This is a genomic window from Hymenobacter tibetensis, assembly GCF_022827545.1.
Lineage (GTDB): Bacteria > Bacteroidota > Bacteroidia > Cytophagales > Hymenobacteraceae > Hymenobacter > Hymenobacter tibetensis.
Window position 1 is genome coordinate 4,950,072 of record NZ_CP094669.1, and the last position, 230,686, is coordinate 5,180,757.

General features: G+C 54.9%; 175 protein-coding genes, 2 tRNA genes and 1 riboswitch (1 of these 178 running past the window's edge). Of the genes, 93 read left to right on the forward strand and 84 right to left on the reverse strand.

The genetic code is table 11. The features are described from left to right. Window positions 1-53: 53 nt before the first annotated feature. The 3 genes from MTX78_RS19935 to MTX78_RS19945 all read left to right on the forward strand — a co-directional run bounded on the left by MTX78_RS19935 (window position 54) and on the right by MTX78_RS19945 (window position 4,935). The gene (locus MTX78_RS19935; RefSeq protein ID WP_243797714.1) at window positions 54-989 is read left to right on the forward strand and encodes an ABC transporter ATP-binding protein; all 936 of its coding nucleotides are present in this window, start codon (window positions 54-56) and stop codon (window positions 987-989) included. A 36-nt stretch (window positions 990-1,025) separates the two neighbouring features. Next, on the forward strand, window positions 1,026-1,877 hold the full coding sequence (locus MTX78_RS19940; RefSeq protein WP_243797716.1) for an ABC transporter permease: 852 nt from the start codon (window positions 1,026-1,028) through the stop codon (window positions 1,875-1,877). A 478-nt stretch (window positions 1,878-2,355) separates the two neighbouring features. Further along, window positions 2,356-4,935, forward strand: a complete 2,580-nt coding sequence (locus tag MTX78_RS19945) for an outer membrane beta-barrel family protein (protein ID WP_243797718.1) — start codon at window positions 2,356-2,358, stop codon at window positions 4,933-4,935. A 209-nt stretch (window positions 4,936-5,144) separates the two neighbouring features. Here MTX78_RS19945 and MTX78_RS19950 read toward each other — a convergent pair whose 3' ends face one another. Further along, window positions 5,145-5,882 carry a LytR/AlgR family response regulator transcription factor gene (locus tag MTX78_RS19950; RefSeq protein WP_243797720.1) on the reverse strand — a complete coding sequence of 246 codons (738 nt, stop codon included), beginning with the start codon at window positions 5,880-5,882 and terminating at the stop codon, window positions 5,145-5,147. 43 nt (window positions 5,883-5,925) lie between these two features. Then, window positions 5,926-7,023 carry a sensor histidine kinase gene (locus MTX78_RS19955; RefSeq protein WP_243797722.1) on the reverse strand — a complete coding sequence of 366 codons (1,098 nt, stop codon included), beginning with the start codon at window positions 7,021-7,023 and terminating at the stop codon, window positions 5,926-5,928. Window positions 7,024-7,361: 338 nt separating this feature from the next. Between MTX78_RS19955 and MTX78_RS19960 the strand changes: the two genes are divergently transcribed. Continuing rightward, window positions 7,362-9,851 (forward strand): TonB-dependent receptor domain-containing protein, encoded by a 2,490-nt coding sequence (locus MTX78_RS19960; protein ID WP_243797723.1) that lies wholly within the window; start codon window positions 7,362-7,364, stop codon window positions 9,849-9,851. A gap of 49 nt (window positions 9,852-9,900) precedes the next feature. Here MTX78_RS19960 and MTX78_RS19965 read toward each other — a convergent pair whose 3' ends face one another. The 6 genes from MTX78_RS19965 to MTX78_RS19990 all read right to left on the reverse strand — a co-directional run bounded on the left by MTX78_RS19965 (window position 9,901) and on the right by MTX78_RS19990 (window position 15,582). Further along, window positions 9,901-10,656 (reverse strand): shikimate dehydrogenase family protein, encoded by a 756-nt coding sequence (locus MTX78_RS19965; protein WP_243797725.1) that lies wholly within the window; start codon window positions 10,654-10,656, stop codon window positions 9,901-9,903. 172 nt (window positions 10,657-10,828) lie between these two features. Beyond that, window positions 10,829-11,485 carry a DedA family protein gene (locus tag MTX78_RS19970; RefSeq protein ID WP_243797726.1) on the reverse strand — a complete coding sequence of 219 codons (657 nt, stop codon included), beginning with the start codon at window positions 11,483-11,485 and terminating at the stop codon, window positions 10,829-10,831. A 270-nt stretch (window positions 11,486-11,755) separates the two neighbouring features. Next, window positions 11,756-12,418 (reverse strand): spermidine synthase, encoded by a 663-nt coding sequence (locus tag MTX78_RS19975; RefSeq protein ID WP_243797728.1) that lies wholly within the window; start codon window positions 12,416-12,418, stop codon window positions 11,756-11,758. Between the two features lie 20 nt (window positions 12,419-12,438). Then, the gene (locus MTX78_RS19980; protein WP_243797730.1) at window positions 12,439-13,353 is read right to left on the reverse strand and encodes a TraB/GumN family protein; all 915 of its coding nucleotides are present in this window, start codon (window positions 13,351-13,353) and stop codon (window positions 12,439-12,441) included. A gap of 161 nt (window positions 13,354-13,514) precedes the next feature. Next, a complete protein-coding gene (locus MTX78_RS19985) occupies window positions 13,515-14,933 on the reverse strand; it encodes a PQQ-dependent sugar dehydrogenase (RefSeq protein WP_243797731.1) in 1,419 nt (472 codons plus the stop codon). Window positions 14,934-15,003: 70 nt separating this feature from the next. Beyond that, on the reverse strand, window positions 15,004-15,582 hold the full coding sequence (locus MTX78_RS19990; protein ID WP_243797733.1) for a GNAT family N-acetyltransferase: 579 nt from the start codon (window positions 15,580-15,582) through the stop codon (window positions 15,004-15,006). Between the two features lie 542 nt (window positions 15,583-16,124). Here MTX78_RS19990 and MTX78_RS19995 point away from each other — a divergent pair. Next, complete coding sequence (locus tag MTX78_RS19995) at window positions 16,125-18,386, forward strand: sensor histidine kinase (protein ID WP_243797734.1); 2,262 nt, start codon at window positions 16,125-16,127, stop codon at window positions 18,384-18,386. A gap of 156 nt (window positions 18,387-18,542) precedes the next feature. Here MTX78_RS19995 and MTX78_RS20000 read toward each other — a convergent pair whose 3' ends face one another. The 6 genes from MTX78_RS20000 to MTX78_RS20025 form a co-directional block, all read right to left on the reverse strand. Further along, window positions 18,543-19,373 (reverse strand): phosphosulfolactate synthase, encoded by an 831-nt coding sequence (locus MTX78_RS20000; RefSeq protein ID WP_243797736.1) that lies wholly within the window; start codon window positions 19,371-19,373, stop codon window positions 18,543-18,545. Between the two features lie 151 nt (window positions 19,374-19,524). Beyond that, window positions 19,525-20,922 (reverse strand): tetratricopeptide repeat protein, encoded by a 1,398-nt coding sequence (locus tag MTX78_RS20005; RefSeq protein ID WP_243797738.1) that lies wholly within the window; start codon window positions 20,920-20,922, stop codon window positions 19,525-19,527. A 219-nt stretch (window positions 20,923-21,141) separates the two neighbouring features. Then, a complete protein-coding gene (locus MTX78_RS20010) occupies window positions 21,142-22,134 on the reverse strand; it encodes an NAD-dependent epimerase/dehydratase family protein (protein ID WP_243797739.1) in 993 nt (330 codons plus the stop codon). Window positions 22,135-22,213: 79 nt separating this feature from the next. Beyond that, window positions 22,214-22,897, reverse strand: a complete 684-nt coding sequence (locus tag MTX78_RS20015; RefSeq protein WP_243797741.1) for a tyrosine-protein phosphatase — start codon at window positions 22,895-22,897, stop codon at window positions 22,214-22,216. Between the two features lie 105 nt (window positions 22,898-23,002). Next, on the reverse strand, window positions 23,003-25,477 hold the full coding sequence (locus MTX78_RS20020) for a polysaccharide biosynthesis tyrosine autokinase (protein ID WP_243797743.1): 2,475 nt from the start codon (window positions 25,475-25,477) through the stop codon (window positions 23,003-23,005). A 54-nt stretch (window positions 25,478-25,531) separates the two neighbouring features. Continuing rightward, entirely contained in the window at window positions 25,532-26,332 is an 801-nt protein-coding gene (locus MTX78_RS20025; RefSeq protein ID WP_243797744.1) for a polysaccharide biosynthesis/export family protein, read from the reverse strand. Between the two features lie 345 nt (window positions 26,333-26,677). Here MTX78_RS20025 and MTX78_RS20030 point away from each other — a divergent pair, with 345 nt between their 5' ends. The 4 genes from MTX78_RS20030 (at window position 26,678) to hpf (ending at window position 29,528) form a co-directional block, all read left to right on the forward strand. Further along, window positions 26,678-27,817: an acyl-CoA dehydrogenase family protein gene (locus MTX78_RS20030; protein ID WP_243797746.1), complete on the forward strand. Its 1,140-nt coding sequence runs from the start codon at window positions 26,678-26,680 to the stop codon at window positions 27,815-27,817. 145 nt (window positions 27,818-27,962) lie between these two features. Further along, the gene (gene rpsU / locus MTX78_RS20035; protein ID WP_243797747.1) at window positions 27,963-28,160 is read left to right on the forward strand and encodes a 30S ribosomal protein S21; all 198 of its coding nucleotides are present in this window, start codon (window positions 27,963-27,965) and stop codon (window positions 28,158-28,160) included. A gap of 144 nt (window positions 28,161-28,304) precedes the next feature. Beyond that, window positions 28,305-29,192: a tyrosine-type recombinase/integrase gene (locus MTX78_RS20040; RefSeq protein WP_243797749.1), complete on the forward strand. Its 888-nt coding sequence runs from the start codon at window positions 28,305-28,307 to the stop codon at window positions 29,190-29,192. Between the two features lie 36 nt (window positions 29,193-29,228). After that, a complete protein-coding gene (gene hpf, locus MTX78_RS20045) occupies window positions 29,229-29,528 on the forward strand; it encodes a ribosome hibernation-promoting factor, HPF/YfiA family (protein WP_243797751.1) in 300 nt (99 codons plus the stop codon). A 118-nt stretch (window positions 29,529-29,646) separates the two neighbouring features. Here the strand turns inward: hpf and metK are convergent, their stop codons facing one another. From metK to MTX78_RS20065, 4 genes are all read right to left on the reverse strand, one after another. Next, on the reverse strand, window positions 29,647-30,909 hold the full coding sequence (gene metK / locus MTX78_RS20050) for a methionine adenosyltransferase (protein ID WP_243797752.1): 1,263 nt from the start codon (window positions 30,907-30,909) through the stop codon (window positions 29,647-29,649). Between the two features lie 182 nt (window positions 30,910-31,091). After that, the gene (locus MTX78_RS20055; RefSeq protein WP_243797754.1) at window positions 31,092-33,551 is read right to left on the reverse strand and encodes a S9 family peptidase; all 2,460 of its coding nucleotides are present in this window, start codon (window positions 33,549-33,551) and stop codon (window positions 31,092-31,094) included. 115 nt (window positions 33,552-33,666) lie between these two features. Then, window positions 33,667-34,314 (reverse strand): HD domain-containing protein, encoded by a 648-nt coding sequence (locus tag MTX78_RS20060; RefSeq protein WP_243797756.1) that lies wholly within the window; start codon window positions 34,312-34,314, stop codon window positions 33,667-33,669. Between the two features lie 64 nt (window positions 34,315-34,378). Further along, on the reverse strand, window positions 34,379-34,843 hold the full coding sequence (locus MTX78_RS20065; RefSeq protein WP_243797757.1) for a GNAT family N-acetyltransferase: 465 nt from the start codon (window positions 34,841-34,843) through the stop codon (window positions 34,379-34,381). A gap of 200 nt (window positions 34,844-35,043) precedes the next feature. On the opposite strand from MTX78_RS20065, the gene MTX78_RS20070 reads away from it, so the two are divergent. The 4 genes from MTX78_RS20070 to MTX78_RS20085 all read left to right on the forward strand — a co-directional run bounded on the left by MTX78_RS20070 (window position 35,044) and on the right by MTX78_RS20085 (window position 42,127). Next, window positions 35,044-36,453 carry a PQQ-dependent sugar dehydrogenase gene (locus tag MTX78_RS20070; RefSeq protein ID WP_243797759.1) on the forward strand — a complete coding sequence of 470 codons (1,410 nt, stop codon included), beginning with the start codon at window positions 35,044-35,046 and terminating at the stop codon, window positions 36,451-36,453. Between the two features lie 619 nt (window positions 36,454-37,072). Then, complete coding sequence (locus MTX78_RS20075) at window positions 37,073-38,446, forward strand: Nramp family divalent metal transporter (RefSeq protein ID WP_243797760.1); 1,374 nt, start codon at window positions 37,073-37,075, stop codon at window positions 38,444-38,446. Between the two features lie 157 nt (window positions 38,447-38,603). Further along, window positions 38,604-41,096, forward strand: a complete 2,493-nt coding sequence (locus tag MTX78_RS20080; protein WP_243797762.1) for a TonB-dependent receptor — start codon at window positions 38,604-38,606, stop codon at window positions 41,094-41,096. 164 nt (window positions 41,097-41,260) lie between these two features. Next, window positions 41,261-42,127: a transporter gene (locus MTX78_RS20085; RefSeq protein WP_243797763.1), complete on the forward strand. Its 867-nt coding sequence runs from the start codon at window positions 41,261-41,263 to the stop codon at window positions 42,125-42,127. An 86-nt stretch (window positions 42,128-42,213) separates the two neighbouring features. Here the strand turns inward: MTX78_RS20085 and MTX78_RS20090 are convergent, their stop codons facing one another. Both MTX78_RS20090 and MTX78_RS20095 read right to left on the reverse strand, forming a co-directional pair. Then, window positions 42,214-42,588 carry an SPW repeat domain-containing protein gene (locus tag MTX78_RS20090; protein WP_243797765.1) on the reverse strand — a complete coding sequence of 125 codons (375 nt, stop codon included), beginning with the start codon at window positions 42,586-42,588 and terminating at the stop codon, window positions 42,214-42,216. A gap of 145 nt (window positions 42,589-42,733) precedes the next feature. After that, complete coding sequence (locus MTX78_RS20095) at window positions 42,734-43,189, reverse strand: SPW repeat domain-containing protein (RefSeq protein WP_243797766.1); 456 nt, start codon at window positions 43,187-43,189, stop codon at window positions 42,734-42,736. A 379-nt stretch (window positions 43,190-43,568) separates the two neighbouring features. On the opposite strand from MTX78_RS20095, the gene MTX78_RS20100 reads away from it, so the two are divergent. Then, the gene (locus MTX78_RS20100) at window positions 43,569-44,288 is read left to right on the forward strand and encodes a hypothetical protein (RefSeq protein WP_243797768.1); all 720 of its coding nucleotides are present in this window, start codon (window positions 43,569-43,571) and stop codon (window positions 44,286-44,288) included. A gap of 13 nt (window positions 44,289-44,301) precedes the next feature. On the opposite strand, the gene MTX78_RS20105 is transcribed toward MTX78_RS20100, so the two are convergent. Continuing rightward, window positions 44,302-45,513 carry a DUF1501 domain-containing protein gene (locus tag MTX78_RS20105; RefSeq protein ID WP_243797770.1) on the reverse strand — a complete coding sequence of 404 codons (1,212 nt, stop codon included), beginning with the start codon at window positions 45,511-45,513 and terminating at the stop codon, window positions 44,302-44,304. A 139-nt stretch (window positions 45,514-45,652) separates the two neighbouring features. Next, window positions 45,653-47,221 carry a DUF1800 domain-containing protein gene (locus MTX78_RS20110; RefSeq protein WP_243797771.1) on the reverse strand — a complete coding sequence of 523 codons (1,569 nt, stop codon included), beginning with the start codon at window positions 47,219-47,221 and terminating at the stop codon, window positions 45,653-45,655. 119 nt (window positions 47,222-47,340) lie between these two features. On the opposite strand from MTX78_RS20110, the gene MTX78_RS20115 reads away from it, so the two are divergent. Continuing rightward, on the forward strand, window positions 47,341-48,120 hold the full coding sequence (locus tag MTX78_RS20115; protein ID WP_243797773.1) for a DUF5672 family protein: 780 nt from the start codon (window positions 47,341-47,343) through the stop codon (window positions 48,118-48,120). A 47-nt stretch (window positions 48,121-48,167) separates the two neighbouring features. Here MTX78_RS20115 and MTX78_RS20120 read toward each other — a convergent pair whose 3' ends face one another. Continuing rightward, window positions 48,168-50,774, reverse strand: a complete 2,607-nt coding sequence (locus tag MTX78_RS20120; protein WP_243797774.1) for a lamin tail domain-containing protein — start codon at window positions 50,772-50,774, stop codon at window positions 48,168-48,170. A 170-nt stretch (window positions 50,775-50,944) separates the two neighbouring features. Here MTX78_RS20120 and MTX78_RS20125 point away from each other — a divergent pair, with 170 nt between their 5' ends. The 3 genes from MTX78_RS20125 (at window position 50,945) to MTX78_RS20135 (ending at window position 54,102) form a co-directional block, all read left to right on the forward strand. Then, entirely contained in the window at window positions 50,945-51,958 is a 1,014-nt protein-coding gene (locus tag MTX78_RS20125; protein ID WP_243797776.1) for an aspartate-semialdehyde dehydrogenase, read from the forward strand. Window positions 51,959-52,134: 176 nt separating this feature from the next. Next, window positions 52,135-53,271, forward strand: a complete 1,137-nt coding sequence (locus tag MTX78_RS20130) for a TonB family protein (RefSeq protein WP_243797777.1) — start codon at window positions 52,135-52,137, stop codon at window positions 53,269-53,271. Window positions 53,272-53,601: 330 nt separating this feature from the next. After that, window positions 53,602-54,102, forward strand: coding sequence for a peptidase associated/transthyretin-like domain-containing protein (locus tag MTX78_RS20135; protein WP_243797779.1), 501 nt, complete (start codon window positions 53,602-53,604; stop codon window positions 54,100-54,102). 202 nt (window positions 54,103-54,304) lie between these two features. On the opposite strand, the gene MTX78_RS20140 is transcribed toward MTX78_RS20135, so the two are convergent. Further along, entirely contained in the window at window positions 54,305-55,066 is a 762-nt protein-coding gene (locus MTX78_RS20140; RefSeq protein ID WP_243797780.1) for an alpha/beta fold hydrolase, read from the reverse strand. Window positions 55,067-55,159: 93 nt separating this feature from the next. Here MTX78_RS20140 and MTX78_RS20145 point away from each other — a divergent pair, with 93 nt between their 5' ends. Then, complete coding sequence (locus tag MTX78_RS20145; RefSeq protein ID WP_243797782.1) at window positions 55,160-56,173, forward strand: SRPBCC family protein; 1,014 nt, start codon at window positions 55,160-55,162, stop codon at window positions 56,171-56,173. A 183-nt stretch (window positions 56,174-56,356) separates the two neighbouring features. On the opposite strand, the gene dxs is transcribed toward MTX78_RS20145, so the two are convergent. After that, a complete protein-coding gene (gene dxs / locus MTX78_RS20150; RefSeq protein ID WP_243797783.1) occupies window positions 56,357-58,300 on the reverse strand; it encodes a 1-deoxy-D-xylulose-5-phosphate synthase in 1,944 nt (647 codons plus the stop codon). Between the two features lie 289 nt (window positions 58,301-58,589). Here dxs and MTX78_RS20155 point away from each other — a divergent pair, with 289 nt between their 5' ends. Beyond that, entirely contained in the window at window positions 58,590-59,678 is a 1,089-nt protein-coding gene (locus tag MTX78_RS20155) for a lysylphosphatidylglycerol synthase transmembrane domain-containing protein (protein WP_243797784.1), read from the forward strand. Between the two features lie 124 nt (window positions 59,679-59,802). On the opposite strand, the gene MTX78_RS20160 is transcribed toward MTX78_RS20155, so the two are convergent. Continuing rightward, window positions 59,803-60,210 carry a hypothetical protein gene (locus MTX78_RS20160; RefSeq protein ID WP_243797786.1) on the reverse strand — a complete coding sequence of 136 codons (408 nt, stop codon included), beginning with the start codon at window positions 60,208-60,210 and terminating at the stop codon, window positions 59,803-59,805. A 242-nt stretch (window positions 60,211-60,452) separates the two neighbouring features. On the opposite strand from MTX78_RS20160, the gene MTX78_RS20165 reads away from it, so the two are divergent. From MTX78_RS20165 to MTX78_RS20195, 7 genes are all read left to right on the forward strand, one after another. Then, the gene (locus tag MTX78_RS20165) at window positions 60,453-60,743 is read left to right on the forward strand and encodes a LysM peptidoglycan-binding domain-containing protein (RefSeq protein WP_243797788.1); all 291 of its coding nucleotides are present in this window, start codon (window positions 60,453-60,455) and stop codon (window positions 60,741-60,743) included. Window positions 60,744-61,080: 337 nt separating this feature from the next. Then, window positions 61,081-61,194, forward strand: a riboswitch (SAM riboswitch). 366 nt (window positions 61,195-61,560) lie between these two features. After that, window positions 61,561-62,949 (forward strand): O-acetylhomoserine aminocarboxypropyltransferase/cysteine synthase family protein, encoded by a 1,389-nt coding sequence (locus tag MTX78_RS20170; RefSeq protein WP_243797790.1) that lies wholly within the window; start codon window positions 61,561-61,563, stop codon window positions 62,947-62,949. A gap of 262 nt (window positions 62,950-63,211) precedes the next feature. Further along, the gene (locus MTX78_RS20175) at window positions 63,212-64,243 is read left to right on the forward strand and encodes a homoserine O-acetyltransferase family protein (RefSeq protein ID WP_243797792.1); all 1,032 of its coding nucleotides are present in this window, start codon (window positions 63,212-63,214) and stop codon (window positions 64,241-64,243) included. A gap of 41 nt (window positions 64,244-64,284) precedes the next feature. Continuing rightward, the gene (locus tag MTX78_RS20180; protein ID WP_243797793.1) at window positions 64,285-65,328 is read left to right on the forward strand and encodes an aliphatic sulfonate ABC transporter substrate-binding protein; all 1,044 of its coding nucleotides are present in this window, start codon (window positions 64,285-64,287) and stop codon (window positions 65,326-65,328) included. Window positions 65,329-65,396: 68 nt separating this feature from the next. Further along, window positions 65,397-66,254 (forward strand): ABC transporter permease, encoded by an 858-nt coding sequence (locus MTX78_RS20185; RefSeq protein ID WP_243797795.1) that lies wholly within the window; start codon window positions 65,397-65,399, stop codon window positions 66,252-66,254. 53 nt (window positions 66,255-66,307) lie between these two features. After that, window positions 66,308-67,060 (forward strand): ABC transporter ATP-binding protein, encoded by a 753-nt coding sequence (locus tag MTX78_RS20190; protein ID WP_243797796.1) that lies wholly within the window; start codon window positions 66,308-66,310, stop codon window positions 67,058-67,060. Window positions 67,061-67,084: 24 nt separating this feature from the next. After that, window positions 67,085-68,323 carry a homoserine dehydrogenase gene (locus MTX78_RS20195; protein ID WP_243797798.1) on the forward strand — a complete coding sequence of 413 codons (1,239 nt, stop codon included), beginning with the start codon at window positions 67,085-67,087 and terminating at the stop codon, window positions 68,321-68,323. Window positions 68,324-68,442: 119 nt separating this feature from the next. Here MTX78_RS20195 and MTX78_RS20200 read toward each other — a convergent pair whose 3' ends face one another. Further along, window positions 68,443-69,678 carry an alpha/beta hydrolase gene (locus MTX78_RS20200; RefSeq protein ID WP_243797800.1) on the reverse strand — a complete coding sequence of 412 codons (1,236 nt, stop codon included), beginning with the start codon at window positions 69,676-69,678 and terminating at the stop codon, window positions 68,443-68,445. A 501-nt stretch (window positions 69,679-70,179) separates the two neighbouring features. Between MTX78_RS20200 and MTX78_RS20205 the strand changes: the two genes are divergently transcribed. Together MTX78_RS20205 and MTX78_RS20210 are read left to right on the forward strand one after the other, a co-directional pair. After that, window positions 70,180-71,064, forward strand: coding sequence for a nuclear transport factor 2 family protein (locus MTX78_RS20205; protein WP_243797802.1), 885 nt, complete (start codon window positions 70,180-70,182; stop codon window positions 71,062-71,064). A 66-nt stretch (window positions 71,065-71,130) separates the two neighbouring features. Then, window positions 71,131-72,036, forward strand: a complete 906-nt coding sequence (locus MTX78_RS20210; RefSeq protein ID WP_243797803.1) for a S66 peptidase family protein — start codon at window positions 71,131-71,133, stop codon at window positions 72,034-72,036. Between the two features lie 48 nt (window positions 72,037-72,084). Here the strand turns inward: MTX78_RS20210 and MTX78_RS20215 are convergent, their stop codons facing one another. The 5 genes from MTX78_RS20215 to MTX78_RS20235 all read right to left on the reverse strand — a co-directional run bounded on the left by MTX78_RS20215 (window position 72,085) and on the right by MTX78_RS20235 (window position 79,166). After that, the gene (locus MTX78_RS20215) at window positions 72,085-73,374 is read right to left on the reverse strand and encodes a MutS-related protein (protein ID WP_243797805.1); all 1,290 of its coding nucleotides are present in this window, start codon (window positions 73,372-73,374) and stop codon (window positions 72,085-72,087) included. Window positions 73,375-73,527: 153 nt separating this feature from the next. Further along, complete coding sequence (locus MTX78_RS20220; RefSeq protein WP_243797807.1) at window positions 73,528-74,883, reverse strand: alpha/beta fold hydrolase; 1,356 nt, start codon at window positions 74,881-74,883, stop codon at window positions 73,528-73,530. A 105-nt stretch (window positions 74,884-74,988) separates the two neighbouring features. Continuing rightward, the gene (locus MTX78_RS20225; RefSeq protein WP_243797809.1) at window positions 74,989-76,017 is read right to left on the reverse strand and encodes a M28 family peptidase; all 1,029 of its coding nucleotides are present in this window, start codon (window positions 76,015-76,017) and stop codon (window positions 74,989-74,991) included. Window positions 76,018-76,152: 135 nt separating this feature from the next. Further along, the gene (gene cysS / locus MTX78_RS20230) at window positions 76,153-77,658 is read right to left on the reverse strand and encodes a cysteine--tRNA ligase (RefSeq protein ID WP_243797810.1); all 1,506 of its coding nucleotides are present in this window, start codon (window positions 77,656-77,658) and stop codon (window positions 76,153-76,155) included. A gap of 386 nt (window positions 77,659-78,044) precedes the next feature. Next, complete coding sequence (locus MTX78_RS20235) at window positions 78,045-79,166, reverse strand: endonuclease/exonuclease/phosphatase family protein (RefSeq protein WP_243797812.1); 1,122 nt, start codon at window positions 79,164-79,166, stop codon at window positions 78,045-78,047. 240 nt (window positions 79,167-79,406) lie between these two features. Between MTX78_RS20235 and MTX78_RS20240 the strand changes: the two genes are divergently transcribed. From MTX78_RS20240 to MTX78_RS20260, 5 genes are all read left to right on the forward strand, one after another. Beyond that, window positions 79,407-82,856, forward strand: coding sequence for a DUF7948 domain-containing protein (locus MTX78_RS20240; protein ID WP_243797813.1), 3,450 nt, complete (start codon window positions 79,407-79,409; stop codon window positions 82,854-82,856). 620 nt (window positions 82,857-83,476) lie between these two features. Then, the gene (locus tag MTX78_RS20245; protein ID WP_243797815.1) at window positions 83,477-83,947 is read left to right on the forward strand and encodes a ribosome maturation factor RimP; all 471 of its coding nucleotides are present in this window, start codon (window positions 83,477-83,479) and stop codon (window positions 83,945-83,947) included. Between the two features lie 105 nt (window positions 83,948-84,052). After that, window positions 84,053-85,348 (forward strand): transcription termination factor NusA, encoded by a 1,296-nt coding sequence (gene nusA, locus MTX78_RS20250; RefSeq protein WP_243797816.1) that lies wholly within the window; start codon window positions 84,053-84,055, stop codon window positions 85,346-85,348. A 122-nt stretch (window positions 85,349-85,470) separates the two neighbouring features. Beyond that, window positions 85,471-88,668, forward strand: a complete 3,198-nt coding sequence (gene infB, locus MTX78_RS20255) for a translation initiation factor IF-2 (RefSeq protein ID WP_243797818.1) — start codon at window positions 85,471-85,473, stop codon at window positions 88,666-88,668. A gap of 258 nt (window positions 88,669-88,926) precedes the next feature. Further along, window positions 88,927-89,841 (forward strand): superantigen-like protein SSL4, encoded by a 915-nt coding sequence (locus MTX78_RS20260; protein ID WP_243797819.1) that lies wholly within the window; start codon window positions 88,927-88,929, stop codon window positions 89,839-89,841. A 556-nt stretch (window positions 89,842-90,397) separates the two neighbouring features. Here MTX78_RS20260 and MTX78_RS20265 read toward each other — a convergent pair. From MTX78_RS20265 to mscL, 3 genes are all read right to left on the reverse strand, one after another. Beyond that, complete coding sequence (locus MTX78_RS20265) at window positions 90,398-90,844, reverse strand: hypothetical protein (RefSeq protein WP_243797820.1); 447 nt, start codon at window positions 90,842-90,844, stop codon at window positions 90,398-90,400. 107 nt (window positions 90,845-90,951) lie between these two features. Next, the gene (locus MTX78_RS20270) at window positions 90,952-91,956 is read right to left on the reverse strand and encodes a DUF3078 domain-containing protein (protein WP_243797822.1); all 1,005 of its coding nucleotides are present in this window, start codon (window positions 91,954-91,956) and stop codon (window positions 90,952-90,954) included. A 105-nt stretch (window positions 91,957-92,061) separates the two neighbouring features. Continuing rightward, a complete protein-coding gene (gene mscL, locus MTX78_RS20275; RefSeq protein ID WP_243797824.1) occupies window positions 92,062-92,484 on the reverse strand; it encodes a large conductance mechanosensitive channel protein MscL in 423 nt (140 codons plus the stop codon). A 240-nt stretch (window positions 92,485-92,724) separates the two neighbouring features. On the opposite strand from mscL, the gene MTX78_RS20280 reads away from it, so the two are divergent. The 7 genes from MTX78_RS20280 (at window position 92,725) to MTX78_RS20310 (ending at window position 100,992) form a co-directional block, all read left to right on the forward strand. Further along, on the forward strand, window positions 92,725-93,513 hold the full coding sequence (locus tag MTX78_RS20280; RefSeq protein ID WP_243797826.1) for an enoyl-CoA hydratase/isomerase family protein: 789 nt from the start codon (window positions 92,725-92,727) through the stop codon (window positions 93,511-93,513). 136 nt (window positions 93,514-93,649) lie between these two features. Next, window positions 93,650-95,146 carry a lipopolysaccharide biosynthesis protein gene (locus MTX78_RS20285; RefSeq protein WP_243797828.1) on the forward strand — a complete coding sequence of 499 codons (1,497 nt, stop codon included), beginning with the start codon at window positions 93,650-93,652 and terminating at the stop codon, window positions 95,144-95,146. Between the two features lie 112 nt (window positions 95,147-95,258). Continuing rightward, complete coding sequence (gene dut, locus MTX78_RS20290) at window positions 95,259-95,693, forward strand: dUTP diphosphatase (protein WP_243797829.1); 435 nt, start codon at window positions 95,259-95,261, stop codon at window positions 95,691-95,693. 122 nt (window positions 95,694-95,815) lie between these two features. Continuing rightward, on the forward strand, window positions 95,816-96,826 hold the full coding sequence (locus MTX78_RS20295) for a sugar phosphate nucleotidyltransferase (protein WP_243797831.1): 1,011 nt from the start codon (window positions 95,816-95,818) through the stop codon (window positions 96,824-96,826). Between the two features lie 189 nt (window positions 96,827-97,015). Then, window positions 97,016-98,845: a tetratricopeptide repeat protein gene (locus MTX78_RS20300; RefSeq protein WP_243797832.1), complete on the forward strand. Its 1,830-nt coding sequence runs from the start codon at window positions 97,016-97,018 to the stop codon at window positions 98,843-98,845. Next, window positions 98,838-99,599: a DUF4292 domain-containing protein gene (locus MTX78_RS20305; RefSeq protein WP_243797834.1), complete on the forward strand. Its 762-nt coding sequence runs from the start codon at window positions 98,838-98,840 to the stop codon at window positions 99,597-99,599. Before MTX78_RS20300 ends, MTX78_RS20305 begins: the two co-directional genes overlap by 8 nt. Beyond that, the gene (locus MTX78_RS20310) at window positions 99,583-100,992 is read left to right on the forward strand and encodes a murein hydrolase activator EnvC family protein (protein WP_243797835.1); all 1,410 of its coding nucleotides are present in this window, start codon (window positions 99,583-99,585) and stop codon (window positions 100,990-100,992) included. Before MTX78_RS20305 ends, MTX78_RS20310 begins: the two co-directional genes overlap by 17 nt. 381 nt (window positions 100,993-101,373) lie before the next feature. Here the strand turns inward: MTX78_RS20310 and MTX78_RS20315 are convergent, their stop codons facing one another. After that, window positions 101,374-102,321: a GAF domain-containing DNA-binding protein gene (locus MTX78_RS20315; protein ID WP_243797837.1), complete on the reverse strand. Its 948-nt coding sequence runs from the start codon at window positions 102,319-102,321 to the stop codon at window positions 101,374-101,376. 340 nt (window positions 102,322-102,661) lie between these two features. On the opposite strand from MTX78_RS20315, the gene tatA (MTX78_RS20320) reads away from it, so the two are divergent. The 6 genes from tatA (MTX78_RS20320) to MTX78_RS20345 all read left to right on the forward strand — a co-directional run bounded on the left by tatA (MTX78_RS20320) (window position 102,662) and on the right by MTX78_RS20345 (window position 109,086). After that, window positions 102,662-102,889 carry a twin-arginine translocase TatA/TatE family subunit gene (tatA, locus tag MTX78_RS20320; RefSeq protein ID WP_243797839.1) on the forward strand — a complete coding sequence of 76 codons (228 nt, stop codon included), beginning with the start codon at window positions 102,662-102,664 and terminating at the stop codon, window positions 102,887-102,889. A 20-nt stretch (window positions 102,890-102,909) separates the two neighbouring features. Next, entirely contained in the window at window positions 102,910-103,329 is a 420-nt protein-coding gene (gene tatA, locus MTX78_RS25380; RefSeq protein ID WP_317258915.1) for a twin-arginine translocase TatA/TatE family subunit, read from the forward strand. A gap of 118 nt (window positions 103,330-103,447) precedes the next feature. After that, complete coding sequence (gatA, locus tag MTX78_RS20330) at window positions 103,448-104,890, forward strand: Asp-tRNA(Asn)/Glu-tRNA(Gln) amidotransferase subunit GatA (protein WP_243797841.1); 1,443 nt, start codon at window positions 103,448-103,450, stop codon at window positions 104,888-104,890. A gap of 13 nt (window positions 104,891-104,903) precedes the next feature. Further along, window positions 104,904-106,952, forward strand: coding sequence for a LysM peptidoglycan-binding domain-containing protein (locus MTX78_RS20335; RefSeq protein WP_243797843.1), 2,049 nt, complete (start codon window positions 104,904-104,906; stop codon window positions 106,950-106,952). 265 nt (window positions 106,953-107,217) lie between these two features. Then, complete coding sequence (locus tag MTX78_RS20340) at window positions 107,218-108,231, forward strand: fatty acid desaturase (protein ID WP_243797844.1); 1,014 nt, start codon at window positions 107,218-107,220, stop codon at window positions 108,229-108,231. A 147-nt stretch (window positions 108,232-108,378) separates the two neighbouring features. Continuing rightward, the gene (locus MTX78_RS20345) at window positions 108,379-109,086 is read left to right on the forward strand and encodes a DsbA family oxidoreductase (RefSeq protein ID WP_243797846.1); all 708 of its coding nucleotides are present in this window, start codon (window positions 108,379-108,381) and stop codon (window positions 109,084-109,086) included. A gap of 70 nt (window positions 109,087-109,156) precedes the next feature. On the opposite strand, the gene MTX78_RS20350 is transcribed toward MTX78_RS20345, so the two are convergent. Further along, window positions 109,157-109,594, reverse strand: coding sequence for an META domain-containing protein (locus tag MTX78_RS20350; RefSeq protein WP_243797847.1), 438 nt, complete (start codon window positions 109,592-109,594; stop codon window positions 109,157-109,159). Window positions 109,595-109,922: 328 nt separating this feature from the next. Further along, window positions 109,923-110,918, reverse strand: coding sequence for an aldo/keto reductase (locus MTX78_RS20355; protein ID WP_243797849.1), 996 nt, complete (start codon window positions 110,916-110,918; stop codon window positions 109,923-109,925). Between the two features lie 309 nt (window positions 110,919-111,227). Between MTX78_RS20355 and MTX78_RS20360 the strand changes: the two genes are divergently transcribed. After that, window positions 111,228-113,687, forward strand: a complete 2,460-nt coding sequence (locus MTX78_RS20360) for a TonB-dependent receptor plug domain-containing protein (RefSeq protein ID WP_243797850.1) — start codon at window positions 111,228-111,230, stop codon at window positions 113,685-113,687. Window positions 113,688-113,738: 51 nt separating this feature from the next. Further along, window positions 113,739-114,188, forward strand: a complete 450-nt coding sequence (locus MTX78_RS20365) for a hypothetical protein (RefSeq protein ID WP_243797852.1) — start codon at window positions 113,739-113,741, stop codon at window positions 114,186-114,188. A gap of 112 nt (window positions 114,189-114,300) precedes the next feature. On the opposite strand, the gene MTX78_RS20370 is transcribed toward MTX78_RS20365, so the two are convergent. Continuing rightward, a complete protein-coding gene (locus MTX78_RS20370) occupies window positions 114,301-115,011 on the reverse strand; it encodes a hypothetical protein (RefSeq protein ID WP_243797853.1) in 711 nt (236 codons plus the stop codon). Between the two features lie 305 nt (window positions 115,012-115,316). Between MTX78_RS20370 and MTX78_RS20375 the strand changes: the two genes are divergently transcribed. The 3 genes from MTX78_RS20375 (at window position 115,317) to MTX78_RS20385 (ending at window position 117,926) form a co-directional block, all read left to right on the forward strand. Further along, window positions 115,317-115,922 (forward strand): DUF4136 domain-containing protein, encoded by a 606-nt coding sequence (locus tag MTX78_RS20375; protein ID WP_243797855.1) that lies wholly within the window; start codon window positions 115,317-115,319, stop codon window positions 115,920-115,922. Window positions 115,923-116,138: 216 nt separating this feature from the next. Beyond that, window positions 116,139-117,143, forward strand: coding sequence for an ABC transporter ATP-binding protein (locus tag MTX78_RS20380; protein ID WP_243797856.1), 1,005 nt, complete (start codon window positions 116,139-116,141; stop codon window positions 117,141-117,143). 237 nt (window positions 117,144-117,380) lie between these two features. After that, a complete protein-coding gene (locus MTX78_RS20385; RefSeq protein ID WP_243797858.1) occupies window positions 117,381-117,926 on the forward strand; it encodes a fasciclin domain-containing protein in 546 nt (181 codons plus the stop codon). A gap of 87 nt (window positions 117,927-118,013) precedes the next feature. On the opposite strand, the gene MTX78_RS20390 is transcribed toward MTX78_RS20385, so the two are convergent. From MTX78_RS20390 to MTX78_RS20400, 3 genes are all read right to left on the reverse strand, one after another. Continuing rightward, on the reverse strand, window positions 118,014-118,580 hold the full coding sequence (locus MTX78_RS20390; RefSeq protein ID WP_243797860.1) for a dihydrofolate reductase family protein: 567 nt from the start codon (window positions 118,578-118,580) through the stop codon (window positions 118,014-118,016). A gap of 63 nt (window positions 118,581-118,643) precedes the next feature. Next, window positions 118,644-119,066, reverse strand: coding sequence for a VOC family protein (locus tag MTX78_RS20395; protein ID WP_243797862.1), 423 nt, complete (start codon window positions 119,064-119,066; stop codon window positions 118,644-118,646). A gap of 41 nt (window positions 119,067-119,107) precedes the next feature. After that, on the reverse strand, window positions 119,108-119,563 hold the full coding sequence (locus MTX78_RS20400) for a DoxX family protein (protein WP_243797864.1): 456 nt from the start codon (window positions 119,561-119,563) through the stop codon (window positions 119,108-119,110). A gap of 198 nt (window positions 119,564-119,761) precedes the next feature. Between MTX78_RS20400 and MTX78_RS20405 the strand changes: the two genes are divergently transcribed. After that, window positions 119,762-120,748: a GlxA family transcriptional regulator gene (locus MTX78_RS20405; protein WP_243797866.1), complete on the forward strand. Its 987-nt coding sequence runs from the start codon at window positions 119,762-119,764 to the stop codon at window positions 120,746-120,748. Window positions 120,749-120,839: 91 nt separating this feature from the next. On the opposite strand, the gene MTX78_RS20410 is transcribed toward MTX78_RS20405, so the two are convergent. Further along, a complete protein-coding gene (locus tag MTX78_RS20410) occupies window positions 120,840-121,139 on the reverse strand; it encodes a hypothetical protein (RefSeq protein WP_243797868.1) in 300 nt (99 codons plus the stop codon). 376 nt (window positions 121,140-121,515) lie between these two features. Here MTX78_RS20410 and MTX78_RS20415 point away from each other — a divergent pair, with 376 nt between their 5' ends. The 3 genes from MTX78_RS20415 (at window position 121,516) to MTX78_RS20425 (ending at window position 123,644) form a co-directional block, all read left to right on the forward strand. Next, on the forward strand, window positions 121,516-122,940 hold the full coding sequence (locus MTX78_RS20415) for a sensor histidine kinase (RefSeq protein ID WP_243797870.1): 1,425 nt from the start codon (window positions 121,516-121,518) through the stop codon (window positions 122,938-122,940). A 6-nt stretch (window positions 122,941-122,946) separates the two neighbouring features. Further along, window positions 122,947-123,345 carry a response regulator gene (locus MTX78_RS20420; protein ID WP_243797872.1) on the forward strand — a complete coding sequence of 133 codons (399 nt, stop codon included), beginning with the start codon at window positions 122,947-122,949 and terminating at the stop codon, window positions 123,343-123,345. Window positions 123,346-123,467: 122 nt separating this feature from the next. Next, window positions 123,468-123,644: a hypothetical protein gene (locus tag MTX78_RS20425; protein WP_243797873.1), complete on the forward strand. Its 177-nt coding sequence runs from the start codon at window positions 123,468-123,470 to the stop codon at window positions 123,642-123,644. A gap of 171 nt (window positions 123,645-123,815) precedes the next feature. On the opposite strand, the gene MTX78_RS20430 is transcribed toward MTX78_RS20425, so the two are convergent. Then, window positions 123,816-123,980, reverse strand: a complete 165-nt coding sequence (locus tag MTX78_RS20430) for a hypothetical protein (RefSeq protein WP_243797875.1) — start codon at window positions 123,978-123,980, stop codon at window positions 123,816-123,818. Between the two features lie 290 nt (window positions 123,981-124,270). Between MTX78_RS20430 and MTX78_RS20435 the strand changes: the two genes are divergently transcribed. Further along, window positions 124,271-124,561 carry a toxin-antitoxin system YwqK family antitoxin gene (locus tag MTX78_RS20435; RefSeq protein ID WP_243797876.1) on the forward strand — a complete coding sequence of 97 codons (291 nt, stop codon included), beginning with the start codon at window positions 124,271-124,273 and terminating at the stop codon, window positions 124,559-124,561. Window positions 124,562-124,679: 118 nt separating this feature from the next. On the opposite strand, the gene MTX78_RS20440 is transcribed toward MTX78_RS20435, so the two are convergent. From MTX78_RS20440 to tssD, 3 genes are all read right to left on the reverse strand, one after another. Beyond that, on the reverse strand, window positions 124,680-124,991 hold the full coding sequence (locus MTX78_RS20440; protein WP_243797878.1) for a hypothetical protein: 312 nt from the start codon (window positions 124,989-124,991) through the stop codon (window positions 124,680-124,682). Between the two features lie 301 nt (window positions 124,992-125,292). Then, complete coding sequence (locus tag MTX78_RS20445; RefSeq protein WP_243797879.1) at window positions 125,293-125,619, reverse strand: YrhB domain-containing protein; 327 nt, start codon at window positions 125,617-125,619, stop codon at window positions 125,293-125,295. A gap of 38 nt (window positions 125,620-125,657) precedes the next feature. After that, entirely contained in the window at window positions 125,658-126,671 is a 1,014-nt protein-coding gene (gene tssD / locus MTX78_RS20450; protein WP_243797881.1) for a type VI secretion system tube protein TssD, read from the reverse strand. 327 nt (window positions 126,672-126,998) lie between these two features. Here tssD and MTX78_RS20455 point away from each other — a divergent pair, with 327 nt between their 5' ends. Further along, a complete protein-coding gene (locus tag MTX78_RS20455) occupies window positions 126,999-127,271 on the forward strand; it encodes a hypothetical protein (protein WP_243797882.1) in 273 nt (90 codons plus the stop codon). 129 nt (window positions 127,272-127,400) lie between these two features. On the opposite strand, the gene MTX78_RS20460 is transcribed toward MTX78_RS20455, so the two are convergent. Then, the gene (locus MTX78_RS20460) at window positions 127,401-127,829 is read right to left on the reverse strand and encodes a hypothetical protein (protein WP_243797884.1); all 429 of its coding nucleotides are present in this window, start codon (window positions 127,827-127,829) and stop codon (window positions 127,401-127,403) included. A gap of 80 nt (window positions 127,830-127,909) precedes the next feature. Beyond that, complete coding sequence (locus MTX78_RS20465) at window positions 127,910-128,587, reverse strand: DUF6624 domain-containing protein (protein WP_243797885.1); 678 nt, start codon at window positions 128,585-128,587, stop codon at window positions 127,910-127,912. Between the two features lie 201 nt (window positions 128,588-128,788). Here MTX78_RS20465 and MTX78_RS20470 point away from each other — a divergent pair, with 201 nt between their 5' ends. Then, window positions 128,789-129,622: an alpha/beta fold hydrolase gene (locus MTX78_RS20470; protein ID WP_243797887.1), complete on the forward strand. Its 834-nt coding sequence runs from the start codon at window positions 128,789-128,791 to the stop codon at window positions 129,620-129,622. 216 nt (window positions 129,623-129,838) lie between these two features. Further along, window positions 129,839-131,008, forward strand: coding sequence for an esterase-like activity of phytase family protein (locus tag MTX78_RS20475; protein ID WP_243797889.1), 1,170 nt, complete (start codon window positions 129,839-129,841; stop codon window positions 131,006-131,008). A 355-nt stretch (window positions 131,009-131,363) separates the two neighbouring features. Here the strand turns inward: MTX78_RS20475 and MTX78_RS20480 are convergent, their stop codons facing one another. The 3 genes from MTX78_RS20480 to mfd form a co-directional block, all read right to left on the reverse strand. After that, window positions 131,364-132,698 (reverse strand): hypothetical protein, encoded by a 1,335-nt coding sequence (locus tag MTX78_RS20480; protein WP_243797890.1) that lies wholly within the window; start codon window positions 132,696-132,698, stop codon window positions 131,364-131,366. Then, window positions 132,676-133,704 carry a hypothetical protein gene (locus MTX78_RS20485; protein WP_243797892.1) on the reverse strand — a complete coding sequence of 343 codons (1,029 nt, stop codon included), beginning with the start codon at window positions 133,702-133,704 and terminating at the stop codon, window positions 132,676-132,678. The genes MTX78_RS20480 and MTX78_RS20485 overlap by 23 nt, the downstream gene beginning before the upstream one ends. Before the next feature lie 115 nt (window positions 133,705-133,819). After that, a complete protein-coding gene (gene mfd / locus MTX78_RS20490) occupies window positions 133,820-137,371 on the reverse strand; it encodes a transcription-repair coupling factor (RefSeq protein WP_243797894.1) in 3,552 nt (1,183 codons plus the stop codon). A 199-nt stretch (window positions 137,372-137,570) separates the two neighbouring features. Here mfd and MTX78_RS20495 point away from each other — a divergent pair, with 199 nt between their 5' ends. The 3 genes from MTX78_RS20495 (at window position 137,571) to MTX78_RS20505 (ending at window position 140,533) form a co-directional block, all read left to right on the forward strand. Beyond that, window positions 137,571-137,786: a hypothetical protein gene (locus MTX78_RS20495; protein ID WP_243797896.1), complete on the forward strand. Its 216-nt coding sequence runs from the start codon at window positions 137,571-137,573 to the stop codon at window positions 137,784-137,786. 317 nt (window positions 137,787-138,103) lie between these two features. Next, window positions 138,104-138,844: a metal-dependent hydrolase gene (locus MTX78_RS20500; RefSeq protein WP_243797897.1), complete on the forward strand. Its 741-nt coding sequence runs from the start codon at window positions 138,104-138,106 to the stop codon at window positions 138,842-138,844. A gap of 681 nt (window positions 138,845-139,525) precedes the next feature. Further along, window positions 139,526-140,533: an NYN domain-containing protein gene (locus tag MTX78_RS20505; protein WP_243797899.1), complete on the forward strand. Its 1,008-nt coding sequence runs from the start codon at window positions 139,526-139,528 to the stop codon at window positions 140,531-140,533. Between the two features lie 139 nt (window positions 140,534-140,672). Here MTX78_RS20505 and MTX78_RS20510 read toward each other — a convergent pair whose 3' ends face one another. Together MTX78_RS20510 and MTX78_RS20515 are read right to left on the reverse strand one after the other, a co-directional pair. After that, the gene (locus MTX78_RS20510) at window positions 140,673-141,146 is read right to left on the reverse strand and encodes a PaaI family thioesterase (protein ID WP_243797900.1); all 474 of its coding nucleotides are present in this window, start codon (window positions 141,144-141,146) and stop codon (window positions 140,673-140,675) included. 234 nt (window positions 141,147-141,380) lie between these two features. Then, entirely contained in the window at window positions 141,381-141,824 is a 444-nt protein-coding gene (locus tag MTX78_RS20515) for a GNAT family N-acetyltransferase (RefSeq protein WP_243797902.1), read from the reverse strand. Between the two features lie 289 nt (window positions 141,825-142,113). Here MTX78_RS20515 and MTX78_RS20520 point away from each other — a divergent pair, with 289 nt between their 5' ends. Together MTX78_RS20520 and MTX78_RS20525 are read left to right on the forward strand one after the other, a co-directional pair. Continuing rightward, window positions 142,114-142,605, forward strand: coding sequence for a YajQ family cyclic di-GMP-binding protein (locus MTX78_RS20520; protein WP_243797904.1), 492 nt, complete (start codon window positions 142,114-142,116; stop codon window positions 142,603-142,605). An 86-nt stretch (window positions 142,606-142,691) separates the two neighbouring features. Beyond that, window positions 142,692-143,465 (forward strand): TerC family protein, encoded by a 774-nt coding sequence (locus MTX78_RS20525; RefSeq protein WP_243797906.1) that lies wholly within the window; start codon window positions 142,692-142,694, stop codon window positions 143,463-143,465. A gap of 106 nt (window positions 143,466-143,571) precedes the next feature. Here MTX78_RS20525 and MTX78_RS20530 read toward each other — a convergent pair whose 3' ends face one another. The 3 genes from MTX78_RS20530 to MTX78_RS20540 form a co-directional block, all read right to left on the reverse strand. Beyond that, window positions 143,572-144,366 carry a J domain-containing protein gene (locus tag MTX78_RS20530; protein WP_243797908.1) on the reverse strand — a complete coding sequence of 265 codons (795 nt, stop codon included), beginning with the start codon at window positions 144,364-144,366 and terminating at the stop codon, window positions 143,572-143,574. Further along, window positions 144,363-144,776, reverse strand: a complete 414-nt coding sequence (locus MTX78_RS20535; protein WP_243797909.1) for a hypothetical protein — start codon at window positions 144,774-144,776, stop codon at window positions 144,363-144,365. The genes MTX78_RS20530 and MTX78_RS20535 overlap by 4 nt, the downstream gene beginning before the upstream one ends. Before the next feature lie 248 nt (window positions 144,777-145,024). After that, complete coding sequence (locus MTX78_RS20540) at window positions 145,025-145,573, reverse strand: RNA methyltransferase (RefSeq protein ID WP_243797911.1); 549 nt, start codon at window positions 145,571-145,573, stop codon at window positions 145,025-145,027. A gap of 210 nt (window positions 145,574-145,783) precedes the next feature. Here MTX78_RS20540 and mutS point away from each other — a divergent pair, with 210 nt between their 5' ends. The 3 genes from mutS to MTX78_RS20555 all read left to right on the forward strand — a co-directional run bounded on the left by mutS (window position 145,784) and on the right by MTX78_RS20555 (window position 149,032). Continuing rightward, window positions 145,784-148,540, forward strand: a complete 2,757-nt coding sequence (gene mutS, locus MTX78_RS20545; protein WP_243802935.1) for a DNA mismatch repair protein MutS — start codon at window positions 145,784-145,786, stop codon at window positions 148,538-148,540. Between the two features lie 251 nt (window positions 148,541-148,791). Beyond that, a tRNA-Gly gene (locus tag MTX78_RS20550) sits at window positions 148,792-148,864 on the forward strand. A gap of 84 nt (window positions 148,865-148,948) precedes the next feature. Further along, window positions 148,949-149,032, forward strand: a tRNA-Leu gene (locus MTX78_RS20555). Window positions 149,033-149,170: 138 nt separating this feature from the next. Here MTX78_RS20555 and MTX78_RS20560 read toward each other — a convergent pair. Further along, entirely contained in the window at window positions 149,171-150,025 is an 855-nt protein-coding gene (locus MTX78_RS20560; protein ID WP_243797913.1) for a bifunctional helix-turn-helix domain-containing protein/methylated-DNA--[protein]-cysteine S-methyltransferase, read from the reverse strand. Between the two features lie 355 nt (window positions 150,026-150,380). Between MTX78_RS20560 and MTX78_RS20565 the strand changes: the two genes are divergently transcribed. Continuing rightward, window positions 150,381-151,112, forward strand: coding sequence for a LytR/AlgR family response regulator transcription factor (locus tag MTX78_RS20565; protein ID WP_243797915.1), 732 nt, complete (start codon window positions 150,381-150,383; stop codon window positions 151,110-151,112). 92 nt (window positions 151,113-151,204) lie between these two features. Here MTX78_RS20565 and MTX78_RS20570 read toward each other — a convergent pair whose 3' ends face one another. Beyond that, the gene (locus tag MTX78_RS20570; RefSeq protein WP_243797917.1) at window positions 151,205-154,036 is read right to left on the reverse strand and encodes a PAS domain-containing hybrid sensor histidine kinase/response regulator; all 2,832 of its coding nucleotides are present in this window, start codon (window positions 154,034-154,036) and stop codon (window positions 151,205-151,207) included. Window positions 154,037-154,624: 588 nt separating this feature from the next. On the opposite strand from MTX78_RS20570, the gene MTX78_RS20575 reads away from it, so the two are divergent. Further along, on the forward strand, window positions 154,625-155,608 hold the full coding sequence (locus MTX78_RS20575; RefSeq protein WP_243797919.1) for an AAA family ATPase: 984 nt from the start codon (window positions 154,625-154,627) through the stop codon (window positions 155,606-155,608). A gap of 36 nt (window positions 155,609-155,644) precedes the next feature. On the opposite strand, the gene MTX78_RS20580 is transcribed toward MTX78_RS20575, so the two are convergent. The 4 genes from MTX78_RS20580 to MTX78_RS20595 all read right to left on the reverse strand — a co-directional run bounded on the left by MTX78_RS20580 (window position 155,645) and on the right by MTX78_RS20595 (window position 160,483). Continuing rightward, a complete protein-coding gene (locus MTX78_RS20580) occupies window positions 155,645-155,917 on the reverse strand; it encodes a hypothetical protein (protein ID WP_243797920.1) in 273 nt (90 codons plus the stop codon). 200 nt (window positions 155,918-156,117) lie between these two features. Beyond that, complete coding sequence (locus MTX78_RS20585) at window positions 156,118-156,969, reverse strand: hypothetical protein (protein WP_243797922.1); 852 nt, start codon at window positions 156,967-156,969, stop codon at window positions 156,118-156,120. Then, complete coding sequence (locus MTX78_RS20590) at window positions 156,966-157,526, reverse strand: RNA polymerase sigma factor (RefSeq protein WP_243797924.1); 561 nt, start codon at window positions 157,524-157,526, stop codon at window positions 156,966-156,968. The genes MTX78_RS20585 and MTX78_RS20590 overlap by 4 nt, the downstream gene beginning before the upstream one ends. 290 nt (window positions 157,527-157,816) lie before the next feature. Beyond that, entirely contained in the window at window positions 157,817-160,483 is a 2,667-nt protein-coding gene (locus MTX78_RS20595; protein WP_243797926.1) for a PA14 domain-containing protein, read from the reverse strand. Between the two features lie 787 nt (window positions 160,484-161,270). Between MTX78_RS20595 and MTX78_RS20600 the strand changes: the two genes are divergently transcribed. Further along, entirely contained in the window at window positions 161,271-162,086 is an 816-nt protein-coding gene (locus tag MTX78_RS20600) for a class I SAM-dependent methyltransferase (RefSeq protein WP_243797928.1), read from the forward strand. Window positions 162,087-162,192: 106 nt separating this feature from the next. On the opposite strand, the gene MTX78_RS20605 is transcribed toward MTX78_RS20600, so the two are convergent. From MTX78_RS20605 to MTX78_RS20620, 4 genes are all read right to left on the reverse strand, one after another. Then, complete coding sequence (locus tag MTX78_RS20605) at window positions 162,193-163,458, reverse strand: lipopolysaccharide biosynthesis protein (protein WP_243797930.1); 1,266 nt, start codon at window positions 163,456-163,458, stop codon at window positions 162,193-162,195. A gap of 154 nt (window positions 163,459-163,612) precedes the next feature. Then, window positions 163,613-164,821 carry a glycosyltransferase gene (locus MTX78_RS20610; RefSeq protein ID WP_243797931.1) on the reverse strand — a complete coding sequence of 403 codons (1,209 nt, stop codon included), beginning with the start codon at window positions 164,819-164,821 and terminating at the stop codon, window positions 163,613-163,615. Window positions 164,822-165,021: 200 nt separating this feature from the next. Further along, on the reverse strand, window positions 165,022-166,749 hold the full coding sequence (locus MTX78_RS20615) for a T9SS type A sorting domain-containing protein (RefSeq protein ID WP_243797933.1): 1,728 nt from the start codon (window positions 166,747-166,749) through the stop codon (window positions 165,022-165,024). Window positions 166,750-166,874: 125 nt separating this feature from the next. After that, entirely contained in the window at window positions 166,875-169,643 is a 2,769-nt protein-coding gene (locus tag MTX78_RS20620) for a TonB-dependent receptor (RefSeq protein ID WP_243797934.1), read from the reverse strand. 146 nt (window positions 169,644-169,789) lie between these two features. On the opposite strand from MTX78_RS20620, the gene MTX78_RS20625 reads away from it, so the two are divergent. Both MTX78_RS20625 and MTX78_RS20630 read left to right on the forward strand, forming a co-directional pair. Then, a complete protein-coding gene (locus MTX78_RS20625; RefSeq protein WP_243797936.1) occupies window positions 169,790-170,692 on the forward strand; it encodes a YicC/YloC family endoribonuclease in 903 nt (300 codons plus the stop codon). Between the two features lie 366 nt (window positions 170,693-171,058). Further along, complete coding sequence (locus MTX78_RS20630) at window positions 171,059-171,559, forward strand: hypothetical protein (RefSeq protein WP_243797937.1); 501 nt, start codon at window positions 171,059-171,061, stop codon at window positions 171,557-171,559. 259 nt (window positions 171,560-171,818) lie between these two features. On the opposite strand, the gene MTX78_RS20635 is transcribed toward MTX78_RS20630, so the two are convergent. From MTX78_RS20635 to MTX78_RS20660, 6 genes are all read right to left on the reverse strand, one after another. Next, a complete protein-coding gene (locus tag MTX78_RS20635) occupies window positions 171,819-173,099 on the reverse strand; it encodes a M28 family metallopeptidase (RefSeq protein ID WP_243797939.1) in 1,281 nt (426 codons plus the stop codon). Window positions 173,100-173,327: 228 nt separating this feature from the next. Further along, entirely contained in the window at window positions 173,328-173,744 is a 417-nt protein-coding gene (locus MTX78_RS20640) for a VanZ family protein (RefSeq protein WP_243797941.1), read from the reverse strand. Window positions 173,745-173,763: 19 nt separating this feature from the next. Beyond that, window positions 173,764-174,144: a glycine cleavage system protein GcvH gene (gene gcvH, locus MTX78_RS20645; RefSeq protein ID WP_243797943.1), complete on the reverse strand. Its 381-nt coding sequence runs from the start codon at window positions 174,142-174,144 to the stop codon at window positions 173,764-173,766. A gap of 166 nt (window positions 174,145-174,310) precedes the next feature. Continuing rightward, entirely contained in the window at window positions 174,311-181,828 is a 7,518-nt protein-coding gene (gene sov / locus MTX78_RS20650) for a T9SS outer membrane translocon Sov/SprA (RefSeq protein WP_243797944.1), read from the reverse strand. A 39-nt stretch (window positions 181,829-181,867) separates the two neighbouring features. Continuing rightward, the gene (gene ruvA, locus MTX78_RS20655; protein WP_243797946.1) at window positions 181,868-182,473 is read right to left on the reverse strand and encodes a Holliday junction branch migration protein RuvA; all 606 of its coding nucleotides are present in this window, start codon (window positions 182,471-182,473) and stop codon (window positions 181,868-181,870) included. A gap of 219 nt (window positions 182,474-182,692) precedes the next feature. Beyond that, a complete protein-coding gene (locus MTX78_RS20660) occupies window positions 182,693-184,969 on the reverse strand; it encodes an NADP-dependent malic enzyme (RefSeq protein WP_243797947.1) in 2,277 nt (758 codons plus the stop codon). Window positions 184,970-185,340: 371 nt separating this feature from the next. On the opposite strand from MTX78_RS20660, the gene MTX78_RS20665 reads away from it, so the two are divergent. The 9 genes from MTX78_RS20665 (at window position 185,341) to MTX78_RS20705 (ending at window position 198,380) form a co-directional block, all read left to right on the forward strand. Further along, window positions 185,341-186,975: a glycoside hydrolase family 43 protein gene (locus MTX78_RS20665; RefSeq protein WP_243797949.1), complete on the forward strand. Its 1,635-nt coding sequence runs from the start codon at window positions 185,341-185,343 to the stop codon at window positions 186,973-186,975. A gap of 485 nt (window positions 186,976-187,460) precedes the next feature. Then, window positions 187,461-190,739, forward strand: a complete 3,279-nt coding sequence (locus MTX78_RS20670; protein ID WP_243797951.1) for a SusC/RagA family TonB-linked outer membrane protein — start codon at window positions 187,461-187,463, stop codon at window positions 190,737-190,739. Between the two features lie 19 nt (window positions 190,740-190,758). Next, on the forward strand, window positions 190,759-192,681 hold the full coding sequence (locus MTX78_RS20675) for a RagB/SusD family nutrient uptake outer membrane protein (protein WP_243797952.1): 1,923 nt from the start codon (window positions 190,759-190,761) through the stop codon (window positions 192,679-192,681). Window positions 192,682-193,076: 395 nt separating this feature from the next. After that, window positions 193,077-193,841 carry an SDR family NAD(P)-dependent oxidoreductase gene (locus tag MTX78_RS20680; RefSeq protein WP_243797954.1) on the forward strand — a complete coding sequence of 255 codons (765 nt, stop codon included), beginning with the start codon at window positions 193,077-193,079 and terminating at the stop codon, window positions 193,839-193,841. 115 nt (window positions 193,842-193,956) lie between these two features. Beyond that, window positions 193,957-194,814, forward strand: coding sequence for a fumarylacetoacetate hydrolase family protein (locus tag MTX78_RS20685; RefSeq protein ID WP_243797955.1), 858 nt, complete (start codon window positions 193,957-193,959; stop codon window positions 194,812-194,814). A 137-nt stretch (window positions 194,815-194,951) separates the two neighbouring features. Further along, complete coding sequence (locus MTX78_RS20690; RefSeq protein WP_243797957.1) at window positions 194,952-195,740, forward strand: L-fucose dehydrogenase; 789 nt, start codon at window positions 194,952-194,954, stop codon at window positions 195,738-195,740. Between the two features lie 113 nt (window positions 195,741-195,853). Then, window positions 195,854-196,339 (forward strand): YdeI/OmpD-associated family protein, encoded by a 486-nt coding sequence (locus MTX78_RS20695; RefSeq protein ID WP_243797958.1) that lies wholly within the window; start codon window positions 195,854-195,856, stop codon window positions 196,337-196,339. A gap of 164 nt (window positions 196,340-196,503) precedes the next feature. Next, a complete protein-coding gene (locus MTX78_RS20700) occupies window positions 196,504-197,637 on the forward strand; it encodes a sensor histidine kinase (RefSeq protein WP_243797960.1) in 1,134 nt (377 codons plus the stop codon). Further along, window positions 197,634-198,380 (forward strand): LytR/AlgR family response regulator transcription factor, encoded by a 747-nt coding sequence (locus MTX78_RS20705; RefSeq protein ID WP_243797962.1) that lies wholly within the window; start codon window positions 197,634-197,636, stop codon window positions 198,378-198,380. Before MTX78_RS20700 ends, MTX78_RS20705 begins: the two co-directional genes overlap by 4 nt. A gap of 77 nt (window positions 198,381-198,457) precedes the next feature. On the opposite strand, the gene MTX78_RS20710 is transcribed toward MTX78_RS20705, so the two are convergent. The 6 genes from MTX78_RS20710 to MTX78_RS20735 form a co-directional block, all read right to left on the reverse strand. Next, the gene (locus tag MTX78_RS20710; protein WP_243797964.1) at window positions 198,458-199,162 is read right to left on the reverse strand and encodes a pirin family protein; all 705 of its coding nucleotides are present in this window, start codon (window positions 199,160-199,162) and stop codon (window positions 198,458-198,460) included. 56 nt (window positions 199,163-199,218) lie between these two features. Then, complete coding sequence (locus MTX78_RS20715) at window positions 199,219-199,947, reverse strand: dioxygenase family protein (RefSeq protein WP_243797965.1); 729 nt, start codon at window positions 199,945-199,947, stop codon at window positions 199,219-199,221. A gap of 138 nt (window positions 199,948-200,085) precedes the next feature. Then, complete coding sequence (locus MTX78_RS20720; RefSeq protein WP_243797967.1) at window positions 200,086-202,968, reverse strand: TolB-like translocation protein; 2,883 nt, start codon at window positions 202,966-202,968, stop codon at window positions 200,086-200,088. Between the two features lie 100 nt (window positions 202,969-203,068). After that, window positions 203,069-203,524 carry a DUF2141 domain-containing protein gene (locus MTX78_RS20725; protein ID WP_243797969.1) on the reverse strand — a complete coding sequence of 152 codons (456 nt, stop codon included), beginning with the start codon at window positions 203,522-203,524 and terminating at the stop codon, window positions 203,069-203,071. Between the two features lie 668 nt (window positions 203,525-204,192). Beyond that, window positions 204,193-204,444, reverse strand: a complete 252-nt coding sequence (locus MTX78_RS20730; protein ID WP_243797970.1) for a hypothetical protein — start codon at window positions 204,442-204,444, stop codon at window positions 204,193-204,195. 95 nt (window positions 204,445-204,539) lie between these two features. Next, a complete protein-coding gene (locus MTX78_RS20735) occupies window positions 204,540-204,935 on the reverse strand; it encodes a hypothetical protein (protein ID WP_243797972.1) in 396 nt (131 codons plus the stop codon). A gap of 200 nt (window positions 204,936-205,135) precedes the next feature. On the opposite strand from MTX78_RS20735, the gene msrA reads away from it, so the two are divergent. From msrA to MTX78_RS20755, 4 genes are all read left to right on the forward strand, one after another. Beyond that, entirely contained in the window at window positions 205,136-205,813 is a 678-nt protein-coding gene (msrA, locus tag MTX78_RS20740; RefSeq protein WP_243797974.1) for a peptide-methionine (S)-S-oxide reductase MsrA, read from the forward strand. A 188-nt stretch (window positions 205,814-206,001) separates the two neighbouring features. Further along, window positions 206,002-209,064 (forward strand): PAS domain-containing protein, encoded by a 3,063-nt coding sequence (locus tag MTX78_RS20745; protein WP_243797976.1) that lies wholly within the window; start codon window positions 206,002-206,004, stop codon window positions 209,062-209,064. Window positions 209,065-209,230: 166 nt separating this feature from the next. Further along, window positions 209,231-210,388, forward strand: a complete 1,158-nt coding sequence (locus MTX78_RS20750; RefSeq protein WP_243797978.1) for a methionine aminotransferase — start codon at window positions 209,231-209,233, stop codon at window positions 210,386-210,388. A gap of 230 nt (window positions 210,389-210,618) precedes the next feature. Continuing rightward, on the forward strand, window positions 210,619-211,413 hold the full coding sequence (locus MTX78_RS20755; RefSeq protein ID WP_243797980.1) for an amidohydrolase: 795 nt from the start codon (window positions 210,619-210,621) through the stop codon (window positions 211,411-211,413). Between the two features lie 56 nt (window positions 211,414-211,469). Here MTX78_RS20755 and MTX78_RS20760 read toward each other — a convergent pair whose 3' ends face one another. Beyond that, window positions 211,470-213,746, reverse strand: coding sequence for an FG-GAP-like repeat-containing protein (locus MTX78_RS20760; protein WP_243797982.1), 2,277 nt, complete (start codon window positions 213,744-213,746; stop codon window positions 211,470-211,472). Between the two features lie 60 nt (window positions 213,747-213,806). On the opposite strand from MTX78_RS20760, the gene MTX78_RS20765 reads away from it, so the two are divergent. Continuing rightward, complete coding sequence (locus tag MTX78_RS20765) at window positions 213,807-215,111, forward strand: UDP-N-acetylmuramoyl-tripeptide--D-alanyl-D-alanine ligase (RefSeq protein WP_243797983.1); 1,305 nt, start codon at window positions 213,807-213,809, stop codon at window positions 215,109-215,111. 66 nt (window positions 215,112-215,177) lie between these two features. On the opposite strand, the gene rfbC is transcribed toward MTX78_RS20765, so the two are convergent. Further along, complete coding sequence (gene rfbC / locus MTX78_RS20770; protein WP_243797985.1) at window positions 215,178-215,720, reverse strand: dTDP-4-dehydrorhamnose 3,5-epimerase; 543 nt, start codon at window positions 215,718-215,720, stop codon at window positions 215,178-215,180. 69 nt (window positions 215,721-215,789) lie between these two features. Next, window positions 215,790-216,911, reverse strand: coding sequence for a glycosyltransferase family 4 protein (locus MTX78_RS20775; RefSeq protein WP_243797986.1), 1,122 nt, complete (start codon window positions 216,909-216,911; stop codon window positions 215,790-215,792). 214 nt (window positions 216,912-217,125) lie between these two features. Between MTX78_RS20775 and MTX78_RS20780 the strand changes: the two genes are divergently transcribed. From MTX78_RS20780 to ppk1, 5 genes are all read left to right on the forward strand, one after another. Next, a complete protein-coding gene (locus tag MTX78_RS20780) occupies window positions 217,126-217,956 on the forward strand; it encodes a c-type cytochrome (RefSeq protein ID WP_243797988.1) in 831 nt (276 codons plus the stop codon). Between the two features lie 277 nt (window positions 217,957-218,233). Further along, a complete protein-coding gene (gene hflX / locus MTX78_RS20785) occupies window positions 218,234-219,574 on the forward strand; it encodes a GTPase HflX (RefSeq protein WP_243797990.1) in 1,341 nt (446 codons plus the stop codon). A 209-nt stretch (window positions 219,575-219,783) separates the two neighbouring features. Further along, window positions 219,784-221,064 carry a M43 family zinc metalloprotease gene (locus MTX78_RS20790; RefSeq protein ID WP_243797992.1) on the forward strand — a complete coding sequence of 427 codons (1,281 nt, stop codon included), beginning with the start codon at window positions 219,784-219,786 and terminating at the stop codon, window positions 221,062-221,064. 378 nt (window positions 221,065-221,442) lie between these two features. Continuing rightward, entirely contained in the window at window positions 221,443-221,946 is a 504-nt protein-coding gene (locus tag MTX78_RS20795; RefSeq protein WP_243797993.1) for a SixA phosphatase family protein, read from the forward strand. Between the two features lie 136 nt (window positions 221,947-222,082). Continuing rightward, complete coding sequence (ppk1, locus tag MTX78_RS20800) at window positions 222,083-224,218, forward strand: polyphosphate kinase 1 (RefSeq protein ID WP_243797995.1); 2,136 nt, start codon at window positions 222,083-222,085, stop codon at window positions 224,216-224,218. Between the two features lie 140 nt (window positions 224,219-224,358). On the opposite strand, the gene MTX78_RS20805 is transcribed toward ppk1, so the two are convergent. After that, window positions 224,359-225,507, reverse strand: coding sequence for a DUF6268 family outer membrane beta-barrel protein (locus tag MTX78_RS20805; RefSeq protein ID WP_243797996.1), 1,149 nt, complete (start codon window positions 225,505-225,507; stop codon window positions 224,359-224,361). A gap of 175 nt (window positions 225,508-225,682) precedes the next feature. Further along, window positions 225,683-229,573, reverse strand: a complete 3,891-nt coding sequence (locus MTX78_RS20810) for a metallophosphoesterase (protein ID WP_243797998.1) — start codon at window positions 229,571-229,573, stop codon at window positions 225,683-225,685. Window positions 229,574-229,829: 256 nt separating this feature from the next. Between MTX78_RS20810 and MTX78_RS20815 the strand changes: the two genes are divergently transcribed. Continuing rightward, window positions 229,830-230,686, forward strand: partial view of a Pycsar system effector family protein gene (locus MTX78_RS20815; protein WP_243797999.1) — the 5' portion only. Its footprint extends 391 nt past the window's final position; the window shows 857 of its 1,248 coding nt (coding positions 1-857); its start codon is at window positions 229,830-229,832; the stop codon falls past the right edge of the window.

Genomic DNA, 230,686 nt, shown 5'->3' on the forward strand with positions numbered 1-230,686 from the left:
CAATATAGGGCACCTCGCTAGGTTTGCTGCCGTCATCCTTCTCTATCAACGTTATGTCGTCTAGCTTTCCTCTACTCGAAACCCGAGCCCTGGCGTTCCGCTACGGAAGCCGCTCTATCCTACACGATGTACACCTGCGGGTAGAGCCGGGGAGCATCTACGGTTTTCTGGGTCCCAATGGCGCCGGCAAAAGCACCACCATGCGAGTACTGCTGGGCTTGCTGCGCCCCGCCAGCGGCTCCATTCACCTCTTCGGCCACGACATGGCCCGCCACCGGGTAGCGTTGCTGAACCGAGTTGGTGCCCTGATTGAAAACCCTTCCCTCTACGACCACCTTACAGGCCGCGAAAACGTGGAAGCTACCCGCCGGATACGCGGCGTTGCGTCCAACCGCACGGCCGAGGTACTACACCTGGTGGGTCTCACCGACAACGCCCACCGGCCCGCCCGCGAGTACTCGCTGGGCATGCGGCAGCGCCTAGGCCTTGCTATTGCTTTGCTTTCCGACCCCGACCTGCTCTTGCTCGACGAGCCCACCAACGGCCTCGACCCCAACGGCATCATCGACATGCGCAAACTCTTGCAACAGCTGCGCGAGGAACACGGCAAAACAATAGTGGTGAGCAGCCACCTCATCGGCGAAATCGAGAAGGTAGCCACGCACGTGGGCGTGATTCAGCAAGGCAGCCTGGTGTTCCAAGGCAGCCTACCCGACTTGCAACAACTGCAAACCGGCCGGGCACGGCTGGTGCTGGAAACCGACTGCGCCGATACGTGCCGCAACCTGCTCCCACGCCTGCTGGCGGGCGCCACGGTAGCGGAGCCCGGCACGCTCTGGGTACCCTGGGTGTCGAAAGAGCATACCGCCGAGCTAGCTACGGCACTAGTAAGCGCTGGGCTGCCGCTGTACGCCCTGCGCCTAGAGCAACCCAGCCTGGAAGACACCTTCCTGCACCTCACCGAAGCGAAAAGCGAGCTAGTGAAATAGCCTGCCTGGTATTTATCTCTTTCTATACACGCTACCATGGAAACTACCCTGACTCCTTCCCTCTCTGACTTTTCTTCTCTTCCCACGGCCCCATCGGCCCTGACGCAGCTCCGGCGCACGCTGGCGGCCGATGCCCTCAAGCTCCGGCGCACGGCTGCCTTGCGGCTCACGTTGTTTAGTGGCGCGTTGCCCGTGCTGCTGGGGTTTATGATTTATTTCTTTAAAGGCGACATCATTATGAAGAGCGGCGGCGACCCGTGGCCGCGCTTCATCAGCATGGCTTGGCAAACGGCCGGCACACTGCTGCTACCGCTATTTGTAGTGCTGCTAACGAGCTTGGTGGTGAACATCGAAACCAAGGCCACGGCTTGGAAGCACCTATATGCCCAGCCCGTGGGACGCGGCGCGGTGTTCGGCTCGAAGCTGCTGCTACTTCTGGGGCTGAACGCCCTGGCGTTGGTGCTCTTTGCGGGCCTGATGCTGGGAGCCGGGGCCTTGCTGGCGGTGTTGCGGCCCAAGCTAGGATTTCAGGACTATGCCGTACCGTTCAACGCAGTAGGCTGGATGCTGATGCGCACGTACATAGCCACGCTGGGCTTGCTGGCAGTGCAATATATCGTGAGCTTGTATTGGCGCTCGTTTGTGGTGCCGGTGGGTGTGGGCATGGGGGCCGTAGTGGCTACCATCGCGCTGCTACAGTGGGAGCACGCCGACAAAATACCATACGCAGCCCCGCTGGGCACCGCCGTGTCCATGAAGATGGCCAAAGTTGGTGGCTTACAGGTGGCGCATATGTTGGCGAAGCACGAATGGTACAGCCTCGGGTGGTTTGCTGGCGCCCTGCTACTTGGCTATCTGGTCCTCTACCGCCGCAACATAGCCAACTAGTTGGCCGCTACGTATTTCGTTTGCTGTCCAACCATGCTGTAACGTTTCCACTTATTAGGTGGTATTCGGGCCGGGCTGTTGCAACGATGTAAGCACAACCACGTCCTTGTCCGTCAGCAAAAAACACCTAGGGTCAGCCTGCCACGCCAACTTACCCGGCCGCAGCCCCCAGGCGCCACTGCCTGACTAGAGCTACTATGCTCTTTATGATTACCAGACAACGCGTTACTATACAAGTTTTCCATACTCCCGAGCATCCTTTATCAGCTCCCTACTTCCCTAATCACTTATTCTGTGCTACCCAAGCTACTCTTGTGCTGAAGGCAATTCAACTGCTTTGCCTGCTGCTAGCAAACCATACCGGCTGCGCTTTTCAACCTAAGGTGTAATGATTCCGCCTGGTTGTCGATTTACCTGTGCGCCTAGAGGGCCGATGCTGTTTCGAAAATTCTTCCTTTTCTGTTTTCCTTATTTCTAGATGAGCAAATTAGTACTTGCCTCGTTAGGTCTGGCTGGCTTACTGACTGGCCCTGTTATGGCTCAAACGGCCCCGGCCGGCGCACCACCAGCCGGAGCACGCCCCGCGGGGGCACCTGGCGCAGCCACTCCGGCCCCACGCCTGGCCCTGCCCGAAACCCCAAAAGGCGCTGGCCGCCTAACGGGCACGGTGCTCGACGGCGCCACCAAAAAGCCTGTGCAGTTTGCTACCGTAGCCTTGTTTCCCGCCGCTGGCGACAAGCCCCTCGACGGCACCACCTGCGACGAGCGGGGCCGCTTCGTGCTGAAGGGACTGGCGCCGGGCTCCTACCGGGTCCAGATCAGCTTTCTGGGCTACGGCAACCGTACTGAAAACGTAACGGTAACGGACGGCACCGCCGACTTGGGCACCATCAGCCTCGCCTCAACCGCGCAGAAGCTAGGCGAAGTAACAGTTACTGGCGAGCGGGACGTCATCGAGACCAAGCCGGACCGCATTGTGTACAACGCCGAAAAGGACATCACCAACTCGGGTGGTACGGCGGCCGATGTACTGCGCAAAGTGCCGCTGGTGAACGTAGACCCTGATGGCAACGTGGAACTGCGCGGCACCAGCAACGTGCGCGTACTCATCAATAACAAGCCCTCGGGCATCGTGGCCAGCTCAGTGGCCGATGCCATGAAGCAGATTCCGGCCGACCAAATCAAGAGTGTAGAGGTGATTACCACGCCCTCGGCCAAGTACGATGCCGAAGGCACGGGTGGTATTATCAACATCATTCTGAAAAAGAACAACCTGGAAGGCGTGAACGGCAGCGTGGGGCTGGCCGGCGGTACGCGTAGCTCCAACGGCAATGCTTCGCTCAACTACCGGAAGGGCAAGCTGGGCATCAACAGCTCGGCGAGTGGCTTCGCGTTCTACAGCCCCAACCGCAATGACCTGACCCGCTCTCTGAAAAACCCGGACGGCACCGAGACACTGGCCCTGCAGCAGGATGGCGACGGCAACACGCTGGGCGGGGGCGGCTTCGGCCGGCTGGGCCTCGACTACGACCCCGCCCAGTACCACAACCTCACGCTGGGCATCCAAGGCAGCCTGTTCCGCAACTCCGGCGACTACCAGCAGTTCAACGATGTGCTGTTTCCGGCTATAGCCGCCGACCAGTTCACCCGCGCCACCGACCGGAAGTTCCGGACACAGAGCTACGATTTGAGCGGCTCCTATACCCGCACCTTCGAGCAGAAGCGCCGCGAGTGGAGCGTGCTGGCCCAGCACACCCGCAACCGCAACGTGCAGGACTACGACCTCAACCAGTACGCCGGCCGCAACGAAGCGGGAGCAGTGCAGTACCGGGAACAGAGCGACAACCTAGCGCGCAACCTGGAAACCACCATTCAAACCGATTACGCGCACCCCTTCTCGGAAACCGCCCTGCTTGAAACCGGTGCCAAAGCCATTATGCGTCGCGTGAGCAGCGACTACGACGTGTACGACCAGCTGGCGCTAGACTTCAACCCGGCCCGCTCTAACCTCTTCGACTACAACCAAGATGTGGTGTCGGCTTACGGCACCTACGGGTTTTCGGCTTCCAAGAAGGTGAGCTTCAAGCTAGGGGCGCGGGTGGAAAATACGCGCGTTAGGGGCAACTTTGATCCGCAGCCAGCCGACAATGCTGGCGTGCGGCAGGACTATACCAACGTGCTGCCCAACCTGAGCATGAGCTTCCAGCCCAACAACCCCAAGAAGCCCGGCCAGACGCTGCGCCTAGCGTATTCCAAGCGCATTCAGCGCCCCCAGATTTTCTATCTTAACCCGTTCCGCAACACCTCCGATACCCTCAACGTCAGCTACGGCAACCCCGACCTGGAGCGCGAGCTGACCGACAGCTACGAACTGAACTATACCACCTTCATTAAGGGCTCGGTGCTGAATATGTCGGCGTACGTGCGGCGCACCGGCAACGCTATTGAAAGTGTGCGCTTCATCAGAGACGGTATCAACAACCAGACCTTCGCCAACATTGGGCGCAACGCCACTTATGGTATCAGTTTGTTTGGGTCGGTGAAGCCGGTGCCGAAGTGGGACTTGAGCGGCAACGTGAATGTGTACTACGTATCGTTGAAAAGCCCGGCCCTGAGCTTCGGCGAAGGCGCGGTAAACACGGCGGCTTACTCCAACGGTGGCGTGATGTACAACGTGAACATAAACACCAGCTACAAATTCGAGAAGGGCCTGAGCATTCAGGGCTATGGCGGCCTGAACTCGCCCCGCATCCAGCTCCAAGGCAAGCAAGCCGCCTGGACATTCTACTCGGTGGGCGTGCGCAAAAATCTGCTCAAGGACAAAGCCGACCTCACGCTCAGCGCCGACAACTTCCTAAGCGCCACCCGCAACCTAAACACCATCCTCGATACCGAGCAGTTCCGGCAGGAAAGCAACAACTACATCTATCAGCGGGGTGTACGCCTGGCCTTCGGCTACCGCTTCGGCAAAATCTCGGCCCAGCCCCAGAAGCGCCGCCGCAGCATCCAGAACGACGACACCAAGCAAGGTGAAAGCAGCGGCCAAGGCCAGCAATAAGTGCATCAGCAAGGTAAACAAGACAGGGCCCCGACCGAAAAGTCGGGGCCCTGTCTCGTTAAACGACCACCCACCAGACTAACTATAAGGATAGCAACGCGAAAATCCAGTAGCGCGGAAATCTGTTCCGCGCTACCGTCCATATGAGGCATCAGCATCACTAATGGCCCTACTACATGCCATTCGCGTCAGCGGAATAAGTGCCTATTTCAGCCCCGACCATGGTAGCGGAGCTGTTCTAGCAAGCCTTCCCGGTATGTTTCGCCTATGGGCAGGGAAGTGCCATGGACTTGCACGCGGGTGCGCTCCACAAACTCCAGGTGACGCAAGCTGATGAGGTAAGACTTGTGGATGCGAACAAACCGACCGGGCGGCAACAACTCCTCTAACCCCCGGAACGACTGAAGCGTGAGCATTTTGCCGGCAGCCGTGTACAGCATCAGGTATTCTTTTTGCCCTTCGGCATAATACACATCAGACACCATAACTCGGCGCAGGCGGTTGTCTTGCCGGATGAACAGTGCTTCGTTGGCGGTGTCGGTGGGCTCCGCCGGAACGCTCACGGGCTGGAGGGCCACGCGGGCCCGGTGGGCAGCCTGCACGAACCGCTCGAACCGGATGGGCTTAAGCAGGTAATCCAGGGCAGGCAATTCATAGCTCTCCGCGGCGTATTCCGCGTGGGCCGTGGTGAAGACAATGCGGGGTGCCGGCGTGGGGAGCAGTTGGGCTAGCTGCATCCCCGTGAGGCGGGGCATCTGAATATCCAGGAACACGAGGTCGACGGGGGTATCTTGAAGAAACTCTACGGCTGCCAGTGCGTCCTGAAACTTGCCTTTCAGGCGTAGGAACGGCACGTGGGCGCAGTAGTCCGCTAGCACACTTAGAGCCAGGGGTTCGTCGTCGACTATAGCACACGTGAGGGGCCGGCGGGCAAGCGTGGGTTCCATGGAGGGCAAGGTACGCAGGTACACAAGAGGGAAAAGGACGAGCTTACAACTGAACTTCTAGCTTCACCTGGTATTCAGTAGGAGTTGCGGCCACGGTGAGGCGATGTCGGCCAGGATATAGCAGCTCTAGGCGGCGGCGCAGGTTCACTAAGCCCACGCCACCGGGGGCCGTTGCAGCGGCAGTGTTGTCGGTGCAGTAGTTCAGCACCGAAAATACGAGGTGGCCATTGGGCTCTAGCTGCAAGCGTAGGCGGGCTACCAGCGGCCGGGCCGCTAAGTCGCCGTGCTTGAAGGCGTTTTCTACCAGCGGCAGCAGCAGCATGGGCGGCAGACGCCGGGCATATTCGGCGCCGGGCGGCAGTAGCACCGTGAATGGCAATACCTCATCGGCTTCGTCGGGTGGCAGACGCAGCAGTTGCAGCGCCAGAAACCCCTGCAAATGGCGAATTTCCTTGGCCAGAGGCACCAGGTCGTCGGTGCTGTCGTAGAGTTGATAGCGCATTAGCTCAGCCAGCCGCATCACCGCTTCGGGGGCCTGCGGTGAAGCGTGCAGCGTGAGGGAATAGATGTTGTTGAGGGTGTTGAAAAGGAAATGCGGTTGAAGCTGGGTTTTCAGCAACGATAGTTCGGTGCGGGTGTGCTGGCGTTCCAGTTCCCGGCGGTTTTCTCGCTCGCGCAGGTAGTCGCCGGCCAGCCGTAGCCCCGCGCTCAGCAGCAGGATCAGGCCACCAAGAGGCACATGATACGCCAACAGCAACTGCGCGTGCGCCGCTAGATTTAGCGTGCGTTGTCCTTGCTGAATGCCTTCGTTCAGCGCCACGCTCAACACCACCCGCAGCGCCGCAAACAGCAGCAACGCTCCCACCACCGAGCCGAGGTACGTTAAGCCGCGACGGGACTTGAACAGCCGGGGCTGCAACACCCCGTAATTCAAGTAAAACAAGGCGCAATCGAGCAAGTCAGCCAGCAGGGCATTGCGCCAAAACAAGCCGGGGCTTTGAGGAGCAGTGTAGTAGAGTCCGGCGCGGGTGAACCAGAGCTGCGCGTCGGTGTAAAGCAGCAACCCCAGCCACACCAGATGCGGCCACCACAACCGGGCACGCCAGGGCAACGCAGATAACCGGTGTGCAGCAGCGGACATAAGGCAGTTGAAGTGCGGGGGTGGCGGTACTTACTATCAGCAAAGTAAGGCATCGAGCAGCAGCCAAGCTGCGATTTTCAACCAGTACGGAAATTCGCTTCAACCACCGCGGTTTTGGGGCACATCAACGTCTGCGAAACTTGCATGCACCTGCGCTACACCAGCTTGTAAGCTCCATTTCCTTGCTGATTGAGATATTATATATAATTGATTGAATTTTAGTGCTTATTCGAGATACTAGCCATTACTTTCAAGGCGTTGTGCCACCATACTTCGCCTAGCGGAGTCATTAGTGCAATAGTTTCTATCCCAGTAGCTTATCCCCTTACCGCCTCGCTATGAAGCATACGCTTACGTTGCTGCTTGCAGCCCTCTTTATCGTGCCCGCTGTGCAGGCTCAGATACCGGCCACCCCGCCGGCCACTACCACCAGCCAAAGCACCGGCCGTCTCACGGGCACAGTGGTAGATGCCGCCACCCAGAAGCCCGTTGAATACGCCACGGTTACGCTGCTGCCCCCTGCCGGCACCACGCCCGTGGCCGGCGGTACCTGCGACCCACAAGGCAAATTCGAGCTGAAAGGCGTACCAGTTGGCTCGTATCGACTGCAAATTAGCTTTGTGGGGTACACCACCCGAACGGAGCCCGTGACCGTGGGCGCCGAGGCTACGGCCTTGGGTACGCTGGCCCTGACGGCGTCGGCGCAGAAGCTGGGGGAAGTAACCGTGACAGGGCAACGGCCGCTGGTGGAAACCAAGCCGGACCGACTAGTGTACAACGCCGAGCAAGACGCCACCAACGCTGGCGGCACCGCCGCCGACATTCTGCGCAAAACCCCCATGGTAAACGTCGATAACGACGGCAACGTGCAGCTGCGCGGGACCAGCAACGTGCGCATCCTGATCAACAACAAGCCTTCCGCCATCTTGTCGGGCAACTTGGCCGAGGCGCTAAAACAGATTCCAGCCGACCAGATCAAGGCCATTGAGGTGGTGACGGCGCCCTCGGCCAAGTATGATGCCGAAGGGTCGGGCGGAGTTATCAACATCGTGTTGAAAAAGAACAGCTTGCAGGGCACCAACGGCAGCCTGGGCGCCAGCACCGGCAACCGCAACCAAGGCATCAACGGGGCGCTGAACGTGCGGCGTGGCAAGTTTGGCTTGAACACCAAACTGAGCGGGTTCAAAAACCAGTACCCCTACAAGAGCAGTACCACCCGCACCGATTTCACCCCCGCCGGCGAAGGGCAGCTACTGCAGTCCTCCAACTCCCGCAACGTGGGCCAGGGTGGGTTCGGGCAGATGGAATTCACCTACGACCCGTCGCCGCTGCACAGCTTCACGCTCAGCGGCAACGGCAACTCCTACCAGAGCCGCTCGCCTCAAGACTTGTTCAACCAATATGATGGGCCTGATGCGCTGAAGCTCGATACGCTCTACTCCCGCGACATTCTGCAACGCTACGAAAGCCGCAACTACGACCTCAACGCCGGCTACACCCGCACTTTTGGCGAAGCACAGCCGCGGCGCGAATGGAGCATGCTGGCCCAGCACACCCGCAGCCGCAACAACCAAAATTACCGCCTCGACCAGTACCATAGCGCCGACGTGCTGGCCAACGCCCTCGAATACCGGGAGCGTAGCCTCAACCTAGCCCGCAACCTGGAAACCACTCTCCAAACCGACTACACCCACCCTTTCCGCGACTCGACCACCCTGGAAAGCGGCGCCAAGCTCATCCGGCGCAGCGTAAGCAGCGACTACAGCCTCGACACCATACTCCTACGCGAGCAATCCGACTTCGCCCGCAGCCCCCTACGTTCCAACGCTTTCGACTACCAGCAAAACGTGCTGGCCGCTTACAGCACCTACAATTTCATGGGCGGCAAGAAGTACGCGTTCAGCTTAGGCACCCGCTTGGAGCGCACCGATATCGAGGGCCGGTTTCAGGGAGACAATGGCCGTTTCTCCAACAACTACCTGAACGTACTACCCAACATCAGTGCCACGCGCACCCTCAAGAAACCGGGCCAGACGCTGCGCCTGAGTTACTCGCGCCGCATCCAACGCCCTCAGATATACTACCTCAACCCCTACGTCAACCAAAGCACCCCCAACAGCATCAGCTACGGCAACCCGAAGTTGTCGCCGGAAATTACCGATGTCTTCGAGCTGAGCTACGGTACCTTTGGGGAGAAAACGTCACTGAATGCCTCCACCTACGTGCGCCGCACCGGCAATTCCATTGAAGAATTCAACCGCTACAACGATTCGTTGGCCCGCACCGAAAGCACATACGGCAACATTGCCACCAACACCACTTACGGACTCAGCCTCTACGGCTCCCTGAAGCCCATTCCGGCCCTGAACCTGAGTAGCAACGTAAGCCTCGACTACACGCGGCTCTACAGCGCGGCGCTCATGCAGAGCAACAACCTGCTAAACGCCTTTGTAAGTCTGAATTCTTCGCTGAAGCTAGGCAAGGTGCACAGCCTGCAAGCCAACGGCGGCTTCTGGACGGGCGGTGTGCAGTTGCAAAGCCGCTACTCGGGTGGCTACTACTATTCTGTGGGGGTGAAGCGGACGTTGCTGAAAGAAAAAGCCGATCTGACCTTCAACGCCAGCAACTTCCTAGCGCCTGGCCGTGAGTTTCGTAGCAGCACCGAAACCGCCCAATTCCGCAGCAGCAACACTTTCTACTCCTATCAGCGGGCCGTACGCCTCTCCTTCAACTACCGCTTCGGCAAAATCGACAATAGCTCGCAACGCCAGCGCCGGTCCATCCAGAACGACGACGGCAAGCAAGGCAGCAGCAAAGGCGGGCAGTAACGAGCAACGCGGAGCGGCCAGTCACTCTCGCCGCTCCGCTACAAAGGTTTTAGAGCGCAATACTTGGTTGCTCTTTGTTCCAGATGCTCCAGGCGGCCTCGGCTTGCAGGCACAGCATTTCGAACCCGTTTTTGGTTTGTGCGCCTGCCGCTTGGCCCCGACGCATGAACTCAGTTTCGCTTGGGTTGTAGATAAGGTCGTGGAGATAATGCTGCGGGGTGAGGGCCTCGTACGGAATAGGGGCATACTCATCCACTTTCGGATACGTGCCTAAGGGAGTGGCATTGATAACCAATAGATGGTCTTCAAGTACTTGCGGTGTCAACTCGGCGTAGGTAAGGCCCGTGCCCATGGGGTTGCGCGATACCACCCAGTAGCCAATGTTCAAGTCACGTAGCGCCACTTCCACGGCTTTGGAAGCGCCACCACTACCCAACACCAACGCCCGGCCCGCAAAGTCGGCCGGCACAAACCCCTTCAGTGACTCCCGAAAGCCCACCACATCGGTGTTGTGCCCAATCAGACGGCCATCAGAAAATTCAATAACATTGACAGCCCCCACGCGGGCCGCCGAAGAAGCTATTTCATCGAGGTAAGGCCACACCTGCTCTTTATAAGGAATAGTTACGTTCAGGCCACGCAAGTCGGGATGCTCCGCAAGCAATTCGGGCAGGGCATCGATGGTAGGTAACTCGAACAGTTCGTACTGATGATCAGCGAGGTGAAGACTATCGAACTTTTGGCTGAAGTACGTCTGAGAAAAAGAATGCTGTAACGAGCGACCAAGCAATCCAAATTGGGGCATAACAGGAAAATAACATTTCGGGAGGCAAGCAACAAAAAAAACCACCCAGCCCAAAGCAGGCGGGTGGTTTCTTGAAAAGAAAGACGAGGTTTTCCTTACCTCAGAGCCCTTGAATCAACTTCTAAGCTGGCAACACACGATGGCTTTAGAGAAGCATAGCTTCTGATACTTGCTAAGCCACGGGCCGGCTGCTCGACCGGCGCGACTTAATAAACTCGAACACTACGGGCAACAACGACAGCCCAATAATGGCTAGCACCACCAGCGAGAAGTTCTTCTGCACCACCGATATCTGCCCGAAAAAATAGCCGGCCAGCGTTAGTATTGACACCCACAGCACTGCTCCCACTATGTTGTAGGACAGAAACTTGGTGTAGCTCATGGTGCCTACGCCGGCCACGAACGGCGCAAACGTGCGGATAATGGGTATAAAGCGCGCCAGGATAATGGTTTTGGCCCCGTGCTTTTCATAGAACTGCTGCGTACGGTCTAAGTGCTCCCGTTTCAGGAACCGCGAGTTTTCGCGGAACACCCGCGGCCCGAGGTAGTCCCCGATGTGGTAGTTGAGTGTATCACCGAGTACGGCTGCCACAATCAGCAAACCCACCATGGCCCACACGTTCAGCGGCGAGCCAGGCAACGCGGCCAAGGAGCCAGCCGCAAACAGCAGCGAGTCGCCGGGCAAGAAAGGCAGTACCACTACGCCCGTCTCAACGAAGATGATGAGGAACAGGATGGCATAGGTCCAGGCCCCATAATCCTGAATAATATCGCCAAGATGCTTGTCAAGGTGCAGAATGAAATCGACAAGGTGCTTCAGGATTTCCATAAGGTCAGCAGGGGGTTTTGCTTGCAAAGAAAGCAGAAACCCACCGGAGTACCGCAGGGCCATCTACCAGGCACCGAAAACACAGATGGAATTTCGTTTCCAGAGCAAGCCCACCACGTACCCGCACCACACCCTACTGCTCCATTTAACCCAACTTACCTGAATGCATGACCTTATATGGCTACTTGCCCCTACCTGCTACGAGGTGAGCTATAGAGCATTTAGCAGCTACTAGTCAGTACTACGGTAGGCCTGCGAGCAGCCTTCCACTTAAGCCTGTGCTTTCTGGAGAACCAGCAGGCGGTTCAAAAGCTCTACCTCTAGTTCTTTCACTGTAAAGCCTTGCTTTTCTAGGTAGATGGCCAACTCCTCACCTTCCACCTCCAACGGTACGTCGGTGAGGGTATTGGCTAGCACGTAGCCACCGGGGCGTAGCAATTGCTGTAAGGCTTGCCAGAACGTTGCTGTTCGAAGGCCGTCGGGCAGGTATAAGTCTACAAACAGATCCACAATGATTAGCCCGAAGTGTTCTTTCGGGGCGCTTTTCACCCATTCAAACGCATCAGCACAGACAATCTCTAACTGTGCATCAGGCCGAATACCGAACTCAGCGTCCGCAAGCTGAATCATCACTGCATCCAGCTCGACGGCCGTGATGTGCCCCTGGTACTGCAGTTCTTTCCGTAGCGTAGCCACCACCGATCCGCCCCCTAACCCCAGCAACAAGGTGTGGCTCGCCTGCTCAGGTGCCACGAACATAAGCCCATAGCGCAACACGCGTTGCAACGAGCCATAAGAGTAGTTGGCATGGGGCGTGTCAAGCACCTTCTGGCCGTGGTGCCAGGTTATCTCCAACTGCCCGGTAATGGGCGAATGCACGGTGCGGGTAAGGGGAACGATATAGCTCAGCAGGCGGCGCAGCAGGTATAGCATGGGCCCGCAAAGGTAGGAAGCTACAGCGCTACTGGGCGAACTTGGTACCCTTGCTGCCGCAGCAAAGCCAAAACTCCCTTCGAGCCACCTAAGTGCGCGGCTCCCACGGCAAAGAAGGTGGGTTTCGCTGTGGCATGGCGTTCCATGTCGGCTATCCAACGCTGGTTACGAGAGTCGAGCAGCAGGTCCTCATACTGCTGAAATCCGAACAGGCTCTTCGAGGTCATGACGCGCAACTGCTCTACATCCTGGGTTTTGTAGAGCGTCATCATCTGTTGAATTTCCTGCTTGGCAGCGGCCTCCTGGTTCACCATGTCAGCCAGCATCTTGCTTTGTTCGGCGTACGGAATCTTGTCGAAGAGGCCGAGTTGCTCTTGCACAGTTTCCAGCCCCAGCACTTCCTTTTTGGCTTCCTGCGCCATCTTCACGAAGCTAGTTTCATAGCTGGCCGGCGTGCAGCCCAGCAACACCGGATACAGCATTGAACTCAGAATAAAGGGCTTCACAGCGCCTACCGTTTCAATGGGCAGCTTGGTATTTGCCTGTAAGTAATTGCCAACGGCTGTGTAATCGGTAGCGGAAAGAAGCTGCTTCAGAGTTTGGCCACCGCTCATCAGTACGTCGCTTTGCATTTCCTGCATCATGGTGGGGCTGTCCATGTCCAGCTCCATCACCACCTGCTCGGTTTCACTGAATTTCTGCTTGAGCTTGTCGCTGATTTGCAGGTCGGCCGGGCACACCAAATGAATGGTGCCATACACATACGATGGCTTGGCAAGGTCTTTCCCGGAAACTTCCCAGAGCAGCGTTTTGGTGGTGCCCAGCACTGTGGCTGTGGCGGGAGAAGCTGCTTTCTTAGCAACCTTTTGCGCCTGCGTGGCAAAAGAAGTGAGTACAAGCGCAACAAACAGAACAAGCTTTTTTGACAGAAGCATACAATGCATAGTAAGACGATGGAAAGGATACTGCATAGTTCGCCAGTTCTGGCAACGCATTACAATGCCCGCCACTTTTTTCGGTCCGCTCCTTCCCGCTAGAAAACAAACGAGCCGCCCGAAGCAAGTTCAGGCGGCTCGTTTGTTTGCGCTGTGTTGCTTTAGCGCGCTACGCTAGCAAGCGTTGAAGCTGACTTTTGGGCTGCGGCTGCGGCTTGGTTGGACGTCTGGCTGCTCGCCACCACTCGCCACACCTTGTTTCCAGCATCATCCAGCACCAGCAACGACCCGTCGGGCATCTCCGTGACTCCCACTGGCCGACCATACACTTCCTTGGTACCGTTGTTCAGCACGAAGCCGCTCACAAAGTCTTCGGATTTGCCAGTTGGCTTGCCGTTTTGAAAGGGCACGAAAACCACCTTATAACCAGTGAATTCTGAACGATTCCAGGAGCCATGCTGGCCTACAAAAGCGCCCTGCTGGTACTTGGCCGGAAAGGCCTTACCATCATAGAAAGCTAATCCTAATGAGGCGGAGTGCGGTGCCAACGGCACCTCTGGCACCACGGCCTTCTTCACCAGATCAGGCCGTTCTCCTTTGCGGCGCGGATCTTCGTTTTGCCCGAAATACGAATAGGGCCAGCCGTAAAATGCTCCAGGCTGTACACTAGTCAGGTAATCGGGCACCAAATCGTCGCCTAGCTCGTCACGCTCATTCACAGCGGTCCATAGTGCTTTCGTAACGGGGTTCCAGTCCATCCCGACCGGGTTGCGCAGGCCAGCGGCGTACACTTTTTCCCCCGATCCATCCGGGTTGATTTCCAGAATATTGGCGCGGCGCTGTTCGTACTTCATGCCGTTCTCACCCACATTGGAACTGGAGCCCACGCTCACGTATATTTTCGAGCCATCAGCACTAGCCAGTAGGTTGCGAGTCCAGTGGTTGTTGTAGCCTTTGCCTGGCAGCGACAAGATTTTCTCCCCTGACCCCGTGATTTTGGTTTGACCAGGCTTGTATGCATAGCGCACAACACCATCGGTATTAGCTACATAGAAGTAGTTGCCCAGTACCAGCATTCCAAACGGCTGATTTAGGTTGGCCAAGAAGGTTTCGCGCACATCGGGCTTGCCATCTTTGTTGGTGTCGCGCAGTAGGGTAATGCGGTTGGCACTGGTTTCCTTCAACGACTTCGAGGGGTCGAGGTCGAGTTTGGCTGTCACCTTCTTTTTGAAGGAAGTTGGAATGGTGTTAGCCTCTGCCACCAGTACGTCGCCGTTGGGCGTGACATATGCCCAGCGCGGACTATTTAGCTCGCCGGCATATTCGGCTATCGTAAAGCCAGTTGGAACAACCGGCGTTTTGCCAGCAGGCCAGCCAATCACCTTGCTCCGTTTGGTCGTAGACTCAGTGGCGTAGGGCTTCGGCAACGCCGGAGCTGAAGCAGTTGGAGTGGCGGCTGGCGCTGCTTTCGTGGCAGCGGGAGTGTTGGTAGGAGTGTCAGCGGCAGGCTTGCCTTGGTTGCAAGCAGCAGTCAGGAGCAGTAGGGTGGCTGCTGACTGCTGAAAAGGAAATCGTAGCATACAGGGAAACAGATGAGTTTCCTTGTACTTCTTTCTCTGTGTTATAGTTGCGCTGTTTCTATGCCTGATTTCACTCGTGGTTTTGGCTTGCTTCCGTTGCGTTAGGTGTAAGCAGAGAGTAGACAGCAGAGTCCAAAAAATTACCCCGGAAGAAGTAGTTTTCTCGGAAATAAGCTTCCTGCACAAAGCCGTGCTTTTCTAGTAGCCGCTTAGAGGCCATGTTGTTGGGGTTGATGGTAGCTTCTATACTATGGAGTTTCAACTGCTGAAACCCGTAAGCAAGCACCGCAACCATTGCCTCGCTCATAATACCTTGCTGCCAGTAAGCCGGATCCAAGCCATATCCTATTTCGGCCCGGTGATGATCGGCCATGATGCGCCACAAGCCAATGGTACCAAGCAATAGGTCGTCTGTTGGTCGCACAATGCCCCAGGTTATCCCTAAGTTGTCGGCGGCACTCTGCTTTATTTTTTCGATGAGTGCTACCGTTTGGGTGAGTGACGTATCTGGCTCACGGTCGAGGTAACGTATAATACGCTCATCGGAACGCTGCGCAAGCATAGCCGGTCCGTCTGATTCACGGAGCTGGCGAAGTACGAACCGAGCAGTCTGAAGTTCCGGAAACGGAGTAAGCTGGATGTTTAGCATGATCTTGTTCTGGTATAGGCTACCAGCTTCTATCGATTGAGCTTTATGGAGTGATTGTGAACCTGCTTATCTTCCGAGAATACAAGCATACTTCAACTACCCTCCGAATTGTACATAATACATTGAAATGGCTGAACGCATAGACCACTAAACAGCCCTTGCTTCCATTTCGGGACGACGTGGGGCTTTGTTTGCTTGGCTTCTTGATAACTTGGAATTCGGAAGCAATGTAGGCATAAGGCCCTATGACCGGCCTGTTAAAAAGCCAACAAATATAAGATAATTGCTTTATTCTAAGGCGTTAAGAATAATAGCCTCAGTTCACTTGAAAGGGCTATTTCAGATTATTATTTGCTTGGCCGCAATCTTATTTCACCAATTTAAACGTATAATGTATTAAAATGGCGAGGCCATAGTAGTAATCTGGGAAATATGAAATATACTTGTAATAGTTTAATGTTATGATATATAGAGTAACGGGAATTAAACCCGTCTTTTAAGCAGCTCCCCCTTACTGACAAGTTGCTTTTCGCGCCCTACTAATGCCTTTTGCTCCGATTACTCAGTTGACGTCACACCCGTTTGCTGAGGCCTTTTCTTATCTGCCCACCCCTACTCTTTTGCTTGACAATGATGGAAACATCGTAGCTAGCAGCGTAGGCATGGCGGAGCTTAACCTAACTGCGGTACCAGCAGCGTTGGTTGGCCGTTCCTTGCAAGACGTACAGTCGCAGCTAGGGTCGGTAGCCACTGCATGGGCTTATGCATACAGCGTTGTTCGCTCTACTCCTTGGGTACAGCCTCCCGTTCTGCTGCCGGTGGCTTCTTCTACTGGCGCTAAACAAGCTACTCGTTGGTGGCAGCCTTCTTTAACGCGTATAGCACTAGGCACAAAAGCTGAAAGTTACTGGTTGGCCACCGCACATCCGGTTGCCGCGTCATCACCCAATACAGCAACACCACAGCCAGCTCCCGAGCCGGATGAGGTAGCTCAATTGCGCGATGCCTTGGCGTACCTGCCAGGCTACGTGCTGACTGTACGTGGCCCAGAACATCGTATCAGCTATGTAAGCCCGAAGGCAGCTGCTCTGCTCGGGCAGAACCAGTTGGTAGGCCGCCTGGTAGCTGAAGTGCTAACTTCCTTGCAAATTCCGGAGGCCTTAGCGGCCCTTGATAAAACATACCAAACTGGCCAGCCATTCGCAGCACGCGAGCTGGCGCTCAACAATACTGCAGAAACTCCGCAGTATTTCAACGTCAGCCTGCAGCCCCTGCACGACGACAAGCAACATATCACGGGCGTCCTGGTCTTCGGCCAAGATGTAACCAGCCGTGTCCGGCAGGCTTCGGTAGCGGCATCGGCCACTCCTCACCAGGAAATTGTAGAGCATCTGCCCCAGATTACCTCTATCAGCTCTGCTGAAGGGGTAGTGGAATACTTGAGTCCTCAGTGGTTCACGTACACAGGACAATCTGCGGCGGCGCTGTCTTCCCACGATTGGGTGGATGCCTTGGATTCCGACGACTGGACGCAGATACTGCATGATTTGCCTGAGCACCTGCGCAAAGGACAACCCTGGAGTTGGAAGGCTCGGATCCGACGCCACGATGGAGTGTACCGGCTGCACATAGCGCATATGGTCCCTGCCCGCAATGAGGCCGGCCGAATCAGCCGCTGGTATGGCACCATCACTGACATACAAGACCAACGTCCTGATATATCGGGGTCTGCCGCCAATCCGCAGGACCCGGACCCCTGCCAAGAACTGACAGATACGATACCGCAGCTACTCTGGACACTCAACCCAGATGGTTCGCCCGACACCCTGAACCAGGCCGCAAACAAGTACATAGGCCCTGACGCGCAACAACGCGCCGCGCAAAACAACCAGAATGCATTTCCAGGGCAGGAAGTGGTGCAAGCCCTTTTTGACTATCAGCACACTGAACGACCGACTGTAGCGTGGGAATATCAGAGCCAGATTGAACGGCATGACGGCGAGCTGCGCTGGTTTCTGCACCGCGCCCAACCACTCCGCAACGAGCAGGGCGACGTGGTGAAGTGGTATGGCACCAGCACCGATATCCATGAGCTGAAGCTACGTAGCCTCGGGCTACAACAGCAAAACGAGAATCTGATCCGCAACAACCGCGAACTGGATGCTTTTGTGCAGGCTGCAGCCAATGAGTTGCGTCAACCAATTCATAACCTGCAAGCACTGTTCGGGCAGATGCGTGAAGCCGTTACGTTCCATGACCCTGACGCGAATGCGCTCCTCGTTATAGTCGATAACAGCCTTAGCCGCTGGAACAAAACGGTGCAAAATCTAGTGCAGCTAGTGAAGGCGTTGGATCAACATAAGCTCCCAACCGAAGAGCTATCATTGGCTACCGTAACGCGAGAAGCATTGCTAGGTCTGCATCCTCATCTGCGGGCTTCAGGTGGCGAAGTCTCCACCCACTTTCAGAGCTTACCAACGGTGTCGTATGTACGCCCGCACTTGCTGAGCATTATCACCAATTTGCTTAGCAACTCCATCAAGCAGCACGATCCTAGCAGGCCCCTGAAGTTGCGGTTGGAAAGTAAGTCCAGTGCCAACGGTCGTGCGCAGCTGGTCGTGCAAGACAATGGACTGGGGCTAGAACCTTCGCGCGGCCAAAGTCGCGCCTTTCGCCCTCAGTCTTCGGCATCTTCCTCAGCCGCGAGCCTATATTTGATACACCGCATCGTAGAGGACCACGGCGGCCGCCTTGATGTAGAAAGTGTACCGGGCGAAGGCACTACGTTCTGCGTTACGCTGTAAACAGCTTCATGAGTATACCATAAGCAAGGGCCAACTGGTTGATACCAGTTGGCCCTTGCTTATGGTGCTGTTGCGCAGTTCCGCAGGCAGTGCTTCTTGCTACATGCAACAAAGCTCATTTTGTTGAACAAACACCTACTCTTCTTTCCTTGGGGCTTAGCCCCGCGGCATTGAAGTACCCGGCTTGCCAGTGGGCTTCTCAGGGCGGAAATCGGGGTCCACATTATCCATGTCGAGGAAGTGGGTGAACGTGTCGCCGCGCAAACCGAGCCGGATGGTCTCCAAGCTTACAATTTCATTCGGTGCAATGTTGCCCAAATTCACATTGGCTCCCAAAAGCTTGATGAACCACACTTGCTGCGCTTTCTGCGGAGCTTCCCAAAGGATTTTTTCGAACGGAATCTGCGTCAGAATTTCTTCTACCAAGCCGGAGCGCACTTCTCCCGTGCTGCGAAACAAACCAACGTTGCCGGCTTCCCGCGCTTCACCAATTACCTTGATGGCACCGGCTTCCAGCTCGGTTCTCATCTGCGAAATCCACTTGTAGGGCGGGATGATCTTCTCAGCATCCTTGGAACCTACCTCCGACAGCACCTTCACTTCCTTGGAGAGTTCCCGGATATAGTCCAGCTTCCGGTCGTGGTTGAGGTCGATCGATCCATCCGATACCTCGGCGTACTCCATATCGAACTCCGACAACAGCCGCCGGTAGTCATCAAACTGATTGCGAATGATGAAGGCCTCGAACAACGTGCCACCGAAGTACACGGGAATACCGGCCTCTTTGTAGACTTCCAACTTGCGCTTAAGATTAGGCGTCACGTAGGAAGTAGCCCATCCGAGCTTTACAATATCGGTGTAAGGAGCGCCTACTTCCAGGAAGTCTTCGGTTTCGCGCACACTCAGGCCCTTATCCATCACCATCGTGAAGCCTTGCTCACGGGGTTTGTCGGTACGTTCGGGCAGTTGGGAGAGGTTGTAATTCATTCAGTAGAGGAACTAGAGTTCTTGAGGGCCAGGATGTGGTAGTGTTCATCACAAGCCAGAAAAGCAATGCGACAAAAGTACGGGCAAAACAATAGGCACAAAAAAGAGCGTGGAATCTTGGCCTCGACCATCGTTCCACGCTCTTTACACTTTATTTTCTGTACTGGTCAATCAGGCGGGCTAAAGCTTTTTGAGACTCTAGCTCAGGAAAATAGTCGAATAGCAACCGGTGTTTGTCGAAATCGAGTACTAGCGCATTTTCCAGTGTCTCGTAGGCTTCGCGGTACCGGCCGGCGGCCAACAAATATGCGCACAAGCGGTAATGTAGCTCTGCCTCTATCGGCTGCACTTCCACCGCGTTGCGCATCAAGTCGATAGCACCGTCAAAGTTGCCTTGCTCGTAGAGGATAATACTCCAGTTAAGCCACGCGTCCTTGTTGTCAGGAGCGGTTTCGGTGGCCTTCTCGTAGGCTTCAAGCGCACTTACCACGTTGCCAACCTGGTATTCGGCGGCGGCAAGTGCTAGCCAGTATTCTACGCTTTCGGCGTAGAGTTCCACGGCTTTACGAAAGAAGTGGATGGCTTCGAAATGCCGCTCTTGCTCGTTCATTATAATACCAATGCCGAACCATGCCTCATCCATCTGAGGATCCAAGTCAATGGCGCGTTGGTAAAAACGACGAGACAAATCCCACTCCCGTAGCTTCTCATGGCACTCGCCAATGTTGCACAAAGCTTCGGGAGTTGGCTTGCCTTCCTCGTAGCTCAACTCGAACTCCTGAATTGCTTCCCGGTACTTTTCTTGGCTGACGTAGGTGCTAGCCAAGTAAGCGTGGGCTTCTTGGAACTTGGAATCAATAAGGATGGCGTACTCGAAAGCTCCTACCGCTTTGTCTAGTTGTTCCAACCGGTAGTATGCCTGCCCTAGATTATACCAAGCCACAGCCGAGTACGGGTCTTCGTCAGTGAAGCGCTGAAAAAAGTCCAGATTGCTTTCCAGCCGCTCGCTCACTTCCAAACAGTACAGCAGCTCTTGCACAGCTACGTCATTCTCGGCGTTTAGGCGCAAGCTTTTCTTGTAGAACTTGGCAGCACTCTTAAACTTCTGCCAGCTCTGGTAAGCTAGACCTAAGTTGAAATAAATATCGTCCCGGTCGGGGGCCCGCTCAGTGGCTTGCAGAAAGAAGGCAACGGCTTCAGCAAACTCTCCTTTTTGGGTGGCAATGATGCCACGAGTTACGGCAATGTCGGGGTTGTCAGGATCAAGTTGAGCTACATCTTCAATCTGGGTGGCGGCAGCAGTGTATTCCCCCTTCATGGCCAGCACCTGCGACCGGTCAATCAACAGTTCTGTACTGAAAGGGTACTGGGCAATGGCAGCCTCGCAGGCCTGTAATGCTTTGTCGTATTGAGTGTTGGTGGTATAATGGTCGATGATATTTTCGAAGTCGGCCAAATCAAAAAAGACGGGCTCATTGTGGGCCACCATCCGCTCGAAACGGCGCACAGTGTCCAATACCTCGTCCCGGTCCTCAAAATTTTCGTTCATTCTCATTCAGCTACTATCAAGTGCCAGACCGTCAAAACGGCAGCCTCAGCAGACTTAGTCGGGTAGAAATGCCCTCTGAGAGGGTTATGGCCTAATATACAACAACCGCACCGGAGGCCGGCAAGTTCATGATGAAATGGTGCGTACGAGCTAGTTTCTCGGATAGCTCAGTTGTATACGGGCAGACGTACGCTAACTGGCTGTTTGCCCGCTACGTTGCTACTTCACTAGCTCTTTGCAACACCACTCTATCGTTTCTGGGAGCGGCCGAAATGTCTTTCCCGTCGTGGCTTGCACTTTATCAGCCAAATAGATGGTAGGCCTGCGGCCCGCTCGGGCCGTGTCTTTGGTGATAAGGGGCCGGGCCCCGGTCAGCATAGACCTAACATGTTCTAGACGCCAGATTGTTTCGGCAGCCCAATGCGGCACAGCAACGGTGGGCGGCTTCTTCCCAAAGCAGATAGCTGCTTGCGTCAGCAAATTACGGAGCGGCATGGCTCCTCCGTTCAACACGTACCGTTCTCCGCTAGTAGCCGAGTCTAGCGTCAGATGTAGCATCATATCCACCACGTCGCGCACATCCACCACGTTGATATTGCCATCGGTATAGAACAAATGCTGCTGCCACGCATACCGGAACAAGCGTGTACTGCTCCGTGTCCAGTCCGCAGGGCCCAAAATGACAGAAGGATTTACCATAACGGCTTGTAGCCCTTCGGATACTCCGCGCCACACCTCAAGTTCTGCTAAATACTTCGATGTAGCGTAGGCCCCGTGGGCAGCACCTAGGTCCCACTTGCTCTGTTCGTCCAGCAATTGAGGCGTAGTGGTTGGATGCTCCTCTTCCGCACTTTCTGATCCGCCGCCCAGTGCTGCTACCGATGACACCTGGCAAAGCCGCACCCCTATTGTCTCCAAACAAGCATCCACTACTGCCGCCGTGCCTTCTACGTTCACCTGAAGCAATGCCTCCTCGTCTTGCGGAGCGTATGAAACCAGGCCCGCACAATGAAAAACGTGTGTAACACCTGCCAACGCGCCTTTCAGTAAAGAGGTGTCTCGCACATCCCCTTCAACCCATTCCACTACTTCGGCACCTTCGATGACAGGAATCTGCTTGCGGTAGAGTGCGCGCACTGGCAGACCGCGCGCCACCAACGCCGGAATCAAAAAGCTACCTACAAGGCCGCTACCCCCAGTGACGAATATCATGAATTGAACAGAAGCCTGGCTGATTATTCACACTACCTACTAAATGGTCGGCCATACAACCATTCAGTACCTTCATTGTCTACAAGCTGCTGTTCAGAAGCGGCATAGATAGCAGCTTGCGGAGGTATTCTGTTGACAACGTCTTGTCGCGTAATACATTGATATGCTTTAAGTTGTGAGCATCCGTGCCAACCATATCCACCATCTGCGCATCAACTAGTTTCTCGGCAACTCTCTTCGCCCCCGAAGAATAATAGCCAGCCAGCGAATTAAGATTGAGTTGCAGCAACGCACCATTATCGCGCACCTTCTTCAACTCATCGAAACGGCCGTAAAAATAAGTGTAGCGTTCGGGGTGAGCCAACACTGGTTGGTAGCCCATGCTTTGCACTCGAAAGATAGTCTCGGCCAAGTTGAAAGGCTCGTTGATGTAGCTCGTTTCAATCAGCAAGTACCGTTTTGTTCCTCCGAAAGTAAGTAGTTCGTCGCCATGATCAAGCCGTCGACCGAACCACTCATCGAGGTAATACTCGGCAGCGCACTGCAATTCCACGTTCGTTATACCAGCCTGTTTGGCAGCTGTTTGCAATGCACTAAGAGCAGCTCGTATTCCCTCAGGGGTGTTCTTATAGAAGTCCCCCATTATATGAGGAGTCATTACCAGTTTCCGCAAACCCAACCCCTGCAACTCTCGCAACATAGCCACCGATTGCTCTACGGTCTCGGCGCCATCGTCAAGCCCTGGCAAGAGGTGTGAATGCATGTCAGCCACTAGAGGAGCTAGACCCTCAGGAAGTGGCACCATTGGAGCTGGCTTACTCCCAAACCACTTTTGCAGTAAGGATACCATAAGAAGCCGAAATAGATATCAGGAGAAACGTTTCCGTAGACGGCTGAGTGCACCTTCAGCAGGCTTAGTTTCCTCGTAGTATCCTTGCCCGTAGCCGTAGCCGTACCCGTACCCGTACCCGTACCCGTAGAGGCCGCTAGCTCGGGCATCATTCAGAATCGTGCATAGCCGGGTGAAATTATTGGCTTTAATAAGCTTGTTGATATTCTTTAAGAAGGTCTTTTTAGAATAGTTGGCACGTACTATATAGATTGGAATATCAGCCTTGCGCATGATTAGAATACCGTCCGTGACCAGTCCTACTGGCGGCGTATCTATTAAAATGACATCATATACCTGATGCAATTCGGCCAGCATTTCATCGAAGCGCGGGCTTAAGATCAACTCTGATGGGTTTGGTGGAGTTGGTCCGGCAGAGATAAAATCCAGCGTAGGAATGGAAGTATGCTGCACGCATTCCAACACCGTGTGTTTCTCGATAAGGATCGTGCTAACTCCTTTTACGTTTTCAGCCCCGAATGCCAGGTTCACTTTAGGCTTGCGCATATCCAAGTCAAGGATCACCACGCGTTGCTCTGAGAGGGCAATGATGCCCCCGAGGTTAACCGATACAAATGTTTTGCCCTCGCCCGAAATAGTAGAGGTAACCGAAATCATACGCTTCTTCTTCGAAGAGCTGATAAAATCCAAATTGGTACGAATAGACCGGATCGACTCACTGATTGCAGATTTAGGGCTCTTATCTACTACCAACTTCGACACAGACATTTTCTCCTTGTCGTAAGTAGGAATCACTCCAAGCACTGAGGCCGTCGTAGCGCGCTCCAATTCCCGCACGCTCGTGACAGTATTGTGCATGAGGTAGCGCACAGCTATTAACCCTAGTCCCAATACAATACCGCTGGCTAGGCCAATAGCATACACCATCAGCCTAACCGGTGATATAGGAGCACTAGGCATACTTGCTGGCGAAAGAATCTGAAAGTCGGGGGTGGTGCCTGCAATGGCAATCAGAAAGTCTGCCTTTCTCGCCATTAACATGGTGTACGTACCAACATATTGTGCTAGCGGACGTTTCAGTCGGTCTTCTTCCGTTGCTCTTTCAGGAAGCAACTGAAGCTCATTGTCGAAAGTGTTACGTTTTTGGTCTAGTAGCGCTGATTGCTTCCGAAGTTGGTCCTGGCTTTGACGCAGGGTGCGCTGCACATTGCCTTTAACATAGTTTACCCGATCTAAACGTGACTGGACCGCTTCAGTCGTCTCTCTGTTTGAACGTCTTACCCGACGCAAGTCAAATACCAGCCCATTCAACTCGCCTAGTTGCTGCGAAAGCTGTGCATCTGCCAGTGTGTTCAGCCCTGGTATACTCTCTTCCACCGTCATGTCTTCGCGAGGAGCTAAACTTTCCTGATCAACCATCTTGGCCAAGTCAGCGAGAAGCTGGCGCTTTTCGTTCAGTTCTAGTCGTTCCTCCTCTATCTCTTCGACGCGCCCCTTGAGTTCCGCTACAATAGATCGAACATCATAGGTTTTAGTTCTGCGTACGAAGTTTTGCAGGTTCTCTTCTGCATCCTGTAAATTCTGCCGGTTCTCATTCAGCTGCTGATCCAGAAACTTTAGCTTCTGGGCACTAGCTGCACTTTTCTGGGCTAGCTTCTCTTGTAAGTATACCGTGTCAATTTTGTTGACAATAGCGCGAGCTTTCGCTGGGGTATAGTCTTGAAAGGAAATCTGGATGGTATTCGCATCCGGATTCACAATAGACACCATCAGATTCTGGTCGAGGTACGAATTGATAGCGCCCTCGTCGTTGATGACGAAGTGATACTTTCGGTCTAAAACCTCTTTGTTGAACATGGCGCTAGGCCGAATCAACAACGTCATGCCACCAACTTTGAATGGCTGATTAAAGGAATGTTCGCCGCTCTGGGTCTGGCCGGCAACCGGGTAGCTCAGTTGGAAGGTTTTTGTGTCTGTAATGTCAAGGCTGAACTTCGTGTTATACAAAATATCACCTTGGTACTCCACTACAAAAGGAGACAAGCCGTACAGTTCGGATTCCAAGACAGTTCCCTCAGCATAGTAGGTTACATTAAGGCCCAGAGAATCGCGAAGCCGCCGATAGATTATGTTCGACTTAATGAGCTCAACTTCTCCTGATAGCTTGTTGATGCTTTGACGGTTTTCAACTCCAGTGCCAACAATACCACCCAACCCAAGTTCGCCGGCTTCCGTCTTCTCATCAAGCTTCAGAAGCGACGATGATTGATAGAGCGGTTTGGTATAACGCAAAAATAGCCAAGAGCCTGTTACTCCTAACCCAATCAATAGGACCACCCACAACAAACTGCGCCGGGCTACTAGCAGTAGCGTATCGAAGTCAATTCCGCCTCCCTCATCAGTAGACTCTGGCTCCAAGATAGGCGTAGCGCTTCCTCCTCCGGTAGCGTTACGGATCAACTCCTCAAGTTCGGCGTTTTCGTTAACGGCCATTTAATGGAATAAGAATTTCGGTGCAAACGAACGCTGGAAATAACCAGCATTCCATCAGAAAGTCCTGCTAATGCTAATGAATGCGAGAAGGGTAGTAATCAATGCACTTGCCAAACCAATTGTTGGGCTCGCATCAATCAAGGCATCGGAGAACGGTCGACGAACTGGTTCGATATAAATGATATCATTAGGCTCTACTTGCAGGTTGGCCCGGCGCATACCATTTATCGTGGTTAAATCTATTTGTTCGACCTGAGGATTTTTTAGGTCACCACGAATAATGCGGATGTTAGAAGCCTTTCCTCCCGACCGGTACAAAGAAGAGCCACTGCCACCACCATCGATACCACCAGCCGCTGCCAACACCTCAATTAAGTTCATATTATCATTTACGAGCGGAATGATTTTACCGCCCACGGAGCCCAGCACAACTACTCGGCTATTCGTGACACGCGTTACAACGAATACGCCCTTATAGAACTCCTCATACCGCACTCTTAGTACACTGTCCGCCTGAACTAGTGTGTAGCCTGTCACTTTTATCCGATTGATCAGGGGAAGCCGAACCGTGCCATCAGTCTGAACGGGGAATTCTGAATCGCCAGCCTCTGACCCAGCGGCCTGGCCTGTACCAGTAGACAGCGTACGGCTCCCATTAGCACCTGTAGGGAGCATACCAGCTGGAGCTCCAAACTGCAGTTCACCGTTGGGGTCAATGATCCGCTCGCCATTATTGGTATATACCCGCACAGCCAACAAATCATTTGGCTGGATGATATAGTTCCGATTTACCCGATTTACTACGCCTCGTAGGCGGATCGTATCCAGCCCTTTACCATCACTAAGGCGGAACATGGTACGCTGATTATAGACGCGAGCCGTACCACAAGATGACAGCATCAGCAAAAACACTGCGCATAGTAGCCAAAGGTGGGAAACTGAGCAGGAGGCGGATTGACGCATGCAGACGGAAAAACTGGAAAAAATGAAAGGATAGCCTCTGGGAAGGCGGCGTCCAGTTAAGTAAAAATGCCTTAAAAACCTTCAAAGTAACCTAATTGACGCGCGCTTTCAAAATGGAGGACTCCAGCCGGAATCCTATACGTAGCTAGAGACAAGCCAAAATCGTACCTTCACGAACCCAAAACCGCTCCTATTCGGTTACTACCTCAAACCCCACCCTCTTCACTTCTTCTGCCCATGGAACTGGTCGCTACCGAAAACCAGACAATGATTGCCCAAATGGTGCGTGACTTCGGCGCGCAACATATCAAACCCCACATGATGAAGTGGGACGAGTCGCAGGAATTTCCCATTGATGTTTTCCACAAGCTAGGTGAACTTGGCTTGATGGGTGTATTAGTACCGCAGGAATACGGTGGTTCCGGCTTTGGTTACACTGAGTATGTAACCGCCATTGCGGAGCTATCCAAAATCGACGGAAGCATAGGGCTCAGCATGGCGGCTCACAACTCGCTGTGCACAGGCCATATTCTGCAGCACGCTTCCGAAGAACAAAAAAGCAAGTACCTCCCCAAGTTGGCTTCTGGCGAATGGATTGGAGCGTGGGGCCTCACGGAGCCAAACACCGGCTCTGATGCGGGCAACATGCGCACCGTAGCAGTTCAGGATGGCGACTATTATGTACTGAACGGCGCTAAGAACTTCATAACGCATGGCAAGTCCGGCAATGTGGCCGTAGTTATTGCACGCACCGGTGAAGTAGGTGATTCGCATGGTATGACGGCTTTTATTGTAGAGCGTGGCACACCAGGTTTTGCGGCGGGCCGCAAGGAAGACAAGTTAGGCATGCGAGCTTCCGAGACGACAGAGATGATTTTCACAGACTGTCGGGTGCCTAAGGAAAATGTAATTGGCAATGTTGGCGACGGATTCGTTCAGTCGCTGAAAGTGCTTGATGGGGGCCGGGTTAGCATTGCGGCACTAAGCTTGGGTATTGCGCAAGGTGCCTACGAGGCAGCCCTGCAGTATTCCAAGGAGCGGCAACAGTTCAACCAGCCCATCAGCAACTTCCAAGGAATTGGCTTCAAGCTGGCAGACATGGCTACGGAAATCGAGGCAGCGTCTTTGCTTACTTATCGCGCAGCCGACATGAAAGACCGCGGCCTGAACGTGAACCGCGAGTCGGCTATGGCAAAACTGTATGCCTCGGAGGTAGCAGTCCGGACGGCCAACGAGGGGGTCCAGATTTTTGGGGGCTACGGCTACACCAAAGATTATCCGGCCGAAAAATATTATCGTGATGCCAAGCTTTGCACTATCGGAGAAGGCACTTCCGAAATCCAGAAGCTGGTTATTGCGCGCGCACTTCTGAAATAAGAAGCTTGGATTACACTGGTTTTACGCAGATTTCCGTGATTTGCACCGCCTTATCATTTGAAATCTGCGTAATGCATTTTTAATCTGTGAAATCCGTGATTATCTTTGCGGCCCTTCAAAGCTGAGTTTTCAACCCCATTGACATATGATCATCGTACAAATCAAAGAGAACGAGTCGGTTGACCGCGCGCTTAAGCGGTTCAAAAAGAAGTTTGAGCGCACGGGCGTGCTGAAAGAACTGCGTCGTCGCACGTTCTTCCAGAAGCCTTCTATTACCAACCGTAAGCAGAAGCAAAAGGCCATCTACAAGCAGGTGACCTACGGCAACGAGGCTAACTCGTAGTTGTTCTCTCCGTCACGGGTTAAAACCGGCTGATGTGCCTCTAAGGCGCGCCAGTCGGTTTTTTCGCGTCTATCTGTTTCGATTTTTTTCCTGCGTTGAAATCCATACATTGGTTGTCCAGCCCAACAGGTCGGCACCCGATGCATGGATTTATTTTTCAATTACCTCCGGTCTGAACGCCGCTACAGCCCCCACACGCTGCTGTCTTATCAGACTGATATGCGCCAGTTTGCTGAGTACCTGAACGCTACGTACGAGCTAACTGATTTGTCGCAGGCCGACCATACTCTCATCAGGTCGTGGGTGGTGACGCTGATGCAGCAGGACCTTGATCCGCGCACCGTTAACCGGAAGATTGCCTGCCTTCGCTCCTACTTCAAGTTCTTGCTCACAACTAATGTTATCGGCCGCAACCCGATGCTGCGCATCAAGGCGCCGAAGATGGCCAAGAAGCTGCCCGAGTTTGTAGCTGAAGACAGCCTAAACGGGTTGCTGAACTCGTTTGAATTTCCGGACACCTTTGTGGGCGCCCGCGACCAGTTGGTGCTAGAGCTACTCTACGGCACTGGTATCCGGTTGTCGGAACTGATTGGCATTACGCCCGACGACGTGAATCTGCACGGCCAAACGGTGCGTGTAACCGGCAAGGGCAACAAGCAACGCTTGGTGCCTCTCAACCAAAGCTTGGTGGCTTCACTGGAACGCTATATAGCGTTCCGAAAGCGAGAAATAGGCAATTCTGACAACACCCGTACAGCGCTCCTCGTTACAGACAAAGGTGAGCCTATGTATGAAAAGCTCGTTTATCGAACTGTAAAGCACTATTTAAGTCAGATAACAACCTCTTCCTCTCAACAGCACCCTCACGTATTGCGGCATTCCTTCGCAACGCATTTGCTTAATAAGGGAGCTGACCTCAACGCCATTAAAGACCTGCTCGGGCATGCAAACCTAGCTGCCACTCAAGTCTACACGCATTTGTCGATCGACAAACTTAAATCTGTTTTTGAACAGGCCCATCCAAAGGCCTGAGTTGTGTTCCTTTTTTTACTTTAAACCCTACTACCGATGAAAGTACAGATGCATTCGGTGCATTTCGATGCCGACCAAAAATTGCTCGACTTCATCCAGAAGCGCCTCGACAAGCTTGAAACTTTCTATGACCGTGTCACAGAAGGCGAGGTGATTTTGAAGCTGAACAACAAAGATGGAATTGACAACAAAACTGTAGAGATTAAGCTATTCGTGCCGGGTGCCACTCTTTTCTCGCAAGAGGATGCTGCTTCCTTCGAAGCTGCTACTGATGCCGCTACCGATGGTTTGAAACGACAGATCACCAAACATAAAGAGAAAGTAACCAGCCACTAGGCTGTTCTTGATTTTCATTTCTGCCGCAACTTAAGCCGCATCAAAAAGCCCCGCCTTGATACCAGGCGGGGCTTTTTGATGTTCTGAGAATAGAGCCACAGGCTCTTGCTTCCCTATATTACAAACCAAATTCAGCTTTGATTTTGTCTACGTAGTCGAGTTTCTCCCAGGTGAAGGTTTCAACCGTACGGGTTGTGCCATCCAGTGCTTGCACCTCTTTGGTGCCGGGCTGCCGGCCCATGTGGCCATACGCTGCCGATTCGGCGAAGATGGGGTTGCGCAGTCCCAAGCGCTGTACAATGGCGTAAGGACGCAGGTCGAAGAGCATTTGCACCTTCTCGGCAATTTGACCGTCGGTGAGCTTCTGGCCGTCGGTGCCAGTTGCTTTGGTGGTACCGTAGGTGGTTACGAACACGCCTACTGGGTTGGCTACGCCAATGGCGTAGGCTACCTGCACCAGCACTTGGTCGGCAACGCCGGCGGCAACTAGGTTCTTGGCAATGTGACGGGTAGCGTACGCCGCGGAACGGTCCACTTTCGACGAGTCTTTGCCCGAGAAAGCACCACCACCGTGTGCGCCTTTGCCACCGTAGGTATCTACGATGATCTTACGGCCTGTTAGACCAGAGTCGCCGTGGGGGCCGCCGATAACAAACTTGCCCGTAGGGTTGATGTGGTGAATGATGTCGGCGGTGAACAGCTTCTGTACGTCGGCGCCAAGCTGGGCTTTCACACGAGGAATCAGAATGTTCTTGATGTCGTCGGAAATGACGGCTAGCATTTTGGCTTCGTCGGTATCGAAGTCGTCGTGCTGGGTGCTGACTACAATGGTCTCGATGGCCTCGGGCGTATTGTCGTCGGCGTAGCGGATGGTTACCTGGCTCTTGGCATCGGGCCGGAGGTACGTCATTTCCTTACCTTCGTTGCGGATCTTCGATAGCTCCTGCAGCAAACGGTGCGACAGGTCGAGCGCCAACGGCATGTAGTTTTCAGTTTCCTTGGTGGCGTAACCGAACATCATCCCTTGGTCACCGGCACCTTGCTCTTCGTCGCTGGCGCGCTCAACACCCTGGTTGATGTCAGGCGACTGCGCGTGCAAGCGGTTCATCACCTCGCACGTATCCGCGTTAAACAAATACTCCGGTTTGTTGTAACCAATGCGCCGAATAACTTCGCGAACGATAGGCTCCGCTTCTACACGTGCCTTCGACTTAATTTCGCCGGCTACCAGCGCGAAGTCTGTTGTAACGAGAGTTTCGCAGGCGACTTTAGAGGCAGGATCCTGGCGCAAATACTCGTCGAGAATGGCGTCCGAAATCTGGTCGGCTACTTTATCGGGGTGGCCTTCCGAAACAGATTCGGAAGTAAACAGGTACGGCATCAGTAGTAGATAAGTGTTCAGCGGACGAGGCCGGTAGCCCCCGCCCTGCCACAGGGCAGGGTCGCAAAGCTACTATTTAGTTGGGAGTTGTGACAACTTGAATTTCCAGAACCAGTTTGACGCTTACCCTAGCACAACAAGTAGCGCAACTGGCCACGACCTAGAAAACCGCTTCGTTTCTCTTAATTCCCGGTCCCACCGCTTCCCTGCACAGGCTTCAGGTTCGTTTCGAACAACTTTAGAATCCGGCGGTATTCGTCGGTCCAGGAACTGGGCTCCTCGAACCCGTGATTTTCAACAGGATACACGGCTAACTCCCAATTCTCCTTTTTCAACTCAATAAGACGTTGAGAAAGACGCACGATGTCCTGAAAATGAACGTTGGTGTCCACCATCCCGTGGCACATTAGCAAAGCGCCTTTCAAGCCAGCGGCGTAGTTGATGGGGGAAGACCGCGCATAGGCCAGTGAATCGTTGTAGGGCTCGTTGAGGATGTTGTCGGTGTAGCCGTGGTTGTAGTGGGCCCAATCCGTGACGGAGCGCAGCGCAGCGCCGGCCCGAAACACATCAGGCTGCGTGAACATGGCCATCAGGGTGATGAAGCCCCCATAGGAGCCACCGTAGATACCAATGCGCTGGGCACTCACGCCATACTTCTGGGTAAGTAGTTTGGCGCCGTCCACTTGGTCGGTTAGGTCGAGGCCACCCATGGCGCGGTAGATGCCGGTTCGTACGCCCCGGCCGTAGCCAGCAGAACCCCGGTAGTCGATATCGAGCACTGTATAGCCTTTGTCGGCGAGCAGGTTGTGGAACATGTATTCGCGCGAGTATTGGCTCCACCACTTGTGGGCGTTTTGCAGGTAGCCAGCACCGTGCACAAAAATTACGGCTGGTCCTTGCGCCTGCGGGGTAACTGGCCGATACAGCCGCGCGTACACGTCGGCGCCGTCCTGGGCTTTGTAGCTGATTACTTCCGGCTGGCGCCAGGCGTAGCTTTCAAATTCGGGTGTGGTGCTGTGGGTCAGCTGGCGCATGGCTTTGGTACTGCCGTTCACTTTGTTGGGCATCACATAGAGTTCCCAAGGCTTGTTGGAGGCGCTATAGCGTACGGCCAAGGTCTTTTCGTCGGGCGAGATGGAGACTTCATTGCCTCCCACTAAGCTTGTTACTTGCTGAAGCGGCCCTCCTTCGCGCGTCATGTGGTAGAAATGCTGCTCGCCGGGGTGGCTGGCATTGGCCGTGAGGTACCACGTTTTTTTGTCGCGGCTGAGTTGGGCTTTTTGGATTTCGAAGTTGCCTTTGGTTAGCGCCTTTTTCTGGTTGGATACTACGTCTACGGTGTAGAGGTGCGAATACCCGGTTTCTTCGCTTTGAAACCACACGCGGCGGTTGTCGAGCCAGCCTACGTTGCCTTCGTCGTAGCCGATGCCGGGGCCGTTTATCCAGGCTTCATCCCGCTGCCGGTCGAGCATGCTGATTTTTTGGGTGGCGGGGTCGAGGGCAACAATCCACCGGTCTTTGTTGTCGGCGGAACGCACTACCAGGAAAGCCCGCTGCCCATCCTCTGACCAGAAAGGCCCAAACGGCCGGACGCGGCGTAACTCGGTGGCTGGTTTCTGTTTTTTAGCTGCTGCCTTGCTAGAATCCGCGGGTTGAGGCGCTTTGGCGGGCAATTGGTACTCTTTGCGGTAGGCGGGCTGCTCGTCGAGGCCTTTTAGCTCACGGTAGCCGAGCACGAAAGTGGTATCCCGCGCCACATCATAAACCCCTAATTCGTAGGCGGTTTGGGGGCCACCCACTTTGGTACGCGCCGACAAGTCCTCGGTGAACCCCGAAGCCGTAACGAAGCTAGGCACTACCGTTGCCTTCACGCTGGTGGGTTCTTGCACGAGCGTGTAGGTGACGTACCGGCCATCGGGGCTGAGCTGCACGTCGCGCACCGACTGCTGACCGAGGTAAATGGCTTTAGGTCGCAGCTTGGCTAATGCCCGCTGCTGCTGCTCCCGTGCTTTTTGGTCTTGGTCGCGCTGCCGAATTACTTCAAACAGGGCTAATTGCTGGGCCCGCAGAAACTTGTCGGATTGGTCGAGCAAGGGGGTACCGGGCCGGGTGCCACGCCGAAAATCGGTGCGCTGGGTGGTTTCGCCAGTGGCGGGATTCCAGGTGTAGAGGTTTTGGGCGCGGGTGTAGACCAGCAGTTGGCCGCGCTGCGCAAAGCCAGGGTCGGTTTCGCGCTCGGCCGTGTTGGTTACGCGCCGGGTACGCTGGGTCTTCAGGTCGAGCAAGTAAATGTCGCCGTCTTTCTCATACACTTTGCGGGTGTACGTGGCATCGTAGCGGCCCTCACTGGCTGGCATAGCACGCTGTGCCGCCGCACTTACTTTGCGCGGCGCACCACCGGTTGGTGCTACTTGATATAGAGAATCACGCCGGTTTTTGTCGGGATTCCAGTTGAAAAAAATCTGTTTGCTGTCCTCGCCCCAATATACCCCCGACGGCGAAGTGCCCAGCCATTGCGCCTGGTCGCGCATTATCTTCTCAACGGTAAGCGGAGCCAGGCTGGTGGCCGTTCCGGCGTTGGGGGTTTGAGCAACAACTGAGGATGCCGTAAGCAGCAATCCAAGACAAGAGAAAAAGCGCATCAGTGACGTGAAGATGGAAGAAGCAGTACAACTTTAACGGCGGGCAAGGACACGGGCCGCGGACCGAATGTTGCAGAAAAACACGGCAGTAACAGCACCCTATGGAGCAACCAGCCTACAAACCATCGTTTTCCCAGGCGTGCAGCTCGGCTTGCAGATTGCGCCGGGCAGCGGCGTCGAGCCGGTCTCGGTAGGGGGCAGTTCGGTAGAGGACGGGCGTTGTCAAAAGCTTTTCCAACACGTTGCGGCGCCCCTGGCGGTAGAGCATGTCTGGCACTATGCTGTATTCGGCATGTATTTGCCGGGCGTATTGCCAATAGTCTTTTTCCGAAGCACCCAATATGCTAAGGTCCGCATCGAGGAATAGCTGCAGGTCGGTATCGTCGTCGGGGTGCGCCTGGGTGTGGTCTTTGGTGCGTTCGATGAGCAAGGCAACTCGTTGTTGCCGGTTTTCTTCGAGGGTAGTTTCGGCCAGAAATTGCAAAGCCAGCTCTGCACTCCGGGTTTCGTTGTCGCTACGCAGCGGACTGTACACGGCGTCGTGAAACCAGACGGCTAGCTGCACTACGGGCAGGTCGTGCAGGGTGACAGCGTCGCGTTGCACCGCATCGAGCAGCGCCTGCACGTGGTGCAAGGTGTGGTAATGCCGGCCAGACTTACTGTAAGCGGCAAGCAACTGCTGCAACGTTGCTTCACGGCGCGCTTCGCTGGCAAGTATCGGGGTCGTTAGCTGGTGCCATTGAGCGGCCAGGGCAGAGTTCATTGAAAAGTGGAATTGCTACGTTGGAGACTAAAGATGCCACACGTTGGGGCAGGACGAGCGGCCTTCAATTGGCGGTTTCGGCGCCGTAGGGGTTGGTCTTTCTCACTTCCAGGTAGCGTTCCGGAAACGCCAGCTCCTGGAATCCGAACTGCTGATACAGCGTGTGTGCGTCAAGCGTGGCCAGTAACTGGCGGCGCAGGCCTTGCAGCTCGGGATGCGCCCACACTACGCGCATCAACCACTTGGAAAGCCCATGGCCCCGATAGGCGGGCAGCACGAATACGTCGCAGAGCCAGGCAAACGTGGCCCGGTCGGTGACCACGCGGGCAAAGCCTGCTTGCTGACCATCAGGAGCGTAGAGCCCGAAGTTCAAGGAATTAGCCAAGGCACGCGTCACAGTTTCCAGCGGAATGTTTTTGGCCCAATAGGAATCTTCCGCCAAGTAGCGGTGAATGGCCCCTACGTCCAGCTGGGCGGGGTCGGTGCTGATACGGAACTGCTTGGGATGATGAGACTCTAGATGCAGCATATCGATTTTCAAGCGAAATGATTTGGGCTAGGAAACAACAAAGGGGTTCCCGAAGGTAACTTCTTGCTACAAGACGGCGGCCAGCTGCCTTGCCTTGAATTTTTACAACCAAGATGGCACGTAAGATCATCCAAGGCAGACTTTGTTTCGTTGATTAGGGCAGTACTATATCTCATCTATCACCAAACGTTTCACCACGCATGAAAGCTTTCTCTACTCTATTGTTGTTCAGCACTTTAGCGGTGCCGGCCGTGGCCCAGCAAGGGCCGGTATTGGCCACCTACACGGTCGGCAACACAACGGTTTCGGCGTCGGCTCTCACTGGCAACCTCGACACGCCATGGGAGCTACTCTGGGGACCCGACAATTTCTTGTGGATGACCGAACGGGCTGGCCGCATCAGCCGCATCGACCCCACTACTGGCCAAGTACTCCCCGTGCTTACAGTAGCCGACGTAACGGAAACCGGCGAAAGCGGCCTGCTCGGCATGGCCCTACATCCCGACTTTGCTACTTCGCCCTACGTATATGTTGTGTACAACTACACCAATAACGGCACGCTCCAGGAGAAGCTGGTGCGCTATACGTACGCTGCCGCCACCAATACGCTCGGCAGCCCGCTAATACTGATTGGCAATATCACGGCCACTACCACTCATAGCGGTTCGCGCTTGCTCATTTTGCCCGACCGTACTATGCTCATGACCACCGGCGACGCACAGATTCGGTCTGATGCACAAAACCGCGCTTCGCTGAACGGCAAGATCCTGCGCATGAACCTGGACGGCACCGTACCCGCTGACAACCCAACGCCGGGTAGCTTGGTGTACACGTTCGGCCACCGCAACCCCCAAGGCTTAGCGCGCGCCACTTCCGGCCGGGTTTATAGCTCCGAGCATGGCGAAAACGTGGAGGACGAAGTGAATCTAGTTGAAGTGAACCGCAACTACGGCTGGCCCAGTATCGAAGGCCTTTGCGACCAACCCGCCGAACAAACCTTTTGTGCAGCCAATAATGTACGGGAGCCGCTAGTTTCTTACACCCCTACGTTGGCAGTAGCAGGCCTAACCTACTACGCTCACCCAGCCATTCCGGAATGGAACAACTCGCTGTTGATGGTTAGTTTGAAAGCGGGTACGTTGACTCGCCTGCAACTCAACACGGCCGGCGACCAGGTAGCCAGCCAAAATAACGTATGGTCTGGCACCTACGGGCGCATGCGGGCCATCTGTGTATCGCCGCAGGGACGCGTGTACGTGGGCACCAGCAACCGCGACAATCGGGGCAACCCCGCCGCCACCGACGACCGGATTCTAGTGCTTGAAAATCGTTCTTACATGCCAAGCGCTGTGAAAAATGGCTTGTCTAGCTTGTTGCGGATTTCGCCTAACCCCGCCACCCAGAGTGTTGCCGTAAGGCTGCCCTCCGCGGCTGGTAGCCGCGCCACCATACAGCTGCGCGACGTACTAGGCCGGGCCACTCGCACGGTGGAAGTAGCAGCTGGCCAGCAGGAAGTGAACGTGGATTTGAATGGCTTGCGGAGCGGCATGTACATGGTGCAAGCCCAACTTGGTGACACCCAGTACACGCGCCGGCTGGTAGTGCAGTAGCATATACCACACCGGCTAAGTAAGGCTATCTGGCCGTTTGGAGCGGTATATAGCCTTATAACAACCATAAAAAGAGCGGCGCCGTGTTGGCGCCGCTCTTTTTGCATTCAATCAGTTGTCTATTTCAGTGCTGCTTTCCGAGGGCTAGTGGTTCAACTGATGCATAAGCGCAACGCGTTGAAGCCTTTGTCTGCCTCTGCACGTCCAGGGCCTGTATAACCGGCCCGCTGGTGTCTGCTACCATCTGCTACATGAGGTGAGTGGTAAGACCAATAAAGGCTGGGGGAGTTAGCGGGCTGTTCATACCTGATCCTGTGAAAGAGAGGATGCTGCGGAAGAGCATCGTTCCTTTTTTTATGGGTTTGGGCGCCAAACAGCTATACCAACTGTGGTTGCCTGCCGTAAATAGCCGTAACGAACAGAAAAGCAGTGCTACTGCTTGCTAGGCCTGTTTAGCAAAGCCTCTCGCTATGAAAACATACGGCTAGTGCTTGTGGCCTGAAATAGCTGGCCTCGCATGAAAACTATTTCGCACGCTTGCCAGTATTTACACCGTCTTAAAATTATTTTTAGGCAACCCTAAAAAACGTATCTTGTGAGTTCTTTAGTACCCGATTATATGCCTCCTCTTACCGATACCCCACCAGTACCAGCCGAACCCCTTGTTGCTCCCGAAGCCGGATGGCGACGTGCACGTACCGGCCCGTCGCTGAGTGAAGTGTATGCCAGCATAAAAGTGCCGGCTCAGAATGCTTCTTTTTGGCGCAAGCTGCTGGCCTTTTGGGGTCCGGGCTTGATGGTAGCAGTTGGCTATATGGACCCCGGCAACTGGGCCACCGATATTGCCGGCGGTGCCCAGTTCGGCTACACCTTGCTGTCGGTTATTTTGATTTCCAACCTGTTTGCGATGCTCTTGCAACACCTAGCTGCCAAGCTAGGTATCGTGACGGGCCGTGACTTGGCGCAGGCCTGCCGCGACCATTACTCGAAGCCCGTAGGCATGGTCTTGTGGTTTCTGTGCGAAATAGCCATTGCTGCCTGTGACTTGGCCGAAGTTATTGGTTCGGCCATTGCCCTCAATCTGTTGTTTGGCTTACCACTGGCATGGGGCGTGGTGTTAACCATTCTCGACGTGTTGGTGGTCTTGCTGTTTCAAAGCCGTGGGTTTCGCGTGCTAGAGAGCATCGTTGCGGGGCTTATTGTGGTCATTTTCGGCTGCTTTCTCTACGAAATCATTGTTTCCAAGCCTGATTGGTTTGGCATTCTGGGCGGACTAGTGCCTCAGCCCCAGGTGGTCACCAACCCGAAGATGCTGTACATCGCCATCGGAATTTTGGGTGCTACGGTAATGCCGCACAACCTGTATCTGCATTCCAGCATCGTGCAAACGCGCGCCATCGAGCAGACAGAAGGTGGCAAGCGCATGGCCATCAAGTTTGCGACTATCGACTCGACGGTGGCGCTGTTTATGGCGTTTTTCGTGAATGCGGCTATTTTGATAACTGCTGCGGCGGCGTTTCACCGCAACGGTCACTACAACGTAGCCGACATTAGCGACGCGCACAAACTATTGGCTCCAGTGCTAGGTGCCGGTGCCGCCAGTGCGGTGTTTGCAGTGGCATTGCTGGCTTCAGGCCAGAATTCTACGCTTACGGGCACGCTGGCTGGCCAGATTGTGATGGAAGGCTTCCTTAACATCAAGCTCAAACCGTGGCTGCGCCGCCTGATTACCCGCAGTATTGCGGTAATACCGGCCCTAATTGTAACACTGCTCTACGGCGAAAAAGGCACCGGCGAATTGCTCGTTCTTAGCCAGGTGATACTCAGCTTCCAGTTGAGCTTTGCCGTGGTACCCCTGGTCCTCTTCACGGGCAGCAAAGACAAGATGGGCGTGTTCGTAAACCGGCCCCTGATTCAGGCAGTAGCTTGGCTGGTGTCGGGTATTATTATCGTGCTCAACATCTATTTGCTGTACGAAACCTTCTTCGGCTAAACCATGAAATGCGTGGCGGCGAACAAGCCCCCACGCATTTTTTTGCTTGCACTTTTAGACTTGTCTAAATATTTTTTCAGCCCAGCTTAAAGAGAAGCTCCTTACAGCTTCAGATAAAGAACATAGTATTCCCTCTGGCTGCCTTCACCCCATCCGCATGAAGCTCTCTTACTATACTTCGCTCCTTTTTGTGCTCGTATTGCTTATCCTGCACTTGCCAGCAATTGCGCAGTCTGCAACCGGGACTATTCAAGGGCGGGTGCTGGCGGACGGCAAGCCGCTCGAGTTAGCCACGGTAGCACTGCCGGGCACCACGCTTGGCACCTCCACTGATGCGCAGGGCCGCTATACGCTCCGAGCGGTGCCCGCTGGAACCCATACCCTGATTTTTTCGAGTGTGGGGTACCAACTACAGCGGCGGCAGCTGCAAATATTGGCCGGACAAACCGTAGAAGCAGTAGATGTGCCCCTTGCCGCTCTGCCAGCGGCGCTTTCTGAGGTGGTGGTTACGGGCGTAAGCCGGGCCACAGAAATCCGCAAAAGCCCGGTGCCCATTGCGGTGCTCAGCAAGCGCGAAGTGAATATTAATAGCAACGGTAACCTGATTGACGCGGCCGTGAAAGGGGTGCCGGGGCTGAGCGCCGTTACAACCGGGCCTAATATTTCCAAGCCCTTCATCCGGGGGCTGGGCTACAACCGAGTGCTGACTATGTACAACGGCCTGCGCCAGGAAGGCCAGCAGTGGGGCGACGAGCACGGCATCGAAATCGACCAGTACGACATCGACCGCATAGAAGTGGTAAAAGGCCCGGCTAGCTTGATTTACGGGTCGGATGCTGTAGCGGGCGTTATCAATATGCTGCCCCGGCTGCCCAACGGGCCAGCGGGCCAACTCCACGGCGACGCCCTGACCGAGTACCAAACCAACAACAACTTGGTGGGCACGTCGGTGGGGCTGCATTACAACCAGAAGGGCTGGCAATACGCAACGCGGGGCTCGTACCGGATGGCGCAGGCGTACCGCAACGCCGTGGAAGGCCGCGTGTATGGCACGGCCTTTCGGGAGCTAAACCTAACGGCCATGACCGGCGTGGAAAAAACATGGGGTGCAACGCACCTATACGCCACTCTCTATGACAACCGGCAGGAAATACCCGACGGCAGCCGTGATTCGCTGAGCCGAAAATTTACGCGGCAAGTGGCCGAGGGCGAGCAAGACAACCTCAAAAACCGTCCGCTGGTGCCCACACCCGATTTGAGCACGTACCGCATCAATCCGCTGCACCAGCGGATTCAGCACTACCGCTTGCTGAACCGGACCCGCCTGCAACTGGGGACCGGCGAGCTGCACGCACTCCTTGGAGCGCAGCAAAACGTCCGTCGCGAGTACAACCACCCTACCGCTCCTGCCCAGGCGGGCTTGGCGGTGGCCTTGAACACCTACAACTACGACTTGCGCTACGCAGCACCCGCCTGGCTAGGCCTGGAAACCACGTTGGGCCTGAACGGCATGCACCAAACCAACCACAACCGCGCCGCTACCGACTTTCCTATCCCCGACTATGCGCTAACTGATATCGGCGGGTACCTGTATGCCAAAAAGACTTTCGGGAAGCTCGATCTTTCCGGCGGGGTGCGCTATGATACGCGCCTACTAAAGTGGGCCGACTTTTACGTAGGCACCGATTCCACTACGGGCTTTACCACCCAACTATCCGCCAGTGAAGCCGCCGGCACCGACCCGCAGTTTGCCGCTTTCCGCACGCGCTACCAGGGGGTATCGGCTAGTTTGGGAGCCACCTACAACGTGTCGGAGCGGCTGTTGCTGCGGGCCAATGTGGCCCGGGGCTACCGGGCGCCCAACATCACAGAGGTAGGTTCCAACGGCCTCGACCCGGGCGCACACATTGTGTACTTAGGCAACCGGAGCTTCGGGCCGGAGTTCAGCTTGCAGCAGGACCTGGGGCTAAGCGCCTACCTGCCCGATGCCGAAGTGAGTGTGAGCGTGTTCAACAATGCCATCGACAATTACATCTACCAGGCCCGCCTAAATGGCCCCGATGGGCAGCCCGTCATCCTTGTGCCTGGCAACACCACCTACCAATACCAGCAGGGCCGGGCGCGGCTCTACGGGGCCGAAGCAACGGTGAACCTGCATCCGAAAGCCTTGCCGATGCTGGCTTTCAACAACAGCTTAGCCTACGTAACGGGCCTCAACAAAGAAGCAAGCTTGCTGGAAACCAACGGCGCAGCAGCTAAATACCTGCCTTTTATCCCGCCCTTGCGCACTCGGTCGGAAGTGCGCCTCACCAGCCAACAGGCGTGGGGTGCGCTGACCAACACCTACGTGCGCGCCGTGCTGGATTATACTGCGCCGCAGCATCGTTTCTACGCCGTTGACAACACGGAAACGCGCACGGCTGGCTACGCCTTGGTGGGGCTTGGGGCAGGCACTACGCTGCTGGGTGGTTCTGCAAAGCGAGAAGTCCTGCAATTTTTTATGCAGCTTGACAACGCCTTTAACACCACGTACCAGTCGCACCTTAATCGGCTGAAATACTTCGAGTACTATGCTGCCTCCCCCAACGGGCGGCGCGGGATTTACAACCAGGGGCGCAATCTGAGCGTGAAAGTTATTGTGCCGTTCTAGCTGTTTTCAGTGGATGCTCGTAGAAGGCGCGAAGCACTGGAAAACGGCCTAAATTTGTGCACAACCCGCTGTCGTTGGCCTATACTTGGCACTCCATACTCGCTCCGTACAAGCTGGAGCTTGGCGGCAATCTTTCTTCGCTCTCACCTCTTGCGCCGCATTCTATGACCCGAATTCTTCTCTTGCTTACGTGTACGTGGCTTTCTCTACTGACTACTTCCGGCTATGCACAAGCCCCGGCCGACACGCTCAAACGCGCTACGTCTTCGGAGGCTGGCGGCTCATCATCGGGCGGGCGGCAATTGCGTCCTCTCAACGCCGACCGTCCTGGTGTCACAGAAAGCCCTAACACCATCGACCCAGGCCATTTCCAGTTTGAAACCGACCTTGTGCGGCTTACCAACAGCAGGCCAGGGCAACAACCCCGGTCCCGGATGCTACGCCTGAACGCCTTTGCCATTCGGGCAGGCATCAGCGACAAAACCGAAGTGCAGGTTTTCGTTGATCCTTACACGGTGGAAAAAGATTGGGAACAAGGCAGTGAGCCCGAGCGCCACGCAGGCTTCGGCGATATGGCCGTGCGGGTGAAACACAACTTCATCGGTGATGACGACGAAACCGAGGCCCTAGTGATAGCCGCCATTGGCTTTGTGCGGTTGCCTACCGGTGGCCGGGAAGGAGCAGGTGGCTATGAGTATGGACTGCTACTACCAGCCACGTATAACTTCCAAAACGACTGGCACATCAGTGCTCAAGCAGCTTCCCTGCTTAGCTACGACCGCGAAAAAGAAAAGCATTATGTAGAGCTAGCCCCTTCCTTTGCTCTCGACCACGGCTTCAATGAGTGGCTGGCCGTTTTCGCGGAGTTTTCAACCCGCCTCGATTTGGATAGCAAGCAGTGGAATTCTGCCATCAACGTAGGGCCTATCTTCCACGTTTCGGAACGGGTGCAATTGGACTTTGGGCGCCGCTTTGCCATTAGCCGCTTCTCCGACCGAGAATACTACGTAGGACTGGTGTTTGAACGGTAGCCCAACAGTTACTGAAAGAAAACCTACAAAGAGAAGCCCCTGCACATCCGTTATGCAGGGGCTTTTTCTTGTAAGGAGCTAATTGATTACCCATTGTCGGTCATCATCGAGCGAGATTGAAATTTCCAGTCGGTGATAAGCCATGTGACAACCGATACTGCGCCTAGCACCCAAGATAAGTTGCGCTCGGCGCTACCCGCCGGGAAGTGGAAAAGGAAGGGGGCAGCCAGCAACGCAATGCCCGTTAGCAAGTCAAGCCAGCCGTGGATGGGAAAGGGCACCAGGCGAATGAGCCCCATTTTGAAATCGGTTAGGAGCGTCAGAGCCAGGTAGCCGCCCACCATTACAAAACAGGCGGTATCAACGGCAGGCTCCAAATCGAACATAATGGGAGCCATGGCCAAGAAAGTGATGAACATTACATCAACGACACCGTGGGCGGTAGGTGACAGGATTTTCATACGCGGTAGAGTTGTGAGGTGAAACCATACTTTCTGTTACGGCTCGCGCAACACAAGGATATTGCTGACCTTCCGGCCTTTAAGGCTCATCAAAAAAGCCCGGCTGCACGCAGCAGCCGGGCTTTTTAATAGGAGTTACCCGCAATTAGTGCTGATGGTTTGGCATCATGGCATTGTGCGTGGCACTCGTATGAGTGTTGGCCTTCCAGTCAGTAAGCATCCAAGTACCCAGGAACAGAATGCCCATGCCCATGAAGAAATTGCGAGCTTCGTGGTTGTCGTCGCTGAAGCCAAACAGGAAGGGTGCGGCCAGCAGAGCCAACCCGCTTACCAGTTCCAAGCCGCCATGAATCGGGAACGGAATCATACGGGCCACACCCATAGGGAAGTCGGTTAGGAGCGTGATGACCAGATAGCCGGCGGCTAGGACGTAACAGACGGTGGCGTATGGGCCATCGAAATTGAAGATGGTAGGAGCTAATGCAAACAGGGCAATGGTGCCGTAGTCGAGCATGCCGTGCACGCGGGGTGATATTACTTTCATGATGGTTTCGTGGTTGGAGTGGAAAGGATGAAGTATGTCACTTTCTACGGTCAACATAAGCAAAGGATATTGTTGAGGTACTATAATTTAGTACTTAACGGATGAGCTTACTTACTGGCAGCGGCTTGTGCTCCTGTTCTCAACTGCTCGAATTACTTACCTGGAATGCTGCTGTCAATAGCTTCCAGCTAGTTGTGGAGCACGGTGGCGTAGAAATTAGGGTAGCGGTTCAACGTCATCGACGACCTACCATTTGCTGTTGCCGCACGCTACGCTTAGCAACCCAACCGCGAAGATTTCGTGCAGTGTAGCTTTCGGCTGTGGAATGGGCATGTGAGGAGGCGAAGACTAGGTGACAAGGATATCACCTCAAATCAGCTGAAGTACAGAGCAGAACCGGTACCTTACTGTCTTTCTGCTACTATCCTTGTCAACTATGAAACGCTTATTATTATTATGCGGCCTGGCCCTTGCCAGCGTAGGCGCCTGCCAAAAAGAGGACGACAACGACGCCTTGCCCCAACCTGAATATGCCGATTGGTACGCTCTCCGCTCTCCCGACGACCGCGACATTGAGGCTGTAGCTGGCGACATCGACGGGACGCTTGTCATTACCACCCGCTATGAAATTTACTCCACCCAAGACCGTGGTAAGACCTGGAAGAAAGGCGACTACCAGACTAACAGCGGACTATTTGGATTTTATCAGCAACAGGACACACTATTGACCCTCAACGCAGGATTAGGCTCTGCGCTGAACGACCAGATTCAGTATGCTACCTCCCCCTCTCACTTTAGTGTCGATAAGGGCCTGACTTGGCGGCCCTACCGCAACTGGCGCCGCGCTGATTTCGAACCGCGCGTGCCCCGCAACAAGGTTACGGCCGCCTCCGGTACGCTGTACAGTATCGAGTACTTGCTGACGCCGCTGGCACCTAACTCCAGCAGTTCGCGCATCGACTATGTCGGCATCCAGACGTCAACTGGCAAGCACCTAACATTACCGCAGGACCACCAGATTACGAGCATCGCCTTTGATACCAAGTCTCGGCTCTACGTTACAGCTTCTGCGCCACTATGCGGCGGGCGGGAAACATTCAAGTATTGCAACACATCAAACGGCACCTTGTACGTGTCGAAAGTGCCGCAGCTATAGCCCTACGACGGTTCTACACCAACCCTTTCAGCCGCTCAAACTCCTGGCCCAGAATAGCTTTGTCGTCGGCTTGCAGCCAGTCGTGCAGGATGGAGGCGTAAAGGCTACGGAAATCCAGTTGGTGGCGCAAGTCGCCGTCGAGCAGGTTTTCCAAGTCGGGCGCGTTGTTGAGTATTCCTTTTTGCCGAAGCCCACCCCCAAGTAAGAGCACGTTGTTGGCCGTACCGTGGTCGGTGCCGTTGCTGGCGTTCTGGGTTACGCGACGGCCGAACTCCGAAAACACCACGACCAGCGTATCGTTGAAGTTGCGGGCTTGTTGCAGGTCTTCGGCGAAAGACGCCAAGCCGTTCGACAAGTCGCCGAGCAATTTTCCTTGCTGCTCTTGCTGCCGTACGTGCGTGTCAAACCCAGTGAGCGACACATAGAACACCCGCGTTTCGATACCAGAGTTAATCAGCTCCGCCGTGGTTTTCAGGTTGCGGCCAAACTCGGTGGTGGGGTACGCCACGCTGGACTTGTAGACCTTAGACGTCTGGTAGAGGTAATCGGCCGAAGAAGTGGTTTCGGCCAGCGTCTGGTAGAGGTAGTCCAGTTCCGATACTGCCCCAGCCGGCTTTTCCCCGCTCACTTGCGCAAGAAATCGGTTCTGCGTTATCTGGTGAAACTTCTCGGGGTTCTTCAGCGCCAGCCCTTTGCGCAGCGCACCTTTCATGGCCAGGCTCAGCGTATCATCCACTTCCAGCCCGTTGTAGGGCACTTGGCAAGCCGGGCAGTTGGAGTCGAGGTAGCGGCCCAGCCAGCCGGTGCTCACGTATTGATCGGAGGCCGAGCCACTCTGCCAGATGTCCATGGAGCGGAAGTGTGACCTGTCGGGGTTGGGGTAGCCTACTGAGTTCAGCACGGCCACGTGGCCTTGGTCGTAGAGCCCCTTCAGTTGGGTCATGGCGGGATTGAAGCCCAAGTCTTTGTCGAGCGCTAGGATGCCGCTTTGTTCTTTGATACCCAGCGTAGGGCGGGCTTTGTAGTAGAGGTCGTTGCGAAACGGAATGATGGTGTTCAGCCCGTCGTTGCCGCCGCCTAGCTGCACCACCACCAGCCGGCGGCCATTGGCATCCGCTAGTTTCTGGAGGCCTTGGCGGTCTAGGGCATGCAAGAATTTCGGCACGAACAGCAAGCTGCTGGCCAGCACGGAAGTCTTTAGAAAGTCGCGGCGGGAAGTAGCCATAGTGCTATTTATTTAAACCGTCATGCAGAAGCGGAGCCGAAGCATCTCGCGTGGTGTCGTTGAGTTCCTAATTCTGCATCAGCACGCACAATGCTTCGGCTCTGCCTCTGCATGACGACTGTACCACACAGCTCATTTGCTACATCAGCTGGTACTCCGGCAAACTGAGCATGCTGGTTACCATGGCACGCAGGCGGCCTTCAGCGGGAACTGCATCGGCTGCTTTCTGGACCAGCGCTAGGTTTTCGGGTCGAATAGGTGTCTGCAACAACAGTTCGCTGAGCTTGGCAGCTTGCTGGTTGGGGGCAGTCTTGGCCAGCATCGCCTGTATTGGCGCCAGTTGCACAGTGGCTTTCACCTGCTGCCGAAACGTACGGTCCGACTTCGACACCTGCGGTGCAATGTCGTTTTCGTCTTCCTTCAAGGCCACTTGGAACTCGGCGTTTCGGAGCAGCACGGAAGGCAGCTGCAACCGGTAAAGCAACGACGACGAATCTATCCAGTTGCGGCCACCGGGCCAGCCCGCCACGTTTGGCGGCTCGAACAATGTCTGGCCCAGCGCTTTCTGAAACACAATCAGCGGTTTGCTATCCGCTAGCTGCAACCCTGTGGTGCGCTTAATGCCCGCTAACAGTTCTATTGGCGACTTGATGCGCGTCCCGACGTTGGCGGCTTCGTAAAACCATTCGGCGGAAAACATCTGCTCCACCAGCGCACTGATATCGTAGTCGCTCTTGAAGAACGCCTGGGCCAGCGGCTGAATATGCGCCGGATGGGGCGTATCGTTCACGAAGAAGCGATACATCTTGGTGGCAATAAACTCGGCGGTGCGCGGCTGCTCCAAGATGATGCGCAGCACCTGCTCGCCGGTGAAGTTGCCGGTGTGCCCCAGGAAGGTTTTCGGGTCCTCATCGTGCTGGTTGGCGCGGAACACAAATTGGCTTTGCCCATTGTACCCCCAGCCTGTGAAGGCGCGGGCCGCTTCTTTCACATCTTTCTCGGTGTAGTTGCCGCGGCCCATCGTGAAAAGCTCCATCACTTCCCGGGCAAAGTTCTCGTTGGGGCGCTGCTTGCGGTTTTGCTGGTTGTTGAGGAATTGCAGCATAGCTGGCTCCTTGCTCACCGCCAGCAGCAGGTCGCCGAATTTGCCTAGCGCCAACTGGCGGATGGTATTGTTGAGTTGCAGCGCCGCATCGGGCCGCCGTACGCGGCAGGCGAAATGGCCATGCCAGAAAAACGTGAGCTTCTCCCGCAATTGCGCCGGCGAGGTAGCCATCCGACCTAGCCAGCCAGTATTCATAGCGTAAAAAGCTTGCCTGATCCTGTCGTTCTGCATCTTGCGCTGCTGCGCCGTCATGCTCTCCCGGCGCAACAACGGCAGCGTATTCATGCCCTGCAGCAGTTCTCCCCTATTAGCTGGAGAGGCATCGGCAGGTGGCTGCTTGCTCCTCGAACCCAAGGCTGTTTGGTCTGGCGTCGTTACCATGCCGTTTTGAGGAGTACCCGCCCCCGATGGCAGGGCCACAAACGGGGTAAGCGGCTCCTGGTACTGCATGGCCGGATTGCCGAGCAGCTCCACCTTTTCGGAATCACGCAGGAGCTGACGCAGTGCTTTACGTGGGCTTACGCCGCTGGCCAAATCCTCGGGGCGAGGTCCAAACCCGGCACGCCAATACAAGTGCTGTAGGTGCTGTTGCGTCGTTGTCATGTTGCTTGGACATGGATGGCTATCAGGGGTTTAATAATAGTGCTGCTAGTTCCTGCCCTATGTAGTTGCATTGAATGCAGACTAATAGTATTTTTACAACCTATGCTTATACTATTTACATGAAGAAGGCTCTCGCCACTGTAGTAATACCCATTCATTTAGAAGAACCGTCGGAGCTGGAAAAGATTTCTCTCTCCCAAACCCTCTCCGTCCTACACAAGTATCCTATCGTGTTCATGGCGGCTACTGAACTGAATACCAAGTGGTATGAAGAGTTTTGCCGGGGAAAAGCGGAAGTAACCGTCGAGCGGTTTGAGTGGCAGGGCCGTAATGCTTTTGGAGAATTGCTAACCAACCCCGTCTACTATCAGCGCTTTTTGCCTTACGAATACATGATGATTTGCCACCTCGACGCCTTCGTGTTTCGCGACGAGCTGGAAAAATGGTGCTCCCTGGGCTACGACTACATTGGAGCTGTCATTTATAATCCCTCTTTTTTCAGTCCCGACACGCCGGTGCGGAAAATCCTGGGATTCAGCCAGCCGGAATATTTCGGCAACGGCGGATTCGCCATCAAAAAGGTTAGCACGTTCTACCACATTACGTCCAAATTCAGGGCGTATATCAACTTCTATCACTGGATAAGAAGGCTGCGGAAAAGGGGCTTTTTGGATGACATCTTTCTTACCAACCATTTCCCTAAACTCTTGCGCAGCTTCAAAATACCGCCCGTGGCGCTGGCCCAAAACTTCGGCGCTGAATATGTAGACTGGAAGGAAAGCGAGTTGCCATTCAATAACCACGACATCAACAGCCTGCCTTTCGGGGTACACGGCTGGATTCAGTTTCACCAGGATTTCTGGAAGCCCTGCATCCGGCATTTTGGCCACGCTATCTGAGGCAGCCCGGGCAAACGCTTAGCGGTGCTGCTGGTACGCTCTGGCTTCTAGAAACGTGTTCCGAGTACTACCGTCTTTTTGTATTGGTGCTTTTCGCCGCTATTGGGTTTGAATAACTCAATCAGCAGCACGTAATAGCCAATTGCTGCTTTCTGCCCGCGGTCGGTCAGGCCATCCCACTGAAAAAAGCCAGCGGTTGCCAGGGTTTCATTGCGGACCAGGCGGCGCGCTATGCGGCCTTGCGCATCGTATACAGTCACGCTGGCCGCATAGCCCGGGCTGTCTAGGCTGTAGTTGAGGGTGGTAAAATCCTGCTGGCCGTCTTCATCGGGCGTGAATACTTCGGGCGCTATGCTGAACAGTTTGCCGCCGCTGGGGTCCTCTTGCTGCTGTGAGTTGTGGCGGCCCGGAGTGGCATACCCAACAGCACTGGCCGCTGAGTGAAAGTTGCTTGCCGTACTTGGTCCTTCAGCCCGAATCCGCTCCAGCGACACGCCATTCAAGTCATCGAGCAGCTTCAGGTGGTGCTCCTCGGCGTAGGCATAGCGGTCCAGCAAACGGCCTTGCGCATCGTGCAGTACCACAATGCCAGCATCATCTGGGTAGGTAGGGAAACCTGCCATCTGCAAGAAAGTGGCGGGCTCGGCGCTGGTTGGGTACTGGCTCCTTACCACATCGGGGCGCGTGGTGAGCAGCAGCAACTGGCCGGGGGCCAGTACGTGGGGGCTACTATTCACGAGGTTCTGGTCGGTGGTGCCGTCTGGCTTTTCAGCTCCTAATTGCCACCCTTGTACATCCAGGTACTTAGTGGAGCGGTTAAGCAATTCCACAAAGTCCACGGCACTTGTACGGGGGTTGAACAGGATTTCATTGAGCACTACATCGCCAGCGGCCACGGGCACCGGCAGCGCAAAGGTGGCCGACGTGGTGGGGCCAGCCGCATTGCCCACGCAGTCGGTAGCAGCGCTGACGGCCACGGTTAGGGGCTGATTGGGTTGTAACGGGGCACTTAGCAGCAGGTCCACGCTCCGAAAATCGGGTCCGACGGGCGCTACGCGCACCCCAGATATGGCAGGCGCGAGCGTGTACAGAGCGGGATTAGCTGATGCCGTGCTGTCCAGCTTTTCCCCGAAGAACAAGCGAATAGTGGAAGCATTCAACGCTAAAGCGCGCTGGAGCAGGGGGGCAGTACGGTCGGGGTTGGTGGCACGGGCAGCGTTGGTTCGGCCGGGCGTGCCGCCGCTGGCGTCGGTACTGGCCATCCAGTTTTCAATACCTGCACACGGGTTGCTGGTATCTACTAGCTCCAGGCTCCATCCGCCCTCTTTTTTGCGGCTGTCTTTATACCACGTATCGGAGTAGTTCACCTCGAACAGCGTTTGGCCGGTACGCCCGCGCAGCAGCAGTTGGTCGCCGGAATTGGTTAGGCTAGGAAAGTTGGTTAGCCCGAACACCTTGCCGAAGGAAGTGAACTGCGCCGTTCGGGTGCTGCCGCATACCACGGCGTATTCGCCTGGCAACAGCACAGCCCCCGCGGGAAACACGGCCGGGCTGCTGGTGCTACCTGCCTTCAGTAGCCGTACCCCAGTTAAATCCAGCACCGCCGTAGCCGACGGATTGTGAATCTCCAAGTACTCGGCGGTGGGTAGTCCTACGGTTGGAGTTTCGTCGGCAAATATTTCCGTGATAAGCACCTGATTCGAGGTGGGCGCCGCAGCAAAGCCGTTGTTCTGGAAACTCACCGTCAGTGGCCCAGCAGCCGTGTTCCCGTACAGGTCCGTGATGTTGCGGATTTCCAACGTGGTAGTTCCCACTGGCAGATCGGCAGTTAGGGTTAGGTGCACCAGCGCAGGATTCGCCGCGTCGCGCTGGGCGCTTGCTACGGAAGGTGCTCCGGCCGCTACTAGGCGGTAGCTGCTGGCAGCCTGTGTGGTAACAGCCTCGTTGAACAGCACGTCCAACTGCCGAGTTGCAACAACGGTAACCGTGTGCGGAGCCGGCGCGGCAGTGTCCGCAACGCGAAAGTCGTCGAAATAGAAAGCGCGGCTGTTGGCCGACGAGTACGTTAGCTGGACCCCGAAATAGGCTCCACGCTGCAACGTAGCATCCGTGGCCGTGCCTTCTCGGACGTAGGTGGTGGTGCCGGCCAAGTCCCGCTCCAGCGTCCAGACGTCCTGCGCGGAGCGAGTTACGCGCACCCGAACCAGGTTACTGGTGGTGGAAGCCAGAGTGCCATCGGCGCCATTCACTACATATACCGGGCTGCCACTGGCGTCTTTTCGGAACAAGGCTACCTCATCAGCGGTGCCACCCAGGCGCACGAAGTACCCACGGTTGCCAGTGGCTTTTAAGTCCGCTTGCTCTGATGTTAGCCATACATCGGCGTAGTTGCCGCTGCTGGTAGCCAGCCGCAGGTTCGCCCAGAACTCCCAGGTGGTTCCTCCGGCGGCAGCCTGGCTTGGCGTTACGAGTTGCAGCGTGGTACCCGTAACGGCGGGGCCGTTGCTTTGGAGCTGCTGCGCGTTTACCTGGAAACTAGCTCCGTCGCCAGTCCAGGCCGGATTCTGGGTGAAGTTACCGTCGGCAAATGTATCGAGCAGCTGCGCACTAGCAGCAAACGGCGCTAGCAGGAATAGTAGTAGTAGTTTTTTCACGAAAACAGATAAGATTGCACGCCCTTGTATACCTGAATATTCCCTTTAGAAACGCGCCGCAACCTATTGAACAAAACCGTGGGCGGCTGCACTTTTTCACAACAAAGCACAGCCAGAAAGATAAAAGAATTTACTGGCCTTACCTTTAGGGAATCCAAACCTTAACAACCATGAAAGTAGCCGTAGTAGGTGCCACCGGTTTGGTCGGTGGCGAGATGCTGAAAGTGCTGGCCGAGCGTAACTTCCCGGTCACGGAACTCCTGCCCGTTGCCTCCGAGAAATCGGTGGGTCAGGAAATCGAATTCCAAGGCAAAAAGTACAAGGTGATTAGCATGGACGACGCCATTGCGGCCCGTCCGGCAGTGGCCATCTTCTCGGCTGGCGGTTCGATATCCAAAGAGCAGGCCCCTCGGTTTGCCGAAGTTGGCACCGTTGTTATCGACAATTCCTCGGCCTGGCGCATGGACCCCACCAAAAAGCTGGTGGTACCCGAAATCAACGCCAAGGAAATCACCGCCGACGATAAAATCATTGCCAACCCCAACTGCTCGACCATTCAAATGGTGGTAGCGCTCAACAAGCTGCACGACGCCTACAAAGTGGAGCGCATTGTGGTGAGCACCTACCAGAGCGTAACCGGCACCGGCAAGAAAGCCGTTGACCAACTCATGGAAGAGCGCGCCGGCCAAGCGGCCAGCAACCCTGCCTACCCCCACCCCATCGACCTGAACGTGCTGCCCCACATCGACGTGTTCGAGGACAACGGCTACACCAAAGAGGAGATGAAGATGGTGAAAGAGACCAAGAAAATCATGGGCGACGACAGCATCCGCGTAACCGCCACCACCGTGCGCATCCCCGTAATGGGCGGCCACTCCGAGGCGGTGAACGTGGAATTTGCTCAGGAATTTGAAATGGAAGACGTGTTCCGCATCCTGCGCAACACCGAAGGCGTGGAAGTGGTGGACGACGTGGCCAACAACCGCTACCCGATGCCCAAAGACGCCCACGGCCGCGACGCAGTGCTTGTTGGCCGTCTGCGCCGCGACGAAACGCAGCCCCGTACCCTCAATATGTGGGTGGTAGCCGACAACCTACGCAAGGGAGCCGCAACCAACGCCGTACAGATTGCAGAAGCTATGATGAAGATGGGGCTTCTTACCCAAGAGGCCGCCACCGTATAAGCTCGCTTACTTCATTCATTCCGTGCAGAGCCTTCCAAACTTGGTTTGGGAGGCTCTTTTGCTGTTTTCTCCTCTCTATTGCGGCGCCTTGGCAAACAGCTTATAGCAACAGAGGTAGTATACGCAGAAGCACTTACCTTGAATACGCAATTCCATATCCATACGGCCAGATTTACATGAACCCCACCACGAAAGCCTGCTGGTATAGTGCTCTGACAGGACTACTGCTCGTTGTTGCCACCGGCTTGTTTGCTCAGACCACTCCGCCGTCGGCTACCTCTACCACCCAGGTTTTCACGTTTGTAGAGCAAATGCCGCGTTACAACGGAGGTGGCAACGACTCCATTATAGCGTACCTGCGGCGTAACGTCCGCTATCCGGCCGAGGCCGTTCAGGCAGGTGCCAGTGGGAAAGTGTTTGTTTCGTTTGTAGTGAATGCGCAAGGGAAAGTAGAGCAGGTGCAAGTGGTAAAGCCCGTTGCCCCCGCGCTAGACCAAGAAGCCCTGCGGGTGGTATCAGGCATGACCGGCTGGCAGCCAGGGCAGCAGCAGGGCAAGCCCGTGGCCGTATCCTTAACGGTGCCCATCAGCTTTGCTATCCAGCCCAACCCATCGTCCGCCGTCACCACCGAACCGCAATATCCGGGCGGCCCCGACGCACTTCTCGCTTACTTGGGGGCCATTCCCTATCCAGAGGCTGCTCGCCCCGCAGGACTCGATGCGCGGGTATTTGTGAAGTTCAAAATCAACAAGGAGGGCAAAGTAACGGAGGCGAAACCCATTGGGCCACTCATGCGCAAGCCCCAGCAAGACCCTGCGCCCCGAGCTGAAATTGACGCTGCAAAGCCCGTACTAGAACAAGCCGCAACGCTCTGGATACAAGCAATGCCCACCTGGACTCCCGCCAACTTAGACGGCACGCCCGTGGAAAGCGACACGTTTGTAATGCCTTTGGTGTTCAATCCTGTTCCGTCATCAGCGCCCAAAGAGAAGATCTATCCTTACGCCGATCAAATGCCGGTGTTCAGTACGCCAAGCGACAAGTTTGACATCCAAACCAAAATACAGCGCTCCTTAAAATACCCAACGCAGGCCTTACGCAACCGCATGGAGGGCACCGTGTACCTGTACTTTGTGGTCAACGAAGCGGGCGCGCTAGAGCAGGCCCAGGTGGTGAAGTCGGCGGGACCAGAGCTGAACCAGGCCGTGTTGGACGCGGCGCTCAGCCAACCAGCAGCCCTCACGCCCGCCAAGCTGAAAGGCAAACCCGTGAAGGTGTTTTACGTGGTGCCGTTTACGTTCAGGATTAAGTAGAATGGCACAATTCAGCGGGCTGCTACTTACCCGTTTTACTTTGTCTAGCCACTGCTGGTAGAAACAGGTCATTCCTACAACCTGAGGCATTGAAGAGGTAGAGTCAGACAGCAAAGCTAGGTGCCGAGCTACCTAGTGGGGAGCAAGTACGGCCAGCTCCTATATTGACTTGTAATTAAACAGGATTCAACTACTATTATATTATAATTATTCAATGTTTATGCAGAGCCAGTTCCTAAGACCAAGCAGAGTGGTATAATTTTAGAAGTTCCACCAATATCTGTCTGTGGTCATCTACTCTTTTCTCTTTTCTACCTTATTCTTTTAAATATGAAAGTAACCTTACCGTTCGCCTTAGCAGCCACCTTGCTGCTTGGCAGTTGTGCTTCTATTGTAAGCAAGAGCCGTTATCCGGTTGTTATCAGTAGCGTGCCCGCTGGCGCCAACTTTACGGTCACCAACCGCGATGGTAAAGAAGTATTTAGTGGTGTGGCACCAACCGCCGTTACGCTCAAGTCAGGATCTGGTTATATGCGCCGCGAGATTTACACCCTGACGTTCAAGAAAGAGGGGTTTGAAGACAAGAAACTAACGCTCGAGTCTGACGTGAACGGGTGGTATTTCGGCAACATCGTTTTTGGAGGCCTTATTGGATTTTTGATTGTAGATCCACTCACCGGAGCTATGTACCGCATTTCCGACAAGGAAATTCAGGGAGCTTTGTCTCCTATTGGACAGGGCTTCAACCCAACCGACACGCATCCACTGCACATCATGTCGTTGAACGACGTGCCTGATGCTCTACGCAGCAAAATGGTGCCCGTGGAATAAGCGCATACAACTGTGTGGTTCAAAGAAAAGTCCTGTAGAATGTTCTACAGGGCTTTTTTTGGGTCATATACAGTCATCCGTGAATCACTTCTGCCTGCCAACCGTTGCAGTACTCACCTAGATGGCACCGGCGTTTTGGTGTGCACTACAGCAACTCCCTACCTGCCTTAGTATCTATAAGCAACAGTATCAGCGTCTGTACTTAGTGCTTGGGCTCATATACTGCGTCCGCAAAATTCACTATTGCCAAGCGCGTGAGTTCCGGCTCCTCGAAAAAGCCCAGGTGCCCAACATCACCAAGCAGCAGGGCGTGGCTTTGGGCCGGTAGCGCCAACTGTGGCAGCACGCTTTCCATTGATACGGCTACGTCCTCTTTGCCCACCACGAAGAGTACTGGAAACTTAGCTTCCTTTAACACCTTGGTGCGGTCGGGACGGTTTTTCATAGCCTCTAAGGCACCTAGCACGGTGGCTTCGGGCGTGGCCCGGCCAATATCCTCCAGAAATTCGCGCTGCTCCAGCAGTTGCTCCCGGTTGGCTGGCGCAAACAACGGCCGGATAAAGGATTCCATGAATTTCTCGACGCCATGGCGGCGCACAAACTCTATGTTTTTGTCGCGGTTCGCTTTTTTCTCGTCGGTATCAGGTAAGGCAGTGGAATGAAACAGCACCAAGCCTGCTACCATATCCGGATAGCGCTCTGCAAAAGCTAGCGCCACGTAGCCACCCATGCTATGGCAGACTAGCAGCGCCTTTTCCACTCCTTTCTGCCGCAATTGCTCCGCCACGTAGCGCGCCTGCGCCTCCATGCTATAGTCCCGAATGTCGTGTATGTTGGTGCCGTGCCCAAGCAGATTGAGCGTTAGCAACCGGTAGTTGTCGGGAAAGTCGCGGGTGAAATCGGTCCACACTTCCCGGCTTTCAGCAAAGCCGTGCAGGAAGAGGATGGTTGGTTGGACAGGCATAAGTAAATGCAAAAGTTCGTGCAGGAATACCGCAGATGGGTCGGAACAAGTACGCACATTTACCGTGCGTGTTCCTATCTACCTATTATCCCAATGGCCTCCGAGCATAATAATCTACACTATGTTATTGCCGTAGCGGCAGGCCTGTTCGTTGCCCTACTCGGCCGACTTGTTTTTGCCAATAGCACCTTCAATGGCGGCGGACTGCTTATGCTTTGCTTTCTGCTGCTCATCCCAATGGCGCTAGGAGCCGTTACCACGCATTTCACACCCGCTACTGCTTCCAAATCTTGGCGGACGGTATGGGGGCCTTTCGTAACGGTTATGCTGTTCCTATTTATGGCACTGCTGTTTCACTCAGAATGCATGATTTGCGTGCTGATTATCTCGCCGCTCTTTTTTATCACTTCCTACATAGGGTCTGTTCTCTACCTGCTGTTTACCGACGACAAACCCAACAAAGACAAAACCTACACCGTGGCCGTCTTTGCGCTATTGCCCTTCCTGCTGGCACCGCTTGAAAGCCAGTTTGCCACTCCCAACAGCCTGCGCCGCGTCGAGAATACTGTGCTTATTCAGGCACCCGCCTCCGTGGTTTGGCAGCAAATCGTCCGGGTACCGCCCATTCAGGCCCAGGACTTGGGACCAAGCCTAATCGACAAAATTGGCTTCCCGCGGCCCGTGGAAGCTACGCTCACGCATGAGGGCGTGGGCGGTGTGCGCCATGCTACCTTCGAACGGGGCGTAGAGTTCATCGAAACTGTTGATGTGTGGGAGCCACAACGGCGCCTGTCTTTCAGCATCGTTCCCAATACGGCTACCATCCCACCTACCACCTTCGACGAGCACGTAACCGTCGGTGGCCGGTTTTTCGACGTGCTACGAGGCACCTACGAGTTGATACCCGCTGGCCCTGTCCAAACTCGCCTTGTGCTGTACAGCCAGCAACGCCTCAGTACCCGCATCAACGCCTATGCCGGCCTCTGGACCGACTACGTAATGAGTGAAATCCAGCGGCGAATCTTGGAAGTAATTCGCCGGCGATGCGAGGACGAGGCTAGAAAAGCTGCTGCTAACAGCCTCAGCTACCAAAAGCACGCTATCTAAACCACTGTCTGCTCGAACTGCTGCATCATGCCACTGTGAGATTCTCAAGGCCATATGCCTAGCTTTAAATATCCTCTACTTCTCATTTCTCTACCTCCGCTCACATCTTGCTACTGACTTGCTATAACGCAAAAAAGCCCCGCTGGACGAATCCAGCGGGGCCTTTCTTTGCTCAAAGAGAGTTTACAATAGTACTGTTTCCACAACAGATTTGGCAATTACTTTACCGCTCAACTCACGTAAGGCAGCCGCAATACCATCGGCATCAAAGCCGCACTCTTTGTATAGTTCGTCTTGCGTGCCGTGCTCCACCACTCGGTCCGGAATGCCGAGGCGGCGAACCGGCATGTGATACCCATGGTCGGCCATGAACTCCAACACGGCGGCGCCGAAACCGCCTTGCAAGCAGCCATCCTCTACCGTCACTAACGCTTGATATTGCTGGCAGATAGTGTGGAGCAGTTCTTCGTCCAGGGGCTTGCAAAAGCGCATATCGTAGTGGCCGGGGTTGATGCCCTCACTCACGAGTTTTTGCGTTGCTTTCGTGGCGTAGTTGCCGATGTGGCCGATGCTGAGCACCGCTACTCCTTGACCCTCGCGCACCACCCGGCCTTTGCCGACCGTAATTTTCTTTAGGGGCTTGCGCCACTCCGGCATCACGCCTTCGCCGCGCGGGTAGCGGATACTGAACGGACCGGCGTTTTCGGGCAGCGTAGCCGTGTACATCAGGTTGCGCAGTTCTTCTTCGTTCATCGGGGCCGACACCACCATGTTGGGAATGCAGCGCATGAAAGCCAAATCGTAGCAGCCATGGTGCGTCGGGCCATCGGCGCCTGCAAAGCCTGCCCGGTCGAGGCAAAACACCACGTGCAGGTTTTGGAGAGCCACATCGTGCAGCACCTGGTCGTAGGCGCGCTGCATGAACGAAGAGTAGATGTTGCAGAACGGAATGAGGCCCTGCGTAGCCATGCCTGCCGAGAAGGTTACGGCGTGCTGCTCGGCAATGCCCACATCAAACGCCCGCTTGGGCATGGCCGCCATCATCAGGTTCAACGACGAGCCCGAGGGCATAGCCGGCGTCACGCCCATGATTTTGTCGTTCTGCTCGGCCAGCTCGATCATGGTGTGCCCGAACACATCCTGATACTTCGGTGGCTGGGGCGTCGAGTAGGTTTTCTTGCTGATTTCGCCCGTTACTTTGTCAAACAGGCCAGGAGCATGCCACAGCGTTTGGTCTTTTTCAGCTAGTACATAGCCCTTGCCCTTCACCGTCACGCAGTGCAGGATTTTGGGGCCCGGAATGCTCTTGAGGTCGTTGAGGATGGTGGCGAGGTGCTGCACGTCGTGCCCATCCACGGGGCCGAAATAGCGGAACTTCAGCGCCTCAAACAAGTTGCTTTGCTTGAGCAGCGTTGCCTTCATAGCCGACTCCACCTTACGGGCAATCTGCTGCGGGTTGGGTCCGAATTTCGAGAGCTTGCCTAACACGTTCCACAGCTCATCGCGCACTTTGTTATAGGTGCGGGAGGTGGTAATGTCGGTGAGGTATTCTTTGAGCGCGCCCACGTTGGGGTCGATGCTCATGCAGTTATCGTTGAGGATAACCAGCAGGTTGGAATTGGTGACGCCAGCGTGGTTGAGGGCCTCGAAAGCCATACCAGCCGTCATGGCACCGTCGCCAATAACCGCAATGTGCTGCCGGTCGAATTCGCCTTTGTAGTCGGAAGCTACGGCCATGCCGAGGGCGGCACCAATGCTGGTACTGCTGTGTCCTACACCAAAAGCATCGTACTCACTTTCCTTGCGCTTCGGAAAACCCGACATGCCATTGTAGCGGCGGTTGGTTGGAAACCGGTCGCGGCGGCCCGTCAGAATTTTGTGGCCGTAGGCTTGGTGGCCCACATCCCACACCAGCTGGTCGTAGGGCGTATTGAAAACGTAGTGCAGTGCTACGGTTAGTTCCACTACGCCAAGCGAAGCGCCGAAGTGCCCCCCGTAAATCGAAACCGTATCAATAATGAACTGACGTAGCTCCTGGCTCAGTTGAACCAACTGATCGTGGCTGAGCTTTTTCAGGTCGTCGGGCGAGTCTATGGCCGCCAGCAATTCACCAGGTTCGACAATCATGTATAAAGGAAGCAGATGGGAATAAAGTAACAGCCAATAAGCTAGAAAGGTTAATATACCCCCGGCTGCTCGTTGCGTACGATACCCAAAGTTACGGGTTTTCTGTTTGAGCGGTTCAGCTCACATGTGGTTTGTAAACTGGGTCGACCCGCAACTAACACGCCAACACAACAACTTTCCGTTAGGTACCTAGCAAAAGCACAGCGCGTAAATCGTTCTTAATTACCGCTTCTTTAACGCCCTGCCTGCTATAATACCTACTTTTGACCTACAATTCCTGCGCATTCCCATGCCTCATCCCTCTGCTGAGCAACAAACTGAAGACCAACAACTCCTGGATAAGCTTCGCCCCTCGCGGATAGTCTTGCCGGTGCTGATTGGGCTGAGTGTGGTTGGATTTATGTTCTGGCGCAGCTACAAACCCGGCGACTTGGCTCCCTTAGCCAACGCCAAACCGCTCTGGCTTCTCCTGATGCTGGTGGTGCTGGTAGCCCGTGATGCTGGCTACGTTTACCGCATCCGCTACCTCACCCAACGCGTGCTTAGCTGGCGAGCATCCCTAGACGTCATTATGATCTGGGAATTCTCGTCCTGCGTGCTGCCGTCGGCGGTGGGCGGTACTGCCGTGGCTCCCCTGCTCTTACATAAAGAAGGTATTCCGCTCGGCAAATCAGTGGCCTACATCATGGCCACTGCCATGCTCGACAACATGTACTATATGCTGACCGTGCCGCTGGTGGTATGGATTGGGGGTGATGCCCTGTACCCGCACGAAGCCCTGCAAGGCGGCTTGGTAACCACGCTTCGTATTGGCTTCATTACCAGCTACGTATTCGTGAGCTTGTACGCGTTGCTGATGATGTATGCCATTTTCTTCAACCCGCAGTCGGTGAAGCGGCTGCTGGTACGGCTGTTCTCCATTCGTGGCATTCGTCGTTTTCGGAGCAAGGCCTACAAAATGGGCAACGAAATGGTGCTGGCTTCTGCTGAGCTACGCGGCAACGGCTGGGAGTATTGGCTGCGGGCATCCCTGAGCACGGCCTTTGTCTGGACCGCTCGTTACCTGGTAATTGGCTGCCTGATTTCGGCCTTTATTGATGTGACGTGGCCGGAGTTCTGGCTGATTTTTGGCCGAAACCTGACGTATAAAGTTATTCTGTTGATTGCTATTACGCCCGGCGGCGCGGGCATTGCCGAAGGGGCTTTTCCTACTTTTTTCGGCAAGTTCATCGGCACCCCCACCATGACCAACTTCATGGTACTACTCTACCGCCTCGTTACGTACTATATGTACCTAGTACTCGGCGCCGTGTTCTTGCCCCGCTGGATAGCGCGGATATTCGGTCCGCGCAAAGCGGAAACAGTTATGCAGTCGTAGCGGGCAGCCCTAGCTCACGGTGCTTGTTACCAACAGTGCTACCGGAATTCATAGTCAATAAAAAAGCCTTTCCACCGTGGTGGAAAGGCTTTTTGTTTCTACTAAAGTGTAGCGGCTGTCAGTGTTACTCTTTTTCGAGGCGTAGTTCAGCACCTTCAGCACTTTTCAGCGTCAGTTTGTCGTCCGTGAGGGTAACTACGCTGAACGAGTTGCTGGTAGTCGAGCCATCGGGAGTCATGGCAATGGTTTTGCCGGCCTGGTCGAAGGTGTATTTGCCGTTTACGGCACCCTGGGGCGAGGTCATATTGTACTGGCCGTTGGCGAAGAAAGTGATACGCTCGTCTTCCTGAGTATCGGTTTGCTTCACTTTGTCGCCGGTAGCATCCAGTTCCTTGTCTGTTTTCCAGATCTTGCTTTCTGTGCCGTACAGCATATTTACGCCTTCTACTTTGCCTTCTTTGCTACCGCAGGCAGAAGTGAACAGCACCAGCAGCATCAACAGGCTGGCCAAATAGCGAAAGGGAGAGGGCATCGTTTTCATGAGATGTGCGAATTGGTTGAAATTGGGAGAGAGTACAACATCACCGCAAGGCACAAGCCTATGCGGTCTTGCGCCTCTTACGGCGGGTTTCTGTAAGATGTTCAGCTTTACTACGGTTAAGTTAACCTAGGCAGAACTTCTTGTCTGCACCAGCGTATGAGGCCTGACACCGTGGCCATCAACTGCACACAGATGAGCTGCGTTCTGCTTTCACCATTAACCAACGCACGACCATGGGACTGTTTGATTTTCTCTCGAACGAAGGCGAAAAAAAGCCCGTACAACCTGCTGCTGCGGGCGGAGCTACCGATTTCTTTGGCAACCCTGCCCAAGCTACGCAGCCCGCTGCTGCCCAAGGCCAGACCTACACAGTGGTAAGCGGCGATTCGCTGTCTAAGATTGCCAAGAACCACTACGGTGATGCTGCCAAGTGGCACCAGATTTACGACGCCAACAAATCCATCATTGGCTCCAACCCCGATCATATCGAAGTAGGCCAAGTGTTGACCCTACCGAAAATCTAGAGCATTTCACTCTTGGATATATTATAAAAGTCGCTCCACTTCAGGAGCGGCTTTTTTTACGCCTTTATTTTCCGGAAATAAGCTCCTGTATGAAGCACTTAGCATAGAGACAAGGCGGAGCAATAGTATCTCCTAGTCGCTCGTTATTTATTCGCCATGCGTTTATGCAACTGATTTTCAACTATATCAGCCATTGCATTCATCCAATTTCATCTAGTAAAAATCAGCTGATCGAAAACAAAAAATAGTTTGCGTTTGTATTGCGTATATCAAATCTGGTTTTACATTTGCATCACCAACCAGGTACTCCCCCGCTTCCGGTGGGGCAGTTTTTCAGAATTTATACAGAAGTGGCGAGAGAACAGGCTCCCTGACCCACTGGCAACCTTCGTTGACGCGAAAGGTGCCAATTCCTGCCCGACCCGGTATTTACCGGCGGGAGAGATAAGTTGAGTACCATGAAAAATAACTCGAATTCCGCCTTCTTCTCCCCATCTGCTCAAGCCGCCTCACGCGCCGGTTTGCCGATGGGTTTTCGTGTTTCGTCTGCCGCAGCTCCGGCCCCTCGAATGCGAATGCGCTGCTGTTGTAGCGCCTGTTGTTGCTGTTGTTAGTCGTCTGACGGCTCCGGCACCCCTCCCCTTTTTGTTGCCCGCTTAGCAGCACCGGTACGCCTTAGGCCCCTGTGCTACATTCTGCCACCCCTACGCTAGCGCGTTCGGCTGGTGCAGGGCACACCTCACCGCACGTTTTTGTGTTGTTGATCAGCAAGTTACATCTCCCTCTTCCTACCATACACTCTCAAATCAACAGTATCATGTCTGCTCCAACTCCTCATTTCGAGACTCTGCAACTCCACGCTGGCCAACAGCCTGACCCCACCACCGGCTCGCGTGCTGTTCCCATTCATCAAACCACTTCCTACGTCTTCAAAAGCGCAGAGCACGGGGCCAACCTATTTGCGTTGAAGGAGTTCGGCAACATCTACACGCGGTTGATGAACCCCACCACCGACGTGTTCGAGCAGCGCATTGCGGCCCTCGAAGGTGGTGTCGCGGCACTGGCAGTATCATCGGGGCAGGCGGCGCAGTTTATTGCGCTCAACAACATTCTGCAGGTTGGCGACAACTTTGTGAGCACCTCGCACCTGTATGGCGGCACTTATAATCAGTTCAAAGTAGCTTTCAAACGCTTGGGCATTGAGGCCCGCTTTGCCGACGGCGACAAGCCAGAGACTTTTGAGGCGCTAATCGACGAGAAAACCAAGGCCATCTACTTGGAGACTATCGGCAACCCAAGCTTCAGCATTCCGGATTTCGAAAAAATTGCAGCCATTGCTGAAAAGCACGACTTGCCGTTGATAGTAGACAACACGTTCGGCGCGGGTGGCTACTTGTTCCGCCCGTTGGAGCACGGAGCACACATCGTAGTGGAATCGGCAACGAAATGGATTGGTGGCCATGGCACCAGCATCGGTGGCGTGATTGTGGACGGCGGCAAGTACGACTTCGGCAACGGCAAGTTCCCGCAGTTCACGGAGCCGAGCGAGGGCTACCACGGCTTGGTGTTCAACGATGTGTTCGGCAAAGGCGGACCGTTTGGCAACATTGCCTTCATTATTCGGGCCCGGGTAGAAGGCTTACGTGACTTCGGTTCGTCGCAGAGCCCGTTCAACTCCTTCCTGCTGCTCCAAGGTCTCGAAACGCTGAGCTTGCGGGTGGAGCGTACCGTGGAAAACGCGTTGCGTGTTGCCACTTGGCTGGAGCAGCACCCGCAGGTAGAAGCCGTTAATTATCCTGGCTTGAACAGCAGCCCGTACAACAAGCTGGCCCAGAAGTACCTGAAGCGCGGTGCGGGCGGGGTCCTCACCTTCGCCATCAAAGGCAGCAAGGATACGGCTACGCATTTTATCGATAACCTGAAGCTGGTTAGCCACTTGGCAAACGTGGGCGATTCTAAGACGCTCATCATTCAGCCTTCGGCCACTACACACCAGCAGCTGTCTGAGCAGGAGCAACGCGCGGCGGGCGTAACGCCAACACTGCTGCGTTTGTCGGTAGGCATCGAGCACTTCGAAGACATTCAGGCTGATTTGCAGCAGGCCTTCGATGCGGTGCGCAATGCTGCGTCGGTGGATTCGGCTGACGCTTCGGGCGACAAATTGCCGGAACAGGAAGTGGAACACGCTGCCGTGCTGGAAGTCTAGTGAGAGGGTAGGCCCTGCCGGTCGTGAGAGGACGGCGGGGCACTTCCAGCAGGTGCAGTACGTGGGTGGAACAGCGGTTTTTTTGTGAGAGAGGGAGCCGCTCCTTCCATCCCACAATAGCGCGGGTTGAGCTGTTTCGGCTCAGCCCGCTAGCTATTTGTAGTGATGCGCTGCCGGCCCATTCACTTGCTGCAAAGTCTATATAATCATCCCGTAGCACTACGGGCCTTCCACCTAGCGTGCTACCCTCGAACAGCAACCAATGCCTGACCTTGAAAGCTTCCGCCTACCTAAGCCTCTGCCGCTGGAAAGCGGCGAAGTGCTAACCGGCGTGGAAGTCGCTTACCATACCTTCGGCACGTTGAATGCCACGCGCGACAACGTGGTGTGGGTATGCCATGCCCTTACCGCTAACTCCGATGTGCTCAGCTGGTGGCCGGGGTTGTTCGGACCCGAATGCCATTTTGATCCGGCCGATTGGTTTATTGTGTGTGCCAATATAATAGGCTCTCACTACGGCAGTACCAGCCCCCTTTCGCCGGCTCCCGAGACGGGTTTGCCCCGCTACGCACAATTTCCGCTGCTCACCATCCGCGACATGGTAGCTGCGCACGAAGAGTTGCGCCAGCACTTGGAACTAACGCAGATTCACACGCTGATTGGCGGCTCCCTGGGCGGCCAACAGGCGTTGGAATGGGCCATCCAGTTGCCCAACGTCTTCGAGAACTTAGTGCTCTTGGCTACCAACGCACAACACTCGCCTTGGGGCATTGCCTTCAATGAAGCACAACGCCTCGCCATCTTCGCCGACCCTACTTATCACCACGCCACACCCGAAGGCGGAGCCGCAGGATTGCGAGCGGCCCGCGCCATGGCCTTGCTCAGCTACCGCAGCTACGGAGCTTATGCGGAAACCCAAGCGGAACCCACCGACGAAAAGCTCGACGACTTTCGGGCCAGCGCTTACCAGCAGTACCAGGGTGATAAGCTAGTAGCGCGCTTCAACGCTTATACCTATGTGGCGTTGTCGCGGGCCATGGACTCACATAACGTAGGGCGCGGACGCGGTGGGGTTGCAGCAGCGTTGCGCCACGTACGTGCCCGCACGTTGGTGGTAGGCATCAGTTCTGATGTGCTGTTTCCACCCGCGGAGCAGCAACTGATAGCCCGCCACATTCCGGGCGCCCTGTACGCCGAAATGGACTCTCGCTTCGGCCACGACGGCTTCCTGATTGAAACAGCTCATATCACGCACCTATTGGAGCGCTTTCATGCCTACACGTTCGCGCATTAATTCTGTCCGCGACCAACACATACATCCCTAGCGACTTTCTCATGAACCCTACTGTCCCCCGTTCTACTCACCCTACCCGCTCGTTCTCCTTTGCGGGAGGCTTGGTGTTGCTGCTATTGCTGCTGGCCGGATGTGGAGGCGCGGGCAGTGAGACCAAAAACACACAGCCCGACACCATTCGCCTGGACTACGCCTATTACAATCCGTTGAGCCTAGTGCTGAAAGAGCAAGGCTGGCTGGAGAAAGACCTAGCCAAGCAAAACATTAAGGTGGAATGGGTGCTCAGCCAAGGCAGCAACAAGGCGTTGGAGTTTCTGAACGGCAGCAGCATTGATTTCGGCTCGACAGCTGGCGCGGCTGCCCTCATTGGCAAAGCCAACGGCAACCCATTGAAGGCCATCTACATCTACTCGAAGCCTGAATGGACGGCGCTGTGCACCGGCCCAAAATCCACCATCAAGTCGGTGGCGGATTTGAAAGGCAAACGGGTGGCCGCCACGCGTGGCACCGACCCGTACATCTTTTTGCTACGCGCCCTCGACCAAGCGGGGCTGAGTGAGAAAGACATCGAGTTGATTCCGCTGCAACACCCGGACGGCCGCGCCGCCCTCGAAAAAGGCGACGTAGACGCCTGGGCCGGCCTAGACCCGCACATGGCCAAGGCTGAACTGGAATCAGGCGCTCAACTCTTCTACCGCAACGCCGACTTCAACAGCTACGGCGTGCTGAACGTGCGGGAAGAGTTTGCCAAGCAGCATCCGGCCCTGGTAGACCATGTGCTAGCTGCTTACGAACAGGCTCGCCAATGGGCCGTTGCGCACCCCGCTGAACTTAAAAAGACGCTGGCTACCGAAGCCAAACTCAGTGAAGCCGTAGCGGCCAAGCAACTAGAGCGCACCGATCTTACTAGCATTTCCTTCGGCCCGTTGCAGCGCAACACCATTTCCGCAGCCGGCGACGTGCTCAAGAAAAGTGGTGCCATCGACCAGAATGTGGATATCAACCAAACCGTCAGCAACCTGATTGATACCCAATTCGCCGACAAAATAGCACCAACCAAAGCCAAGGCTACTGCAGCCAAGTAACCGCTCTTGTCGTTCAGCCCTTTCGCGCATCAAGTGAGGCTAGGAGTGACAATGCCCAACCACCGTTCATGTCTGATTCTTCATCCATTTACGCGCCAACAACTGCTGCACCTACCCCAGCCGTAGTTAGCGCCCCTGTTGAGCAACCTATTGCCGCACGTACACCGGGCCGCTGGGGGTGGCTGCGGGGAGCCGTACTGCCAGCAGTGTTACTGCTGGTCTGGGAGACTTTGGCCCGTACCGGAGTATTGCCACCCAACCTGCTGCCGGCGCCCTCTCGTGTGCTGGCTACCATCTGGCAGATGGCTCTCACCGGCGAATTGTGGGAGCATTTGGGTATCACGCTATGGCGTGTAACGCTGGGGTTTGTGTTAGGTGGTGCCTTAGCCACTGTGTTTGGAGCCCTCACCGGTTATTCACGCACCCTCAACCAGTTGCTCGACCCCTTGCTGCAAGGCATCCGCAATATTCCGTCGTTGGCTTGGGTACCGCTTTTCATTCTTTGGATGGGCATCTACGAAACCTCGAAGGTGGTGCTAATTGCCGTGGGCGTGTTCTTCCCAGTGTACCTCAACTTGATGAGCGGCATTCAGGGTGTGGACCGCAAATTGGTGGAAGTGGGCCGGGTGTATCGGTTGTCGGGGCTGCAACTGATACGGCGCATCTTTATGCCTGCCACACTACCTGCCTACTTTGTGGGGTTGCGTAGCGGCTTGGGCCTAGGGTGGATGTTTGTGGTAGCCGCAGAAATAATGGGCGCCAATAAAGGCCTCGGGTTTCTGCTGGTTGACGGCCAAATGACGGGCCGCCCCCAAACCATCTTGGCCAGCATCCTACTCTTCGCGGTGCTCGGGCAGCTTACCGACGCCCTTCTATCCTTGCTCAGCCGCCGCCTGCTCCGCTGGCAAGATACACACGGGAGGTAACGGGCGTCCCTAACGCCCCTATTATTCCTCATTTTCTTACGCCTACCTCCAGCATGTTACGCATCGACCATATAAGCAAGCAGTTCGGGCCAGTAGTGGCACTCGACAACGTAGGCCTGCATGTGCGGCCAGGCGAAATCGTGACTCTGGTTGGGACGAGCGGCTGCGGCAAAAGCACACTTCTGCGCATTGTAGCGGGGCTTGATGTGCCCACCAAAGGCCGGGTGCTAATCAACGAAGAGCCCATTACGGCTCCTCACCCTGCAGTAGGCGTCATTTTTCAGGAGCCCCGCCTGATGCCGTGGCTAACGGTGCGCCAGAATGTACGGTTTGGTATTGCCAACCTACCGGACGCCGAACAGGAACAACGTACTACGGCCGTGCTGGAGCGGGTAGGCCTTACAGCCTTTGCCGACGCTCTGCCCCGGCAGCTTTCCGGCGGCATGGCACAACGGGTTGCCATTGCGCGGGCCTTGGTAGCCCAACCGTCGTTGCTTTTGCTCGACGAGCCATTTAGCGCCCTCGACCCGTTCACGAAGATGAAGCTCCAGGACCACTTGCTGGAAATATGGTCGTATGACCGGCCGACTCTGCTGCTGGTCACGCATGACATCGAGGAAGCCTTGGTGCTCTCCGACCGGGTGGTCGTGCTACGCGGCCACCCCGGCCGCATCCACCAAACCCTGAGCGTGGACCTACCCCGTCCGCGGCGCCGCACCGACCCCGATTTCCAGCAGTGGAAGCAACGCTTGCTTGATGCCCTTGATGTAACTACCGACGAGCCGTTGCTTGCTCATCACGCCTAACAGTTCTTTTTGAAATCCTCTCATATGATAGCTGACAAACAAACCCTGCGCATTGGCCTGATTGGTTTTGGCTGCGTAGGGCAAGGCCTCTACGATATTCTAGAACAACGCCCAGAAGCTGGTTTCGAGGTAGCCCGTATTGCGGTTAAGAATCCGACGAAGGAGCGCAGCCTGCCTCTGAGCCGGTTCGATTTCCACGCCGACGACTTATTGCAAGACCCAACGCTGGATGTGTTAGTAGAGGTGATTGATGACCCGACAGAAGCATTCCGCTTGGTGAGTGAGGCGCTGCGCCAGGGGCGGCGGGTGGTTACGGCCAACAAGGCCATGCTGGCCCGCCACCTACCCGAGCTCGTGCAACTGCAGCGGGAGTCGGGAGGCAAGTTGCTGTATGAAGCGGCCGTCTGCGGCAGCATTCCCATCATCCGGACGCTGGACGCGTATTTCGGTGAAGAATCGTTGCGCAGCGTAACAGGTATTCTCAATGGGTCGTCGAACTACGTGCTGACGCGTATGGGCGAAGAAGGCTCCGACTACGCACCGGCGCTGGCTGAGGCACAAGCCAAAGGCTTTGCCGAAACCGACCCCACGCTGGATATGGGCGCGTTTGACCCGCGCTCCAAAGCTATTATTCTGGCCGCGCACGCTTATGGCACGTTCTTGCAGTCCGAGGAGGTACTAAATCTGGGCATTGAGCACATCAGCGCCGTAGATATTGCGTTTGCCGCTGCCTTAGGCCGCAAAATAAAAGTGGTAGCTGGTTTGCAGCGCTTGTCTGATGGCCGGGTAACGGCCTTGGTTACGCCGCTGATGGTAGCGCCTACCTCTCCGCTGTATTCCGTGGACCACGAGTTCAATGGCGTTTTAATTGAGGCCGACTTTGCAGGCGAGCAGTTCTTGCGTGGCCGGGGTGCCGGCGGGCACCCCACTGGCTCGGCCGTTTTGGCTGACTTGGCCGCTATTCGGCAGGGCTACTCCTATCAGTATCCCAAGCTAACGGCTTCACCCCTCACGTATGCCACTGATTTGGAGTTGGAAATCTACCTGCGCACCGACGAGGACCGGTTGATTGACGCACTCGACTTCAGTGAAATTTCCGAGGAAGCTGATGAGGATGGCTACGTAGTAGGCTATGTTGCCCTTTCCAACTTACTGCGCGTGAAAGACCTAATTCGCAAGTTCGGGGCCTTTGTGGTGCGCACCGGCGCGGTGCGGCCTCTCACCTCGGCGGCTTCCGCCGTAACTCAGGAAGCTAGCCTGTAGTAATAAACAACTTGCCCAATAAAAGCTCGGCCTCGTAGCGGGCAGATGACGTGTAAAGCCTGTCATCTGCCCGCTACGAGGCCGAGCTTTTACTGGGCAAGTTGTTCTATAGCTGGCTCCTATTCGAACAGCACCCGAACAGTGGGCAGGCTTTTAGGTTTCAGATAATACACACCTGCTCTCAGGTCTTCGCGGCGCACCAATTGGGTAGCTGTTTCCCACCGGAAACGCCGCACCACTCTGCCCGTTGCATCAAGCAGTTCAACTGACTGTGGTTTGAACACCGTGCCGGCGGGCGTTTCAAGGTACACTTCATGGGCAGCTGGCACCGGATACGCCTGCAAGGCACTGCGTTTGGTTGAAGCGGCGGCAGCGGCACTCAACACAGTACCGGGCTGGCCTAAGCTGGGTCGTAGAAAGTCGCGCATGGTCCAGAAAGCGGTGTCAGCGTAAGCCAGACCAGCGGCAGAGGTGTTTTCGAACGGAATATGGCCGGCGCCGCGTAGGGTACGCAATGTGTTTCGGACGCCTACTGCGCTAGCACGTGGGTTTAGCAAACCACTGCCCACCACGTATTTCGGTGGTAGCGAAGAGCCAATCCGGCCTTTGAAGTAGGGCACTACCGCATCAAGGGTGCCATGTACGCTGCACAGCGGCACATTGCCGGGCTCGATGTAGGTAGCACTTTCGGTGGCACCACTCAGGTTGAGTACCGCCAGCACCGCGCTGCTGTACCCTGGGTTACCGCTTTGGCCTTCCACCCCACCCATAGCCGCAATATCTACGTAGGCAGGCACTTCGCTGTCTTTGTCAAGGTAGCCAACTTGCAGCGCCGCAAAACCTCCCGCCGACGAGCCGCCGACTATAATGTAGCGAGGATCAACGCGGTACTGACGCGTAGTAGCCGCGTCTCGGCGGAAAAAACGCACGGCAGCTCGCATATCCTGCATGCCTCGGATGGCAGCTCGGGCGATGTTCACAGTGTCGTACGGCAAGAACAACAGGCGATAGTCGATACTAGCCGTAACGTACCCAAGACGGGCCAGGCGCCTGCATACATCAACCATGTACTGGTCGGTGCGGGCGCCCGCAACGAAGCCGCCCTGATGCGCAAAAATGATAACCGGGCGCCGACTCACAGTATCGCCAGTGGGCTGGTAGATGTCCATGGCCAGCGCCTGCGTGTTGCCCGTGAACGTGACGGCAGAGCCATACACCACGTTGCTCGTGACCGTTACGTTCGAGAAGATAGGCTGGTAGTAGCGGCCGCGGGTGGTATCAATCTGACCAACGACGGGCTGTACGAAGGCGAGCAATACCCCCAGGAAGATGGCAGCTTGGAAGAACTTTTTCATATGCTGAGGTTATAGAAGTTGAATTCAAAAGCGGGTGCTACTATAGTATGTTTCATTGGCTGGCCATTAAGCTGCTCTTGCTTTGTTGGATACACTTCGAGACTCACTTCTACAGCTCCCATATAAGCACACTGTCTTCGGCTTACGAACAAAACGAAACTCACGACGCTCTGCATCTCAGCAAGAGTATGCTGCTTGCTGAGGTAGCCGCCCAGCTTTAGTCAATACCAGCACATCAAAGCATCGAACCACAAACGACTGGTTTTCAGCATTCTGCTATTGCATTACGCGAAAATTTTATTGACTGAGTTCGATTATACCTTATTGCAAGAAGACACCAAGAGAAGTAAAGAATGACAAGCTCTTGCACTGAAATTGATTATCCATATACTGGAATTTGAAACGCATTTTAGGGCTATCTTGGAGAAGCGTGGCCAGTAATTTCTACTTACTTTCTTTTCTGTTTAATCTTCAATCGCCTTTCTTTTTTTATATTTGACCATGCTTGCTTTTTTTCGGACTTCTCCTGCTTCTTGGCTGTTAATTCTCTTTGGCATTTTGCCATCAACTGCTTTCCAGTCTGCCGGGGCCGAAACTGTAGCTGCCGACTACCAAACGTTGGTAGAGGCTCAGCAGAAGTTTGCTGCGTATGGGCGGGAGCACAGCATTAAGGAGTCTTTCACTAAGTTTTTGCCTGACGCGTACCTGTTCCGCGACGACAAGTTTGTGCTTGGTGGACCTTTCTACGCCGCTCAATCCGAACGCCCCGGCCGCCTAACTTGGCGGCCCACGTACGCACGTATTGCAGCTAGCGGCGACTGGGGCATCACAACGGGACCAGTGGAATTTCATCCAAACACCGCAGCCGAACCGCCAGTGGGCTACGGCAACTTCGTGACGGTGTGGCAGAAGGATGCGTCGGGAACCTGGCAGGTAGCCTACGATGGGGGCATCAGTTATAGCACCCCCGCAGTCAACCCAGATATCGTGCATCCGAAAAAGTTTGCCGTTAAGCTGCGGACAACCGCCGACACAGCCACCCTCCGCAGCAGCCTGCAGCAGGCCGAAGCGGCCTTCACTGCGCGGGCCCAAAGCGGCATGCAGCAAGCCTATACCACAGTGCTGCCCGAAGCAGGAAGTGACTTGCAACTGCTACGCGAGAAGGTGGTACCCTACGTAGGTCCCGCGGCGCGGCGCCTAGCAACCGAACCAGGACCGGCAGTATCTTTTCGGCCGTTTCAAGCGGGGGTAGCTGCTTCGGGAGAAGTAGGCTACACGCTGGGTTATCTGGACGTGAAAGAACAACACGGGCATTACCTGCGCGTGTGGCAACGGGAAGGCCGACAGTGGAAGCTGGCGCTGGAGCTACTTTCTGCGGAATTGTAGCCTACTCCCCTACTCAGTATATGGCCTGGAGGCGCTATGTTTGCGGCCTTCTTCATAAGCTGCCGTATGCCTACCACCGCTCCCGCTCCACTCCGCCCCGGCGACCAGATTGCCATTGTGTGTCCCGCTCGAAAAGCCTCACACGAAGAATTGGCTCCTGCCGTAGCGATACTGGAAAGCTGGGGCTTACAGGTTGTCTTGGGTGCTAGTACCAACGTGGCGCATCATCAGTTTGGCGGCGACGATGAAGTGCGCCGCCAAGATATCCAAGCTCAGCTTGATAACCCTGCTATTCGGGCCATTATAAGTGCCCGCGGCGGCTATGGCACCACGCGCATCATCGACGCACTGGATTTTTCGCGCTTCGCCGAAGACCCGAAATGGGTGGTTGGCTTCTCTGATATCACTGCTCTCAATTGTCATTTGCTGGCGCTTGGCCACCAAAGCATTCATGGGGTGATGCCGCTATTTTTTCAGCTGCCCGGTGGCGAGTACTCTCTGGAAAGCTTGCGACGAACGTTGTTTGGTGAGCGTATTTCCTATCAGATACCCCCCCACGCTCTCAACCGTTTTGGTACTGCTACCGGCGAACTAATTGGTGGCAACCTGAGCCTGCTTCAAACGCTCACCGGTACGCCGTCCGACGTTTCTATGGCTGGGCGCATCCTCTTTATCGAGGACATTGACGAGTACCTGTATGCTATTGACCGCATGATGGTGCATTTGGAGCGCACGGGCAAGCTCCGCCACTTAACCGGGCTGCTCGTGGGCCACTTCACCAATCCGCAAGACAACACCGTTCCTTACGGCCAAACGCCCAACGAAATCATTCAGCACTACGCCAACAAGTACGCTTTCCCGGTCGCCCACAACTTTCCGGTTGGGCATGAGGCGCAGAACGTAGCGCTAATATGCGGACGCGAAGCCCGCCTGACAGTGAATGCGCAGGGGGCACACCTGGCATACGTGTAGCCACCAGCACCCCTGCTAGCCTGTGCCGCGGACTGGTACTGGCCCTGGCTACCGTGGTTCCAGCAAGCTATTCAGGCCTTCCCTTTCGAACAGCAGCTTGCCTATTTTCAAGCTCGACCAGCCCCGTTGCAGCCGGTAAGAAAACACCGGTAAGCCATCCTGCAGCACACACTCGATGCAGTAGGTGCTGATGCCGTTATCTTCGGGAAGTTGCTTTTCCAGCTGAAGCAAATGAGTGGAAACCAGAAACGAGGAGTGGTGGAAGCCTGCCAACCCCCGCACGGTGGCACTGGTGATTTCCAGCGCGTCGTCCACGTTAGTACCCCGAAACAGCTCGTCGAAGATGGCAAACGTGCGGCCGACACCGTGTGCAGCGTGCAACACCGACTTCAGGTTCTGGATTTCGGCCATGAAGTGGCTGTACCCATCTCGCAGGCTGTCACGCAGGTTGATGGCAATCAGGATGGAATGAAAGAACGGCAGCGAGCAACGAACGGCCGGTACCCCTATGCCAGCGTGGGCCAAGTACACGCAAACACCTACTGCTTTCAGCAAGGTGGATTTGCCCGACATGTTCGGTCCGGTGAGCACCACCACGTTTTCTGTGGGGCTCAGTATCAGTGTGTTGGTAACTGGTGCTTTGAGCAGCGGGTGGTAGAAGTCTTCTAACAACAGGCCTTCTTCCCGAAAATTGGGAAAGGTTAGCGCGTGAAGCTGAATACCTTTTGCTATCGACCAATACGCTTCAAACAAGTGGAAGGCTTCCCAAAACTCGGCTATTATCTCTGGCCCAACCGCCTGAAGCTGCTGCGCAAACCGCACCATCAGGGCCGTTGAAAAGCTATCTTCCTGAATAGCCCGGTTGGCATCTTCCAAACTGAAGCGTTCCATAAACCGCACGAGTACCAGCAACTGAGGGCGAAAGCCAACAGGAAATGCTTGGGGGTCGAGTTTGTGAAGATAATGTTGCTGTAGGCGATGCAGAAACTGAATAACCTGCACGTACCGCGCACGGCTCTGATAGCGCGCCTCTTCGGAGAGCAGCATGGTTACAGATGCCCGCAGCCGGTTGACCTCGAGCGTAATTCGGCCACTGCTCACGTCCTGTAGAAAGGCTCTGACCTCTCGAAGCTGAATTTTTGGGTAAGAGAAGTTTTCTAGTACCGACCAATTTGCCAGGAAGCCCCGCAGGATGTCTTGCTTTTCCACCACCAGGGCCGCAGTAGGCGGCAACTCGTACAACAAACGACAAACGGCAGCTTCCGCTTCTGCACTGTGCGTGAAGTTGAACAGCGGCAACAGCTCCGCTTCAATCTGTAGATCCTCAACGTGTAGCATAGAGCAGGCAGCAAATAGACAGGGCTTCTAAACGCAAAAAGCCACAGCAACTTGTATTACTTGCGCATCATATTGCAGCCACGGCTTTTCTGTAGTGAGTTGCCTTAGATGTAGGTTAGCAACTCACTATCCTAGACTTCGGCAGCGGCTGGACTACGGCTTTGCATCCATTTGTTTAGGCGCATTTTTCTCGGCTGTAGCGTGCAGAAAGCGCAGAACCGTTTCGTTGAACAGCGCTGGGTTTTCTTGGGGAGCATAGTGGCTGACCTTGGGCAGAATAACCACTTGTGCGCCCGGAATGCTTTCAGCTAGCAGCCGGGTATGGGCTTCTTTGATGATGTCTTTCTCACCGGCTAGCACCAACACGGGCGCTTTGATGGCGTGCAGTTGGGTAGGTGTTAGCTGTGGATAGTGCAGCAGCATGGCTGTTAGCCGGTGTGCTCGTTTGAACTTGCTGCTAAATGGGGCCACTAGTGCTGAGAGGTAATACATCTGCCGCACTTCCTTCAGCATTTTGGCATCTATGGAAGTGGTGTCGGCGTACAGATTGGCGCCCATGGTAACTAGACTACGCACCTGCTGCGGATAGCGTAGGGCCATACTTAGGCCGGTGTTGCCGCCGTCGCTCCACCCCACAATGTGAGCGGCCGGCAAGCCTAGCTTATCAAGTAGCGCGTGCATGTCGTCGGCAAACAAATCATAGGTAAGCTTACCGCTCGTGTGCCCCGACTGGCCCTGGTCGCGCGTGTCAACGGCAATGACGCGGTACTCTTTCGCTAGGGCTTCTATCTGGTTCATGAAGCTGCTTATTGATTCGCCGTTGCCATGCAAAAGCAAAAGCGGTTCTCCCTGGCCGTAGGCTTCGTAGTAAAGCTTCACGCCATTCACGGTGGCATACTGCCCAGCCTTCGGGTTCCGGCCGTAATGAATGATACCGCGGCCTTGTACTGCCAGAAAATGGTTGCCACTAGGTTCAGTTCCAAGTTGGCGCGTGAAAGCAGGTACCGGCGCGCTTTGCTGCCACCCCACGGGCAAGCCGGTGGCGGTCAGCGGAGTCGGGTCTTCGAAAGTGGCATTAACCAGCGGTACGGTTTGCCAGTCGTCTTTTGAACGGGCTACCTCCAGTTTGAAATCGTCAAGCGAAAACTTCCCGTTCATGTAGTAGCCCGCAAATACGGTTATGCTATCGGCTTGCTTGTCTAGCTTTCCGGCTACCGAGTAGGTTCTCCACTTGTTGGCCACGGCGTTGTCGCGCATGTACTCGAAGGAGCCGGAGCGTTTGTCGGTTCTCTTTACCGACGCTAACAGCCACGCATGCGCCTTATTCGACTGGACCGTATCCACTTTTATGCGGGCTGATAGCCGGTAGGGCAAACCCGCATACGGTTTCACATCAACTTTCTGGTATATCCCCTGCGACACAGACACCTGGCTACCTACTTGTGCCGATGCGGTTAGGCTCATCAGCAAGGCCAGCAACATAAGTACGGCACCCTTTTGTATATCCATAATGCTACCTATAGAATACCAGTAACGCAAAAAGCACCAGTAACTTATGTTACTGGTGCTTCTTTGTACGATGCAGCTGATACTTTTTGCAGGTAGCGCCGCTACTTACTCGCCGTAAATCGTTTGGAGCACGGTTTGGCCTACCGCTTTGAGCGTGCGTTTGTCGATGACGCTCATGTTGTCTTGGGTGGTGTGGTGGTAGGCCGGGAAGGTTTCGTCGCCGACCGGCATGGTGTCGATGATGTCGATGGTGCGCACGCCAGCGTTGTTGGTGAATACGTGGTCGTCGGTGATGCCGCTCATGTCACGGAACAAGAAATAATCAGAATAGCCGAGTTGCGCGCCCAAATTCCACACCTTGTTCACCACGTCGCGGGCCTTCTCCAACGACTGGCCTTCACGGCTGAACTTTGCGCCTTTGGCTCCCACCATATCCAGCAGAATCCCGAAGTTGGGTTTGTAGTTGGCCGGCATCGTGTTTTTAGCCCAATACTGAGAGCCCAGGCACCAGCTAGAACCACCTTGCGCCTCTAGGTTAGCGAGCTGGTTTTTCAGCTCGCCTTGGGTGCTGGAGTCGTAGCCGTAGTCTTCGGCGTCAAACAAAATGAAGTCCACCCCCACGGCGGGCGTTAAGCTGTCGGGTTGGGCGGCTAACAGGCGAGCCATTTCCAGCGCAATGCCCACGCCGCTAGCTCCATCCGAAGCGCCATCCAGGGGAGCATTCTTGTTGGTTTTGTCTTTGTCGGCGAAGGGACGGGTATCCCAATGCGTGAAGATGGAAATCCGCCGCACCGCCGCCGGCTGAAATTGGGCCACAATGTTGCGGCCTTTCAACATTTTGCCATCAAAGGCCATGGCCTCAAATGGCTGCTCCTGCACCGACAACCCGTAGCTCTTGAACTCGTCGATAATCCAGTTGCCCGTTTTTATGTGAGCGGGCGAGTTAGGTACTCGGGGGCCAAAAGACACTTGCTTGGCCACGTAGGCGTAGGCTGAATCGGCGTTGAATGCTGGAGCAGCGGTTAGTGGCTCTTGCTCCGGCCCGGAAGTTTCGGTGGTGGTATTCTTGTTGTCGAAGCAGCCAGTGAGAAGCAGGGCCGCCAGCACGGCGGGAGCAAAACGAAAGAGTTTCATTGAAAAAAGACTGGTAAGGCAGTAGCGCGAAGCTCCAGCTTCGCGCCTCGTTGAACGAGTCCGGTTTGCATCGTTGCCACGTCCACCGTTCAACGATACGCGAAGCTGGAGCTTCGCGCTACTGCTCTAGCGCCTCTATTCCTCGCTGTAGGCCCACTCGACACCCGCTTTGGTGTCTTTAATGACGATACCTTGCCCCTTCAGTGCGGCTCTGATTTCGTCTACTTTGTCGTAGGCTTTGGCAGCTTTTGCTTCGGAATAGAAAGTAAGCGTCAAGTTAAGAAGCTGCTCGGCATTGGCCCGAGGCTCATCCACCAAGCCCAACACATCCGTCACCAGCGTGCGGTAGGCAGTTATGGCTTCGGTTAGGGCAGCTTCACTTATTTGCGCTAGTGTGGCGGGGTTGGCGGCATAGCCATTGAACTTACGTAGCAAGTTGAACAGGCCAGCCACGGCGCGAGCGGTGTTCAAGTCGTCGTTCAACCCGATAAACGTGTCCGTTATCAGCTTGCGCAGTTCTGCATCGGCCTTCTCGGTGTCGGTGGCGCGCTCGGTGTTCTCAGGCAGCGCCAGCTTTTCCACTTGCCGCAGGCCGTTCATCAGCTTGCGGTAGCCTTTGCGCGCCGCTTGCAGCGCATCATCGGTGATATCAATGGTGCTCCGATAGTGGGCTTGCAGCAGGAAGAAGCGCACCGTCATGGGCGAATAGGCCTGCGGCAACGAGGCGTTGCGGCCCTCAAACAGATCGGTGATGGTGATGAAGTTGCCAAGCGACTTGCTCATCTTCGCTCCGTTCACCGTAATCATGTTGTTGTGCATCCACACCTGCGCTTCGTTGGTAGGATGGTTGCAGGCTTGACTTTGGGCAATTTCGCATTCGTGGTGCGGGAACATTAAGTCCAAGCCGCCGCCGTGGATGTCGAACTCGGCGCCGAGGTATTTGCGGCTCATAGCTGAGCACTCCAAGTGCCAGCCCGGAAAACCTTCGCCCCAGGGAGAAGGCCACCGCATAAGGTGCCGCTCATCGGCCCGCTTCCAAAGCGCGAAGTCTAGGGGGCTGCGCTTTTCCTGCTGCCCCGCCAAGTTGTCGCGCGAGCCAGCTAGCAGTTCCTCCACCACGCGGTTGGAGAGCTTACCGTAGCCCCGGCCGGCTTCATTGTAAGCGGGCACATCAAAGTACACCGACCCGTTCACTTCGTAGCCGAAACCATTGGCCACGATTTCCTGAATCATCTCAATCTGCTCGATGATGTGGCCACTGGCGCGAGGCGTAATATCAGGTGGCAAGCAACCGAGAGCTTCCATGTGGCCCTGGTAGAGGTTGGCATACTGCTCGGCCACTTGCATGGGCTCCAGCTTTTGGGCGCGGGCCCGCTTGCTGATTTTGTCTTCGCCCTCGTCGGCGTCGCCTTCCAGGTGGCCTACGTCGGTGATGTTGCGCACGTAGCGCACGGTGTAGCCTAAGTGGCGCAAATAGCGCGTCAGTACATCAAACACCACCGGTCCGCGCGCATTTCCAACGTGCGCCTCGCTGTACACAGTTGGTCCGCAGAGGTAAACGCCCACGAAAGGCGCGTGCAGGGGTTCGAAGGTGGCTTTGCGGCGGGTAAGCGTGTTATAAAGCGAGAGTGTGGGCAGCATTCAGCAAAAGTATCACGGATTTCAACGGATTTATTGGATTACGCGGATTTCCTGCACGTAGGCTGTTCCTGGTAGCAGTAATGTAAGCAAGCTGAAAACCGCTTTGAAGGCCTGAATTTTAGCGTTTTCAGCTGATTTACTACACAACTAAGTTTATAACCCAATTCTAAAAGCACAAAAGCTTCCCAGTACAGTATATAAAGTTCAATCGGTAGTTTTAGATGTACAGGTTGTAGTATAAAACCTTAGCTAGAACAGCCAAGATGGTGAATCTAGGCCGGGCCCTTTGCGAAAGCATGCCACAACATCACATGCGTCTTGCCAGCACGAAGTAAGAGCAGCCCGAGTACTACCAAAAGTCAGGTAGGAGACTACACTATATGCAGCTACTTTGTCTTTGCGGGCAAGTGATAAGTAGCCGTGGTAGGATAGTGGTCGGAGTACGGAATTTCGTAGTGCACCCAAAAGTCATCTACCTGCCACTCGGGGCCAGCAAACTGGTTATCGATGCGCACGAAAGGCAGCTTGCCGTTGTAGGTGGGCCCGACACCGTTGCCCACAGTAGCCCAGGCGTTCTGGAAATCGTCGGCGAGTTGGTCATAGCTGTAGCTGTAGGGCAGGTCGTTGAGGTCGGCGCACAGCAGCAGTGGGTACGGACTGCGCTCGAAGCGCCGGGTAAGCGTATCGACCTGCCAGCTGCGGGCTACCATGCCGCGCTTGAAGCGACGCAGAAGACCGAGCCCTTTGCTGCGGAAGCCGGCTTTGCTGGAGTAGCTGTCCACGATGTCTTTCTCATCGAGGCTCATGCTTTGCAAATGGAAGTTGAATACCCGAATCGTATCGGCATTGGGTAGGCGCAGGTCAACCCACATAGCATGGTTTTGGGAGAGTTTGCCAAACTTAACGGTACCCCGCCGCAGGATTGGGTAACGCGAGAAAATAGCCATCCCGAACTCTGCGCCTATGCTGTTGGTAAGCGTTCTGGACAAGAAGCCTTGCCGCCCACTTCGCGCTCCTATCCGCTCGAAGCTGTTGAATACGTCTTTCTCCTTGCCGGTAGAGGTGCGCGGCTCGTTGTAGAACTCTTGCAAACAAATGATTTCCGCTGGGCTTTCGGCTACCCATTGAATCATACTGCGGGAAGAGGCCAAGCCAGCGTTGCGCAATTGCGGGTACACGTTGAAAATACGCACGTTGGCCGACAGCACCCGAACCCGCAATCCGTCCTCTTTGGCGGCGGGTGCCACGCGTAGCGGGTGCAGCGCCACGCCCCGCTGGAAATGGGGCCACGTGAGCACCGCTACCAACAGCGGCAATGCCGCCACCCGCCAGTTGCGCAACAGCCAGTACGGCACGGCCAGCAAATTCAAGCCTAGTGCAACGGGCAGCGTGAGGGCCCCAAAAGCTGCCGGCCAGAACGTGTAGGCGGGCACCTGCACACAGGCAATGGCTACAAGCAGCCACCCGATAATTAGCAAGGTGCAGGTAAAAGCAAACGAACGACGCACAGCAGCAATAATACGGCTCTAAGCCGCGAGTGATAGGCAAAGGTAAGGCGTAACTAGCCAAGGCATTGGGGCTTGATTGTTGCGCAAGAAGTAAGCCTTAATTTCGTTGTAATTTTAGATTCGGTTTTTCTGCATTGCAAGGCCTGGAAGCTGGGGTTGTGCCGTCAAGTAATCCGCTGATTGTCAAGCATTGCACTATGTCCCATATCCACACCCTATTGTTGTTCTAGCTCTACATCTATGCCCTTTTCTACTGTACGCTTTTTCTTTTCCAGCTTGCTGCTGCTTGTGGCCCCGCGCCTCGTAGCCGCCTCTCCCCCTTCTTCCTCCAGCCGGGCGCTTCCGGAAAAGGCGTCGCTGGAATTCGTTGAAAACAAGGGCCAGTGGGACAGTAAAGCCCGCTATGCGGCGGCCTTACCGGGCGGGCAGCTTTTCGTAACGCCAACGGGATTTACGTATAGCTTCCTCGACCCTGTTGCGCTACGCAGCCGTTTGCACCACGGCGTGGAAGACATTCCGGGTGCTCCCACATCCGACGTATTGCGCGGCCACTCCTACACCGTCACGTTTGAGGGAGCAAACGCCAACCCGACGCTAACCAGCGAAGAGCGGACCGAGGCACCCTACAATTACTTTCGGGGCAACGACCCGAAGCGCTGGGCCAGCAATGCGGCCGGCTTTCGGCGTCTGCGCTACGGCAACCTCTATTCTGGTATCGGGGCGGTGGTGTATGAAAACGCCGGTCAAAATTTGGAGTATGATTTTCTGGTACAGCCAGGCGCCCGGCCTACTGCCATCCGCCTCCGCTACGCAGGGGCCGACAACCTCTCGCTTACGCCCGAAGGCAGCCTGCTAGTGGCTACGTCAGTGGGCAACGTTACCGAGCAAGCCCCCAGGGCTTGGCAGGATATAAAAGGACAGCGGGTAACCGTTCCCTGCGCTTTCACCTTACAAGGCAACACCGTTAGCTTCCGAATAGAGAAATACGACCAGCGCTACGCTCTTACTATCGACCCAACGGTTATTTTTTCGTCGTTTACGGGCTCCACAGCCGACAACTGGGGGTACACCGCTACCTACGATGCACAAGGCAACATGTACTCAGGCGGCACCGTCTACGCCAGTGGCTACCCTACCAGTTCTGGGGCCTTCCAAACCACTTTCCGGGGAGCTACCGATGTTGGTATTATCAAGTACAACACGGCGGCAAGCGGTTCGGCCGCACGGCTATACGCTACCTATATAGGTGGCCGTGGGGACGACGCGCCGCACAGCATGACGGTCAACCCGGAGGGCGAGCTGGTGATCATCGGCTCCACTGACTCCAACAACTTCCCTACTGTATCGGGCTCCTTCGACACCAGCTACAACGGCAATGTGGATCTGTTTGTAGTTAAGCTGTCCGCCAACGGCAGTGCCCTCACGGCGGGTACGCTGGTAGGTGGCTCCGGCAACGACGGCGTAAGCGCCAGCGACCGGCTAGGCGACTCCGATGTCTACAACTACGGCGACCAGTACCGCGGCGACGTTATCACCGACGCCGAGGGCAACGTGTACGTAGCTACCTCATCGAGCGGCAGTTTTCCAACTACTAACGGGTACCGCAACACGTACCAGGGAGGCCCCTCCGATGGGGTAGCCCTCAAGCTGTCGTCTAACCTGCGCACGTTGGTTTGGGCTACCTATTTGGGGGGTACCGGGGCCGATGCGGCCTATTCGTTGCAGCTCGATGCCACGCGCGGCGTATATGTAGCAGGAGGCACTACGAGTACCAACTTCCCTACTACTACCGGCAGCCACCGCTCCACCTCCTTGGGCAGCACCGATGGCTTCGTGACGCACCTCAACAGCGCGGGCAATGCGCTCTTGCAATCCACGTTTGTAGGCACTACTGCCTACGACCAAGTGTTCTTTGTACAGCTTGATGCCGCTTACAACGTGTATGTATTGGGGCAAACGCAGGGGGCAATACCAATCAGCGCTGGTTGCTATGGAGTGGCCAACGGCCGGCAGTTCATTCAGAAATTCAATCCAACGCTAAGCACCAGCCTCTACAGCACCCGTTTCGGTAGTGGCCGTACGCTCTCGCCTGATATTTCGCTTACCGCTTTTCTGGTCGATGAGTGTGAGCGAATCTACGTCAGTGGCTGGGGTGGCCAGGTGAACCGCCGCACCGGTTCCACTGGCAGCACCACTGGCTTGCCCGTAACGCCTAATGCCATTCAATCGACCACCGACGGCTCCGACTTCTACTTGGTTCAGTTTCGGCCCGGCATACAAGCCATTGAATACGCTACCTTCTACGGCGAGCGAGGCGGCGACGAGCACGTGGATGGGGGCACTTCGCGCTTCGATAAAAAGGGGGTCGTGTATCAGTCTGTTTGTGGGGGCTGCGGCGGCACATCAGGTTTTCCGGTGCCACCGGGTGCCAACACCTTCTCAACCCGCAACAACAACAGCAACTGCAACAACGCCGCGTTTAAGATTGATTTCGGCATCATCGTGGCCGACCCAGGCCCTAACCGCTATATATGCATAAACAACGGTCCCATTCAGTTAGGCGGCACCCCAAGCGGTGGCACCTGGACCGGACCCGGTGTAACGGCAGTAGCGGGCGGAGGCTTTCAGTTTACCCCTTCGCCGGCCCGCCTAGGTGCCAACATCCTAACCTATTCGGTGGCTAGTACTGGCACCTGCGTCAGTGTCCGGTCTTTGCGGGTGACCGTGACGCCTGAACGCGCCATGACCTTTGCCCCCGTTTCGCCGAAATGTCTAACGCCGGGCAGCGTGACCCTCACGGCCACGCCCGCTGGCGGTACATTCAGTGGGCCGGGCGTTTCGGGCAATATCTTCAATCCGGTTGTGGCTGGCGCGGGTACGCATACGCTCACCTACTCTCTGTCCGATACGCTTGGCTGCGGAGTCATCACGCAAGTAGTGCCGGTAACTCCTTTGCCGCAGGTGAGAGTCGGCCGCGATACCACGCTCTGCTCCGACCAGACCCAGCCGTTTCAGTTGCGGGGCATGACACCAGCAGGTGGCACGTGGAGTGGCACTGGGGTTACACCGAGTGGCATGTTTACGCCTCCCAACACCAACAACCGCGGCGGAATTTTTCCGCTGCGCTACACCATCACTACCAATGGGTGTTCCACCGTGGCGACACGCACCGTGGTACTGGCCCCCACCACAATGGTGGACGCTCCGCTCAATTTGCCTGATTGCTCAGCTGACACGCGCTACACCGGATTAGCCCCCTTCGCTTGCCAGTTCGAACCAATATTAGCGGGTGGCACCTATGATTGGGATTTTGGCGATGGCAGCCCAATCTCTCAAGAAGCCAGCCCAAACCACCTGTACGCCAATCCGGGCTCTTACCGGGTGAAACTGGTGGCGCATTATGCCGCCTGCGTAGTGGAAATAGCTTTTGTAAATGTGGAAGTAGGAGAGGTAATCGTACCTAACATCATCACGCCCAACGGCGACTCCCTCAACGACTCCTTCAAGCCGTTGTTCAGTTGCAAGCCTACCCGCCTCCAGGTGTTCAACCGCTGGGGAAGCCTTGTGTATGAAACAAAGGACTATCACAACAATTGGCAGGGCAACAGCCTGCCCGACGGCGTGTACTACTACCTGCTCCGCGACACCGACGACCGCCGAGCCAAGGGTTGGTTGGAAATAAAACGCTAGCCATCCTAATCTACCAAGCGCCCCATCTCACATGTAGTGCAGATGGGGCGCTCTTCCTTTACCTACACTCGCAGTACACCGCTTGACTTGCCTATGTATATCTATTCATTGAACTCATTACCTATGGGGCAACTACTCAGCAAAGCTGCCCCTACCTCTTATTATATATATAATGAAACACTATGGTAGACTTACTATCATTACCCTCAACGACGACAGTAAGAACAATTACTTTAAAGCCACTAACGTCTGCACATCTCTTCTATAGGTATGCTCTCGCGGAGGCAGCAAAGTGCCTGAAGCGGGCAACTACCGTAGCGTTAGGAACGGCGGCTAGCTCCCTACTGGCGTTTGTTGTCATCTCCTTTAAAAGCCTGACGGTACTTCAACCAAAAGCTGACTAGGAATAAAGTGGTTAAGTACGTGTATGAGGTTGGTAGCCTGCGCACCATTAAACTGCTGCGCTTGCTGCCTTATTGTCCTAGTGCTGCTTCTCGGTGTTGTCTGCTACAGTGCTGGCTTGCTTTCGGCAGTTTATAACCGTATATTTGCGCAGTATTCTGATTCTGAAGAGGGGACGTAGCGTCCCCTCTTTCTTTTATCACCCGGTCCAAGCCTTCATGAATTTCGATCAAAACCGCATTGCAGAAATGCTGCAGGACAGCCTCACCGGCTTCGAGCTGTTTGTGGTTGACCTTAGTGTATCCGACGCCGTCCGGCCCAAAATCACCGTCACCCTCGACAGTGAGCAGGGCTTGGGCATTGATGAGTGCGCGCAGGTGAGCCGTCGGTTGGCCCGCCGCATCGACGAAACCTACGGGGAAGATGCTACCTATTCGTTAGAAGTCACTTCACCCGGTGCCGACCAGCCCCTCTCCGATCCGCGCCAGTACACGCGTCACGTAGGCCGCACTTTTAGCTTGAAGCTGAAGGATGGCACCGAAAAGACCGGCAAACTGGAAGCCACCGAACCCGATGGCATTCAACTGGCAGAAATAGTTAAAGAAAAGAGCAAGCAGAAAACACTGCCTACTGTCCTGGTACCGTTTACCGACATTGAAGAGGCCCGGGTGGTGATTTCGTTTAAGTAAATAGTGTATTGCTGGGTGTCTTTTGTTGATTACTACCCCAATAGCCTTCAACAAGTATCAAGCAACACCCAGCAAGTAGCAACTAACAATTCAACAAGTAATCAGATGAACAGCAACGTTCTGATTGAATCGTTCGCCGAGTTTGCCCGGAGCAAGAACATCGACCGTCCCACGATGATGAGCATCCTCGAGGACGTGTTCCGCACCATGATTCGCAAAAGATACACCGACGATGCCAACTTCGACGTCATCTTGAACGTGGACAAAGGCGACTTGGAGATCTATCGTAACCGTGAAATCGTGGACGACAACTCCGAGGATATCTGGGACAACGACAAGATTCCGCTTGCGGAAGCGCAAAAAATCGAGCCCGATTTCGAAGTTGGTGAGCAAGTAACCGAGGAAATCAAGTTGGAGGACTTCGGCCGCCGTGCTGTGTTGATGGCCCGTCAAACCCTTATTCAGCGGGTGAAGGATTTAGAGCGTGACAACCTCTACCAGACGTACAAAGACCAGGTAGGAGAAATCATTTCCGGGGAAGTATATCAGGTGTGGAGCCGCGAGGCCCTTATCCTCGACAAAGAGGAGAACGAGCTGGTATTGCCCAAAGCCGAGCAAATCCCGAAGGATCGTTACCGTAAAGGTGACCCCGTACGCGCAGTAGTGCACCGGGTTGAAATCATTAACGGTACGCCTAAGATCATCCTTTCGCGCGCGGCGCCCGCTTTCCTAGAGCGGTTGTTCGAGCAGGAAGTGCCTGAGATCTATGATGGCTTAATTACCATCAAGAATATAGTGCGTGAGCCGGGCGAGCGGGCCAAAGTAGCGGTTGAAAGCTACGATGACCGCATTGACCCAGTAGGTGCTTGTGTAGGTATGAAAGGCTCCCGGATTCACGCAGTCGTACGGGAACTTGAAAACGAAAACATCGACGTTATCAACTATACTGATAACCTCGAGTTGTACATCGCCCGGGCATTGTCGCCAGCAAAGTTGACTTCGATGAAAATAAACGAACAAACTGGGCGGGTATCTGTGTTCTTAAAGCCAGACCAGGTTTCCTTGGCTATTGGGCGCGGCGGAGCTAACATCAAACTAGCTAGCCGCCTCGTAGGCATGGAAATCGACGTGTTCCGGGATGCTGGTGATTACGACGAGGATATTGCACTTGACGAATTCTCTGACGAGATTGAGTCGTGGATTATCGCTGAGCTCAAAAAAATCGGCCTTGACACCGGTCGAGCCGTATTAGCTGTGAGTAAGGAAGATATCGTACGCCGTACTGAGCTGGAAGAAGAGCACGTAGATGAGCTTTTCCGGGTCATTAAACAGGAATTTAACGAGGAGGAAGAAGAAAACGACCAAGCACAAACTCCCACCGTCAGCGACGACGCGCAATGAGCGCGCGGGCTTCGGCCCGGCAAAGGCATTAAATCGGGCCAGCCGGCCGGATTTAACGCCGGCTGGCACCATTTAAAGTAGTACCTTTGCAAATAGATAAGAGTATCGTTCGCGAGCATAGAATGGCGGAAGCAGCAACCAAACGGCTAAGTCAGGCAGCCAAAGACCTGAACGTTGGGATGAACACCCTGGTGGACACCCTAGCGAAAAAAGGATTTCAAGTAGATAACAAGCCCACCACCAAGCTGACATCAGATCAGGTTGCGCTGCTGGACAAGGAATTTGCGTCTTCAGCCCAAGACAAAGCCGAAGCCTCCAAACTCAGTCAGGCCAAGCGCCAGAGTGAGTTGGATGCTGCTGCTCTAGCCCGGCCTGCCGAACCCGTAGCTCCTAAAGCTCCGGTGGCTCCAACGCCTGCGCCCGCTCCGGTTGAAGCTCCCAAGCCTATTCCAGCACCTGTAGCAACCGCTCCGGCGGCTCCCGTGGCTCCGGCCGCGCCCGCTCCTGTTGCTAGCCGGCCTGCTCCTGTGGAGGAAGCACCCAAGGTGCCCGGGCTAAAGGTATTGGGCAAAATAGAGCTTGACGCAAAAGGCCGTCCGGTACCACCACGGCCTACCCCTGCTCCCACCCCGCCCGCACCCGCTCCGGTGGCTGCGGCAGTAAGCGAAGTGAAAACTCCGCCCGCACCGGTTGTGGAACCCAAGCCTACTCCTGCGCCTGCACCTGTTGCTCCGGTGGCAGCAGCACCTGCCCCGCCTGCTCCGACTCCGGCCCCCGTCGTAGCGCCTGCTCCAGTAGCACCAGCGCCAAGCAAGCCGGTTGAGCCTGCGCCAGTTGTTGCAAAAGCTCCTGAGCCCAAGCCAGCCCCAACTCCGGTTGCTCCTCCAGCGCCGGCGCCGGCACCTGCTCCAGTAGCTGCTGCGCCAGTTCCAGCAGCACCAACTCCACCCCCAGCACCTGAGACTCCTGCTCCTGTAGAAGATGCTGGCACCATCACGGCCCGTGCAGACCAATTAAAAGGACTGACGGTATTGGGCAAGATTGAGTTACCTGTTGACTCGTCGAGACGCGGAAACGGTGGTCGTGGTCCTCGGCCCGTAGCATCTTCTGATGTGCGCAAGAGTGGCCTCAATGCTGACGCCAAAAAGCGTCAGCGTCAGCGGATTCCTGGTCAGACGGGTGCTCCGCAGGCTGGTCAGGGACAAGGCCAAGGTCAAGGCCAGGGCGGTGCACGTCCTGATCAGGGCGGACAAAGCACTGGTACTGGCTACCAAGGCAACCGGCCTACGGGCACAGGCCCACGTGGCAACAATGCTCCCGGGCAGCGCACCCCCAATACTGCTCCCCGTGTTACGGGAACAGGTCAGGCAGCTCAGCGTCAAGCGCCTGCTGTCCCATTGACACCCGAGCAAAATGAAAAACAGATTCAGGAGCAAATCAAGGCTACGCTGGCCAAGCTCAGCGGTGGCCGTGGTGGCAACCAGAACAACCGGGCTAAATACCGTCGTGACAAGCGAGCTGGCGTAGCAGAAGACCGCGAAGCACAGCGCGCTCAGAACGAACTGGATGCTAAAATCCTGAAAGTAACCGAATTCATCTCGGCCAATGACCTGGCTTCGCTGATGGACGTTTCGGTGAATGAGGTAATCAAAATATGCCTGAACATGGGCATGTTCGTGTCCATCAACCAACGCCTCGACGCGGAAGCCATTACTGTTATCGCCGACGAATTCGGTTATGACGTGGAATTCCTGAGTGCGGAGGAAGAGGATACGGCAATTGAAGTTGAAGACAACGAGGAAGACTTGCAGCCCCGTGCTCCTATCGTGACCATCATGGGTCACGTTGACCACGGTAAGACGTCGTTGCTTGACTATATTCGGAGTGCCAGCGTGGCTAAAGGTGAAGCCGGCGGTATCACGCAGCACATCGGTGCCTACGATGTACTGACCAAGTCAGGCAAGCGTGTAACCTTCCTTGACACACCGGGTCACGAAGCATTTACCGCCATGCGTGCTCGTGGTGCCAAAATCACGGACATTGCCATAATTGTGGTAGCAGCCGACGACTCGGTTATGCCGCAGACCAAGGAAGCTATCAACCACGCGCAGGCGGCCGGTGTACCAATAGTTATTGCCCTCAACAAAATTGATAAGCCAGGCGCTAACCCCGACAAAGTCCGTGAGGAGTTGTCGGCCATTAACGTGCTGGTGGAAGAATGGGGTGGTAAGTATCAGTCGCAGGAAGTGTCGGCTAAGTCTGGCTTAGGTATCGAGGATCTTCTAGAGAAAGTGTTGCTAGAAGCCGAAATCTTAGAGCTGAAAGCCAACCCGGATCGGAGTGCAATAGGTGCCGTTATCGAAGCATCGCTGGACAAAGGCCGTGGCTATGTAACGACTATTCTGGTGCAGACGGGTACCATGAAAGTGGGCGATGTTGTGCTGGCTGGTCCGCACTACGGCCGCGTGAAAGCCATGACCGACCACCGCGGTAAGAAAATGAAGCAGGCAGGTCCGGCTACTCCCGTGCAGGTACTCGGTTTGACTGGTGCTCCACAGGCTGGTGACAAGATTCAGGTGATGGAAACCGAGCGTGAAGCCCGTGAATTGGCAACGCAGCGGCAACAGCTTTCTCGTGAGCAAACTATGCGCACCAAGAAGCACATCACGCTCGATGAAATTGGTCGTCGTCTGGCTCTGGCTTCGTTCAAAGAACTCAACATCATTGTAAAAGGTGACGTGGATGGCTCGGTGGAAGCACTGGCTGACTCCTTGCTGAAGCTAAGCACGCCGGAAGTATCAGTGAATATTCTCAGCAAAGGCGTAGGTGCCATTTCTGAATCTGATGTACTGTTGGCTTCGGCTTCTGATGCCATTATCATCGGCTTTCAGGTGCGGCCTTCGCAAAGCGCGCGGAAATTGGCTGAGCAAGAGCAGATTGATATCCGCCTCTACTCTATCATCTACAATGCTATCAACGAGGTGAAGGATGCCATGGAAGGCATGCTGGCCCCAACGGTACAGGAGGTGGTAGTAGCCAACGCCGAAGTTCGGCAGGTGTTCAACATTACCAAAGTCGGCACTATTGGTGGCTGTATGGTAACGGAAGGCACCTTTACTCGCAAAACCAAAGTGCGGCTCGTCCGCAACGGGATTGTGGTATACTCCGGTGAAATCCAGGACCTCAAGCGCTATAAAGACGATGTGTCTGAGGTGCGCCAAGGCTATGAGTGTGGTATCTCCTTGAAAGGCTACAATGACCTACAAGATGGAGACAACATCGAAGGCTTCGAAGAGAAGGAAGTGAAGCGGACGCTGTAATTTGCAGTTCCTCCCACGTAAAACGCCCTGGCTATCAACAGCCAGGGCGTTTTGCATTAAAGGCTAACTGAATACGTTCTCTCACTCGCTTCCACCAGGGTGCAAGGATATGACTACCCTAGTGTACAGTATCTGTATGTGCTATGACGAGCATTATTCATACTGGACATGCACTAGAGTAAGCAAGAAGTGCGTTTTGTATATAGTAAAGCCTATTTATAGAGCAATTCAACTCTTATTCTCTGTTCTCACATCATCATGTTATTGACACCTAGTAGCTTTAGAAATAGCTTTGCATCACTTCAAGATCAAATAGTATTAATTTACCAAAATCACATGAAAGTAACTTTGACCCTTGCGCTGCTAGTTGCCGGACTATCAACCACTTCTGTTAAAGCTCAAACCAAAGCAGCAGCCAAGCCGACAAGACCAGCCACAACAACTACCAAAGCGGCTACACCTGCTGCCAAAAAGACTACTTCGCCCACGACGTCTAAGCCAAGCAGCACAACACCTGGTACTCGGGTGGTAGCAAAACCAGCTGCCAAGCCTGCCTCCCCTACCACTTCTACCTCGACGGCACCTGCAGCACCTGCCTCTGAAGCACCAACTGCGCCAAGAAGGCTGGATATACCAGGAGTGGCCGCGCAACAAGCCCCTTCTTTTGCAAAGGGAGATATTGCTGTTAATCTAGGAATTGGCTTAGGTATAGGGTACGGTTACAGTTCATTCGGTTTTGCTGGCAACTCCAGCTCCTCACCCGCTCTTAGCTTGTCGGTGGAAAAGGGAGTGGTTGAAGGCATAGGCCCTGGGGTAATCAGTGTGGGAGGACTCATTGGATATAAGTCGTATACCTACAAATATTCTGTCCTCAACGACTCCTATAAAGCTACCTGGAACAATATATATGTAGCTGCTCGTGGTGCCTACCACTACAATTTCACAGCTAACCCGAAGGTAGATACATACGCCGGCGTCAGTGTCGGTGCTCGTATCGAGAACTACTCCAACAACTATAGCGGTAGCTCTACTACTGACTCCTATGGTGGCATGAGTATCGAGGGAGGTATTTTCTTGGGCGGCCGCTACCTGTTCACTGACAGAATTGGTGCTTTTGCCGAGCTAGGCTATGATATGAGCTACCTCAAATTAGGGCTAACTGGCAAGTTCTAACTGCCTTTCCCATCTCGAGGTAACTCGCACTTATATCTATTACTCGCCTCGCAACGGTAGGCTCCTTATAGCATTCACCGATTTTATCCGGGCATTAGTCTAGAAAACAATTGGGCATTGCAAGCTTTCCTACGCTTGCCCGTTACCACGTCACTGTTCTTCCACTACCAACATCTGTGACAAATGACTTACTCTACCACTTCCGCATCCAAGTCCCAACCTGCATGTCCTGGTAACTATATGCCTGCCCCTGTCTGCTACCTGAGTGCAGTGTAGCGGCAGCAGCGGAAAAAGGCGTTGCGGAATCGCGCTCAGCGCTATCTGAGCCAATGGACTACATACCACAGCATCAGATGGCTTAAGCATAGGGCCAAGGGACATCACTGCATCGTGCGGCCGCCAACTTGCCAGTAGCTAGCTGCATACCTCTTCTTTAGATGGGCCGGGGGCGAACGGTGGCCTCGATTTCACTAAAGATGAAAAAAGCCCCTGCGTTGTACGCAGGGGCTTTTTCTATGTAAAACAAAGGCAAACCGGTACTTGCAAGCGAGGTGCTTTAGAAGAACAGAAAATGTTTTTTCCGCTTGTGGTTTAATGGCTTGCCCTTTGGGTCGATGCCCATGGCAGGGCGGCTCTGGCCCTTCTTCATCATGGCGTTTTTGGTGTGCTTGCTAGCCTTATACTTTCGAACTGTGAAGCCTCCGTTGCCTTTCTCGTACTGGCGAGCAGGACCAGACGCCCGACCAAAGCTTGTGTTAGCGCTACCACCTGCACGGGCTTGCAATAGCTCAAGTTGCTGGTCGCGCTTAGCATCCTCTGGGTTCATATTCATACGCCGCTGCATGTTGGCAATGTCCGTAGAACTGGCTTTCCGCTTGCGCGTAGTTTTGCCGTTGGCTTGTCCAGCAGGCTCATCAGAAGGAAAACTAGGGGCCTGAGCTTGGGCAGAGTGGCTCAGCAGGCCAGCGGCAACCAACGACGCAGCTACTAACAGTTTTTTCATGCGCAACAGATAGGTAGGTGGACGGTTGAAACCGACCAGGGTTGGGGCAAACAGAGAGCAAGTTTCTGGCGCGGCAACGGGTGGAACTCCAAGTTAGTTCAAATTCTTTAAAACTTGTAAGTCAGTCCGATACCCAGCGTTTCTTTGAATTGAATACGCCGGCCACGCGCAGTTAGTTCAGCGTTTTGCTTGTCGGCATTTAGCGGTACGAGAATGTCGTCGTCGTAGATTAGGGTGGCGGCAACACTGGCGCTGAAGAACTTGTTGACCTTGAAATCCAAGAGGCTTTCCCAGTTTACGTCTATGTTCTGTGGATCGTGGAAGTAGTTGCTGAACAACTCTAAACGGGTTTGATACGTGATGTTCGTCATAAGCGGATGCCGGTAGCGGGCATTGAAGTATGCACCTAATTCTTCCCGCATTCGCTCTCCGGAACCTACCACTAATAAGTCGTCTTCGTCGCGCCGTGCCGCTTTCACGCCAAAGGCACCAGCATCTGCCAAGGTTTGGTCGTTTACGATGGTGAACTTGCCTGTAATCGGAGAGAAAAACAGAGAAAAATCTTCGTTTTGCCGGTACTCGACTCCCAGGGAAGCTAGAACGTAGGCAGGCGCAAAAAATTTCGACAGCAAAGAATCTGTTTTTATTACGTCGTTGGTGGGCGTAAGCTGCGTCTTCAGGTTGAGTTGGGAAGCATACGACCAGTTAGAAGAAAAACTTCGGGCGTAGCGGGCATTCACTTCCAGCCGGTCGTCGTTTTTGCGCAGCTTGGATTTGCCTGCTTTGATCAGGCCATACACCAAATTGCTGGCCATATCAAACGTATGGCTCTCGCCACGGAAGTGCACATACACGTTACCAAGTGCCAGCAACGACAACGAACTCTGCCCACCCGGAGCCCAGTTGCTTAAACTTACTTGACTGAAATTGAGTGTACCCGCTCCCCCTCGACGCCACCCACGGGCGGTGTCTACTTCAATTGAAAGCTTGTAGGCTTCTGCAGGAGTGGGGGCCCGATTTGGGATGCTTTGCGCGTGAACTTCAATGGGAAGCCACAACAAGAGGCCTGCCAGCAACCAATACCGGTAGACAAGAAAAATGGGGTTGGTCATGCGTAAACCCAGCGTGAAAGCAGGTCTGTGAAGAAGCCGGCTTTTCCTTGGCAGTAAGCAAGGAAAAGCCGGCTTTGCAAAGAGAAGTATTCTTCAGTCAGGCCACTAGCTGCGGTTGCGCAGCGCGTCACGAATTTCCATTAATAGAGCTTGGTCTTTTGTAGGGCCGGGTTCCGTCACAACCACTTCTTGAGGCTTCTTGAAACGATTGGCAATTTTTACGATCCAGAAAATTGCGAAAGCCATCAACAAGAAGGTGATAACCGCATTCAGAAACAGACCATAGTTGACAGTTGCTGCCTGCGCCGTTTTTGCGGCCTGTAGAGTTGGATAGCTTTTGCCGTCTAGCGGCAGATACCACTCTTTAAAGTCAACACCGCCCGTAAGCAAACTCAAGACAGGCATTAGGATATCATCTGTCAGGGAGGTCACAATTTTACCGAATGCCCCTCCAATGATAACACCTACTGCCAGGTCGAGTACATTTCCTTTGGAAATAAACTCTTTGAATTCGGATACAAATCCCATACGCTTAAGAGATTATAGTGATGAAACTGACAAACTAAGCCCGGCGAATATACTCTTTTAATAATACCTCGATATTGGCATTTAGGCAAAAGTAGGGTCTTGCTTTGCCTCCCACTCTATTTTTCGCTGAACCTCAGCGCATGCCCGCCTAACCCATACCCGCTACTGCTGAACCCCGGAAACTGGCTTTGAATTAGGCTATATTTGCCGGCATTTAGTTACCGCCACCCCCTACTCCACATGGCTTCCTTTGAAAACCTGCTTTATGATCTTGACGCCGCGAGTGGCATCCTGACCATTACCCTCAACCGCCCCACTAAGCTCAATGCACTGAACAACGCGACCATCAGCGAAATCGGCAAAGCCATGCAGCAGGCGCTCGATGCTCCGCAGGTGCGGGGTATCATCCTGACGGGTAGCGGAGAAAAAGCATTTGTAGCAGGCGCTGACATTGCCGAGTTGGCGGCACTTAGCGAGCCACTTGCTCGTCGTGCCTCCGAGCATGGACAGGAAGTGTTTTGTATGATAGAGGAAAGCCCTAAGCCGGTAATAGCTGCCGTGAATGGTTTCGCGCTGGGTGGAGGGTGCGAGTTGGCTATGGCTTGCCATTTGCGCATTGCCGCCGACAATGCCCGCTTTGGCCAACCCGAAGTGAATTTGGGCCTGATTCCGGGCTATGGTGGCACCCAACGCTTAACCCAGCTTATCGGTAAAGGCAAAGCCCTTGAGCTTATGCTGACCGCCGACATGGTGAAGGCCGAGGAGGCCTTGCGCCTGGGCTTGGTGAACCACGTGGTACCCGCAGCCGAATTACTGACGTTCACGCGCGAACTGCTAGGCCGCATTCTAACGAAAGCTCCGCTGGCAGTGGGGCTGGTTATCGACAGCGTAAATGCCTACTTCGCTGATGAGCGGCACGGCTACCAAACCGAAGCCAACGCCTTTGCTCGCTGCTTTGCATCGCAGGATTTCAAGGAAGGCACGCAGGCATTTCTGGAAAAGCGCCCCGCAGCATTCAAAGGCGAGTAGGTGGCGGATGCCCGCATGAGCTACCCATGCTGATGCTTGAGCGCACCTCACCAAGATGCTAAGTAGTAGCCTTACAACGTCAGCACGCTGAGATGCTTCGGCAAACTCACTTTCCTGACGTGCTTATAGACAACGAATGAGCGTAGCGAAAAAGCTGGCTTCACAGGCCGCCATCTATGGCGTGAGCAGTATAGTAGGCCGGGTACTGACGTACTTTTTGGTACCTGTGTACACCGCCCGCTTTGCTCCGGCCGAGTATGGTGTGGTAACGGACCTGTACGCGTACGTAGCGTTTTTCAACGTATTGTACACGTACGGGCTGGAAACGGCCTATTTCCGCTTTGCCAACCGCCCTGGTACCGACCGAGACAAGCTGTACAGCCAAGTGCTGAGTTTACTGCTGCTTAGCAGCACTGCTTTGAGCGGAGCACTTATTTTGCTTGCAACGCCCATCACGGAAGCGTTGCGTTATCCTGGGCAGGAACGGTATATCGTGTGGTTAGCCCTTATCCTGGGCATCGACTCGGTGGTGAGCATTCCGTTTGCGCGGCTACGGCTGGAAAACAAGGCCCGCAAGTTTGCTGGTGTTCGGCTCACTAATATCGTTGTGAATGTGTTGCTGACGTTGTTCTTCGTGGTTTTCTGCCCCGATGTGCTAGCCGGCAAGTATCTGCCCCAACTACATCCTTTGGTTGAAGCCTTTTACATTCCGCAGCTAGGTGTGGGCTACGTATTCCTAGTGAACCTCTTGGCCAACGTACTCTACATACCCCTGCTGTGGCGTGAGTTATCCGACTTCCGTTTCCGCCTCGATTGGTTGGCCGTTCCGTCGTTGTGGCGCTATGGCTACCCCATCATGATTATGGGGTTGGCCGGCATGGTAAACGAAATGCTCAGCCGGCTGATGCTGAAATATTGGCTGCCTGAGGGCTTCTATCCGGGCCAATCCAACCTGGCCGCATTAGGGGTATTTGGGGCTTGCTACAAACTCAGCATTTTTATGCAGCTCGTTATTCAGGCTTTCCGTTACGCAGCCGAGCCATTCTTCTTTTCACAAAGCAATGAACGGAACTCACCTGCCACTTTCGCGCTGGTGCTGAAATGGTTTACGCTGTGCTGCGCCCTCATTTTTGTAGGAGTGAGTTTGAATCTGGATTGGCTAGGGAAACTGTTTTTGCAGCGGGCTGAGTATAGGGAGGGGTTGATCATAGTCCCGATTCTGTTGTTAGCCAACCTGTTCTTGGGCATGTATTACAACTTATCGGTCTGGTTTAAGCTCACCGACAAAACCTATTACGGCACCACCATCAGCCTGGGGGGAGCCGTGCTTACCATCGGGCTCAACTTCCTGTTAATTCCGGTGCTCGGCTACTTGGGTTCGGCGTTGGCCACGTTGGTCTGCTACTTCACGATGGCTGTAATCTGCTGGCGACTAGGGGAGCGGCATTTTCCGGTTCCGTACCCCATGGCACGGTTGGCAGGCTGGTTACTGGTAGCCACCGCAGTGGTAGCCGTAGGTTGGTTTGTGCCTATTGAGCAAGCCTGGTTGCAGTACACCTGGCACGCTGTGTTGTGCGTAGGCTTCATTGGCTTGCTTGCGGTAGTGGAGAAGCCACACCGGCTGGCCCGTTAAAGAACTGGTTGTTAGCCTTTAGTCCTTGCCTTCTAGCTGAGCTGTAAACAAGCCACGAAACCGTAACTGGAAATTAGCAAGCAGAAACTCGCCTAAAAACTACCTTTGCTGCATGCAGATTCCTGTTATCAACCGCTCCCGTCACCCGTTGCCCGAATACCAGACCGCCCATGCCGCCGGCCTCGATGTGCGAGCCAACCTCCCGGAGCCCGTTACGTTGAAGCCTTTGCAACGCGCCCTTATTCCAACAGGCTTGTTCATGGAAATTCCGGTGGGCTATGAAATGCAAGTACGGCCCCGTAGTGGCTTAGCGTACAAGCACGGCATTGGCATTGTGAATAGCCCCGGCACCATTGACGCCGATTATCGGGGTGAATTGCAGGTGTTGCTAGTAAATATGTCAGACACCGAGTTTGTGGTGCAGGATGGGGAGCGTATTGCGCAGCTTGTAGTGGCTCGCCACGAAGTAATTGCTTGGCAGCCAACCGAAACGCTCAGTGAAACCGCCCGTGGAGCGGGCGGCTATGGTAGTACGGGGGTAGGATAAAGGCTAGTTCACCACATGAATTGCCTCTAGTTCTGCTCTATAGATACGGCCCGGCCTATGTGCACTCTTGCCATTCAGCCGTATAATCATTTAACAGTTCAAACATTTAACCATTTAGTTACATGAGAATCATCGTCCCGATGGCCGGCATGGGTAAGCGCATGCGTCCCCACACCCTTACTGTTCCGAAACCTCTTATTCCGGTTGCAGGCAAACCGATTGTGCAGCGTTTGGTAGAAGACATTGCCAAAGTATGCGGCGAACCGGTGCAGGAAGTTGCTTTCATCATTGGCCGCTTCGGGACGGAAGTGGAGAAAAGTCTCATCAAAATTGCCGAGTCGGTAGGTGCGCAAGGCACTATTCATTACCAAGATGAGCCGCTCGGTACGGCACACGCTATCCTGTGCGCTCAGTCGGCTTTGACTGGTCCAGTGGTGGTTGCTTTTGCTGATACACTCTTCAAGGCTGACTTCACCCTCGACTCTAGCGTACCAGGTACCATTTGGGTGCAGAAAGTAGATGACCCCAAGCCATTCGGTGTCGTGAAGCTCAACGAAAAAGGCGAAATCACGGAGTTCGTGGAGAAGCCAACAGAGTTCGTTTCCGACCTAGCCATCATTGGTATCTATTACTTCCAGGATGGTGAGTATTTACGCCAAGAGTTGCAATACCTGCTCGACAACGATATCAAGGACAAAGGCGAGTTTCAGCTCACCAATGCTCTTGAGAACATGAAAAACAAGGGTACGACGTTCGTACCAGGCCGCGTAACTGAATGGTTGGACTGCGGCAACAAGGATGCTACCGTGTACACCAACCAGCGCTACCTGGAGTATTTGCAGGAGCGTGGCGAGCCACTGGTTTCGGAATCAGCGAAAGTCACGAACTCAGTGCTTATTCCACCGGTTTATATCGGCGAAGGTGTTGTTATCACCGATTCAGTGGTAGGTCCGCACGTATCTATTGGCAACCAAAGCAACATTCGGAGCTCCGTGGTGTCCAATTCTATTGTGCAGCAGTCGGCAACGGTATTGCACGCCAACGTAACCAATTCCATGATTGGCAGCTTTGCTACCGTGGCTAGTACCCCCCAGGATTTAAGCCTAGGCGACTACAATACGTTGCGCGTGTGAGGTAATTGCTGAATTGTAAACTAGCGGACGGTTGTTTGTTGTGCTTTAAACAAACAACCGTCCGCTAGTTTACAATTCAGCAATCAGCCATTGCGTTACGCAGAGGTGCGGGGCTGGCTCCATTGTTTTGGGTATCTTCACCTCGTTCTGTTCTCCCTGACCGGCGGCTTGCCCCGCACTCCTGCTTTCATGCGTAGCGTTTTCATTTCCTTTTCACTGGCCTTGAGCTTCTTGCTGTTAGCTGAGCCTAGCCAAGCTCAAAAGCAGCCCGTTGCGCCTTCTTCTGCCGACAAGGTGAAAGAGGCGAAACCGCCTAAGCCCGGCAAGCTCAGCCGCAAGGAGCGCAAGGAGTTGGCCCGCCGGGCCGAGTTGGAAGTGGCCAGCCAACAGCGCCAGCTTTCCGACCGTGACCGGGGCATGAGTGAAGCCTTCTTCGTGGACGGCGTAAAATATGTGCTGCTCGAAGACTACAACAAGGCTTTGGAGCGGCTGCTGAAGGCCTACACGCTCAACCCAACCAACGCGGCCATTAGCTACAAAATAGCGGAAACCAACCTGCTCAGTGGCAACCTCAAGGATGCCACCAATTTTGCGCAGGCGGCCGTGAAGCTAGACCCCAAGAACGCTTATTACTACCTGTTGCTAGCCCAGATTTTCGCTTCCCAAAAGCAGTACGACCAGGCCACGAAAGTGTATGCCCAGCTGATTCAGGACGTACCAGATTCCGGCTACTACCTTTTCAACTTAGCCGACCTGTACCTAGCGCAAGGCAAGCTTCCGGAGGCACTAGCCACTTTGGAAAAGGCCGAGAAACAGTTTGGGGCACTAGACGAGGTATCGTTTAAAAAGCAACAGATATACCTCAAGCAAAACAACCTGGATAAGGCGCTGCAAGAAGGCGAAGCCCTGATTAAGGCCAACCCCGACGAAATCCGGTACGTGCTGGCGCAGGCTGAAATGTACGCCGCCAACAACCGCCTGCCCGATGCTATTCGAGTAGCAGAACAGGCGTTGCGCACCGACCCTGAGAATCCGCAAGCCCGCATGATTATGGCGGACGTGTACCGCCAGCAAGGCAACACCGTCGAGTCGGAAAAGCAGATCAAGCTGGCCTTTGAAAGCCCAGGCCTCGATATCGACGACAAAGTGCGGGTGCTGGTTGACTTCATCAAGCAGCTGCCTAACCCGAAGTTAGAGCAAACGGCCCTGGACCTGGCCGCCATTACGGTACGCGTGCACCCGAAAGACGCTAAAGCTTACTCGGTAGCTGGAGACGTTCAAACGCTGGCCAACCGCAAGAAGGATGCCCGCGACACGTATCTGAAAGCCATCAAGCTCGACAACTCTCGCTACCAAATCTGGCAGCAAGTGGTGCTCATCGACGCCGAGCTCAACCAAACCGATTCCCTGCTAACGCACTCCGAGCGTGCCCTGGAGTTGTTTCCGAACCAAGCACCGCTGTGGTTTTACAACGGGGTGGGCTATATGCTGAAAAAACAGCCGACCAAGGGAGTGAAGTCGCTAGAATACGGTCGCAAGCTGGCCACCGACAACCCCGAACTGCTAGCCCAATTCGACACACAGCTTGGTGATGCCTACCACGAGCTGAAGGATTTCAAAAAGTCGGATGCGGCGTATGAGGCGGCGCTGGTGTTTGATGCCAACAACGCACAGGCTCTTAATAATTACAGCTACTTCCTATCTATCAGAGGGGAAAAGCTAGACCGCGCCAAGGAAATGGCGGGCAAGCTGGTAAAGCAGTTTCCCGACAATGATACCTACCTTGATACCTATGCGTGGGTGCTGTACAAGCAGAAAGATTATGCAGGCGCCCGTCAGAGCTTGGAGAAAGCCCTGCAAACCAGCAAAGATGGCACCGTCATCGAGCACTACGGTGACGTACTGTACCAGCTCGGCGAAAAAGAAAAGGCGTACGTAGAATGGGCGCGAGCCAAAAAGAACGGTGGAGCTTCCGAGCTGATTGACCGTAAGATCAAAGACAAAAAACTGTATGAGTAAACGCATTGCGCTTAGCTTACTGCTGGCCGTTACGATATTAGGGAGCTGCAACCGCAAGATTATTCCCACTTCCACCAAGTCCACCCCTTCCCGGCCTGTACCCGAAGCCGTACGCGCCACTAATCTGGACTTCCGTTTTTTGTCGGCAAAAGGCAAAGCACAGTTCGAGCAGCAGAGTGGCAACCTCAATATCCGCATCCGCAAGGACAGCGTAATCTGGATTTCGGCTTCCTTAATTGGGTTTGAAGGCTTCCGAGCCTACATCACGCAGGATTCGGTGCAAGTGCTCGACAAGTTGCACCGTGAGTACTATTCCGGCGACTATGCGTACCTGAGCAAGCGCCTGAACGTGCCGGTTACGTTCCACATGTTACAGGCGTTGATACTGGGCAACTACCTGGCTCCGGTCAACGATTCGACGCAGTTGAAAGTAAGCACGGAAAGTGCCGTGCAAAAAGTGAACTACGTGCAAGCTGGCCTGCTAATCCAGCAATTAATTGAGATAGGGAAAGGCCGAGTGCAGCAGTTGGCGGTGCGCGATTCTGTCACGCAAAACAAGGTGACGGTCGACTACTCGGATTTTCAGGTGTTGGAGCGCAACTCCAGCCCTTTTGCCCATACCGCTACTGTAAAGCTCCAGCAGGGGCAAACGGCGCCATCCACGCTCACCATTACGTACCGCGGGGTTGACGTGGATAAGGAACGGCTGCAGTTTCCCTTCTCCATTCCGAAAGGCTATGCCCGCAAAAAGTAAGTATTGGCTGCTGGTCGTATCGTTGATGGTTGGGCTTGGACTCCTGGGCCCTGGCAACGACGTGCTGGCGCAAAAACGCACCCAAACCACTCGCAAGCGTACCACCCAGACCACTCGGCGGCGCACCAATCAGCCTAAGTCGAAGGCGCAGCTGGAACGTGAGCGGCTAGCTACGCTGCGCCGTATTCGTGAGACCAGCCGTATTTTAGAGCAAACCCAGCGTCAGAAAGAAGCCTCGCTAGGACAGTTGAACGCCCTCAAGGAAAAGCTGACCGTACAGCAGGGCGTAATTCGCAACATATCATCGGAGCTACGCTACATCGAAACCGATGTACAGCAAACCGAGCAACAGGTACAGAGAACCCGCCAAAGCCTGGAACAGCTAAAGGCTGAATACGGCCGCCTGATCTATTCAGCTTCCAAAACAGCCAACAGCTACAACCGTATCATGTTCCTGTTTGCAGCCGAGTCGTTCAACCAGTTCATGCTGCGGCTGCGCTACATCCGGCAGTATGCGGAAGTGCGCAAAGCGCAAGCCACTCAGATTGCCGGCACCCAGCAGCGCCTCGATCAGCAATTGACTGGCCTGAAAACCAAGAAGCAGGAGAAAGGCAGTTTGCTGAACACCCAAGTAGCCGAGAAAAACAACCTGCTGACCATGAAAACTCAGCAGGACCAAGTGGTAACCAAGCTTAGCCAACAAGAGGAAGGCCTGCGCCAAGAGCTGGCTGACCGCCAACGAGCTATTAGCCGCCTCGACAACCTGATTGCCGAACGTGTACGCGAGGAAATTGCGCGCGCCGCGCGTGTGGCCGCTGCTAAGGCTGCTGCTCGTGCCGCTGCCCGCGAACGGGCAGAACGCGCTGCCGCGGCCGGCCGCCCTACCGATGCTCCATCCCGCACATATTCTGAGAGTAGTGCCGAACCTGCGCCCGTTCGCACCGACCGAGTTACCCTCACTCCCGAAACCGCTGAGCTATCTTCCTCTTTCGCCGACAACCGTGGACGATTGTTGTGGCCGGTATCCAAAGGCTTTATTTCGCAACGCTTTGGCCGGCATAACCACCCGGTCCTCAAGAATGTTGTGGTAGAGAACCGCGGGGTAGATATTCAAACGAGTGCTGGAGAACCAGTACGTGCCATTTTCGATGGCAAAGTACTGACGGTAGCAAGCGTGCCGGGTATGAACAACATTGTCATGATTCAGCACGGCGAGTATTTCACGGTATATGCCAAGCTACGGGGCGTCACGGTGAGCGAAGGCGAAACCGTGAAAATGCGCCAGCCAATAGGCACGGTTTACACAGACGCTGATGGTACTTCCGAAGTTCAATTTCAGGTGTGGCGCAACAGTGCCAACCTCAATCCTGAAAACTGGATAGGTCGCCGTTAAGTACCAGGCTTTTATTCCTGAACTAAGCGTGCTATTTCTTGGCTTTTTTCAAGGTAGCGCTCTTTACTCTTACCTAGCTACCCTGTGCGCTTTCCTTGGTGACTATAGAAAACCGTTGTGGATAGACAGTACTTGACGGAGCAAAAAAAACACCGCACAGTATGCGGTGTCTTTCTGAGCTATGAAAACAAACTTAGCTACCAGCGTATCCAAGCTACCCGAGAATCATAATTGATGGTCAAGCAGCAGGGTTGCTCCGATAACATGACGAAAGGTAGATAATTGCACGATTCTTATTGCTACAATTTCGCCGAAAGCCTCCTTTTTCCCGGCGAATGCTGGCTTTTATCCACCTTTCCAGATAACCACTACCGGTCTGTGTTAAATAAGATTTAATCGGCTCAGCAATGCCGCCTTATAGGAGTTACCAATAGGCACCGAAGTGGCATTCGTTTGACGCTCGGCGCTACGTCCGGTGTCAACCAGAATAAGGTCGCCTTCTATGGATGTTATCCGGTCTAAGCACACTATATACTTGCGGTGAATGCGCGCAAACTCGCGCACTGGCAGCTTAGCTTCCAGTTCCTTCATGGTACTATACACCGTGTACCGCTCCCGAGAAGTATAGATATTCACGTAGTCGCCAAGGGCTTCTACGTACCGAATATCGTCGGTGTGTACTCGTACTAGTTTATGGTCCTGCTTGACAAAGATTTCGTTGCGGCTGCCGACAAACATGGTTTCAGCTGCGTTGTTGGCCATTCGCAGCAATCCTTCTAGCTTCTGCTGCTCTTGCTCTAGTTGCAGCCGCGCCCGGCGCAGCTCCAAGTGCGCTACCACCTCACGAGCTAGAATACGCAGGGCGTCCCGCTGCTGCTCGGTGAGCATCCGGGGTTGAGTATCGAGCGCGCAAATAGTACCAAGTGGCAGCCCTTCCGGCGACATTAAAGCGGCGCCAGCATAGAAACGGATATTGGGGTCGTTGACAACCAGCGGGTTTTGCTGAAACAGAGGGTCTAAGGTTGTGTCATGTACCTCGAACACATCGTCGGAAAGCATAGCGTACTGACAGAAAGCGGCGTCGCGGTGAGTTTCCGAGTATTTCTCTAATCCTTGGTTGGCTTTAAACCACTGCCGCTCTGCATCAATTAATGATACCAAGGATACCGACGTACCACAGATATAGGCAGCTAATCGCACCAAGTCGTCAAAGGCCTTTTCGGGGGGCGTATCCAGGATTTGGTAGTTGCGCAATACCTCTAAGCGTTCTGCTTCGTTCGGTTGTTGCAGCGATGATATAGGCGGGCGGGAAACTTTGGTGGTATTCATTGGTGCAGATGTATACGGCAAGGCCGGCTTTCTGACTCTCGGGATGAACCGCGTTGGTTGAGGGGCAGGCTTTCAACCCGTAAATAGAATACGAAACCGATCAACCTGCAATTACACTCTTTTAAAGCGGTAAAATACACGATGAGCTCCTATTTAATCGAGATGAACAGTGGCGCATCTACGAAACATATAGGCCTTTTAGATTGCTTGTTCCCCAATTAGATTAACAAGTTCTCGGAAACTCATTTTAAAATTATGGGGTATCTTTACCAATCCTGCTAGGCATCCGTATGCGTATCTCAGGCTTTCCACTCCAAACCGGCTTATTCAGCCCTCACTTATGGCTTTTTCCTCGCTTTTCCTGATTGGCAACTTCGGTACAACCGAAATTCTGCTGATTCTTTTTGTTATCATTTTGCTGTTTGGAGCCAAGCGCATCCCAGAGTTGGCAAAAGGTCTTGGTAAGGGTATCCGTGAGTTCAAAGATGCTTCCAAGGATGAAAAGCCAGAGTACCGCGACCAGCCGGTGAATCCAAACCCTAACGAGCCTAACCAGCCCCGTTTCTAATTCATCAGACCGCTATGCATATGCCACTTTTGTTTCTCGGCGACCTAGGTGGAGGTGAAATCATGCTCATCATGGTTGTCATCCTCATTTTCTTTGGTGCCAACAAAATACCAGAACTAGCCCGTGGATTAGGTAAGGGTATCCGCGAGTTCAAGGACGCCTCACGTGAAATTCGGAGCGAGTTCGAGAACCACGTGGAGCCGCAACAGCCGTATCAGCAGCAGTTCAGCCAAAATCACAACCAGATTGCGCCTTCCGCTCCAATGCCTCAGGCCCCGGCCACTGAACCTCTACCCGACGATGCTTACACGCAAACGGAGCCAACGCACACTTCGCCTGGCACCGCCTACACCGCCCCTGTAGCACACATTACAGCCACCGACTCGCCAGCTCCTGCTCCTACAACAGCCGAGCGCCCGCGCCTCGACCAAATGTCCTAGCCGACAAGACATTAGCTAGAATAAGCTAAAAGATAGATTACTATTTGATAATCAATAGTTTGATAAGAACCCATTATCCGTTTACATTTGCCGGACTACCTAACTGTTTTCTTTTGATTTGAGACGCTTTCATTCTCTCACGGAAGTTCGTAACGAGCTGACGGCAGGCACTACAACCTGTCGTCAGCTCGTGGAGTATTACCTAGACAACATCGAGCGGCGGAATGGCCGCTTGAATGCTTTTCTGGAAGTATGGCCCGAAGAAGCGCGTGCGCAGGCCGAAGCTGTAGACGCCAAGCTAGCTGCCGGTACGGCTGGTAAGCTGGCGGGTATGGTTGTCGGGCTGAAAGACGTGCTAGCCTACAAAGACCATACTTTGCAAAGCAGCAGCCATATTCTCGATGGCTTCAAATCGTTGTTCACGGCTACGGCAGTGCAGCGTTTGCTGGATGAAGACGCCATTTTTATTGGCCGCCAGAACTGCGACGAGTTTGCCATGGGAGCTTCCAATGAGTCGTCGTACTTCGGCCCAGTGCGCAATGCAGCAGACGAAGAGCGGGTTTCGGGTGGCTCGTCGGGTGGCTCGGCTGTGGCAGTGCAGGCAGATATGTGCTTGGCTTCGATTGGCTCGGACACCGGCGGCTCGGTACGCCAGCCAGCGGCTTTTTGCGGTGTGGTAGGGTTCAAGCCTACGTACTCGCGTATCTCCCGCTACGGACTGGTAGCCTACGCCTCCTCTTTCGACCAGATTGGCACGCTGACCAGGTCGGTAGATGATGCGGCCCTGTTGCTGGAAGTAATGGCGGGTCCTGATACTTTCGACAGCACAGTGAGCCAGCGTGAGGTGCCAGCCTACAGCCAGTTGTTGGAGGCAGCACCGCACTACCGCATCGGCTATATCCGCGACGCAGTGGAGCGCCCTGGCCTCAACCACGAAATAAAAGAAGCGCTGGAGTCCACTTTGGAGGGCCTGCGCAACCAAGGACATGTAGTGGACGCGGTGGATTTCCCCTACCTCGACTACATGGTGCCAACCTACTACATCCTGACTACGGCAGAAGCCAGCTCCAACCTGAGTCGCTTCGATGGGGTGAAGTACGGCTACCGTGCGCCGGACGCTACCGACTTGGAGTCGCTCTACAAAAAAACCCGCTCGCAGGGCTTTGGCTCGGAGGTACAGCGGCGTATTCTGCTGGGTACGTTTGTGCTGTCAGCTGATTATTACGACGCGTACTATACCAAAGCCCAGCAGGTTCGTCGTTTGATCAAGGAGAAGACCGACGAGTTGCTGCGCCAGTACGACTTCTTGATTCTGCCTACTGCTCCTACTACGGCTTTCCGTATTGGGGAAAACACCAAGGATGCCTTGGCCATGTACTTGGCAGACATCTTTACGGTACAGGCTTCTTTGGCTGGAGTGCCGGCGGTGTCGGTTCCGGCGGGTGAAGACTCGAAGGGGCTGCCGATTGGCTTGCAGGTGATAAGCGGCGCGTTCCGTGAGGAGCACTTGCTGGCATTCACTAAATCATTGACGGAAACACTTACTCCGGCCATGCCTTAAACCTGGTGTATTGATGAAAACGTTGTTGCGGCCGATTCGGGTTGCCTCTATCCTCCTTTTGCTGACTGCTCTGGCTCGCTCTTCAGCGGGCCAGACGCTCCCCGCACGGACACCGGAAGTACCTCGCCCTGGCAGCCCCAACGATTCAACACAGGTTATAGAATTGCCTTTGCTGCTCCCCGATTCCCTGGTAGCGTCCCCTACCCCCGTGGATTCAGCGCGCATCGTATGGCTGCAAACCCCACCGGAGCTGCACGACTTAGTGGGTGACCGTATTGGGTGCTTCGAAACCGATGTGCCGCACGCTTTCAACCCGGCGGTGATGTCGTTCGTGACATTTTTTACAGAGCGCAACCGCAAGTACATGCAGCGGGTACTAGAGCGTGAAAACCTCTACTTTCCGCTTTTTGAAAAGTACTTGGCCAAGTACAACCTCCCTACCGACTTGAAGTACCTGGCGGTGGTGGAGTCGGCACTGATACCAACCGCCAAGTCGCATGTAGGAGCTACAGGCCTGTGGCAGTTCATGGGCCCTACCGCTGGCGACTTACGGCTGCGGCGCGACGAGTGGGTTGATGAGCGCATGAACCCCGAGAAATCAACGGAGGCGGCCTGCAAACACTTGCGCTACCTGTACGGCGTTTTCCATGACTGGGAATTGGTACTGGCCGCCTACAACTGGGGTGCGGGCCACATGCAACGCGTGATGCGGCGCACGGGCAAGAACACGTTTTGGGACGTATATCCGCACCTGCCCAAGGAGACGCGCAACTACGTGCCTACGTTCACTGCCATCATGTACTCGATGAAGTACGCGCAGGCGCATCAGCTCCACTCGCCGGAACTGAAATACCGCTACGCCGAGGCCATGGATACGCTGCAGCTCAACGGGCAGGCGTTCGATCTGCAACGGTTGAGCCGTGCTTGTGGGTTCGAAGACTCTTTGGCCTTGCTGCATTACAACCCGGAATTGCGCCGCCCTTGGTTGCCTACTGGGTATCGTCCGTATACGGTGCAGGTGCCGGCAAATGCTCGGCCGCTGTTAGCCACTGTTGACCGCGCTACCCTTTTCGACTACTGCCGCCCACAAGCCGAGTTGCCGCAGCCGCTTGCCCCTATGTTAGCCCGGTTACACGGGGTAGAGCCCTTCCCTACCCGCACGATGTTGGCCAGCGGTGCTCCACGTGAAAATTCGGAACCCGTTACACCGCGTTTTCGCCGCGTACGGCACACTGTGCGGCGCGGTGAAACAGTATCAGCCGTTGCTGACCGCTACGACGTAAGCGCCGCGCAGGTGGCCCGCTGGAACGACTTACGCAAAGGCCGCCCCTTGACGCCTGGCAGGCAGTTGGTGGTGTTCGTACCGGCGCCAGCAATCCGCCCGGCGTCAGCAGCCCCAACCGGAATTGCAGCAAGCAAACTGGTAGTACCTGCTCGCCTGACTTCGCCGTCCGCTAAAACTGCGTTGGCGGCACGAGGCACCAGAGTATCAGCAGAACCCCTTGAAGTAGCTCAGGACAAGGCCCCAACGGCAGCCAGCAGCCGAGAGGTAGCTTCAACCCGTTCGTCTCGTTCAGCAACGGCGGCTAGTACTCTTGCGCCCGCCTTGGAAGCTGTAGAAGCCGTTGAAAACGCAATTGCTACTGATAGCCTAACGACGGAATACGTGGTGCGCAAGGGCGACTACCTAAGCCGCATAGCGGAGATTCGCGGCTTAAGTGTGAAGCAAATTATGGCCTGGAATAAGCTTTCCTCTATCAAGGTGGCGCCGGGGCAGAAATTGGTATTCACAGCGCCAGCTGAGGAAGACACGCTAGCCAAAGAGGAGGTTGTGGCCGTTGCGCCAGTTCAGCAAAAGCCACCACGCGCCGCCAAAACGGTAGCCGCGGCGCCAGTTGCTGCACGCGAGACCATCCGAAAGGTGCACCTAGTTCAGGCTGGCGACACGCTCTACAATATTTCGCGCCGCTATCAAGGTGTGACCGTGGAACAGCTGAAGCGGCTCAACAACCTGACCACCGACGAAGTGAAGCCCGGTCAAAAGCTGATTGTTGCGCGTTAGTTTCTATGGCCTTGAAGGGCTGAACGAACCCAGTAAAGTATAGGTGCTGCCCTACGTAATTGGTTGGGCGAGCAACGCCGAAACCGCAGTATGAGGGCGTGGCAATCGGGTTTGCTGGAAATATTTATTGTCGGTAGGAAAACTATTTCCGCTTGAGCGGCCTTAGGCAGAACGCTGTTTGTTTTCATTCAGGAGTTGTTCTTCATTAATTCTTCCTGTAGCAGGTCGTATTATTGGGGTACTTTCATCTTCTTCAAGCCATCCGATGCCTTCTGCTGCCAACTCTTTCGTTCTGGTTGATACTCCGGAGCCTCACCGCGTGCGTACTCGCCAAATCGTGAAAGCGCATCCGGAGGTGAAGGAACTGATGACCCGCACCCCCGCCACTGCCCTGATTGGAGTAGCCTGCGTAGTGGCTCAGGTGGTAGTGGCCGCATTGCTGCGTAACCAACCCTGGTACGTAGTGGCCTTGGCCGCTTACTTGGTAGGGGCTTTCCTCTCACACACCCTGTTTGTGGTTATCCATGAGGCAGCGCACAACTTGGTGTTCCGCAAAGTGTGGCAGAACGTGGCCGTGGGCATTGTGGCCAATTTCGCGTCGGTTGTTCCAACGGCAATTTCCTTTAAGAACTTCCACATCAAGCACCATGTATTCCAAGGAGTGCATGAGCTGGATGCCGACTTGCCCGACTGGTATGAGGCCAAGCTGATCAAAAATTACTCTGTCGGCAAAGCCATCTGGCTGTTCTTCTTTCCGCTGTTTCAGGTTATCCGCACCATCCGTTGCCGTGAGGTAGCAGTATTCGACCGGTTTGTAGTAGCCAACATTGTGGCTCAGCTGGCTTTTGATGCGGCCATCGTTTACTTCTTTGGGTGGGTGGCACTGGGCTATCTGTTTCTGAGCTTCTGGTTTTCGGTGGGCTTGCATCCGCTGGGGGCGCGCTGGATTCAGGAGCATTATCTTACACTGGATGCCCGGCAGGAAACCTACAGTTACTACGGCCGCCTGAATGGTGTCAACCTGAACGTGGGCTACCACAACGAGCACCACGACATGCCTTCTATCCCGTGGAATCACCTGCCTCGCCTCAAGGCGCTGGCACCCGAGTTCTACGAGCCGTTGCTGCATCACCGCTCCTACACCAAGCTGTTTTTCCAGTTTCTCTTTGATCAGGAAATCAGCTTGTTCTCACGTATTATCCGTCGTAGCCGGGGCCGCGCCACGCTGCAAGACGCTTCCATACCAGACAAGCAGCTGCTGGATGGTGTTTCGGCGTAGCAACGGCGCTGCCCAGTGCATGTCGCGCTTCTACTACTTTCTTGCTTGCCCTCAGCCTACCAGCTGGGGGCATTTCTGTGAATGGAATTATAGAAACCTTTGTACTTGTTTTCAACTTATAGTCGCCAAAATCCGACTTCATATCCCATGAAAAAGATACAAGTAGAAATCTGGTCTGATATCCTGTGCCCCTTTTGCTACATCGGCAAGCGGCGGCTGGAGAAGGCCCTGACCACTTTCGAGCACGCCAACGAGGTGGAAGTGAAGTGGCGCAGCTTCGAGCTGGACCCAGAAGCTAACCCTACCCCCGGGGTCAACCAGTACGCCCGCTTGGCCAGTAAGTACGGCAAGTCAGAGGAATGGGCCCGGCAGATGAGCGCCAACATGGCTCAAATGGCTGCCGAAGAAGGCCTGGCATTCGATTTCGACCGCGTGGTGCCTGCTAACTCGCTACGGGCCCACCGGCTGGTACACTTGGCCGCGCAACACAACTTGCAGGATGCAGCCAAAGAGCGCCTATTCAAAGCGTATCTTGAGGAAGGCCTCGACATCAACGATGTGCCTACCCTAGCTCGCCTTGGAGCAGAGTTGCGCCTACCTACTCAGGAAGTGGAGCAGGTGCTAGCCTCCACTACCTTCGAGCAGGAAGTACGGCGCGACGAGTACGAAGCGCGCCAGATTGGGGTGCGGGGCGTACCCTACTTCGTGTTCGACGACAAGTACGCGGTGTCGGGTGCTCAGCCCACAGAGCTGTTCAAGGAAGTGCTAGAGAAGGTATGGGAGGAAGCCAGGCCCCAGCCCGTATCCATTGGTGGCCTGGAAGGGGCTGCCTGTGATATTGATGGCAACTGCTAATCCAGCTTCCTTGAATTTCATAGAAAAGGGCCGCCTCTGCAGAGGCGGCCCTTTTTCATGTAGCCGAGCATTACTTGCCGCGATTCTCGAAGACGAGCAACGGCACCGAGGATTGAGCGGCTGCGTAGAGACGCAGTTGTTTGCCGCTGATTTCGTAGCGTGCTGTGCGCGGCAGAGCAGTAAGGTAGTCGTACTCTATAGGTGTAGGGCAGGCTATTCTTGTTGACGCTTGTTCACTAATGGTCAGTTGCCCGGCAGCGCCTTGTGAGAAAGTGCCACCGAACGAATTGCAGGGGGCAAGACCAGACGTGGTATTCTCCCCACTAAACTCGATGTAGGAACGATACGTGGGGCCATAGCTGGAAACGCCAATGGGAGTATTTTCCACTTGTACCAGCATCCAGCGCTTGTTCACCAGAGCGCGGTCGGGGCTTGCATCTTCTTTGTTGCAACTACCCAAAGCTATCAAGCCACCAACCCAAAACAAGACAGTAGATACTCTGGACATAGCGTGCAACATAAGTAGGTGGGATAGGACTGTTTATGTAGGAGAGCTAGCCTACTTCTGAAAGGTTGCAAGCCCGACTCGCCCTCTAGCAAAGCGCTATGTACCTCTTGCCCATTCCTTATGCTGTTACTATTAGATCATCAATAAAAACAGCCAGTATCGTCTATAATAAGGCGCTTTTGCCGTTGCAGGCTCCACCTAACACGTGAACCGCCGCGCCGAACAGGCACAACGCGGAAGAACTCTTTAGCAACTACTTACATACGAAGAGCCACCCGCTCAGGCAGGTGGCTCTTCGTATGTAAGTACAGTCCTGAATCAGAAAGCTCTAAGCCGGCTGCTGCATCTGCTCCAGCCGTTCCGTGATGAAGTCCACTTCATGGCCCACCAATTCAAAATCCAGCGTGCGGGCGTTCTGGATGGCTTGTTCGGCGTTGCGGGCACCTACTAGCGCTACCGAAATACCAGGCTGTGCCAGCGTCCAGCGCAGTACCAATTGGCCTAGCGTAGCGTTCTTGCTTTCCGCCAGGGGCCGGATTTTCTCTAGGAACTCATTGACCCGCGTTACGCTTTCGGGCGTAAAGAGGCGGTTCTTGGCGCGCAAGTCGCTTTCATCGAAGTGCTGGCCGGGCTTCATTTTGCCGGTTAGCAGACCTAGCTGCATCGGGCTGTAAGCCAGAATAGCTTTGTCGTGCTTGAGGCAATACGGTACCACGTCCTTTTCAATGTCGCGGCGCAGCATGCTGTACGGCACTTGGTTGGATACGATACTCACCGTTTTTTCGGCTTCCTCCATCTGAGCCACCGAGTAGTTGCTGACCCCAATGGCGCGGATTTTACCTTGCTCCATCAAGCGCGCCGCCGCTTCCATTGTCTCGTCGATGGGAGTCGTGACGTCGGGCCAGTGTTGCTGGTAGAGGTCGATGTAGTCGGTGCCGAGGCGGCGTAGGCTGTCTTCGCACTCTTTGATGATGCTGTCGCGGCCAGCGTATTTGTACACGTCGATGTCTTGGCCGTCGTTGTTTTTGGTTTTCATAGCGAAGTCGCCCTTCGCTAAGTCCCACCGCATACCAAATTTGGTTAGAATCTGCACTTTATCACGGGGCAGTGACTTGATGGCCTCCCCTACTATTTCCTCGCTCAAGCCCTGTCCGTAGATGGGAGCCGTGTCGATGCTGGTAACGCCTAAGTCGTAGGAAGCTTGAATAGCGCCTACTGCGTCGTTTTGTTCGGTGCCGCCCCACATCCAGCCGCCGGCAGCCCAGCTGCCAAAGGTGATTCGCGAAACGTCGATACCTGAATTCCCTAAGGTTATGTATTCCATGAGAAAGAGTGCTAACATGAAAACGCCGGCGTTTTTGCCGGCATTGTTGACTAGCTAAATACCCTTTTGCGCACGGCAAGGTTACGGCCCAGGTTGCTCCAGGCCGCACAATTTCGAACTAGCCTGCTCCAGCAAGCGCCCAGAACTTCATATCCGTACCTTGCGCGCAAGCTGGTGGCTGCGGCAGCTACTGCCCCTCAACCCCGCTATTGCCTTTGCGCGAACAGCTTCCTATCAGTTATGTAGCGAGTACCAACCTAGTAGTTCATTTCGTTTACGATAACCCTCTTTCCAGCTATTCTACCCTTTATGTATCGGTATCGATATTCCTTAGTCCCGCTGCTCCTAGGTTTCGGGTTGCTACTAATGGCCTTTCAGGGGCCGGCAGACACGTTTATTCAGCAGATTATCAAGCAACTGGAACGGTTTTACAGCGGCACATACCCCGAGAAGAGCTACCTGCATTTCGATAAAGACACGTATGCCGCCGGCGAAACCATGTGGTTCAAAGCCTACGTGGTGGAAGGGGCCACTCACCAGCCCGATACGCTGAGCCGCGTGCTGTACGTGGATCTGCTGGCCCCCAACCAGCGGGTGGTACAGCAACGCGTACTGCAGTTGCAAGACGGTGTGGCGCCCGGCGACTTTCAACTGGCCGACACCCTGTTGCAGGGCACCTATACGGTGCGCGCGTACACCAGCTGGATGCGCAACGCGGGCCCCAACTACTTTTTCACTCGCCTGCTTACTGTGTGGTCGAGCGCGCCAACCATTGCCCGCCCTTCCAGCCGCCGCCCCCTTGCTACCACACCGCCAGCTTCTAAAGGACTGGACGTGCAATTTTTCCCGGAAGGCGGCCAGTTTGTGGCGGGCTTGGCTAGCATAGTAGGCTTCAAGGCGACAGACTCGTTCGGGATGGGCGTGAACGTGCAAGGCGTGGTGCAGGACGAAGCCGGCCAGCCCGTTGTGGAGTTCAGCAGCCAACACCTGGGTATGGGGCGCTTTCAGCTGAAGCCCGAAGCAGGCAAGCGGTACACGGCCATTGTACGCCAGCCCGACGGCCAGCGCGTGCGGTACGAGTTGCCAGCTGCCCACCCCACAGGCTTCACCATGCGGGTGCTACAGCTGGCGCACACGTATCAGGTGGCCATTCAGTGCAAGCTGCCGCCCAATACACCGGCCGAGCCCATTACGGTGGTTGGGCACGTGCGGGGGCAGGTAGTGTATGCGGGGCGGGGCGAAATCAGCGAGAACAGCACCTTTTCAACCAGCGTCCCGAGCGACCGTTTTCCGGGTGGAGTGGTGCACTTCACGCTTTTCGACAGCAAGCAAGTGGCCCGCTGCGAGCGGCTGGCTTTCAACAACAACGCCCCCGGCCTGCGCATCAGTTTGCAACCAGACAAGGCAAGCTACGGTCCGCGGGAGCCCGTGACGGTGCGCGTGGCCGTGACGGATGAAGCCGGCAAGCCAGCAACCGGAAACTTCTCGCTGGCCGTCAATAGCGCCGCACTGGTGCCCCTCGACTCGGGCGCTACGAATATCCGCACCCACTTGCTGCTTACCTCCGACTTGCACGGCCGCGTGGAGCAGCCCGGCTCTTACTTCCGCGACCAAAAACCGAACACCCGCCAAGCCCTCGACAACCTCCTGCTGACGCAAGGCTGGCGGCGGTTTGTTTGGAAGCCGCTGTTGGCCAAGCAGTATGGCGAATTTCCGTATCCGCTAGAGCAAACGTTGAGTTTGAGTGGGCAAGTAGTTGGCAACAAGCAGGCGCCCGCTATTGGCACCAAGGTTTCCCTGTTCCGCTTTGGGTCGGCGCAGGACATCACGCAGGCTACCACCGACTCGGCGGGGCGCTTCCTGTTCGCGGGCTTCAACGGGCGCGACACGGCACGGCTGTTGGTGCAGGTGTCACCCCAGAAAGGCCTCCGCAACCCTGTTATCAAGCTCGACCGCCGGGTGATACCAACCAGCAACACCCCAACGCCCCCACTGCCCGAAACAGCCCCGGCCCGGGCGCCTTACCTGGCCAGCAGCAAGCGGCAGCAAATAGTGGAGCGCCAGTACAGCCCCAATGCTAAAACCATCATGCTCGGCAACGTGACTGTGAAAGGCAAAAAGCCTGCCTTGCCCGACTCGCGCCGCATCTACGGGCGGGCCGACGTAGTGGTGCAAACTAAAGACATTCCGGCGGCTAACAGCTACACCAACGTACTGCAACTTCTTCAGGGCCGGGTGGCCGGGGTTTACGTCACGGGTAATCCGCTGGACATGAATGTGCAGATTCGGGGCCAGGGCACCCCGCTGTTTCTGGTAGACGGCATTCCTATTGATATCAGCGCGCTGAATTCCATTCCCGTAACTGAGGTGGAAAGCGTGGAAGTGCTGAAAGGACCTTCGGCGGCCATCTACGGCTCGCGGGGTGGCGGTGGGGTTATTGCAGTCTTCACCAAGCGCGGCAACCCCAACTATGACTCCTCCAACGACGAGCCGGCCCCAGGTATTCAGCCCTATAGCGTGCCTCAGTTTTATCAGGTGCGCGAGTTCTACGCTCCCACTTATGCCAACGGCAAAAATGCGGCGGTGCCTGACTTCCGTAGCGCCACGCTGTACTGGAACCCTACCGTCCGCACCGATGCTACCGGCCAGGCCACTGTGCTCTTCTACACGTCCGAGGAAGCTGGTACCTTCCGCCTCACCTTGGAAGGTGTTTCCACCTCCGGACAACCTGGCCACGGGACCGGAGCCGTACAAGTAGTGAACCGATAAGACTGCTTACGCCCTTCTCCTATCCAGCCCTTTTCGAGTAATTTAGCAGGTATGAAATCATTCACAACAGCAATCCTTCTATCTGCTGCTATGCTCTTCAGCGGCTGCGACGACGATGATACGGCGCCAGGTGGCAGCGCAATAGAAAATTTCTCTAAAGCTATTATGGTGAGCGAGGGTGGGGCCCCACCTTATATCTTGGGGGAGGTGCGAGTTGGCGAAACGTTGTACCGTGGCACCCAGGCCTCCTTTCAAGTCAGCGGCAAGCTCCAGAGTGGCCCTGTCATTTCCCTGTCGTTTCAGCAGTCTTCCCGCACCACTACTGGCACCGATAAAACGGACGTTGTCGCGGCCAGGATCAACACCACCACCAACGCCACCCAGGCCAGTGGCACTACCCTACGGGACCCCAAAACGAATACCGTTACGGGCACCTTCTCCTCTACTTTCCCCAACGGCCTAACCGTAGACGGCACGATTACCAACTTGCAGCTACAATGATGCGCGCCTAGCGCACCCAGGTTGCAGACAGCACACGTACCAAAAAGCCCACTCCTAGGAGTGGGCTTTTTGGTACGTGTGCCTAGCTGACAAAAGCCCCCTATCCTATACCTTACTTCCGGCGGTAGGGAAAACTAGGTGCAGCCGCCCGAACTAGCTCTTGGGTTAAACGCTCGGGTTTCAGGGCAGCATTGCCGGTGCCTTCATAGTCAAAACGCCACGCCAGTTGATTGCCGCGGCAGTCGTAGAGCATGAGGTTGGTGGTAGCCTGGCTGCTTGGAACAACGGCCTGGTTGCCAACGATTGGCTGGTTGAGCAGAATGCGGGCTGCCAGTCCTAAGCCATTGGGCAGGGGTTGGTAGAGCATGGTCTGCCCCGAAAGCACTGCATCAACGCCTAGCACTTGCTGTACTTCTTGCAGGGTGTGGTCGGGGAAGTTTTCGTAGGTGATGCCGGCTTGCTGCAACAGGCGGTTGGTTTCGTGCACGTCCTGAAACTGCACGGTATAGCCCCGAGCAGGCTGTTGGGCGTGCAGCTGGGTGTACAGCAACTCCTGCAACTGAAAGGCTACTTGCCGGCTTTCTTGTTCCTGCTTGGCGGTCCACTCGTGCGTCATGCGTTGCTGGGTGGCGCGCGTAGTATCGGTGCCCGCAAACCGAATATCGCGCAAGCGAATCCGCTCTTGCTGCACGTCAAAGGGCAAAATAGCCACCGTGCGGTGGGCCGCCAACGCAGTGCTATCGAGGGTATTTGCGGTGAACGACCTGGGTGCGCAGGAGGCGAGCAGGCTTACCAGTAGTACAAGTAGAAAAAGGCGTTGCATAGCATAGAAGTGAAGAAGCAACGGGCAATGGTTGCACAGGCCACTCCAACAGCACAAAAATAAGTAAGCTGAGGCTATAGAGCTGCGCTCAGTACTGCCTGCCTGGTAAGGCACTCGTGAAGTATAAGCTGAAAAGGCGCAGCAGACTGCCTTTCTGTGGGAAGTAGCTCAAGCACTAGGCACCGGGCAGTAAGCTCGTCTATACCATTGATTATGTGTACTATATGTCCAGCTCGGCTATAACCTCGCCCCTTTGCCAGGGGTATAGCTAGAGACTTTCATCTTTACATTCCTCCTCACCTTCTATGAAAACCACTTTGCATGCAGCGCTTTTGCTGCTGATCGGACTGCTTGGCAGTTGCTCGTCCGGAGTCACTGTCCAGCAGAAGCCGGGCGTCGATTTCAGTAAGTACCGCACCTACGACTTTGCCAAAACCGAGGTTAAATCTGCCGACTCACAAAACCCTATCTACAAGAGCAGCCTCAACGACGAAATCATTCAAAACGCTATTACCTCGGAGCTAGCCAAACGTGGTATTCAACAGGTGCAGGGCCGGACTCGGCCAGATTTCTACGTGACGTACCACTTGTATATCGAGGAGGCCGAACGCACTATCCCGAACCCACCGACACCAGGCTACATCTACCCGTATTCGATGCTCTACCGAGGCCGGTATCTGCCCATCAACTACGGCTACTTCTACTCGTCTCCGTATAACAGCACGAGCTACCGCACCGAAACATACCAGGAAGGCACCATGATTCTGGATTTCATTGATACCCGCACCCACAATATGGTGTGGCGTGGCTCCATGGCTGATCCGGTAAGCAACCCAGCCAAAATTGGTCCTGAATTCGCGAAAGCCGCCAAAGAAATTTTAGAGAAATTTCCCGCCGGAGTAAGCAATTAACCCGTTTCTTGCATCCTACCCAAGGCCCCCGTTTGCTACGCAGATGGGGGCCTTTGCTTGTCTGGCCTTGCCGGGAGCAGGGCCCTAACCGTCCGCTTTTGCACAGCGCGCTTTACCTTGCAGCCGCATGCTTGTTTTCAGTGTGCCAGCAGCGCAACCCTACTCTTGATAAAGTAGGGCATCGTGTGGGGCACTGCTCCCGCACCAGCTAGCTGTATGTACCTCGTCTTCACTTCCCGCATGAGCTGGTTACGCGTTTCAAACATCTCCCTGCAGGAAAAAGAAAGTATTGCCCTGCGGGGAATCAGCTTCACGCAACAGCAATTCCAGAAACTAGCCATTGCCGGCGAAACGGGCGCGGGCAAAAGCAGCTTGTTGCAGGTTATAGCTGGTCTCATTCAGCCCACGGGTGGGGAGGTGCATTTCGAAGACGGCCGGGTACGCGGACCGGCTGAAAAGCTGATGCCTGGGCATCCGGGCATTGCGTATTTGTCGCAGCATTTCGAGTTGCCGAAATTTTTGCGGGTAGAGCAAGTGCTACGCTACGCCAACAAATATTTGGGCGAGCAAGCCAGTACGCTCTACGAGGTCTGCCGCATCAGCCACTTGGCCACGCGCCAAACCAACCAGCTGTCGGGTGGGGAGCGGCAACGCATTGCGCTGGCCCGGCTGCTTCTCTCCTCGCCGAAGCTGCTGCTCCTCGATGAGCCCTTCTCCAACCTCGACCGGGTGCATAAGAACATCCTGAAGACCGTTATCGAGGACATCGGCACCCAGCTTGGCATCACCTGCCTGCTGATTTCGCACGACCCCGCCGACACCCTTTCATGGGCCGACGAGATTTTGGTTCTGAAAGGCGGACAGCTCGTGCAACAGGGCCCGCCCCAGCAGATTTATCGGCAGCCCACCGATGAATACACCGCAGCCCTATTCGGCGACTACAACCTGCTCAGCGGGCCCGCGGTGAAGGCCTTTGCCAAGCTGGCGGGCGCCAAGGTGCAAGGCACACAGTTCCTTGTCAGGCCCGAAAACTTCCAGCTGGGCCAGGCCGCCCGCAGTCAGGTAGCCACTATTCAAGCAGTACGTTTTTTCGGTAGCTACTCCGAGCTGGACGCCCGCCTGCTCGACGCGGTGGTAACTATCCGGACGTGCGAAACAGGCTTCAAGGTGGGGCAAGAAGTGCCCGTTTCTTTGCCCAAAGATGGGGGCTGGTTTATTTAATAGTCCACCCGTTTTGGAAGGGTTTGTTTCACCCGTTTTAAGGTTGAGTTTCCGCCAGCACGGCTAGCTGGAGGTGTTTTCGGAGGTAAGAATCCTATTCCCGTAGCTGGCTGACGGGATGCTGCACAAGGCGCATGGGCACCAACAAGATTTTGGCAATCCTAGAACCTTCTGACACTCTACTGTTTAGGTAGGGCATGTCGACGACGTGTATTCCGTTCTACCAATCTTAAAAAGATGAAAAAGCAAACTTTCTTCACGCTTCTCTTTGCCGGTGCCCTATACATGGGCAGTTTCCAAACCGCCACCGCCCAAACGGCTGCGCCAGCCGCTGCTACCGCCAGTGCTTCCACTGGAAAAGACCTAGCCGCTAGCGCCGCCCTCTCCCCCGACCACACCACCCTGCTGAAAGCCTTGCAGGCAGCCGGCCTAGCCGAGCAAGCCAAAGGTGCTGGCCCATACACCGTATTTGCTCCCGACAATGCCGCTTTCGACAAGATTCCGGCCGCAACGCTAGCTACTTTGCTTAAGCCAGCTAACAAAAAGCAGCTTTCCAAAATCCTGACGTACCACGTAGTATCCGGCAACATAATGGCCGCCGACCTGAAAGACGGTCAAGTGGTGAAAACCGTACAAGGTGAGTCACTGACGGTAGGCGTATCAGGCGGCACCGTTACGCTGAAAGACGCCAAAGGTGGTACCGCCACCGTTACCAAGCCCGACATCAAAACCACCAATGGCGTAGTGCACTCCATTGACACCGTGCTGATGCCTGCCAAATAGCCTGCAGCAACACCACTTTCAGTTACAAACAAAAGGCCGCTCCAACTTGGGGCGGCCTTTTGTTTGTAGGCAAAAGCTCCTAAAAAGCTAGCTTCCGGGTTCGGGAGTTGCTTGCTGAAGTGCTGGCCGATAGGTATGCACTAGCACCCCGTTGCTGAACCTGACGGAATCTACCAGGTGTAGGGTGGCCTGGCTACCCTCCTGAAATAGCCGCTTCCCGCTTCCCAGCACCACCGGGAAAGTCATGAGCCGGTACTCGTCTATCAGGTTGAGCTTCATCAGCGTTTGCACCAGTTGGGCGCTGCCAGCCACCAAAATGTCTTGGCCGGGCTGCGCTTTCAAGGCAGTAATTTCAGCTGCTAGGTCGGGGCCCAGCAGGTGGGAGTTGTTCCACGATAGTTCGCGCAGCGTGGTAGATACCACGTACTTGGGCAGCGTATTCATTCGGTCGGCGAAGCCCTGCTCGTCGGTGCGGCCGGGCCAGGCAGCGGCAAATCCTTCGTATGTCACGCGGCCTAGCAAGTGCGCGTCTACGGCTTGCAGCTCTGCTAGCTTGAAGCGCATATACTCGTCGTTGAAGAAGGGCATGGTCCAGGCCGGATCTTCCATCACGCCATCCAACGACACAAACTCGGTTACAAGTACTTTTCTCATGGGGCGTGTGCGTAAGAAGTAAGGCCCTTAGGCACTGAAATAGACTTAGTCGTAATAGAACGGTTAGGCTGTAGCTTCTTTGTCGTAGTTGAGCATCCAGTTTATTCCGAACCGGTCAGTGAACATGGCAAACTTGGCGCTCCAGAAGGTGTCACCTAGGGGCATCGTTACGGTGCCCCCTGCCGTTAGCGTGGCATAGTAGGCTTCTATTTCCTGTTCGCTGCTGCAGTTCAAGCTCAGCGTCACGTTGTTGCCTTCCCTGATTGGCTCAGAACCGGCATCCGAGGCAAGCAGGAGGATGCTCTCCGTTTCCAACCGAGAGTGCAATACGCCGTCCTGCGCATCAGCGGGCACATACTCGGCGGCTGGCGTGTCAGAAAATGGTTGGATATCCAGTGTGCCACCTAGGCACTGCTGATAGAACTGCATGGCTTCGCGGCAATTGCCCTTGAAGGCGAGGTAGGGAGTTAGTTGGGGCGCTTTCATGCGTTGAAAGAATATAGAGTGGAAAAAGTAAACGCAGCAAATCAAGCCAGCTGAGTGCTAGTGGCATCTGGGGTTACTGACAACCTAGTGGCGTCATGGCTTGAGGCTACCATGCGGCTTTGCGCGGACAGCTGTTCTTTTTTCTTCCATAGAAAATAGAACAGCAACACCACCCCAAGTGCAACCAGCGGCGTGACCACCATGCTCAACCCGTCGCCGGCCGCAACCCAGGCCGCCGCTGCTCCAAGCATGTTGATAGTGAAGCCCGCAAACGCCCACTCCCGGATGGTGCGAAACCGGGTTTGCAGCAACGCCAGCGCGCCCAGTACTTTAGCAATACCATTGACCACCAGAAAGTGTGCCGGGTAGCCTAAGTGGCCCATCATGGCTTTACTTTCTTCGGTTTGCAGCAGGCCGCTGATGCCAGCCATCAGCATAGAACCGCAAAAAAAGACGGCTACAACCCAGTAAAGGACAGTCCAAGTTTTCGTTTTCATAGCGTAAAGGTGTTTGGATGGAGAAATGAGTGGAAGTTGCAAGAACCTTGGGCCAGCCACTAACCGGTTTAGTTTAAGTAGCTGTATATTCGGCTCCAACTCCAACAAAATTAGCAAACACCGGTACCCTACCGGGGGTGTGAATGCGACTATTTGGGGGTTGATTCCGACAGCACCGCACCCTAGCTTTAGTGTATCATGAAGCACATCTCCATCCTGGTCCCGAAGCAGGCAATACTCGGCAGCATTGAGGGTCCGCGCCTGGTTTTCACTGAAGTGAATGCCCTGCTCAAGCGCATGGGCAAGCCGCCCCTCTTCGAGGTGCAACTGGCCGGGCTGGCCGCCGAAACGCCGGTGTGCGGTGGCATGTACACCATCAGCACGGCCACGCTCGCCACGGATATCACCCACACCGACCTTGTTATTATTCCGGCTCTTGACGGCGACCTGGCGCATGCGCTGGAAATGAACCGCAACTTTATACCCTGGATTATCAAGCAGTACCAGCAAGGTGCGGAAGTGGCTAGCCTGTGCTTGGGTGCGTTTCTGCTGGCCTCTACGGGCCTTATCAGGGGGCGGCAATGCACCACGCACTGGGCTGCGGTGGCTGCTTTCCGCCAGATGTTTCCCGATGTGGAGCTAGTCGAAGACAGGTTGATTACCGATGAGCACGGCATCTATTCCAGCGGCGGGGCCTTTTCCTACCTGAACCTGGTGTTGTACTTGATTGAAAAATACGCGGGTCGCGAAATGGCCGTCATGTGTTCCAAGGTGTTCCAGATTGATATCGAGCGGGTCAGCCAGTCGGCTTTCATTGTCTTTCAGGGCCAGAAAGAACACGGCGACGACTTGGTAAAAAAGGCGCAGACCTACATCGAAGACAATGTTCAGGAGAAAATAACCGTCGACCAATTGGCCGATATGCTGGCACTAGGCCGCCGCAACCTGGAGCGGCGGTTCAAGAAAGCCACAACCAACTCGGTGATGGAGTACATTCAGCGGGTGAAGGTGGAAGCCGCCAAGAACAGCCTGGAATCGTCGCGCGAGAATGTGAACGAGGTGATGTACCAGGTGGGCTACACCGACCCCAAAGCCTTCCGCCTGACGTTCAAGCGCATTACCGGCCTCTCGCCCATGCAATACCGCAGCAAGTACAGCCGCTCGAAAGGGGTTGCAGCCGCATAAAGTATTGCCCTTGGTACCCCAACACAAAGGCCACCCCTGGAAAGAGGTGGCCTTTGTGTTGAATTGGTAAGCTACTAGCGTGAGCTTCTTACTAGTTCGGGCTGCTGGTTGAAGTAGCCGACTTGGTTTTCACCTTCTTGGCGCGGACCTTCTTGGTAGCCTTTTTGTTGGTTTCAGTCGAGGAAGAGGTGCTGCTAGCGTCTAGGTCGCTGGCGGGCTGGGTGTTGCTGGATGGCAGCGTGCCGAGGGAGCCGGCAGGTTGCGCGGGCGGCGAAGACTGCGGGCTGGTGCTGCCGTTGGTGGTAGGCGTGCTCTGGGCAGGAGTGGTTTGAGCGGAGGCAGCACTAACACTCAGGGCGAAGGCCGCGGCAAAAGCAAATACGATTTTCATAGCAGGTGGAATAAGGGGTACAATGCAAGCACCAGGAGCTGGCGCCTGACCCACATACGCACCCCAGCAACTCTGTGTTTTGCCGCCACTACCGCACGCTTCAGCTTGCGCGCAAAGCAGGCAAAGCAATTGTGCTCCTGTGGCAGCAACAACGCCTAATTTTCTATATACTTACTGCTTTCAGCTATCTGCTTTTCGCCTGCTACCGACACCGGCCCTTCCGGCGCTTGTGTTTCACTCGTATTTCTGGCAAGAAACCCTTGGCTGTTACCCTTTTTCGTTTTTCTGGGCACAGCAAAACCACCAAGAAGCAGTGCCTCTCGTATCTGTAGGGCCCTTTTTGAGTTAGAGAGAAAGAGTGTTTGCTCGAATTCGTATGGATAACAGTGCACAGCTAGTGGACAGTGAGCAGCGGTTCCGGTCGTTGTTTGAAAATAACCCCGATTTGGTTTTGTTTCAAAACAAGGACGGAGTCATTCAAGACGCCAACCAGGCTTTTCTTTCCTTGGTCGAAAAACCGAAAGCACAGGTATTGAACCACACCCTGGAATCTTTTCTGCCGCCGAGGATTGCTCCGCTGTTTCGGCAGAAACTAGAAGAAGCCTTCCAGGGCATCAAAGTGCGCTTCGACGCCGAAGTACAATTCGACTCGAAAGTGCCCCGCATGTACGACGTCACGAAGGTGGCCCTGATGGTAAACCAGCAGGTGGTAGGCATCCATGCGCTGTTCCGAGACATCACCGACATCATGACTGCGCAAACGCTGGTACACCAGCAGGCCCAGAAACTCAACACGATTTTCGAGAGTATCACCGACGCTTTTTTTCTGCTGGACCGGGAGTGGCGCTTCACTTACGTAAACAGTGAGGTGGTGCGCCTGTTGGGCATGCGGCGCGAGGAGCTGGTGCACCAGAGCGTGTGGCGCGCCTTTCCGGAAGAGGAGGGCGGGCCCTTTCGCCGGCACTACCAGCAGGCCATGGCCACCGGCCAATCCGTGCACTTCGAAGCGTTCCTGGAACGGATGCAGTTGTGGCTCGACGTAAAAGTGTTTCCATCCGACGAAGGCCTGTCCGTTTATTTTTCCGACGTCACCGACCGAGTGAAGGTGCACGAGGAGCTGCATCAGCAAAACAACGACCTTCAGCAATTCACTTACATTGTGTCGCACAATTTGCGGGCCCCGCTAGCCAACATCATGGGCCTCGTGAACCTGCTCACCTCCTTACCTCCCGAATCTGAGGATTTCCGCGTAACGCGCGACCACCTGCAAACCAACGCTTACCAACTCGACAACGTACTGCAGGATATGAATACCATTCTGGCCATTCGGGACACGCAGGATGTAGCAGCAGCCGAGCTGGTTTCCGTGGCCGATGTGCTTGAGCAGGCGCGCCGTACGCTGGAGGAGCCCATGCAACAGATAGGGGGCACCCTGGAGGTGAGCCTGCCTGCTGGCTTGCAGGTGAAAGGCAATCGAGCGTATCTCTACAGTATTTTTTTCAACTTGCTGTCCAATGCCATCAAGTATGGGGCCGAAACCCGGCCGTTGCAGGTGGTAGTTCAGGGGTCAGCCAGCCCTGAGTATGGAGTTCGCATTACGTTTTCTGATAACGGTTCAGGCTTCAACCAAGAAAAAGCAGGAGCTGATGTTTTCAAACTCTACAAGCGCTTTCATGCTCAGCAAGCTGGCCGGGGCATGGGGTTGTATCTGGTCAAAACGCATGTAGAAGCTATGGGTGGTCGTATTGAAGTGAGTAGCCAAGTGGATGTCGGTACTCGTTTTATCATTCATTTACGTTAATAACCTATGGAGACCTTACTGATTGATGATAACTCGACCAGCGTGTTTCTGACGGAAATGCTGCTGAAACGCGAGGGATTTTCCGACAAAATCCGTTCGTTTTTGGCCGCCGAAGAAGCGCTGACCTATTTGGAGCAGGGCCTACCGGTGCGCGTACCCGAGGTTATTTTCCTGGATTTGAACATGCCCGTTATGGATGGCTGGGACTTTTTGGAGGCCCTGAAGCCTCACGAGGGAGAGCTGTCCTCCCGGTGCCGCATCTACGTCCTGACTTCTTCCCTCGCGCCCTCCGACGCCGCTCGGGCCAAGGAATACACCCTGGTGTCGGGCCTGATCCACAAGCCCGTTGATAGCCAGATGCTGCAAGTAATTCGGGCGGAGATGAGCGAGCAAGATGGCGCTTGAAGAGACTTAACGACTACTCGCGCTGCACACAACACTCTCGGAAACAGTGGCTGATGGAGTGCACACGCCTCTGGCCGCTATCGAGGCACTCTCTAAAATCAAAGGCAACACCGAAGTGGAATTTGCCGAGCCTAACTACCTTCCAGCACACAGCAGCTTCCACCGACCCGTACTTCACCACCCACCCCGGTTCTTCGGCCGCCACTATCAAGGCTGCTATTCTGAACAGCGCGGTGCCTACGCCTTCGTTGGCTGGCAAGTGCGTAACCGGTGGGCGCTTGAACGTGAGTGGCTTCTAACCACCCTACAAGACGCGTAGCTCTCTGCTACTCCTACCCAAAGAGTCCCGGCTTAACAGCCGGGACTCTTTTCGTTGCAAGCCAACCATAGCAGCGCTTCCCCCAGATTGGCAAGTACAAACTCAAGAACGAAGCGCAAGCCTCTCTACCTGCCACCGCAAGAGCGTAGTACTAGTGGCGCAGCTTCACCAGCTCACGCTGTTTAAACACTATTTTAGCTTCCAGCAAAGCATGTTTCAGTCGCAGGGCCGTCATGGTGTAGTGAACAGTGAAGGGCGCAGCTCGGGTATCTGGCTTGTACTTACTGAAGGCGGCACCGACACGCAGTTTTTCCAAGAGTAGTTGCTGGCTCAGCCTTACTCCTTAAGGTGGGCAGGCAAGGTAGTTTTTGCCAACTTCGTGGGGCAAACCAAAAGCTATAGGCAGTTCAAGTGGGAGCAGTTTGGTACGCTTCACACCATATTTAAGCCCATAAAGCACCAGTTATATGGGACCAAAGCATTCAGAAAATGAAGCAACTTCTGCTTTCCTACTTACTTCTGCCGCTCTGTATACTAACCAACTGCGCTAGCTGTGTAGGCCAACAGAAGAAGCAAATACCGATGGGCGCAATTGTCTCGTCAGACATGTTTCGTACCACCGACAGTATTCACTACGTCCTGAAGTATAGCCAGACGCCCCCCAACGGGCGTTATACCATTTACGAGATTACTAAATTCACTGCTCCGCCCGACCCAACACGTGACACCAGTTCGCCGCCGCTCTACACGGTGCACGACCGGCACAGCAGCGGCACGTTCAGCAAGGGCGTGAAAACCGGCTTATGGGAATACTACACGAGCGAGCGGAAAGTAAGCGAGGAAGTGTACAAGCGAGGGCGCCGCATTAGCAAGCGGAACTGCCCATGTAAAAGCTAGTGCCACGTTGCCTTGAAAAACAGCCCGCACAATGGATAGCCGTGCGTGGAATAGTGGGATTCGCACCCACTACTTCACGGCCGGTTGGCGGATCAGGAAAACCTAGTTACTCTGCTATTTACAGCTCCTCGACAGCGCATTTTTCCTGCGCAATCAACCGGAGCAAGAAAGTGAAATAAAACAGAATGTCCTCGTTAGACGTCTTCGCATCAAGGAGGATATTCTTGAAATCATAGGCAGGATGTTGCACAGCCCATTCCAACTGGGTGCGGATTGCCTTTCTATTTTCAGGCTCGTAACGGCAGTACCAGCGCAGCATTCGGGGGCCAAACCTGGCATCGGCTTGTTCTATCCGCTGCCGGATATCGGGGGCGTCCCACAAGTTGGAGAGCGGGATACGCAGAAAGTTAAGCGGGCCGAGGTTTTCCATGTTGGGTGCTCCTCTGGATTATGATGCCTGGGCATGCTCAAGCACGTACAGCAGAAAGGCGAAATAGAAGAGGATATCCTCGCTGGCAGTTTTTACATCAATCAGTACGCCCTGAAAGTTGTAGTATGGGTTTTATGTGGCCCACCGAAGTTGCGCACGCAGACGTTCTAACACCTCTGGGTCGTAGTCGCTATAGAGGCGGAGTCAGTGCTGTCGAAAAGCAGCCTCATCTTGCGTTATCCTCGTCCGAATATCAGGAGCAAATTGCAAGGCTGCCAGCGGGATGCGTAGGATGTTACGTTCACCTAGTGTTTCCATCTTCTGTAGCGGGAGAATGAAAGTTTGTTGGCAAAGTTTCTTCGTATTGCGTAAGATACTGCTGGATGGGCATGGGTGGAGCCATTAGGGCGGCGCCGGTTTGCCGGTTTACTACAATGGGGCCTGTACCCAGCACCATGGCCCGCACATTACCCGTTTCGGCGTACTCTTTGGTGTTGAAGGGAAATACCCAGGCGTAGGGTTTCTCGATGACTTTCTCTTCCAGAATGACATACTGCCGACCTGCTTTTTGGGCTAGGTCGGTGATAAAAGTGAAAGCAATTGTCCGGGCTTCTTCTCGAGTAAGCATGTGCTCTGAAGAGATAAGTGAGAAATATAGTCTGAAACTTAGGCCAAGCTATTGGCGAGTGAAGTTGGGGATGGAATGAGGCCCAGACCAACATGCACAGCCTCTTCATCGCCATACCTACGAATTGCTCGGGAAGGACTAGTAATAACTTCTTTAGTAAGTCCTGGCCCCCAATCTTGACCCTCTATAATGGTAGCTGTACCATTATGATTGGTGATAGTTACAACGTGCCCTATTCCACCTTCTTTAGGCAGCGTAACTACTACGGCAGCAGTACCTTCTTCTGCCTCTTGTATCTGCTTGAATATATCATAGAAGTTTTTACCAAACTCCACTGTGGTATTATGTACTGCTTCCAGTTCTGCCAACGAGCGAGCCGGCAGGTCTGGCGCAACAGCATCAGGATTAGTGCCACGCAGCCGGGCAACTACTGCCTCCGTAATATGAGTACAATTTTGCTGACCATTAAGCGGATTTACGGCTCTGGCAATAGCTAGCAAGACAGGCACACGCTTACTGGCAGAACTACCGCTAGTAGGAAGGTTTTCGGGAGTACTACCTAACGCTTTAACAGCCAGTGCTGCCGACGGCAAATATTCCTTAGGCTTGGTGAGGGCCCGGTAGCGGGTATCCTTATCAGCATCCCAGGGAATGACGCTGTGCGCCTCCGAGAACTGGCCCTGCACTTCCTTGGCAGCAGCAGAAAGATGGATTTCAGTTTCGAACGAACCATGGCCGTACTGGCCGCGGGCATCGAAACGGCACTCGAAATGCACGCAGAACGCATCGTAGAAGATGACAGTCTTGGCTTTCTGGTCTTCGTTCTGAAAGAAGATCAAACGGCCGCTTTGCCGGCGGTGCGGGTCGAGCATCCAGTCTTCCCAGAAGCTCCAGGTGGCAGCCTCTCCTACTAAGGTCAGCTCGATGAGGCCTAGGCGCACGTCGGTGCTGGGGCGGCCTATGTAGTCGGTGATTTGCCAGAAGGAGAACGAACCGGCAACAAAGGGCACTTGCCGGCCCCCAACCTGAATTTCGGCGTGTAGTATAGGCATCAATCGATAAGATAAGTAACGGCAGCCAAGATATACGGAAAGTTATACAGCTCAGCCGTACGTTCTCAGGTTAGTTGGCACAAGCTGCTTAATCAACAAGCTGCTGCCGCGCTAAGTAAGCAGCCAGCCCAGCTTCAGCAGTAAGCCACTCCACACCGCTTGCCCTCAACACGGCCTCGACGGTGGGCATGGAAGCTGAACAACGCAGGTTGTGTTTCCCTGCTGGCCGGGAGGAAGAACCATAGAAAAGGCCAAAACAGAGTCAACAAGGGCATTTGTTTCTACGTAGGAAAACGATTCGTTCACCCTGAATTAGCACCACAGACCATGGCCCAAGACCAAAACTCCAACGTTGATAGAAGCTGGGAAACGCCAGGCGGCCTCTCGCCCATTCCAAAAGAAGAGCTGCACCGCATGCTGGATGAAGAAAACGTAAACGAGGAAAACCTGCCTGGCAAAACCAAACAGCTAGCTGAAAACCTCCGCGAAATCTACGAGCAGTCGTCGGGTATTACGCTGAAGCCTGAGGACATGGAAGGCTTCCAAGGGCTAGTAAGCCGCGAAGCCAGCAAATGGTTATCCGGCAACCCGCACGTCTGAGCAGCCATTCATTGCTAGGCAACTTGTTGCCTGTTAACAACAAAGAAGTCCTGGCTTGGCAGCCGGGACTTCTTTGTTTATGGGCGCAGAAAACCAGTGACACTGCCTGAAACAGCAGGCGGTAAGCCATTAGGCTGGCACCCGCAGCTGTGTATCCAGCCAGAGTGCCCCACCAAGCACAAACAGCATAACAGTAGCTACTAAAAGCTGCGGAGCGACAGGCAGGAACGGGGTTTCACCATCGTCCCAGGACGAGGTATTGCGAAACAGCAGGGATGGAAAGAACGACAAATAGAACAAGCCGGGCAGAAAGGCTGCCATCCAGACGGCGAGCTGCGAGTCTTGGCCAGGGTAGTGGCCCCACAGCAACCCCAGCGACACCCCACACGCCAGCGTGATGGAAAACAGCCATAAGGCGCTGTGGTAGCGGGCGTGTGGCAGCCAGTGCGGGTTGAACAGGTGCGTGTAAGGTTTCTTGATGGCGTCAAAAAACCAGCCCCCAAGCGTGAGGGCAATGCCAGCAAAGGCAATCAAGGCTTTCACAGTGAAGAGCGTCATAACAGCAGCGAATTCGCCGGGCAAGATAGGCCTCCGGGCACGTCTTGCGCACCGCCCCGTCCCTGCTCCCACCGAAACAGCTAGTGTTGCGTACCCCTGGCGGCCTGCTCTATCCGCTGGACTTCGGCCATCGTCAGGGGCTTGTACTCGATGCCGAGGCGCTGAGCATTTTCCTCTACCGTAGAATCGAAACCGGCTTTTTTGCGGCGCTCATTTACGTGGGTGGCATCCTCGATGGGCCAGATAAACGATACCTGCTCGGGTTTGCCAGTGGTTGGGGAGGGCACGGTATAGCCGCAGCCCTGGGTGCCGTAGAGCTGCATTTTACCTTGCTGCATCAGGTGTCGGTCGAGCATCCGGGCGTAAGTAGCAAAAGACACCTCGCCTTGGTCGGCCATGCGCTTGATGAGCGGCAGATACTGCGGAATGCGCGAGGAGTGCTGAATCACGAGCAAGGCTACCTCGTTGGTGGGGCTGCCGACTAACGTGCGGCCGGGGTAGCCGTACTGCTTGATGAGTTGGGCAATCCGTTGGATGTGCACGGAGTCGGTGGCCGTCATCAGCCAGCTAATACCCGTCAGTGACTCGTAGCGCGGACGAATGCCGGGAACACCCAGCAGGAGTTCCCGGTAATATTGGTCTGCCGCATCTATACGGTCCAGTTCCCACTTCAAGGGCCAGTTCAGTGGCGTTTGGGCACTAGCGGACAAGGACGGCAACAGCCCTACAAGGAATAGAACGTAGCGGATATAATGCATAGCAGCAAGTAAATGCCTTGCACGATAACCACGCTGTTTTATTGTACTACTGCTCGATACAGCTTCTCCTTAGACACAAGCAACCAGTACGGTAGCTGTTTGGCTGGCGTCCACGTACTACCAACTCAACCAGTGCCCGCGCTCGGCTACGAATAGCCGGCCGGGCACTGGCACAGCTCCACCCCCTACCCTACGCCACCTATGCACCTGCACCACACCCGCCACGGCTCCGGCAAACCGCTCCTGCTCATCCACGGCATTGGCGGCACCAGCAACTCCTGGAACCCCATCCTCGACGAGCTGGCTGCCCACCGCGAAGTAATAACCATTGATTTGCCCGGCCACGGCCAGACGCCCCCGCTCCCCGGCCTCAACACCTTCTACGCCCTCACCGACGCCGTAGCCGACTGGCTGCGCGCCCAGCACCTAGAAGGCATCGACTGCGTGGGCTCCTCGATGGGCGCGCGGATGGTGCTGGAACTGGCCCGGCGCGGCACAGTGGGCGCCGTGGTAGCCCTCGACCCCGGCGGGTTCTGGCAGCGCTGGCAGATTCAGTTCTTCTACTACTCCATTGCCGGCTCGGTGCGCTTGCTGCGGGCAGTGGAACCGGCGCTGTCGGCTCTCACCACCAACACTGTGGGGAGGACGCTCCTGCTGGCGCAGTTTTCGGCGCGGCCGTGGCGCGTGCCTGCCGCGGTGGCGCTATCCGAACTGCGCAGCTTCGTGCACACGCCTATCTTCGATGAGCTACTGCGTGACCTGGCCTACGGCAAAAAGCAGGAGGGCGCCCCGCGCGGCAGCATACGGCACCCCTTGGTGATTGGGTGGGGCCGGCAAGACCGAGTGTGCTTCCCCAGCCAGGCCCGCCGCGCCGCCGCCGCCTTCTCCGATGCCTCCCTGTACTGGTTCGACCACTGCGGCCACTTCCCGCACTGGGACCAGCCCACCGAAACCGTGCAGCTGATTCTGTCGGTAACGGGCCGGGAATCCGCCACCTCAGCCGCCAGCGCCCCCGCCCACCAAGCCGCTGAGTAGCCGCTGCTTCAGGCAATAATAAGAGCAGAAAGCCCCTGGCCAGTAGGTTGGGGGCTTTATTGTGATTCAAGTTTTCGGAACACGTGTTGCGCAGATAAGCGCTTCCAATTGTTCTATTCCTAGTAGAAATATAATGCTAGCGTAATCAAGGCCCCTAGAACAATGGCGTTATTTGCCGATTCGTTTTTGTGTGTTCCCTACTTCATTCCTTACAAAATGCGTAAGTGCTTCTCAATTGCGGCTCTTTTCTTGGCATGTACAACTGTGCCACTGGTTACGGGCTGCTCCGACGATGATTCGGATACGGAGTTACCCACTCCCACGAGTGTGTCTTCGTTGCGGTTCATCGGCGAAAAGATTGTGCCGTTCAAACAGGACTACAATGGCACAACGCTCGGTGGCTTCTCGGGCATTGATTACCGCCCCGACAACAACTCGTACTACATCATGTGCGACGATGCCGCAACGTTTCAGCCCGTGCGGTACTACACCGCTAGCCTGGATTTCAATGAGACCACCTTCTCGGGCGTAACGTTTACTGGCGTAACCACCATCAAGCGGCCCGACGGCAGCAATTTTCCCAGCGCCGCCACCGACCCGTACAATACAGTGGACCCGGAAGGTATTCGCTACGATGCCGCCAGCAAGCACCTGATTTGGTCGAGTGAGGGAATACGCAACGTGGGCATCACCCCGCCAGCGCTAATTAATCCGTTTCTGCGCGAAGCCAACCCCGACGGTACGCACGTAGCCGACTTTGCGCTGCCCCCCTTGTTCCGTATGCAGGCCACCGACAACGGCACGCGCTCCAACGGCTCGTTCGAGGGGCTGTCCATCACGCCTGATGGCCGGTATCTGTTCACGGCGCAAGAAGAGCCGATTTACGAAGATGGCCCGCGTGCTAGTGCCGGTGCGGCGGGCGCTGTCATTCGCCTTGTTAAGTATGATAAAGCCACCCGGCAGCCCGTTGCCCAGTTTGCTTACAAGCTAGATGCCGTACACACCGCTCCCATCCCTGCCACTCAGTTTCAGCTAAACGGGGTAGTGGAAGTACTGGCGCTATCGGAAACCAAGCTGTTGGCCATGGAGCGTTCTTTCGCCGTTGGGGCCACGCCCGATTACGTGGTGAAAATCTATGAAATCGACTTGGCGGGGGCCTCCGACGTCTCGTCGTTGAATGGGCTGGTCAATGCGAGCTACACCCCCGTCTCGAAACGCATGGTACTAGATGTGGCCACTACGGGTATCCGGCGAGTTGATAACCTGGAGGGCATGACCTTCGGCCCCAAGTTGCCGAACGGCCACACGTCCCTGATTATGGTGTCGGATGATAACTTCGGCGCCACCCAGATTTCACAGTTCCTGGCCTTTGAAGTGATGCCCTAGCCTGCCAGCTCACGTAGGCTGTCAGCACAGAAGCGGAAGCTCGGATACGACCGGGCTTCCGCTTCTGCGTTTGAAGCCACGCATCAGCAATGCCTTAGCGTTACAGCCATAGTAGCCGCTGCTGGTTTGCCGTAACCTGTTGCACCAGCCCGCCAAACCGTGTAGCTAATTCTGTCGGTAACCGGCCAGCAAACCGCCGCCTCAACCGCCAGCGCCCCCGCCCACCAAGCCGCCGAGTAGCCGCCACTCCTGGTAGTAGCTTAATACAACGCCCCCGGCCGTGTGGTCAGGGGCTTTATTATGGTTAAAGTTTTTATCAGCGTTCTTCCATTTATCATTCTACAAGTTTGTTGTTTTAATTTTCTCTGCTTTTAATTATTGATTCAGCAGCTTTCTTGACGCTTTGGTACGATTTAGAATTTATACTACGAATCAGGTTTGACATCTGTTTATTCGATCCTGTTGGCATATTTAGCTTAAGCGAATGGTATAAATCTACAAATCTCGTAGACGGTATGTCTTCCGATAGTTTATATAATATTATATCATCGTCTTTCAAAACCTTACTTATATAATATTCCCATCGTTCTACTGGTATGCTAGTAAGCTGTTTGTATGCTATAGGGGCAGCATCTCTAGCATACCCCCATCTATTTCCTATATATACCACCAAATACGCTTGTATACAATCTAAGAAAGCGTCTTTTGGAATACTACTTCCCAAATTGGCTAATGTGTTTACAATCGAATATTCATTATAAAAGTTATTTCTACTAAAATGAGTATCTATTACTTGATTAGCAATTTTCGAGAACGTAGCAGATTTCAGTGTTTCTGGCACATAATCAAATCCCTGAACTTTAAGAAGAGCTAATCTAATTCCATTGGCAATATCAGTATTTCCATCTGCTATATAGTCTCTGTAACTACTTCCAAGACTAAATTTATCCTTTTCGGGTAAATTCTTCCATATAGGACTGATAAGAACATTTAAATTTGTTAAGGCGTGGGTAACAGTTGCGCCTTTAGCTTCTTTGATTGATGACAACAGCGTTGTAATTATTGTACTCAAGTAAAATGCAGGCGAATTAATTAATTGCTCAACTTGAGGGTCTTCAATTGATAATGTCTCCGATAGCAATCTATTTCTGAGCTTTGAAAATTCTATCGCAACTGTAATATTTTGCTGGCCTAGCACATATTGCACACAGTTTTTAACGATACTCATTGCATCAAAGTAAGATAACTCTTCTGCATCTTCTCTTTCCTCAGAATTCTCTAGTCTTACAAAATGATTAACTAATTCAAGGGATTGCCTTAATCTAAAAGCCCCTGTTGAATTAAATATTCCTAGCTGTTCTGCAAGTTTTAATGTTGAATATTCAGTTAGCTCATTCTCAATTATACTACCGGTATCAATATCTGAACGATTCAGCATTTCGCCTATAAAATTCATACCTAAGCTGTGAAGAATAGATTGCAAGCGAGCTATTGAACGCTTCCAAACAAATTCAGCAGCCATTTCATATGACTCATTATTTACAGCGGTAACAATATTTTTTTGTTGCTTAGGCGTCAATGCATTTGCAAGAACAACTATTTGTTTAGCGGACTTAGCAGAACTTGGTATCGAAATTCCGCTTCCACCCATCCACATAGGTGTATTATTAGAATGATCTTTCTCTTCCATCTTGAGATTTAAAAAAACCTGATACAAACATTCCGGAAGCTGCCATTGTGTCGAATGCCTTACTTCTAGTACCAGTTCCTTCTTTAAGTTTTGGTGGTGGTGAATTTTGCGGATTGGGTATCAATAAGTGATAACCTATTAATTGAGCTTTATTATTAAATATAGTTATTCCATCATTGTTTAACATTGACTTAACAACACTTACATAAAGTCTAAGCTTAAAATCAGACTGGCTTGATTTTTCTTCATGTAATAATATTAACAGCTCGCAAAGATCAATTGGCTTTTCAAGATATACTCCTTCTGAGACTTCACCTTTAAGCCTTTGCAAAGCTTCATCAGCATGATCTATTACTCCTATTAAATTCCCGTGTCCACTTCTGGCGGCGTCGGATATAAGTCTTTCTATATGGTATGCAATGTTTATTTGTTCAGAATGTTCAGCTTTTTGAGAAATGCTATTTGACAATCTATTTATATGATTTGTTTCACCATCAGTTTGCTCCTTAAGTGAAAACTCAATAATAACACTATTTTTTCTTCCTTGCACTTCAACTGAGGAGGCAGTATTACGTCGAATATAAGCAGTACAATAACTATTGTCAGATGAATCTTGTGACTTAAGCTGGTCCAATAACGTAAGACTAATAGAACTTAACTCTGCAGATATTAATCCATAAGTCATTTCATTTTCCTCAAGATTAATATACATAACCCATCCGTCTTTGCAAAGAGGCGCGCATTGCTTAATAGCTAATTTGAAATTATTTGACTCGATTGTAGTTTTGCCAATTTTTATATTTTGATGAGGTATTGGCTGCATAACAATATCTAAATTATTCGCAACTAATACTTCCGGAAATAATTGCTGCCCCTCTTCATAGTAATCCGATATTTCATCTATGGTTATAAGTAATGCATCCTCAATTTGGTCATGCCCTTGAAAACGCTCTTTATACAAAAAACTACCAATAGCACCCTGTACTGATTTTCTAAGAGATTCCATCTTTTGTCAAAAAATCATACTTTCACTAATTTACACTGAATGCAGCGGCTGAATATATTCAATATTATTTTACTTATTAGTGAGCACTCTCCATTAAATATTTGATTCGTGAACACTACACTCCCACCTTCTCCTCACTGCCTAACTCGCTGAGGATGCGCTTGGCGACTTGCACGCTTTTTACCTCCTCGATGCTGACGATGAGCTGCTCTTTGCGCTCCTTCATGCTGGCCGTGCGGGTGTGGGTTTGCACGTAGCTAAGGATGTTGCCGAAAGTGTCGCTCTGGAAGTAAGGCTCGTTGTTAGTGGCCGAGATGTAGCCTTTGAGCAGGTTCTTCTTCAGCGTCAGCTTCTCGAAGCCCACTTGGCAGGCCTGCCAGCGCAACCGCACGATGTCGGCCAGCTGCTCCACTTCTGCCGGCAGCGGCCCAAACCGGTCCACGATGCCGGCCACCAGCTTGCGCAGCTCCTCGGGGCCCTTCACCCTATCGAGCTTGCTATACAGCTGCAAGCGCTCCGACACGTTGCTCACGTAGGAGTCGGGAATCAGGATTTGCAGGTCCGTCTCGATGTTGCACTCCTTGGGGCCGCTGGCTTTCACGGCCGCTTGCAGCCGCTCGGTCGGGTCGCCGAGGAACAGGTCGCGGAACTCGGTTTCCTTGAGCTCCGTCACGGCCTCGTCCAGAATCTGGTGGTAGGTTTCAAAGCCTAAGTCATTGATGAAGCCCGACTGCTCACCGCCCAGCAGGTTGCCGGCCCCCCGGATGTCCAGGTCGCGCATGGCCACCTTAAACCCGTCGCCGAGGTCGGAAAACTCTTCGAGCGTGCTTAGGCGCTTACGGGCATCGGAAGGCAAACCGGCCACCGGCGGCGTGAGTAGGTAGCAGTAGGCTTTCTTGTTGGAACGGCCCACGCGCCCACGCATCTGGTGCAGGTCGGAGAGGCCGTGCATGTGGGCGCGGTTGATGATAATGGTGTTGGCGTTCGGAATGTCCAGGCCCGACTCAATCAGGTTGGTACTCACCAGCACGTCGTAGTCGCCGTCCACGAATTTCATCATGCGCTTTTCCAGCAGGTCGCCTTCCATCTGGCCGTGAATGGTAGTTACGCGGGCATCGGGCACCAGGCGCAGCACCATGTTGGCTAGTTCGTCGATATCTTTCACGCGGTTGTGCACGAAAAACACCTGCCCGCCGCGCTTGATTTCGCGGGCCACCGCGTCGCGCACCAGCAGCTCATCAAACACGTGCAGCTCGGTTTGCACCGGCTGGCGGTTCGGCGGCGGCGTGGCAATCACGCTCAAGTCGCGGGCGCCCATCAGCGAGAAGTGCAGCGTGCGCGGTATCGGCGTCGCCGACAGCGTGAGCGTATCCACATTCACCTTCAGTTCCTTGAGCTTGTCCTTGGTTTTCACCCCGAACTTCTGCTCTTCGTCAATGATGAGCAAGCCTAGGTCCTTGAACTTGATGTCTTTGTTGGTGAGGCGGTGTGTGCCAATCAGGATGTCGGTTTTGCCCTCGGCCACCCGGCCCAGCGTCTCCTTGATTTGCTTGGTGCTCTTGAAGCGGTTCACGTACTCCACCGTCACGGGCAGAGCTGCCAGCCGCTCCCGGAACGTTTTGTAGTGCTGCATGGCCAAGATGGTGGTAGGTACCAGCACGGCCACCTGCTTGCCATCGGCCACCGACTTAAACGCTGCCCGAATAGCCACTTCCGTCTTGCCGAAGCCCACGTCGCCGCACACCAGCCGGTCCATGGGGTGGGGTACCTCCATGTCGCGCTTCACGTCTTCGGTGGCCTTGGCCTGGTCGGGCGTGTCTTCGTAGATGAAGCTCGATTCTAGCTCGGCCTGCATAAACGAGTCCATGGCGAAGGCGTGGCCGGGCGCGGTTTTGCGCTTGGCGTACAGCCGAATCAGCTCGGCCGCAATGTCCTTCACTTTCTTCTTAACCGACTTCTTCTTGTTTTCCCACTCCGGCGAGCCCAGCTTACTCATATTGGGCGGCGTACCCTCGGCGCCCGAGTACTTGGCAATCTTGTGCAGGGCGTGGATGCTCACCGTCAGCACGTCGTCGTCGCGGTACACCAGCCGGATGGCTTCCTGCACCCGGTCGTTGATTTCCACCTGCGTGAGGCCCGCAAAGCGCGCAATGCCGTAGTCCTGGTGCACCACGTAGTCGCCAGGGCTCAGCGTCCGCAACTCCTTCAAGGTCAGCGCTTTCTTCTTCGAGAACTTGCGTCCTTCTTGCGCCCGATAGAACCGCTCGAACAGCTGGTGGTCGGTGTACACCACCAGTTTCAGCGTCTCGTCCACGTAGCCTTCGCGCAGCCCCAGCAGCAAGTGCTGAAACTGTACGTTATTGTCGAGCTCGTCGAAGATGGTCCGCAACCGGTCCGCCTGCCTGACCGATTCGGCCGCAATGATATTGGTGTAGCCTTTCTCCTGGTTTTCGTGCAGGTTCTTCACCAGCCGATTGAAGTCCTTGTTGAAGCTTGGCTGCGGCTTGGCCGTGAACTGAAACTCCTCGGCCCCCGCCTTGTAGTGGAACCGTTTGCCGAACTCCACCACCGCAAACCCTTCCAGCAGCTTCTTAAACGACTTCCCTGTCTCAAACAAGTCCTCGGGCTTGCTCACAATTTGGGTGCCGCCCGCCGTCAGCAGCAGCTCCTGGAAGCCTGCCTCGGCCTTGTCGAACGATTCTTCCACCACGTCCAGGGTCTGGCGCATATCCTTGGCCCACACCGTGGTGTTCTTCGGAATGAAGTCCAGGAACGCCTCCCGGGTTTCCTGTAGCAGCTTGGTTTGCACGTTCGGGATGATGCTCACCTGCTCCCGCTTCTCCACCGACAGCTGGCTTTCCGGGTCGAACGTCCGGATGGTTTCCACCTCGTCGCCGAACAGCTCTATCCGGTACGGCAGCTCATTGGCGTATGAGAAGATGTCCACGATACCGCCGCGCACCGCAAACTGCCCCGCCTCATACACAAAATCGGTCCGCTCGAAGTCGTACTCCGCCAGCATCTCACTGATGAAGTTCACGTCCAGCTTGTCGCCGTTCTTCACAATGAACGTGTTGGCCACCAAACTTTTCTTGTTGATTACCTTCTCGAACAGCGCCTCCGGGTACGTGATGATGATAGCACCGGCCGTGTCTTTCACGCTGGCCCGCGCACCCTTTTTGCCCTTGGGCTTGGCGTCGGTTTCCGCAGCGGCCGTGTCGGCAGCATCTTCCGCGTCTTCGGTGGCTTGCTCAGCGGCGGTTTTAGGTCCGCGGTGCGAGTTCAGCTTGTTCAACACTTCAGCCCGCATCAGCACGTTGGCATTTTCCGTCTCGTCGAAAGCGTAAGGTCGCTTATAGGAGCTTGGAAACAGCAGCGGCTCCTCGTTGGGTAGCAAGTGCTGCAAGTCGGCCAGGAAATACGCCGCCTCCTCCCGGTCGTGCAGGATGAACAAGTGGTGCTGATCGGGAAATGCCGTGTGCATAGCCGCAGCCAGCACCGCATCTTGGCTCCCAACAAGGCCGCGCAAGTGCAGCCGCGGGTGTGCCACAGCCTCGGCCGGCGCAGCGCCGCGGAGCGAGTTGCGCGTGGCCGGGTTCAGGCGGGCCCCCACGGTCATGACGGTAGGGTCGAGAGAGTATAGCTGGAGAAAATCAGAAACCTTCAAAGCGGCGGATAGTCTAGAAGAGGAAGCAAAGGTAGAAGCCCGGCCGGACGAATATCCGGTCGGGCGACGCTATAAGACGGTGCGCCAAGGCACACGCTATCCAATACCACAGCCCGCCCCTGAAAGTTTCCGCAACATTTTCGCTTCGTGTGTTGTACCTTCCTACTTCACGCGCTAACCCGGCTCTGCTACCCTCTTCATGACAGAACCAACTCACGAGCCCGCCGGTCAGGATTGGGACCAGCTCCTCGACCAGTTGCGCCAAGTCCGGCAGCAAGTCCAGGAGCATGGCCCCCTCGCTCCCGAAGAGCAGGAAGAAGCCACCAATGCCTTCAAACAAGGCTTAGCCCTCCTAGCCAACCAAGTAGACGACATCCGTAGCAATGGTCTGAAAGGCAGTTCCGGCGAGTGGTAAGCGGAGCACACCAGCTTGCAATTCAGCTATTTGATTACCCAATCCCGTAGCCTCCACCAGCACGTAGCTGCTTGAAGCTAGTTGGTTTACATGGCCGTGAGCACGAGAGTTTTTGCGGGGCCTATAAGAAGGATAGATCATTAAAATCAGGCCGTTATCACGTGCCTTGTAGGCTGCATTGTTGAGCTTAACCAGCTAAAACGAGTTTTCGCAGTACGGAAAGCAGTGTATAACGAAATCAGATAATATAGTATGCATACCGAGCATCTATATCACGTACTTTTGCTAGCCAAGGCTTTATTCATACCCTATCACACGTGCGCGGATCCTCTCATTTAGCTATTGGTCTTATCACAGGTATAGCCATCGGCGGCTTGGTATCTGGCGTTAAATTCTCCCCAGCGGGCATTGCCTTGGCCGGCTTTTCTGCCTTAGCTCCCGACCTCGACCATCCCGAATCCCGCCTTAGCAAGCGGCTTGGCTTTGCCCAGAACTACGTGCGGTGGGCCTTTGTGGTGGTAGCCGCCGGCCTGGGCCTATACACGCACTTCTACGAAGCGCCTGGTCCCGACCGGCGCATGGGGTTCACGGCCGCGCTGGCCTTCGGGCTGTTGGGAGCAGCTATGCAGGGCGGCTCGGCACGTAAGCTGGCCTTGCTCTTCACCGGGCTATGTACGGTTATGGCGGGCCTCTATACTGGCTATGTCTGGTTGAGCATGCTGGGATTGTTTGTGGCCGTAGCCCCATTCACCTCCCACCGCTCCTGGACCCACACCATCTGGGCGGCGGGCCTTTGGACCTACATCGGCCACTTAGCCAACCAGAGCCTCGGCTGGCACGGAGTGGCGCTGTTCGCAGGCGGCGGCTACGTTTCCCACCTCCTCGCCGACACTCTTACCAAAGCGGGCGTAAAATGGTTTATGCCCTTCACCGATACTTCATTGAAGCTCCCGCTAATTCGAACCGGCTCTGCTTCCGGCAACTTGCTGGAAGTAGGTATCTGCACCGGCTACGGGCTACTAGTCCTAGGCCTAGTCATCGGCAAGACAAGCTTCTAACTCGTTCTTTATCCATGCATAAGTTGCCGGCTGGTGAAAGTGCCGCCTTTGCCATTTCCGTCACGCTGCATGCTGCAGCGAACAAGAACTATTGTACAATTAGCGTTGTACAGTAAGAGGCCGACGTAACTGGGCGATTACAATAGCTGTCGTGCTAGAACAGCAGAGAAGTTGGTTTGGAAGGTGAATAGGAACACTGCCTTCCCTATGCAGAAGGTGGTATTCAAGATTTAGGGATTATTTGTACTAATCACATGTCTCCAATATCTTCGCGCTTAGCTGAACCGTGAAGTTGAATTTAACTCAGTGTAATTTTTCATTAACTCTCTATTCTATGTAAGATATATTTTTTATAATATTACACTTGTCCAGTATAGCAGTTATGGCAATTTGCAACTTTCAGCTATTGTTTTTTAAAAGTAGGTAGAACAGGAAAGTCGTTCTTGTCTGTATTTACTTCGCTGAGAAAATTGCACTTATACTTTTTAGTATTTCCTCCTGCGCAGGTCCTTGGCTGTGTAAAGAGTTGGTAATCATTGATTACAGATTTACCAACTAGTACCCTAACCCCGAAGCTTCGTATCTTTGGGCCGGCCTGTAGCATTACCAAATTCTACGCACCTTATTACCCGCTCTTATACCCCTCACACCTCTTGCTTACCTTCAACCCCTTTTCCCAGTATGAACCAGATAAATAGCCCTCTGATTAGGATCGGCGTCTTCTACGACGGCAATTATTTCCTTAAGATCAGTGATTACTACTACTTTCAGCATGACCGCAAGGCCCGTATCAGCCTGGAAGGATTACACGAGTTTATTCGTCATCAAGTGGCAGAAGAAGAAGATGTGGATCTTCGTCTGAGCCGAGTTATTGATGCTCATTTCTTCCGAGGCCGTCTCTCAGCCACGGAAGCCCGCGATAAAGACCGGTTGTTCCACGACCGTTTGCTCGACGATATCCTCATGAACATGGGTATCGCTACGCACTATATGCCCCTCAAAACCCGCGATGGTCGCCTGCAAGAAAAAGGCATCGATGTGTGGTTGTCTCTGGAAGCTCTGGAACTGACCCTGCACAAGAGCTACGACGTAGTGGTGCTCATCGCCGGCGACTCCGACTATGCGCCCCTCATCAAGAAGCTCAACACCATCGGCACTCGCGTAATGCTGCTGAATTGGGACTTCAAATACGTTGACTTCAAAGGTGAAGCCCGCGTAACCCGCGCCTCGCAGCACCTATTGGAGCAAGCCACGTACCCTGTGCAGATGCACGAAATCATCGACCAAGGCCTTGCCGACGGCGACGAGCTGATCGAAACCATGTTCGTGAACACGCCGGAGCCTGTAGCCTTCCCCGCTCCTGCCAAGCCAGTGCGCCCCACCGGTCCTACGGCCGCTGGCCCAGTAGGCACGGTAGGAATCAGCACCATCAAGAACCTGAAGAACGGTTTCGGTTTCGTGGTTATGCCGCCAAACAACTTGTTCTTCAGCTACGCCGACATGTCGGAAGGCGACTTCAACGACCTGCGCGAAGGGGATTGGGTGGAGTTTACGGTAGGCCGCAACCACCGCGACGAGGATTGTGCCCGCAACGTGCGCAAAGTAGATGCCCCTCAAATGGAGGAAGGCGACGAGTACGATGAAGAGCACAGCGAAACCGAGTCGGCTGATTCGTCGGAGCGCCTCTAGCCTTGCAGTAACTGCTGTTGCTTATGAAAAGCCGCCGGTGTCCCCGGCGGCTTTTTGCGTAGCAAGAGGTAGAGAAGCCCACGGTATTTCTGCCTTTTGCATCAGTTACGGATAGCTCCTTCCCTTTCAGCACCTGCCTTTACTTGTCTGCCTCTGGGAAAAGCAGCTGGTGAAAATCGCGCTTGTCAGCAGGGTACCGGTTGAAAGTGCCCATACCGCGTGCCACTACCAGTCCGTCGCGAGTGGGGCACTCAATGGAAGCACTACTCATGATGAGCGTTTTGCCGCTGTGCTCCACCGTCCCTCGCGCAACCAGGTGGTCGTGGAGGCGCACGGGGTGCAGGTAGTTGATCTTAAACTCCACCGTTGATACCAGCTCACCGGCAGTGAAAGCCAGTGAAAGAGCTGCTGCACCCAGCACCGCATCCATCAGGCCCGCTACCACCCCACCGTGGCAGGTACCCGGCGACGACAGATGCTCGTCGCGGATGGTCATGGTGTACATAACCTCGCCGGGCTTCCTTACGGTAAGTTCCATGCCGTTTGCGCGGCCGTACTGATTGATTTGGTTGTAGATGGCCACTAACGTGGCTACATCAGGAGATGGTTGCATAAAGCAGAAGTGCAGAAAGTCAGGCAGAAGAAAACCGTAGCCGCCACCACGTACCCATGCTAGCTGGTAAGTGAGCTACAACTCATCCGAAGGTAGTGGCTAGCCTACTATGCTTGGTATCAACAAGGCGCTTCTTTGCCTGGAGAGGCCCAGTTCCCATCCGGCGGGTAACAGCTTATGTTGGCGCCGCCACTTCCACCAGCAGCGTCTCCTACTCTCTGCGGCCAGGTATGTTCAGTCTTCCAGCGTCTTGACCATTAGGAAATGCGGAATGCTACCGAACAGCGTATGCGACGGTGCTTCTACCGCGTAGCCCAGCCGCTTGTAGAACGGTACGGCGGCCTCTCGGGCGTGCAACCGGATTTCCAAGTAGCCCAACCGGCGGCCAGCCTCCTCCAAATGTTCCAGTAGCTCGCGGCCGATACCGTGTCCCTGCCACGCTGGCGCCACGGCCATAAACCGAACTTGCCCCCGCAGTTGCTCCGCCGACTGCAGCATGGCCACCCCAATGGCCGTACCATCAGGCGCGAGCCGGAGTGCGTGCACGGTTGCAGGATCTTCGTCTTCGGGCACCCGCTCCGAACCGGCAGGCTGCTGCCAGGGTTGGCGCAAAACTTCGTAGCGCAGCTGATAGTAGGCCGTCCACTCAGCGGGAGTTTGGGGAGAACGAATATTCATGGCAAGGAAGTGAAACGGTAGAGTAGCACGGCCCGTCTTGGCTCTTCTTTATGAGGTTTACTACCAACTAGGTGGGAATGAAGCGGCTCGCTGGGGTTGATACCAGCCGCTTTCAGCTGCTATTACGTGCAGACGCTGCTTTGTGTCGCGTAAGTTTACGTAGGCAGGTGCAGCATGCTGTCTTTGCGTGCCCTAATATTAGCACGCCAACTTCCTACCTTTGCCCCCACGCAAACCGGCGGGGCAGTTTGGCGTACAGCCTTCCTGTTCCCTTTAACACCCTCATTCCATGGCATCTTTCGATATCGTGAGCAAAGTAGACCCGCAGACCCTCGAAAACGCGGTGAACACGGCCAAAAAAGAATTACAAACCCGCTACGACCTGCGCGACACCAAAGGCGGCATCGACCTCGATAAAAAAGCGAATACCATTCAGCTCAGTTCGGAAAATTCCATGCGCGTCAAAGCCTTGGAAGATATCTTGCTGACCCGGGTTGTGAAGCAAGGTATTGATGGCACTTCACTGGATTTCACAGCCGAAGAGCAGCCGAGCGGTAACCTGGTCAAGAAAACCATTAAAGTGCGGGCGGGCGTCGACAAGGATGCCGGCCGCAAAATCATCAAGGCCATCAAAGACGCCAAGCTGAAGGTGGAAGCCCAAATGCAAGACGACCAAGTGCGCGTCACGGCCAAAAAGATCGACGATCTGCAAGCGGTTATTGCGCTGCTACGCCGCACCGACATTGGCCAGCCGTTGCAATTTGTGAATATGAAGAGTTGATCGTTGTTTGTTACTAACTGGTCGTTCCAGCCATCTTACGCAGCAGTCCGTCGTCAACAATCAACCACCAATCAAACAGCCAACCAATGCACTTCGACTTCTCGGTGTTTTCCACCCCGCAAACCTGGATCAGCTTACTCACGCTGACTTTCATGGAAATTGTGTTGGGCATCGACAACATCATCTTTATCTCCATTATCGTCAACCGGCTGCCACACGAACAGCAGGCGCGCGGGCGCACCATTGGACTGTTGCTGGCCTTGCTTTTCCGGATTGGACTGCTGCTAAGTATCTCCTGGATTGTCGGCCTGAAGTCGGCGCTGTTCACTTTGAACCTCCCGTGGCTGGATGAGCCGTTTGGCGTGTCGGGCCGCGACCTTATCCTGCTCGGTGGCGGCTTGTTCCTGATTGGAAAAAGCACCACCGAAATCCACACCAAGCTGCAGGGCGAGGAAGATGAAACCCACGCCACCGACAAAGCCGGCGTATCGATGGGCAGCATCATTTTCCAAATCATTGTCATTGACATCGTATTCAGCTTCGACTCTATTCTTACAGCCGTGGGATTGGTCGACAATGTGCTGATTATGATACTGGCCGTTATCCTGTCAATGGGCGTGATGCTCGTCTTCTCAGGCGTGGTAGCTGATTTCGTGAACCGCAATCCAACCATCAAAATGCTGGCTCTCTCCTTCCTGATTATGATTGGGGTGATGCTGGTAATGGAAGCCTTCCACAAGGAAATCGAGAAAGGCTACATCTATTTCGCCATGGCTTTCTCGTTGGTAGTGGAGCTGCTGAACATGCGTCTACGCAAGAAGAGCCCACCCATTCAATTGCGCGAGTCTCAGTACGACTAGGTCAGATAACGCCCATACCTGAATACAAAAAGGCCCGCTACTTGAAATAGCGGGCCTTTTTGTGTCCGGGTGTATGGCTGCTCTTCTCAGCTACTTTACGGTTATGCTAGTGAAGAAAATGCAGCTGTACCTGCGTTAGTGCCATAAGTAGCACAATAACCCCCACTACTGTCGCAACAATGGCAACGTTCACGCGGGTTGCATCGGAAATACGGCTGAGCTGGGTGGCTCCAGCCAGCAGCAGTAGCAGGAAAGCGAATACTAACAGGCTGCTGAAAACCGGGTGCACTGGCAACGCGGTGCCATCGAGTAGATAGGCTTCATGTACAAACTGGAAGAGAACAGAAGTCTTTAGGCGGAAGACAATTGTGGCAAGCGGAACAGCCGCCGTGGTGTTGAACTCACCGTGCGAAGTAGCTATCCAATTGTACAATTGACCGGCGCCATCACGCGAAGTTCCAAAACGGGCAAAATCGGCAATGACGTAGTGCCGCAACACAAAATAGTCGAGCAGAATTACCAAGGGCAACACCAATAGGCAGCGCCCCCACTGCCGGGCTACCCGGGCGTAGGTGGCAAAATCCAGCTTCTGGGGCACATAGCGGCGGCGCCAGATCGGCGGCGGTGGCGGCCGGCGCGAGGCACGCGTGGGTGGTGGGGCGGGCACTGGCACCGGCCGGACCCGCGTGCGAAGCTCCCGCAGTTGCGTATCGTAGAAATAGCGCCGGCTAGGATCGTTCAACGCCTCGTAGGCTTCGTTCACGGCCAGAAAGCGTTGATGAGCATCTGGGTCAGGTGTGCGGTCGGGGTGAGTAAGCAGCACCAAGCGCCGATACGCTCTTCGGATATCGTTTGGACTAGCTTGCTCACTGATTCCTAGAATGGCGTAGTGTGTCTTCATGCTACGCTCAGCTTCACTACTGCTGCTACCTGATCCTGCACCCGGCGTACCGCCAGTTCCAGCAGCCGGCGGTTCAGTTCAGCACGGTGCTGGCGGTAGAATTCCAACTCGGCACTCGTAAACAAGCCGCTCACGAGCCCAATTACAGTGTAGCGCAGTTTCACGTTCCGGGTCAGCAATTCCGTGAGCAGGCGCTGCTGATCAACCGCCGATGCAGTAGCCAGTGGTACATGATGGTCGCGCACAAAATCGGCTACTACAGCTAGCAGCAGCTCATTTTGCAGTTTTAGAACGGGCCGCAGGGTGTGGTGCAGAAAGTCGCCGGACGTGGCGTCGCCGCTAGCGGGGGCCGTATCCACAACAGGACGCAGGGCTAGCAGCGTCGTATCGGGGCGGGATTGAGGGGGCATTTGAAAAGTGGTTACAGACGGGCTTATACCCTAAATACGAAAAAAACCACTCACTTTGGATTTCTAAAATATACAAGCAGCTACCTATTACAGTAAACATCTTACTTACAGCAGCTTACACCAACTTAAAAAATCCACTTTATCTTGGCTTAGCGTACAAGTGCTCATGCTAGCAACACCCGGAATTACGCTCTGCAAGAGCGATAGGCAAGGCGTTGTATGCGGCAGTATCGAAAAGCTAGCTGTGCTTATAGTTCGCGTCCAGTGGTCCAGCCTAGCTTGCCAAGAAAATCCCAGAGTACTACCCCAGCCGCCACGCTTACGTTCAGCGAGTGTTTGGTACCGAACTGCGGTATTTCCACCGCGGCATCGCAAAAAGCCAGTACCTCGTCTTCCACCCCAAACACCTCGTTGCCCATCACCAGCGCATAAGGCCGAGATGGATCGGGTTGGAACGTGGGCAGCGCCTGGCTGGTAGTTGTTTGCTCTACTGCCACCAGCACGTAGCCCGCCGCTTTGAGTTGCTGAAGCGCCTCCAGCGTGGTAGCAGCATATTCCCAGTTCACTGACTCCGTGGAGCCCAGCGCCGTCTTGGTTATTTCGCGTTGGGGAGGGCGCCCCGTAATACCGCAAAGCCAGATTTTTTCGATGGCAAACGCATCCGCGGTACGGAAGGCGGCCCCCACATTGTGGAGGCTGCGCACGTTGTCGAGGACTAGGGTCAGGGGGAATTTTCGCGTATTTTTGAAGTCTGCCACCGTTAGTCGGTTCAGCTCTTCCATCGAGAGTTTGCGCATGTGTGCAAAGGTAGGAACGCAGCCGTAGGTGGCTGCTGTTAACTTGCCAAACCGCTGTAACACCAAGCGCCAGCTTGGTGAGTCGTTGCAAGACTACCGTCGTGACGATGCCCGTGCCGAGTACCCAACGACTCACCGAGCTGGCGCTTGGTGTTACATTCTGCCCTAGTGAAAACAAGTACTGCTGCCCCCGATAAGAAACCCATCCGCATGCACGGCTCGCTTGGCCCCGCTCCTGTGGCCGACACGCCGCTCATGAAGCAATACTACCAACTCAAGCAGCAGCACCCCGGCGCGGTCCTGTTGTTCCGGGTCGGTGACTTCTATGAGACCTTTGGTGAAGATGCCGTTACGGCGTCGCGCATCCTGGATATAACGCTCACCAAGCGTGGGGCGGGCACCTCGTCGGAGGTAGCGCTTGCCGGTTTTCCCCATCACGCCCTCGACAACTACCTGCCCAAACTGGTGCGAGCAGGTCAACGGGTGGCTATCTGCGACCAACTCGAAGATCCCAAGCAAGCCAAGGGCCTGGTTAAGCGCGGTATCACGGAGCTAGTTACGCCCGGCCTTAGCCTGCACGACAACGTGCTGGAACGCCGTTCCAACAACTACCTCTGCGCCATTCATTTCGGCAAGCAAGAAGCTGGCATCAGCTTCCTCGATATCAGCACCGGCGAGTTTCTGGTGGCGCAGGGTACAGTAGAATACTTAGGGAAGCTGCTTCAAAACTTTCAGCCAGCCGAGGTACTGTTTTGCAAGAAGAGCCGCCAGGAATTCGAAGGGCATTTCGGCCCCGATTATTGCCATTATGCGCTGGATGAGTGGGTTTTCGGGTTCGACTATGGGTATGAAACCCTTACCCGCCACTTCAACACCACCTCGCTGAAGGGCTATGGCATTGATGCGTTGCGCGAAGGCATTACGGCGGCCGGCTGCATCCTGCACTACCTCGCCGAAACCAAGCACACCGATGTAGGGCACATTGGTAGCATTGGCCGTTTAGAGGAAGACAAGTACGTGTGGCTCGACCGGTTCACGGTGCGCAACCTGGAATTGGTGCACGCCCAACACCCCGGCGGCGTACCACTCATCGACATCCTCGATCAAACCGTAACGCCTATGGGTGCCCGTTTGCTCCGCAAATGGATCGTATTGCCCCTCAAAGAGCCCGCCCAGATTCAGCGCCGCCTGGATACGGTAGAGGCGCTGTTACAAACGCCTGAGTTGCTGGAAAGCCTGCTACAGCATCTGCGTCAAATCAATGACCTGGAACGGCTTATATCGAAAGTGGCGGTGCGGCGCATCAACCCGCGCGAACTGCTTCAGTTGGCCCGCGCTCTAGAAGCCATTGCGCCGATGCGCGAGCAGCTAGCGGCATCGGGCATCAAAGCCCTACTTAAGCTAGCCGACCAACTGAATCCCTGCTCTGCGTTGCGAGAGGAAATCCAATCGAAAATCCGGCCCGATGCGCCGCTGCTAACCAACCAAGGCGGCGTGCTCAACGACGGTGTAGATAAAGAGCTGGATGAATTGCGTGGCATTGCCTTTTCGGGCAAAGACTACCTATTTCAGCTACAGCAACGGGCCGTGCAGGAAACTGGTATTTCCAGCCTGAAAGTGGCCTACAACAAGGTATTCGGCTACTACCTCGAAGTTACGAATGCCCACAAAGACAAGGTGCCGGCTACCTGGATTCGGAAGCAAACTTTGGTAAATGCCGAGCGCTACATCACCGAGGAACTGAAAGTATACGAGGAAAAAATTCTGCACGCCGAAGACCGGTTGTTCGTCATCGAGCAAAACATCTACAACGACCTCGTGCTATCGGCTGCCGAGTATGTCACGCAGATTCAGCAAAACGCCCGCGCCATTGGTGTGGCCGACTGTTTGGCTTCGTTTGCAGCCACTGCTCGCCAGCACCGCTACGTGAAGCCTACCGTCGACGACAGCACCATCCTCAATATCAAAGCAGGTCGGCATCCGGTTATCGAACGCCAACTGCCGCCTGGCGAACAATACATTCCGAACGATATACACCTCGACCAGGAAGATCAGCAGATTGTGGTAATTACTGGCCCCAACATGGCGGGCAAATCGGCCTTGTTGCGCCAAACGGCCTTGATCGTGCTGCTGGCTCAAATCGGTTCGTTCGTGCCTGCCGACGCGGCCACCATCGGCATTATCGATAAAATTTTCACCCGCGTGGGAGCCTCTGATAACCTGAGCAAGGGCGAAAGCACGTTCATGGTGGAAATGACGGAAACGGCCAGCATTCTTAATAATCTGTCCGACCGAAGCTTAGTGTTGATGGACGAAATCGGGCGTGGCACGAGCACCTACGACGGCATCAGCATTGCCTGGGCCTTAGTCGAGCACTTGCACAACAATCCTAAGGCTCGCGCCAAAACGCTTTTTGCCACCCACTATCACGAGCTGAATCAGCTTGCCGACGACTGCCCTCGGGTGCGAAACTATAATGTGGCTGTGCGCGAAGCCGATGGCCGCATCCTGTTCCTGCGCAAGCTTCAGGAAGGAGGGTCCGAGCATAGTTTCGGTATTCATGTGGCCCGGATGGCTGGTATGCCTACTTCCGTTGTGCTACGTGCCAACGAAATCATGCACCATTTAGAGCAGGAACGCGCCAGCGCTGGCCTTGACACCGATGCTCCCACCGCATTCGATGAAGTGCTTGCGGGCCTAGATGAGGAGCAGCAAGAAGGAAAAGTACTTCCGCTGAATGGCACAACAAGCGCAGCCGTTGCCAGCCAGCGAGGTCCCGTACTACAGCCCGCAGCCGCTGTACATACTGCCCCCCGCCCTAGTTTGCAACTCAGTATGTTTGAGCCTGCTGACCCCGCTATAGAGCGAGTTAGAGAACTGCTTCAAGCACTTGATGTAAACACGATGAGTCCCATCGAAGCCCTTTTGAAGCTAAACGAATTGAAGCTGACGTTGGGAGGAAAGTAACCGTTGTGCGTGGCCTGATGATGTCGGACCACGCACAGCTGATCTTGCCTGAAAAACAGCTTCTCACCAGCTGCTACAAGTAAAACACACGCTTATAACGGAGGGCTGATTGAAAATTTTTCTCCCTGAAAATCAGCAAAAACCGCTTAAACAGTAGCGAAAATCAGACTTTTTTTGAGGCGTACCCTTGACAAGCCGATTTCCTGTAGTACCTTTGTCACACCAAAACGCTACTACGGTGGCTGAATCAAGCGAGAGTAGCTCAGTTGGTAGAGCGCGACCTTGCCAAGGTCGAGGTCGCGAGTTCGAACCTCGTCTCCCGCTCAAAGAGGATGTTGCCCCGCAGCATCCTCTTTTTGTTTTTGGCTACAAAGGTTTGGCCCCATACCTTTGCGCAACCACCAACATGCCGGAGTGGTGGAACTGGTAGACACGAGGGACTTAAAATCCCTTGCTTTCACGAGCGTACGGGTTCGATTCCCGTCTCTGGTACTAAAAGCCTCTCTGCAACATGCAGAGAGGCTTTTTTCATATAGTTTACTCTCTGCTCACGTTCTGGACCATAGAAGATTCAAGCTATGGTGGGTAGTCGGTGTGCTTTACTAACACAATAGCTGGCCGAGACTTACCCTACTCTCTGCGAGCGGCTTCCCATCCTACCAGAGCCTGCTTACGCACGTTGCCCCATCGGTAGCCACCGGGGCCGCCGTGCTGCTGAATGACGCGGTGGCAGGGTATCAGGTAGCCGATGGCATTAGCTCCTATGGCCCCTCCTACAGCCTGACTGGCGCTAGGCTGTCCAATTGCTGCTGCCACGTTCCGATAGGAGACCAGCGCACCACTTGGAATACGCAGCAAAGCCTCCCAAACTTTGATTTGAAAATTTGTGCCTTTCAAAAGCAGATTAAATGGCTTATTTGAGCTAGAGGTCTGATGAAAAAGCAACGCCACGGTTTCGCCAGTTTTCGCATCATTTCGCTGCAAGGTGGCAGCAGGCCAAGCGGCATATAGTTGTTGTAGCGCAGCTTCTTGCTCACTGGCTGCCTGAAATGAAAGGCCGCAAATACCTCTGTCAGTGAGACTGAGCAGACACTCCCCAAATGGTGTGGGGTGGAAACCGTAGTAGACGACCATACCAGCGGCCTGCGACTTGTACTCTGTTGGAGTCATGGCCTCATACGTCACAAACAGGTCGTGAAGACGGCTAGGGCTGGAAAGCCCTGTTTGGTAGGTAGCAGCAAGTAAGTCGTCAGATTCAAACAACATCTGCTTCGCGTATTCCTTGGTAAGGAACCGCATAAACCGCTGTGGGCTGGTACCGGCCCACCGAGTGAATAGCCGGCTGAAGTGGAATGGGCTAATATGGACATGTGCGGCAATGTCCTCTAGGGTGGGTTGCTGCGTGTGGTGCTTTGCAATAAAGGCTATGGCTTGCTCCACACGAGCATAGTCCAAACCAGATTGCGAGAGAAGAGTAGCGGACATGAGAGCTAAAACAAGTGTGCTACCAAAAGTACCAGCCCAGGCATTCCACCTCAATCCGAATCTTGCGGTGTTTTAACTACATAAAAACACCAGCTGTATCTTCCTCATTAGCAATTCATTGTTTGATGCAAGCAAACATTCTATGTGGCAGTTAAGTCCGGCTTCATAACACTTTGATGCAACCGCAGCTTAACATACCAAGACAACGGACCAGCCACAATCTTATGCTAAGCCACTAAGTCCGAAGGATAGATGGGTTCCGTATCAGTACATCAGCCGCTGCATCAAGCAAACAACCCTTATATTTCGCTACATAAGCTATAAATTTCAGTCTTTTTTTACATTCACCTATCTTATGTCCAATCCAGGGGCGCTTACTTGTTTGGTCATTGACGATGATACAATGAACCGGCTCACGCTGGAGCATTACATCGGCCTGACGGAGTCGTTGCAGTTGGTAGCTTCTCTGAACGATGGCGCACAGGGTCTAAACTTCTTTCGGGCGGGCAATAAAGTGGATCTGCTATTTCTGGATGTGGAGATGCCCAATCTCAGCGGCCTGGAATTACTACGCGTACTCACCGATCCACCGGAAGTAATCCTGGCCACTTCCTACGAGCACTTCGCTGTGGATGCCTTTGCTCTGCGCGTTACCGACTATCTCGTGAAGCCTTTCGACTACGCACGCTTCAGTCAGGCTGTACAGCGCGTGTTGGAACGCAGGCCTATGTCCACAGTGCAGCCCGTACCTGTGCCCCCCGTAGCGCCTCCATCTTCCGACTTGTTTGTGAAGGTAAACAACCGCATGGTGCGCCTCAATTTCGATGAAGTGCTTTACATCGAGGCGTTGTCGGACTACGTTACTATTGTGACGTTACGTCAGAAGCACATTGTTTACACTACCCTGAAATCCTTCGCCGCACGCTTGTCTTTCGACCATTTTGTGCGTGTGCATCGCTCCTACATCCTGAACATGAAGCATGTGGAATCGATTGAAGACAACACGGCTCGCCTACCCGGTGGTCATCAGATACCTATCGGGGTGTCTTATCAAGAAGCGTTTTTCCGCAACCTTAATCGGTTTTAGTGCTTGCATGTACCCAACGCCGTGAATACGAGCAGATCTACTCTATTTAGAGTACCAATACCCCCCACAGATTACTCATTGCAACTAGTACGCTAGCCGACGGTCAGCTGTAATGCAGCGCATACCCGCTCCAGCAAACCGCTTAGATGACGCGCTGCTAATTGGCGCGCTTCCGGTGTGGTATGGTGAGGTTCCTCTAGCGTATGCAAGTCATCAAAGGCGGCTGATACCTGGAACAGCTTCAAGGAAGATTTCAGCTTATGAGCCAGTGTAGATAGCGCCAACCAGTCTTTAGCAGCCGCGGCCGCTGCTAAGTCAGTAGCTACAACGGGCACTTCCGTCAGGAACACATCTATCATGCGCCGCATAAACTCTTGATTGCCGTGGGCATTACGCTCTAGCTGGGCTAAATCAAAAAGTGGAGTAGCCAGGGAAGGACGTCCGATAGGAACGGGCTGAGCAATGGGCGTTGCGGGTACACTTAGCAAGCCGTCGGAGGGTGCGAGTTGAGCCACTAGCTTATTGTAAAGGTCGGCCTCTTCGAAAGGCTTTGTCAGGCAGTCGTTCATACCGGCCTGTAGGTACCGCTCCCGGTCGGCCCGGAAGGCATTGGCTGTGAGAGCAATAATAGGAATTTGAGCTCTTTCAGGATCTGGGCATTGCCGAATAGCCTCCGTAACGGCAAGCCCACTCATGCCGGGCATCTGAATGTCCATTAGCACCAAATCGTAGCTGCGCGCTTGAAACAAAGCCAGAGCATCAGGACCGTTTACGGCGCTGTCTACGGCAATGCCCCAGTTTTTCAAGACCAGGGTAGTCAGTTGCCGGTTGGTAGCACTGTCCTCGGCCAAGAGCACACGAGTACCGCGCAAGCGCTGGTAATCTGGGGCGGCGGGCAACGGAGCCGCTTGCTGGTTTGAAGCTTTCAGCAACGTCAACGTAAAGGAAAACCACGTACCCTGGCCTGGTACGCTAGACAATTCCAGTTCGCCACCTAGTTGTTCTACCAAACTCCGACTGATGGTGAGGCCCAAACCGGTACCTCCGAAGCGGCGGGAAGTATCGGCATAAGCTTGCGTGAAGTTTTCGAAGATTTGCTGCTGCTTGTCAAGCGGGATACCGATGCCGGTGTCGCGCACCCAGAACCGGATAGTGACGGCAGCGGCAGTGTCGCGGAGCACGTCGCAGCCGAGCGTTACGCTTCCATGCTCCGTGAACTTGATGGCATTAGAAAGCAAGTTGAGCAGTACCTGATTAAGCCGATACGGGTCGCTGAGAACCACTGGCTCAGTAAGCGTGAGAGGCTGAATATCGAATAACAGATTCTTTTCGGCTGCTCGATAGGCCAGCGTTTGCGCGGCTGTCCGAATGGATTTACCCAGGTCGAACGCAATGTGTTCGAGTTCAAGCTTGCCTGCCGTAATCTTAGCCATATCTAGCACATCGTTGAGAACGGCCAGCAAATTGCGCCCCGATGCCAGAATGGTATCCAGATATTGCCGCTGCTGCACGTCGAGAGGAGTTTTGGCCAAAAGCCCAGCCATGCCCAGTACCCCATTCATGGGCGTCCGGATTTCGTGGCTCATGTTGGCCAAAAAGTTCTCCTTGGCCCGTGCGTTGACTTCGGCCTCCCGCTTGGCCCGGCGCAACTCCCGCTCGGCTTGTACTCGCTCCGTAATTTCCTGTCCGTACGCTACTACATAAGGCTCCTGCCCTAGCTCATCGACCCGGAAGTTATTGAAAAGGATATAGTGCTGCTCATCGTGCTGATTCACTATTTTCATCACTCCTTGGCTGTGCTTGCTCACCCTGATTTCTGCCAGATACTGCTCTACGCCAGCGTGGAGCTCTAGCGGAACTGCTTGGGCCAGGTGGCAACCAATAATGGCATCGGCAGGCAAGCCCATTAACTCTTCTACTGCCGGATTCACTGAAAGCAAGCGCCCTTGTAAGTCGTGGGTGCCAATAAGGGCCTGGGTGTGTGCTAACAGGTCGCGGTATTGGGTGGAGCTGCGTTCCAGCGTCTGCCGGGCTTCTTTTATCTCGGTGATGTCGGTAGCAATAGTCAATACATGGACCGTACCATCAGACTGGGGCAACGGCAACTTGTTGACCTGAAACCACAGCACACTGCCATCAACCAACGAGTAGGCACTCTCCAATGATAGGGGCCGCTGGTGCTGCAACACCTCTTGATATGCCCTCTTCCACTCGTCTAGCTCTACAACTTCACTCAAGTTTAAGGATTGAGGAATGGCACTAGCTTGGCCTATTGCAGCTAGCTCGTTGAAAGTACGGTTGCGGAAGACCAGCTGTCCTTGGGCGTTGCGCACGTAAATAACGTGTGGGCTAGCATCCGTAATTTGTTGCGTAAGAGCCTGTTGTTCGTCGGCCTCAGCTTTACTTTGTATGCTGCGTACTTCGGCGGCCAGCCGTTCGGTGATATCAAGGCCGTATCCTAACAGCATGGCTGGCTGATCAGTTGGGCGCGCCATCGGCTTGAAGTAGCGCTGGTGGCTGCGTGGCCCCTCCGGATGAGGCGTTATGTCTTGCCAACTTACTACTCGGTGCTCTTCTACCACCTGATCGAGCACGCGACGCCGTTGCTCGACCAACTCTTGCGGCAACTGACAACGCTGGCAATACTCAAGTATAGTATGGCCAGGTAGCCACGCACGATCGGCCTCGTTGGGCACGGCCTGTGGGTTGGCGTAGAGGTACCGAAACTCCTGGTCTAGTACAGCTACTTCAATGGGTAATTCTTGCAGAATATCCGCGTAAAAATCTCGCTGGGCGCGTAATTGCTGCTCGCGCTGCCGGGCCGCTGCTAACTCCCGCCGTAGCTCTGCCACTTCTCCTTCGGGAGTGAATTGGCTTGGTTGGGCGGCAGAGAAGAGCGGCATAGAGGAAGCGGTAGGTTTCATAAAATAAGTACGGCACTAATATTCGTCTTCACTAAGGTAAGACCAGCACGGCAGCAACCCAGAGGGGCTGGCTGAACTATACAGCCCAGACGCCGGGCAGCCCACCTTACTCGGTCAGTAGAACAGCCATGACCTGCACTTTCTCCTCAACGAATTACAACGCCCATCTATAAGTGCAAAACAGTTCGTTCAGTTCCCTGCCGCATCCCTCACCACCAAAGCCCGTTGCCTACCCTCAATATACCATCCCGATAGTGCCTAAGCACGATAGTAGCTCACGCTGCAACACCAGAGCACCAGCCAAAGTAACAGCATGGAGTCGTATCGTTGGCTGGTTTACCTCCTATTCAGAGCAACCAGACGCATACTACTATACCCGTTGCTAAACGTCTATTGGAGCGCAACGGCAACCACAATAACGACCTGCTAGCGGCGCCCTCAGTGGCCCGCCTTACAAAAGAAGGCCACTTTTAAGGAGTATCAGATACAAGAATTCTGTGCTCCTATTTTCTCTAACAGCCAATTCTGCTGACGGAAGCCGTCCGATTCTTTACCTTTAGTGCCACCCTCCTATTTAGCTGAACGCGTATGCTTCCGTCTGTTCCAACTTCTCCTCCTGACTATCAGCAGAAAATAAAGCAGGTATTTGCTGAAGTTGGAAAAGTGGTGGTTGGGCAGCACTACATGGTAGGGCGCTTGTTGATAGGCTTGTTCACGGGGGGCCATATCTTGCTAGAAGGCGTGCCGGGCTTAGCTAAAACCCTTACCATCAGCACACTTTCTAAAGTTTTGCACTTGAATTTTCAACGGGTGCAATTCACCCCCGACCTGCTGCCCTCTGACCTGGTAGGTACCATGATTTACAATCAAAACCAGTCGGTGTTTGAAGTAAAAAAGGGACCCATTTTCGCTAACCTCGTGCTGGCCGACGAAATCAACCGTTCACCGGCCAAAGTGCAGAGTGCCTTGCTAGAGGCCATGCAAGAGAAACAGGTGACTATTGGCGAAACCACTTATCCGTTGGATCTGCCGTTTTTGGTGCTGGCCACCCAAAACCCGGTGGAACAGGAAGGCACCTACCCCTTGCCCGAGGCACAGGTCGACCGGTTCATGATGAAAGTATTCGTGGACTACTTGAAGAAGGCCGACGAGCTAGAGGTTATGCGCCGGATGGCCAATATGAGCTACGTAGGTGAAGTGAACCCCATTCTTACCAAGGAAGACATCTTTGGAATTCGCCAGCAAATCAACCAGGTACAGATTTCCGAAACTCTCGAGAAGTACATCATTGAGCTAGTGTTTGCGACTCGCAAGCCGGCTGATTACGACCTGCCTCATTTCCAGCAGTACGTGCAGTTTGGGGTAAGCCCACGCGCTAGTATTGCACTGCATCGGGCAGCTAAAGCCGTGGCGTACTTCGATGAGCGGGACTACGTGCTACCCGAGGATATTAAGGATGTGGCAGCCGATGTGCTCAACCACCGTATTCTGCTCACGTACGAGGCAGAGGCTGATGGCATCCGCACCCAGGACCTGATAGAAGCTATCTTAGGCAAGGTTCCGATTAGCTAGCCTTATGTTAAAGCCTGAGAGAACCGAAGTGAAAGGCTAAAACGCCGCAGATTTTGTCTTGGCGGAGGGCAGCATGCCCGGCTTACGGAGCGCGGGGGCCTGAAAGCTTTTGAGGGGCAGCACTACTGGAGCAGCCGACCGTTTTCCAGCAGCATGATGCGCGGGATTTTGAGTGGTGAGCCGCCCTACAATCAGCAATAGCAAGAGACAACCGGTGAGCAGCCACAGCCCCAAAGACTGAGAACTATTAGGTGCTGCTGCGCGGGAAGGCAACGGCAAACGGGTGGGAGACTGAAGCAGAACGGACATATAGTTAAGTGGCAAAACCTTCAGTATAGGGCAAGTAGCAAGTGAAGTCTGATTGCGTTCCTAGTGCGTTGGCGTTTGTTCCTGCCAAGACAAGACCAGCAGAAAAAAGGCTGCTGTAGGTCGAGCTTATTTTTAGCTACCACTCCAACTTCTCTTCTTCACACCGTTTGCTTTCCTTTGATACAATCAGGCAATACCTGCTAGAAGTCTTTGGGAGCAGTTGCAGCCCGCCGGGGCGTAAACACCCGCTGCCATTGCCGAGTAACTGTGTTTTGTATGCGGCGCAGGCCGCGCCCACGCTCCGCCAGCCGGTGCGTGGGCACTCGATACTCAGGGCGCCGCTCCCGTAGTACGTCTCCTCTCACATTTACCTCCTGCCCTTCCACTTCTTTCGCGCTAGCAAGATGGTGGGCAGTTGCTGCTTGCTGCTCCCGCTCAACAAGACGCGGCAGAACTGTTGAAACAGAAGTTGCCGTACTCTCCACGCCAGTAGCAATAATCGTTAGCAAGTCAGTGTTCTCTGTCAGAGGTGCTGTACTCACCAAAGAAGCTTCAGCGAGAGTTGCCTGTTCTGCTGCCTTAGTAGCAGACGCAGGCTCAGCAACCGCTGCATACACTGCCCTACGAGGCGGGTTCTGCGTACCTTTCACTGCTGATGAACTGGCTATCTGACCATATATAGCGGGTATGGGCCCCGGCATTGGTGGTTTGCCTGAAGCCAATGCTTGGGTGGAAGCCCGCGGAATGATGTAGGCGCTGAGGGCGGGGCTTACCAGTTGCTGGCTGGCTGTTCGGGTTTCGAGGGGTACCTCAGAAGCTGGCCGCGGCACGGGAGTTAAAGCAGGACGAGGCAGCAACCAGCCCACTGCCACCCCTAACAGCCCAACAAAAGGCAGCACAAACCCGAGCGGCACCGACCGAGGTGCACCCGGCAGCGTCGACAATCTGCTTTCTATCCCCGTCCATACCTGATGGGAAGGCGGCAGATCAAAGTCACTGAACGTGTCGCGCAACGACTGGTCCAGACGGTCATCATCAGTTTCCTGGATCATAGTCGGATGTAGTTATTCTGCCGGTGATAAAGTTGTAGCAATTGTTTGCGGGCTTTACTGAGTTGAGCTTTGGACGTGCTTTCCTGGATGTTGAGCAATTCACTGATTTCACGGTGCGAGTAGCCATCGACGGCGTATAGAAGCAAGACCAGCCGGCAGCCATCGGGCAGTTGCTCCATTAGCGCCAACACTTCTGCTACATTCAGTTGGTCGAGGGCAGAAGAGTCGGCGGCGGGTGGGTCACTTATTTCGTCGAGTGGGGCTGCTTGGTTCTGACGGCGCAGGCGGCCACTTTGCCAGTGGTTGATAGCGGTTGTAACTACTACTCGCCGAATCCACCCTTCCAAAGTGCCCTCTGCTCGAAACTCACTTAAATGGGTGAATACTTTCACGAAGGCATCCTGCAAAATGTCTTCGGCCTCTGGCAAGGACCGCGCATAGCGACGGGCCACGCCTAGCATTCGCCCTGCATAACGAGCGTACAACGCCCGTTGAGCAGCTGGTTCGCGGCGCGAGCAGCGGGCAAGCAGGGCATCGAGTTCGGCAGAAGTCGGCATGCAGAAAAGGTTCTCCCCGTAGTGGGTTGCATCAGGCAGACAAGCTAAGGCTTGAAAAGGCTGCTGCCTTGTTCTGTTTTATTTGTAGGCTCGGATGCTAGCATTCCAATGTTGATTGAAATCAACATGCTGGCACTAGCAACGGCTTAACGCAAAAGGTAACAAATCAGTAGCTCTTAGGAGACTCTTGGGCTTTGGCTGTCTGCATAGCCGATTTCCCTTGTTTCCAACTCAGCAAAAAAGCCACCCCCGGCTTGGGAGTGGCTTTTGCGAAAAGACCTACTTAAGAGTTAGTTCTGCTTGACAAACTTGCGAACAACGCGACCCGCAGGCGTAGTTATTTCCAAGTGGTAGAGACCAGCAGGCAGGGCCTGTACGTTCAGCACAGCAGTACCAGCAGGAGCAGCACCTTCCAGCACCGAACGGCCTAGCTGATCCAACACCCGGTAGCTTGCATGCAGGCTAGGTACTTTCAGGTTCAACTCCGAGCGAGTTGGGTTAGGATACAGCGCTACTTCCATAGCGGACGCGCCCTTGGCGGCAAGTGGTGCGCTTGGGTCGATGCGTGATAGGATGCTTGCAGGAAGATCACGCCGGGAGAAGTTCGGTCCTGAGTAGCGCATGGAAAGGCGCTTGTCGCCACCGGCATCAAAGTACGTTACGGTGAAGGCGTGCTTGCCTGCTTTCAATGCAATGGAGCCACTGCGCACTTCGATACCGTGCCGGCCATCGTTATCAACTACGAGCTGCGAACCGATGAAGAGCTGGGAGCCATCGTCGGAGGTAATCATGAATTGGTACCAGCCATCAACAGGAACTTCAATAAAGCCTTGGAAACGAAGTGCGTAGTCACTGGCGCGCTGGTTTGGACCTGGAACTGTGTTAACTACGAGTGTATTGCCTGTCCGAGTAGGCGTCATGGACGAGAAATCAGGAAGGGCCGTAAAGTCACCCTCGTAGTAGCTGTACTCCATACCAGGCAGCGTGTGCGCTGGATTTTCGGGGTTGCGGAGACCTGCAACAGGGCAGCTTGCTACCTTTAATGATGCCCAGTTAGCATTCGGCCACATCTGCTGAGCCCAATCGGCAATTTCATTGAGTAACTCACAATCAACGCCAGCCCGCCGCATCTCCGGAATCATAACCCACACGCGGTCAGCAGCATTGCCACCTCCTGGAGGCGGGTTAACTGGAATATAGTTAGCTGGAGGAACGTCGAACGGGTCGGTGCTGCGGGTGTACTGGGACACAGGATAAGAACGGCTCTTGGTGAACCAGCTGCGCAAGAAGTTTTCTAGAATTTCCTTTTTCATACCAGGCGTAACTTGCTGCCAAGCTGGCTCCTGGAACAGTTCCACGAGGAATGAAGGCGAGTAGTTACGGGCCAAGTTCCAGCCATCGAAAGCCCGATCTGGCCCGAGGCCGTTATCAGCCTGCTGGGCGGCCTTTATCGTAATCATCAAGAGGCGAGACAATTCAGTGGCGCCGTTGCTTGCAAAGTTCAGGTCCTTAATCAGGCCATACAGGTAGCCCCAGTCCACTGGATAGAACCCGTTAGCACTGCGGTTTCCGCTGCTCAACACCATCTGGGTGTGGTACCACGCGTTCGAAGCGTACACGTTGTTCACAGCTTTGTTGTTGTGTGCTAGATCATCGCGACCATGCGGAATGTTCAACCGCTGCGGCGACGTCTCGAATACGTGACGAACAAGGCCAGGCCAGGTGCGTGCTTCGCTCCGGTTGCCATACAGCGCCGGACCAAGACCTTCTAGGTCGAACTCTTGCATCAACTCCCAGAACTTAACGGTTTGCCACAGCGCCGTAGATGACACCTTTATGGCACGCTCACGGTCCCACGACACGTTCTGCACCCGCGACTCCAACCATACATTCCGCTCGTGCTGCCAGTTGGCCATGTCGGTTTGCATGCCTGGCGCATAAATTCCACCTAGTTTGTACTCTTGTGTTGCGTTTGCAATGCGCTGGCGCAGGTTAACGTCTGTGTTGGCGTTACCTTGGCCATTGTACATTTTGTTGAGCTTGGAATTCGTAAAATCAGCGCCCCATGCATCTTTGGGGTGGATGATAGGCAACCAATGCTTCCAATCCAGGAACTGTACGGCCACCGGAATTTCCCGAATGTTCAGAGTGCTGGTAGTGGCAACGGAAGCCAACGTCACGCCATTTGGAAACAGATACGGCAGTGTTTCGCTGTCGCTGTCAAGTACTGCATCAATACCTGCTCCGGCAGACCATTCTACTAGAGGCCGGGAGTCTTGGCCAGGACCAGGCTGGTACGGAGGGTTCCATGGCCGGGCAGTAGCCGGTGCTGGGGCAGTGAGGGTACGGATGTATGAGGCGATTTGCTCGGCCTGCTGTACGCTAAGCCCGTGGTATTTAGCTCGTTCAACAATCGACTTGTTGGAGTAGTTGAAATACTTCAAGTCGCGGCCATCCTGCGCGTGGCAGTCAGTGCACTTCGCCTGCAACACCCGTGCGTTTGGCAGGTACGACTCGTTGAGGGATGCGGTTCTCCAGAGTTGCTCACCAGCAGCCACGTCTGCAGCTCCCGGACGTGGGGCTTGCCAGGAAGCTGGGTTGTCATCGTTAAATGAACTAGCTGGCATCAGACGCGTGCCATCAGCATTCAAGAAGTTAAGCCGGATGACACGATACCCTATCGTTACGCCATCCGAGTTGTTGAAGCGGAAGCTGATTTGGTTGGTTCCGTCCTGCACGGTGTTGGCTGGCAGAGCAATCTTCAGCTTCAGCGTATTGTGGCCGCCGCCAATACCACCATAGCTTTTGCCGGGCTCGGCAACGTCGCACGTGGTGTTGTTGAGGTTGATCCAGGCGCTGTTGTTAACCCGAACGCTGGCTTTGTCATCATATGACAGGTTGTTGGCCTGAAGCCATAGAGTTGTAGCACTGCTACCCGATGGTACGGTTACGCTCACAGTCTCGGTGACTCCCTGAGCACCGAGTACTTCAATTGGAAGGGTCAGCGTCTGCGCGTTGGTTGAGACAGTAGCGACAAGTAGACACGCTGCTAGCCATAGTTTTTTCTGCTGGTCTGCCGCTGCCCAAAGCAGCTTGCGACACCGAGTACGTAAGTGAGTAGAGACTTGCATACAAATGTTTTGAAGGCCTTAAAAAAACTTGAATCCTTTACTTAGTGCTATTCTTAGCAACACCACTGAAGGAAGTTATACAGGCATTTTTATAAAACATTACAAATCAACGAAAATTGAATTAAACTTATCTTATTGTCCAATTCAAAGCAATAATTGATACCCGTCATGGGTATCAATCTAGACGCCTGTTTAAATACAGCATTTCATGCTACTTCATATAATACAACTACTAGTGCATTATTTTAGCTATTAAGGCCTTTACCATATTGTTTGTCTTATCTTCCTACTCGTACACAACTGTGAATAGGCTTAAAACAGATACGCCATTTTAATTTGTATTATTTTATTTTTATTGACGTATTTAAGTAAGATAAAACGGATTAATACTACACATTAATCTATTAAGTCATACTATTTAATAAATCTTTACATCGTAATAATCATACTAACACAACAATTCGTCTTTCACATTAAAAGCGATAGTGCTGTTAGATGACTTGTATGTGGCACGTCTACCTGAACTGGAGCACCCCTATGAAGAGTGGAATGTGTTTCAATTGGCTTGAAAGCACAGGCACGTAATTGCGCGCACGCACCGTACTTTTAGGATGTGACTACTTCTCGCCTACAGAAAACCCTGCGCGGCCTTGCGCGCATTGCGCGCAACCCCTGGTTGCTCAATCATGTGCTGGCAGCAGACGAAACGAGTTGGCGCCAGCGTGTGCTAGTGCATACTAGCCGAGGGATGTCTGCTGAAGGTCTACCGGTAGTACCCTTAGCCAAGTTTCTATCGCCAGCCGACCACACAGTTCGGCCTTTCGCATTCCGCGATGGTGGTTCTTTGCCCACCGATCTGCTGTTGCTGCGGGCATTAGCGCGCCGGGCACCTGCCTGCCGCTATTTCGAGATTGGAACGTGGCGTGGCGAAAGCGCAGCAAATGTGGCGGAGGTAGCCGCTTCGGTACACACGCTTAATCTGTCGGGGGAGGAGATGCGCACCATGGGCCTGAGCGAACGGTATATTGAGTTGCACGGCTTCTTTTCACGCCCATTAGCTAACGTCACGCATTTACATGGCAATTCAGCAACGTTCCAGCTTGCACCACTTGGGCACTTCGATGTCGTCTTTATCGACGGCGACCATCACTATGAATCGGTGCGGCGAGATACCCAACGTGTATTCGAGCACTTGGTGGGCCCAAATACAGTGGTAGTGTGGCATGATGCCAGCCAGCAGCCTGGCAAACCTCGTTGGGAAGTTTTGGCGGGCATTCTGGACGGCTTACCGGCTGCTTCAGGTCACCTGGTACAAGTGGAAAACACGTTGTGCGCCCTTTACTCGCCGGTTGCGCTTGCCACCTCCCCCCCAGATCTGTTTGCCGACCCTGCCCCATCTTTCGAGGTGACTATCCGGTTGAACGCATAAGACAAGCCTGTCCGTTTGCACGCTCACAGTTTTGTAGCACCACGTGGTTTCCATTCTTATGGCACTACAATCCATCTTAATTCTTCATGCTGAAAGGCAGCGTTTATTACCGCTCTTTCTGCCTGACCATCCCCCACAGGTGGGTAACATCCGATGGGCCGGGCAGAAAAGCCCAAGGAGCCGCTCCGGTAGCTCGGTGGAAATAATACAGCAAGTAGGTAGTGGAAGCCGCATATGATAAGGTGCTGGTCAGTGCTGCGCCCCGAATTCCAAAACGTGGAATTAAGAATACGCAAGCTCCCAGTGTCACGAGCAATCCTAAGACGGAAGCAGTATTATTGATGCGGTAGTGGGCCAAGCCAGCGAAATAGCTGCTGCAAAGCAGTTGTAACGCCATAATTACGCCCCCCGGAGCTAACAGCAAAACCACGGGGCGCGCCGCCCCAAATTCTCGCCCGAACACGGTTATCAGCACCGCTGGGGGCAGTAGTGCCAGCACCGTCATAGCGCATATGGTGGCTAGCACAGCAAGCCGTGACACTCGCAGAGCCGCTACCGACGACGTACCAGCCTTACCAGCGTGCACCAAATCAACGTACTGTACCAACGCCGTACTGCGCGGAATCAACCACACAGCCTCTGTTAGGGCCACGCCCACAGACAAAATACCTACCGCACGAGCGTCAGCAAAATGCGCTACGAAGTAGTAGCTAAGCCGATAATTGGCAAACGCCAAAATATTAGAAAAGTGAGCCCCGCGGCTGTGCCGTGCTAGCTCGCGCACTGTAGCATACAGCCGCCGTCCCCCCTGAGGTCGATCAGGTAGCTGCCACAAGGCCCACAAGCTCACAATCAACGGGAGGCCGTAAGCTAGGTATGCGGCATAATAATATGCTGTAACTACCTGCCAATGCAGGACGCTAAACGCGAACAGCAAGCCACTTGCTAGAAGCGCAACTTGTGCAGCCAAAAGACTATTGTATAGCAACTCCCGGCGGCGGCTCAACAGCAACGAGGTATTCACTGAAAAGAAAGCCTGGAGCAGCGCCAACCCCAGCAAGTGACCAAGGTATGCCTGCGACACATTGCGCAGTAGCCCAACCATTGCTGTACCAGCAGCGCATACCACGGTAGCCCAAGTATAGGCCGGCAGCAACAGATGCCACACGTTACGGCGGGGGGCCAGGTATATCAGCGATGAGCCGCCCAGCAGCCCAATAAACAACAGTAACGCCGCGCAATCCGTCACAAACAAGCTTACCGTTCCTCTGCCTGCCGCACCCAGGTAGCGCGCCGTTAGCCACACCACTCCAAAGCTCAGCAAGGCCGTAGCCAAACGCGTGATAAAATTGTGGAGGATACGACGGACCATTATTAGGAATAAGGCGCCACTACACGGACAGCGTAAGGCGGTCTTGGCTGTGCTTCTCAGTGACAAGACAAGATAGGGGCGCAAGCAACAAATGCACGTCGTTGCTACGGTACTAGCTCGGCAAACTAGGCTTGCTACTCTGCTAGCATGTCCCTCAGGTTAAAATTTGCTGATAGAGCTGCCGGAAGGCCTGACCCACGGCCGGATAGCTGAATCGAGCAACAGCAGCAGCCCGCATGGTGTTGGCGTCGAAGCGGGTGGCAGGGGCTTGCAAAACAGCCAGCAGGGCTTGCGCTAGGGCGTCTTCATCTCCCGCGGGCACGAGGATTCCCTTAGAACCATCATCAGGCAGTAATTCGGGCACTCCATTAACGCGAGTGGCCACAGCGGGCAAGCCGCTGGCTTGCGCTTCGATGAGCACACAAGGCAAGTTTTCGTAGTTGGAAAACAATACAAATACCTGTGCCCGCCGCATTTCTTCGGCTACCTCAATAGAGCTTAGTTTGCCCAAGAACTCCACCGTTCCGTCTGCTAATAGGCCTAGGTCGGTGGCCAGCTGGTGCATTTGGGCTTCTGCTACACCATAGCCAGCAATCCGAAGATGCAGGGGCAGCGCGGGATGAGTGGTGCGCAGCCGCGCCACTGTCCGCAAAATGCCACTTAGGTTTTTGGCTTGCTCATTGAACGCCGCCACATTCAGGAGACCTTGGCGGGCCTGAGGATTTTCGGGCAAATGAAACAAGTTGGTGTCTACTACATTAGGAATGATGACTGTGCGAGTTGCCGTTCCGCCCAGTCGGGCTAGTGCTAGGCGCAGATCTTCGGATACGGGCGTAAAGGCAGCCGCCTGACGTACCAGCAGGGCGGCTATGCGTCCCTGTAGCCATCCTAGCCGGCTAGCATTGGCCGGCAGAAAAATGGTCCAATTCTCGGTAATCAGGTATGGAATGCGGTGCCACCATTTCAGCCAAAGCGCTACCGCCCCCGTTCGTAACATGATGTGCGCATGTACGATAGTAGGGCGCTGTCCGTCCCAATACCGGCGAGCTGCTCGCATCCCACACCGAATACACACCAACCAAAGCAGCAGCTTCAACGGCCTGTCCAACCACCCTATTCCCGTAAGCTGGGCACGGTAATAGTAGCGCCACGTCGGAACGAGGACATTCAACTCCACTTCCTCTTCAATAAGTGAAGTCAGCGGACCACGAGCCACTGCAGCAAATACCACAGCGGTTTGCAAAGGTTCAGTAGCACTCGGCGTTTGCGCAATAGCCGCAATGTGCCGGGCGACAAAGTCTCCATCCTGGTCATCGTAGCGGTTGGGGTACCACTTGGGCAAATGCAGCACACGGAGCTTCATGCAAGCGGCAGTCAATAGAACAAGAAAACGTTAAATACAGGAAGTAAGCGTGCAATAATACCCCACGGTAAGCACAATCCACTTACTACTATGCGAGTGCCGACAAGCTATACCAAGATGCAAGCAAAGTAGCCAGCCAAGAACGGAAAAAAGCCTGCCCCCCAATAGGGACAGGCTTTCCAACCTCTATACTTAACTTCTTACTTAGCTACCACGAACCGCACGGCCTGCGTGGTTTCGCCGGTAGTAACCGATGCCATGTACATGCCTGCCTGAAGGGAAGCTGGCAACTCGATGGTCTGCACACCAGTTCCTAACTTCTGACCATTGCGCACGATAGCCACGGTACGGCCCGTTATATCCAGCACACGCACCGTTACGGCGCCAGCACTCTTCAACTCAAACGTTAGCTTAGCAGCTCCTTCAGTCGGGTTGGGCGCTACGCTTAGGCCCTTTACTTGCTCGTCAGCTTTCTTGTTGGATAACGTCTGGCCAGGTACGTTATAGCAAGTAATCTGGGGATTGAAGTTGGTCCAGCCTTGTGCCCAGTTAGCAGTACCAGTTGGTCCAAATGCTCCACGATAAGCCGTAGTGGTGAAGAAACCGCCACCTAGTTTCGCATCTGCAAATGAGGCACCAGATACAAGCGGCGAAGAAGCTGGCAGTGTGTAATCTGGAGTTACATTGTTAATAGTAGCGTTTGCGTCAGCAGGATCTACGTTGTTGAAGTTACTTGGATTTAAGCCTAGGCTGCTAGCGTTCGGGTAGATAGTATTGCTACGGCTAGCATCATTGAAGTACCCGGCCAGGTCCAAAGTACTGCCAGTTTGTACCTGCAACGGCGTAGCGCTGCCTGCAATTACGTTGTTGCGAAGTACCAAAGAACCGTTAGTGATGTTGGTTTCCGCGTTAGGTGTTGGGAAGGGCGCACCTGTGTTACTAGCCTGCAAGTAAAGCCCGATGGGGAATCCGCTGAATACCGAGTTAAACACGCTAGTTGACGTGTTCCGGCGGAAGTGCATCGCATGGCGATATAGTGCGTTGGTTGTTTGGCCAGCGGCAGGCGGTGGCAGCAGCACCGTTATGTTCGAAAACACCGGCGCAGTAAGTGGCTGCGCATTAGTACCCTGTGCATCATTGTCAGACTCAAAGGCATTGGACTGCGAGGCATCCGCCGAAGAAGGATCGCGCAGCACCAAGCCATATTGTACGCTGCCAGCAAAGCCAGCATCTGTATCAAAATCGTCATCCAGTGAATTCATAGCCACCAGATACTTGGCGTTTACGGTGCCACCGAACCATTCAAAAGCGTCGTCGCCAGAGTAAGACACCTGCACATACTCGATGGTAGTGCCCGACCCTACCCCGCCTAACGTCAAGCCATTGATTTCGTTGTTGGTCGAAATTAATACGCCTGGGAACTCAATACGCACATAGCGTAGAGTACCAGAATTGTCGTTCAAGATAGGTTGGTTGCCAGTGCCAGGACCATAGTTATAGCCTGTTACCCCTTCGATGATAGGATCACCAGCAATGTTTTCCTGTGAGCGTCCCAAAATGATAATTCCACCCCAGTCACCACGACGACGGGCACCAGGTGCTTCGTTGGAAGTGAAAACAATGGGCTGTGTGGCCGTTCCGTTTGCTTCAAGCCGACCACCGCGAGCAACAATAAGCGTCCCACGCGAAGCTTTATCGCCTTTGATGATGGTACCAGGCTCGATAATGAGGGTCGTTCCAGACGGTACTACCACGTTGCCAGACAACAGATAAATATTGTTGCGCGTCCAAGTGGTACCAGCTGGCACGTTACCCGTAACTGTAATAGGTGTTGGGTTTGCGGGGCAGGCGGTTTGTGCGTAGGTGTCTTGTGGTACGGCCGAAGCAGTAGCCAGTGCTAGCAACACAGGGAGTAATAACTTTTTCATCAGAGGGGAAGGTTGAAAACGGTGAGGTGCAGTAATTCTCAAGAGTAGGACGAAGGTCAGATAACAATACGCCAGCAAGGAAAAAGAGGCGTTATGGTTTCATTAGGCGGATGTTATGTTTCCGCTTAGAAGCGGTACGTCAAGCCAAGCGTGCTATAAGTACCCCGACGGTAGCTACCGAAATGCCTAGTCTCCTCGGGCGTGTTTTTGTTGATCTTATTGTCGCGGTTCAAATCCCAGCTTTGGCGTACAGGCTGGTTCAACAAGTCCTGAATACCAGCCTTTACTTCTAGGTGCTGGCCTAAACCCTTCGTGACAGACAAGTCGACAATGTTACGTGGCCGATCAATTACCGAGAAGTTGTTGCTCCGGTCACCTACCAGTAGGATGCGTGGTCCTACGACATTGTATTGTGCCGATACCTGCCAATGATGCTCATCATCTTGGTAGAATGTGCCGACGTTGAACACGTAAGGCGACTGGCCTTGTAGCGGCCGGTTGATAATTTGACGCTCATCATCACTGAGGTTTACCTCGCTCTTGATGAAGGAAGCGTTCAACACAATGTTGAGGCGCTGTATAAATGCATTCTGACTAGCTTCTGCTAAGCTCTTGCGCATTTCCACTTCCACTCCATAATCATAGGCCGTAGGAGCGTTAGCAAATCCTACGTTGATAGACTCGCTTCCCAGCGGCACAATAGTTTGCTCAATAGCATTGCGGAAGTGCTTATAGAACACTCCTACCGAAATCAGTTCCGAACGGCTCGGGTAGAACTCGTAACGCAAATCAGCATTGTAGATAGTAGCCGTTTTCAGCGAGTCGTTGCCCTGTACACCCGTGTTAGCGCTGAAATCGTAGAATACGTAGTTGGCTACCTCCCGAAACTCCGGACGGTTCACTGTAACGCTGCCACCTAACCGAAGCAATGACCGCTCGTTGAAATTGTAAGCAGCGTTGAAAGATGGCATTGGAATGGTGCGAACCTCTTTATAAGAGATGCCGTCTCCATTCAGCAAGCTTTTGCGGTTGTATTCTACCCGGACCCCTCCCGATACGTTAAACTTATCAGACAAGGGCGCTACTGCCCCAATGTAACCTGCCACGAGCGTATTTTCAGCGTCATAACGGTCTTGTGGCAAAGTTGCTTCGGCTAGTTTGAAGCCACCCGGACCTATGTTGGCTGCCGAGAAAAGCTGGCTCACTGGTAGGGCCGAGTTTATCAGGCTTGGATTCGTGCTGGCATCTTTAACATAAGAGAAGTATCGGTTGGCGAGGCTACGCTCTTTTTGTTCGGCATAGAAGCCGACGCGCAACTTGTATTTGTTGGCACTTAGTGTGTCGCGGCCTGCAAAGCGCCGCTCCCACTGCCCACTTACCATATAGGTATTCTCATTCAGGTTTGAGTAGAAGCGCGAAGCATCAAACTGGTTAGGCGTTTCTACAATATTTACTCTAAATGGCTCATCTGTCCCTATTGGGCGCTGGTTCTGGTAGCGGCGGTAATCAGGCTCATCACGAAATACATAGTTGTAGCCGCCGGCCCACGTAATAGAAGTATGTTCTCCTTCTCCTATTTCATGTGTACCCTGTAACTGGCCCGAATAAATAGTGCGGCTCTGGTAATGGGTTGCATACTCGTCTCGCTCTTGCTCCTGCGTATTCAAAACACCAGTACGGTGCACAACCTCATCGGTGCCATACTGGTTGAAGAAGTTGCGGAATTCTATGCGGTTGCGGTTATTGAGCCGCATCTGCCAGTTATGTATTATCCCCAAACGAGTGGAAGCAAGGGAGCGGTCATCCTTATAATCGTAGCGCACGCTAAGAGCCTTCGTATCCTCTTGGTACAAGTCAATACGCTGACGTACAATCTCGTAACGCTCCTGCGTATTCGAATAAGAAAGCGAGGTAACGTTGCTTAAGTATTTGCCACCAATTTCAAACTTACGATTCAGCCCCAGCGACAATCGCAAATCGGGCCGCGAGCTAACTACTCGTGGCTCCCAAGTGTTTGGCAGCCGTGTTCCTATTTCTTCCACCGAACCTGTTGAAGGCAGTTGACGGGGGCCATTGTCAAACCCCAGCCAATCAGTATTAGCCCGCTTGCTGCTCAAAAAGTTATTGAACGTCGTTCCGTGCCGCACCCATCCTGAAACGGTGGCTGTTGTCGAATTCTCTACAACCGAGTTCTTAGTGTACACCTTAACTACACCACCACCCATTTCACCAGGCAACTCAGGAGAGCCTGACTTGAAAATTAACACCCGATCAATCACCGAACTTGGCAAAATATCGAACGAGAAAGAGCGGGTGTCTACCTCTGCTGAAGGTGTTAGTGCGTCGTTCAACAACACAGTATTATATCGTTCGGCCAAGCCGCGGATTACAATAAAGTTGTTGCTTTGCACTGTCACCCCCGGAATGCGCTTTACCACTTCCGCGGCGTCGCGGTCTAGTGATTTAACAATTTGGTCGTTGCTAATACCACTAACTACTACCTCGCTTTTCTTGAGGTCCTGAATAAGGGCTACTTCTGTTCCAGTCTGCTTCTGCCCTGTTACAGTTACTTCCTTCAGCGAAGTGGCGCTTTCTTCCATCGACCCGTTTAGGGTAGTCTTATTACCTGCCGTAATTACAATGCCTGAAAAAGTCAGCGGCTTGTAGCCAATGTAGGTCATCGTAATATTATAGGTACCCGGATCGAGTTTTAACTCGTAAGCACCCTCCATATCGACTGGGGCAGCTTGTATAGTTCCGGTCACAATGACAGTTGCCCCAATAACGCCATCACCGGTTTTTTTGTCGGTAACCTTACCGACCAGAGAGCCTTGTTGGGCTAGTGCCAGCGTGCTGAACAACAAACCCAAAAACAGGAGAAAAAGATGACGCATACAGTAGTTTTTCGTTGGCGGCACAAAACTACCGGCCTCCTGTTACGCTAACATTGCGCCCATATTACGCTTGTGTTACCTGCAGGCTAACCGCCTCGCTTTCTTAAACAAACTATTACTTTTGCGCCCCTTTTTCCCTTTCGCTTATGCTTCAATCTATGACTGGCTACGGCGTTGCTCACCGCGACACCGATTCTTACTCCGCTACTGTCGAGGTGAAATCCTTGAATTCCAAGTCGCTGGATCTTACACTTCGCCTGCCCCGCTTCCTACAAGACAAGGAGTTGGAAATTCGTAATCTGGTGTCGAAAAACCTGGTACGTGGCAAGGTTAACCTGAACTTCGATTTTGCCCGAGTTCGAGCTACTGGTGCTCAAAGCGGAGTGGTAAACCAAGCGGCATTAGCGGCTGCTTATGAAGAACTAAGGGAGTTGAGCACCCGCACTGGCGCATCCGTTGAACTGCTGGCGTCTATTGCCAAAGCTCTACCAGGTAGTTTACGCTTACCTATAGAAGGACAAGGCCAAGCGTTGCCTGAGCAAGAAGAGGAGGTGAGCTGGGAGGAATTGCTGCCTTTAGTACAGGAAGCCCTGGACCGCGCCAATGAATTTCGGCGTACCGAAGGCCAGACCCTTACCACCGAGATTCTAGGCTACCTCGATAGTATCCGGATCCAGTTAGCTGAAATAGAAAGGCACGATCCAAACCGGGTAGAGAATGTGCGGGAAAGACTTCGCTCTCACCTTGCAGACTTAGCCAGCAGTGAACAGTTCAGCCAAGTTCGCTTCGAGCAAGAGCTTATCTTCTATATAGAGAAGCTGGATATAGCCGAGGAAAAAGTGCGGTTGGTCAGTCATTTGCACTATTTCACCGAAACTGTATATCTCCCAGAGCCTACTGGCAAGAAATTAGCCTTTATTTCGCAGGAAATAGGCAGAGAGATTAACACGATTGGCTCGAAAGCGAACGACTCGATTGTACAACACTTAGTGGTTGGTATGAAAGAGGAATTAGAAAAAATAAAGGAACAAATCAATAATATACTTTAAACACAAATATTTGTCAATCATCAATATTTATCACTATTCAAATAAAAGTATTGCACTCAAAAATCTCCCGTTTAGCGTTATGCTCAAAGCGCAATCTGTTTGATTCAAGTTTTTATATTTAATTTTTACACAGCTTAAAAGTGCCATTAAGGCTTGTAAACCGCCCTTTCACTTCGTCTGCAGTATACATCTGAAAGTTTTTTTGCCGTGCCCTCTTGCAACTTGAAATAACGTTCGTAAATTGTGTTATCCAAACAGAACATCTGCTTGGTTAGCTAGACAAACACCGAAACGACTTTCATCTTTTTTCAACCATTTATTATGAAAAAAGTAGTACTTTTTCCTTTTACCTTCTGCTTAGTCCTTTTGTTGACGGCATTCCGCCCTTACGCTGAAGTAGAGCTTATCAAGAAGCGCGTTTTAAGTGAGCGAGTCGAGATTTTGATACCGAAAGGCTTCGAAGTGATGAGCGAGCAGCAGATGGACTTCAACTACGCTAGAGCGCAAAGCCGTCCGAGCGTCATTTACACGAATAGTAAGGAAGCCAGCCTTGCTTTCACCTACACAGACAACACTGCCGATCAGGATATGATCGACATCTACGCCAACAACTTCTACAAGACTTACGCGAAGCAATTCAAGGAAGCCAAGTGGTTTAGCAATGGCGTAAAGGAAGTGAGCGGCCGTAAGGTGGGCTACTTGGAGTTGATGAAGCCAGAGCTTGGCCACGAGGTGTATCAGTTGATATTCTTCACCGACGTAGAAGGCAAGCTTCTCATGTGCACTTTCACTTGCGCTGACCGCCAAAAGCCAGAGTGGGAAACCGTAGCCAAACAAATCATGGGTTCCTTCAGAACGAACGAATAGGTACCTCCCTATCCACTTAAACACTCCCGAAGTCAAGAGCCTGCCCCGGTTCTGATTTCGGGAGTGTTTTTTTGTTCTCACTACGTGTTCACTGCCATGAAGACAACAGTCGGCTCTTGTCCTATCCGTCGGCTATATAGGTTCACCTCCTATAAACAATACTACCATAGCCAGCTTACAAGCAAGAAACGACACCACATAGCTCTGTTTGGCCTGCAGTGAACCTTGAGCTAGCTACGGCAATTGGTACTACACCGCATCAAGGGTGGCTAACACTCAGTGTTTCTAGGAAGTCACGGATCAATGCGAACATTCCAGTAAAAGCAGTTAAGGGAAGTGTAACGGCACGATCCTGCACATCATGGTAAGCAGTAATTCCACCACGAGTGTAGAGAAAGAAGGCCGGCACTCCTCGCTCTGAGAAAGGAAAATGGTCGGAGTTGGCAGCTCGTCCGCGGGCAGCTACACTAGGGATGGCTCGGCTTTGCTCGTTGAGCCGTTGAAGCAACTTGAACTGCACAGGTAGGTCCCGGCCGTTTACAACTGTGGCTCCCTCGGCACCAGTACCAAGCAGGTCAAGGTTCACTAGGAAGCGAATATGACTCAGAGGTAGCAGGGGGTGCTCTACAAAGTATTGAGAACCTACTAGCCCTGCTTCCTCGGCTCCGAACGCAATAAAGGCAATTGAATACGCTGGCTGGTTTTCAGGTCGAGCGTAGTACGAGGCCAGCTCCAGCATCATGGCCGTACCGCTGGCATTGTCGTTAGCTCCCGGAAAATAGGTGCGGTGCCCCATTGTACCTAGATGATCATAGTGAGCCGTGACTATAAGAAAGGAATCAGGCTGCGCTTTACCGCGCACATACCCAATGATATTCTGTGTGTGGTAGCGGCGCTTCAGCTCGGCTTGAACGCGTAGCGTGGCAAAGGCAGGCTCTTTCCCATCCACGCTGCACTTACGCCACACTGAATCCAGCACTTCGAGTTGAACCTGTCGGCTTTGCTGGGCCGACAACGAAGCCGTAAGCTTGGGCACAGTGGTTAATAGAAAGGCGGCTGAGTCTAGATGCTGAAGGACTGCAGGAGGCAACTTATTGAAGCGCCGTGCGTCGCGGACACTTCGCACCACGCCTTTTCCCTGCCAAGGCGTCTGCAGAAAGCGTAGTTGCGCCCGCGGATCCGAGAAAAGCAATGTATCAAACGGCGTGATAGCCGCTGCCGATAAAGTACCACCTACCTGCCCGCCCCCCGAGCTAGCCGCTGCAATAAAATCGAAGCCAGGCCGCAGCTTGTGATAGCCACCCAATAGCGGTAGTGAGCGTGTGCTGCCTGTACGTAGCCGTAGTTTTAACTTGCCTGGAAAGGTATTTACATCAAGCGGGAAAGACTGCGTGTAGTTTGGAGCCAATGGCTGGAGGCCAATCAGGCGAAAACGACGGCGGATGTATTCGGCAGCTTTTTGGTCGCCGCCCCGTACGTAGCCCCGGCCTTGCATAGCGGGGGCCGTTAAGTCTTGGATTGTACGGCGTACGCGCGGCATATCCTGGGCTACCGCCGGAACACTTGGCAGCGAAAGGCCAACTATTGCCAGCAGCAACAGCCCATGGAAAAAACTGCGAAAAGAAATGATTTCCCAGGAGAGGCACATCGTTACCCATGGTCCTCTTGCCTTAGCTGCAAGAAGGTGCTTTGCGTGGTGCATCCGCGAACTTACAAGCTTTAGTAAGCTACACCAAGCCTACACCTCACTCGTTCGGCCCGGAACCGGCTAGAGGCTGGGCTGCCACCAACGACGGGTGAAATAAGCAAACAGCAGCCCTACCCCTACCCCAATAGAATCACTGAGGGCGTCCGACCATTCACCGTGCCGCCCCAGCTGCATTACTGATTGTAGCAGTTCAATCAGCAACCCAAAGCCGATACTACCTAACAACACCACTACGTATGCCCAACGCCTTAGCCACCGCCATGCTTGTTGTCGCCGCGCCGAGAATACGCACAAGGCCGCCAGCACCACAAATACGAAAGCATGGGCGGCTGTATCAAACGATATTAGCTCCCACGGTGGCACCACCGGCATATCCTCTGCCGGTGTAAGAGTGAGCAGTACCACCAGCGCCGCCCACGCCAGCGGCAAGCCCACAAAGGGGCGGCTACGAGGCGTGGGCGGCGCGGCTGCTAGCATACGATCTACCACTCAGGGGTTAAGCACCTACCAGTTGACCGTAGGCTTCTGCTGACAACAAACCCTCCAGCTCGGCAGGGTCGGCTACGGATATTTTTACCATCCAACCATCACCGTAAGGGTCAGCATTTACGGCTTCCGGCGTACCGTCGAGGTGGCTGTTCACTTCTAGCACGGTGCCCGAGATTGGGCTAAACAGGTCGGAAACTGTTTTCACAGCTTCTACTGTGCCAAATACTTCATCCTTCGCAACCTCTTTGTCGAGCGTGTCAATGTCGACGTACACAATGTCACCAAGCTCTTTCTGCGCGTGGTCGGTGATGCCAATGTAGGCAACGTCGCCTTCAACGCGGATCCATTCGTGCTCTTTGGTGTATTTGAGGTTAGCAGGCAGATTCATGGGAGACTGGTTTGAGAGAAGAAAGAGAGAGCCGCATCGGGCACGGCAGTTCAAAAGTACGGTGAAGTGCTGAAATAGTGCGACACAGAAAAGGGGAGTTTGAGGTTCTGCGTATGCAAGTAGCGCGAGCAGAAACCCAACCTCCCCTTTTTTGTGTCATATTATCTTATTGCGACAAGCTATAGCGCAGCTGGATGCCACCTTCAGTAGTGGAGTTGCGGAACGAGTTTTCCACCCGGGGCTCTGTCAAAGTACGGGTGAAGAAGAACTGCAAGTTGAGCCGTTGGTTCAGCACGTAGTCGACGGTAGGCCGGAGTTGTAGCTGCTTGGTGCCGTTGGTAGTCAAACTCACTGCCCGGCCAACAGACTCCTGTACCGTAGATGTGACATTTTGCGGATCCACTACATCTTCAATCGTGCGTTGGATGGTGCTGTTGTCACGGATGCTTAGATCGAGGCGGGCCGTTAATTCGTTTTTCAGCACGCGTTGCTCACCTCCAATGCGGAAGGGCAGCTTCAGGCGGTTGGTAGCGTACCCGAAACCAATTACCAGTTCCTGCGTGCGTAGTTCGGTTACTTGAGAGTTAGTGGTGTTCAGCGCCACTGCCCGCTCGGTACGGTATTCCACTCGGCCTGTTACCTTTTCCAACGTCTGGAAATTGACACCGATGAGCGGCGTCAGGCGCTCAGCAATACTTACCTGCCCCAAAACATAGTACGGAATATACTGGCCGCTGGCATTTGTAAGGAAGCTTAAGCCGAAGGGGTTGTTCGGGTCGCCGGATTGTGGCTCGTACGGATAGTCCGTCGCGGTAGTGTAGCTCGCAACGCTATACACCGAGGAATACGCGTGCGTCAGCGAGATAGAACGGAAATAGCGTTTTACGAACGGCAGCTCAGCTAAGCCATTGTAGTCGACACGCCAGTTTGGAATTGGCAACTGCGCGAAGGGGTTGAACTTCTTGGGTTTATAGCTGTCTGATGACTTGCCTTTGTAGGCATCGAGGAAAGCCGGTATCAGCACGTCCTGCGAGTTGTAGCCGTAGTAGCCCTGAGGAGTTCCTGTTAGCGGGAATGGCACTGTTGGTACGGTTTCCTGTAGCCGGTCATGCACAATTTTTCGGTTGCTAATGAAGCGGTTGAACGCTCTTGAAGTCACTCCCTCGTTCGACAAATCGCCGAACAAGGTTCTGATGCTGACAATCGAAGTGCTGAACGACCCTGAACCGAGCGGATTACTGGCCAGAGGATCCTCCCCAATAGGCTGTTGTGTTACCTCGTCAATGCGTCTCCGGTAGAACACCTCTTGGTTTTGAACCTTCTGCCTACGGCCTTCCACTTGTATGTTGAAGTCACGGAACGGCTCCAGCGCTGTGCGGTAATTGAAGCTTTCAGTGAGCAAGGAACTGAGCGGCGTGTTAAGCAGGTCGCTTCGCTCCGTGTACCACCCGTTGGTAGCTGCTTTTTGATATAGCTGGTTTAAGTCATATGACTTGCCCAACAGGAAAGGCACGCCGGGGGCATCCCAGTCGCTGTTGAGGCCGAAGAAGCGCGTAGTAGGCAAGTAGCCTGGCAGCAGCGTACCATTGCTACGGGTGAAGGTGAAGTTCAGGGAGCGAGCCGTCATCAGGGAACGGAGCACCGCTTTGAGGAAGCGTAATTCCGGCCCTTTTGCCGTGTCGGCAGGTGCCGCACCCGCTTGCCCTGCGTCCCGGACGCGCCCAACACCTGGAGCCGCTGCACCCGGCTTGTTGGCCGGGCCGGGTGGTGGAGCATTGTTGATGATATTGAGGAAGCGCACTTTGTTGTAAAGCTTCACCAAATCAATTTTGCCGTTCGCGCTTAGCTCGCCGTTGTTCTGGATGGTATTACCGAGTTCCAGGTTGGTGAGACTATCCGGATTTGTTACGGAAGGAGCGCGCAACGCCGTCGATGCCGCCTGCCAGGTGTAGTTGGCGGCGTAGCGCGTATCGGCGGTCAGCCAGTCGGTGAGCGGAAACTTGTCGAGGGGCAGCCGGTACGTCAGGGCAACGGTTTGGTTGAAGTTGGTGGTGCGTCCACCGCGGCGGAACAGGTTTTCGCGCAACTGCTCCCGGTTCCTCCTCGCAATGTCGGAACCGTCAATAGTGCTTCCTATTCCCTCGTCTATCACGGCGCGGTTGTTGGCCGTGTAGTCCAGGGTCAGCGCCTTGGTTAGGCCCCACTGCAAGTCGTAAATGCGGTTGAAGAAGAATGACTTCAGGAACAAGCCATCGCCGGCCCGCTCGGGCACCGTGCCGGGTTCCAAGGAGCGCTGCAAGAACCGCTCGTTGTAGCGCCGGTCAATATCGGCACGGAACGAGAACCGGGAGGGTAGTGGCGTGAAGTTCACTTCCTGCAAGAACTTCAAGTACGGCGAATCAAGCGCCTTCACTTTGGCGAGCGGCGTATAGACCTTGGGTGTGTTCTGGTAGATGTACGCCAGCGCGCCGTTGTAGGTCCGGGTGTAGTCTCGGTCGGTTCGAATATCGGTGTGCTTGCGCTCTGTGTAGGAATAACTGAGGGCAACGTTTTCGATGTCGTACGGTTTGGGCTTACGCTCGGTGTTGGTACGCTCCTTCCGTACGTTCAGCACGCTGATGCTGCGGCTGGTGGTTTGGTCGATAACCTCTTTGCGGTACGCGGCCCGGTCGGCATCGTTGTCAAACTTACGCAACGACTGGTCGAGCTTGGTATCCGGGTCGAGGGGGTCGTATTGGGGGGCGCGGCTTTCGTGGCCAGCTTGCACCAGAATGGGCACCCGCAAACCTAACCTCTCTGGGAAAAACTTCTCGGCCGACACTGTAGCGTTGATGTCGCCCCGCGTAATGTCTTCCAGTGAGCGTTGCTGCAGCTTGTCTTGCAAGCCCCCGAACCCAACCGACACGTAGCTGCCTGTAGCCGTGATGTTGGCCACGTCAGCTAGCTTGGTGTTGAAGCGTGCCGTGGCGGCCCAGCCATTCTCTTTGTCGAAATCAAACACCCGCATTTCATCGGCCCATAGGCAGAGTGATTTGCGACGGTCGTCGTTGGCCGGGTTGAAAATACCAATCATGGCGCCCTGCACCGAGCTAATGTCGGGGTTGCCGACCACCGAAATACTGGAGCCGTCGGGAAAAGTCTGCGTGAACGTACCGATGTAGCTGGCCTGAGCCGGATTCAGATTGGCCAGGCGGTTACGCTCGGCTTTGGCATCAATGAAGCGCTGCAGTTCTATATCTACCCGGTTTTGCAGCGGCCAGATGTCGTCCGTTCTTGTGGAGCCAGCGGGCGTCACCACCAGCGGCAACCGGTACTCATAGTAGTTCTGGTTGTAATCGGTGCCGATGCGGATGAAGGCTTGTGCCTCGCCGTCGCGCACGGAGCCGTTTTCGCTTTGCGCGTGCAAGAACATGCGCAGCTTTTTGTAGCGCACGAGGTTCAGGCTCAAGTTCTTGTAGGCTGCCTGCCCGAACCCATCGCGCAGGTCTTCTACGCACAGGCGCAGGCTTTGCTCATTTTGCTGGCGATTTACCGTGCTAGAACCGTATTCTTTGTCGCGCTCAATACCGGGAGGCAACACGTACGGTACGGTTCCTTGGGCACTGCTTCCACCATTTTCCTCCAAGCTCACGGTACTGATGTTGAAGGCGCGGGCGGCTTCGTTGCAGTTCACGCATGGCACGTTCGGGTCGGAAATCGGGCCTAGGTAGCGGCGCCACTGGTTGGCAATGAACTGGGGCTGCACCATACGCAACACCACGGGCTCCCGCCAGTCGGTCATCACCATGCGTAAGAACCGGATGGACTTGAAGCCAAACGGCGTATTGCCCTCAGGGCTCTGCACCCGCGTGTAGGAACGAATCGGAATCCGGACCTGATACCACGACACCTGTTCGCTGTTGACAGTGGACGTGACTTTATCCACAATGTAGTTGCTACCGACCTCTAGCTGGCCTTTGCGCAAGTCCAGTTCGTACTCGTAGTAGCGTTCGGTTTCCGAAATAACGTTGTCGCGGTTCAGGTCTTCCTTGTCGGGGAAAGCAGTGGAGCTAAGCTGGTTGTTGGCGCGCGAGTTGCCTTCCAAACCATTGTACTGCTTGTAGCGGCCCAGGATCTTGACGTCGTTCTGCTCATAGAACGGGTCGAGGTGGTGGCGGAAATCATCGGCCGAAGGATCGGCGACGTTGGCATAAGCGGCACCAAAGAATTGCTGCTCTTCAGTATTGCTCAAGCCTTCAAGACCAATATCCTGACGGTCCCGGCCCTCGCTGCTGAAGGCATCCGTTAGAAATTGCTGGCGCGAAACCCGGCCCCAGGCAGTTTCGCGAGTACTTTGGCTCACGGCTGCAGGGTCATCAGTGGCCGGGAGTCCATTTTCAAACTCGTATTGGTTGCCGTCGCGCAGTACGTCTTCTGATACCGAACCCAAGTTTATCAGTAGCTTACCGCCGTTGATATTGTTGGTAGCTGGGTTCACGTTGTCGTTTATTACTCCGTTTTCTCCTTCCAGGAACGGGTCCAGCATCCAGAACTCCAGGTACTCGACGTTGGCGTTATCGAAGTCGGTATCGAAGGTAATTTCACGCGAAATGGCCCCATAATTCTGTGGAGCTAATGCCTCTGAGAAAAGGCCGCTAGCCGCAGCTGGGTTGTAGTTGTATTGGCCTCGCTCTCTTGGATAGTACGCCATGTCGAAGGAGTACTCATAGGAATTGCCGGTGGCGCCCACGTCCCGGCTCGGGAATATTTCGGTGCGCTGAATACCCCTTACGTAGTGGTTCCGAACGTCACCAGTTCCAATATTGTTGGGCCGGCTGGGGCCACCCGTGTAATACGTCTGGTCGATGGTGTACCACGCCATTTTGGCCCGTCGGAAGGCCGAGTTGATGGTGTTGTCGTCGAAGCCTGGAATAGAACGGGGCGTGGCGCCCAACCGCCACGATACGGCCGAGTTCAACCCTCCCAGGGTGTAGGGCGTGCGGGCATTCTCGAAATCGTCGAGATACGAAACCCCATTTTCGCCGTTACCCAACTTGGACTCGCCAGGCAAGAGCTGCGCAAACTCCCCGCTGAAAGCCACCGATGATGGCTCTTTCGTGGAAATCATCGGCAGCATATCAATGTACTTGGTGAGAGCCCGCGAATCGCGGCGCATGTTCACATCGAAGCCGTAGATGGTGTTGTTGCCGGGCTCGTCACCCACGTTCACGCGGTTGATGCCAGGCGCTTGGTTTTCGCGCAGCTGCAACACCGTAGCGCCAAAGTTAACGTCGGAGTTAAGCCGGTAATCCATGCGGACGCCGAGTAGGCGGCGGGGCTGTACTTGCACCAGGGCATTCTTCTCGAACTCCACCCGCAGTTCGTTGGCTGAATTCAGATACGCCGGATTTAGGATCTTGACCATGGCCTGGTCGTAGAACACTTGATAGTCGCGGCCTTCTTCCAGCAGCACCGAACCGGCCCGCACCCGCACCGAACCTTGGGCAATGCCCAGGCCTGGTAAGCTGATTTCGTTGGTCGCCGTGGCCTGAAAGCGCCCCCGCAGTATAAACTTGTCTTTCTCAGTCCGCTGTTGAGCATCACTCTGCACCTGGGTGTAAAGCTCCTGGTACACGTAGCGGTTGATAAATTCCTGCTCTGTTCCCGCCTCGAACTGGTTGAGCAGATAGCTGCCAAATGGCTCCACCACCGGAAAGATGATCTTACCTAACTCAGGGTCGATGGTGATGCCGGGGAAGAAGTCGAAGTTACCGTCGGGGTTCCGGTCGTTGTTGGGGTTTACGTTGTCAAGGTTGAGCACCTCAATCAGCGGCCGGTTAGCCACATTGACCCCTTCTTTCAAAGAAATAAGGTCAACCCCCGTTACATCGTCTTTGTAGATGATTTGCAGCTGGAAATTGTCCCGGTTGAGCTGCGACGCATTCAACGGGTACACGTTCTTCATCATCAAATCCCAAGTCGGCAGGTTGTCCGTCAGCAGGTTCGGGTTGTTGGTAGCTGGGTTGGGGTTGTACTGCGGCAGGTTGACGGAATTGTCATTCTCGTTGACCAACCCTACACCGGGGTTGGTGGCCTTTAGCATCTTCATGAAGATGACTTGGTCCTGACCTACGTTGGAGTAGTCGTCTACTAGCTCGCCTACCTTGTAGGTGCGGCCGTTGTAGAGATACTCATAGCTTACGCTCAGTACCTGCTCTGGCAACAGCGGCGTGTTCAACGACAGGTAGCCCAGCTGGGCATTGAACGTGTACTCGCGGGCATCGAGCTTGCGGGCTCTTACGTGCTCGTAGTCCACGTTCTTTGCTAGAGCTTGCTGCGGCAGCGTATTCAGATAGTTGTCCACCGTCAGTTCGCCCCGCGCCAGGGCACTGTTCGATAGAACGGCTTGAAACTCGGAGTTGCTGGCGTTGCTGGCCGTGGCGGGCGGAGAATTCAGCAGGAAATTACGCCGATACACCCGTCTTGGTTCACCTAAGTCCATCAGCGCCACTACGTTGCGCAGGTTGTCGCTCTGGCGGTTGTCGTTGGTGATATACACTTCCACCCGCCGGATTTCGACGCCGCTCTGCACGGTGGGCAAGTTGCGCAACGCCTGGTTGTACCGGTCGCGGAAAAACTGGCTCAGGAAGAAGTGCCGGTCCCGCTCGTATTGGCTGGCTTTGATTTCGAATTGCCGGCTCTGGGCACCGTTCTGCACGCGTACCTCGTCGGCTTGTCCGCGCAGGTTGCTGGCTACAGTGGTAACGCTCAAGCGCCCGAACTGCAGCTGCGTTTTCACCCCGAACAGGTTTTGCCCGCCCTGAATCAGCGAGTTATTGAGCGGCAAGCTTACGTTGCCAAGCTCTATTTTCCGGATAATATCAGTGTCGAAGCCCGTGTAATCGAGCTTCATGTTGTTTTCGAAGTTGAATGCGGCCTTGGTATCGTAGTTGAACGTTAGGCGCAGCTTCTCGCCAATCTGACCGGTGAGGTTCAGGTTGGTGCTTTGGTCGAATTGAAAGTCGCCGATGCGCTGCTGGCGCAACGTAAGGGTTGGGTTCTCGTTGCGGTTGAAGCGGGCACCCATGCGCAACGTCACGGCTCCGGCAGGGCGGATGTCGACGTAGCTGCCCCCGAAGATGCGGTCGGCGGCTGGGCCGAGGTAGATTTTAGGAATCAGGCGGCGCACATTGGCCGTGCTAGAGTCGCCGGTGACACCACCAGCCGAACGATTTCGGAAGTAGTCTCGTATAGCCTGACGTTGCTGCCACTCTGCGTATTCTTTGTAGCTGAGGCGGCTAGGGTCCCGGAAGTCCAACTCCTGCCCTACCCGCTCCTGCACATCAAAGTTTTGCAGACTGTCGTCGGGCGTGATTTGCTGATTGATGTTGGATGGTAACCCCAAAATCAAGGGCGACCGACGACGCTGGGGCGCAAAGGGGGTACCCGCTCGGTCGGCGGGCCGCACTTTGGGCCGGCTGCTCGGGCGGTAGCGGCTAGTATCGGGCACGACGACGCGCGGGGTGTCGGGTGTTGGCATCATCCAGGGCATTCCGCCCTGCATTGCGGCTCCTGGCAACCAGGAAGCCCATAATTGCTGCATAGCAAAATGGGCATCTCCCACAGACTCAGCTTGCGACCACCAGGCCACCAACGACGCAACAACCACCACGAAGGCGGTGAGGGACTTCTTACCGGAGTTCAAGTGCTACAAATAAAAAACGGATACTGGCGGCGTAAAACGCTAATTCGACTTAAGAGCAAACTTAATCAATTCCTCCACGCTCAGGTCGTTACCGTGCTTGTTCTGAATTTGATCTAAGTTCTTTTCGGCGGCCGACCGGGCAAAGCCCAGCGTTACTAAAGCCGACAACGCTTCACTGCGGTTAGTATTGTGTGCCCGCGCTAGTGGCACCGTATCTACGCCGGCTTTAGCCAATAATTCATCTTTGCGTAACCGGTCGCGCAAATCAATAATCACGCGTTGCGCTGTTTTGGGACCTACGCCTTTGATGCTTTGAATGGCGCGCACATCCTCGTTGATGATGGCATGGCGAATTTCACCTACACTCATGCTGCTCACCATCACGATGCCAGTTCCTGGCCCGATACCTGACACTGAAATCAGGTGCAGAAACAGTGCCCGTTCGTTGGGGTCCAGAAAACCATACAGCGTATGGGCGTCCTCCTTGATGTGCTGAAAGGTATACAGCTTGGCTTTCTCGCCTTCAGATGGCAGTTTGCTGTACGTAGCCAGCGAGATTCTAATTTCGTAGCCGACGCCGTTCACATCCAGAATAGCCTGAGCGTGGTCTTTGTAGGCAAGTTTTCCTTCAATGTAAGCAATCATAGCGGGGCCTGGGGGTTGGGGAACTTAATATCTTGACTGAACGCAGGAAGCTGCATATTTATCCCAAAAATAATAGCATTGTTGGCTAAATAAGTTGGTCTTTGCAGATACTTTACTTGCACATTCTATTGCGAAGCATCGGCCGCCAGAGCAAGGCGCGTGGGAATTACCCTTCAACTCCATTTGCTCTGGCGGCCGTATGATGGCGTTCGTTCTTACTTAAGCTTTTTCTCCGCTTGCTTGCTGCGCATCCACCACTGCAATAGCCGCCATGTTCACGATTTCGCGTACGGAAGCGCCAAGCTGTAGAATGTGCACGGGCTTGCGCATGCCCATCAGCACTGGCCCGATTACTTCGGCGCCCCCAATTTCCTGCAACACTTTGTAGGCGATGTTGCCGGAAATAACGTTCGGGAAAATTAGGGTGTTGGCCCCACCTTTCTCGGCTAGCACCGAGAACGGGTACTGCTCCTGCAGCAACTGCGGATTGAGGGCCGTGTTGGCCTGCATTTCGCCGTCGATAATCAGGTCGGGGTAGCGCGCTTTGGCTAATTCGGTGGCCCGGCGAGCTTTGTCGGGCAGTGCGCCGGGGTTGGAGCCGAAGTTGGAGTAGCTGATAACGCCCACTCGTGGCTCGGTGCCGAAGAAACGTACCGCTTGGGCCGTGAGCCCAATTATATCCACCATTTCCTCGGCTGTGGGGTCGATGTTGACGGTGGTATCAGCGAAGAAATACGGGCCTTTCTTGTGCTGGATGATGTACATCGAGGCCACTCGCTTCACCCCGTCTTCCACTCCAATGACCCGCAGTGCTGGCGAAATGCTCTTGCTGTAGTCTTTGGTGAGGCCAGTGATGAAAGCGTCAGCAGCTCCCGTTTCCAGCATCATCGAGCCGTAGTAGTTCCGCTCACGCATCAGGCGGCGGCTTTCGTAGAGCGTAACGCCCCGGCGCTGCCGCTTGCGGTACAGCAGTTCGGCGTACGCTTCGCGCTGTGCGTCCTCTTCCAGGATGTCGATGATTTCGCAACCCGTCAAATCCAAGTTGTTGGCTTGGGCAATGGCAGCCAGTTTCTCGCGCGGCCCCAGCAAAATGGGCTTGGCAATTCCCTCGTCGTGCAGGATGGTGGCCGCTTTCAGAATCTTGTACGTGTCGGCTTCCGCGAATACCACTCGCTTGGGGTTGGTACGGGCCGACGACGTAATGCGGTTCATGAGCTTCTGGTTCACGCCCAATCGGCCGCGCAGCTCGTCTTCATAGACTGTCCAGTCTTCAACGGACCGGCGAGCCACCCCACTTTCCATGGCAGCACGGGCCACAGCCGGGCTCACGGTGGTAATCAAGCGTGGGTCCAGGGGCTTAGGAATCAAGTAGGTGCGGCCGAAAGCCAGCGTATTGTCGCCGTAGGCCCGGTTCACCATATCGGGTACCGGCTCTTTGGCCAGTTCAGCCAGTGCGTGCACGGCGGCCAGCTTCATGGCCTCGTTGATTTCCGTGGCCCGCACGTCCAGCGCCCCCCGGAAGATGTAAGGGAAACCCAACACGTTGTTAACTTGGTTGGGGTGGTCAGAACGGCCCGTTGCCATGATGATGTCAGGCCGGGTGGCCAGGGCTAGGTCGTAGGCAATTTCAGGGTTGGGGTTGGCCAACGCAAACACAATCGGATTGTCGGCCATCAGCAGCAGCAGTTCTGCTGGTAGCACGTTGGCGGCCGAAAGACCCAGAAAAACATCGGCCCCCTTCATGGCTTCCGCCATCTTGGTAACGGACTGATTGGTAGCAAACTGCATCTGCAGCGGTGCCAGATCGGTGCGCTTTTGGTTGATGACGCCGTCCTTGTCGAATACCACCACGTTTTCCAGGCGCAAGCCCAGGGCCAGGTATAGCCGCAAGCACGAAACGGCCGCTGCCCCTGCCCCACTCACTACCACCTTGATTTTGTCGATTTCCTTGCCCACTACGGCCAGCGCGTTCAGCAAGGCCGCCGACGTAATGATGGCCGTGCCATGCTGGTCGTCGTGCATGAGCGGGATGTTCATCTGCTCGCGTAGCGCCGTTTCAATGCGGAAGCATTCCGGCGCCTTGATATCTTCGAGGTTGATGCCGCCAAACGTAGGCTCCAATGACTTTACAATGCGAATAAACTCGTCGGGGTCCGTGGCATCAATTTCAATGTCAAAGCAGTCGATGCCGGCAAACTTCTTGAAAAGCACTCCTTTGCCTTCCATGACGGGCTTCGACGCTTCCGGACCGATATTGCCCAAGCCAAGCACGGCCGTACCATTGCTGATAACAGCCACCAAGTTGCCTTTAGCCGTGTATTTATAGACGTCGTCTTTGTTGGCGGCAATAGCCAAGCAAGGTTCCGCCACGCCGGGAGAGTAGGCTAGCGCAAGGTCGAGCTGGGTGCTGACGGGCTTGGTGGGCACCACTTCAATCTTGCCGGCCGGCTGCTGGGAATGATAGTCCAGCGCGTCTTGTTTGTTGATTTTGAGCATGGGTGGATTTCCTGGGTGATAAGCCGTATCTGGGTCTACGGCTCAGGCAAGTTGGGGCGAAATCAGCCAGAATCAAAGTTTAGATCGTTTCCATAACCCCCGAAAACGCCCTGCGCCGCTAGCCGTTCACCTGTTTCTGAAGGAAGAAAAATAACCCTGCACTCCCTGTGGCAGCTTTGCTACTTGCCCTTGAAGCAGCCTAGAGAAAAGGAATTGTTTTCTTTCTGCTGAAAAGACATTCGGTTGGTATTGGGTGTGTGCTAGCCTCTGCTACTAGGGGGCTCGGTAAGTTTCTGGGGATGTCCTGAACCTCCTTGGTACCACTTAGCAGGGTTGGCTTTCTTACATTAGCGGCCTCCACATTTTGTCTGATGCATTTCACTCAACGTCTTCCGGTTCTCGTTCTGCTTTTCTTAGGCTTGCTGCTTCCTGTGCTGTTGTCTGCTCAGAACACCGCCTTATCCAAGGTATGGGTGCCCGATTTGGGCAACGGCACCTACAAGAACCCGGTGCTCTACGCCGACTATTCCGACCCCGACGTCATACGCGTTGGCTCAGACTACTACCTCACGTCTTCTAGCTTTAACTCCGCACCGGGGCTGCAAATCCTGCACTCCCGCGACCTAGTGAATTGGAGCATCATCGGGACGGTATTCAGCCAGCAACCACCCAAGCTCCGCTATAGCGTGCCGCAGCACGGCAACGGGGTGTGGGCCCCCGCGATTCGCTACCACCGCAAGAAGTTCTACATCTACTATCCCGACCCCGACCTTGGCTTGTTCGTGACGCGCGCCGACAACCCTGCCGGCCCGTGGGAAGAACCCGTGCTGTTAAAGGAGGCGAAAGGCTGGATCGACCCTTGTCCGCTCTGGGACGAAGATGGCCAAGCGTATCTGGTGCACGGGTTTGCGGGCAGCCGCGCCGGGTTCAAATCGGTGCTGGCGATTACTCGCATGAGCCCCGACGGCATGCGCCTCCTCGGTGATGAGGTGCTGGTATTTGACGGCCACGAAAAACACCCGACGCTTGAGGGACCCAAGTTCTACAAGCGCAACGACTACTACTACATTTTCGCGCCGGGCGGCGGAGTGGCTACGGGCTGGCAAACGGTGTTGCGCTCGAAGAATGTGTTCGGCCCTTACGAAGACCGGATTGTGATGGACCAAGGCAAAACGGCCATCAACGGGCCTCACCAAGGTGCCTGGGTCGACACTCCTAGCGGCGAAGACTGGTTTCTGCATTTTCAGGACCAAGGCCCCTATGGCCGGGTGGTGCACCTACAGCCCATGACCTGGAAAAACGACTGGCCCATCATCGGCACCGACCCCGACGGCAACGGCAAAGGCGAACCGGTGTTGACGCACCGCAAACCCAGCATTAAAGGCAAACCAACGGCCTTGGCCACCCCCGCCACTTCCGACGAATTTGGAGACAACACGCTGGGGCTGCAATGGCAGTGGCACGCCAATCCGCAGGTGAACTGGATGCTGCTGGCTGGCAACCTCGGGTATCTGCGCCTGTACTCGGTGCCGCTGCCCGAAAACTTCCAGAACTTCTGGCAGGTTCCGAATTTGCTGTTGCAAAAGCTACCGGCCGACGTGTTTACCACTACCACCAAGCTTACGTTCACTCCGCGCTTCGAGGGTGAAAAAGCCGGCCTCCTCATGATGGGCATGGACTACGCGTATCTGGCCCTGACCAATGTGGGCGGCAAGCTCCAACTCACCCAGACGGTATGCATTAAAGCCAATGAGCAGGGCAAGGAGGTAGCATCGGCACCTATTGCGCTAACGCAGAACACCGTGTATTTGCGGGTAGCCGTGCAGGCTGGGGCCAAGTGCCAGTTTAGCTACAGCCTTGATGGCCAGAACTTCCAACCGGTTGGCAGCACGTTTCAGGCCCGGGAAGGCCGCTGGATTGGAGCCAAGATGGGACTATTCTGCACCCGCAACGGCACGACCAATGACTCGGGCTATGCCGACGTAGACTGGTTCCGGGTGGAATAGCAGCCTATATCTACACACACCTGTTTCGCATTGTCTTGCCTTCCCACGAGTAGGCAAGCGTTTCCCTGTGCCGTTCGGCTTGCGGATAGGGTATCATCAGCACCATAAGCTGTATTGTAATAATTACAATTACGTGGTAATGCAGCCAGGTTTAAGGCGCAATTAGGCTTATTTAGCAGTACCCTCAAACGCGTAGGAACCAACCCAGATAAAAGCGCATTTGGCACTTACGTGGCATCGTTCCCGGCAACGATTGCATAAATAAAAAACCACTCTTTGTTTATCGCGAGGCCACATTATAGTAAACTTAATAAGCCAAGTAATTAAACTGACAATCCAAAATCTGGATTGTGTTTAAATGAGTGCTGTGCGGGGGAGGTTGTAGTCATACACAAGATGCAGTACGACCTTGAACAGTCCAATTGACGAGGTAGCTACCCCTTTCGCAATCGTTTTCAAAATTTCCCACGGTTACTTATTAACACATGAAAAAAGAACTACTGCTGTGGCCGCTCATGATCTGCGCGGCATCTACAGCGTGGGCTCAGCAGCAACGGCGTATATCCGGCGTTGTAAAGTCTGAAAAAGGCGAAGGACTCCCTGGGGTGACGGTAGTGGTGAAGGGCTCGACGAATGGTGCTTCCACGAACAGCGACGGTACGTTCCTCATCAACCTGCCCGCCACCGACACCAACCCGACCATACGTGTCAGTTACATTGGCTACGTTTCGCAGGACATCCCCGTTGGCGACCGGACGCAGCTGAACGTAACGCTGTTGGAAGACACCCAGACGCTGAGCGACGTAGTGGTTATCGGCTACCAAGCCGTACAGCGCCGCGACGTAACGGGCTCCGTATCGTCGGTAAATTCCCAGCAGATCAAAGATATCCCCGTTAACTCGGCGGCTGAAGCTCTCACCGGCCGGTTAGCTGGTGTGCAACTGACTAGCGCCGAAGGTACTCCTGGCAACACCAACGTGCAGGTGCGCGTGCGCGGCGGCGGCTCCATCACGCAGGACAACTCTCCCTTGTATGTAGTAGATGGTGTCCAGATCGAAAACGCGCTAAGCGTCATTGCGCCTCAGGATATTGCTTCGGTCGATGTGTTAAAAGATGCGTCGGCTACCGCTATTTATGGTGCGCGTGGTGCCAACGGCGTCGTGATTATCACGACGAAGAAAGGTGTTGAGGGCCGCACGGTTATCAGCTACAATGGGTTTGCAGGTTTCCGGCGCCTCTCCAACAAACTAGGGGTACTCAACCCCGCGGAATACCTGGATTATCAGTTCGAGCGTGCCCAAATAGCGGGCAGCGGAACGGGCGGTTTGCCTTCCTTCAGATCTTTGTTTGGCAGCAACCGGTTCAACAGTGACACGCTACAACAGGCTAGTAGCGCTCCGTTCATTGACTGGCAGGACGAGACCTTTGGCCGCGACGCGTTTCAGCAAACCCACAACGTGTCGGTGGCTGGGGGCGTGAAGGGTACCACGTACTCCCTAAGTTTAACGCGCAACTTGGAGGACGGTATCCAACGTGGCTCCGACTACGACCGAAAACTCGTCAACTTCCGCTTCGACACCAAGGCGAGCGAGCGGTTGCAGGTAGGGTTAAATGTTCGTTTCAACGACCAAACTACCAATGGGGCCGGCACTTCTTCCACTGGCTCTAATACCACTTCTCGCTTGCGCAACACGGTACAGTACCAGCCCCTATTGGTGCCGCGGTTGTCAGGAGCAGTTCTCGATCCGAATACGTTTGATGACGAGTTCCTTGCCATTTCCACGCTGGTAAGCCCACTTGTAGCTATTGACAGCGAGTACCGCCGCGACAAGCTTCAGACGTTCAACGCGAGTGCCAACGCGTCGTTGGAAATCATAAAAAATCTAACGTTCCGGTCTACAGCTGGTTTCGATATCACCAACACCAACTTAGGCACTTTCAACGGACGTTTTTCTCCATTGCTGCGGCAGCCCGGCGGCAACTACCAGCAGTTGCCTACCGCCTCTATCACTACAGGCACACAAAATACGTTCAACAACTCCAACGTATTAGACTACAACTTCAAAACAGGTTTGCATTCGGTAGGGCTATTGGTTGGAGAAGAAATCTACCAGCAGCGCAACACGCAGCAATACATTCAAACCAATTTCTTGCCGCTGGATATCACAGCAGAGCGGGCGTTGGCTAACATCAACCAGGGAGTGCTACCTGCTGGCCAAACGGCTCAGCCCGTATTGCCCCAAACCAGCATTCCGCAGGACTATCGTCTGCTCTCAGGGTTCGGCCGCGTAACGTACTCCTACGACGACCGGTACCTGTTCACTGGCACCTTCCGGGCCGATGGCTCGTCGAAGTACCGGGCTGGCAACCGGTGGGGCTACTTCCCCGGTGCTTCGCTAGCCTGGCGGATTTCGCGCGAGAGCTTTTTCCAAGATGTGAAGGCTGTTTCGGATTTGAAGCTGCGCTTGAGCTACGGCAAAGCCGGTAACAACCGTATTGCCGACTTCCTGGGCGAGCAGCTTTTCTCGGCTGGTAGCGCACCTTATTCCATCAACCGCTCTATTGTGCTGGGGTCGGCAGCCACTTCGCTGGCTAACCCCAACTTGAAGTGGGAGTCCACTACGTCGCGCAACCTTGGGGTTGACTTGGCCTTGCTCGATAACCGAGTGCAGTTCACGGCTGATGCCTACTACAATACCACCAGCGACTTGCTGATCAACCGCACTATTCCGGCGTTCCTGGGCTACACCAGCCAGACGCAGAACATCGGCTCGACTTCCAACCGCGGTCTGGAACTGCAGCTGACGGGGACTATTATTACCAATCAGGCTTTCACTTGGACGGCAACGGCCAACGCATCGTTCAACCGGGGCCGTATTGAAAGCTTAGGCGAGGGCCTGGATGAGTTACCCGCTATCAACTCAGGTTGGGCTGGTAGCGCCGCTACCCTAACCCGGGACTACGTAGCACGGGTGGGCCAACCCGTGGGCCAGATGTTCGGCTACGTCACGGATGGCTACTATACGGCTGATGATTTTCAGAGCTACAACCCTGCTCAGCCGGCCGCTCAGCGCTGGGTTTTGCGAACTGACAGAACTGACTTGCTGCCAGTAGGTACGCCGGACGGTATAGCAGCCCAACCCGGTCTGTTGAAGCTGAAAGACATGAACGGGGATAAAGTAATCAATGAGCTTGACCAAGTAGTCATTGGCAATGCTAACCCTAAAATGGTAGGAGGCCTGAACCAGCAGTTCACCTACAAAAGCTTCGACGCCAGCATATTCCTGAATTTTGTACTGGGCAATGATGTATACAATGCCAACAAAATTGAGTTCACCACAAACACGGCAAACACAGTGTTTAGCAATGTGCTTAACGATATGAATTCGCGCTACCGTATCACTGAAACGGATGGTACGTTCATCACGTCGCTGGATCGGCTGCGCGAAATCAACCAAGGCGCTGACATTTGGCGGCCAACTTCCAGCTACTTCCTGCATTCATGGGCGGTGGAAGATGGCTCGTTCTTGCGCGTGAACAACATAACTGTGGGCTACACCCTGCCCAAAGCGTTAACGACCCAAGCTAAAGTGCAGCAGCTACGCTTCTACGTGACGCTCAATAACCTCTATACCTTCACCAAATACACCGGTTACGACCCAGAGGCCAACACGCGTCGCAATTCACCACTTACCCCCGGTGTCGATTACGCTGCCTACCCCCGCAGCCGGGCCTTCCTGTTTGGCGTGAACCTTTCTTTGTAATTCCCACCCGTTGCTTGATATGAAATCTTCAATTTTTTTCCGGGCTGCACTGGCAGCTAGTGTACTAGTCGGTACTGCCGGAATGGTCACGTCCTGCAAAGATTATCTCGACGTAGAACCGATTGCGCTCAACACAACTGAATATACTTTTAGCACGGTAGCTGGAGCTACGGCTGCCGTTGTTGGAGCCTACGATCCGCTGTCGGGCGACAACAGCTACGGGCAGCGCGTAAGTATGTACTTCCCGTATGACAGCGACGAGATGATCAGCTCGCCGGGGGCAGCTACGGAAGGTGGACGCCGGGGTATCGCGCGCTACAAGGCGTTATCAACCAACTCCGACCTAGCCAACCCTTGGAATACGCTCTACCAAGGAGTAGAACGATCCAACATTTGCATCCAACAAATTCCGCTTTCCCCCCTGTATAATGGCGGCACTGCGGCCGATACGGCGGCGATGCACCGGCTGCATGGCGAAGCCCTTACTTTGCGGGCGCAGTACTACTTTGACTTGGTGCGCCACTGGGGTGATGTACCGGCGCAGTTTACGCCATCGGTATCAGGCCAGGATTTTCTGCTGCCCAACGCCGACCGTCAGGCCACACTTGCCAAACTGATTGACGACTTAGGGCAGGCGCAGAAGCTGGTACCTTGGCGCTCTGCTGCCGGTGCAACCAGTGAGCGGATAACCAAAGGCGCCGTGAAAGCCCTACGCGCCCGTATTGCCTTGTTCCGGGGTGGCTACAGCCCCAACCCAACTAGTGGCCAAATGGAAAGGCCCGCTGATTACCTCGACTATTACCGCATTGCGCGGCAGGAGTGCAGAGAGTTGATGGCGCGTCCAACGGAGCATTCCCTAAACCCGAGCTTCGAAGCACTATTCAAGAGCATCAACACTCTGCAATACGAAAGCGCCAATGAAATTATATTTCAGGTTGGTATGACGGGCTCAACAGCTGTGTCAGATAGCAAGCTGGGCTACTATAACGGCCCTCGCTTGCAAAACCAATCGAGTATATACGGCTCTACGCAGGGTGGTGTGAACGTGGTGCCTACCTACTTCTACGCCTTCGACTCTACGGATACCCGGCGCGACGTAACGATTACGACCTATGGCATGGGTACCACCAGCACGCTCTTCACGGGAGTGGCTCTGAATGCCCTAACCGACGGTAAATTCCGCCGCGACTGGCGCACTCCGCTGCTCACCGGGTCGAGCAACTATCTGGGATACAACTGGCCGGTAATTCGGTATGCCGATGTGCTCCTGATGTTTGCTGAAACCGAAAACGAACTTAACGGCCCCACTGCCGACGCCCAGGACGCCTTCTTGCGTGTTCGGACGCGGGCTTTCAATGGCAACCGCTCGCGGGCTACGGCCACACTTGCGCAAGCTGGCTTCAACCTGAACAACAAAGCAGCTTTCTTTGATGCCCTTGTACATGAGCGGTATTTGGAGTTCGGCAGCGAAGCTATTCGCAAGTACGACCTGATTCGCTGGAACCTGTTCAACACGAAGATGGCCGAAGTGAAAGCCAATTTGGAAAAGCTGGCTAAGGGAGAAGCCCCTTACCAAAACGTGCCTCGTTATATGTACTATCGCACGCCAACGGCGGGTAGTAGCGTACAGTGGGCATTTTCTTTCTTTCGCCCTTCAAACCCGCGTTTTGATCCACCAACTATGCCTAATGCTCCATCCACTGCCCCTGCGGGCACGGCACGCGTAAACTGGCGTCAGGCAATTGATGCTTCGTACATCGCCAATACCAAGCCGGTAGGCACCTCTTATACACTTGTCACTGGCACTGGTAGTACCACCGCCGTCAGCCTTGGTACTGGCCTAGCCGCCGAGTATTTGCCTAATACCGGTAAAGAGTTGCTCCCTATTCCACAGACCACTCTCGCTGCGGACAACAAGCTAGTGCAGAACTTCGGCTACTAATGGCGTAACGCATCGGCGCCATCACCAGAACGTACCACAGCACATGTATTACCGAACGCCTGCAGCCGATCCTGCCTTGGTGCAGAACGCCGGCTACAGATAGCCTCGTACTAAAACACCCATTACCACAAAGCCCCGACCGGTACCGGTCGGGGCTTTGTGGTAATGGGTGTTTCAGCGCAAACCAGTTTCTTGCAGCGTAAGCGCCCAGAGCCCCTACACTACAGGAGAGTGCGCCAAACCTTATTACTCATTTTTACTGGCGGCCTTCTTGGTGACTGGCTTGGTGCTGATTGCAGCCCGGCAGGCCATGAAAGTGGTAGGGTAGCCTACCAAAAGGCTGTTTGGCACGGTCTGATTTTACTATTCACGCAGCAAAATAGAAAGCACGTCCTATGTTCAATCTAGCTGGAAAGAAAGCAGTTATTACGGGCGGCGGCAGTGGTATTGGCAAAGCCATTGCGCTGACGTTTGCCCAACAAGGTGCCGAAGTACACATCCTAGAGTTGAACGCCACAGCAGGCGAGCAAGTGGTGGCCGAAATCCAGCAAGCAGGCGGGCAGGCTACTGCTCACGGGGCCGATATCAGCCAGCAAGCGCAAGTAGTAACTATTTTCCAGGCTATCGGACCACTCGATATTCTAATCAACAATGCGGGTATTGCGCACGTTGGCAACGCGGAAAACACCTCGGAAGAAGACTTCGACCGGGTGTATAGCGTGAATGTGAAAGGTGCTTACAACTGCTTGTACGCCGCGCTACCGCAACTAAAGGCCCGCACCGGTGGCGTCATCGTGAACATGGCTTCCATTGCGGCGCACGTGGGCCTCACCGACCGGTTTGCGTACTCGATGAGCAAAGGCGCCATCTTCGCCATGACCTTGTCGGTAGCTCGCGACTACCTGGCCCATAATATCCGCTGCAACAGCATTTCGCCGGCGCGGGTGCATACACCGTTTGTTGATGGCTTTATTGCCAAAAACTACCAAGGACAGGAGCAGGAAATCTTCGACAAGCTCTCCCGCAGCCAGCCGATTGGGCGCATGGGCACGCCTAGCGAAGTGGCAGCCTTGGCCCTTTACTTGTGCTCCGATGAGGCTGGCTTCATTACGGGCTGCGACTACCCACTGGACGGTGGTTTCATCAAGCTCAATAATTGACTGTTGGTTGCTGAGGGATGCTTGCCAGTGGTTGCCCGTCGGCTTGCCGCGAAGTAGCTTACCCTCAACAGTCAACTTTTAGCAATCAACCCCTTACCCTCACCAATCCAACCTCATGAAATTGATTCGCTACGGCCAGCCAGGCCAGGAAAAGCCAGGTGTGTTACTAGGAGAGCAGCAAGTTGATGTATCCGCTTTCGGAGAAGACTACACCGAAACTTTCTTTGCCACGGACGGGCTGAAACGCTTGGCAGCATTCGTAGAGGCTCACGCGGGGCAACTGCCGGCTGTTGCAGCGGGTGAGCGGCTGGGTGCGCCAGTAGCACGGCCGTCCAAAATAGTGTGCGTGGGCCTCAACTACGCCGACCACGCCCGGGAGACCGGCGCCACCCCGCCGCCCGAACCGGTGCTGTTCTTTAAGTCTACCACGGCCCTGGTTGGCCCCAACGACGACATCACCATCCCGAAAAACTCCGTGAAAACCGACTGGGAAGTGGAGTTGGCTGTGGTTATTGGCAAGCGTGCTTCCTACGTGGAAGAGGCAGATGCTCTCGACTACGTTGCCGGCTACACGCTGCACAATGACGTATCGGAGCGGGAGTTTCAGCTGGAGCGCAGCGGCACCTGGGACAAGGGCAAGGGCTGCGACACTTTCGCGCCGGTGGGTCCGTTTTTGGCTACCCCCGACGAAGTAGGCGACGTAGACAACCTGCGCCTGTGGCTAAGCGTGAACGGCCAGATGATGCAGGATGGCACCACGGCCAACCTGATTTTCCGCATCCCGTTCCTGGTTTCCTACATCAGCCAGTTCATGACGCTGCTGCCCGGCGACATTATTTCGACGGGTACGCCCGCCGGGGTGGGCCTGGGCTTCAACCCGCCCGTGTACCTCAAGCCCGGCGACGTAGTGGAGTTGGGTATTGATGGGCTCGGCACTTCCCGTCAGGAATTGAAAGCGTACGTTAAACGCTAGCCTTACTTTGGTTGGTGGGGCCGAGTCTGTGCGCTGACGCTGGCGGGGCCGTGCTTCCGCGCTTGCTTTGCTGGCCGCATACAAGCTCGGCCCCGCCTGCGTGGCTACTTCTTTCTGGTTTGCTTAGGCTTGAGACTATGGACTTACAATTGCGCAACAAAGTCATTATTGTAACGGGCGGGGCCAAAGGCATCGGCGAGGGTATCGCGCGGGTACTGGCTGCGGAAGGAGCCATTCCGGTGGTGGTGGGCCGCAATGCCGCCGACAACGAAGCCTTAGTGGCTGCCGTAGCCGCCGCCGGGGGCCACGCCGGCTACGTGACGGCCGAGCTGTCGGACCCGGCGGAATGCGAGCGAGCCGTGCAAGAAGTGGTGCAGCAGTTCGGACGTATAGAAGGCCTGGTGAATAACGCCGGCGTCAACGACGGTGTGGGGCTGGAAAGCGGCACCTACCAGACGTTTATGGCCAGCCTGCACAAGAACGTGGTGCATTACTACCTGATGGCGCACTATGCGCTGCCGGAGCTGAAAAAGTCGCGCGGTGCTATTCTCAACATCACGTCCAAAACCGCCGAAACCGGCCAAGGCAACACCTCTGCGTATGCTGCTGCCAACGGCGGGCGCAATGCCCTCACCCGCGAATGGGCCGTGGAATTGCTGAAATACGGCATCCGGGTGAATGCCGTAATGGTGGCCGAATGCTGGACGCCAGCTTACGAAACGTGGATCAAAACACTACCGAACCCGGAAGAAAAGCTGCACGAAATTACCAGCAAGATTCCGCTGGAAAGCCGCATGACAACAGCTGAGGAAATTGCCAATACCACTGCTTTTCTGCTTTCCGCCTGTTCCAGTCACACCACCGGCCAGATTATTCACGTCGATGGAGGCTACGTTCATCTAGACCGTGCCCTAGCCAACGCGTAATCTTTTGTTTGCCGGCCAGAAACACCCCCAGAAGACTGGCCTAGCTGAAAGTAGCGGCACCCATTGGGAATTACCACTAGCACGGGTAAGCGTGTTTTAGTACTTTCAGGTGTATGGATACTCCTTGTGTTTTTCAGGCGCAGCTAGAGTCCGGTGGCCCGAGCTTCATGCCCACTCAACTTGTGGTGGTGCCGCCACTGGTAGTAGCGGCGCTGGGCGGCAAGGCCGCGAAGCGCGTGGTCGGCACACTCAATGGCTATCCGGTGCGGCTAGGGCTCTTGCCGCTAGCGGGTGGGGGCCGCTACCTGATGGTCAATAAAGACATCTGCCGCGCTGCGGCTATACAAATAGGCCAGCACATCACGGTCAGTATAGCGCCCGACCCACACCCAGATGCCGTGGACGTACCACAAGAGCTGGCCGAAGCACTGGCCGCCTGGCCTGAGGCCGAACAGCAATTTAGCGCGTACTCTGCCAGCTATCGGCGGGCAATAGCGCAGCATGTAGCCACCGGCAAGCTAGCCGAAACGCGCGCCCGCCGGGCCGTGGAAATGGCCGAGCGGCTAGCATTGGGTCGTAATCCATTTCGGAAAGAGTAGGCTGGCTTGCCCCACACGAAGGCGCCGCTGCCTCCCCTTGGCACCGCAACCGAAACAGCGGCGTGATGTGGCCGTTGGTATAGACTTGTGCGGTTTTGGCCGATTAGCCTTCAGCCAGGACGCGTCTTGCAACTACCTTTAAGTTGCCCATCTGCCTTCTCTCCATGCCGCTTTTTACTTCCCGCCAAGCACAGACATTTTTACTGCACGCTCTGATTTGGGTATTGCTGGGCGTGCTGTTGGTGTTGCAGCCTTCCAACCGGTTGCCTCAAACGCACTTCTACTTGTTGCAAGCAGTGCTGTTTGTGGTGTCATTGGGGGTGTTTTATGTGAATGCCTATTGGGCGGTACCGCACTTGCTCTATGGCCGCCGCCTACTGCGGTATATGTTGTTTCTGGTGGTGGCAGTGCTCGGCGTAACGGTACCTTACCGACAGGTTCAGAGCTACATAGAAACCACGTACGGCCCACAACGGCGCTTTTTTGGGCCGCCGCCTAGCGAGATGCAGGCGAACCAGCAAACGAGGCCATCTGCCAAGCCTGGCCGGTCTTTCAGACGGCCGCAGCCTTGGAGCCGACGCCAAGAGTGGGTGAATCCGGCGGTGATGCTTTCCACGCTTTTGGTGCTCGGGCTAAGCACCAGCGTGGCCGCGGTGCAGCGTGGCCAGCGCGAAGCCCGCATCCGGCAGGCCTTGGAGCAAGAAAAGCTGTCGACGGAACTGGCGTGGCTGAAAGCGCAGATCAACCCGCACTTTTTCTTCAACACCCTCAACAATATCTACGCCCTCACCCTGCTCGACGGCGACCAGGCCCGCGAGGCTATTCACCGCCTTTCCCGCATGATGCGCTATGTGCTCTACGACACGCAATCCGGCACGGCGCCCCTCAGCCAAGAACTGCTCTTCATCCGCGACTACATCGACTTGATGCAGCTCCGGCTCCCCGAAAATGTAGAGGTGCGCTACCAAACGCCCGACGTAGTGCAGGAGGCTCCTATTGCGCCCATGCTGTTGCTTACCTTCGTGGAAAATGCCTTTAAGCATGGCGTTAGTGCTTTGGCTCCCAGCTACATCCATATCGTGGTCCAACAGCCAACCACCAGCACATTGGAAGTGGAGGTGCGCAATTCAATTTTCCCGGACCGCCCGGTGGCCTTAGACGAAAACCACGGCATTGGGCTAACCAACACTCGGCGCCGGCTGGCCCTGCTCTACCCCGACCGCCACACGCTCACCGTAACCGAACGGATGCCCGGGCGCGAATACTACGTGCGTCTTACCCTCACCCTACAGCCATGACACTTACTTGTATTGCCGTCGATGACGAGCCGCTGGCGCTGAAGCTAGTCGGCCATTTCATCGAACAAACCCCGTTTCTGAGCTTGGTGGGCAGCTATGGCAGCGCGGTAGCGGCCCTGCGCGGCTTGCAGCAACAAGCCACGCCCGTCGATTTGCTGTTTCTCGATATTCAGATGCCGGACCTCAATGGCCTGGAACTGGCTCGGCTTCTCGACCGGGGCCCCGGTAGCCGGGGTCCCCGCGTGGTGTTTACCACCGCCTTCAACCAATACGCGCTGGAAGGCTACAAGGTAGATGCCCTGGATTACCTGCTTAAGCCTTTCACCTACGAAGAGTTTTTGCGCGTCGCCAACAAAGCGAAGTCGTATGCCGAGGTCAGCCAAGCCTCTAGCCAACCGCCCGCCGAACCCGCCGACACCCCCGACGACTACCTCTACCTGAAGGTGGAGTACCAGCTCGTGCGCGTGCCCTTCAACGACATCCTGTACATCGAAGGGCTGAAGGACTATGTGAAAGTGTATCGGCGCAGTGAGCCCAAACCACTGCTTTCGCTCACCAGCCTGAAAACTCTGGAAGAGCGTTTGCCTCCACGCCAGTTCATGCGCATTCACCGCTCTTATATTGTGGGGCTCAACCACATTGCCTCTATCGGCCGCGGCACGGTGCACATCGGCACCGAAACCATCCCAGTAAGCGACAGTTACCGGGACGCTTTCGACCAGTTTGTGAGCCGCTGGAAGTAGACACTAGTGTACCACACAGGGGCGCATGGGAGTTGCTGTACCCCATGCGCCCCTGTGTGGTGGCGGTGTATGTGTAGCTACTGCTTCAGTTCAAGAACGAGTAGCAACGCGTTGTTGCTGAGCGCCTCTATTTCCACCTCTTGGGTGTCCCACAAAGCCAAACCGTCTTTTTCGTGTAGCAGCCGGCCTTCCACTTCAAAGGCACCCGCCAGCACGAAGGCAAACAGAGCCGCGCTGTTGCTGAGCGTATGTTCCGCCTCTTGCCGGCCGGCAAAGCGGCCCATATAGAGTGAGAAAGGAAGCGGCTGGTTGGCAACACTCGCAGACACCACTTCTGCGAGCTGATTTTCAGTGGCGGCCAACCGGAATGCGCGCTTTTTGCTGCTAGTAGCCGCTATGGGGTGTTCGGCTTGCAGCCATAGGTGCAGGAACGTAACCAGCTCGTTTGTGTAAGGGTTTACAAGCTCGAACGTGGTGTGAGCCGGCAACGCCAGCACCTGTATTTCCTCTACTCCCACCATGACGCTGCCACTTGGGGCATTAAGTACCACCTCTCCCGTCACCGGAATCAGAAGAATGTAAGTGGGCCGGTCGGTAGTGAATTCCAGGTGCTGTGTTCCACCGAGAGTTTCCTCGTTCAGGGCGTACAGGCTACCGAAAGCACTTTTGTGCTCGTGGATGTAGGCCCCGAAAGTAAAGGTACTGTATCGGCGAAACTCGCTGGTTTCCACTACTCCGCGCTGGTCGGCCAGAAAGATTTTACCGGGCGTTTGCTTGATCATTCTTTCAGATGGCTGGGGTGGTAGCAAATCAGATAGCAGCTAAAGCACCAGCCGAGTTATACAGCCACGTTCAACGTCATGGTTAGCTCGAAGCCGGCGGAGGTGCTGCCCGTTACGGTGGCTATTTCGGCGCCCGCGGTATCGTCGCTGAACACGTTGTCGCGGGCGTTGGTGGTGTAGCCGCTCATGCCTTTGCCGTAGCCATTAACGGCAGCCAGAGCAGTACCAACACCTTCCGGAAATGCAATTTGCGTTATTTTCAACGACGTGCCGCTGGCGCTATAGATGTGCACGTGAATGTGCGTGGCTCGACCGTTGTACCAGCCCGGAAAAATGGTAGTGAACGTGACCAAGCCGTTGGCATCGGTGATTTGCCGGCCGCGCAGGAAGTGCACTGCTTGGTAATTGGTGGCTTGCATACCCGTGCCCCCATACTCCGAGTAGTTGCCATCAGCGTCGCAGTGCCAGATATCCACCAAAGCTCCCGACAACACAGCACAACTGTTGTTGGCGTTCTTGATGGTAATCTTCACCGTCAGGGGGTGGCCCGTTTTGCCGTCCACGATGTTGCTGCGCACGTAGGAAGCCGGTGATTTCGTGGGAAACGGCCCCTCGGTTTCGGTGGGCGCTACGGTGCAGCTGCTAGAGCCAGTGCCCGTGGTGCCGGTGCCCGTAGAGCCAGTAGAAGGCGTTACAGCCTCATCGTCTTTGCTGCAGGCAGCAAGCAATGCGGGAGTGGAAATGGCGCCTACTAGTAAGCTTTTGAGGAAGTGTTTTCTTTCCATGGTATGCAAGGTGACAGAAGAAGTAGCGAATCTGATAAGTGAATTTCGCCTTCTCGCACAGCTGTTCCTTTCTCCAATCGACAGTTCGCACCACTGAATCGACGGATTGCCTGCTTCACCTTAAAATACCACTACAGATTACAACCGAATACTAAACGCCAGCGGCTCGAAAATCAGCTCTTGCGTGTAGGTGTTCAGTACCACCCGGGCACCCGCTTCCAGCGGAGTGCGTAGGCGCAGCACATTGAACAGCACCGACGTGTCTAGGCCCACATTGCGGTAGTTGCGCGTTGCCAGACCAGAACTTTGGCCTTGAGCCACATCGGCAAAGCCGGTGGCCCGAATCCGCTGCACGTACAGCCAGCGCCCCACCGACCAATGCGGATACGCCAGCGGCAAGTAATAATCCAGCGACGCAGCCCGTAACCGGTCAAAGCTCACGTAGCCCTCGCCGCGCGGAAACGAGACAGCCGCCGCAAACTGGTACTGGCGCTGCTGCTGTTGCTGGTAGCCGGCTCGTAACCGCAACGCATGATGCTTGCCCACCCCCGGCAGATACACGCTGCCTTGCCCGGCCAACTGCCAGGCATCAAGGCCTGCGCCAAAGGGGGTGGAGCGCGAAGTCAGCAACAACGAGCCTCCCCACCGTGGCGCCACGTCGCGGGCACTAAGCCGCAGCTGGCGCACATAGCTGAGCGTGTTTTGGATGGCGTGCACCGGTTGGTTAGGGCCCGGCTCGGAGCGCGACCGAACAGGCAAATCATAGTCGCTTACCCGCTCGTGCAGGTAGTAGCTACTCAGGGTCAAAGCCTCTAGGTATTTCGAGCGGGTGAGTGTGAGCGGCAGGCGCACACCCGCTGTAAGGCGCGTATAGCGCCATTGGTCGCGTTGGAGGCTGTCGAGGGGGCGCCGCCGGTCGACGTAGCGGGCTAGGTTGCGGCCACCATAGCTGATATCGGCATCCAGTACCGGGTACTGGCCCTGGTAGCTCACTCCGCCAAATACTGCCCCGGTGCGTTCGGTTTGGTCATAAGTGACGCCCGCAATAGCTTGGGTGGTACTCAGCACATCCTGCGAGCGGACACCCAGGCTGACGTTGTTGCCAGACGGGTTTTGCACAACGCCCCACCCAAACACATTGAATGCATTACGCAGCACCGAATACGGCCGCGTGGGATACACGCGAGCGGTATCTGGTGCTGTTCCAGCCAGCAGCGCCACCATCCGAGCTGCCCCTGGTTCTCGAGCGGTCAAGGCATTGACGTACGGACCAGGCATGGCATTGGTAACAGTAGTTGTCTGTTGCCAGGTAGCTGGGTTGAGCGGCATTTCTACGATGCGGGCACCCGTGGCGCGGTAGTCATGAAAAGCCAGGTAGTTGCCGGCTGGTGAGGGGGCCGCATGGTAAGCGCCGAGTTGCCGGGAAGCCACTTGGTACGTCTGGCTGGTGCCGGTATGCACAGCGTATACATTGTCGATGCCCGACTGCGGCGAATTGTAGAGCACGTACTCGCCCCACGGCTGCGGGTTGCTTACGTTCACGTTGGCTACTGGCAGCAGAGCCCGTGTGGTGCCGGCGGCCGGGTCCAGCAGTTCCATGGTTTTGCCGGCAGGCTTCAAGGTCACGGTTACTATTCGCTGGCCATCGGGTGTCCAGTGGGGCTGCTGGTAGAAGTCGTTTTGCGGGTTGGGCAGGGTTTCAAGCACGGCGCCGGTGCGGGCATCGAGCACCGACAAGGCATGGTGGTAGCTGGAATCGGTTTCTACTGCTACCAGCCGCGTGCCATTCGGCGAAAGGGAGGCTGCCGTGTAGCGGTGCCGCCGGCCCAGGCGCGCCACCTGGCCGGTAGCCAAGTCCAGCACCTTCAGCTCGGAGTACACGCGCTGCCCCCAACGCGCGTCATACCGATACTCCGGCCACACCACCTTGCCTCCACCCACCGACAGCATTTCCGGTAGGTTCAACGGGCCCAGCACGTGCAGCTTCCGTTCTTTGCCGGTCTTGGTTGATAACAGAACCAGCTGCGCGATGTCGCCGAGGCCGGTTTTCAGGGCTACTATGGTGCTGTCATTGACGTACTGCGGGTATTGGTACTGCGTGAACACTCGGCCGCGGTACTGCCCGGCCAGCTCTCGCGCCTCGGTGGGCTTTAGCTTCCGCTGCTCGTCCTGCCACGTCGAGTCGAGGTTGGCCATGGTGCGCGCGTACAGTTGCTCCACACGCAAACCGGTGGTACGGCGCAGGCTGTTGGAAAACGAGAAAGGATAGAATGGAAAGCGGTTGTACCGGGTAAGTACCCGGTCCCACACATCGGCACCGTAGCGAGTTTTGGCGTAGGACGTGAGGTAGTAACCGAGCACATACCAGTTGGGTACATTGTCGCGCAGGGAGCCATTGGCGGCTTTTTGGTAGTTATAGTGTGCCCCGGCCAAGCGGTTGGCGCGCATGCCTACCCCAAACTCCGGAATACTACCCCGGCCGCTGCGCGTGAGGGCAGTTTCAGTTCCTACGGCGTCGCCCTCGAAAAACCACTGCGGCAAGCCCACCGCCGACACACCCAGCGCCCCATCACCGAGCAGAGGGCCCAACAGGCGCCCGATACCCTGCCGGCCTTTCTCGAACTGCCCGATGTGCCGGTACTCGTGCACCACCAATTGGTCGAGCCAGTCGTTGGTGCCCAAGCTCATGCCCTGCTCGGGCGTGGCGAAAAACTCGGCGTGCCGGGGCAGAAACGTTACAAACCCGTTGCTGACGCTGGTTCGGGTTTGAAGCACCACCGCAATCGGGCGCGGCTTTACACCTAGGGTGGCTGCTCCGGGGCCGTGCACTTGCTCTAGCCGTTGAGCGGTGCGCTGCGCAGCGGCCTCAAAGCCCGTAGGGTACAGCACCCGAAAATGCGGCGTATTTACTTGCTGCCACCGCAGCGAAGGCGGATTTTGGTCGAGGATGGGGAGGCTTTGGGCGAGGCCCGCTGCCGGAAAAGCCAGAGCTGCCAACGCAGCTAGCAGAAACTTGCGCATAGAATGGGAACGGACGAAACGCAAGAAACCGAAAAAGCAACCCAAAATAAAGCCCGCCCTGCTGGGAGCAAGGCGGGCTTCTGGTTACAGCTTCAGCAGGTTACTTCTTCAACACAATATTCACCACTTTGCCCGGGCCGTTGACCACGAATTTGCACTCGTTGAAGTCCGGTGCGGCTAGTTTGGGGCGTACGTTGTTGGAGAAGGCGTAAGGCTCGGTTGGAATTCCAACGAAATTCTTGTCTAGCTTATCGTTATTGTTGGTATCCTGGGTGATGGCCACGGCCCACTCGCCGTTGGGCAGGTTGATGGGCAATGTGATTTGCTGCTGCCCACCGGGCTGAATTACCCGCATAAAGGCATAGCCGCCGTGTTGCAGAAACTTGTCACGCACATTGTAGAAATACAGCTTCACCGCCGACTTGGTAGAGGCCAACGCCGACACCACCACGGTAACCGACGACGTACCCGACGGATTATCTCCGGCGGCGCTAGCTGACGAGGCAAGGAGCGGGCTGCTGGCAGCCATCAAGAAAGCGAGCTTACGTAGGTTCATAAACGGGGAAATACAGAAATCCAGAAGGTGGCAAAATCGCCAACTTCGCTCGCCGACAAAAAGTGCCGTCGATGGCGGAAAGCCAAGTTAACCTTATTGCCACAGTAGCACACGGGCAACGCCACTGTTTTTTTGAAAATACAGCTTACAGATGCCAGGAGGCATTTTTTAGGGAAAATATAAAATTTGCTTGTCCCTCTAGGACACACTCTATCGAAGGCAATGCTGGCAGTGGACCAAGGCGACAGGAGAGGAATGGTTGTTAGTATAACGATAACAATAAAAATTTTAACGTTATCCTTTTACTATTCCTTGCTTTTGTGAATCCAAATGCATTGGTTAAAGAGCCTTTACGGCATTTCTTTACCCTTTCTCTATGCAAATCAGACGCGCAATAGGCCGTTTAGGCCGGGGCTGGTATTACTGCCGCAAATAGCCTTGCTCTTTCTGCGTAGTACCCGTTCCGCCCTGTTACAGCAGCAGGACGCTAGGGTCTGTCTCCCTCAAAAAAACAGTAGTGCATCCACTTTTCCACTTCCAACACAGGAGGCTAACTGTCTGTGACTTTGGATGCTTACACGAAAGCGCCACTTAGCGCTAGCCCTATTGGGGTCTTCTATAATGCGCAGAAAAGCCAGCTACCTCGCTTATTGTGCGTGCTATTTTCGTTACTCGCTGTCCTCTAACCGGGCCGTGTGGCAGATTTCATCTACCAGCAGTTCGATGTCGTGCGACTCGGTGGTGGGATTGAGCACCCAGTTGTTGAGCGCTTGGCAGTAGATGCGTAGCAGCTCGCTGCTGCCTACCGCTGTCAACTGCTCCTCATGGAATTCCTTCATCCAGGCCGCCATCTTCTCCCGTACTCGGGGGTCAGCGTAGGAAGTACCCGACGGAATGGGCGGCAGCTTGAATTGAGACATATTCAATAAAAATTAGAATATATACTATACGAGCCGTCTTAAAAAAGAGTTAACCTCCTCCTCTGTATTACCCTCTGTTTGCCATTGAAGGCGAGCTACATCTGTCCTAGCCAAGCCGTAGCAGTTTCCAGACTATCGAAAGTTAGGATGAGCGGGCGAGTGGTATGCTGCAGGGTGAGGTCGGTGGAGAGGCGGCTGTACAGGTTGGGAGAGTATATCCAGGCAAAATACTGCAGCCCGGCTTCGGCCATGGCAGGAAACCACACGCGGCCGCCCCATTCTGCCGCATCGGCCCACATGCTTGTCACACGAGTGTTGTCGTTGAGTACCTTGTGGCACCGCTCGTCGCGCAGGCAGTCCAGCATCTTCAGGCACCCCGCTTGTACCGATTCCAGCGTCTGGTCTCCCGTCCAATCCACGTATAGCCACTCATAGTTGTAGTCATACACAATCGTGACGTAGGAAGTCTGGAATAGTACGTGTTGAGCCATCTGTTGAAAGGTGTTGGGAGTAGCAGAGCGGAAGCGTAAAGGTAGACCGGAATCCTATACTCAATGTTTCAGCAAGCTCAAGTGTAATCGAACAAAAAAGCCCCCTGAAGTTGTAGTATAAGTCTGCGGGCCCGCGACGTCCGTTGGCGCTGTATTTGCGTACATGTGCCGTTCCGTTTTCACTTGTTTCTTTTTGCCTGATGTCGTTTTTGAAATTGAAATCTTATTTGATGGGCTTGCTGCTGCTCACTATGGCATGCGGCCAGCAAAGCCCCGCCGGCGCCCAGACGCTACGGTCTACCGCTGGCGGCTTGCCTACCACGGCCCAGGCCAAGGGTCTGGCGGTGGCTACCTTTGCCGGGGGCTGCTTCTGGTGCACAGAGGAGGTGTTCGAAGAGCTGCGCGGCGTGCAGTACGTGGTATCGGGCTATGCAGGAGGGAAAGAGCAGAACCCCACGTACGAGCAAGTAGGTAGCGGCCGTACCAGCCACGCCGAAAGCTTTCAGGTGTACTACAACCCGCAGCAAATCAGCTACCAGCAGTTACTCGACGTGTTCTTCTTAGCCGGCCACGACCCTACTACGCTTAACCGGCAAGGCCCCGACGCTGGCACGCAGTACCGCTCCGTGGCCTTCTATCGTACGCCCCAGGAAAAGCAGCTCATCGATGCTACCATCAAACGGGTAAATGCCTCCAAGCATTACCCCGACCCCATCGTAACGCAGGTCACGCCTTTCACACAGTTCTGGCCAGCCGAAGACTACCACCAGGGCTACTACCGCCTGCACCCCGATAATCCGTACATCCAATCGGTATCGGTACCCAAGGTGATGAAGTTCCGCAAAGCCTACCCCCAGCTGCTCAAGAAGCCTATCTAACCAGCGCTGGCCATTCAGAAACCGCCGACCTCATCTGGGTTCGGCGGTTTGTTTGTAGGGCGGTTGCTCGGCAAGCTCCACCGTACTTTTTTCAACTAGTTAGCTCCGCTACTCCTAATAGTGAAGTTCGGAACGGACGCGTACCTTGGAGTTCTGAAGCAGAGGTATTTCTCTCCGCAACGCGCGTCATGCTACCCACCCTGCCCGACTTTCAACTGCTGTTTGACGCGCTGCCAACTCCTTACTTGGCCTTGGCTTCCCCCAGCCTAACGGTGGTGGCGGCGAATGCGGCCAGCCAGGCGGCCGTTGGCTTAGAAGTACCACTGCTCGGGCGGGCCGCGCCCGAGCTGTTTGGAGCTACGGAGGCGGCTTGGCAGGCGGCGCTGAAAACCACGGGTATGGGTTGCCCGCTTCCCGTGTATTTGTCTCGGCCCGAAGGCCAGGCAGGCGCCTACGATGTGTGCTGCTGGCACCTAATGCTCACGCCCGTACGGCTGCCCACAGGGGAAGTGCATTATTGGCTGTGCCAGCTGCAAGAACAGCCCGCCATGCGCATGGAGGTGAAAGCTGCTTCCAGCCTCGAACTGGAGTCAGAGCAGTTTCGCTTTCTGGCAGAGTTTATTCCGCAGCTGGTGTGGATCACTGACGCCAATGGGCGCTACCAGTACTTCAATGCCCGCTGGATGGCCTATACCGGCCACACAGTAGCCGACGGCGACGTACCGGGCCTGTGGCGGGCCATGACGCACCCCGACGACCAGCAGCGTGTGCGCCGCCAATGGCGCCACTCCCTTACCAGCGGCCAAGCCTACGAGATAGAGCATCGGTTCAGGGCCCGCAATGGCTCGTTTCGTTGGTTTCTGAGCCAGGCCTTACCCCAGCGCGACGCGGCCGGCAACATTGTGTGTTGGTTTGGTACCAGCACCGACATCGATGATCAGAAACGCACGCGCCAGCTCCTCGAAGAAAAAGACCAGCAGCTCCAACAGATCTTGAGCCAGGTGCCCGCCTACATTGCCACCCTCACCGGCCCGAACCACGTGTACCGCTACGTAAACGAGCGGGCGCAGCAGCTATTTCGGGGGCAAGCTCGCGTGGGCTTGCCGGCGGCCCAGGCAGCTCCCGAGCTCGTGGAGCAGGGCTTCATTGCCCTCATCGACGATGTGTACCGCACGGGGCAGCCTTTTGTCTTGCATGAAATACCCTTTCACTCCACCGACCAGTCAGCTGGCCGGGAACAGTGGTTTTTCAACGGTGTGTTTCAACCCTTGCTGGACGAGGAAAACCAAACGCAAGGCATCTTGGTGTTTGGCATCGACGTGACCGAGCAAGTGCACGCCAAGCAACGCGCAGCCGAGCTGCTAGAAGAAATACGCTACCAGGACCGTGAGTTTCAGCAGGCGCTGGAGTCGCTGCCACAAATGGCCTGGGTGTCGAGGCCCGAAGGAGGCGTGCTGTACTACAACCAACGCTGGTACGATTTCACGGGTGGCACCTTCGAGAACATGCGCGAGCAAGGGTGGGAAAACTTCATTCACCCCGACGACCTGCCCAACACGCAACGTAAATGGAAAGCCGCGCTGCGTGCGGGCACCACCTTTGAAACCGAGCACCGCTGGCGCAGCCAGACGGGAGAGTACCGCTGGTTTCTGGCTCGGGCCGAGGCCATTCGGCGGGAAGATGGCCGTATCCTGCGTTGGGTGGGCAGCAACACCGACATCGATGATAAGCGGCTCGCGCAGGTGCGGCTCGAAGAGAAAGACCGGCAGCTGCTTCAAATTTTGAGCCAAGCCCCGGCTTCTATTGCCACGCTGGAAGGGCCGGAACACCGCCTCACTTTTTTCAATGACAGCTACTCCGTCTTTGTTGGCGGCCGCACCGAGCTGGGGCGCCGGGTAGCTGATCTGCTACCGGAAGTGGAAGAGCAAGGCTTCATTGCCCTCCTCGATGACGTGTACACTACCGGCCAGCCCCGGATGGTTTTCGAGACACTTATTGCCCTGAAGCAGCCCGGCACCACTACCTTCCGGCAACACTACGTTACGTTCTCCTACCAGCCCCTGCACGACGAGCAACACCGCGTGAAGGGGGTGCTGGCTTTCATTCTGGACATCACCGAGCAAGTGCGCAGTCGGCAGCAGTCGGAGGCCCTGGAGGCCCAGATACGCCGCCGCGACGAACAGGTGCGGCTCATGACGGAGTCGTTGCCGGTGATGACCTTTGTCTGCAACCCCTCCGGGGACATCGTGTACGCCGGCCCGCAATGGTACGCCTTCACCGGCACTAGCCCTGCTACCAACGATATCAACGGTTCCTGGCCTGAGCTGCTGCACCCCGACGACCTGCCTACCATCCGGCGGGAATACGGGGCCGCTCTGCAAGAGAGCCGGGCCTGGAGCTACGAGTTTCGGCTGCGCCGCCACGATGGGCAGTACCGCTGGATACTAAGCCGGGGCATACCTGAGTTCGACGCCACGGGCCGCGTCCGGTGCTGGTATTGCACCAACACCGAGGTGCACGAGGAACACGAATTGCGCGAGCAGCTGCAAGCACAGAACGCCGAGCTGTTGCGCACCAACGAGAGCCTCGACAACTTCGTGTACACCACCTCCCACGACCTGCGCCAGCCCATCAACAACATGGCGGGCATCTTTCAGGAGCTGATTCGCACGGCTTCCTTTCCCGATCCGGATGCCGTGAAGCTGGTGGCGATGTTCGAGCGGGCCCTCACGCAAATCAATGATACCATTCATGATTTGTCGGAATTGATACAGGTGCAGAAGCAGCGCCAATACCTGGACACGGAGCGTATCGACCTAACAGCATTTACGGCGGAAGTGCTGGCCAGCATCCAAGACCAGCTTACAGCATCGGGGGCCACGGTTACCACCAATTTCGAGGCGGCACCAACCATTCAGTTTGTGCGGCCTAGCCTACAGAGCGTGCTCTACAATTTGGTTAGCAACGCGCTTAAATACGCCGCTCCCGACCGCCAGGCCCATATTCAGCTAAGCAGCTACCCACTCAAAAACTATGTGGTGCTGGTGGTGGAAGACAATGGAATAGGCATTGATATGGCGCGCTTTGGCAGCCAGCTATTTCAGCTGTTCCGCCGCTTCCACGACCATGTTGACGGGTCGGGAGTAGGCCTGTATCTGGTCAACCGGATAGTGCAGAGCCACGGGGGCCGCGTGGAGGTGGAAAGCACTGTGAACGAAGGCGCCGCTTTCCGGGTGTACTTGCCCCTGTAGTACGAGAGCCTACCAATCGGCCACAATGTTTGTTTCTGGATGCGAAGCCCTACCAGGCTATCTGGCAGGGCTTTTTGCAGGGTGCTTTTCGTAGGTCTGAAGCGGGGGCTTTACCTTAGGCATCCAACTGCCGGGGTTGCCCGCCGCTTCCACTAATCTCTCGTTCATGTTTCCTATCGTTTCCAAGCTGCCTGATGTGGGCACCAGTATTTTTTCGGTGATGACGCAGCTGGCTCAGGAATGCGGAGCCATCAACCTGGCGCAGGGCTTTCCTGATTATGACCCGCCCCTGGCCTTGCAGGAAGCGCTGGCCCGCCACGCCACCACGCCTGGCCACCACCAGTATGCCCCCATGCCTGGCTTGCCACGCCTGCGCGAAGCCATTGCCCACAAAACGGCCCGCGTCTACCAGGTTCCCGCACCCGACCCCGCCACCGAAATAACCGTGACATGCGGCGCCACCGAGGCGCTTTACGCCGCGCTGGCCGCCGTGGTCCATCCCGGCGACGAGGTAGTTGTGCTCGAACCAGCCTATGATCTGTATGGTCCGGCCATCCGGCTGCAAGGCGGCATTCCAGTGTACGTCCCTCTTGACTCGCCCACTTTCCGCATCAATTGGGAGCGGGTGCGGGCGGCTCTTACGCCACGTACGCGCCTGCTCATGATCAACTCGCCCCACAACCCCAGCGGCGCCGTCCTAACCACCGAAGACCTAGAGTCCCTGGCTGCGCTGGTAGCCGATACCCCCATTTTGATACTCAGCGACGAGGTGTACGAGCACATGGTGTTTGATGGCGTACCGCACCGCAGCGCGCTACAACACCCTGCCTTGCGGGAGCGGACGTTTGTGCTTTCCTCCTTCGGCAAAACCTACCATGCCACTGGCTGGAAAGTAGGGTATTGCATTGCCCCACCAGCCCTCACCGCCGAACTGCGCCGGGTCCACCAGTTCCTGACTTTTGCCGTGAGCACGCCCACCCAGCACGCCCTCGCCGACGCCCTCGAAACCGACCCCGCGCACGACCAGCAGTTGCCGGCCTTCTACCAGCCGAAGCGCGACCTATTTCGGGAGTTGCTCGCCGCTTCGCGCTTCGAGCTGCTGCCGGTTCTGGGTGGCTATTTCCAGTTGGCCCGCTACTCTCAGATATCCACTACGGAAAGCGACGTAGCCTTCGCGCAGCGCCTCACCCGCGAATCTGGCGTGGCGGTTGTGCCTGTTTCAGCGTTCTACCACAACGGCCATGACGAAGGTTTAATTCGGTTTTGCTTCGCCAAACAAGAAGCAACACTACGGGCTGCTGCTGATCGGTTGCGCGAACTGTAGCCAACCAGCAAAGGCAATTAGGTGACGCAACCTGCGTTAGGGAGTTTTCTTGCGCCCAACCACCACGCGGTGCTCCGCACAATCATCAAGTATTCCGCTTGGAACAGTGCTTGCGTGCGGGTTGAGGGGGCGCGAATTATTTTGGGAACTATAACGGTATCTGCTGGCAGCTACCTTATATTTCTTGATAGTTATACTGACCTTCTTCTACCTCCTATTGCCCCACTTCCGTGTCTGATCTAACCGTTTCTTTCGTACAGGCTTCGTTGCAATGGCACGATGCAAAGGCCAATCGGGCCGAGCTACGCCGGCATGTTGATGAAATATCCATTGCCACCGACCTGATTGTGCTGCCGGAAATGTTCACCACGGGCTTCAGCATGGAAGCTGCTAAGCTGGCCGAAACCATGGATGGCCCTACGGTAGCGTGGCTGCGTGAGCTAGCCGCTGCCCGTGATGCCGTCATGACTGGTAGCATCATCATCAAAGAGAAAGAGCAGTATTACAACCGCCTGCTTTGGGTGCGGCCCGACGGTAGCTTAAGCTACTACAACAAGCGCCACCTGTTCACGATGGCCAACGAGCACCACACCTACGTGGCCGGCACGGAACGCCTAGTAGAGGAATGGCGCGGGTGGCGCATCTGCCCCCTGGTATGCTACGACTTGCGTTTTCCAGTTTGGAGCCGCAACTCCGTCACGCAGCCCTACGACCTGTTGCTGTACGTGGCCAACTGGCCGGCTGCCCGCCGCACTGCCTGGATGACGCTCCTGCGTGCCCGTGCCATTGAGAACCTGGCGTATACTATGGGTGTGAACTGCGTAGGCATTGACGGGAACAGCCTCGCTTACGCCGGCGACTCAGCCCTGCTGGATATGCGTGGCGAGTACTTGGTAGAAGTAGGCAACCAGGAAACTGGCATCACCCGTTCCCTTCGCCGCGCCGACCTTGACGCCTTCCGTGAACGGTTCCCCGCCCTCCACGACGCCGACTCCTTCGAGATGACGCAGTTGGCGAAATGGTAAGTGAAAGGCGCGGTTGCTGTTACGCTCCAACAGAGCCAACAACCGCGCCTTCCTAGCTATTTTACCACCAGTCGCTGCATACCTAGCCGGCCGTCGGTGGTTTCGCAGCGCACCAGGTAGAGGCCGGCGGCTAGCCCACGCAGGTCCACTTCGTGCCGCCGGGCGAGGATCGTACCCTTACGCATGGTACGCCCCGTGAGGTCGAGTAGGGTGAGCTGCACGGGTTGGGGCGCTTCCACGGTGGTTGTGCTGGTAGCCGGATTGGGATAGAGTGAAAGCGGCAGGTTTTGGGCGGCGTTGCGCGTGCTCAATACCCGGTTTCGGGGGGCAGCCGCTAGCACCCCACCGCTTTCCATCCCGATGAACAGTTCTAGTCCGCCGTCGCCATCTACGTCGTTGGCAGCCAGGGTGAAGTGGTTCTGGTCACGGACTCCGAGTAGTGCGTTCTCGTAGGAGCCCAACGCATTGTTGTAGAACAAGTTGGTGCAGTCGAGAAAGACGCTGCTTTGCGCCCGCAGATTGCTGAACAGCCGCACAGTGCCGGATGCATCCGTAACGAGCAAATCGGGCGTACCGTCGCTGTCGAAGTCGGCTACCAATGGGCAAAGGTTAACGGGCCGGGTATTGTTGGCCGAACGAATCTGCCCGTAGTCGGCATTGGCTACTACAAACGCGTTTTCCAGGCTGCTGCTGCCGTTGTTGCGGTAGTAGCGCAGGCTTTGGCCTGGCAAGTCGGTGCGGATGGAATTGGTGCCGTAGAGCAAGTCCACGTTGCCGTCATTATCTACATCGAAGAACGTAGCCGTGTCGAACTCACCGTTGGGCACGTTGTTGATGGTGCGCATCGTGCTGGTAGTGAAGCTAGGCGCCTGCCCCGCCGCGGCTTGGTTCAGGTAGAACCCCAGAAACGAGCTTCGCCCTGTGGCATAGTACCCGATGCACGCCAAATCCAGCGCCCCATCCCGGTTCAAGTCGACGATAACGGGTTGCAGCCGACCGAACTTTTTGGACGACAAGTTCAGGTAGTCGGTGGTAACCAGCTGGTAGACGGCGCGGGTGGCCGTGCCAGTGTTGCGGTAATGGGCTACGGAAGCCACAAAGAAGTTGCCAGGCGCGTCTCGGCGCGTACCAGCCACCAGCATATCCTTTAGCCCGTCGCCATCCACATCTAGAAAGGCGGGAGCAGCCAACGAGCTGGCTTCTATCATATCTCGTTGCAGAAAGTCCTGCTGGCGGAACTGGAAGTTGGTGGCTGCCCCGGTGCCCGCGTTTTCATAAAACCACACCGACTGGCGGGTGTCCAGCGTGTCGAGGTTGTCGAACACGCTCGGCGCCACCAGCAGGTCAAGTCGGCCATCAAAGTTTACGTCCAAGTGGTAACCGGCCGGGAAGTTCGGCACGCGGGCCGGGGTGGTGCCCGTCGGGAAACTGCTGTTGAGGCTGGTAGCCGACATGCTTTCCTGCTGGCTGTTGCCTTGGTTGACCATGGCCACCAGCTCCGAGCAATAGTCGCGGCCAATCACCAGATCCTTGTCACCGTCGGCATCCAGATCCAAGGCCAGTATGTTGCTGCCAAACGTATGCTGCACACCACCGGGGCGGCACAGCGTGGTAGGCGAGAAACTATAGGAACCACAGCTCCCCAAACACGACTGAATATTGCCCCAGCTAGCCGATGCCAGCGCAAACTGCAACCCGCCGCAGGCGCTGGTGCTCGTGTTGCGGTAATAGGTCACGTACTTGTTGTTGTCCCAATCATAAAGCAGGATATCGAGCCGGCCGTCGCCATTGACGTCGGTGATGGCCGGTAAGTTCACGCCCGTGTTTATGTTCACCTGATTAGCACCCACCAGGGCCGAAAGCAGGGCAGTAACCAACTGAAACGAAGGGCGGCCACCCGGCCCAGCCACGTTGCGAAACACTTGAATATCCACCTCACTGGTCCCGCTGGTAAACAGATCGGGTCGGCCGTCACAGTCGTAGTCGCGCAGGAGGGCGAAATTGTGTATGCCTACCGGAAACAGGGCCTCGTAGTCGGGGGCATACTGCCACTGGCGGCCACCGCCCGCCGCTACGTTGAGGTACGTAAGTACTCGGCGGATGCGTCGGTCGAAGATAAAGAGGTCTTCCTGGCCATCGGCATTTAGGTCGATGCTCGAAAACTGAGGCGAATCAAGCCCGCCAGCCCACGCATTGCGCAGGGTATCGGTGCCTTGCACTACTTTTGCCACCGAGCGCAATTCGAAGCCAAACGCCGTAGATTGAGCAACGGCCGGACTGGCGCACAGCCAGCTACAGCACACAAGCAAAGGAAGTAGAAAGCGTAATGTCATGTAGCTGGTGGCAGGTTTTCAGTAAAACACAACAAGTTAATTTTAAGTTACTACAATATCATGCAAGGCATAGCAGCCCTTTACGACCAGTTCCGCGCCAGTGCTTCCGTTAGCACCGACTCGCGGCAGGCCCAAACCAACACGCTGTTTTTCGCCTTGAATGGCCCCACTTTCCGCGGAGTGGATTTCGCCCCCCAGGCTCTGGCCCAAGGGGCTCGGCACGCCGTAGTGGACGATGCCGCGCTGGCGGCCGAACACCCCGAGCACTATACCTACGCCGCCGACCCGCTCCGCACCCTGCAAGACCTCGCCCAGTATCACCGCCGGCAGCTACGCATTCCGGTTCTGGGCATCACCGGCTCGAACGGCAAAACCACCACCAAAGAGTTGATTCACGCTGTGCTGAGCCGGCGCTTCCGGGTACAGTACACCCGCGGCAACCTCAACAACCACATTGGGGTACCGCTCACGCTGCTTAGCATTCGCGAAGAGGAGCACGAGTTGGCCATTGTGGAAATGGGCGCCAACCACCGCGGCGAAATAGAGCTATTGAGTTCCATTGCCGAGCCCACCCACGGGTTGATTACCAACATCGGGAAGGCACACTTAGAGGGCTTTGGCGGCCAGGAAGGCATAGCGCAGGGGAAAGCCGAGTTGTTCCGGTTTCTGGCCGCAACGGGTGGTACTGCTTTCGTAAATACGTTGGATGCTCGGTTGGTGGAGTTGGGCGCTATGGTGCCGCAGCGCGTGAGCTACCCCGCTCCCTCCGATACCTACCCCGCCACTTTTGTTGGCGCCACGCCACACGTCAGTTTCCGCCTGCCCGATAACACGCTGGTAGAGGCGCACATCACCGGCGACTACAACTTCCCGAACCTGGCTGCCGCCGCCGCGGTTGGGCAGCACTTCGGCGTTCCGACACTCGACATTGCCGAGGCATTGGCTTCCTATGCGCCAACCAACAACCGCTCCCAGCTCGTGCGAACAAGCCGCAACGAGGTGATACTCGATGCCTACAACGCCAACCCCAGCAGCATGGCGGCGGCATTGCGCAGCTTTGCTACTCGCCCCGGCGCCAGCAACGCCAACAAGGTGGTTGTACTCGGTGACATGTTTGAATTGGGGGAGGAAAGCCCTGCCGAGCACCAGGCTCTGGGTCACCTGCTAGCCGATTTGCCATTTGGCATGGTGGTGCTAATCGGTCCGGAAATGCGCATGGCCAACTCAGCTTTTGGTGCTGCGCATTACTTCACCACCAAAGCTGAAGCGGCTGCTTGGCTGCACGCCCAGGCACTGCAAGGCCGCCAGTTGCTCATCAAAGGCTCCCGCGGCATGGGGCTAGAAACGCTACTAGAACTAGTCTGAATACTCCTTCGCTTCAGGGTTGTATGAAGAGTAGCGCGGAAATCTGTTCCGCGCTACTCTTCATTACTAGAAGGGGCTCTCGAATTCTGCCAGCAAGGGTAGAACTTGGTCTTTGTCGGATACGTTCGGGGAATCTACTCCCCAGTTAAGGCCAAGGGCCGGGTCGTTCCAACGGAGGCCACCTTCCGCGCTGGGCTGATAATACTCCGAGCACTTGTACAGGAAAAGCGTGTTGTCTTCGAGCGCCATAAAGCCGTGGGCGAAGCCTATGGGCACGTACAGTACGTTGCACCGCTCTGCATCCAGCTCCACCGTCACGTGCTGGCCGTAAGTGGCGGAGTCGCGGCGTAAATCCACGATGATGTCGAGGGCGCGGCCCTGGGCTACGCGCACGAGCTTAGCCTGGGCATAGGGTGGGCGCTGAAAATGCAGACCGCGCAATACCCCCCGGGCCGAACTCGACTGATTGTCCTGCACCCAGTCGTGGTGGACGCCCGCTTGCTCGTAGAGCCGGGCGCTAAACGACTCGAAGAAGATACCACGGGCATCCCCAAAAATGCGGGGCAGAAATTCTACGACACCCGCTAGGGCATGCTGCTTGATTTCCATGTGGAAAGATTAGTCGTTTTTCTGGTAATTGAAGCGGTTGAGGAAGCAAGTTAGGCTGTTGCCTAATTCTTAGCGGCGCTTTGTCTGCACCGATGCCACCTCGGCCAAGTACTTGTCGAGTACGATTTGCTCGTCGAACTTGGTTTCGGCGAGCTGGCGGCCTGCGCGGCCCATAGCTTCCAGCTCCGTATCAGGGAGGTGCAGAATCTGCAGCATTTTATCGGCTAGATCCGGGGCATTGCGCACTTGGCAGAGCAGCCCGTTGAGGCCATCTTCCACGGTTTCGCGGCAGCCGGGCACGTTGGTCGTGACGATGGGTTTGCCCATGGCCGCGGCTTCGAGCAAGGTTTTGGGCGTGCCTTCGCGGTACGAGGGCAGCACCACGCAGTCGGCCTTTCGGATGTAGGCGGCCACGTCGTCGGTGGTGCCTAGGTACTCGATGTTGCCGGCGGTTAGCCACTGCTCGAACACCACGCGCTTCACGCCCACCCCGCCAGACTCGTCTACCCCACCGAGGAGCTGCACCCGGGTACCCGGCACTGCTTCCCGTACCAGACGGGCGGCCTCGAAGTACTCTTCCACCCCTTTCTCGTACAGCACCCGTGCTATCATCAGAAACACAAACGGCTGCTGGCGAGTGAATTCAGTGGCTGGCACAAAACGCTTGGTATCAACACCCGACCCCGGCAGCACGTCCGTTATATTGGCCCGAACGAGCTGGTGCTGCAGAAACAAGGCCCGGTCGTCGCCGTTCTGGAAAAACACTTTGCGCGGAAATCGGAAAGCATAGCGGTAAAGCTGGAGGGCCACTTTGCTCACGAAGTTCGGTACCAGAAACACGGTGCCCAACCCCGATACGTTGTTGACGCTTGGAATGCCTGCCAGCCGGGCCGCCAGTGCACCGTAGATGTTGGGCTTGATGGTGTAATGCAAAACTACATCGGGCCGCTCGCGCCGATAAATGCCGTAGAAGCGCCGGGTCAACTGGGCGTCTTTCACTGGGTTGGTACCTTTGTTTTCCATCAGGATGGGCACGTAACGGCATCCTAACTCGGTTTCCAACCGCTCGGAATAGGCATCAGGCGGCGCAATGGCCACCACTTCGTGGCCAGCAGCTTGCAAGGCCTGCACTAAGCTGCGCCGAAAATTCCAGATGTTCCAAGAGGTATTTATAACAATGGCAACGCGCACGGATAGTAACTAAGAGAAAAGTATCGGAAGGAAGCTAACTGCAAAGATAACGGCGTGAGCAGGGCAAAGCAGGTTTCGAGCACCTGCAACAAGATAAATTGAGTGGAAGGCGTTAGTCGTAGCACAATTTATGTAGGCCGTTGGGCTTTTTCAGGCCTTACCTTTGTTTACTGATAGCAACGACTTACCAGTTCTCCACCTCACTATCGCACCTTTGTTCACGCTTCTTATCCGTCTTCATGCTGTTGTAGTGCTGCTGGCACTGCTGTTTTTTGGCTACAAGCTGCTGTTGCTGCTTACCAACCAAACCGAGGTGCTGCGGAATCTGCGGGCCCGCACCCGCTGGACTGACAGCACCCTACTAGCGGCCGGTTTGCTGACCGGTGTGGCAGCCCTGCTGACGTTTCCTGCATCTGTAGCAGCAGGAACATGGTTTGTGGTGCTATACCTGACAGCGTTCCTGCTGTTCTTTGTTAGAGCGCTGCGGCGGGAAAGCAAGGGACTAGCCGCCTTTTACTTGCTCGGATTTGTGGTTTTATATGGCCTACAGGCGCACGGCGCTGTGTTCACTCAGCCCCTCCAGCCTAATACCCTGCAACAGGCCCTGCTGGGTGAAGCGCCCAATGCTGCCGCTCTGAAAGCGCCTGTTACTCCCCTCGGCCGACCCGAAACTACTCCTACCCCCGACGCCGTTCCTCCCGTTGACACGCTTCCCGACGACAGCCCTGGGCTGTCGGAAGCGGAAGCGGCGGCGCTTGAAGCGGCCTCGGCCAGCGCAGCCCTGGCCTCTCCCCCCGCCGACCCCGAAGGCGAAGCCCTGCTCGCCGATGGCAAAGTGCTGTACACCGAAAACTGCGCGGTGTGTCACGGAGCCGATGGCCGGCTAGGTCTCAACGGCGCCCACGACCTCAGCAAAAGCAACCTCAACACCACCGGCCGCGTGTATATGGTTACGCAGGGCCTCGGCAAAATGCCCTCCTTCAAAGACAAGCTGACCGCTTCCCAGATTCAGCAGGTGGTAGCCTACTCCATCAGCTTGAAATAAACCACCCCGCCCTCGCTTCTGCTGCCTCCCGTTTGTTTGGCTACCTTACTGCACGGGCTACGGCTAGCTCTTTGCGGGGCGTGTTGGGTGCATGACGTTGTTTTCAAGCGGCTAGGCTCAACCTGCGCCGCAACTTGCGTTATTTACAAGAGTATACTGCCTAGTGAAAGCTAAAACCGAGGCCAGCTTCCGGGCGGCTCTCGTGATGCTAGCTTCCCGACGGAAGCGTGTGCTTTATTAGCTATTTATATCGTCCTTTTTACTTCCTGCTCTCTACATGGCGAAGAAATCAAATTCCGGTGGCCGCCAGCAAACCAATAGCACCCGCCATCCTGGCGCCACTGATAACGTGTCTGGCCGAGTAGGCCGCATTCTGGCTAAAGCAAACAAGGATGGCACCTACGAAACGGCCGTGCAGCGCGAAACCGCCGTACTCGTGGCCGTACCCGACAAGCGCCAGGCAGAAGCCCGCACCCAAGAGTACCTCGACGAGTTGGAATTTCTGGCTGAAACGGCCGGTGTGGGCGTGAAAAAACGCTTCGTGCAGCGCCTCGACAAACCCGACATCCGCACGTTTGTGGGGGAAGGCAAGCTAGCCGAAATCAAGGCGTACGTGATGCACGAAGACATCAGCGTCGTTATTTTCGACGACGACCTGTCGCCTTCGCAGCTCCGCAACTTGGAAGCCGAGCTGGCCGTGAAAATAGTGGACCGCTCCCTGCTCATCATCGACATCTTCGCTACCCGGGCCAAGTCGGCGACGGCACGGGCGCAGGTGGAACTGGCGCAGTACCAGTACCTGCTGCCGCGCCTGACGGGTTTGTGGAGTCACTTGAGCCGGCAGCGTGGCGGGGGCGTGAGTATGCGCGGACCAGGGGAAACGGAAATCGAGACGGACCGACGCGTAGTGCGCGACCGGATAGCACTGCTGAAAGAGAAGCTCAAAGACTTCGACAAGCAGAGCCACACCCAGCGCAAGTCGCGGGGTGGTATTGTGCGCGTGGCGCTGGTAGGGTACACCAACGTAGGCAAAAGCACCATCATGAACCTGTTGAGCCGCTCCGACGTGTTTGCCGAGAACAAGCTCTTTGCCACCGTCGATTCTACAGTGCGCAAGATTTCGTTTGACAACGTACCCTTCTTACTTTCCGACACGGTAGGGTTCATTCGCAAATTGCCTACCCGTCTGATTGAAAGCTTCAAGAGCACGCTCGACGAAATCCGGGAAGCCGACTTGCTGGTGCACGTGGTGGATATCTCGCACCCCTCATTTGAGGAGCAGATTGAGGTGGTCAACGAGACCCTCAAGGATATTGAAGCCGCCGATAAGCCCATGCTACTGGTCTTCAACAAGATAGACCAGTATCGCACAGATACTGAGACCGAGCGGCAGGCAGGGTTTGAAGGCATGAACGAAGACGAAGATGCTCCAAGTCGGCCTACCCTCACGCAGCTCCAAGCCACCTACATGGCCAAGATGCATGACCCAGTGATTTTCGTATCGGCTCAGGAACGCGAGAACATAGAGGAGCTACGCGCCTTACTCACGCGGCATGTGGCGAAATTCCATTATCAGCGCTACCCAAACACGATAGTAGACCACCTGGACGGCGAGTAAACGCTGGCTTCTGCTGCACAGAAAAGCCTTGGCAAACGCCGAGGCTTTTTTTATGCTCCGCTGGCAAAAGCAGTAAGATCTGCACTACTGCTCAAAGGTTGGCCTGAAAAGCATAGCTAATTTGTAATATCACAATTTTATATGGTTATAAGTGCTATTTTAATAATACATTGACTTCCACTGCTCTAATCCACTAACCAAACCAACGTATGAAGTCAAATTTTTACGCTCTTGCTTTGTCTTTTCTAGGCTTAGCCACTACTGCTTTTGCGCAAGAGGCCCGTTTAGCGTTCGATGGTACCCGCACACAGCCAGGCCGGCAGTGCGCTACCATGGAAGTGCTGCAAGCTCAAATGGCCGCCGACCCTTCTTTGGCCCAGCGCATGGCGGCAGTCGAAGCGCAAACCCGGAATTTCGAGACGAATCCTACGGCCAACCGCTCAACTGCAGGCGAGGTAATTATTCCGGTGGTAGTGCACGTGTTGTATAACACGTCCGACCAAAATGTAGCGACTACGCAGATAGAAGCCCAAATTAGAGTGTTGAATGAGGACTTCGCGAAAAGAAATGCGGATGCTGCCTCCATTCCACCTGAATTTGCAGGCGCAGCAGCCAGCACCAACATCCAATTCGTGTTGGCCAAGCGCGACCCAAACGGCGCTGCAACTACTGGCATTATCCGCAAGCAAACCAAAACCCGGTCGTGGAGCACCAACGACGCCGTGAAGAATTCCCGGCGCGGCGGCGATGATGCGTGGCCTACCAGCCAGTACCTGAACATCTGGGTATGCAACCTAGGCAATGGGCTGCTGGGCTACGCGCAGTTTCCGGGTGGCGCAGCCAGCACCGACGGCGTAGTGGTCCTGTACTCGTCGTTGCCGGGCGGTTCGTCTAAACCCTACGACAAAGGCCGTACTGCCACGCACGAAGTGGGGCACTGGCTGAACCTGCGGCATATATGGGGCGATGCTTCTTGCGGCAATGACTTGGTGCAGGACACGCCTACGCAGCAAACCAGCAACTACGGTTGCCCTTCGTTTCCACGGGTAACGTGCTCCAATGGCCCCACCGGCGACATGTTCATGAACTACATGGACTACACCGACGATGCCTGCATGTACATGTTCTCGGCGGGCCAGTCTACGCGCATGAACGCCCTGTTTGGTGCGGGTGGTCAACGTGCTTCCTTGCTGACTTCGCAGGGTGGCACTGCGCCACGGCAGGCAAGCAGCGTTGCGGCCTTGGCAACCGACCGCGCAGCCATTGGCATCTACCCAAACCCCGCCAGCCAGACGTTGAACGTATCGGTACCAGCCAAGCAGGCCAGTGCGTGGAGCGTGAAAGTGTATGATTTGCGCGGCTACGAAATGCGCCAAGCACGCTACGATGGGCAAGGCCATGTGCCAGTGGCCGGCTTGCCACAAGGACTCTACCAAGTGGTGGTATCCGACGGTCAGCAAACAATTCGGCAACGTTTTCAGAAAGATTAGCTTACTTACTGCCGGAGCCGGACCGTGTTGCAGCACTGCCCGTTTCCAGCACCCACACTCTTCCCTCATTCACCCATCCCGAAAAGCCCGCCTCCAAGCGGGCTTTTCTTGTATCGGCCCAGAGCCTAGTAGCAGTGCAAGCACACACGTGCTCAACAACTTGAAAAGCAAGGCGTGAGATGGTAGCGCCTACCTGCGGCCCAAGATCTTGCCCGAACCAAAGAAGGTATGCTTTTTGCCCGCTCGCGGGTCCTGCTTTATTTAGCTGGCAAGCAGCTCGATGCTATTATCTTTCTGTTGTGCTACGTGGCGGAAATAACCATTTTGCATACCCTGTAGTAAAGAGCCCTGCCCCTACGTTGTAATTCTCTTGTTTGCATGAAAAGCCTTTATCTGATGCGCCACGCTAAATCCAGCTGGAGCTTCGACGACCTCACCGATGAGCAACGCCCCCTCAACACCCGTGGCCGCGACGACGCGCCCTTGATGGGAAAGGCGCTGGCTAACCGCAACATCAAGCTGGATTTGCTGCTTTCCTCGGCGGCAGTGCGGGCGCTGACTACCGCGGCGCTGGTAGCCAAGGAAGTGGAATACCCCCACGAGAAGATAGCCGTGAACCCCGACATCTACCACGGCGACGTGCACACCCTGCTCAACATCGTGCGCGCCTGCCCCGACGAAGCCGAGTCGGTGCTGCTGGTGGGGCACAACAACACCATCACGGAGTTTGCTAACCTGCTGGCTCCCGACACATTACACCAAGAACTGCCCACCGCGGGCATCGTATGCCTGCATATCAATGCGCAAAGATGGTCGGAAGTTGACCAGGCCAATACCGAGTTCTACTTCTTCGACCGTCCCCGTGAAGGGAAGCACCACTAAGTTAACACACACCAGGAAGTAAGCGCCGGAATAGCCGCTGTTCGGCGGCGGCTTGTGTTGCCCTGCTTGCTTTTTTTTACTGCTCACGTTCTGGCCTTTGGGCTGCGCCTGAAAATTCAGTTAATTGATCAACCCCATGGAAAAAATCGAAAAGAAAGCCGCTGCGGAGCCGGTATTGCTGAACCGGGAACTAAGCTGGCTGGCTTTCAACCGACGGGTGCTTCAGGAAGCTCAAAACCCTGAGGTACCACTTTTGGAGCGCCTGAAGTTCATGGCCATTTTTTCCAGCAACCTCGACGAATACTTCAAGGTGCGGGTGGCTACGCTGCGGCGGCTGGTGAAACTGAAGAAGAAAACCCGGGCCAAGCTCGGGGACGATCCTACCGAACAGCTCAAAGACCTGCTCGAGGAAGTGCGTCGTCAGCAACAAGAGTTCGGCGACACGTTTCGCAACAGCTTGCAACCGGCGCTGCGGGAGCAGCACATCCACCTGATATCAGAGCACGACCTCACCGACGAGCAGCGGCAGTGGGTACAGCAATACTTCGAGCAGCAGGTACAGGACTTGCTTTCGCCCGTAATTCTGGACGACAACCTGCACCACCTGTTTCTGAAAGATCAGACGGTGTACTTGACCTTCTACCTCACGGAGCCAACTGAAGCCGCTGCAAAAAAGAAGAAGCACCACGCAGAGAACGAGCGGGTATTGGTGATGGAGCTACCCGTGAAACGGCACGGCAGCCGCTTTGTGCAGCTACCCAGCCAGGGAGAAGACCGGTACGTCATGTTCCTCGATGACGTGGTGCGGTGCTGCGCGCACACTCTGTTTCCGAAATTCAACAAAGTGCAGGTGCAGTCCATCAAACTCTCCCGCGATGCGGAATTGGACATTCAGGAAGAGGTGTCGGGCAACTTGATGGCCAAGATTAAGAGCAGCCTGCAAAAACGTGAAACGGGGTATCCGGCGCGCCTGCTCTACGACCCAGCTATGCCCAAAGAGGTGATGCAGGCGTTGATGCAGAAAACGGGCATTGGGAAAGACGAGCTAGTGGAAGGTAGCCGGTACCACAACTTCCGTGACTTCTTCGGCTTTCCCGACCTGGGCCTGAGCCACCTCGTGTACGAAGCCCAGCCCCCGCTTACGCACCCAACGCTCCCGCGCACGGGCCCGATGATTCCGGCCATTGCCGAGCGCGACCATCTGCTGCATCTGCCGTATCAGCCGTTTGACTACGTAACTCGTTTCCTGCTGGAGGCGGCCACCGACCCGTTGGTGAGTGGTATCAGCATCACGCTGTATCGGGTTTCCAGCAAGAGTGAAGTAGCCAAAGCCCTGCTGAAAGCCGTAAAGAACGGCAAGCAAGTGACCGTGGTAGTGGAACTGAAAGCGCGCTTCGACGAGGAAAGCAACATGTACTGGGCCGAGAAGCTACAGAAAGCTGGTGCCAACGTCATCTACGGCATTCCGGAGCTGAAAGTACACAGCAAGCTCGCCCTAGTAACCCGCGCCGAAAACGGCAAAAACCAACTCTATGCTTACCTAAGCACAGGCAATTTCAACGAGAATACCAGCAAGATCTACGCCGACCACGGCCTGTTCACGGCCGACCCGCGCCTGACGGGCGAGGTGGCGGAGGTGTTCCGCTACTTCTATGATCGGCAAGACAAAGTAGGCAGCTTCCATCATTTGCTGGTGGCTCCGTTCGAGTTGCGCGAACAGCTTAACGCCCTAGTTGACCACGAAATCAAGTTGGCCAAGCAAGGCAAGGACGCCTACATTATCTTGAAGCTGAACGCGCTGCAAGACGAGCGGATGATTCTAAAGCTCTACCAAGCCAGCGAGGCCGGCGTACGGGTAGAACTGCTGATACGGGGGATTTCCTGCTTGGTGCCGAGCCTGGATGGGCAGAGCACCAACATCAGCCAACGGGGCATTGTGGATCGGTATCTGGAGCACGCCCGCATTTACGTGTTCGGCAACGGAGGCGAAGAGAAAATCTACGTGGCGTCGTCCGACTGGATGGCCCGCAACCTCGACCGCCGGGTGGAAGTTGCCTTCCCCATTCTGCAAGACGACTTGCGCACCGAAGTCCGGTACCTGCTTGACCTACAGCGCACCGACAACGTGAAGTCCCGAGACTGGCAAAACAACTTCTTGGGTGCCGATGATGCCTCTGCTCCTCGCATCAGAGCCCAGGCCGAAACGTACGCCTACTTGAAAAAGCTAAGCCGCAAACGCAGTAAGCCCGCCCCCAAACCCGAAAAGTCCTAACGGTTTCAGTCAGCGCACCAGCCCCTAGTGCATAATGCGCCAGCTATGCACCAGAAAGCGGCCTCATCAAGCCCAGCTTTTGCTGAGTTCGATGAGGCCGCTTTCTTATGGACTCTAAATAGGCTGTTACTTATTTAGGCCTAGCGGCCTACTCCGAACAAGCCTAGTAGCCCTTTAGTCGGCACAATGAATATTTCCAGGCTGGCGTAAGGAGCCCATTCAAAATTGCTGTCGATGATTTTCTCCCGGTCGTCGTTGGTTTTGTCGAAGGCGTCGAAGGCGTAGTTGTAGCGGTAACCGCCTTCTACCCCCAACCAGATGAAGTCGTATAACTCCCGCTCCCAGCGGCCACGGAATTTCACTTCGGTCTCGCGCAGTTCCAGGGTGCGCAGTGGCACAATGCCAGGCTCAGGCTGCCCATTGCTAAGCCGCCGCACCAGCGGCTCTTTGAGTTTGATGATGTAGTTGAAGCCATCAACTGTGTAGCCAGCCGTTAGAATGGAGCGGGGCGACACATTGTAGCGCGCCGCCACCCGAGCCGGGAAGATGGCCTCTATGCCCCAACGCGAGTTGAAGGTACGGTTGTAGAGCAGGGCTGGGTAGGGGCTAAAGCGCCCGAACGTGTAGCCCAACTGCACCCCCACGCCCCACGAAAATTCGGGGCTGCGCTTCCAGCCGTATAAGAACTCAGACGATACCCGCAGGTAGTCTTTCACGTTCAGTTCACTGGAGGTATAGTCGCCGCTTAGCTCGCCTTTAATGCGGAAGATGTACCAGTTCACTGTGTTCACCGGCCGAATGACGGCCAACTGCGCACCCAGCGTTTTCAGGGCCTTGTCTTCGATGTTATCGTAGAGCTCGTAGCTGGTGGGGGTGTTTTTGAATTCAAATTCTTCCCGCTCATAGTTGATGCCTAAAATCAGCTTTAGGTGCGGGTGATTGAGCATCGGCACATAGCCTTTGATAACCAGCCGGGCGTTCTTTTCGGCATCGGCAGAGTAGTCGGGCAAGTTGGCTACCTGGGCTCTCGATGTTACCCCGAAGCGGGGCATCCGCTCGTAGTGGAAAATGATTCCTTTGGTCGGGCCCTGGTTTACAACGGAGGGCGTGGCAAACTCCTGATTGGTAATCACCGTGGCAGTATCGCTGGACGCGGGTGCCGGAAACACCGGCGTGGGCGAAGCCGGCGTCACTTGCGCCATTGCCGTTGTAGCCAGCAAACCGCAGCTAAAGGCAGTAAATACCGAGTTGCGCACCATACGCCCCCGGAAAGCAATAGGCAAAAACATACGCTACAAGGTCAAAGTAAAATCTGGGCCGTTCGGTCTTAACGCACACCCCGCTAAAAAGGCTATGCCCCAAGACCGTTTTTGCACTTAAAAGAATTTCAAGAATAAGAGGGCAAGAAAAGAGCCGACCATAATCGACCGGCTCCTTTCATACTACCTTGGCTATCAGCTACTACTAGAACAGGAAATCAAACCCGAGGAACACCAGGTTTTCCTCGCCCTTCGAGTAGGTAACGTTGATAACCGCTTGCTTGAGGATATCAACCCATACGCCCCCACCATACGCGGTGTGGTAAGCGTCTAGCCCACTCTTCACGTCGTAGCGGGAGTACACCCGGGCGGCATCAGCCAGACCCATGATACCAAACTTACCGGGTAGCAGATAGGCATTGAACTCGAAAAGCTGGATGCGTACTTCTGCGTTGGCGTAGGTGCTAGACCGGCCGGCGTACCGCGTCCGGCGGTAGCCACGCAAGTTGGTAGTGCCACCCAGCGTGTTGGCCTGGAAGAAGCGGTAGTCGCCGAGGTTGCGGCTAGCACCCACACGGCCAGCCCAGGTGAGCTGGAAGGGGAAGTTGGGGCTCAGGTAGAAGCGGAATTCCGATGCCAGACGCCCGTACTTCAACTTCTCGGCGTTGAGCTGCGTGTTGTACTCCACGGCGTTGTACCAGCGCAAGCCAATACGCGGGTTCTTCGGCGACGAAGCCGCATCAATGTTGAGGTATGCGCGCCCACCGAGGTAGCGGTTAAGCTGGAAGTCGGAGGCCCGAATACCCACGGCACTTGTTCCTTCTATCCCATTGCCTTGGTCGTCGAGGTTGCTGGCTATTTCGCCGCCCAATCGCTCGGTGCTTACCCGGAACTGGTCGTACTGCGGACCGAAACCAACTTTTAGGAAGCTAAACACATCCCGCTCCAACACCGGCGAAACGTAGAACCGCGAGAAGCGGACCCGGTAGGTGTTGTTGATGTCGCGGTTGCGGGTGTCGTTGTCGTCGGCTAGGATGTTGCGCGTGTCGTTGCCCAAACCGAAGTAGTTATACAGCAGCTGCGGGCCGTAGAGCTGCGAGGTTATGCGCAGGTCGTACTTGCCAATCACATCCACAAAATGCCCCAAGTAACGAACGTTGTACGCCTGCTGCGAGGGAGAATAGTTGGCCGCTAGGCTCTGCTCGGTGGCGTACGGTTCTTTCCGGAAGCCATAGGTCCGGTACACGGCCCCACCACCCACGAACAGCCGGTCATCGATATTATAACCGAAGTACAGTGTTGGGCCGAGATAGTTGAGCGTGTAGTCTTTGCGGTCCGAGCGGTTGTGCACGTCATACCGGCTTACATCAATACCAGGCTGCGTCCGCAGGCGAGTGTCTTTACCGGGCGTTATCACGTTACCGGTGTCGGCGTCGTAGATGTGCGTGTAGTGCCGGAAGCCAGCCACGTTGGACCGGTCGGTGATAGAGTCTTTGTCGGTACCGGCAATGATGCGCACCTTGGTGCCGCGTTGCACGTCCCCTTTCACGTCGTACACGTCGTTGCCCTCGAACCCGTAAAGGCGCAGCTCTTTGGTTACTTTGTTATCGAAGGTGCGGTCAAACAAGGTTTTGCCCAGGGCGCCTTCTTTGGTGATTTTGCGGACCTGCACGCGGGTTTTGTTGTCGGCTAGGCGTTCCACCGTGAACTTTTCGCGCTTGCTAGAGCCTTTCACCTCGGTCACCTTGCTTACCACAGTGTAGTAGTCGGCGGCTAGCTGGGGCAGCAAGTCGCGGCGGCTTTTCAGTTTGGCTATTATCTCGGGGCCGTGTAGCTCATATATCTGCTTGGGCCACCGCTCCCGGAACGCCTTTTCGATAACGTTGTCGGTGAGGGAAGCTTTCAATTCCTCGGCCTGCTTCACCCACTGCTCTTTCGTAACGGAAGCCAGGTACACCCGGTCGTTGCTGAGGGCCGTTAGGTTGAGCCCTTTCCAGTCGGCGTAGTCTTTGCCGAAATTCTGGAAGTTGCGGATAGCCCATTTCCGCGAGGCCAAGTATGGGAAGATACCGTCGCCCTTGAAAAAGGCCACGTCCCGGTCTTCTGGTACTGCTGTGAATTTCCGGTCGCCTTCCTTGTCTTTCTTTTCAGCCCAACGCCACTGGTCTTCGTGCCGGTCCCAGTCGCCTATCCACATATCAAACAAGCGCGAACGGGCGAATGCCTTTTCATCAACCCGGTTGTCGTTGTCGTCCACTAGGCGCTCAAACACCTTGTCGGTCCCTACTAGGTTCTCGGCGTTGCCCAAGGAGGCTACGTTGCTTTGGTCGTCTTTGGCATCTTCTTCAATAGCACCTGGCGTATTGGAAAACCGCTCTAAGTACTGGCCCAGCAGCGGGTCTTGCGGAATAAACCGAAGTTCTGGATTGGTATGCAGGATGCCAGCGGCTGTAGCCAGCGGAGGAATTGCTAAGCTACCGTAGGGGTGCTGCGCCGAAATCTGGTCTTGCAGGATGTCGGCAGCGGCTCCCGTCCGTAGCGCTTCAGGCAGCACGGCCGATGGGTCTTTGTTGAGGCTCCGGATAGTGAAGTTGCGTCCTTCTTCGTTGCGCACCTTCAACGAGGCCGTTTGCTTGCCGCCCCCGATTTTGTACGGCGTCAGACCACCTTTTTCGGTTGCCAGATCCAAGACCGGAAACTTCACGGGCGTAGCCCACTCCTGCCGGTAATGCTGCCCAAACAACGACTTGTGCAGCTTGCTCCGGTCCAAGTAGCGGGGGTTGACGGCCAGAGTCACCGTACTGTCTCTGTACTTAGGGCGCGGGCCGGCCGGAACCGGACTAGCTTCACTGGCCACCACTGGCTGCGCATAGAGCGGAGTCCGGAACACGAGGCGGGCTGTTTCACCTGCCCCGTTCGGAATATAGTATTCCACCCATGCTTGGCCATCGTCATAGTAGTTTACCCGTGCCAAGCCTTTCTCTTTATCGGAGAAAATGGCGTCGGCGCTGTTGCCAGTGCGCGTGTGCTGCGTTTTACAACCCGAGCCGCTTACAATCTGATGGTAGGTGGGGGTTTTGAAATATTGGAGGTTGTGCTCGTGCCCGGAAGCGTAAACGATATTGGGGTGCTTGGCGAAAATATCTTCCAGGCCCTTCTTATAAGCCTGGTAGAGCGGATGCGGAATGTCTTGGCTAATACCGCCGTATTTGCGGGCAAATGGATACACCGAGCCGAGAACCGGCAACGGCAGGAACGCATATTTGAAGACGATGGAGAGCGGAAAAATGTGGTCGGCCAACGTGAAGTAGCCGCCATGAATGCCATCGGACTGGATAGGATGGTGCGCAATCACCATGATATTCTTGTCCTTGTTGCGCTCGATGATATCTTCCAGCTGCGTGAAGAAGTCGGTTTCGTTAGCCACACCGCAGCCGCTGTTGGCGCCATAGGGTCGCTCACCAGCACCTTGCAAGAACCATTGCGAATTGATGGCAATCAACACCAGATTGTCCTGCAACCGCACCTCAAACGGGCCGGGGCAGGCATCCCGCGGAATAAAGAAGTCGCCGGTGTAGGAGAAAGCCGCCGAGTCATTGGTCATGAAGTTTTCTACGAACCGTTGCTGCCGGTTCACCTGCTCCACTCCTCCGGTGCGGCCCTGCTTCCAGTCGTGGTTGCCGGGAATCATGTATTTCTCTCCGGCGTAGCCCCGCAGGATGTTCAGCTGGTCTACAATGCGGCGCTCCGACTCTTCCCGGTCGAATGCCCCCTCTTCGGGCATGCCGTACTCGTATATATTATCGCCGAGGTAAATGGCAGTGCTTTTCGCGCCAGCGGCCAGCATTTGCTTGCGCATAAAGTTCAACGATGGCTCTCCCCCATCCTTGGCAGGAATTGGCTTGCCTACGTCGCCAATCAGGAAAACAGAATATGCAATGCGGGAACTGTCTGGCGGTGTTTTTGCTTCCCAATTTTCACCGCCTTTTGTATAGTTTGGACGAATGGGGTGTGGAGTCTGTGTGGTTTTCTGGGCCCAGGCGGAAGTGCCGCTCAGCAACCAAAACAGGCTACAAGACAAGAGAATACGCTTCATACAATGAGGCAATAGAGAGAGAAAGCAAGCCTGAAACTAGTGCCTAAACCGAATTGGACTAGGCGTAGTTATTGGAAATACGAGTAACTTACTGAAACGGCTGCGTGCAAACGACGCCTAGTAAGCCAGAATGCCTGCCGTACGCAAACCTGTGACTCACGGTTGAGATACGGCTGCAAAAACCTCCACGTATAATTCGCGTTCAAAGTCGGTTAGGGGTGCCGCCCCGTTATGCCGCTCACCCTGCCTCCTCCTAATGGAACCTACGGAAACCCTCCAACCGGCCAAAGCCGAAAAATCAGAAATTCTGAAGCAGGCGAAGTCCTACGTGACAAAGCTAATGGAAGAAAAACTTCCACCTCAGCTTGTCTATCATTCGCTTAAGCACACAGTTTCTGTTGTGAAAGAAGCCCGCACCTTGGGCGAAGATTCTGGCTTGGAAGCCCATGACCAAGAGGCGTTGCTGCTGGCCGCTTGGTTTCACGACACCGGCTACATTGAAGTCAATGATGGTCACGAATATAAAAGCATGGTTTTCGCCGAAAACTGGTTGCGCGAGCAGGGCTACCCCGAGCCGCGTATCCAGGTGGTTAAGGACCTGATCCGGGGCACGCACCGCGACGAAGCCTGCGAAACGGAATTGCAGCAACTGCTCAAAGATGCCGACATGAGCGGCATGGGTCGGGAAGACTTCTTTGCCAATGCCGAGCTACTTCGCGCCGAATGGGAAACCACGCTCGGCAAAACCTACTCCAATGTGGAGTGGGCAGAGTCGCAGCTGGACTTTCTGTTGTCGGCAAAGTTTCTGACCTCCGCGGCCAAAGCGCGCTACAAAGACCAGTTCAAGGCCAACCTGAAGGAGCAGCGCGACCAGCTTAAGAAGACCGAGAAAAAGAAGAAGAAAAAAGAGGAGGAAGCTACCGGCACGTTCGCCGAGCCCAAACGCGGCATCGAGACGATGTTCCGGACCATGTACAGCAACCACATGAAGCTGTCGGATATGGCCGATAAAAAAGCTAACATGATGATTAGCTTGAACGCCGTGCTGCTGTCGGTTATCATCACGTATTTGGGTGCCAAAGCCGGCACTAAGTCGGGAGTACTCAGCCCTAC

Bases quoted from the DNA above. Each gene is read 5' to 3' on its own strand.
- MTX78_RS19935 (WP_243797714.1), top strand. From the start codon at position 54: ATGTCGTCTAGCTTTCCTCTACTCGAAACCCGAGCCCTGGCGTTCCGC.
- MTX78_RS19940 (WP_243797716.1), top strand. From the start codon at position 1,026: ATGGAAACTACCCTGACTCCTTCCCTCTCTGACTTTTCTTCTCTTCCC.
- MTX78_RS19945 (WP_243797718.1), top strand. From the start codon at position 2,356: ATGAGCAAATTAGTACTTGCCTCGTTAGGTCTGGCTGGCTTACTGACT.
- MTX78_RS19950 (WP_243797720.1), bottom strand. From the start codon at position 5,882: ATGGAACCCACGCTTGCCCGCCGGCCCCTCACGTGTGCTATAGTCGAC.
- MTX78_RS19955 (WP_243797722.1), bottom strand. From the start codon at position 7,023: ATGTCCGCTGCTGCACACCGGTTATCTGCGTTGCCCTGGCGTGCCCGG.
- MTX78_RS19960 (WP_243797723.1), top strand. From the start codon at position 7,362: ATGAAGCATACGCTTACGTTGCTGCTTGCAGCCCTCTTTATCGTGCCC.
- MTX78_RS19965 (WP_243797725.1), bottom strand. From the start codon at position 10,656: ATGCCCCAATTTGGATTGCTTGGTCGCTCGTTACAGCATTCTTTTTCT.
- MTX78_RS19970 (WP_243797726.1), bottom strand. From the start codon at position 11,485: ATGGAAATCCTGAAGCACCTTGTCGATTTCATTCTGCACCTTGACAAG.
- MTX78_RS19975 (WP_243797728.1), bottom strand. From the start codon at position 12,418: ATGCTATACCTGCTGCGCCGCCTGCTGAGCTATATCGTTCCCCTTACC.
- MTX78_RS19980 (WP_243797730.1), bottom strand. From the start codon at position 13,353: ATGCTTCTGTCAAAAAAGCTTGTTCTGTTTGTTGCGCTTGTACTCACT.
- MTX78_RS19985 (WP_243797731.1), bottom strand. From the start codon at position 14,933: ATGCTACGATTTCCTTTTCAGCAGTCAGCAGCCACCCTACTGCTCCTG.
- MTX78_RS19990 (WP_243797733.1), bottom strand. From the start codon at position 15,582: ATGCTAAACATCCAGCTTACTCCGTTTCCGGAACTTCAGACTGCTCGG.
- MTX78_RS19995 (WP_243797734.1), top strand. From the start codon at position 16,125: ATGCCTTTTGCTCCGATTACTCAGTTGACGTCACACCCGTTTGCTGAG.
- MTX78_RS20000 (WP_243797736.1), bottom strand. From the start codon at position 19,373: ATGAATTACAACCTCTCCCAACTGCCCGAACGTACCGACAAACCCCGT.
- MTX78_RS20005 (WP_243797738.1), bottom strand. From the start codon at position 20,922: ATGAACGAAAATTTTGAGGACCGGGACGAGGTATTGGACACTGTGCGC.
- MTX78_RS20010 (WP_243797739.1), bottom strand. From the start codon at position 22,134: ATGATATTCGTCACTGGGGGTAGCGGCCTTGTAGGTAGCTTTTTGATT.
- MTX78_RS20015 (WP_243797741.1), bottom strand. From the start codon at position 22,897: ATGCATTCACACCTCTTGCCAGGGCTTGACGATGGCGCCGAGACCGTA.
- MTX78_RS20020 (WP_243797743.1), bottom strand. From the start codon at position 25,477: ATGGCCGTTAACGAAAACGCCGAACTTGAGGAGTTGATCCGTAACGCT.
- MTX78_RS20025 (WP_243797744.1), bottom strand. From the start codon at position 26,332: ATGTTCCGCCTTAGTGATGGTAAAGGGCTGGATACGATCCGCCTACGA.
- MTX78_RS20030 (WP_243797746.1), top strand. From the start codon at position 26,678: ATGGAACTGGTCGCTACCGAAAACCAGACAATGATTGCCCAAATGGTG.
- rpsU (WP_243797747.1), top strand. From the start codon at position 27,963: ATGATCATCGTACAAATCAAAGAGAACGAGTCGGTTGACCGCGCGCTT.
- MTX78_RS20040 (WP_243797749.1), top strand. From the start codon at position 28,305: ATGGATTTATTTTTCAATTACCTCCGGTCTGAACGCCGCTACAGCCCC.
- hpf (WP_243797751.1), top strand. From the start codon at position 29,229: ATGAAAGTACAGATGCATTCGGTGCATTTCGATGCCGACCAAAAATTG.
- metK (WP_243797752.1), bottom strand. From the start codon at position 30,909: ATGCCGTACCTGTTTACTTCCGAATCTGTTTCGGAAGGCCACCCCGAT.
- MTX78_RS20055 (WP_243797754.1), bottom strand. From the start codon at position 33,551: ATGCGCTTTTTCTCTTGTCTTGGATTGCTGCTTACGGCATCCTCAGTT.
- MTX78_RS20060 (WP_243797756.1), bottom strand. From the start codon at position 34,314: ATGAACTCTGCCCTGGCCGCTCAATGGCACCAGCTAACGACCCCGATA.
- MTX78_RS20065 (WP_243797757.1), bottom strand. From the start codon at position 34,843: ATGCTGCATCTAGAGTCTCATCATCCCAAGCAGTTCCGTATCAGCACC.
- MTX78_RS20070 (WP_243797759.1), top strand. From the start codon at position 35,044: ATGAAAGCTTTCTCTACTCTATTGTTGTTCAGCACTTTAGCGGTGCCG.
- MTX78_RS20075 (WP_243797760.1), top strand. From the start codon at position 37,073: ATGCCTCCTCTTACCGATACCCCACCAGTACCAGCCGAACCCCTTGTT.
- MTX78_RS20080 (WP_243797762.1), top strand. From the start codon at position 38,604: ATGAAGCTCTCTTACTATACTTCGCTCCTTTTTGTGCTCGTATTGCTT.
- MTX78_RS20085 (WP_243797763.1), top strand. From the start codon at position 41,261: ATGACCCGAATTCTTCTCTTGCTTACGTGTACGTGGCTTTCTCTACTG.
- MTX78_RS20090 (WP_243797765.1), bottom strand. From the start codon at position 42,588: ATGAAAATCCTGTCACCTACCGCCCACGGTGTCGTTGATGTAATGTTC.
- MTX78_RS20095 (WP_243797766.1), bottom strand. From the start codon at position 43,189: ATGTTGACCGTAGAAAGTGACATACTTCATCCTTTCCACTCCAACCAC.
- MTX78_RS20100 (WP_243797768.1), top strand. From the start codon at position 43,569: ATGAAACGCTTATTATTATTATGCGGCCTGGCCCTTGCCAGCGTAGGC.
- MTX78_RS20105 (WP_243797770.1), bottom strand. From the start codon at position 45,513: ATGGCTACTTCCCGCCGCGACTTTCTAAAGACTTCCGTGCTGGCCAGC.
- MTX78_RS20110 (WP_243797771.1), bottom strand. From the start codon at position 47,221: ATGACAACGACGCAACAGCACCTACAGCACTTGTATTGGCGTGCCGGG.
- MTX78_RS20115 (WP_243797773.1), top strand. From the start codon at position 47,341: ATGAAGAAGGCTCTCGCCACTGTAGTAATACCCATTCATTTAGAAGAA.
- MTX78_RS20125 (WP_243797776.1), top strand. From the start codon at position 50,945: ATGAAAGTAGCCGTAGTAGGTGCCACCGGTTTGGTCGGTGGCGAGATG.
- MTX78_RS20130 (WP_243797777.1), top strand. From the start codon at position 52,135: ATGAACCCCACCACGAAAGCCTGCTGGTATAGTGCTCTGACAGGACTA.
- MTX78_RS20135 (WP_243797779.1), top strand. From the start codon at position 53,602: ATGAAAGTAACCTTACCGTTCGCCTTAGCAGCCACCTTGCTGCTTGGC.
- MTX78_RS20140 (WP_243797780.1), bottom strand. From the start codon at position 55,066: ATGCCTGTCCAACCAACCATCCTCTTCCTGCACGGCTTTGCTGAAAGC.
- MTX78_RS20145 (WP_243797782.1), top strand. From the start codon at position 55,160: ATGGCCTCCGAGCATAATAATCTACACTATGTTATTGCCGTAGCGGCA.
- dxs (WP_243797783.1), bottom strand. From the start codon at position 58,300: ATGATTGTCGAACCTGGTGAATTGCTGGCGGCCATAGACTCGCCCGAC.
- MTX78_RS20155 (WP_243797784.1), top strand. From the start codon at position 58,590: ATGCCTCATCCCTCTGCTGAGCAACAAACTGAAGACCAACAACTCCTG.
- MTX78_RS20160 (WP_243797786.1), bottom strand. From the start codon at position 60,210: ATGCCCTCTCCCTTTCGCTATTTGGCCAGCCTGTTGATGCTGCTGGTG.
- MTX78_RS20165 (WP_243797788.1), top strand. From the start codon at position 60,453: ATGGGACTGTTTGATTTTCTCTCGAACGAAGGCGAAAAAAAGCCCGTA.
- MTX78_RS20170 (WP_243797790.1), top strand. From the start codon at position 61,561: ATGTCTGCTCCAACTCCTCATTTCGAGACTCTGCAACTCCACGCTGGC.
- MTX78_RS20175 (WP_243797792.1), top strand. From the start codon at position 63,212: ATGCCTGACCTTGAAAGCTTCCGCCTACCTAAGCCTCTGCCGCTGGAA.
- MTX78_RS20180 (WP_243797793.1), top strand. From the start codon at position 64,285: ATGAACCCTACTGTCCCCCGTTCTACTCACCCTACCCGCTCGTTCTCC.
- MTX78_RS20185 (WP_243797795.1), top strand. From the start codon at position 65,397: ATGTCTGATTCTTCATCCATTTACGCGCCAACAACTGCTGCACCTACC.
- MTX78_RS20190 (WP_243797796.1), top strand. From the start codon at position 66,308: ATGTTACGCATCGACCATATAAGCAAGCAGTTCGGGCCAGTAGTGGCA.
- MTX78_RS20195 (WP_243797798.1), top strand. From the start codon at position 67,085: ATGATAGCTGACAAACAAACCCTGCGCATTGGCCTGATTGGTTTTGGC.
- MTX78_RS20200 (WP_243797800.1), bottom strand. From the start codon at position 69,678: ATGAAAAAGTTCTTCCAAGCTGCCATCTTCCTGGGGGTATTGCTCGCC.
- MTX78_RS20205 (WP_243797802.1), top strand. From the start codon at position 70,180: ATGCTTGCTTTTTTTCGGACTTCTCCTGCTTCTTGGCTGTTAATTCTC.
- MTX78_RS20210 (WP_243797803.1), top strand. From the start codon at position 71,131: ATGCCTACCACCGCTCCCGCTCCACTCCGCCCCGGCGACCAGATTGCC.
- MTX78_RS20215 (WP_243797805.1), bottom strand. From the start codon at position 73,374: ATGCTACACGTTGAGGATCTACAGATTGAAGCGGAGCTGTTGCCGCTG.
- MTX78_RS20220 (WP_243797807.1), bottom strand. From the start codon at position 74,883: ATGGATATACAAAAGGGTGCCGTACTTATGTTGCTGGCCTTGCTGATG.
- MTX78_RS20225 (WP_243797809.1), bottom strand. From the start codon at position 76,017: ATGAAACTCTTTCGTTTTGCTCCCGCCGTGCTGGCGGCCCTGCTTCTC.
- cysS (WP_243797810.1), bottom strand. From the start codon at position 77,658: ATGCTGCCCACACTCTCGCTTTATAACACGCTTACCCGCCGCAAAGCC.
- MTX78_RS20240 (WP_243797813.1), top strand. From the start codon at position 79,407: ATGCCCTTTTCTACTGTACGCTTTTTCTTTTCCAGCTTGCTGCTGCTT.
- MTX78_RS20245 (WP_243797815.1), top strand. From the start codon at position 83,477: ATGAATTTCGATCAAAACCGCATTGCAGAAATGCTGCAGGACAGCCTC.
- nusA (WP_243797816.1), top strand. From the start codon at position 84,053: ATGAACAGCAACGTTCTGATTGAATCGTTCGCCGAGTTTGCCCGGAGC.
- infB (WP_243797818.1), top strand. From the start codon at position 85,471: ATGGCGGAAGCAGCAACCAAACGGCTAAGTCAGGCAGCCAAAGACCTG.
- MTX78_RS20260 (WP_243797819.1), top strand. From the start codon at position 88,927: ATGTTATTGACACCTAGTAGCTTTAGAAATAGCTTTGCATCACTTCAA.
- MTX78_RS20265 (WP_243797820.1), bottom strand. From the start codon at position 90,844: ATGAAAAAACTGTTAGTAGCTGCGTCGTTGGTTGCCGCTGGCCTGCTG.
- MTX78_RS20270 (WP_243797822.1), bottom strand. From the start codon at position 91,956: ATGACCAACCCCATTTTTCTTGTCTACCGGTATTGGTTGCTGGCAGGC.
- mscL (WP_243797824.1), bottom strand. From the start codon at position 92,484: ATGGGATTTGTATCCGAATTCAAAGAGTTTATTTCCAAAGGAAATGTA.
- MTX78_RS20280 (WP_243797826.1), top strand. From the start codon at position 92,725: ATGGCTTCCTTTGAAAACCTGCTTTATGATCTTGACGCCGCGAGTGGC.
- MTX78_RS20285 (WP_243797828.1), top strand. From the start codon at position 93,650: ATGAGCGTAGCGAAAAAGCTGGCTTCACAGGCCGCCATCTATGGCGTG.
- dut (WP_243797829.1), top strand. From the start codon at position 95,259: ATGCAGATTCCTGTTATCAACCGCTCCCGTCACCCGTTGCCCGAATAC.
- MTX78_RS20295 (WP_243797831.1), top strand. From the start codon at position 95,816: ATGAGAATCATCGTCCCGATGGCCGGCATGGGTAAGCGCATGCGTCCC.
- MTX78_RS20300 (WP_243797832.1), top strand. From the start codon at position 97,016: ATGCGTAGCGTTTTCATTTCCTTTTCACTGGCCTTGAGCTTCTTGCTG.
- MTX78_RS20305 (WP_243797834.1), top strand. From the start codon at position 98,838: ATGAGTAAACGCATTGCGCTTAGCTTACTGCTGGCCGTTACGATATTA.
- MTX78_RS20310 (WP_243797835.1), top strand. From the start codon at position 99,583: ATGCCCGCAAAAAGTAAGTATTGGCTGCTGGTCGTATCGTTGATGGTT.
- MTX78_RS20315 (WP_243797837.1), bottom strand. From the start codon at position 102,321: ATGAATACCACCAAAGTTTCCCGCCCGCCTATATCATCGCTGCAACAA.
- tatA (WP_243797839.1), top strand. From the start codon at position 102,662: ATGGCTTTTTCCTCGCTTTTCCTGATTGGCAACTTCGGTACAACCGAA.
- tatA (WP_317258915.1), top strand. From the start codon at position 102,910: ATGCCACTTTTGTTTCTCGGCGACCTAGGTGGAGGTGAAATCATGCTC.
- MTX78_RS20335 (WP_243797843.1), top strand. From the start codon at position 104,904: ATGAAAACGTTGTTGCGGCCGATTCGGGTTGCCTCTATCCTCCTTTTG.
- MTX78_RS20340 (WP_243797844.1), top strand. From the start codon at position 107,218: ATGCCTTCTGCTGCCAACTCTTTCGTTCTGGTTGATACTCCGGAGCCT.
- MTX78_RS20345 (WP_243797846.1), top strand. From the start codon at position 108,379: ATGAAAAAGATACAAGTAGAAATCTGGTCTGATATCCTGTGCCCCTTT.
- MTX78_RS20350 (WP_243797847.1), bottom strand. From the start codon at position 109,594: ATGTCCAGAGTATCTACTGTCTTGTTTTGGGTTGGTGGCTTGATAGCT.
- MTX78_RS20355 (WP_243797849.1), bottom strand. From the start codon at position 110,918: ATGGAATACATAACCTTAGGGAATTCAGGTATCGACGTTTCGCGAATC.
- MTX78_RS20360 (WP_243797850.1), top strand. From the start codon at position 111,228: ATGTATCGGTATCGATATTCCTTAGTCCCGCTGCTCCTAGGTTTCGGG.
- MTX78_RS20365 (WP_243797852.1), top strand. From the start codon at position 113,739: ATGAAATCATTCACAACAGCAATCCTTCTATCTGCTGCTATGCTCTTC.
- MTX78_RS20370 (WP_243797853.1), bottom strand. From the start codon at position 115,011: ATGCAACGCCTTTTTCTACTTGTACTACTGGTAAGCCTGCTCGCCTCC.
- MTX78_RS20375 (WP_243797855.1), top strand. From the start codon at position 115,317: ATGAAAACCACTTTGCATGCAGCGCTTTTGCTGCTGATCGGACTGCTT.
- MTX78_RS20380 (WP_243797856.1), top strand. From the start codon at position 116,139: ATGTACCTCGTCTTCACTTCCCGCATGAGCTGGTTACGCGTTTCAAAC.
- MTX78_RS20385 (WP_243797858.1), top strand. From the start codon at position 117,381: ATGAAAAAGCAAACTTTCTTCACGCTTCTCTTTGCCGGTGCCCTATAC.
- MTX78_RS20390 (WP_243797860.1), bottom strand. From the start codon at position 118,580: ATGAGAAAAGTACTTGTAACCGAGTTTGTGTCGTTGGATGGCGTGATG.
- MTX78_RS20395 (WP_243797862.1), bottom strand. From the start codon at position 119,066: ATGAAAGCGCCCCAACTAACTCCCTACCTCGCCTTCAAGGGCAATTGC.
- MTX78_RS20400 (WP_243797864.1), bottom strand. From the start codon at position 119,563: ATGAAAACGAAAACTTGGACTGTCCTTTACTGGGTTGTAGCCGTCTTT.
- MTX78_RS20405 (WP_243797866.1), top strand. From the start codon at position 119,762: ATGAAGCACATCTCCATCCTGGTCCCGAAGCAGGCAATACTCGGCAGC.
- MTX78_RS20410 (WP_243797868.1), bottom strand. From the start codon at position 121,139: ATGAAAATCGTATTTGCTTTTGCCGCGGCCTTCGCCCTGAGTGTTAGT.
- MTX78_RS20415 (WP_243797870.1), top strand. From the start codon at position 121,516: ATGGATAACAGTGCACAGCTAGTGGACAGTGAGCAGCGGTTCCGGTCG.
- MTX78_RS20420 (WP_243797872.1), top strand. From the start codon at position 122,947: ATGGAGACCTTACTGATTGATGATAACTCGACCAGCGTGTTTCTGACG.
- MTX78_RS20435 (WP_243797876.1), top strand. From the start codon at position 124,271: ATGTTTCGTACCACCGACAGTATTCACTACGTCCTGAAGTATAGCCAG.
- MTX78_RS20440 (WP_243797878.1), bottom strand. From the start codon at position 124,991: ATGGAAAACCTCGGCCCGCTTAACTTTCTGCGTATCCCGCTCTCCAAC.
- MTX78_RS20445 (WP_243797879.1), bottom strand. From the start codon at position 125,619: ATGCTTACTCGAGAAGAAGCCCGGACAATTGCTTTCACTTTTATCACC.
- tssD (WP_243797881.1), bottom strand. From the start codon at position 126,671: ATGCCTATACTACACGCCGAAATTCAGGTTGGGGGCCGGCAAGTGCCC.
- MTX78_RS20455 (WP_243797882.1), top strand. From the start codon at position 126,999: ATGGCCCAAGACCAAAACTCCAACGTTGATAGAAGCTGGGAAACGCCA.
- MTX78_RS20460 (WP_243797884.1), bottom strand. From the start codon at position 127,829: ATGACGCTCTTCACTGTGAAAGCCTTGATTGCCTTTGCTGGCATTGCC.
- MTX78_RS20465 (WP_243797885.1), bottom strand. From the start codon at position 128,587: ATGCATTATATCCGCTACGTTCTATTCCTTGTAGGGCTGTTGCCGTCC.
- MTX78_RS20470 (WP_243797887.1), top strand. From the start codon at position 128,789: ATGCACCTGCACCACACCCGCCACGGCTCCGGCAAACCGCTCCTGCTC.
- MTX78_RS20475 (WP_243797889.1), top strand. From the start codon at position 129,839: ATGCGTAAGTGCTTCTCAATTGCGGCTCTTTTCTTGGCATGTACAACT.
- MTX78_RS20480 (WP_243797890.1), bottom strand. From the start codon at position 132,698: ATGGAAGAGAAAGATCATTCTAATAATACACCTATGTGGATGGGTGGA.
- MTX78_RS20485 (WP_243797892.1), bottom strand. From the start codon at position 133,704: ATGGAATCTCTTAGAAAATCAGTACAGGGTGCTATTGGTAGTTTTTTG.
- MTX78_RS20495 (WP_243797896.1), top strand. From the start codon at position 137,571: ATGACAGAACCAACTCACGAGCCCGCCGGTCAGGATTGGGACCAGCTC.
- MTX78_RS20505 (WP_243797899.1), top strand. From the start codon at position 139,526: ATGAACCAGATAAATAGCCCTCTGATTAGGATCGGCGTCTTCTACGAC.
- MTX78_RS20510 (WP_243797900.1), bottom strand. From the start codon at position 141,146: ATGCAACCATCTCCTGATGTAGCCACGTTAGTGGCCATCTACAACCAA.
- MTX78_RS20515 (WP_243797902.1), bottom strand. From the start codon at position 141,824: ATGAATATTCGTTCTCCCCAAACTCCCGCTGAGTGGACGGCCTACTAT.
- MTX78_RS20520 (WP_243797904.1), top strand. From the start codon at position 142,114: ATGGCATCTTTCGATATCGTGAGCAAAGTAGACCCGCAGACCCTCGAA.
- MTX78_RS20525 (WP_243797906.1), top strand. From the start codon at position 142,692: ATGCACTTCGACTTCTCGGTGTTTTCCACCCCGCAAACCTGGATCAGC.
- MTX78_RS20530 (WP_243797908.1), bottom strand. From the start codon at position 144,366: ATGAAGACACACTACGCCATTCTAGGAATCAGTGAGCAAGCTAGTCCA.
- MTX78_RS20535 (WP_243797909.1), bottom strand. From the start codon at position 144,776: ATGCCCCCTCAATCCCGCCCCGATACGACGCTGCTAGCCCTGCGTCCT.
- MTX78_RS20540 (WP_243797911.1), bottom strand. From the start codon at position 145,573: ATGCGCAAACTCTCGATGGAAGAGCTGAACCGACTAACGGTGGCAGAC.
- mutS (WP_243802935.1), top strand. From the start codon at position 145,784: ATGCACGGCTCGCTTGGCCCCGCTCCTGTGGCCGACACGCCGCTCATG.
- MTX78_RS20560 (WP_243797913.1), bottom strand. From the start codon at position 150,025: ATGTCCGCTACTCTTCTCTCGCAATCTGGTTTGGACTATGCTCGTGTG.
- MTX78_RS20565 (WP_243797915.1), top strand. From the start codon at position 150,381: ATGTCCAATCCAGGGGCGCTTACTTGTTTGGTCATTGACGATGATACA.
- MTX78_RS20570 (WP_243797917.1), bottom strand. From the start codon at position 154,036: ATGAAACCTACCGCTTCCTCTATGCCGCTCTTCTCTGCCGCCCAACCA.
- MTX78_RS20575 (WP_243797919.1), top strand. From the start codon at position 154,625: ATGCTTCCGTCTGTTCCAACTTCTCCTCCTGACTATCAGCAGAAAATA.
- MTX78_RS20580 (WP_243797920.1), bottom strand. From the start codon at position 155,917: ATGTCCGTTCTGCTTCAGTCTCCCACCCGTTTGCCGTTGCCTTCCCGC.
- MTX78_RS20585 (WP_243797922.1), bottom strand. From the start codon at position 156,969: ATGATCCAGGAAACTGATGATGACCGTCTGGACCAGTCGTTGCGCGAC.
- MTX78_RS20590 (WP_243797924.1), bottom strand. From the start codon at position 157,526: ATGCCGACTTCTGCCGAACTCGATGCCCTGCTTGCCCGCTGCTCGCGC.
- MTX78_RS20605 (WP_243797930.1), bottom strand. From the start codon at position 163,458: ATGGTCCGTCGTATCCTCCACAATTTTATCACGCGTTTGGCTACGGCC.
- MTX78_RS20610 (WP_243797931.1), bottom strand. From the start codon at position 164,821: ATGAAGCTCCGTGTGCTGCATTTGCCCAAGTGGTACCCCAACCGCTAC.
- MTX78_RS20615 (WP_243797933.1), bottom strand. From the start codon at position 166,749: ATGAAAAAGTTATTACTCCCTGTGTTGCTAGCACTGGCTACTGCTTCG.
- MTX78_RS20620 (WP_243797934.1), bottom strand. From the start codon at position 169,643: ATGCGTCATCTTTTTCTCCTGTTTTTGGGTTTGTTGTTCAGCACGCTG.
- MTX78_RS20625 (WP_243797936.1), top strand. From the start codon at position 169,790: ATGCTTCAATCTATGACTGGCTACGGCGTTGCTCACCGCGACACCGAT.
- MTX78_RS20635 (WP_243797939.1), bottom strand. From the start codon at position 173,099: ATGCCGCGCGTACGCCGTACAATCCAAGACTTAACGGCCCCCGCTATG.
- MTX78_RS20640 (WP_243797941.1), bottom strand. From the start codon at position 173,744: ATGCTAGCAGCCGCGCCGCCCACGCCTCGTAGCCGCCCCTTTGTGGGC.
- gcvH (WP_243797943.1), bottom strand. From the start codon at position 174,144: ATGAATCTGCCTGCTAACCTCAAATACACCAAAGAGCACGAATGGATC.
- ruvA (WP_243797946.1), bottom strand. From the start codon at position 182,473: ATGATTGCTTACATTGAAGGAAAACTTGCCTACAAAGACCACGCTCAG.
- MTX78_RS20660 (WP_243797947.1), bottom strand. From the start codon at position 184,969: ATGCTCAAAATCAACAAACAAGACGCGCTGGACTATCATTCCCAGCAG.
- MTX78_RS20665 (WP_243797949.1), top strand. From the start codon at position 185,341: ATGCATTTCACTCAACGTCTTCCGGTTCTCGTTCTGCTTTTCTTAGGC.
- MTX78_RS20670 (WP_243797951.1), top strand. From the start codon at position 187,461: ATGAAAAAAGAACTACTGCTGTGGCCGCTCATGATCTGCGCGGCATCT.
- MTX78_RS20675 (WP_243797952.1), top strand. From the start codon at position 190,759: ATGAAATCTTCAATTTTTTTCCGGGCTGCACTGGCAGCTAGTGTACTA.
- MTX78_RS20680 (WP_243797954.1), top strand. From the start codon at position 193,077: ATGTTCAATCTAGCTGGAAAGAAAGCAGTTATTACGGGCGGCGGCAGT.
- MTX78_RS20685 (WP_243797955.1), top strand. From the start codon at position 193,957: ATGAAATTGATTCGCTACGGCCAGCCAGGCCAGGAAAAGCCAGGTGTG.
- MTX78_RS20690 (WP_243797957.1), top strand. From the start codon at position 194,952: ATGGACTTACAATTGCGCAACAAAGTCATTATTGTAACGGGCGGGGCC.
- MTX78_RS20695 (WP_243797958.1), top strand. From the start codon at position 195,854: ATGGATACTCCTTGTGTTTTTCAGGCGCAGCTAGAGTCCGGTGGCCCG.
- MTX78_RS20700 (WP_243797960.1), top strand. From the start codon at position 196,504: ATGCCGCTTTTTACTTCCCGCCAAGCACAGACATTTTTACTGCACGCT.
- MTX78_RS20705 (WP_243797962.1), top strand. From the start codon at position 197,634: ATGACACTTACTTGTATTGCCGTCGATGACGAGCCGCTGGCGCTGAAG.
- MTX78_RS20710 (WP_243797964.1), bottom strand. From the start codon at position 199,162: ATGATCAAGCAAACGCCCGGTAAAATCTTTCTGGCCGACCAGCGCGGA.
- MTX78_RS20715 (WP_243797965.1), bottom strand. From the start codon at position 199,947: ATGGAAAGAAAACACTTCCTCAAAAGCTTACTAGTAGGCGCCATTTCC.
- MTX78_RS20720 (WP_243797967.1), bottom strand. From the start codon at position 202,968: ATGCGCAAGTTTCTGCTAGCTGCGTTGGCAGCTCTGGCTTTTCCGGCA.
- MTX78_RS20725 (WP_243797969.1), bottom strand. From the start codon at position 203,524: ATGAACCTACGTAAGCTCGCTTTCTTGATGGCTGCCAGCAGCCCGCTC.
- MTX78_RS20730 (WP_243797970.1), bottom strand. From the start codon at position 204,444: ATGTCTCAATTCAAGCTGCCGCCCATTCCGTCGGGTACTTCCTACGCT.
- MTX78_RS20735 (WP_243797972.1), bottom strand. From the start codon at position 204,935: ATGGCTCAACACGTACTATTCCAGACTTCCTACGTCACGATTGTGTAT.
- msrA (WP_243797974.1), top strand. From the start codon at position 205,136: ATGTCGTTTTTGAAATTGAAATCTTATTTGATGGGCTTGCTGCTGCTC.
- MTX78_RS20745 (WP_243797976.1), top strand. From the start codon at position 206,002: ATGCTACCCACCCTGCCCGACTTTCAACTGCTGTTTGACGCGCTGCCA.
- MTX78_RS20750 (WP_243797978.1), top strand. From the start codon at position 209,231: ATGTTTCCTATCGTTTCCAAGCTGCCTGATGTGGGCACCAGTATTTTT.
- MTX78_RS20760 (WP_243797982.1), bottom strand. From the start codon at position 213,746: ATGACATTACGCTTTCTACTTCCTTTGCTTGTGTGCTGTAGCTGGCTG.
- MTX78_RS20765 (WP_243797983.1), top strand. From the start codon at position 213,807: ATGCAAGGCATAGCAGCCCTTTACGACCAGTTCCGCGCCAGTGCTTCC.
- rfbC (WP_243797985.1), bottom strand. From the start codon at position 215,720: ATGGAAATCAAGCAGCATGCCCTAGCGGGTGTCGTAGAATTTCTGCCC.
- hflX (WP_243797990.1), top strand. From the start codon at position 218,234: ATGGCGAAGAAATCAAATTCCGGTGGCCGCCAGCAAACCAATAGCACC.
- MTX78_RS20790 (WP_243797992.1), top strand. From the start codon at position 219,784: ATGAAGTCAAATTTTTACGCTCTTGCTTTGTCTTTTCTAGGCTTAGCC.
- MTX78_RS20795 (WP_243797993.1), top strand. From the start codon at position 221,443: ATGAAAAGCCTTTATCTGATGCGCCACGCTAAATCCAGCTGGAGCTTC.
- ppk1 (WP_243797995.1), top strand. From the start codon at position 222,083: ATGGAAAAAATCGAAAAGAAAGCCGCTGCGGAGCCGGTATTGCTGAAC.
- MTX78_RS20805 (WP_243797996.1), bottom strand. From the start codon at position 225,507: ATGTTTTTGCCTATTGCTTTCCGGGGGCGTATGGTGCGCAACTCGGTA.
- MTX78_RS20810 (WP_243797998.1), bottom strand. From the start codon at position 229,573: ATGAAGCGTATTCTCTTGTCTTGTAGCCTGTTTTGGTTGCTGAGCGGC.